Source organism: uncultured Kordia sp. (assembly GCF_947489565.1).
Taxonomy (GTDB): Bacteria; Bacteroidota; Bacteroidia; order Flavobacteriales; family Flavobacteriaceae; genus Kordia.
Map to the genome: position 1 here is coordinate 345,697 of NZ_CANLEA010000001.1, position 230,686 is coordinate 576,382.

The 230,686-nt window shown below is 33.6% G+C and carries 206 protein-coding genes, 4 tRNA genes and 2 pseudogenes (2 of these 212 running past the window's edge); 107 read left to right on the top strand and 105 right to left on the bottom strand.

The genetic code is table 11. The features are described 5' to 3' along the window. The 6 genes from Q0845_RS01550 to Q0845_RS01575 form a co-directional block, all read right to left on the bottom strand. On the bottom strand, window positions 1-54 hold the 5' portion of the coding sequence (locus tag Q0845_RS01550) for a hypothetical protein (RefSeq protein WP_298508085.1). The gene continues 327 nt to the left of window position 1, outside the view; the window shows 54 of its 381 coding nt (coding positions 1-54); its start codon is at window positions 52-54; its stop codon lies off the left edge, out of view. Beyond that, the gene (locus Q0845_RS01555; RefSeq protein ID WP_298508088.1) at window positions 44-427 is read right to left on the bottom strand and encodes a DoxX family protein; all 384 of its coding nucleotides are present in this window, start codon (window positions 425-427) and stop codon (window positions 44-46) included. Before Q0845_RS01555 ends, Q0845_RS01550 begins: the two co-directional genes overlap by 11 nt. Continuing rightward, window positions 414-1,091, bottom strand: a complete 678-nt coding sequence (locus Q0845_RS01560) for a peroxiredoxin-like family protein (RefSeq protein WP_298508090.1) — start codon at window positions 1,089-1,091, stop codon at window positions 414-416. The genes Q0845_RS01555 and Q0845_RS01560 overlap by 14 nt, the downstream gene beginning before the upstream one ends. 92 nt (window positions 1,092-1,183) lie before the next feature. Then, entirely contained in the window at window positions 1,184-2,056 is an 873-nt protein-coding gene (locus tag Q0845_RS01565) for an AraC family transcriptional regulator (protein WP_298508093.1), read from the bottom strand. A gap of 17 nt (window positions 2,057-2,073) precedes the next feature. Then, window positions 2,074-3,510: an HTTM domain-containing protein gene (locus Q0845_RS01570; protein ID WP_298508096.1), complete on the bottom strand. Its 1,437-nt coding sequence runs from the start codon at window positions 3,508-3,510 to the stop codon at window positions 2,074-2,076. Next, window positions 3,500-4,432, bottom strand: a complete 933-nt coding sequence (locus Q0845_RS01575; RefSeq protein WP_298508099.1) for a bifunctional riboflavin kinase/FAD synthetase — start codon at window positions 4,430-4,432, stop codon at window positions 3,500-3,502. Before Q0845_RS01575 ends, Q0845_RS01570 begins: the two co-directional genes overlap by 11 nt. Before the next feature lie 223 nt (window positions 4,433-4,655). Between Q0845_RS01575 and Q0845_RS01580 the strand changes: the two genes are divergently transcribed. Next, window positions 4,656-7,997 carry a reprolysin-like metallopeptidase gene (locus Q0845_RS01580; RefSeq protein WP_298508101.1) on the top strand — a complete coding sequence of 1,114 codons (3,342 nt, stop codon included), beginning with the start codon at window positions 4,656-4,658 and terminating at the stop codon, window positions 7,995-7,997. Window positions 7,998-8,062: 65 nt separating this feature from the next. Here Q0845_RS01580 and pth read toward each other — a convergent pair whose 3' ends face one another. From pth to Q0845_RS01595, 3 genes are all read right to left on the bottom strand, one after another. Then, window positions 8,063-8,704 (bottom strand): aminoacyl-tRNA hydrolase, encoded by a 642-nt coding sequence (gene pth, locus Q0845_RS01585; RefSeq protein ID WP_298508104.1) that lies wholly within the window; start codon window positions 8,702-8,704, stop codon window positions 8,063-8,065. A 76-nt stretch (window positions 8,705-8,780) separates the two neighbouring features. Further along, window positions 8,781-9,374, bottom strand: a complete 594-nt coding sequence (locus Q0845_RS01590; RefSeq protein ID WP_298508107.1) for a 50S ribosomal protein L25/general stress protein Ctc — start codon at window positions 9,372-9,374, stop codon at window positions 8,781-8,783. A 25-nt stretch (window positions 9,375-9,399) separates the two neighbouring features. Then, window positions 9,400-10,341 (bottom strand): ribose-phosphate pyrophosphokinase, encoded by a 942-nt coding sequence (locus Q0845_RS01595; protein ID WP_298508109.1) that lies wholly within the window; start codon window positions 10,339-10,341, stop codon window positions 9,400-9,402. Window positions 10,342-10,495: 154 nt separating this feature from the next. Between Q0845_RS01595 and Q0845_RS01600 the strand changes: the two genes are divergently transcribed. The 4 genes from Q0845_RS01600 (at window position 10,496) to Q0845_RS01615 (ending at window position 13,178) form a co-directional block, all read left to right on the top strand. Continuing rightward, window positions 10,496-10,577 (top strand) — tRNA-Leu (locus Q0845_RS01600). A 195-nt stretch (window positions 10,578-10,772) separates the two neighbouring features. After that, window positions 10,773-11,567, top strand: a complete 795-nt coding sequence (locus Q0845_RS01605; RefSeq protein ID WP_298508112.1) for a deoxycytidine triphosphate deaminase — start codon at window positions 10,773-10,775, stop codon at window positions 11,565-11,567. Next, complete coding sequence (locus tag Q0845_RS01610; RefSeq protein ID WP_298508114.1) at window positions 11,560-12,117, top strand: nucleotide pyrophosphohydrolase; 558 nt, start codon at window positions 11,560-11,562, stop codon at window positions 12,115-12,117. Before Q0845_RS01605 ends, Q0845_RS01610 begins: the two co-directional genes overlap by 8 nt. 71 nt (window positions 12,118-12,188) lie before the next feature. Then, complete coding sequence (locus Q0845_RS01615) at window positions 12,189-13,178, top strand: nucleotide kinase domain-containing protein (RefSeq protein ID WP_298508117.1); 990 nt, start codon at window positions 12,189-12,191, stop codon at window positions 13,176-13,178. Here the strand turns inward: Q0845_RS01615 and acpS are convergent. The 15 genes from acpS to Q0845_RS01690 form a co-directional block, all read right to left on the bottom strand. Next, window positions 13,162-13,536 (bottom strand): holo-ACP synthase, encoded by a 375-nt coding sequence (gene acpS / locus Q0845_RS01620; RefSeq protein ID WP_298508119.1) that lies wholly within the window; start codon window positions 13,534-13,536, stop codon window positions 13,162-13,164. The genes Q0845_RS01615 and acpS overlap by 17 nt on opposite strands. Beyond that, window positions 13,533-14,300 carry a hypothetical protein gene (locus tag Q0845_RS01625; protein WP_298508122.1) on the bottom strand — a complete coding sequence of 256 codons (768 nt, stop codon included), beginning with the start codon at window positions 14,298-14,300 and terminating at the stop codon, window positions 13,533-13,535. Before Q0845_RS01625 ends, acpS begins: the two co-directional genes overlap by 4 nt. A 6-nt stretch (window positions 14,301-14,306) precedes the next feature. Continuing rightward, window positions 14,307-15,155: an ImmA/IrrE family metallo-endopeptidase gene (locus Q0845_RS01630; RefSeq protein WP_298508124.1), complete on the bottom strand. Its 849-nt coding sequence runs from the start codon at window positions 15,153-15,155 to the stop codon at window positions 14,307-14,309. Between the two features lie 3 nt (window positions 15,156-15,158). Further along, window positions 15,159-15,494 carry a helix-turn-helix transcriptional regulator gene (locus Q0845_RS01635; protein ID WP_298508127.1) on the bottom strand — a complete coding sequence of 112 codons (336 nt, stop codon included), beginning with the start codon at window positions 15,492-15,494 and terminating at the stop codon, window positions 15,159-15,161. A gap of 2 nt (window positions 15,495-15,496) precedes the next feature. Then, window positions 15,497-15,769: a hypothetical protein gene (locus Q0845_RS01640; RefSeq protein WP_298508131.1), complete on the bottom strand. Its 273-nt coding sequence runs from the start codon at window positions 15,767-15,769 to the stop codon at window positions 15,497-15,499. Window positions 15,770-16,136: 367 nt separating this feature from the next. Further along, window positions 16,137-17,681 (bottom strand): hypothetical protein, encoded by a 1,545-nt coding sequence (locus Q0845_RS01645; RefSeq protein WP_298508134.1) that lies wholly within the window; start codon window positions 17,679-17,681, stop codon window positions 16,137-16,139. A 288-nt stretch (window positions 17,682-17,969) separates the two neighbouring features. Continuing rightward, window positions 17,970-18,266, bottom strand: a complete 297-nt coding sequence (locus Q0845_RS01650) for a hypothetical protein (RefSeq protein WP_298508137.1) — start codon at window positions 18,264-18,266, stop codon at window positions 17,970-17,972. Window positions 18,267-18,295: 29 nt separating this feature from the next. Continuing rightward, entirely contained in the window at window positions 18,296-18,820 is a 525-nt protein-coding gene (locus Q0845_RS01655) for a hypothetical protein (protein WP_298508140.1), read from the bottom strand. Next, complete coding sequence (locus Q0845_RS01660; protein WP_298508143.1) at window positions 18,817-19,236, bottom strand: hypothetical protein; 420 nt, start codon at window positions 19,234-19,236, stop codon at window positions 18,817-18,819. Before Q0845_RS01660 ends, Q0845_RS01655 begins: the two co-directional genes overlap by 4 nt. Then, complete coding sequence (locus Q0845_RS01665; protein WP_298508146.1) at window positions 19,233-19,595, bottom strand: hypothetical protein; 363 nt, start codon at window positions 19,593-19,595, stop codon at window positions 19,233-19,235. Before Q0845_RS01665 ends, Q0845_RS01660 begins: the two co-directional genes overlap by 4 nt. Continuing rightward, the gene (locus Q0845_RS01670; RefSeq protein ID WP_298508149.1) at window positions 19,595-21,055 is read right to left on the bottom strand and encodes a type IV secretory system conjugative DNA transfer family protein; all 1,461 of its coding nucleotides are present in this window, start codon (window positions 21,053-21,055) and stop codon (window positions 19,595-19,597) included. The genes Q0845_RS01665 and Q0845_RS01670 overlap by 1 nt, the downstream gene beginning before the upstream one ends. 12 nt (window positions 21,056-21,067) lie before the next feature. Then, window positions 21,068-21,220, bottom strand: coding sequence for a hypothetical protein (locus Q0845_RS01675; protein WP_298508152.1), 153 nt, complete (start codon window positions 21,218-21,220; stop codon window positions 21,068-21,070). Further along, a complete protein-coding gene (locus tag Q0845_RS01680) occupies window positions 21,210-21,917 on the bottom strand; it encodes a hypothetical protein (protein WP_298508155.1) in 708 nt (235 codons plus the stop codon). The genes Q0845_RS01675 and Q0845_RS01680 overlap by 11 nt, the downstream gene beginning before the upstream one ends. After that, window positions 21,914-23,041 (bottom strand): hypothetical protein, encoded by a 1,128-nt coding sequence (locus Q0845_RS01685; RefSeq protein ID WP_298508159.1) that lies wholly within the window; start codon window positions 23,039-23,041, stop codon window positions 21,914-21,916. The genes Q0845_RS01680 and Q0845_RS01685 overlap by 4 nt, the downstream gene beginning before the upstream one ends. 65 nt (window positions 23,042-23,106) lie before the next feature. Continuing rightward, the gene (locus Q0845_RS01690; protein WP_298508162.1) at window positions 23,107-23,256 is read right to left on the bottom strand and encodes a hypothetical protein; all 150 of its coding nucleotides are present in this window, start codon (window positions 23,254-23,256) and stop codon (window positions 23,107-23,109) included. Between the two features lie 328 nt (window positions 23,257-23,584). Here Q0845_RS01690 and Q0845_RS01695 point away from each other — a divergent pair, with 328 nt between their 5' ends. Next, on the top strand, window positions 23,585-26,164 hold the full coding sequence (locus Q0845_RS01695) for a hypothetical protein (RefSeq protein ID WP_298508165.1): 2,580 nt from the start codon (window positions 23,585-23,587) through the stop codon (window positions 26,162-26,164). 49 nt (window positions 26,165-26,213) lie between these two features. On the opposite strand, the gene Q0845_RS01700 is transcribed toward Q0845_RS01695, so the two are convergent. The 3 genes from Q0845_RS01700 to Q0845_RS01710 form a co-directional block, all read right to left on the bottom strand. Then, window positions 26,214-26,726, bottom strand: coding sequence for a hypothetical protein (locus Q0845_RS01700; protein WP_298508168.1), 513 nt, complete (start codon window positions 26,724-26,726; stop codon window positions 26,214-26,216). Continuing rightward, entirely contained in the window at window positions 26,716-26,922 is a 207-nt protein-coding gene (locus Q0845_RS01705) for a hypothetical protein (protein ID WP_298508170.1), read from the bottom strand. Before Q0845_RS01705 ends, Q0845_RS01700 begins: the two co-directional genes overlap by 11 nt. 317 nt (window positions 26,923-27,239) lie before the next feature. Beyond that, entirely contained in the window at window positions 27,240-28,139 is a 900-nt protein-coding gene (locus Q0845_RS01710) for a tyrosine-type recombinase/integrase (protein WP_298508173.1), read from the bottom strand. A 405-nt stretch (window positions 28,140-28,544) separates the two neighbouring features. Here Q0845_RS01710 and Q0845_RS01715 point away from each other — a divergent pair, with 405 nt between their 5' ends. From Q0845_RS01715 to Q0845_RS01735, 5 genes are all read left to right on the top strand, one after another. Continuing rightward, window positions 28,545-29,714 (top strand): type IV secretory system conjugative DNA transfer family protein, encoded by a 1,170-nt coding sequence (locus Q0845_RS01715; protein ID WP_298508176.1) that lies wholly within the window; start codon window positions 28,545-28,547, stop codon window positions 29,712-29,714. Window positions 29,715-29,734: 20 nt separating this feature from the next. Beyond that, window positions 29,735-30,205, top strand: a complete 471-nt coding sequence (locus Q0845_RS01720; RefSeq protein WP_298508179.1) for a RadC family protein — start codon at window positions 29,735-29,737, stop codon at window positions 30,203-30,205. Window positions 30,206-30,238: 33 nt separating this feature from the next. Beyond that, window positions 30,239-31,024, top strand: a complete 786-nt coding sequence (locus Q0845_RS01725; protein WP_298508181.1) for a DNA adenine methylase — start codon at window positions 30,239-30,241, stop codon at window positions 31,022-31,024. A 33-nt stretch (window positions 31,025-31,057) separates the two neighbouring features. Next, window positions 31,058-31,552, top strand: a complete 495-nt coding sequence (locus tag Q0845_RS01730) for a hypothetical protein (RefSeq protein ID WP_298508184.1) — start codon at window positions 31,058-31,060, stop codon at window positions 31,550-31,552. Between the two features lie 216 nt (window positions 31,553-31,768). Further along, complete coding sequence (locus Q0845_RS01735; RefSeq protein WP_298508187.1) at window positions 31,769-33,556, top strand: hypothetical protein; 1,788 nt, start codon at window positions 31,769-31,771, stop codon at window positions 33,554-33,556. A gap of 5 nt (window positions 33,557-33,561) precedes the next feature. On the opposite strand, the gene Q0845_RS01740 is transcribed toward Q0845_RS01735, so the two are convergent. The 3 genes from Q0845_RS01740 to Q0845_RS01750 all read right to left on the bottom strand — a co-directional run bounded on the left by Q0845_RS01740 (window position 33,562) and on the right by Q0845_RS01750 (window position 36,790). Beyond that, a complete protein-coding gene (locus Q0845_RS01740; protein ID WP_298508190.1) occupies window positions 33,562-35,019 on the bottom strand; it encodes a TlpA disulfide reductase family protein in 1,458 nt (485 codons plus the stop codon). A 55-nt stretch (window positions 35,020-35,074) separates the two neighbouring features. Beyond that, window positions 35,075-35,326 carry a hypothetical protein gene (locus tag Q0845_RS01745; RefSeq protein WP_046756456.1) on the bottom strand — a complete coding sequence of 84 codons (252 nt, stop codon included), beginning with the start codon at window positions 35,324-35,326 and terminating at the stop codon, window positions 35,075-35,077. A 414-nt stretch (window positions 35,327-35,740) separates the two neighbouring features. Continuing rightward, the gene (locus tag Q0845_RS01750) at window positions 35,741-36,790 is read right to left on the bottom strand and encodes a hypothetical protein (protein ID WP_298508195.1); all 1,050 of its coding nucleotides are present in this window, start codon (window positions 36,788-36,790) and stop codon (window positions 35,741-35,743) included. Between the two features lie 122 nt (window positions 36,791-36,912). On the opposite strand from Q0845_RS01750, the gene Q0845_RS01755 reads away from it, so the two are divergent. Then, entirely contained in the window at window positions 36,913-37,146 is a 234-nt protein-coding gene (locus tag Q0845_RS01755; protein WP_298508198.1) for a helix-turn-helix transcriptional regulator, read from the top strand. On the opposite strand, the gene Q0845_RS01760 is transcribed toward Q0845_RS01755, so the two are convergent. From Q0845_RS01760 to Q0845_RS01770, 3 genes are read right to left on the bottom strand one after another with little or no spacing between them, the layout of a single operon-like run. Further along, window positions 37,143-37,376, bottom strand: coding sequence for a hypothetical protein (locus Q0845_RS01760; RefSeq protein ID WP_298508200.1), 234 nt, complete (start codon window positions 37,374-37,376; stop codon window positions 37,143-37,145). The two genes, Q0845_RS01755 and Q0845_RS01760, sit on opposite strands and share 4 nt — an antisense overlap. A gap of 2 nt (window positions 37,377-37,378) precedes the next feature. Continuing rightward, window positions 37,379-37,648 carry a helix-turn-helix domain-containing protein gene (locus Q0845_RS01765; protein ID WP_298508203.1) on the bottom strand — a complete coding sequence of 90 codons (270 nt, stop codon included), beginning with the start codon at window positions 37,646-37,648 and terminating at the stop codon, window positions 37,379-37,381. Between the two features lie 20 nt (window positions 37,649-37,668). Then, a complete protein-coding gene (locus Q0845_RS01770) occupies window positions 37,669-38,883 on the bottom strand; it encodes a site-specific integrase (protein ID WP_298508206.1) in 1,215 nt (404 codons plus the stop codon). A 131-nt stretch (window positions 38,884-39,014) separates the two neighbouring features. Here Q0845_RS01770 and Q0845_RS01775 point away from each other — a divergent pair. After that, window positions 39,015-39,091 (top strand) — tRNA-OTHER (locus tag Q0845_RS01775). Window positions 39,092-39,302: 211 nt separating this feature from the next. Here the strand turns inward: Q0845_RS01775 and Q0845_RS27880 are convergent. After that, window positions 39,303-39,590, bottom strand: coding sequence for a substrate-binding domain-containing protein (locus Q0845_RS27880; protein WP_367180634.1), 288 nt, complete (start codon window positions 39,588-39,590; stop codon window positions 39,303-39,305). 290 nt (window positions 39,591-39,880) lie between these two features. Between Q0845_RS27880 and Q0845_RS01780 the strand changes: the two genes are divergently transcribed. The 3 genes from Q0845_RS01780 to Q0845_RS01790 all read left to right on the top strand — a co-directional run bounded on the left by Q0845_RS01780 (window position 39,881) and on the right by Q0845_RS01790 (window position 46,643). Then, window positions 39,881-43,525, top strand: a complete 3,645-nt coding sequence (locus Q0845_RS01780; protein WP_298508209.1) for a hypothetical protein — start codon at window positions 39,881-39,883, stop codon at window positions 43,523-43,525. Window positions 43,526-43,620: 95 nt separating this feature from the next. Next, window positions 43,621-44,652, top strand: coding sequence for a DUF2931 family protein (locus Q0845_RS01785; RefSeq protein WP_298508212.1), 1,032 nt, complete (start codon window positions 43,621-43,623; stop codon window positions 44,650-44,652). Window positions 44,653-44,660: 8 nt separating this feature from the next. Continuing rightward, window positions 44,661-46,643 (top strand): DUF2235 domain-containing protein, encoded by a 1,983-nt coding sequence (locus Q0845_RS01790; RefSeq protein ID WP_298508215.1) that lies wholly within the window; start codon window positions 44,661-44,663, stop codon window positions 46,641-46,643. A 50-nt stretch (window positions 46,644-46,693) separates the two neighbouring features. Here the strand turns inward: Q0845_RS01790 and Q0845_RS01795 are convergent. The 4 genes and pseudogenes from Q0845_RS01795 to Q0845_RS01810 all read right to left on the bottom strand — a co-directional run. After that, window positions 46,694-46,948 (bottom strand): annotated as a pseudogene (locus Q0845_RS01795) (tyrosine-type recombinase/integrase); the annotation flags it as partial. Window positions 46,949-46,958: 10 nt separating this feature from the next. Beyond that, on the bottom strand, window positions 46,959-48,563 hold the full coding sequence (locus tag Q0845_RS01800) for a T9SS type A sorting domain-containing protein (RefSeq protein ID WP_298508218.1): 1,605 nt from the start codon (window positions 48,561-48,563) through the stop codon (window positions 46,959-46,961). A gap of 277 nt (window positions 48,564-48,840) precedes the next feature. After that, a complete protein-coding gene (locus Q0845_RS01805) occupies window positions 48,841-49,899 on the bottom strand; it encodes a M57 family metalloprotease (RefSeq protein ID WP_298508221.1) in 1,059 nt (352 codons plus the stop codon). A 167-nt stretch (window positions 49,900-50,066) separates the two neighbouring features. Beyond that, window positions 50,067-52,145 carry an ATP-binding protein gene (locus Q0845_RS01810; protein ID WP_298508224.1) on the bottom strand — a complete coding sequence of 693 codons (2,079 nt, stop codon included), beginning with the start codon at window positions 52,143-52,145 and terminating at the stop codon, window positions 50,067-50,069. A gap of 358 nt (window positions 52,146-52,503) precedes the next feature. On the opposite strand from Q0845_RS01810, the gene Q0845_RS01815 reads away from it, so the two are divergent. From Q0845_RS01815 to Q0845_RS01830, 4 genes are all read left to right on the top strand, one after another. Next, window positions 52,504-53,337, top strand: a complete 834-nt coding sequence (locus Q0845_RS01815) for a toll/interleukin-1 receptor domain-containing protein (RefSeq protein ID WP_298508227.1) — start codon at window positions 52,504-52,506, stop codon at window positions 53,335-53,337. A gap of 30 nt (window positions 53,338-53,367) precedes the next feature. Beyond that, on the top strand, window positions 53,368-54,219 hold the full coding sequence (locus Q0845_RS01820) for a hypothetical protein (RefSeq protein WP_298508229.1): 852 nt from the start codon (window positions 53,368-53,370) through the stop codon (window positions 54,217-54,219). A 28-nt stretch (window positions 54,220-54,247) separates the two neighbouring features. Then, a complete protein-coding gene (locus Q0845_RS01825; protein WP_298508232.1) occupies window positions 54,248-54,415 on the top strand; it encodes a hypothetical protein in 168 nt (55 codons plus the stop codon). Window positions 54,416-54,499: 84 nt separating this feature from the next. Then, window positions 54,500-54,850, top strand: a complete 351-nt coding sequence (locus Q0845_RS01830) for a hypothetical protein (protein WP_298508234.1) — start codon at window positions 54,500-54,502, stop codon at window positions 54,848-54,850. On the opposite strand, the gene Q0845_RS01835 is transcribed toward Q0845_RS01830, so the two are convergent. After that, on the bottom strand, window positions 54,834-55,379 hold the full coding sequence (locus Q0845_RS01835; protein WP_298508237.1) for an alpha-ketoglutarate decarboxylase: 546 nt from the start codon (window positions 55,377-55,379) through the stop codon (window positions 54,834-54,836). The genes Q0845_RS01830 and Q0845_RS01835 overlap by 17 nt on opposite strands. A gap of 113 nt (window positions 55,380-55,492) precedes the next feature. Between Q0845_RS01835 and Q0845_RS01840 the strand changes: the two are divergent. The 4 genes and pseudogenes from Q0845_RS01840 to Q0845_RS01855 all read left to right on the top strand — a co-directional run. Continuing rightward, a pseudogene (locus Q0845_RS01840) lies at window positions 55,493-58,264 on the top strand (2-oxoglutarate dehydrogenase E1 component); the annotation flags it as partial. Window positions 58,265-58,382: 118 nt separating this feature from the next. Then, window positions 58,383-59,606, top strand: a complete 1,224-nt coding sequence (odhB, locus tag Q0845_RS01845; RefSeq protein ID WP_298508240.1) for a 2-oxoglutarate dehydrogenase complex dihydrolipoyllysine-residue succinyltransferase — start codon at window positions 58,383-58,385, stop codon at window positions 59,604-59,606. A 194-nt stretch (window positions 59,607-59,800) separates the two neighbouring features. After that, entirely contained in the window at window positions 59,801-61,837 is a 2,037-nt protein-coding gene (locus Q0845_RS01850) for a carboxypeptidase-like regulatory domain-containing protein (protein ID WP_298508242.1), read from the top strand. Between the two features lie 473 nt (window positions 61,838-62,310). Next, window positions 62,311-63,117 carry a hypothetical protein gene (locus tag Q0845_RS01855; RefSeq protein WP_298508245.1) on the top strand — a complete coding sequence of 269 codons (807 nt, stop codon included), beginning with the start codon at window positions 62,311-62,313 and terminating at the stop codon, window positions 63,115-63,117. 15 nt (window positions 63,118-63,132) lie between these two features. Here Q0845_RS01855 and Q0845_RS01860 read toward each other — a convergent pair whose 3' ends face one another. Further along, window positions 63,133-63,573 (bottom strand): retropepsin-like aspartic protease, encoded by a 441-nt coding sequence (locus tag Q0845_RS01860; RefSeq protein ID WP_298508247.1) that lies wholly within the window; start codon window positions 63,571-63,573, stop codon window positions 63,133-63,135. Between the two features lie 149 nt (window positions 63,574-63,722). Here Q0845_RS01860 and Q0845_RS01865 point away from each other — a divergent pair, with 149 nt between their 5' ends. The 8 genes from Q0845_RS01865 to Q0845_RS01900 all read left to right on the top strand — a co-directional run bounded on the left by Q0845_RS01865 (window position 63,723) and on the right by Q0845_RS01900 (window position 68,972). Next, on the top strand, window positions 63,723-64,490 hold the full coding sequence (locus Q0845_RS01865; RefSeq protein WP_298508250.1) for a TatD family hydrolase: 768 nt from the start codon (window positions 63,723-63,725) through the stop codon (window positions 64,488-64,490). A 145-nt stretch (window positions 64,491-64,635) separates the two neighbouring features. After that, window positions 64,636-65,664 carry an asparaginase gene (locus tag Q0845_RS01870; RefSeq protein ID WP_298508253.1) on the top strand — a complete coding sequence of 343 codons (1,029 nt, stop codon included), beginning with the start codon at window positions 64,636-64,638 and terminating at the stop codon, window positions 65,662-65,664. 57 nt (window positions 65,665-65,721) lie between these two features. Continuing rightward, window positions 65,722-65,809: transfer RNA gene (locus Q0845_RS01875), tRNA-Ser, on the top strand. A gap of 77 nt (window positions 65,810-65,886) precedes the next feature. Beyond that, the gene (locus Q0845_RS01880; RefSeq protein ID WP_298508256.1) at window positions 65,887-66,612 is read left to right on the top strand and encodes a MotA/TolQ/ExbB proton channel family protein; all 726 of its coding nucleotides are present in this window, start codon (window positions 65,887-65,889) and stop codon (window positions 66,610-66,612) included. Between the two features lie 30 nt (window positions 66,613-66,642). Next, complete coding sequence (locus Q0845_RS01885; RefSeq protein ID WP_298508260.1) at window positions 66,643-67,053, top strand: hypothetical protein; 411 nt, start codon at window positions 66,643-66,645, stop codon at window positions 67,051-67,053. 2 nt (window positions 67,054-67,055) lie between these two features. Then, the gene (locus Q0845_RS01890; protein ID WP_298508262.1) at window positions 67,056-67,676 is read left to right on the top strand and encodes a biopolymer transporter ExbD; all 621 of its coding nucleotides are present in this window, start codon (window positions 67,056-67,058) and stop codon (window positions 67,674-67,676) included. Window positions 67,677-67,687: 11 nt separating this feature from the next. Next, a complete protein-coding gene (locus Q0845_RS01895; RefSeq protein WP_298508264.1) occupies window positions 67,688-68,176 on the top strand; it encodes a biopolymer transporter ExbD in 489 nt (162 codons plus the stop codon). Window positions 68,177-68,276: 100 nt separating this feature from the next. Further along, entirely contained in the window at window positions 68,277-68,972 is a 696-nt protein-coding gene (locus tag Q0845_RS01900) for a porin family protein (protein ID WP_298508266.1), read from the top strand. On the opposite strand, the gene Q0845_RS01905 is transcribed toward Q0845_RS01900, so the two are convergent. From Q0845_RS01905 to Q0845_RS01915, 3 genes are read right to left on the bottom strand one after another with little or no spacing between them, the layout of a single operon-like run. Then, a complete protein-coding gene (locus Q0845_RS01905; RefSeq protein WP_298508268.1) occupies window positions 68,967-69,572 on the bottom strand; it encodes a hypothetical protein in 606 nt (201 codons plus the stop codon). The two genes, Q0845_RS01900 and Q0845_RS01905, sit on opposite strands and share 6 nt — an antisense overlap. Next, complete coding sequence (rpoN, locus tag Q0845_RS01910; protein ID WP_298508271.1) at window positions 69,573-71,030, bottom strand: RNA polymerase factor sigma-54; 1,458 nt, start codon at window positions 71,028-71,030, stop codon at window positions 69,573-69,575. A 54-nt stretch (window positions 71,031-71,084) separates the two neighbouring features. Beyond that, a complete protein-coding gene (locus Q0845_RS01915) occupies window positions 71,085-71,873 on the bottom strand; it encodes a hypothetical protein (RefSeq protein ID WP_298508274.1) in 789 nt (262 codons plus the stop codon). A 189-nt stretch (window positions 71,874-72,062) separates the two neighbouring features. On the opposite strand from Q0845_RS01915, the gene Q0845_RS01920 reads away from it, so the two are divergent. The 3 genes from Q0845_RS01920 to Q0845_RS01930 all read left to right on the top strand — a co-directional run bounded on the left by Q0845_RS01920 (window position 72,063) and on the right by Q0845_RS01930 (window position 74,652). Continuing rightward, a complete protein-coding gene (locus Q0845_RS01920; RefSeq protein WP_298508277.1) occupies window positions 72,063-73,817 on the top strand; it encodes a hypothetical protein in 1,755 nt (584 codons plus the stop codon). Window positions 73,818-74,083: 266 nt separating this feature from the next. Next, entirely contained in the window at window positions 74,084-74,320 is a 237-nt protein-coding gene (locus Q0845_RS01925) for a hypothetical protein (protein WP_298508281.1), read from the top strand. Between the two features lie 38 nt (window positions 74,321-74,358). After that, window positions 74,359-74,652, top strand: a complete 294-nt coding sequence (locus Q0845_RS01930; RefSeq protein WP_298508284.1) for a class I lanthipeptide — start codon at window positions 74,359-74,361, stop codon at window positions 74,650-74,652. A gap of 58 nt (window positions 74,653-74,710) precedes the next feature. On the opposite strand, the gene asnS is transcribed toward Q0845_RS01930, so the two are convergent. The 7 genes from asnS to pyrH form a co-directional block, all read right to left on the bottom strand. Beyond that, window positions 74,711-76,153, bottom strand: a complete 1,443-nt coding sequence (gene asnS / locus Q0845_RS01935) for an asparagine--tRNA ligase (RefSeq protein ID WP_298508286.1) — start codon at window positions 76,151-76,153, stop codon at window positions 74,711-74,713. 635 nt (window positions 76,154-76,788) lie between these two features. Further along, entirely contained in the window at window positions 76,789-77,478 is a 690-nt protein-coding gene (locus Q0845_RS01940) for a hypothetical protein (RefSeq protein WP_298508289.1), read from the bottom strand. A gap of 167 nt (window positions 77,479-77,645) precedes the next feature. Further along, a complete protein-coding gene (locus Q0845_RS01945; RefSeq protein ID WP_298508294.1) occupies window positions 77,646-78,023 on the bottom strand; it encodes a hypothetical protein in 378 nt (125 codons plus the stop codon). A 61-nt stretch (window positions 78,024-78,084) separates the two neighbouring features. After that, on the bottom strand, window positions 78,085-80,502 hold the full coding sequence (locus tag Q0845_RS01950) for an efflux RND transporter permease subunit (RefSeq protein ID WP_298508297.1): 2,418 nt from the start codon (window positions 80,500-80,502) through the stop codon (window positions 78,085-78,087). A gap of 50 nt (window positions 80,503-80,552) precedes the next feature. Further along, complete coding sequence (locus tag Q0845_RS01955) at window positions 80,553-83,075, bottom strand: DUF5686 and carboxypeptidase-like regulatory domain-containing protein (RefSeq protein ID WP_298508300.1); 2,523 nt, start codon at window positions 83,073-83,075, stop codon at window positions 80,553-80,555. A 184-nt stretch (window positions 83,076-83,259) separates the two neighbouring features. After that, window positions 83,260-83,814, bottom strand: a complete 555-nt coding sequence (gene frr, locus Q0845_RS01960; protein WP_298508303.1) for a ribosome recycling factor — start codon at window positions 83,812-83,814, stop codon at window positions 83,260-83,262. Between the two features lie 111 nt (window positions 83,815-83,925). Continuing rightward, window positions 83,926-84,633, bottom strand: a complete 708-nt coding sequence (pyrH, locus tag Q0845_RS01965) for a UMP kinase (protein WP_298508305.1) — start codon at window positions 84,631-84,633, stop codon at window positions 83,926-83,928. A 607-nt stretch (window positions 84,634-85,240) separates the two neighbouring features. On the opposite strand from pyrH, the gene Q0845_RS01970 reads away from it, so the two are divergent. The 5 genes from Q0845_RS01970 to Q0845_RS01990 all read left to right on the top strand — a co-directional run bounded on the left by Q0845_RS01970 (window position 85,241) and on the right by Q0845_RS01990 (window position 87,407). Further along, entirely contained in the window at window positions 85,241-85,423 is a 183-nt protein-coding gene (locus Q0845_RS01970) for a hypothetical protein (RefSeq protein WP_298508308.1), read from the top strand. A 226-nt stretch (window positions 85,424-85,649) separates the two neighbouring features. After that, window positions 85,650-85,898 carry a hypothetical protein gene (locus tag Q0845_RS01975; protein ID WP_298508310.1) on the top strand — a complete coding sequence of 83 codons (249 nt, stop codon included), beginning with the start codon at window positions 85,650-85,652 and terminating at the stop codon, window positions 85,896-85,898. A 239-nt stretch (window positions 85,899-86,137) separates the two neighbouring features. Then, window positions 86,138-86,365, top strand: a complete 228-nt coding sequence (locus Q0845_RS01980; protein WP_298508313.1) for a hypothetical protein — start codon at window positions 86,138-86,140, stop codon at window positions 86,363-86,365. 210 nt (window positions 86,366-86,575) lie between these two features. Then, a complete protein-coding gene (locus Q0845_RS01985; protein WP_298508316.1) occupies window positions 86,576-86,824 on the top strand; it encodes a hypothetical protein in 249 nt (82 codons plus the stop codon). A 301-nt stretch (window positions 86,825-87,125) separates the two neighbouring features. After that, complete coding sequence (locus Q0845_RS01990; protein ID WP_298508319.1) at window positions 87,126-87,407, top strand: hypothetical protein; 282 nt, start codon at window positions 87,126-87,128, stop codon at window positions 87,405-87,407. Between the two features lie 73 nt (window positions 87,408-87,480). Here Q0845_RS01990 and tsf read toward each other — a convergent pair whose 3' ends face one another. From tsf to rplM, 4 genes are all read right to left on the bottom strand, one after another. Next, the gene (gene tsf / locus Q0845_RS01995; protein ID WP_298508322.1) at window positions 87,481-88,446 is read right to left on the bottom strand and encodes a translation elongation factor Ts; all 966 of its coding nucleotides are present in this window, start codon (window positions 88,444-88,446) and stop codon (window positions 87,481-87,483) included. A gap of 107 nt (window positions 88,447-88,553) precedes the next feature. Further along, window positions 88,554-89,378: a 30S ribosomal protein S2 gene (rpsB, locus tag Q0845_RS02000; protein ID WP_298508325.1), complete on the bottom strand. Its 825-nt coding sequence runs from the start codon at window positions 89,376-89,378 to the stop codon at window positions 88,554-88,556. 177 nt (window positions 89,379-89,555) lie between these two features. Beyond that, on the bottom strand, window positions 89,556-89,942 hold the full coding sequence (rpsI, locus tag Q0845_RS02005; RefSeq protein WP_298508328.1) for a 30S ribosomal protein S9: 387 nt from the start codon (window positions 89,940-89,942) through the stop codon (window positions 89,556-89,558). A gap of 1 nt (window position 89,943) precedes the next feature. Further along, on the bottom strand, window positions 89,944-90,399 hold the full coding sequence (rplM, locus tag Q0845_RS02010) for a 50S ribosomal protein L13 (protein ID WP_298508331.1): 456 nt from the start codon (window positions 90,397-90,399) through the stop codon (window positions 89,944-89,946). Between the two features lie 277 nt (window positions 90,400-90,676). On the opposite strand from rplM, the gene Q0845_RS02015 reads away from it, so the two are divergent. After that, window positions 90,677-91,678, top strand: coding sequence for a hypothetical protein (locus Q0845_RS02015; protein WP_298508334.1), 1,002 nt, complete (start codon window positions 90,677-90,679; stop codon window positions 91,676-91,678). Between the two features lie 177 nt (window positions 91,679-91,855). On the opposite strand, the gene Q0845_RS02020 is transcribed toward Q0845_RS02015, so the two are convergent. The 10 genes from Q0845_RS02020 to Q0845_RS02065 form a co-directional block, all read right to left on the bottom strand. Continuing rightward, window positions 91,856-92,680, bottom strand: a complete 825-nt coding sequence (locus Q0845_RS02020; RefSeq protein ID WP_298508336.1) for a tellurium resistance protein TerC — start codon at window positions 92,678-92,680, stop codon at window positions 91,856-91,858. Window positions 92,681-92,694: 14 nt separating this feature from the next. Then, on the bottom strand, window positions 92,695-93,894 hold the full coding sequence (locus tag Q0845_RS02025) for an SGNH/GDSL hydrolase family protein (protein WP_298508338.1): 1,200 nt from the start codon (window positions 93,892-93,894) through the stop codon (window positions 92,695-92,697). A 10-nt stretch (window positions 93,895-93,904) separates the two neighbouring features. Continuing rightward, entirely contained in the window at window positions 93,905-94,870 is a 966-nt protein-coding gene (locus Q0845_RS02030; protein WP_298508341.1) for an acyltransferase, read from the bottom strand. A 122-nt stretch (window positions 94,871-94,992) separates the two neighbouring features. Next, the gene (locus Q0845_RS02035) at window positions 94,993-95,955 is read right to left on the bottom strand and encodes an acyltransferase family protein (protein ID WP_367180636.1); all 963 of its coding nucleotides are present in this window, start codon (window positions 95,953-95,955) and stop codon (window positions 94,993-94,995) included. Window positions 95,956-95,960: 5 nt separating this feature from the next. After that, window positions 95,961-96,617: a methyltransferase gene (locus Q0845_RS02040; RefSeq protein ID WP_298508344.1), complete on the bottom strand. Its 657-nt coding sequence runs from the start codon at window positions 96,615-96,617 to the stop codon at window positions 95,961-95,963. 12 nt (window positions 96,618-96,629) lie between these two features. Continuing rightward, the gene (locus Q0845_RS02045; RefSeq protein ID WP_298508347.1) at window positions 96,630-98,150 is read right to left on the bottom strand and encodes a radical SAM protein; all 1,521 of its coding nucleotides are present in this window, start codon (window positions 98,148-98,150) and stop codon (window positions 96,630-96,632) included. Between the two features lie 32 nt (window positions 98,151-98,182). Continuing rightward, window positions 98,183-99,253 carry a radical SAM protein gene (locus tag Q0845_RS02050; protein WP_298508350.1) on the bottom strand — a complete coding sequence of 357 codons (1,071 nt, stop codon included), beginning with the start codon at window positions 99,251-99,253 and terminating at the stop codon, window positions 98,183-98,185. Between the two features lie 227 nt (window positions 99,254-99,480). After that, complete coding sequence (locus Q0845_RS02055) at window positions 99,481-99,843, bottom strand: DUF2200 domain-containing protein (protein ID WP_298508353.1); 363 nt, start codon at window positions 99,841-99,843, stop codon at window positions 99,481-99,483. Between the two features lie 71 nt (window positions 99,844-99,914). Next, window positions 99,915-100,796: a sterol desaturase family protein gene (locus tag Q0845_RS02060; RefSeq protein WP_298508356.1), complete on the bottom strand. Its 882-nt coding sequence runs from the start codon at window positions 100,794-100,796 to the stop codon at window positions 99,915-99,917. A 68-nt stretch (window positions 100,797-100,864) separates the two neighbouring features. Next, window positions 100,865-101,698 carry a GyrI-like domain-containing protein gene (locus tag Q0845_RS02065; protein ID WP_298508359.1) on the bottom strand — a complete coding sequence of 278 codons (834 nt, stop codon included), beginning with the start codon at window positions 101,696-101,698 and terminating at the stop codon, window positions 100,865-100,867. A 248-nt stretch (window positions 101,699-101,946) separates the two neighbouring features. Between Q0845_RS02065 and Q0845_RS02070 the strand changes: the two genes are divergently transcribed. The 3 genes from Q0845_RS02070 to Q0845_RS02080 are packed head-to-tail and all read left to right on the top strand — an operon-like array spanning window position 101,947 to window position 105,086. After that, entirely contained in the window at window positions 101,947-103,068 is a 1,122-nt protein-coding gene (locus tag Q0845_RS02070) for a hypothetical protein (protein ID WP_298508361.1), read from the top strand. A gap of 1 nt (window position 103,069) precedes the next feature. Next, window positions 103,070-103,504, top strand: a complete 435-nt coding sequence (locus Q0845_RS02075) for a hypothetical protein (RefSeq protein ID WP_298508364.1) — start codon at window positions 103,070-103,072, stop codon at window positions 103,502-103,504. Further along, the gene (locus Q0845_RS02080; protein ID WP_298508367.1) at window positions 103,497-105,086 is read left to right on the top strand and encodes a glycosyltransferase family 39 protein; all 1,590 of its coding nucleotides are present in this window, start codon (window positions 103,497-103,499) and stop codon (window positions 105,084-105,086) included. Before Q0845_RS02075 ends, Q0845_RS02080 begins: the two co-directional genes overlap by 8 nt. A 51-nt stretch (window positions 105,087-105,137) precedes the next feature. Here the strand turns inward: Q0845_RS02080 and Q0845_RS02085 are convergent, their stop codons facing one another. From Q0845_RS02085 to Q0845_RS02145, 13 genes are all read right to left on the bottom strand, one after another. Then, window positions 105,138-107,051 carry an ATP-binding protein gene (locus tag Q0845_RS02085; RefSeq protein WP_298508370.1) on the bottom strand — a complete coding sequence of 638 codons (1,914 nt, stop codon included), beginning with the start codon at window positions 107,049-107,051 and terminating at the stop codon, window positions 105,138-105,140. A gap of 147 nt (window positions 107,052-107,198) precedes the next feature. Then, complete coding sequence (locus Q0845_RS02090) at window positions 107,199-107,426, bottom strand: hypothetical protein (protein WP_298508373.1); 228 nt, start codon at window positions 107,424-107,426, stop codon at window positions 107,199-107,201. Between the two features lie 129 nt (window positions 107,427-107,555). Then, a complete protein-coding gene (locus Q0845_RS02095; protein WP_298508376.1) occupies window positions 107,556-108,287 on the bottom strand; it encodes a class I SAM-dependent methyltransferase in 732 nt (243 codons plus the stop codon). An 85-nt stretch (window positions 108,288-108,372) separates the two neighbouring features. Continuing rightward, a complete protein-coding gene (locus Q0845_RS02100) occupies window positions 108,373-109,140 on the bottom strand; it encodes a hypothetical protein (RefSeq protein ID WP_298508379.1) in 768 nt (255 codons plus the stop codon). Between the two features lie 10 nt (window positions 109,141-109,150). Then, window positions 109,151-110,185, bottom strand: a complete 1,035-nt coding sequence (locus tag Q0845_RS02105) for an RNA ligase family protein (RefSeq protein ID WP_298508382.1) — start codon at window positions 110,183-110,185, stop codon at window positions 109,151-109,153. 15 nt (window positions 110,186-110,200) lie between these two features. Beyond that, entirely contained in the window at window positions 110,201-110,785 is a 585-nt protein-coding gene (locus Q0845_RS02110) for a hypothetical protein (protein ID WP_298508385.1), read from the bottom strand. Window positions 110,786-110,889: 104 nt separating this feature from the next. Further along, window positions 110,890-111,891 (bottom strand): ATP-binding protein, encoded by a 1,002-nt coding sequence (locus Q0845_RS02115; protein WP_298508388.1) that lies wholly within the window; start codon window positions 111,889-111,891, stop codon window positions 110,890-110,892. Window positions 111,892-112,128: 237 nt separating this feature from the next. Next, the gene (locus Q0845_RS02120) at window positions 112,129-113,154 is read right to left on the bottom strand and encodes a metallophosphoesterase (RefSeq protein ID WP_298508390.1); all 1,026 of its coding nucleotides are present in this window, start codon (window positions 113,152-113,154) and stop codon (window positions 112,129-112,131) included. Window positions 113,155-113,162: 8 nt separating this feature from the next. Further along, window positions 113,163-113,651, bottom strand: a complete 489-nt coding sequence (locus Q0845_RS02125; protein ID WP_298508393.1) for a hypothetical protein — start codon at window positions 113,649-113,651, stop codon at window positions 113,163-113,165. 2 nt (window positions 113,652-113,653) lie between these two features. Then, entirely contained in the window at window positions 113,654-113,824 is a 171-nt protein-coding gene (locus Q0845_RS02130; protein WP_298508396.1) for a hypothetical protein, read from the bottom strand. Between the two features lie 22 nt (window positions 113,825-113,846). Continuing rightward, window positions 113,847-114,716, bottom strand: coding sequence for a biopolymer transporter ExbD (locus Q0845_RS02135; RefSeq protein ID WP_298508399.1), 870 nt, complete (start codon window positions 114,714-114,716; stop codon window positions 113,847-113,849). A gap of 100 nt (window positions 114,717-114,816) precedes the next feature. After that, window positions 114,817-115,665, bottom strand: coding sequence for a hypothetical protein (locus Q0845_RS02140; protein ID WP_298508402.1), 849 nt, complete (start codon window positions 115,663-115,665; stop codon window positions 114,817-114,819). A 103-nt stretch (window positions 115,666-115,768) separates the two neighbouring features. Beyond that, on the bottom strand, window positions 115,769-116,821 hold the full coding sequence (locus Q0845_RS02145; protein WP_298508405.1) for a hypothetical protein: 1,053 nt from the start codon (window positions 116,819-116,821) through the stop codon (window positions 115,769-115,771). Window positions 116,822-116,932: 111 nt separating this feature from the next. Between Q0845_RS02145 and Q0845_RS02150 the strand changes: the two genes are divergently transcribed. Continuing rightward, on the top strand, window positions 116,933-117,766 hold the full coding sequence (locus Q0845_RS02150) for a 2OG-Fe(II) oxygenase (protein ID WP_298508408.1): 834 nt from the start codon (window positions 116,933-116,935) through the stop codon (window positions 117,764-117,766). Between the two features lie 175 nt (window positions 117,767-117,941). Here Q0845_RS02150 and Q0845_RS02155 read toward each other — a convergent pair whose 3' ends face one another. The 7 genes from Q0845_RS02155 to Q0845_RS02185 all read right to left on the bottom strand — a co-directional run bounded on the left by Q0845_RS02155 (window position 117,942) and on the right by Q0845_RS02185 (window position 125,236). Continuing rightward, window positions 117,942-119,081 (bottom strand): hypothetical protein, encoded by a 1,140-nt coding sequence (locus tag Q0845_RS02155; RefSeq protein ID WP_298508411.1) that lies wholly within the window; start codon window positions 119,079-119,081, stop codon window positions 117,942-117,944. Then, window positions 119,074-120,123 (bottom strand): glycosyltransferase family 4 protein, encoded by a 1,050-nt coding sequence (locus Q0845_RS02160; RefSeq protein WP_298508413.1) that lies wholly within the window; start codon window positions 120,121-120,123, stop codon window positions 119,074-119,076. The genes Q0845_RS02155 and Q0845_RS02160 overlap by 8 nt, the downstream gene beginning before the upstream one ends. 115 nt (window positions 120,124-120,238) lie before the next feature. Continuing rightward, window positions 120,239-120,568 carry a GIY-YIG nuclease family protein gene (locus Q0845_RS02165; RefSeq protein WP_298508416.1) on the bottom strand — a complete coding sequence of 110 codons (330 nt, stop codon included), beginning with the start codon at window positions 120,566-120,568 and terminating at the stop codon, window positions 120,239-120,241. 251 nt (window positions 120,569-120,819) lie between these two features. Further along, entirely contained in the window at window positions 120,820-121,680 is an 861-nt protein-coding gene (locus tag Q0845_RS02170; protein ID WP_298508419.1) for an FkbM family methyltransferase, read from the bottom strand. Window position 121,681: 1 nt separating this feature from the next. Next, window positions 121,682-122,611: a GNAT family N-acetyltransferase gene (locus tag Q0845_RS02175; protein WP_298508422.1), complete on the bottom strand. Its 930-nt coding sequence runs from the start codon at window positions 122,609-122,611 to the stop codon at window positions 121,682-121,684. Window positions 122,612-122,614: 3 nt separating this feature from the next. Beyond that, window positions 122,615-123,601 carry a polysaccharide deacetylase family protein gene (locus Q0845_RS02180; RefSeq protein WP_298508425.1) on the bottom strand — a complete coding sequence of 329 codons (987 nt, stop codon included), beginning with the start codon at window positions 123,599-123,601 and terminating at the stop codon, window positions 122,615-122,617. A gap of 198 nt (window positions 123,602-123,799) precedes the next feature. Further along, window positions 123,800-125,236 (bottom strand): glycosyltransferase family 39 protein, encoded by a 1,437-nt coding sequence (locus tag Q0845_RS02185; protein WP_298508428.1) that lies wholly within the window; start codon window positions 125,234-125,236, stop codon window positions 123,800-123,802. A gap of 100 nt (window positions 125,237-125,336) precedes the next feature. Between Q0845_RS02185 and Q0845_RS02190 the strand changes: the two genes are divergently transcribed. Further along, window positions 125,337-126,077: a glycosyltransferase family 2 protein gene (locus Q0845_RS02190; RefSeq protein ID WP_298508431.1), complete on the top strand. Its 741-nt coding sequence runs from the start codon at window positions 125,337-125,339 to the stop codon at window positions 126,075-126,077. A gap of 31 nt (window positions 126,078-126,108) precedes the next feature. Further along, on the top strand, window positions 126,109-127,527 hold the full coding sequence (locus Q0845_RS02195; RefSeq protein ID WP_298508433.1) for a radical SAM protein: 1,419 nt from the start codon (window positions 126,109-126,111) through the stop codon (window positions 127,525-127,527). Window positions 127,528-127,698: 171 nt separating this feature from the next. Here the strand turns inward: Q0845_RS02195 and Q0845_RS02200 are convergent, their stop codons facing one another. From Q0845_RS02200 to Q0845_RS02225, 6 genes are all read right to left on the bottom strand, one after another. Beyond that, a complete protein-coding gene (locus Q0845_RS02200) occupies window positions 127,699-128,808 on the bottom strand; it encodes a GDSL-type esterase/lipase family protein (protein WP_298508436.1) in 1,110 nt (369 codons plus the stop codon). Between the two features lie 32 nt (window positions 128,809-128,840). Beyond that, a complete protein-coding gene (locus Q0845_RS02205; RefSeq protein WP_298508439.1) occupies window positions 128,841-129,587 on the bottom strand; it encodes a methyltransferase domain-containing protein in 747 nt (248 codons plus the stop codon). Then, window positions 129,584-130,969, bottom strand: a complete 1,386-nt coding sequence (locus Q0845_RS02210; RefSeq protein ID WP_298508441.1) for a radical SAM protein — start codon at window positions 130,967-130,969, stop codon at window positions 129,584-129,586. The genes Q0845_RS02205 and Q0845_RS02210 overlap by 4 nt, the downstream gene beginning before the upstream one ends. Before the next feature lie 126 nt (window positions 130,970-131,095). After that, window positions 131,096-131,881 carry a class I SAM-dependent methyltransferase gene (locus Q0845_RS02215; protein WP_298508444.1) on the bottom strand — a complete coding sequence of 262 codons (786 nt, stop codon included), beginning with the start codon at window positions 131,879-131,881 and terminating at the stop codon, window positions 131,096-131,098. Then, a complete protein-coding gene (locus tag Q0845_RS02220; protein ID WP_298508447.1) occupies window positions 131,874-133,337 on the bottom strand; it encodes a radical SAM protein in 1,464 nt (487 codons plus the stop codon). Before Q0845_RS02220 ends, Q0845_RS02215 begins: the two co-directional genes overlap by 8 nt. Beyond that, entirely contained in the window at window positions 133,330-134,244 is a 915-nt protein-coding gene (locus Q0845_RS02225) for a nucleotidyltransferase domain-containing protein (RefSeq protein WP_298508449.1), read from the bottom strand. The genes Q0845_RS02220 and Q0845_RS02225 overlap by 8 nt, the downstream gene beginning before the upstream one ends. Window positions 134,245-134,427: 183 nt before the next feature. Between Q0845_RS02225 and Q0845_RS02230 the strand changes: the two genes are divergently transcribed. Further along, entirely contained in the window at window positions 134,428-137,055 is a 2,628-nt protein-coding gene (locus Q0845_RS02230) for a DUF5916 domain-containing protein (RefSeq protein WP_298508452.1), read from the top strand. Here the strand turns inward: Q0845_RS02230 and Q0845_RS02235 are convergent. The 3 genes from Q0845_RS02235 to Q0845_RS02245 form a co-directional block, all read right to left on the bottom strand. Then, the gene (locus Q0845_RS02235; RefSeq protein ID WP_298508455.1) at window positions 137,050-137,679 is read right to left on the bottom strand and encodes a response regulator transcription factor; all 630 of its coding nucleotides are present in this window, start codon (window positions 137,677-137,679) and stop codon (window positions 137,050-137,052) included. The two genes, Q0845_RS02230 and Q0845_RS02235, sit on opposite strands and share 6 nt — an antisense overlap. Next, window positions 137,676-139,598: a tetratricopeptide repeat protein gene (locus Q0845_RS02240; protein ID WP_298508458.1), complete on the bottom strand. Its 1,923-nt coding sequence runs from the start codon at window positions 139,596-139,598 to the stop codon at window positions 137,676-137,678. Before Q0845_RS02240 ends, Q0845_RS02235 begins: the two co-directional genes overlap by 4 nt. 76 nt (window positions 139,599-139,674) lie before the next feature. Next, window positions 139,675-140,097, bottom strand: a complete 423-nt coding sequence (locus Q0845_RS02245; RefSeq protein ID WP_298508462.1) for a hypothetical protein — start codon at window positions 140,095-140,097, stop codon at window positions 139,675-139,677. Window positions 140,098-140,236: 139 nt separating this feature from the next. On the opposite strand from Q0845_RS02245, the gene Q0845_RS02250 reads away from it, so the two are divergent. The 3 genes from Q0845_RS02250 to Q0845_RS02260 all read left to right on the top strand — a co-directional run bounded on the left by Q0845_RS02250 (window position 140,237) and on the right by Q0845_RS02260 (window position 143,015). Then, a complete protein-coding gene (locus Q0845_RS02250; protein ID WP_298508465.1) occupies window positions 140,237-141,697 on the top strand; it encodes a P-loop NTPase fold protein in 1,461 nt (486 codons plus the stop codon). Between the two features lie 73 nt (window positions 141,698-141,770). Beyond that, a complete protein-coding gene (locus tag Q0845_RS02255) occupies window positions 141,771-142,289 on the top strand; it encodes a hypothetical protein (RefSeq protein WP_298508468.1) in 519 nt (172 codons plus the stop codon). Between the two features lie 201 nt (window positions 142,290-142,490). Continuing rightward, on the top strand, window positions 142,491-143,015 hold the full coding sequence (locus Q0845_RS02260) for a lipocalin family protein (protein WP_298508471.1): 525 nt from the start codon (window positions 142,491-142,493) through the stop codon (window positions 143,013-143,015). Between the two features lie 98 nt (window positions 143,016-143,113). Here Q0845_RS02260 and polA read toward each other — a convergent pair whose 3' ends face one another. The 3 genes from polA to Q0845_RS02275 form a co-directional block, all read right to left on the bottom strand. Then, window positions 143,114-145,945: a DNA polymerase I gene (polA, locus tag Q0845_RS02265; RefSeq protein WP_298508474.1), complete on the bottom strand. Its 2,832-nt coding sequence runs from the start codon at window positions 145,943-145,945 to the stop codon at window positions 143,114-143,116. 323 nt (window positions 145,946-146,268) lie between these two features. Further along, window positions 146,269-146,529 (bottom strand): hypothetical protein, encoded by a 261-nt coding sequence (locus Q0845_RS02270; RefSeq protein ID WP_298508477.1) that lies wholly within the window; start codon window positions 146,527-146,529, stop codon window positions 146,269-146,271. Further along, window positions 146,513-147,067 carry a hypothetical protein gene (locus tag Q0845_RS02275; RefSeq protein WP_298508480.1) on the bottom strand — a complete coding sequence of 185 codons (555 nt, stop codon included), beginning with the start codon at window positions 147,065-147,067 and terminating at the stop codon, window positions 146,513-146,515. Before Q0845_RS02275 ends, Q0845_RS02270 begins: the two co-directional genes overlap by 17 nt. A 291-nt stretch (window positions 147,068-147,358) precedes the next feature. On the opposite strand from Q0845_RS02275, the gene Q0845_RS02280 reads away from it, so the two are divergent. From Q0845_RS02280 to Q0845_RS02295, 4 genes are all read left to right on the top strand, one after another. Beyond that, complete coding sequence (locus Q0845_RS02280; protein WP_298508483.1) at window positions 147,359-147,490, top strand: hypothetical protein; 132 nt, start codon at window positions 147,359-147,361, stop codon at window positions 147,488-147,490. 620 nt (window positions 147,491-148,110) lie between these two features. After that, entirely contained in the window at window positions 148,111-149,046 is a 936-nt protein-coding gene (locus tag Q0845_RS02285) for an isoaspartyl peptidase/L-asparaginase family protein (protein WP_298508486.1), read from the top strand. Between the two features lie 21 nt (window positions 149,047-149,067). Continuing rightward, window positions 149,068-150,207: an AraC family transcriptional regulator gene (locus tag Q0845_RS02290; RefSeq protein ID WP_298508489.1), complete on the top strand. Its 1,140-nt coding sequence runs from the start codon at window positions 149,068-149,070 to the stop codon at window positions 150,205-150,207. Window positions 150,208-150,309: 102 nt separating this feature from the next. Beyond that, entirely contained in the window at window positions 150,310-151,764 is a 1,455-nt protein-coding gene (locus Q0845_RS02295) for a S41 family peptidase (RefSeq protein ID WP_298508492.1), read from the top strand. A gap of 571 nt (window positions 151,765-152,335) precedes the next feature. Here Q0845_RS02295 and Q0845_RS02300 read toward each other — a convergent pair. Further along, window positions 152,336-153,199, bottom strand: coding sequence for a cyanophycinase (locus Q0845_RS02300; protein ID WP_298508494.1), 864 nt, complete (start codon window positions 153,197-153,199; stop codon window positions 152,336-152,338). 187 nt (window positions 153,200-153,386) lie between these two features. On the opposite strand from Q0845_RS02300, the gene cphA reads away from it, so the two are divergent. From cphA to Q0845_RS02320, 4 genes are all read left to right on the top strand, one after another. Further along, window positions 153,387-156,041, top strand: a complete 2,655-nt coding sequence (cphA, locus tag Q0845_RS02305; protein ID WP_298508497.1) for a cyanophycin synthetase — start codon at window positions 153,387-153,389, stop codon at window positions 156,039-156,041. Window positions 156,042-156,164: 123 nt separating this feature from the next. Further along, window positions 156,165-157,175 (top strand): LamG-like jellyroll fold domain-containing protein, encoded by a 1,011-nt coding sequence (locus Q0845_RS02310; protein ID WP_298508499.1) that lies wholly within the window; start codon window positions 156,165-156,167, stop codon window positions 157,173-157,175. A 225-nt stretch (window positions 157,176-157,400) separates the two neighbouring features. Continuing rightward, window positions 157,401-158,708, top strand: a complete 1,308-nt coding sequence (locus Q0845_RS02315) for a metallophosphoesterase (RefSeq protein ID WP_298508502.1) — start codon at window positions 157,401-157,403, stop codon at window positions 158,706-158,708. Between the two features lie 88 nt (window positions 158,709-158,796). Beyond that, window positions 158,797-159,093, top strand: a complete 297-nt coding sequence (locus tag Q0845_RS02320) for a co-chaperone YbbN (RefSeq protein WP_290680090.1) — start codon at window positions 158,797-158,799, stop codon at window positions 159,091-159,093. On the opposite strand, the gene Q0845_RS02325 is transcribed toward Q0845_RS02320, so the two are convergent. Continuing rightward, entirely contained in the window at window positions 159,090-159,743 is a 654-nt protein-coding gene (locus Q0845_RS02325; RefSeq protein ID WP_298508507.1) for a polysaccharide deacetylase family protein, read from the bottom strand. The genes Q0845_RS02320 and Q0845_RS02325 overlap by 4 nt on opposite strands. A 15-nt stretch (window positions 159,744-159,758) precedes the next feature. Further along, on the bottom strand, window positions 159,759-163,034 hold the full coding sequence (locus Q0845_RS02330; RefSeq protein ID WP_298508510.1) for a DUF2723 domain-containing protein: 3,276 nt from the start codon (window positions 163,032-163,034) through the stop codon (window positions 159,759-159,761). Window positions 163,035-163,312: 278 nt separating this feature from the next. Here Q0845_RS02330 and Q0845_RS02335 point away from each other — a divergent pair. Then, window positions 163,313-163,385 (top strand) — tRNA-Gln (locus Q0845_RS02335). A gap of 305 nt (window positions 163,386-163,690) precedes the next feature. On the opposite strand, the gene Q0845_RS02340 is transcribed toward Q0845_RS02335, so the two are convergent. Then, window positions 163,691-164,593, bottom strand: a complete 903-nt coding sequence (locus Q0845_RS02340) for an SLATT domain-containing protein (RefSeq protein ID WP_298508513.1) — start codon at window positions 164,591-164,593, stop codon at window positions 163,691-163,693. A gap of 511 nt (window positions 164,594-165,104) precedes the next feature. Here Q0845_RS02340 and Q0845_RS02345 point away from each other — a divergent pair. The 3 genes from Q0845_RS02345 to Q0845_RS02355 are packed head-to-tail and all read left to right on the top strand — an operon-like array spanning window position 165,105 to window position 169,524. Beyond that, the gene (locus Q0845_RS02345) at window positions 165,105-166,763 is read left to right on the top strand and encodes a peptidase domain-containing ABC transporter (RefSeq protein ID WP_298508516.1); all 1,659 of its coding nucleotides are present in this window, start codon (window positions 165,105-165,107) and stop codon (window positions 166,761-166,763) included. Between the two features lie 5 nt (window positions 166,764-166,768). Continuing rightward, entirely contained in the window at window positions 166,769-168,121 is a 1,353-nt protein-coding gene (locus Q0845_RS02350) for an HlyD family secretion protein (protein ID WP_298508518.1), read from the top strand. A gap of 2 nt (window positions 168,122-168,123) precedes the next feature. After that, window positions 168,124-169,524, top strand: a complete 1,401-nt coding sequence (locus Q0845_RS02355; RefSeq protein WP_298508522.1) for a TolC family protein — start codon at window positions 168,124-168,126, stop codon at window positions 169,522-169,524. Between the two features lie 112 nt (window positions 169,525-169,636). Here the strand turns inward: Q0845_RS02355 and Q0845_RS02360 are convergent, their stop codons facing one another. After that, on the bottom strand, window positions 169,637-169,837 hold the full coding sequence (locus tag Q0845_RS02360) for a hypothetical protein (protein ID WP_298508525.1): 201 nt from the start codon (window positions 169,835-169,837) through the stop codon (window positions 169,637-169,639). A gap of 125 nt (window positions 169,838-169,962) precedes the next feature. Then, window positions 169,963-171,651, bottom strand: a complete 1,689-nt coding sequence (locus tag Q0845_RS02365; protein WP_298508528.1) for a helix-turn-helix domain-containing protein — start codon at window positions 171,649-171,651, stop codon at window positions 169,963-169,965. A gap of 367 nt (window positions 171,652-172,018) precedes the next feature. Between Q0845_RS02365 and Q0845_RS02370 the strand changes: the two genes are divergently transcribed. After that, window positions 172,019-173,398: a hypothetical protein gene (locus Q0845_RS02370; RefSeq protein ID WP_298508530.1), complete on the top strand. Its 1,380-nt coding sequence runs from the start codon at window positions 172,019-172,021 to the stop codon at window positions 173,396-173,398. 87 nt (window positions 173,399-173,485) lie between these two features. Here the strand turns inward: Q0845_RS02370 and Q0845_RS02375 are convergent, their stop codons facing one another. Continuing rightward, window positions 173,486-174,310, bottom strand: coding sequence for a universal stress protein (locus Q0845_RS02375; protein WP_298508532.1), 825 nt, complete (start codon window positions 174,308-174,310; stop codon window positions 173,486-173,488). A 153-nt stretch (window positions 174,311-174,463) separates the two neighbouring features. Here Q0845_RS02375 and rimP point away from each other — a divergent pair, with 153 nt between their 5' ends. Genes rimP through infB form a run of 3 tightly spaced genes read left to right on the top strand, consistent with a single transcriptional unit; the run spans window position 174,464 to window position 179,093 of the window. Beyond that, on the top strand, window positions 174,464-174,928 hold the full coding sequence (gene rimP / locus Q0845_RS02380; protein ID WP_298508535.1) for a ribosome assembly cofactor RimP: 465 nt from the start codon (window positions 174,464-174,466) through the stop codon (window positions 174,926-174,928). Window positions 174,929-174,941: 13 nt separating this feature from the next. After that, complete coding sequence (nusA, locus tag Q0845_RS02385) at window positions 174,942-176,174, top strand: transcription termination factor NusA (protein WP_298508537.1); 1,233 nt, start codon at window positions 174,942-174,944, stop codon at window positions 176,172-176,174. A gap of 45 nt (window positions 176,175-176,219) precedes the next feature. Next, window positions 176,220-179,093 carry a translation initiation factor IF-2 gene (gene infB, locus Q0845_RS02390; protein ID WP_298508539.1) on the top strand — a complete coding sequence of 958 codons (2,874 nt, stop codon included), beginning with the start codon at window positions 176,220-176,222 and terminating at the stop codon, window positions 179,091-179,093. Between the two features lie 72 nt (window positions 179,094-179,165). Here infB and Q0845_RS02395 read toward each other — a convergent pair whose 3' ends face one another. Then, window positions 179,166-179,570: an SPOR domain-containing protein gene (locus Q0845_RS02395; protein ID WP_298508541.1), complete on the bottom strand. Its 405-nt coding sequence runs from the start codon at window positions 179,568-179,570 to the stop codon at window positions 179,166-179,168. Window positions 179,571-179,783: 213 nt separating this feature from the next. Between Q0845_RS02395 and Q0845_RS02400 the strand changes: the two genes are divergently transcribed. From Q0845_RS02400 to Q0845_RS02525, 26 genes are all read left to right on the top strand, one after another. Next, window positions 179,784-181,082, top strand: coding sequence for a cytochrome c3 family protein (locus tag Q0845_RS02400; RefSeq protein WP_298508544.1), 1,299 nt, complete (start codon window positions 179,784-179,786; stop codon window positions 181,080-181,082). Window positions 181,083-181,115: 33 nt separating this feature from the next. Beyond that, window positions 181,116-184,295: a TAT-variant-translocated molybdopterin oxidoreductase gene (locus Q0845_RS02405; protein ID WP_298508546.1), complete on the top strand. Its 3,180-nt coding sequence runs from the start codon at window positions 181,116-181,118 to the stop codon at window positions 184,293-184,295. 34 nt (window positions 184,296-184,329) lie between these two features. Beyond that, the gene (gene nrfD / locus Q0845_RS02410) at window positions 184,330-185,721 is read left to right on the top strand and encodes an NrfD/PsrC family molybdoenzyme membrane anchor subunit (protein ID WP_298508548.1); all 1,392 of its coding nucleotides are present in this window, start codon (window positions 184,330-184,332) and stop codon (window positions 185,719-185,721) included. Further along, window positions 185,714-186,238 carry a DUF3341 domain-containing protein gene (locus Q0845_RS02415; protein ID WP_298508554.1) on the top strand — a complete coding sequence of 175 codons (525 nt, stop codon included), beginning with the start codon at window positions 185,714-185,716 and terminating at the stop codon, window positions 186,236-186,238. Before nrfD ends, Q0845_RS02415 begins: the two co-directional genes overlap by 8 nt. 8 nt (window positions 186,239-186,246) lie before the next feature. Then, the gene (locus Q0845_RS02420) at window positions 186,247-186,816 is read left to right on the top strand and encodes a cytochrome c (protein WP_298508557.1); all 570 of its coding nucleotides are present in this window, start codon (window positions 186,247-186,249) and stop codon (window positions 186,814-186,816) included. Between the two features lie 28 nt (window positions 186,817-186,844). Continuing rightward, window positions 186,845-188,251, top strand: coding sequence for a quinol:cytochrome C oxidoreductase (locus Q0845_RS02425; RefSeq protein ID WP_298508560.1), 1,407 nt, complete (start codon window positions 186,845-186,847; stop codon window positions 188,249-188,251). Between the two features lie 26 nt (window positions 188,252-188,277). Further along, on the top strand, window positions 188,278-189,345 hold the full coding sequence (locus Q0845_RS02430; RefSeq protein WP_298508563.1) for a cytochrome c oxidase subunit II: 1,068 nt from the start codon (window positions 188,278-188,280) through the stop codon (window positions 189,343-189,345). A gap of 33 nt (window positions 189,346-189,378) precedes the next feature. Further along, complete coding sequence (locus Q0845_RS02435) at window positions 189,379-191,187, top strand: cbb3-type cytochrome c oxidase subunit I (protein ID WP_298508566.1); 1,809 nt, start codon at window positions 189,379-189,381, stop codon at window positions 191,185-191,187. Between the two features lie 110 nt (window positions 191,188-191,297). Then, the gene (ruvB, locus tag Q0845_RS02440; RefSeq protein ID WP_298508569.1) at window positions 191,298-192,320 is read left to right on the top strand and encodes a Holliday junction branch migration DNA helicase RuvB; all 1,023 of its coding nucleotides are present in this window, start codon (window positions 191,298-191,300) and stop codon (window positions 192,318-192,320) included. A gap of 94 nt (window positions 192,321-192,414) precedes the next feature. Then, window positions 192,415-193,752, top strand: a complete 1,338-nt coding sequence (locus Q0845_RS02445; protein ID WP_298508574.1) for a cytochrome P450 — start codon at window positions 192,415-192,417, stop codon at window positions 193,750-193,752. Then, on the top strand, window positions 193,749-194,684 hold the full coding sequence (queG, locus tag Q0845_RS02450; RefSeq protein WP_298508576.1) for a tRNA epoxyqueuosine(34) reductase QueG: 936 nt from the start codon (window positions 193,749-193,751) through the stop codon (window positions 194,682-194,684). The genes Q0845_RS02445 and queG overlap by 4 nt, the downstream gene beginning before the upstream one ends. 6 nt (window positions 194,685-194,690) lie before the next feature. Then, entirely contained in the window at window positions 194,691-194,969 is a 279-nt protein-coding gene (locus Q0845_RS02455) for a hypothetical protein (protein WP_298508579.1), read from the top strand. Between the two features lie 252 nt (window positions 194,970-195,221). Continuing rightward, window positions 195,222-197,042, top strand: coding sequence for a histidine kinase (locus Q0845_RS02460; RefSeq protein ID WP_298508582.1), 1,821 nt, complete (start codon window positions 195,222-195,224; stop codon window positions 197,040-197,042). Beyond that, window positions 197,035-197,790: a LytTR family DNA-binding domain-containing protein gene (locus Q0845_RS02465; protein WP_298508584.1), complete on the top strand. Its 756-nt coding sequence runs from the start codon at window positions 197,035-197,037 to the stop codon at window positions 197,788-197,790. The genes Q0845_RS02460 and Q0845_RS02465 overlap by 8 nt, the downstream gene beginning before the upstream one ends. Window positions 197,791-197,884: 94 nt before the next feature. After that, window positions 197,885-198,643, top strand: coding sequence for a hypothetical protein (locus Q0845_RS02470; RefSeq protein ID WP_298508587.1), 759 nt, complete (start codon window positions 197,885-197,887; stop codon window positions 198,641-198,643). 170 nt (window positions 198,644-198,813) lie between these two features. After that, window positions 198,814-199,671, top strand: coding sequence for a hypothetical protein (locus tag Q0845_RS02475; RefSeq protein WP_298508590.1), 858 nt, complete (start codon window positions 198,814-198,816; stop codon window positions 199,669-199,671). Between the two features lie 4 nt (window positions 199,672-199,675). After that, window positions 199,676-201,646 (top strand): S8 family serine peptidase, encoded by a 1,971-nt coding sequence (locus Q0845_RS02480; protein ID WP_298508593.1) that lies wholly within the window; start codon window positions 199,676-199,678, stop codon window positions 201,644-201,646. A 177-nt stretch (window positions 201,647-201,823) separates the two neighbouring features. Next, on the top strand, window positions 201,824-202,006 hold the full coding sequence (locus tag Q0845_RS02485; protein WP_298508595.1) for a hypothetical protein: 183 nt from the start codon (window positions 201,824-201,826) through the stop codon (window positions 202,004-202,006). Window positions 202,007-202,186: 180 nt separating this feature from the next. Further along, window positions 202,187-204,484, top strand: a complete 2,298-nt coding sequence (locus Q0845_RS02490; RefSeq protein ID WP_298508597.1) for an NADP-dependent malic enzyme — start codon at window positions 202,187-202,189, stop codon at window positions 204,482-204,484. 96 nt (window positions 204,485-204,580) lie between these two features. Next, the gene (gene ruvA, locus Q0845_RS02495; RefSeq protein ID WP_298508601.1) at window positions 204,581-205,162 is read left to right on the top strand and encodes a Holliday junction branch migration protein RuvA; all 582 of its coding nucleotides are present in this window, start codon (window positions 204,581-204,583) and stop codon (window positions 205,160-205,162) included. Window positions 205,163-205,167: 5 nt separating this feature from the next. Beyond that, a complete protein-coding gene (gene sprA, locus Q0845_RS02500; RefSeq protein ID WP_298508604.1) occupies window positions 205,168-212,388 on the top strand; it encodes a cell surface protein SprA in 7,221 nt (2,406 codons plus the stop codon). Window positions 212,389-212,460: 72 nt separating this feature from the next. Then, on the top strand, window positions 212,461-212,841 hold the full coding sequence (gcvH, locus tag Q0845_RS02505) for a glycine cleavage system protein GcvH (protein WP_298508606.1): 381 nt from the start codon (window positions 212,461-212,463) through the stop codon (window positions 212,839-212,841). Then, complete coding sequence (locus Q0845_RS02510) at window positions 212,834-213,226, top strand: VanZ family protein (protein ID WP_298508609.1); 393 nt, start codon at window positions 212,834-212,836, stop codon at window positions 213,224-213,226. Before gcvH ends, Q0845_RS02510 begins: the two co-directional genes overlap by 8 nt. A gap of 54 nt (window positions 213,227-213,280) precedes the next feature. Further along, window positions 213,281-213,997: an energy transducer TonB gene (locus tag Q0845_RS02515; RefSeq protein WP_298508612.1), complete on the top strand. Its 717-nt coding sequence runs from the start codon at window positions 213,281-213,283 to the stop codon at window positions 213,995-213,997. Between the two features lie 108 nt (window positions 213,998-214,105). Further along, window positions 214,106-214,906: an energy transducer TonB gene (locus tag Q0845_RS02520; RefSeq protein ID WP_298508615.1), complete on the top strand. Its 801-nt coding sequence runs from the start codon at window positions 214,106-214,108 to the stop codon at window positions 214,904-214,906. A 438-nt stretch (window positions 214,907-215,344) separates the two neighbouring features. Continuing rightward, a complete protein-coding gene (locus tag Q0845_RS02525) occupies window positions 215,345-217,456 on the top strand; it encodes a gliding motility protein RemB (protein ID WP_298508618.1) in 2,112 nt (703 codons plus the stop codon). 284 nt (window positions 217,457-217,740) lie between these two features. Here Q0845_RS02525 and Q0845_RS02530 read toward each other — a convergent pair whose 3' ends face one another. After that, a complete protein-coding gene (locus Q0845_RS02530; protein ID WP_298508621.1) occupies window positions 217,741-218,643 on the bottom strand; it encodes an MBL fold metallo-hydrolase in 903 nt (300 codons plus the stop codon). 230 nt (window positions 218,644-218,873) lie between these two features. On the opposite strand from Q0845_RS02530, the gene cyoE reads away from it, so the two are divergent. The 14 genes from cyoE to tsaB all read left to right on the top strand — a co-directional run. Then, window positions 218,874-219,785, top strand: coding sequence for a heme o synthase (gene cyoE / locus Q0845_RS02535; RefSeq protein ID WP_298508624.1), 912 nt, complete (start codon window positions 218,874-218,876; stop codon window positions 219,783-219,785). A gap of 3 nt (window positions 219,786-219,788) precedes the next feature. Beyond that, complete coding sequence (locus Q0845_RS02540) at window positions 219,789-220,370, top strand: cytochrome c oxidase subunit 3 (RefSeq protein ID WP_298508627.1); 582 nt, start codon at window positions 219,789-219,791, stop codon at window positions 220,368-220,370. A 46-nt stretch (window positions 220,371-220,416) separates the two neighbouring features. Further along, window positions 220,417-221,502: a cytochrome c oxidase subunit 3 gene (locus Q0845_RS02545; RefSeq protein WP_298508630.1), complete on the top strand. Its 1,086-nt coding sequence runs from the start codon at window positions 220,417-220,419 to the stop codon at window positions 221,500-221,502. A 33-nt stretch (window positions 221,503-221,535) separates the two neighbouring features. After that, window positions 221,536-221,934, top strand: coding sequence for a cytochrome C oxidase subunit IV family protein (locus tag Q0845_RS02550; RefSeq protein ID WP_298508633.1), 399 nt, complete (start codon window positions 221,536-221,538; stop codon window positions 221,932-221,934). A gap of 284 nt (window positions 221,935-222,218) precedes the next feature. Next, window positions 222,219-222,902: a hypothetical protein gene (locus Q0845_RS02555; RefSeq protein WP_298508635.1), complete on the top strand. Its 684-nt coding sequence runs from the start codon at window positions 222,219-222,221 to the stop codon at window positions 222,900-222,902. 4 nt (window positions 222,903-222,906) lie between these two features. After that, the gene (locus Q0845_RS02560) at window positions 222,907-223,614 is read left to right on the top strand and encodes an SCO family protein (RefSeq protein WP_298508637.1); all 708 of its coding nucleotides are present in this window, start codon (window positions 222,907-222,909) and stop codon (window positions 223,612-223,614) included. Between the two features lie 4 nt (window positions 223,615-223,618). After that, the gene (locus Q0845_RS02565; RefSeq protein WP_298508639.1) at window positions 223,619-224,176 is read left to right on the top strand and encodes a DUF420 domain-containing protein; all 558 of its coding nucleotides are present in this window, start codon (window positions 223,619-223,621) and stop codon (window positions 224,174-224,176) included. Beyond that, entirely contained in the window at window positions 224,176-224,409 is a 234-nt protein-coding gene (locus Q0845_RS02570; RefSeq protein ID WP_298508641.1) for a hypothetical protein, read from the top strand. Before Q0845_RS02565 ends, Q0845_RS02570 begins: the two co-directional genes overlap by 1 nt. A gap of 132 nt (window positions 224,410-224,541) precedes the next feature. After that, window positions 224,542-225,243, top strand: coding sequence for an ABC transporter ATP-binding protein (locus Q0845_RS02575; RefSeq protein ID WP_298508644.1), 702 nt, complete (start codon window positions 224,542-224,544; stop codon window positions 225,241-225,243). Next, the gene (locus tag Q0845_RS02580; RefSeq protein WP_298508647.1) at window positions 225,236-226,468 is read left to right on the top strand and encodes an ABC transporter permease; all 1,233 of its coding nucleotides are present in this window, start codon (window positions 225,236-225,238) and stop codon (window positions 226,466-226,468) included. Before Q0845_RS02575 ends, Q0845_RS02580 begins: the two co-directional genes overlap by 8 nt. Before the next feature lie 18 nt (window positions 226,469-226,486). Continuing rightward, a complete protein-coding gene (locus Q0845_RS02585) occupies window positions 226,487-227,749 on the top strand; it encodes an ABC transporter permease (RefSeq protein WP_298508650.1) in 1,263 nt (420 codons plus the stop codon). 81 nt (window positions 227,750-227,830) lie between these two features. After that, window positions 227,831-228,985: an efflux RND transporter periplasmic adaptor subunit gene (locus tag Q0845_RS02590; protein WP_298508654.1), complete on the top strand. Its 1,155-nt coding sequence runs from the start codon at window positions 227,831-227,833 to the stop codon at window positions 228,983-228,985. Between the two features lie 30 nt (window positions 228,986-229,015). Continuing rightward, complete coding sequence (locus Q0845_RS02595) at window positions 229,016-230,449, top strand: TolC family protein (protein WP_298508657.1); 1,434 nt, start codon at window positions 229,016-229,018, stop codon at window positions 230,447-230,449. 84 nt (window positions 230,450-230,533) lie between these two features. After that, a protein-coding gene (gene tsaB / locus Q0845_RS02600; protein ID WP_298508661.1) for a tRNA (adenosine(37)-N6)-threonylcarbamoyltransferase complex dimerization subunit type 1 TsaB crosses the window boundary here: on the top strand, window positions 230,534-230,686 show its 5' end (the start). The gene runs 525 nt beyond the window's last position; only the first 153 of its 678 coding nucleotides appear in the window; its start codon is at window positions 230,534-230,536; the stop codon falls past the right edge of the window.

The following is a 230,686-nucleotide window of genomic DNA, read 5'->3' on the forward strand; positions in this document are numbered from 1 at the left end:
TTTGATCAGTTTTTCGATAGTTTCTTGCAAGCCGTTTTCTGTTTTATGCTTCATGTTGCACATGTTTTAAGTTTCCATATACTTTTCGATCATAGATCCAAGAAATTGTAATGAATACCAACGCAATTCCGGAAAATAGATATTCATCATCTGCTACCATTAAGTGTGCGACTAAGGCAAGAATGGCATCAAACAAAAATCCGGCGTATGCCAATTCTTTTAAAAATAGATTCCATTTGGTTGCTACCGTAATTGCGCCAGCTATTTTTAAAAAAGCAAGTGGATAGATAATCCACGCCGGAAAACCTAAATTGTTGAAAAACATTTCTGCTCTCGGATAGTTAAAAAGATACATCATAGCGCCTGCAAAGAATAATAAACAGAGCAATCCTGTGGAAATCCAATAGATAATTTTAGTTGTTTTCATAGTGTTTGTTTTTAGAATAATTGATCATTTTTAATGTTTTTAGTAATTCGGAAGGTTCCATGCGTGTCATATAATCTGCCTCAAAGTGAATGAAGACTATTTTTTGATGGCGATCGATCACATAAATTGCAGGTACGGGCAATTGATTATTGTGATTTCCGTGAATTTTAGAGAAGTCCATTCCGAAGTTGTCAAATTCCTTCTTTGAAGCTTCATCAAGTTCAAATACAATTCCGATGGCTTTCATAAAAGCAGCATTTCTATCGGTCAGAATAGGATAGGAGATTGTATTTTTTTGTACTGTTTGTGTTGCGAGTTGTGGAAGTTCTGCACTAATGGCAACAATATCAGTATCTGCTTTTTTAAATGCATCGCGCAAACGTTCAAACTCCCGCAATTCCATATTGCAATAAGGACACCAACCACCACGATAAAAGTTGAGAATTAAGAATTCATTTTGTTGTATTTCTTTGAGATCAATACTGTTTCCGTAATTGTCAATTAATGGAATGTTTGGAATGGTGTCGCCAACTTGTAATGCTTTTTGTTGTAATTGATCGTTGCGAATATTTTCAATGCTATTCGTAAACGTATCAATGACAGATTTTGGCATACGTGCCATAGTTGCATCTCTGACTGCTTTTAACTGTTCTTGTAATTTCATAGATTCATTTTTTTTGTTGGTACAAATGTATTTCTACAATGCACAAAATGAATTATCTATGTGTTTTTAAAAATAGTCAATCTCTAACCGATCTATATTTCTGTGAGTTGTTTTAAAAACTGTTTTGGTGTAGTTTGGGTATATTTTTTAAAGAACCGAATGAAGTTTGATGGTTCATTAAAGCCCATTTTAAAGGCAATTTCTTGCGAAGTATATTTTTGTTCCGAAATGGTTCGTTTAATCTCTAATAATAACCAACTATCGAGAAAGGCTTTGGCAGTTTTTCCACTAATTTCTTTACAAATATCGTTTAGGTATTTATAAGAAACGTTCAGTTTTTCTGCGTAGGTTTTTGCATTATGACTCTCCTCGTAATGTTGTGTGATAAGTAGCTTAAAGGAAAGGAAATCTTTAAAACGTTTACTTTCGAATGTTTTGTGCTGATAGACTGAAAGCTGTTTTATTTTGAATAAAAGTGTCATGAATGCTGAATGAATCATCTCAGATTTCATGTTTAAATTCTCTTCTTTGTGCAGACTTTTAAGCAATGTCAAAAAAGGCTGAATTACCTGTAAATTTTCTTCGCCAATATATACACTTGGCGTATTGTACATCTGTAAGAAGTGAAACAAATTCTTTTCACTTATGTTTTGTGTAATGAAGCTTTCTTCAAAAGAAATCACGAATCCATCCGTAGCACGTTCTTTGCTAAACGCATGCACTTGATCTTTGGTTAAGGGCAACACAATGCCTGGAAAGATTTTTTGTTCTTTAAAATCGATGGTATGCGTGCTTTCTCCTTTGGTAATAAGAATGAGTGCATGAAATTCTATACGATGTGGTTTTGACAAGTCGTACGCACTTTCTTCGCAGCGATCGCGTAAGGTTTCTATAGAAATAAATTCAAATGGAATCGGTTGTTTTACAAACCTAGAGAATACAATATTTTCAATGTCATTTGCCATAATTGGATCGCAGAAAGTTATTTCTTCTTGTACTTACTCTTAAAAGGTAATAACCAATCATGATGCGAGAAGTGCGACCATTCTTCTTCGGCAAGATTTACAGTTGGATCAAAAAGTTTTTGGTAAGGATGATTGTTCACACGAACACGGCCTTCTGCATAGACTTCAATATCAGTTCCTTTTTTGGCATAATCTTTTTTCAAAAATTGCACAAATTGCCACAACATGTCTGGTTTTACAGCAACACGTGCTGCTTGCTTTGGCGTCACATAGGTAACAGGATTTATATACGTGCTATCCCTACTTTCTTTGTCGATCACTTTTAATTGAATATAGCCAGCTTTGGAACGTAACATCATACGCCAACTCAAACGATGTCCTTCTTCTGTCCATAATACGTCGTCTTCAAATGTCCAGTGACGCAATGGCAATAGAATTTGAGACATAAAGTAGATGACAAATATTGGAATTACCACTTTTCTGTACGGCGGTAAGATGATTTCATCTTCTGTGTCTATTTCCTTTCCTTTAGGAATCTCTTTTCCTCGATAGACTTTTTTATTCTTCAAGAATATATTGCGAATGGTTTCTGGTTCAAAGAAGAAAATACAAAGCGCCAACGACATGTATGGGAAAATTCCGATATGTAATACAAACGAATTGAATAAGTGAAAAACCACAGAACAGACAAAGAAAAATACACGTGTTCGTTTCCAGAGCAATCCAGGAATTACTAATAAATCAAATCCAACACCGACATAAGCCAACGTATAGTGAATCCATTTGTGTTGCAGAAACCCGCCAACAATTGGCAAATCTTTTCGTCCTGCCATTAAGTTTGTGGTGACTTCTCCTGAAATCCAATCGGGATACATTTTGGCAATCGAAGCATACGTATATACAATGAATAATTGCAATATGAATATCCATACAACCCAATTGGGCATGTAAATATTTTTCAATGTAGGATTCTTTTTCACATCTACCGAAAGGTAATGATGCGCAGGAACAATCCACATAAACACGCACAACAAAATCAATAAATAGTAATGATTGTTGTATGAGGTTTTTTGCATCAAATACGCAGTAGTCCACAATACGGTAAACGTTCCAATACTCCAGCGGTATTTATAGCCAACCATGACTAAAAAACCGCAAATTCCCATCAAAGCAAAATAGAAGTAAAAACCATAGGAGTAGTCTGCCATATTCAAGCTTTCTATCCCGAATAAATTAAAATCTAATAATGGTTGTTTTAATGCTTGTTGTATCGGTGTCAAAACGCCTTCAAATCCTATAAAAGGAAAGGTGAAGTCAGGATCAATAAACGTCCGTTTTACCCAACCTGTTAAAATTGCGCCAAATCCTTCCAAACCTATGAGTAAGCCAAAAAACACTCGAAATACAACGAGTGATGTATTATCTACTTGTTTGAAAAGAAATTTATTCAGCATGATAGTTTTGAATTAGTGCTAAAGATGTTTGTTTGTCTTTGTGTAATTGAGCTTGTAATGCTTCAATAGAGTCAAATTTTTGTTCGTCTCGTAAACGTTTGATCAATCGGATTTGAATTTTTTCTTCATAAATATCACGATCAAAATCAAAGAAATGAACTTCAATAGTTTCGCTCGTACCTTTTACAGTAGGATTGGTACCAATATTCATCATTCCAAAAACAGTATTGCCATCAAGCTCACTTTTTACAAAATACACACCTTGTTTAGGAACGAGTTTGTAATCTTCTTTGATATGAATGTTTGCTGTTGGAAAATTGATTGTATTTCCCAAACCTTTTCCAGAAATCACAGTTCCGGTTAACATAAATTCATATCCAAGATATGTATTGGCTGTTGTAATATCGCCTTCGTTTAATGCTCTTCTGATTTTGGTTGAACTAATGGTAATATCGTCAATTTCTTTGGCTTTGATTTCGGATACAGAAAAATCGAATGCTTGTCCAAACTCGCGTAAATCATCAATATTTGCGGTACGATTTCTTCCAAAACGATGATCGTATCCAATAATGATTTTTTTAAGATTTAAGTGATCTATTAGAAAATCGCGTACAAAATCGCGAGCTTTCAATCGTGAAAATTCTTTGTTGAATGGATAAATAATCAAAGTGTCAAGTCCGGTTGCTTCCAGCAGTTGAATGCGTTCTTCAATCGTATTAATCAACTTTATATTGCTGTCTTGTTGTAACACCATTCGCGGATGCGGAAAAAAGGTTAACAACATTGTATCGAGTCCGTCTGATTTTGCAATCAGATTTTCGATGATCTTTTTATGTCCAACATGAACACCATCAAAGGTTCCAATAGTAATTGCGGAGGGATTTTCGGCTTTGTATGCGTCAAAAAAATCAATGGTATTCACTGGGCAGTCTTTTTTACAAAACTATTTAATTCTTTTACAAAAAATAAATATTCTGATTTGAATCTTGATTTTTTGTTTGTAAAGTGCATTCATGGGTGAAAATACATATTTCATCGTTGAATTTCACTGTCTTCATCGAAAAATAGTGAGAATTTTATGTTACTATATTAAAAATAGTGATTTTTGAGGATTAAAATTAACCCCTAATCTTAAATAAAGAGCTATGAAGCAAAAACTATGCTTCGGTTTGCTAGCGTGTATATTTTTGATTTCCTCCGTTGGGTTTGCTCAAAACAACGAATGGAAAAAGCTACAAACCGTTACCGATGCTGAATCAGTATCAAAATTAAATTTATCAGAACAAAAAGTAGACTTCTTTGAACTGAATTTTGAAAACTTTACACAACAACTTGCAAATGCACCTTTACGAGGAGCAACTTTTGGTTCTAGTACCATAGTGCAAGTTCCAGGAATTGATGGGAAGCTGGAAACATTTAAAATGTATGAAGCTCCTGTTTTTGCTCCTGAATTATCAGCAAAATTTCCAAATATTAAATCGTATGTTGGGCATAGTCAAGAAAACTATGGGGCAGAATTACGTATGAGTGTTTCTCCAAAAGGAGTACAGACAATGATTTCTTATGTAGATAGACCTACTGTTTTTATGCAGCCTGCCGGAAATGATAATGTAAATTATGTAGTGTACACAAGAGATGCACGTATTAGTTCTGTAGGAGAATTTAATTGTACAACTGTTGATGAAGTACAAGGAAAATTTTTAGATGATTTAGATATTCAGCCAGAAGATGCAGATGATCAAACTTTAAGAACATTCCGAATTGCAATTTCTGTAACAGGAGAATATACGCAATATCACGGTGGAACTGTGGCTGGCGCAATGGCAGCTATCAATGCTTCTATGGTTAGAGTAAACGCAATTTTTGAAGTAGATATGGCAGTAACGTTTGAAATTATTGCTAATAATGATACATTGGTTTTTACAAATGCAAATACAGATCCTTATTCTCCTGCAGCTACTGGAACAGGTGGTGCATGGAATACGGAACTTCAAAACTACTTAACAGGTTCTATTGGAAATGCAGCGTATGATATCGGGCATTTATTTGGAGCTACTGGTGGTGGTGGAAATGCAGGTTGTATAGGTTGTGTATGTGTTGATGATACAACTTCTACTACTGATACAGAAAAAGGAAGTGCTTATACGTCTCCAGCAGATGGAATTCCAGAAGGAGATACATTTGATGTAGATTATGTAGCACACGAAATTGGTCACCAAATGGGAGCAAACCATACTTGGGCTTTCAATACAGAAGGAACAGGTGTGAATGCAGAACCAGGAAGTGGATCGACAGTAATGGCGTATGCTGGAATTACTGGAGCAAATAACGTACAACAAAATAGTGATCCTTATTTTCACTATCACAGTATAAAACAAGTTTTAGACAATTTAGTAACACGTACTTGTTGGATGGATAACAATTCACCAGCGATAGCTAACAATCCGCCAAGCGCAAATGCAGGAAGCGATTATGTAATTCCGCAAGGAACTGCTTACGTATTAAGAGGAAGTGCTACTGATCCAGATGGTGGAGATGCGCTGACTTATTGTTGGGAACAAACAGATAGTGGACAGGTAACGAATACAACTTTTGGTCCGACTCTTACTTCAGGTTCAATGAACCGATCGCAAGTACCAACAAGTTCTCCAAACAGATACATTCCAAAACTAAGTAGAGTAGCTTCTGGAAACTTAACACAAACAAACCCAACAATCAATACGGCTTGGGAAACTGTGGCAACGGTTAACAGAACCATGAGTTGGGCATTGACAGTTCGTGATAGAGAACCAACTGCTACGGGACTTGGAGGACAAACGAGTTATGATTTAATGTCTATTCAAGTGACAACTGCAGCAGGACCTTTTACAGTAACTTCGCAGACTTCTTCTGCTGTAAGTTGGGAAATGGGGACTGCGCAAACCGTTACTTGGGATGTGGCAAATACAAATACAGCGCCTGTTAGTGCGATGAATGTAAATATTTTATTATCTATTGATGGTGGAGCAACATTTCCATATACCTTAGCATCTAATGTATTGAATGATGGTTCGCAACAAATTACAGTGCCAGTAACTCCACCAACTTCACAAGCAAGAGTTATTGTGGAAGGAGCAGGAAATATTTTCTTTGCAATGAACTCTACCAACTTTAACTTAGTAGAGCCAGATTTCGCATTGGTTTTTGCAGATAATGATGAAACAGCATGTCAGCCAGCAAATGCAGTATATAACTTTACGTACAACGCTTTTGGTGGATTTAATGGAACAACAACTTTTGCTGCTGCGAACCTTCCAGTAGGAGCAAATGCAGTATTTAGCCCTTCAAGTGCTTCTGTAGATGGAACGCCTGTAACACTTACAATTTCTGGAACAGGAGGAGTTTCGCCGAGTACTTATTTGTTTTCTGCGCAAGGAACTTCTGGAGCAACGACACGATCAGCTGATTTGACTTTAAGTGTCTTACCAGGAACTCTATCGCCAGTTACATTGGTATCACCATCTGATAATTCGACAAATGTGCCAGTGAGTTCAAACTTTACTTGGTCTACAAATACCTTAACTGACGATTATCAATTTGAGATTGCAACAGATCCTGGATTTACTAATATTGTAGAATCAACTGCAGTAGCAAATGCAAACTATACACCTTCGTCATTAGCGCAATCAACTACGTATTATTGGAGAGTTGGTATATCGAACGCATGTGTTTCAACGGTATATTCAAGTACCTATTCATTTACAACACAATCGTGTGCTGTATGTGCTTCTGTAGCAAATACGAGTTTTGCTACGAGTACTACTTTAGTGAATTTTGAAAGTATCAATAGAAGTTCTGCTAAACCTTCAGGATATAGCGATTATACAGCAACAGATATTGCAACAGTAATTAAAGAATCATCGTATCCACTTACAGTGAATGTAAATACAGACGGAAACTTTAGAACGCAAACTAAAGTATGGATTGATTGGAATCAGAACTGTAGTTTTGATGATGCAGGAGAAGAATACGATTTAGGAGATGCTTTTGGAGTATCTGACGGACCAACAGCTAATTCTGGAATGATGGTAATGGTGCCGAGTTCAGCCTTAACTGGATCTACTACTATGCGTGTATCGACAAAGTATACGCCAAATAATAATATTGTATTCCCAACTTCTTGTGAGAATGGAGCAGATGCAGAGGTAGAAGATTATCGTATAGATGTTGAAAATACCTTATCAACGGTTGAAAATGAATTGGAGAATTTTGCGATTTGGCCAAACCCAACACGCGGAAAGTTTGTTGTGAAATTTACATCTACATCTTCTGAAGATGTTACTATTGATGTTTTTGACATTCGTGGACGTGCTATTTTTACAAAGAAATACAACAACTCTGCAAACTTTACGGAAGAATTAAATATCAGTTCAGCGCAAGCCGGATTGTATATGGTTCGTGTGAATGATGGAGAGCGCGTAAGTGTTAAAAAGCTAATCGTTCAATAGCAGAATAAAGAAATATAGATACCTACTAAACTAGATATAAAAAGAGAGGCAATTGCCTCTCTTTTTTATTTTCCATTAAATGAATTCATTGTGTTGGATATTCCTGCTGTACCAAAAGATTTAATGACTTCTGTGCTCTTTTCTAGTCGTTCTGTGAGTTTGTCACTCTCTTCGGTTGTCCATTCGCCTAACACGTAATTTACTTGTCTTCCTTTGCCAAAATCGGCACTAATTCCAAATCGGAATCGAGGATATTTTGTGGTATTTAGCAAAGCTTGTACACTTTTTAAACCATTATGTCCACCATCGCTTCCTTTGGTTTTGATGCGAATTGTTCCAAACTCAAGATTCAAATCATCAGTAATAATCAATATATTCTCTACAGGAATTTTTTCTTTTGTCATCCAATAACGAACCGCTTTTCCGCTTAGGTTCATATATGTACTTGGTTTTAAAAAGATAAACGTTCTTCCTTTAAATTTATATGTAGTTAAGTCGCCTAACTTATCTGTTTTGAAGGTTAGTTCTTCTTTTTTAGCAAAAAAATCGAGTATTTTAAATCCGATATTATGGCGTGTATTTTCATATTCACTGCCAATATTTCCTAAGCCTACAATGAGAAATTTTTTCATAGGATCTGTTTCTTCTATTATTAATGATGCTTTTGAATGAGATGTACCCAATAGTTTTCTGAAAAATTGAAGCATACTGTAAAAATTTGTGTAAAAATAAAAAAGCATTCCGACATGGAATGCTTTTTATAGATCATAAGATCAATTATTTTTAAGCTTCTTTTTCTGCTTTTGCAGCTTCTTGAGCAGCTTTCATCGCAGCACGAGAAATTCTTACTTGACATACTACTGTATTATCAGCATGTAATAATTTGTAGTTTTCATTTGTTAAAGCAGTAACATATAATTTGTTTCCAATTTCTAATTCAGAAACATCTGCTTCAATAGAATCTGGTAAATGCTTAGGTAATGCTTTTACTCTAAGTTTACGCTTGTTTAAACGTAAAACACCACCAGAAATTACACCTGGAGCAGTTCCTTTAACAGCTACTGGAATATCCATAGTTACTTCTTTATCGTCAAATAAACGGTAGAAGTCAATATGTAATATTTTGTCACTTACAGGGTGAAATTGAATATCCTGTAAGATAGCGTTGTGTGTAGAACCGTCTTCTAATGCAATCACAACTGTGTGCGCATTTGGAGTATACACTAATTTAGAAAATGATAATTCTTCTGCTGAAAAGTGTAATGGGTTGTCTCCTCCGTATAATACGCAAGGAACCTTTCCAGCATTACGTAAGGCTTTCGTTGCTACTTTACCTACGCTTTCTCTTTGAGATCCATTGATTGTAATTGATTTCATTTTTAGTATTTATATTAATATTTAATTACATTAAAAACTTTGAGCTGATCGACGTATTTGTTTGTACTCTTTGCATTACATCTGCAAATAAATTAGCACAGCTTACGACTTTGATCTTGCTTGATTCTTTGCGTAATGGAATAGAATCGGTTACGATTAATTCTTCTAATTTTGAATTTTCTATTCGTTCATACGCTTGTCCTGATAAAATAGGATGTGTACATATTGCACGTACTGACAAAGCTCCTTTTTCCATCATGACTTCTGCGGCTTTTGTCAATGTTCCGGCAGTGTCTACCATATCATCTACTAAGACCACATTTTTTCCTGTTACATCACCAATTAATTCCATATGTGAAATGACATTGGCTTTTTTACGTTGTTTGTAACAGATAACAACGTCGCTTTCTAAAAACTTAGAATATGCGTATGCTCTTTTTGATCCTCCCATATCTGGAGAAGCAATTGTTAACTTATCTAAATTCAACTTTCGTAAATATGGTAAAAACACGGTAGAAGCAAATAAATGATCTACTGGCTTTTCAAAGAAACCTTGAATTTGATCGGCGTGCAAGTCCATAGTAATAATACGTGTTGCACCAGCTACTTCAAGCATTTTAGCTATCAATTTAGCACCTATCGGAACTCTTGGTTTGTCTTTACGATCTTGTCTTGCCCAACCAAAGTAAGGAAGTACGGCTGTAATATGACGTGCAGAAGCTCTTTTAGCAGCATCTAGCATTAAAAGCATTTGCATCAAATGATCTGAGTTTGGAAACGTTGATCCTATGATAAATACTCTTGCGCCACGAACCGATTCTTCAAAAGAAGGTTGAAATTCACCATCACTATATGTTGAGAACGTAACTTTTCCTAATTCTGCTCCATATTGTTTTGCAATTTTTCTTGCAAGTTCGTCACTTTGCGTACAAGCAAAAATCTTTGGTTCTGGGACAGTATAAGACATTTAATATTCTGTTTAGTAGTTAGTTAATTGTTGTGTTGTGTTAAATGAGGTGCAAATTTAGAAATTTTATGCAACTCTAAAAGCTTTTATTTCTTTTTTTAAGGGAGAATTAAAATTATTTTCTAAATTTGCACTCCTTTAGAAACAATAATTTGCTCGAGTGGCGGAATTGGTAGACGCGCTGGATTCAAAATCCAGTTCTTTCGGGAGTGTGGGTTCGATTCCCACCTCGAGTACACAAAGGAAAAGCCGAAGTTGTAGACTTCGGCTTTTTTGTTTGGGTAAAACATAGGTAAAACAAATTGATTTTTAAAATACTTGTAATGAGTGTAGCTTTTGTTAATTAAAATGTTAAGAAAACAAGGAAATAAAAGCTTTTAGAGTTATTAAGTATGACTTCAAAATACTATCTTTAATAATTATTTTTAGTTATGTCATTTTTAGCAAATAAGGAATTAGAGAAACTATTAAAGAAGTGTATTTCAGACAATGAATTCACAGAGAATAGATTGCAAAATGCATCTTATGAATTAACTTTGGGAGATGAGGTCTACACTAATAGTGATAGTTCAAAAACAATCCTATGTGCTAAAAAGCCTCAATTTGAGGTAAAGCCTGGTCAGTTTGCTATTTTAATGACAAAAGAAGAGATTGAGATACCCTCAAAATATATTGGCTTCATATCATTAAAATTTGGCTTCAAATTTAGAGGATTGGTTAATGTGTCGGGTTTTCATGTTGACCCTGGTTTTAAGGGTAAATTAAAGTTTTCTGTTTATAATGCTGGATCAAATAGTATTATATTGGATAGAGGACAACCATATTTCGTTTTGTGGATTAGTGAGCTTACTAGTCAACTTGCTGATGATGAGAATTATAATGGTTCGCATCAAGGTCAAAATAGTATAAGTTCACATGATATTATGAAAATTAAGGGGGAAATAGCCTCTCCTAATAATTTATTAAGTCAAATCAAGGAGATTAAGTCAAGTCTAAAAATATATTGGTGGTTACTTGGTATCATTCTTGTGACATGTATAGGTGTTTGTAGTAGATTTTATTGGCAGAAGTCTCAATACGAAAAAGGTTATATAGATGGTTATAATAAAGTTGAAATTGAAAATGAGGTAAATAAAAAAGTAGAAATGATTCTCAACAAAAAGATTGATAGCTTGGTGGGGGCAAAATATAAAGAAATAAAACAAAAAAAAGATTCAATTGAATAAGGCTGTAACAAATATTGATATGATACAAGGTAACGAAAAGTTACCTACATCTTTTATTGTTTATTTTGAAGATAAAAAAAATGAATCAGTAAGAATTACTATTGATGGTGTACAGGTTGGAGATGTTATAGATGATAATTCTTATGAAAAAGATCATTATCGTTATCATGATGTTTTTCATTATACTTTTGCTACCCTATTGGACTGGTCTCCTTGCACTAGGTCAATGCTAAAGAGAAAAAGAAAAAGTATTCCGATTATAGACGCTTATGAAGATGGAGCAAGAGCAACAATCACAGAAGAAGCAATATCCCTAATCTTATTTAATGAAGCAAAAAGGACTAACTATTTCGAAAAAGGAAAAGTTAGTAAAACCGTTTTGAGTATAATAAAACAAATGACAGAACCTTTTGAGGTCAGAACCCGAACTAAAAACGAATGGGAATCTGCTATTTTGGTGGGATATAAATTATTTAAAAAGCTTGTTGAGAATAGAGGTGGGAGAATAAAGTTTGATGCACATAAAAAGGAAGCGTTATTTATCACTTAGATTATCTTAAAATATTTATTAATCAAAAAAAGAGCTAGCAAACGCTAGTTTTTTTATATATAAAAATAATTTTGGAAATATTATTGAAGAAGAAATTACCTAAAACAACGGTAGTTTATGATACTTATTGGAAGTTTGCGACTGAAAGACAAAATATATTTTTTAATAGAATTAATAATGAAAGTATTTTAACGGAAGATGCCATTCTTTTAGAATATAAATTTACTAATGCTTATAGAGCTTCAGATCGAGTTAGTCAATATTTAATTAAAAATGTTATTTATAACCATTCCCAAAAGCCTCAAGAAGTACTCTTTAGAATTTTACTATTTAAGACTTTTAATAAAATAGAAACGTGGGAACGTTTAGAAAAAAGAATTGGAAAATTAGAGTATAGATCTTTTAATTTTGACTTATACGACCAAGTTCTTACTGAGGTTATGGAATCAGGAAAATCAATATACTCTGGAGCATATATTATGACTTCGGGTAGAAGCTTCTTTGGTCATGCTAAAAAACATAGAAATCACTTAAAACTAATCGAATTTATGCTCAAAGGAGGATTAGATAAAAAAATAAGTGATTGTAAAGATATGGATAGCTTGTTTGAGCTTTTAATATCTTATCCAACAATTGGAAGCTTCCTAGCTTATCAATATTGTATTGATATAAATTACAGTAACCTTTGTGATTTTGATGAAATGGATTTTGTAAAACCAGGACCTGGTGCATTAGATGGAATTAGAAAGTGTTTTTCGGATTTTGGTGGATATGATGAAACTGACCTTATTAAATTCGTTACTAATAGGCAAGAAATTGAATTTGAGAGATTAGAGCTTGATTTTAAGAACTTATGGGGGAGAAGTTTGCAACTTATTGATTGTCAGAATCTTTTTTGTGAAGTGGATAAGTATTCTAGAGTAGCACATCCAAACATACAGGGTATTTCTGGGCGTACAAGGATTAAGCAGATATTTAAACCTAAAAATACTACTATTAACTATTGGTATCCTCCAAAATGGAACATTAATAAGAATATAAAAACTAATTCTCAGCTATAACATAAGCTATTGAACAAGTAGTAGAATGAGAAATACTTATGTGCCACTTATTTATGCCCAAACCTTGAGATATATTTCTTATTTCACCTTTCAGTTCTATTTTAGGTTTTCCAAATTCTGATTGAAGAATTTCAATATTATTTAAGGATATCCCGTCGTGCATTCCTGTTCCTAAACATTTTAAAACAGCTTCTTTTACAGCAAACCTTCCCGTTAGATAAGAGAGCCTATTTTGATTTTTATAGCTTTCTATTTCTCTAGGTGAAAATACTCTTATCAAGAACTTTTCATCCTTTTCCCAATTTAGTTCTTTCGCAATTTTAAAATCAGTAACATCGCAACCTATTCCTATAATCATGATATAAATACATTTTCTAAAGAGTTATCTTTTAATTTTTGCAATAGTTTCTTTGCTTCACTTTTCGTTAGTCTATCTAGTTGCTCAACACCAATGTAACAATTAAATCTTTCAAAATTTAGATTCGATTCTTTAGCAATAAACATTCCTAGATTTATAAGTCCAATCCAATTTCCGTATGCACGTCGATATAAATGCTGAATGGCATAGAAACTGTTTAAGATTAACCCATTATTCTGGGTTTTGTAAAATGTTACATGCTGTAAACATGGAAAACCCTGATACATTGCATCGGAATGATCTTTTTCAGGATTAAATATTGAAGCTTGTAATTTTGATCGTCTCTTAACCGTTGCTCCTTCTTGTAAAGAAGAAATAATAATTTCTAGTTGATTTATTTTTTTATCACTACCATCAAATGAAATTAGCCTTTGAAAATATGTGCCATTTCTATTACTTGGATTTATTTTTTGTATTCTTGGAAAGTTTTTTTTGTATTCTTTATACAAAGCAAACCTGTTTTCTTTACAATAAATGTAAAGAGATTTAGGAAATATTGTTTCTGAAACTGTTTGGACAGCATCAAGTTGAGAGGAAGCTAAGTTTAAGTTTAATGTTTCTTGAAAAGAAATGTCTTCATTAAATTCTGTAATACTAAGAACTAATGGGCAAATTTCTTTACCATTGTTATCAATAATGTGTTCAAGAACTCTTATCCATGCTTTAGATACATTGGTATCTTCAATAAGTAATGGTGTTGTCATAATTAGTTATTCTAGATGTCTATATTCTGATAAGCCTATGTAGTTTTGGCTTTCTATTCTAATTGTCATATTTCTTTTAAAATTTTCAGACCTAACTTCTGAAATTCCAGATTTGATAGCTGAATAAACTATACCTAAGCCTGTTATTCTAATAGGTTTTAAGAAGCTTTTATCAACGCTTGCGTTACTAGGAAGTACAATGTAATTTGAAACTTCTAGGTCGACATAAGTTGGTTGACTATGATTGTCAAAATATTTAAAATGAGAACTTTTTAATTCTCTTGAAAAATTTTCCTTAAATATTTTACTAGGTATATATTTTAATAGGGTTTTAGTCGTTGAATTATTTGTAATCCTGTTTGCTCTGCATTGGTATATTAAAGTATGGTAGCCAACTCCAAAAAAAGAGCTAATTAAATAGTATTCTAATGGACTAGCTGTATTTGGATTAAGTTTTCTTTTTGCAAATTCAGCCTGAATACCAGCAATTGGCATTAATAGTGAACCAGCAAAAACATTAACTAATAACTCTTCTTGATCTTGATCAGATGTGTATTGATTTGAATAATTGAGAGAATCTATTTTTGAGCCATGTCCGAAAAAATGATGCCCATATTCATGCGCACATGTGAATATTCGTCTAGGTATTGGGCGCTCATTAGAAAGTAGAATAGTTGGTTTATTAAATTTATCTGATTTTACATAAATTCCCTCCATATTAATATTAACAATCCTTACAGTAATGCCCTCTTGTTCGCAAACATCATAGATGTTGACAGGTTCAAACATATTTAGTCCAAGTCTGTCTCTAACTCTTGTTGAGCTTTTAATTGCATCTAAAAAAATTGCTTTCATGAGTTATTTAGGTAAAATTTTCAATATATCCAATAACTTTTTAATGTCTTCAGGATCTAATTTCTCTAGCTCTCTAGCTGCAAATTGGAAATTAACATCATGAGACTGACTTTCTTCTAATAGTAGCCAAGAAGAGTTCACTTTGTACAATTCTGCAAACTGGATTATTTCTTCTGCACTTACCTTTCTTCTTCCTGCTTCAATTTCTGAAATAGTAGGGCGTTGAATACCCATTAATTTTGACGCTTTTTCTTGAGAAAGACCAGATTGAATCCTTGCCTCTTTTAACCTTTTTGCTATTTTTTCTCTGTCTGATATTTCATTCTCCCTTGTATCCATAACTATTTAGCTATTTTAATTAGTTTCATTGATGCTTCTTTAATTGATAATTGTTTATTTTTTTGTTTATCATAAAAAATATAACAACTATTAGGTATTTTGACATCAAGCTTGTTTTCTAATAACCCCATTACAGAAACTAGTATTTGGCTAGTAATACCTATTTCGTATGGACAAGTATTCATTTTTATACTTGCATTTAAACCTAATTGACCATTTATCTCCTCAATAATGGACTTGATCTGATTTTCGACATTTTCTAACTTTAGTTTCATAAGACTGTAAGAATATGTTACAAATATAGTAATTTTTTATTACGGTAAGATATTCTTACGTAATTTTTTTAAAATGTAATGAAATGTTATTTTTTTTAATTGATAAGAGTGTGATTTTAAAGAAAGATATCTTGTATAAAGCTATTGACATAGTCTCTAAAAGATGGACTTAGTATAGAAATTGTTTGACCTACAATGAAAAGCGATAATTGTGAGAGGCTATAAATAGATTTCTTTACTGGTTTCGAGGCCTCAAAAAAATCACTTAAACTATTTAATTGGAATATCTTAGCTGCATTTTCAGAATTAATCATATTTTCAACATTCCGTTCTTTATTTTGATTTAAATAAAGATTTATGAAAATTTCTAGTTACCATTCATCATTTCAAACTCAGGCTTGTTTGGAAAAGGATAGACGCAATAATCAGAAGGATTATTTCTATTAATGTTCAGTTTAGAATAGAATAATGGGTGAATGACACAAATATCTTTTTCAGATAAAAACAATCTATCACGTAATGCAAACTCAAAATCAGCCTTAATGATTTTTGAATTATAATTGGTTTCTTCTCTTTTTCTTCCAATTATACCTAATTCAATAACTAATCTAATAAAATCAGACCAATTTCCATTTTCCCAATGGGTTGCCGATCTTCTGGCAGCTCTTCGTAATTCACTCCACTTGAACTCAATTGGTAAGCCTTGAAGAGCTGATATAATATCTCCAATATTTGGATATATTGAAGAATATGAATTTATAAGTTCATCTGCTAAACTATATTCAGAATTCAAAACACCCTCTTTAATTGTTGCTTCTGAAAATCTTGGAAATTCATCATTTTCTCTTGAAATCCGTGCTATATAATTACAAATAAATATTAATTGTCGAGGTCGTAAATGGGTATGTCTAACTATATAAGGAAATGTATCTTCTTCAACTCCTCGTCTATTGATAAGTTTTTTTCCAAAATGTGGATACCAAATTTTCTCCAAGATATCTGTATGAGAGTCCCAGTTTATATCGTTTTCTGAAAGATTAGATAAATTATTCAACTTTAAATATTTAAAGAATCTCCAGCAAACTAACTTTATTAAATCTTTAGGTTTCCATTGCATGAATAATGGATATCTTACATATTTCAAAGTATTGGTTATGTAGTCCTCTTTTAAATAAGGAAATATTTCATCAGCTACACATACTTTTATTTGTAAACCTTGATATCCAAATTCAATATTTATTTTACAGGCACATTGTATTAAAGCAGCCGCAATATTCATTTCGTTTTCATCCCGTAATGAATATTTTTCTCTTGAATCGATTGCTATATAAAGAGGTTTTGAAGCTAAAATATTTAAAACACATTCTCTAGCACAAATATAATTTTTTTCGTGTGTTCTTTTTGTTAGCATTTCAATAACATCATCACCGCTATTAATTTCATTTTTATTTAATATTCCTTTAATGATTAATTTAATGAAGTTTAAAATAGATGGATCAGTACACTCTTCATGAATTCCTTTTCTAATTTCTTTGTTATTATTTTCAAGTTTCTTAAAGATTATTTGCCATATTATATATTCCCAAAGCTTAACAAGCTTTTGAACTTTTAATTCTTGGGAAAAATTGATATTATTTGCAATTTTTAAGAGTTGATCGATATATGTTTCAGCTAATCCGAAATTTATAAAATCAGATTTCTGATATTCATCTTGAAATAAAATGTGTTGTAGTAAAGATGACTTACCACAACCTCGTCTGCCCACTATTAAATATGTATCCTTATGAAGAGCTTTTTTTACAAAATCAGTGTGTTCGAAATAGTATTCTTCCCATTTTTTCTCTCCTAATCTTTTAAATTCTGATTCAAAGCTTCTTTCTCCAAACGGTTGAATAGGATTGTTTTTTTTCATACTATATTTTAATTATTTTTAAAAATATAAGACAAGAACTTTATTTTTATAGAAATAACCTTACGGTTTTCCGTAATGCTCTCACATTTATCATCTTTTCTATTCTAAGAATTGAATTAGGTTTTTTTATAGATTTTAAGTCTTAAAATTTTTATTGTTGAGAACAAGATTGCAAGTTCCTACAAATTTTCATTTCATTGCAATTTTTCAGCACTTGCGATCTTGCCAAAGGAGACCTTTGGAATCCCTAAACCAAAAAACTATCTCTTTACAGAAATAGCTTTTGAGTTATCGCTCCAATCCGCGATTGATATTCTTGTCTTTAGATTTTTTTAGACTTTCTAGTCGTTCCTGTTCTTTGGTAAGTTTTTTAAGATGTTCTTTTCCTACTCCAAGTGTAGAAAGTCGAAACTTTTTATTTCCATACCAAATGCCAGTTAATGTACCGTATCGGTAATACGGTTCTATATGTTGATCGACTAATTTGATATGAAGTTCCGAAAAGTTTTTACACTTCTTTGCGATTTTGGTCACGTGAATTGCTAGTTGCTCTTTTTTGGAAACAATGCCACGTGATTGCTTCATGAGTTGTTCTTTCTGCGAAAGCTTGAGGTTTAAACTTTTTTTTTCGCATGGTCAACGATGGAATGAGAAAGTTGCGGATATTTCTGTTGCTGAAATTCCTGTAATTTGATTTTAAATTCTTTGAATTGTTGTTGTGAAATTCTGGTTGACTTTCCATCTATGCCAACACCTGAAATAATAAAATGGATGTGGATCACTTCATCATAATGTACGCCACACACTCCCATAGATTTTGGAGAACGATGTTGTAAATAGTATTTCCCAAAATCTTTTAAAATGTCACGAGTTAATAATTTGTTGTCTTGTGGCGCAAACGAAATGATTTCGTGTCTTAATACGGTTCGTTTACTATGATTAAAGTTACGTTTATTGCCATTCTCTATAAATTGATCTGCCCAATTGTCAATATTGTAACCACGAATATATTTTTTAACCGTGAGCGACTTTCTTCCGAGATGATCATGTTCCATCTTCTGCTTATCAAATACGTAGCGAATTAATTTCTCAATATTTGCTCGCTTGGTTGACGTATGTGAAATAGTTTTTACGATCATGGTAAACGTTCATAAATGCTTGTTATATTTTGTAATAGTTCAGTTACTGAAACTGATTCGTCCTCATGTATTGCTTCTTCAAGTACATCAATAATGTTCAGAAGTGATTCCTTGATGATTCCTGTTTCATCAAAAGCTTGTTGCTGTTGTAAAGCACGTTGTTTGATAAGTGTAGTTAGTTTGATATTTTGTCGTTGAGCAATACTTTTAAGTGCTTCATATTCTTGTTTTTCAATTCTAAATGTTACTTGTATATACCGTTCCCGATACTGTTTACGGTATCGGGATTGATACATCTTACGGTACTGAGCTTTAGCTTTTTGAACCATTTCAGGTGTAATATGATCAATGGCTGAAAAACGATGCTCCAAATACGCTTGCAGATTTTCAAAATGTTGTTGAGATTCTTGTATCATCGTTTACGTATTTGTTTCTTATCAAGTCTATGAATTGTATTAAGCTCAATTAATCGCTGTTTCTTTCGTTCTATGATGTATTTGATGTGTTCAAAATCATGTAGCGTATCGTGTTCTTTCGCAATCTCTTGTAACTCTTTTTGATGTGACTTTTTCTGTGCTTTTTTGACTTTTTTTTTAGTAATGGACTTTTCAGTTTTTTTAATAGACTTAGAAAGAACAGTCTCCATGCCGTTGATAATCTTAGTGTACTTACCATCCATGATATCTCTAAAAACACTTCCAAATCCTTCAATAGATTTTGAGATTATTTTCTGATTAATCGTAATAAAGCGATCTATGGATTTGCGTACATTCATTATTCTTCGGTATCGTTTTGTTGAGTATCTAATGGTAAATACTGCGCTTGGTACTGTGCTTTCATAACTGGAGTATCTTCTTCGGGTAGTTCAGTATTTAGAAAGCGCATATATTTTCCAATTTTGTAATACGGCTTGATTTTGCAGTAGAGTGGAAGCAATCCCCCATTCGGTATGACGATGACACGATCCTTTGGCATCGTTCGGATTTCGTTGCTCGTCATCAAGGGTCGCGTACGTAATACTTTTTTATCCTTATCCGTATAATATTCATACTCGCCAAGTGCTTTAGAAATGCGATCACATTCATCGTTTAATCCAGTCATATATACGCGACAAGCATTGTTAAGAATGGTTTTCGCATTGTATTCGCCATAGTTTTGGTACAGCTGATTTTCACTTTGCAAAATTCCTAAGATGGAAAAGTATTTCCTCGCATTTGCAATTACTTTTGAAAGACTAGGAATTGGTATGGATGAAAGTTCATCAATTAGTAAGAATAGATGATTATCAGTCGATTTAGGAATAGAACGGAACAATTCAGTAAATAGCTGCTCAAAAAATAACCCAAGAAGTGGGCTATAATATTCCATTTCTGCTGTTCCGCAGTTTAGAAAAAGTACCGTTTTTTCCTTAGCTAGATTTGAGAAATCAAGCGTATCTACTGATGTAAGGTTGCATAAGTTTGGGTCGTTTCCGATGAATGATAAATTTCCAATAGCGGAACTGATGATGCTTGCTTTTGTATTATCGCTATTTGCAATTAATGCTTTGAATTGTCGCCATTGTCGCTCGGTAGCTTTTTCAGCAAATAATCCACTTACTGCATCTTCATTCCCTGCTAGATTTTCAAGAAGATAATATGCGTTTGCAATATTTTGATACACTTTCGATGTGTGTTCTAAGAGAAAACTAATGATAAGGCTGATCACTTCAATGGATTTTAACTGCCAGTAATCTTGTGTTTCTTTACTACTTTTCGTGACTAACAGCGTAGCTACTTTGGTAATATCTGATGCATTTCGAATACGATGAAGCGGATTGTAGTAAATAGAATGTTCGGGATCATTTGGATCAAAACGATACACCTTATATCCTTTGCTGATAAAGAAATTCATCATCTTGAGATTTTCTTTCGATGGATCGTTGATAATCATACTCGAATCAACTCCATTTTTAGATTGTGCAATGTTCAAGGCACTAGGTACCATACAAACTGTCGATTTCCCCAATCCTGTGGGGCCGAAGTATAAAAGGTGTTCTTTTGATTTTTCAACACTTAAAAACTTTGTTCCAGTAACGGACAAACCACCATGACTTGATGAGAGAAGCGATGATTCTTTACCAAATTTAGCGGATAAAGAAGTATCTTTTTGTGTCATGCTTTCGATACCATCAAACAGGAAGTTAAAACCTCCTGTGATGACATCACTTATTGTATTAAGTAATAGTTGTATCATTTCTGTAATTTTTTAATTCAACATTTTTTCTGTGAGCTTACTGAAGAATCCACTTACGGCTTCAATCAGTTTACTTACAATAAAGACTGCAAGTAGGAACAGTTTCCACATGGCTTTGACAATACTACCAAGCGCATTAAAAAAGATGTGTCCTTTAGTTCTCATGGTTCAATGATATTTGTTTGTCCATGCCAATACGTATCTTTAATCCAGTATCCTTAAATACTGCCTTATAGATTTTACAGAAATCTGAAAAGTGTTGATTTTCAAGTGGCGTATTAGGATAGTAGTTAATGTAGAGTGTAATACCGTCATAACTATTTGATAGTACTTGTGAACGGAACAAATCAACAATTGCGTTAATATTTTGTGTGTGCGAGTTTTTGTATCCGTTGAAAAGACTTGAATATTCAACAAGATCAGAATACAGTAGTACAACCTTTTCCGTTGCATCAGATTGTTGCAATGTTTCTAGTTGCTGCACAAGCGGAACGAAAATATTTGATCGATTGTATTCATATTGTATTGCTTGCTGTCTATGAAAGAGCGTATCAATGGCATTAAAAAATCTGTTTACTTCTGTCTTACGCTTCAACGTATTCTCAAACATCGAATAAGGCGGAAGCGACAATGTATGTCGCTTGTTAATATCCGTATTGCTGATAATTTGATATGAAAATGTTACGGCAGTAGTTACTTCTTTTCCGTTTTCAAGAACTTGGTAAATGTCCTGTATAGTTGGCACAGACATATTATCTGATGTCTTATCAGCCAAAACTGAAATGTATGTGGATTTCTCTGCTCCCTGTTTGCAAGAAACTAATGAAAATCCAATGTAGAGGTATATTAAAATCTTTTTCATAATTGCGTTGTGTTTTCGTTATTGTTTTGGTAATTCAATTTTAGTGCGGGAACATCTTCTGCATCGGTAGAAAAAAGATCAGCACATTTCCCATTGCTGAGAAGATGTAATTCACTTTTAAATTCGTGAAAGCACGCAAGCATACGTGTTGAAATATCTTGTTCAATCTGCTGCCCAAGTAGCTGTAGATTATGATAATCCAGTAGCTTCTGCCGTAGCTTCGGCTCTAAGCTATTTTTTTCAGCGAGATAGGTATCACGTTTTTGTTGTGCTTCTTCAATACTTTTAAGATCATCACAGTATTTACTGTACGCATTTTTGACAGTAACATTTGGACGGTATTCAAAAACAAGATACGTAGCGATCAAGTAGGCAAAGAAGTTTATCAATGTTGGTACAATCGGATTGCTACTGTAGACATCCTGCATTTCGGGAGATAATGCAAGCAAGTATGTAACACGCATAGCACTGAAAAGATAAAATATTACAAAAATTGGAATTGACATTAGCGAGAAGATGCCAAGTTGTTTTCTCCAATTCGAGTCACCGAAACGATGAATCAATTTCGCTGTAAGGTGCGCCCACCAGAACACAACAATTCCACTGATAATGGCGATAGAGATTGACGCTAGAATTCCGCCACCAAGCATATTGTAAATTTCCATGTTTGCCAGAAGTTCAAATCCAGCCAAAAAATATAATATCCACAATACTCTTTGCCATCGGCGTATAGTTGATTTATGTTTCTTCGCATCTGCATCAAACTTTGCGTTAAGAATATTGAGTTCATTTTGCGTTTCATCAATCTTTCGATCAAGTTCTTCTGCTGCTGCTTCCATGTCTGCGGTATCAGACTTCCCTTTGGCTTGGTGCAGTACACCATTTAAACGTTGGTCGGTGTAATCAACTAATTTCTGGAAGTCCATGACAAGTCCAGTAATATAATCGGTAATACGTGCCGTCTTTGGTAGCTCATTGAATTTCAATACACTTAATTTCTGTGCGTGTTTCTGATACTTATTGTGATATTCGAGTTCTTTCGTATCGATGTATTCTGAAAGTTCACGATCTACAATAGTGGTAATCTTAGCTGAATTATCAGCTCTTTTGTTAAATAGTTTCATTTGTATAAAGTTTGAATGTTAAAAATGAAAAGCACATGGCTACTTCTAGCCATGTGCTTATGTTGTTATTGTACCTTCTGTTTAAAGAATGATTCAGCATCCTTTAAAGAAGTAGTGTAATGTAAATGACCAATTGCAGCATCAAATACTACATGTCTGTCAGTTGTGGGATCGAATAATAATTGGAATTGCTCTTTGGATTCAAGGAGTTGCATCTCCTTGATTGAAGAATTGATAGTGCTTTTTCTATTGCTGTGAAAAGCACATTTACAGTTGTTCTGAGATTTTTTTGATTTCACGATTTTGAAAATGTTAACTGTTTGTAACTAGTTTTTCAAAACCACTTTGAAGATGCTTGACCAACATACACTATAATGGTATATGTGTGTCGATTCGATTGAGAGGTCGGATTCTCAATTGAATAAATTGTCAGGATGTCAAAGTATGGTTTTGGTATCTCTGGCGTAGCCACCTTACGCAATGTTTGGTGGTTTTTTGCTTTTGATATGACAATTTTAAAAGTTTAGAAATCTAATTTTTAGGATGAAAAGCGGAAGCATCACGGAAAAGAAACGGATGGGCGGATACAAAGCGGATTGTGAAAATTCTTATATTTATGCCATGAGTAAGTTTGAAAATGCTAATGCAAAATTCAGTATAACTGATTGGGATTTATTTGAAGGAGTCTTTAACTCAGTAGGAGTAGATAAATTTAGTTATGGTTCTGCTGCTAAAAATGCAGTTGATAATATGACTGCTAGAATTATTGAAAGAGATAATATAAAAGAAAAAGCATTTAGTATTGATGCTCCATCTAGTGAAAGTACAGTTAGAAAAGCTGTCAATGAAGCTTTGTTATCTCAACAGAGTTTTCATGGTCTTTTATGCCTACTCTTTCATAATTTTGAAAAAGACAGTAAATATTATAATGAATATAATATAGACTCTGTAAAGAATTTTTTAGAATCAATTTCTATATATGAAAACCCGAAAGGTAGTGTTAAAAGATTCCGAGATTTTTTTGCTAGACTTGATATTCCTGAAAAATTTGGAGAAGGATTTGAAATAACAACTGATAGTGATTGGAATTTTGATATTTCCGTTATCAAGGATGATCAGGATTCAGGTCAGCCAAAAGAAGGTCAAGCTTTAGTTGAAACTACAAGTAATTCCAATAATGAAGCAAGTGATGGAGATCGTGAAAAACTTCCAAAAAAGAAGTGGCGTTCAAAACTTAAAAATATATTTACTAATAATTGGAAATATTTTATTTCTGTACTGTTGGTTATTGGAATAGGATATTTAATTTTTAATACGATTCTTAACTACATTGAAAGACAAGAGGAAATTCAGCTAAAAAGAAATATTATTGAAAACGCTAAAGAAAAAAGTAACTCTAGAACACCATTACTATCAAATATTTATTCAGCTATAAATGAGGAATTAAAGGAAGATTATAAGAATGATGGTGTTAGAAATTTATCTGAGGGATTAATTGCTAGAATAATTTCATTGAGTGAACAATTAACGCCTTACAAATATCTTGTAGATGATAAAATTATTAAACAAAAGCTAAGTCCACAAAGAGGACAATTATTTCAGAATCTTTATAAAAATGACTTAGACCCTAAAACATTTTATAAAATTATAAGCCAATCCAACTTTTCATATTCCGACTTTTCAAATAAAGATTTAAGTGGACTTGATTTAACAGAAACTTTATATGGAATTCAAGGTCATTATAATAGAGAAGTAAGTGTTTTAATTACCCCTAGCAAAAGACCTTGTTTTAGTCATTCTAACTTTAATGGAGCAAAATTAGAAAACACTACTTTATTCGGTGATTTCTCTTATTCTAATTTTAGAAATATTAAGTCGGATAGGATTACCTTCACTTGGTCAAATTTAGACTTTTGTGAATTTCAAGGAAATAAATTAAAAAACTGTTTATTTGTTGATTCAAGTTTAAATCATTCTAATTTTAAAAATACTGTACTAGGAATAGGTGCTGGTCATAACAGAGGCTTTTTTAATTGTGATTTAAGAGGAGTTCAATTTGATGATAGTGAGTTTAGTGGTGGTAATGACCCATTTATATTTAACAATTGTTTTTTCTATTCTAGGGGTACATTTTTTAAGTATAAAATAAACAGAGAGTGGGGACCTTCGGTTCTTCTGTATGGGTATCCTTACATCGATGGAGATGATATGTATCATCCATTTAACAATTATGAAATTCTTATTTATAGTAATGAGTTTGATAAAAATAAGAAAATCAAACAAGTAACAAAGAAATATAAGGTGCCAAGATTAATAAAGCGTGATGCTATATTGTCTGAAAACATTATCCTGAATACAAATTTTATGCTTTTAAATGACTGGAATTATAATGAAAAAGAGTTTTGGGATTTACTTCACGTTTACAACAGATACAGTAATGAACCTATTGAAAAATTAAGTTATTATTTTGTGCGAACAAATGATAATCTCAACAGAAGTAGAAAAGTCATTCGTATGTTTGCCAATTTTAACGGCACTGAATGGGACTCGAACTCGGCAAAAATAGATACTTTATATGTAAGAAGTAGTTTAAATAAATTACAAAGTGAATATAGGGGGATTATTGAAAATCATGATCAATATTTTGATGAATTAAAAGATGGTATTTCTTCTTTTAAGAATTGTAAATTTGTTTATACTACTTTTGCAAACTCAAGCATGGAATTTGTAAGTTTTAAGAATGCTCAATTTGAAAAATACACCAACTCAATAGGTAATGAATTCTTTAATGTAAAATTGAAAGGTAATGACTTTAGAATTAAATATGGTACGTTTTCTTTTTCCAAGAACACAATTTATGACAGCCTTTTAATTAATAAAAAGTTTACTCCTTTACGATATATAAAAAGTAAAAAACTATTAGAAAAAATCAATACTAAAACTGTTGGAAAATTTGAAAATAATCAAGCATCTTATTTTTTGAATATTCCGATTTCTGAGAAAGACTCTATTCTTGAATGGGTTAATCTAAATGAAAGATGTTTTAAACTGGATAGTGTAAAACAAAATAAAGGTGATTATTTATTAAAAAATACTTCAATTAAAAATATAAAATTCAAATAAAAGCGTATGCTTTTATAGTTTTAAAAAAAGTAATACAAACAAAAAACAACTATACCCAGCGATCTCTTTGAATCTGCTTACGCTGTTCCATCTCGAGTATTTCTTTAATTCTTCTTTGGTCTGGATTTGCATTTTCTGCGTTGTAATTTTGTAAAAAAGTTTCTTTTGTAGTCCGCAATTCTTGCGGTTTGTTTTGGTCATTTTTTTCGGTCTGGAGTGCATTTTTTTCAAGCTTTTCCACTACAGTGGAGTAGTAGACTCTTTTGGCTTTTTTACGCTCTATAGGGTTTGTGAGTGAGTTTCCTACGTAATCTGTTACGGTAATGAGCCTGTTTTGAAGTAGTTCTTCAATGGCGCTTGTAACGCTTCTATTTGATAAGCCAACTTTTTCAAATTGTGAATGAGATATCCAATCACGTCCTTTGATGCGTCCGCTTGGATCACGCCAACCAATGGTGTTACGAACAATTTTTAAATACACCCGAATTGCAGAACCACTTAACTGACTCATCTGTAAATCGAAAAACACATTCGGAACTGCGGTGGTATTGTTAAGCTTCATGGTCAGTAAATTGAATGACTGGTAAGGTTTCATTATGATTTGGAAAGATCATAAATTCTGTATGAGGCTGATGATACATTTGTAAAAACCAACCACCATTTTTGGTGATTTTTACCGTTCCTACTTTGTGATAAATAGCTTTTTCTGTGCTATTAGGAATTACCTTTTTAACGATTACATTATAAAATTTTGACATTTTAAATTAAATTTTAACGTACTAAGAACCTTAGGGTTTCCCCAGTATAATCTATCAATTTAGGTGTGTGTATGTCGTAAAACCCTTCTAAGGTTATGCGACATGCGTATCGTGTACCATATATTTTACGACGTTAATATGGTAAATTTTTATACCCTGTTTAGGGCATTCACATCAGATACTAAGTTTAGTCATTTAAATACAAAGGATTAGTTTGTAAAAACACCAAAATTGATAAATTATATTTACTAGTTAAAAGTACTTGTTATGGATTATACACTAGGTTCAAACAAAAAACAATCTGAGCTAGATTGTTTTTAATTTACGACTGCGGTTTTAAGAAAACGTCCTGCGGTTTCCTTATATCGTTTTTCACATAACTGTAAATAATGAAAACTAGATGTTGGCGATACGTGCCTAAGTAATGCTGATACATCTCTCATATTTCCACCTTGTTCTAAGATATTATTGGCTTTACCATGTCTAAAACTATGTGGAGTAATATTCTTGTCAATTAAGGTCATCTCTGTGATTTGTTTCATCCAACGTTGAATACTTCGTGGCGTGTACCGTTCCTTTGTTTTTGGATTGATTAGTAAGTATTTACTATCGGTATTCATACACAAGCGAATACCTAAATAGTTATTGAGTAGCACATTGGTGTCTGCTCCCCAAACTACTAAGTTATATCGCATAGATTTTCGAGTTCTCACTCTTGCAGTTCTAAGTCCTTGCTTCCCTTGTTTACTAATGTCAGTAAGTTTGATATCTAGGAGTTCGCTCACACGCATACCAGTATCCCACAGCAAATGCAATACAAGTTTCTTCACTAAATCTTCTGCATAGCGATCATCAAGTACCATTGTTAATTGTTCAAAGTCTTCTTCGGTGACAACATCTTTTTCAGTGTTAATAAATTTAGGAGGTTTGATTTCTTCATTGATTACATTGGTTTCTTTTCTTCCCTTCCAAAACCAGAAATAGTTTCTAAGTATTCTAGCGGAATATGCAATCGTTGCATCTTTGTACCCGCTTTCTTCCATCTGTTTATGATAGTTAATGATATGGTCATTAGTAACGGTGTTTAATTCTGTAATACCTATCGTATCAAGATAATCTGCAAATAATTTTAATTGACGTTTGTAAGGAACATAACTATGTTTGGTATGACCACTTTTCCAGTTTAAATAAGTCGTTATTGATTTTTGAATCTTCATATGTACATAAAAGACCCACTAAAAAGAAATGTTAGTGGGTCTTTTATACTCCTAATTCTTTTAAAAATTAGGAGTATAAATTCACCACCACTGTTTCTTTAATTAAGATTTTTAATCTTAATCACCCTTTCGGGCAATGGGGTTTCTTTGTATTTAAATGACTTGTAATAATATATTTCATAAATGATTTTTTTGCAAGGACTGTATGCTCCCCCTACAGAATTTCGCTGAGGACTTTGCTGCATTCTAAATATGGTATAATAGGTATAAGTTAGCACGCAAAAAAGCCCTTCAAGCATTTCTAAAAATTACCATAGCATTTAAAAAAAGCAAGTAGTTCCTTTTTTTGTCCATGAAAATTGACAAACACAATTCAATATATTACTCATTCTTCTTTTCAAATTCATGTCTTTTTTCAATGAACTGAACAGTATCAGCTATTTCGCAAAAACTAATTTCAGAAGTGACGGAAAATTATTTGGCATCAGACAAGCTGATAGAATGTTACATTTTTACTGCTTTGGAAAAAGTGGAAGCGGCAAAACGACACTATTGAAAGCACTTATGATGCAGGATGCAGAAGCTAGGCGTGGATTTGCATTTCTTGATTTGCATGGCGATGCTTCAACTGAAATTGTTGCAAACATTCAAGATCGTTTTCCAGATCGGAAACTTATCTATTTTGATGTGACTGATCCTGAAATACCGTTTGGATATAATCCTTTGCGGAAAGTAAGTCCATCAAAACGATCACTGGTTGCTTCTAATATTTTGGAAATATTCCAACGCAATTGGAAGTCAGCTTGGGGAATGAAAATGGAACACATTCTGAGAATGACCTTACTTTCTTTATTAGAACAACCAAGCGCAAATTTATCTGATATTCTTAGACTCATTCATGATCCTATATTCAGAAATCAATGTTTGAATCATATAACAGATGAATCATTGAGCCTCTTTTGGGAGAAAGAATTTCCAAAGTATAAGCCGAATGATTTACTGCCAATTATGAATAAGATTGGCGCATTATTATCGCATCGAATCATCAAAAAAATTCTTGTCGAAAATAATGAACAGATTTCGCTCAGAAAAATTATAGATACAAATCAAATCTTAATTATCAATCTTGCTAAAGGACAAGTCGGAAGTGATGTTGCCAATATTCTTGGTGGACTACTTCTGACTTCACTAGCGTCAGCATGTTTCTCTAGAATTGATATTCCAGAGCAGGAGCGAGTTCCCTATTTTTTGTATATCGATGAGTTTCAAATTCTATCGAGTACTGAACTTATCGCAGAAATGCTGGCACAGATTCGTAAGTTCAAAATCGGGCTTATCCTCGCCAATCAATTTCTCCATCAATTAAATATTGAAGTACGTAATAGTGTGCTTGGAAATGTCGGAACAATAGTATGTTTTAGACTTGGAATTACTGATGCCAATTTAATGGCAAAAGAATTCTATCCTGTCTTTAGTACAACTGACTTCACTTCCCTAGCAAACTATTCTATATACCTACGATTAATGATTGATGGAAAACCATCAGTTCCCTTTAGCGCAGATACCATTTTGTAATCCATAAAACAATTCCATATATGAAATCAAACAGTTTACCCTCTACGATAGTACTCAGTAGTGCTATCGTAGGAGTTGTCTATAAACGGCAAGCCTTTAATAATATGTTTACTATCAAGAAATCAAAAGATGCTAGTGATTACCTGCGCTCCGTTATTGATACTGATACCCTTGATCTTCAAGAACACTTTTGGGCGATTTATTTAACAAATGCTAATCGTGTACTTGCCTTTGCAGAAATTGCAAAAGGAGGAGTTACCTCGGTAACTGTAGATAAAAAGAATATTTTTCAATTAGCCCTTCTTGTGAATGCAACAGCAATAATTGTTGCACACAATCATCCATCGGGAACACTCAAGGTTTCAGGCGCAGATAAAGCTATTACTAAAAAGCTTTGTTCTGCTGGAGAAATCATGGATATCAAAGTTCTTGATCATATCATTATTACCTCAGAAGACTATGTATCACTCGCTGACGAGAACTTGATGTAGTTCCCTTTTACTCGCCTTTCCCTTCCAACCTTTATGAAAACCCCAATATCATATTATGGTGGCAAAATTACCTTGCTATCCAAAATACTTCCTTTAATACCCAAGCATAAAATTTATACCGAAAGTTTCTTCGGTGGTGGCGCAGTATTCTTTGCTAAAGAACCAGCAGAATCAGAAATCATTAATGATACCAATAGCATTGTGATCAACTTCTATGAAGTCTGTAAAACTGATTTTGAGAATCTTAAAGAAAAGATTGAAGCAACGCTATTTTCAAGAGCAACCTATACCGTAGCACATACTATATACCGAATGCAACACTTGTTTAACAAATTACAACAAGCGTGGGCATTCTATATCGCTACAAATATGGGCTTTGCCTGTAAGATTGGAAGTTGGGGATTTGATAAGTATGGGAAGCGTTTGAAGACTGTACGGAATAAGAAACTTCGGTTTGATGAATCCATTCCGAAACGCTTAGAACAAACACAAATTGAAAGTAATGATGCGTGTAAAGTTATTATAACGTATGATACCGATGATGCATTCCATTATGTTGATCCACCGTACTTCAATGCAGACATGGGGCATTATGATGGATATAGCAAAGCTGATTTTATCAAACTTCTTGATACACTTTCTGCCATCAAAGGGAAATTTCTTTTGAGTTCATACCCTTCTGAAATACTTGAAGAATATAGTCAAAAGTATGGTTGGCATACGATGATGGTTGATAAACCACTTGTTGCTAGTAATGGCGCACATGAAAAGAAACGGAAACGCAAGATTGAAGTCTTGACCGCTAATTATCCTATTTAAAAAATAAACATAAACCTTTAAAATTTAATAATTATGAGTAATCACAACATTATCGACACGCTAATACAGAATATTAGCGATGATCAAAAACTGCTAGAAACAGCAGATGAAAAAATTGAACAAGCCAAAGAAGAAAAGCGAGCTATTACCAATCGTATCAAAGATTATCAAAAGGATGCTACGGCTATGATGAAGTATGCAAGTGACGAACAAATTCAAAAGCTTGAAGCACTTGATTTAGATTTATCTGAATCAAAGCAAGGACTGAATTCAGTAGCCACAACTGCTTTTGATATTATGCTTAATAGCAAGAAAAAAAGCATGACTAACGAAGAACTTTACAAAGCGTATGTTGATACTTTAGATGATAAAGAGAAAGCAGTATCATATACCGCATTCAACATCAAATGTCGTCCGTTATTTAACAATCAGCGATTATTGCGCAAAGAAGGAAGTGATCCGAAATCATCACGTACTAGTATTATTTCTGTGAATGGAAGTTCTAAAGCTGTGATTAAAAAAGAATAACTAACTAAGATTAAAAACATTCACTTATGTGAATGTTTTTGTAATTAAATGAACTCCCAATCACGAGACGTATATTTACAGGTCTACTTATTATTTTGAAAACTATTTTTAACTACTCAATTTCTATAATTTGACTTTCCTGCTCTTACATATTCTACTCTAGAAAATTACATATTTAATAGTAAAATTCGTATTTTTATTTAAAATTCAATAAAAATGAAAATAAGTTTACCTACCCTATTCATTTGTTTTTTCGTGTTTTCTAAAGCACTCTCTCAAGTCAAAATAAAGGGATGCTACCAACCACCTATTTTACCAATAGAAATATGTGTAGATGATAATGGTAATGTGAGTACACATGCTAGTAGTTCATTTGTAACGCCAATAGGTGTTTTTAAAGCAAAAGCAGGAGTGAATATTTATGAAAATGAAGCAGGAGAAGTACTCAAATATGAATCTCAAATCAATAATGCTGTAAAAAGTAATCCAGAAATAAGATATGTAACTACTGAGAAAATAGTTGAGATTCCAAAATTTCAGTATAAATTATATTTAAAATATAATGATGAAATACATGTATATCAAATCAAGAGTTCAAACGAATTAAGAATTGAAACATCTTCGGGTTTTAAAGGAAAGTTCTCACCTAGTATCATTGAAATAGAACTTTCTGATGATAAGGATACAAGAATATATTTTAATAGTATAGATGTTAATAAAATCAATACAGATAATGCAGATTATCCAACCAAGAGAAAAGTGTCTGAGAGTAGATCTGATTTTGAGGAATTTCACAATGGTTTTATGCGTGCCATTGGTACAAACTATGATAATCTGGTCGAACTTCCTAAGGATAAATATTTTTCTAAAGTAGAAGTCACAAATCTAACTAAAAATCCAATGGGCGAACCTATGAGTATCCGTAAAGATTATTATATGATAAGTGATGAAGACTTTAAAAGTAGAAAAGTATTTTCAATATGGTCTGAATTTAAGGGAAATAATAATTATAAAGACGTTTATAGGGTTGAACTGTATTACAATAAATCAACGTATAATTTAACCTCTTATGATAGAAATGAAACTTCATATATAAATTTTTTGGGAATTAATATTCACGAACTTTTAAATTATTTACTAGAACAAGGAGTAAAGCTAGATGAAGATCAGTTAAAAGATTTGAATAGTAAAGAATTATACCCGGGATTTTCTACAACTTATAAGTCTGACAGATGGCGTATAGGTCTATATTCTAGATTCAATAACGATATTACAGATATGATTGCAATTTTCCCTAATGAGTGTGATCAGAGTAATTTTTTTCGAGGAATGAATAATGATTTTGAAAATAGCACTTCACGTTTTGATAATCATCTTAAAGATAGTTATGGCACAAAAAAGTTTATTGAATACTTATCTATGTTAGAAAAAGCAGGAGCGTTTGAAGATGCGCATAACTATATAGAGTTTAGAATGAGTAAAAAACATCGACAATATTTTGATAGAGAGAAAAATTGGTTTGTTTTAGATTTTGCAATAGGAAATGTATTTTTAAATAATCTTGATGATGGAGTATTTGTAATATACGATAAAAATGATAAGAGGATAAGAATATTATTTTATGACAGTATGAATAACTTGTATAGAGAGTTGTTTGGTAATATTCAGATAGAGAATTGGTTGGTAAATAATGATCGCTATTTTGAAGCATCCTTTGATACACAGGTTTTTATAATAAACAATTATTTATACAACCAATCTAGAGATCCGAGTAGGTTTAGTGATGATATTCATTTTGTAATTGGAAAATTTTCAGAAATTGATAACATTTTTATATATCCTGGTAATAGTAAAACTATTGAAAATGTGTCATTTGAGTGTCTCAACAATATCCAAGCGATTTGTTTTGATACTGACAATACTTATAATTGTAAAGAATGTATAACATATGATAAGAAAAGAGATAAAATGATTATTTTTTATTCACAATCTTTTGCAGATTAAATTTTCTATTTTCTAGCAATATAACTATTTAAAAGATCTCGAATTTCACTACTCTTAGGACTTGGAGCATTTTTATGGATGAGCTGACCATCAGTATCGAAAATTAAATATCTTGGAATACTCTTTAATTGTAAGTCTTTAAAAAATGTAGCTTTCGGGTAATTGATGGCTAGTTGACTATGTCTGTAATATAAAATGTTTTCATCTTCAGCGGCTTTTTTCCAACTCTTGAAATTAGTGTCTATTGAAACAAATAAGAATTCAATATTTTTGTTTTCATACTCCTGTATTAATTTCTTTGAATCGGGCATTACTTCTCTACAAGGAACACACCAACTTGCCCAAAAATCAATATAGATGATCTTTCCTTTATGCTCTTGAATGATCTCGTTTAATGTTTTTCTTTCCTTTGAAATATTTATCAAATTCACATCGGCAGTTTCGGTTTTTAGTGAAGAAAAATCGAGTAAAAAATCTTCTAAAATTCTATTTACTAACATAGTGTCTTTTACCTTTTTTTTAAACTTATCAAAATACTTTGTAATCTTAGATTGATCGTAATTCTTTATGATACTTCTAGTAGTATTATACAATAGGTAATTTTTAACCTTAGTAGAGAATAGTGTGCTTTTTTCTATGGAATCATACAGCGTCAAATAATCAGGCAAGTTTTGATATCCTTTTTTGGAATAGCTAATGTCAAAATTTTTAAAAGTAAAACTGTTTAAGAAGTGTCTATAGCTTTGAATAAAAAGCAATGAATCATTTTGTAACTCAGTTTCGTCAGCATTGTAATTAGAATGAATGATTTTATTTTTGTAGTGAATTGTAGTCTTTAAAAAAGAATAATAATCATTTGAAAGTTTCCTTAAATCATATAGAGAATCAAGTGTTTCCCCTTTTTCAATGATATTCTCTTTCAAAATATCTCTATATACTGTTTTCTCTTTCTTTGTTCTAAATCTTTTATTATTCTCATTATAAAATTCTACAGCTCCTTTATAAACAGCGTGAGATAAATTATAATCTACTTCAACATTGTAATCATTCTTTTTTGTACTGTTTAAAATAGAAACATGAGGAGCATCATTTGGATAGTCAAATACTATTGTATCACCAACATTAAACTTATATGAAGAATCGTAATAAAAATGGTATCTGTGATTAACGATGATAGGAGTATCCGATTTTATAATTATAGTATCGGTTTTACTAATATTAGTAGGTTCTAAAAAAATGTTTTCATACGTTTTCTCGTTCGTATAAAAAATTGGTCTATCCTTTTTTATGGTATAAGAACCGTTATCAGAATGCAAAGTATCCTTTGCATACGATCGCTTATTAAAAATCATTACGATTTCGTTAGGCTTCTTATATTCTTCAGTTTTCTTTTTCTGAACGACTTCTTCCTTACAAGAAAGAAATAATATGCATATTAATAGAATAACCGTAATATTTCTCATTCTTATTTTTTAAATGTAGAGAGGGAAATATATCCCTCTCTGTAATTTCATTTTGTTAATGCATCCAACTAGCTGTTGAACATCCTTCACAACACCAACGTCCTCCATTAGCAACAAATGCTTTTGCTTCCTTTTTAGAAACATTGTGTGTGTACTGTCCGCCACCACAAGAATCATCATGGTCTCCAGGAATCGTACAAGGAATAAATGCTGAACACGTTCCAGTCCCAGTTCCTGCAATAACAGTATTTTGTTCTGCCTTTGTTAAAATAGTAATTCCTTCTAAATTTAAAATGTTTTGTAACATAATTTAAGTTTTAATTATTAAAATAGTATTCTTGAACATTTAGAGACACTCAAGATGTATGTCTTTTTTAGCAATACTATTTTTATTATCATGATACTTTTAAATACCACTCATGAAGAAACAACAGTAAATGTTGCTCTATTCATGAGTAAGCTAAAGTTGCTTTAACTTATAGTTTGGCTATGTATAAAGGAAGGTTCTTGTGGGATTGAATTGAATGTTAATTCTTATTCAAATATAAGTAATAAACTTACATTTTTGTAAGATATTGTATTAGCATTCAAAAAAATGTATAAGCGTTACATTATGTGTGTTAAATAATATTAATACTATTCTTTTATTCCTTTAATTGTCTTAATCATTTTTCCATTAGTTTCAATAGCTATGTAATATATTCCGCTATTTAATACTCTTTTATTTACTATACACTTTCGCTAAATCTCTTACTGTATAGCATTGTTTATAATTAACACTTTTACTTTTTGTAAATGCCTGATCACTATCTATCCACTTAGTATCAAGATCAGAGCAACCAGAAATCCAACCGAAATGTCCTGTTTTTGAAAGCACTTTATAATGATAACCACAATTTGTGTCATTAATGACATCAAACACGATGAATGCTCGTGCTGATATTTTCCCTTTTTTGGGAATTTTCATTGTGTGTACTGCATTTCCACTAAGCTTGGGATTATCATACATTAACACCGTGTCTGATTTGGGAATAAGCGTACCAAGGAGACAATATTCCTTGCTACCTGACATTGCTAATCGCTCAAATACTGATGTACCCACTGCCAATTGTTCTTTAGAAAAATTGTTATTGGGTACTAATGAAGCATCAAATTCTTTTGGTGGAGTACTCATACGCTTGTAGGTAAATAGAAGCCCCTCACTATCAATAAGCTTCATAGTTGATTTGGTAATACTCGATACACTACTTGGTCTACTTCCATTTTCAAGCAACTCCTTTTTTATTGATGTTGGAACTTCATTGCGATAGAACTGCACGAGTTCTTTTTCAGCAGTATTTGATGCATCACTTCCTTTAAATTTAATTTTAAGTGATGGGAAATGCGTATCAAATAACACCTTATTATTTTTTACTGACCATGTACCATTTGATGCGATGATAAATTTCATGGTAAAAGAACCTCGATCATATCGGTAGGTAATCCTCAGTTCTTCATCACTGACAAACTTATTTTCTTTGTAGTATTGGTTTTGAGCAAATACTTTTAAAGTCGTTTCTATTTCAAGCTGTGTTTCCAAAGAACCATCTCCAGAATCTTCTATACTTTGAGGTTCATCTTTGAAAATACTGTACCATGTGCCAACAAGATAATGTTCAACTTCTTTATCATGATTTTTATGTGTTTGTGAAGTACATGAAGATGAACAAAAAAGTAGTACCAGAATAGCAGCATGTAAACGTAAGGTAAGTACGGGATAAATACGTTTCATAATAAATGTGTTTTAAAATTAGTTCTAAACCAAATATAGAAATTAATTTTAACAACAGGGCATTTAAGCCCTCTATTTTTGAAAGTGAAAGGAATACATTGAAATTTTATGAATAATGTATCATGTCACTAACTAAGGAAGAGCAAAACTTTATCAAGAAACTGGGTAAGAATATCGTAGCAATACGAGAAAAAAAAGAGATCAAACAAAAGGAATTGTCCGATTTACTTGATATGGATGATGGCTCATTGAGGAGGATAGAATCGGGTAGAACTAATCCAACTACAACTACGCTTCTGAAAGTAGCAAAGGCACTTGAAATAAGTGTTTCCGAATTATTAGATTTTGACTATTAACGTTCTTGATCTTTATCCTTTGCTTTATTTCCTTTAATCTTATTCAACTGCTGTAATCGAGATTTACTACGACTTTGTTCATACATACGTTGTCCGTCCTGTAATCCAATAAAGTAGTCATTTTGAGTTTTACTCTCAAGAAGTTGTTTGAGTAATGTTGGTTGATGTTGAGCTAAAATATACGCATGATTCACCCCGTTAATGTATTGTTTTTCGTTATTGATCCCCATAGCTAAAATGTTGATTTACGGTGAGACTCTAAATATGCCATGATGGAATCATAATCGTAGAGAATAATTTTCTTTTGTGGTTGCGAGTAGGAGATAGCGCCTGTATCACGAAGTTTCTGAATGGTAGTTCTGCTTTTGATGTTCAAAAGTTGCATAGCACGTTCTTGTGATACCCACTTTTCTTGTGGGAGTTTGTGTTTTTCTTTGATGCGATCAACAACTTGTTCTACAAGTTCATAAAACGCTTCGTCATGTAGACAGATTACTTCCATATTTTAAAGGTACTAAATATTTAAAAGTCTACAACTGCGTTTAAAGCTTCATCTTCTTCTTTGTGAATAAAATTAGCTTGGTAATTGATAGTTGTAGTGATGTTTGAGTGGCGATACAATTTCTGTAAAGTCTGTATTGGAATTTTATCACCCGAAATATTACCAAAGGTGTGACGTGCAATGTGCATGGTTATCTTTTTGTCAATCTTGCATTTGGTGGCGATAGAGGCGAGGTACTTACTGAATTTTTTGGTTGCAGTTTTTGTTTTTGCTAAAATATCTTTTGGAGAATCAAGGTTCGCTTTCTTCATTTCGGGAAAAATAAAGTCATCATTTCTTCGTTGTTCTTCCCGATATTGCTCAATGATAGCGATTGCTTTTTGTGGTAATTGAAGTGATAACAGTTTATTGTTTTTATTCATGCGATAGTGAAGCCGACCATCATAAATATCACTCCATTTGATTTTCAATACATCACCAACACGCATGCCTGCAAAGTAGAAACTAAAAAGCCATACATTACGTGCGTGTTGTTCTTGTGGCGATAGCTCATCACTTGTTTCAATGGCTTGTACTTCTTCAATGGAAAGTCCAACCTTCTTAGATTCGGGAAACTTAATCGTTATCTTCCCTTTTCCAAACGGATAGTACTTTTGTTCAACAACACCATTTCTGATGGCACGATTAAATAAGGTGCGTATCACAACAAGGTTATTAACAACTGATCGCTGACTGACACCTTTTTCAGTTTTGAGATATGACATGAACTTTCTGATAAACAATTCATCAATTTCACGAAAACTAAGTACGGGAGATTTTCCAAATTCAATAACATAGTTCACACGCACTTTATCCGCAGATAACTGATTCAGTTTATTATTAGCTTCTAGTTCGTTGAGGTATTCTTGTCCGAGTTCGTTGAAACTTTTGTCGTTCATTGGATTTTTAATCTCCTTCTTAATCTGCTGAGAACTTATCTCCATATCATTGGATTGCAAGTCAATGAGCCTTTTATTAGCTTCCGCAAGTTTAGCAGCGATGAGGTTGTTCAGTCGTGCGGAATTTGGATGTGATTTTCGTACCTTACGTTCGGCTTCATTCCAATATTTCTTGTCAATATAGTGGCCTGTATAGATGTATGAGGGCTTACGATTTTTAATGATTCTTACCACTAAAGGAAAAAGCCCTTCTTTGTTGGGTTTGTTTCTAAGGAGTACTTTTACACTTGTTGCCATTTTGTTATCTTTTATCTAAGTTACGAAATTTAGGTAAAACATAGGTAAAACATTTGGCGTTTTTTCATGGTTTTTTATAGACAATTGAAATGACTTAAATTCGTTAAAATGTTGTTTTTCAGTATATATAAGTTCAAGTGGGTTCAAAAAGAACTGGATTCAAAATCCAGTTCTTTTGGGAGTGTGGGTTCGATTCCCACCTCGAGTACAGTAAAAGGCTTTAATAGAAATGTTAGAGTCTTTTTTTATTCTTACCTAAAACATACCTAAAACAAATCGTTGTCTTAGTTTCCTAAAACAGATTTTATAACGTTATACGAGTTTTATAGCCCAAAAGATAATCCCCGTTTCTTTTTGATTATAGATCACAGGATCAAATCCTATTGTGATCTGTAATCAGATGAATAGTTTATGATGAACTATCTTCTAATTATTTTGACAGATTCTCTTTTTACAATTTTTGGTGATATAACTTTAGTCCTTGATTCTATTTTAGCTCCATTTAATCTCAAAAGTATTATTTCGACACTAGTACTGGCGATCTCATGTACATCTTGACGAATTGTAGTAAGTTTAGGGAAAACTCTGTTGGCTAAAGGGATATCATCGAAACCGAGTAATGAAAAATCATTTGGTACAGTATATCCAATCCTGTTAATTTCATGTAACAATAATTCACTTTCTTCGACATATAAATCGAGAAACATGAAATTAATAAGACAGTTTGGTATCCTATTTGATGTAATAAAAAACGAAAAATTGTATAAGTTTTGCCTAAAATTTAACGCTTATGAAGTTTTTGTTACGCTTATACAATATCTTACATGAACATCAGTTTTTATTTCTATATTCGGTAAGAATACAGTCCTACCCCTAATATCTAACATATTACAGCCACCTTTTTAATTTGAACAAGTATCACTTGTTTGGAAACAGGATAGGTATGTCCAATTTTTAAGAATACATATTAATTACATAAACATTAGATTTTTACATTATGAGTGAAGAAAACAATAACAAACAAACCTTGTTTCGGTTTGTAAGCTTTAGAAATCCAAATTTAGCAGAAACAAAAAATACAAATCTCAAATTTATTCAGAGAGAAGAAAAACTTACAGGTGTTTTTGATCAAGTTATTGCAACAGCTACACAAACAAAATATCATGCGTTATTAGTTGAAGCTTCAAAATTTCAAATTGCAATAAAGGATGTTCAAATTTTAGAAGACGGACCTTTTAAAAGCTTACTAAAATTAGGGAAGTTAATTTCAAATAAAACAACCTTGTCAGCTACTGAATTGACGTTATGTAAGGATGAACATGATAGATATAAAGGCTCTGATGCATTAAGTAATATTTGGGACAACTTTATATACCAATATCTTACGCAAGAAGATTTTTATATAAAAGAAGCATTGGCACATATTTTAAAAGCATTCCATGTAGGATATGTGCAAACATTAAAAGCAGACGATGAACTCAAAAGAGTTAATGGAGATGATTTTGTAAAAGTAGCATTGAATGCAACCATAATCATTCCGTCTTCAATCTTAAACAAAGTCAGTACTTCTCCTATTAAGAAAATAACTGGAGATGAAAATAAATTATCAAGTAAAGACACAAGTTTACTAAATATAGAGCTAGAAAATTTTGAAAAAGAACAAAATGCTACAGAAAAAAATGAAAGTCTTTCTCAATTAAAATCAGAGATTGAAAGCATTAAAAGCACATATTGGGTGAATTATGAGAATGCATTAAAAGTTGCTAGAGACTCATACGAAAAAGATCATGGAGAAAATCTACAGGCCTATGAAAATCAGTTAAATATTATTGATGAACTAGAAGAAAATAAAGCGCCAGAAGAAGAGATTAAAGAAGCCTATGATCTTTTAGCTACGTATGAAGTTCCAGATTTTGAATTTTCTTATAAAGAAGAAGTAAACTGGGATGATATTTATGGCGGGTTGAGTGAAGCGTCGCTAGAATATTTCTTAGAAAATTTTGCAAATGCTACACAAAGAATTGAAACAGAAGTTGACCTTAGTAAATCTGATATAAAAGTTGCAAGTAGTAGTAAATTAGAAGTAGATACAAATTCATTCTCGTTTAGACATACAAATTATGATGCGGTTCTTTCGGACATCAATACACAAGTTGATGCAACGAATACACAAGTTGTAAACCAAGCAAATCTTTCACAAAATCAATATGCGAATGTTGGTGGTATTCTTGTGCCAATATCTAATACAACGAATACACAACCGAGACATCTATCGTATATATTGAGTGCTAAAAAACAAGGTATATTTACACGTAGAGGCTATGTGATGCTTCAAGTGCATGTAGAAAACTCATCATGGGCGGTTAGCAACGCTATTGTTTCTGCAACGACCAGTACAGGTGTTCATACTGAAAATATAAGTCATGTAGCGGTATTGAATAACAAACTTAATTTCCCAACATTTTTACGAAACAATATTCAAGGAATCACTTCTTTGACAATTCAGATTTTCTTTGCTAATGGAAGAGAAGCTACATTACAGTTAAGTACTGTTGCTATCAATAAATCGTATACAGGCTTACTGTCGTTAAAACCTGTTATCAGTGATCCTATCGGAGGAAATCCAAGCGAGCCAACTCCAACAACAGGAGAACACTTTGGATTAAAACGCTTAGGAGTTGCTGAGTATATGAAAGTAACGCAAAGCGTACATGCCTATGTGCCTGGCGAAGTTTCTAATATAGAAAATGTCATGGCAAGTGAACTGCGACATAAATCTATTAATGAGTTAACACGTACGGAAGATACTGTGACAACTACTACCTCTCAAGAAGTTGAAAAAATATCTGATACTACGAAAGTAAACCGTGCAGAAATGCAAACTGAAGTTGCCAAAGAACTGGAAAAGCAACGAAGTTTTAATGCGCATGCTAATTTTTCGTATGATTCTAAAGTCTATAGATTTGATACTGGAACTGCCTATGCTAGTAACAATGCACAATATACAAGCAATAGACAAGCTGTTACAAAATCACAAGAAGTGACAGAAAGAGCAATGGAACGCGTGCAATCGAAAATTTCGGAAGAACGTATCAGTAAAATTATTCAAGAAGTATCATTAACCAATGTACATGAATACGATAATAGAGGCGGAATAGGTGAAGGAGCTGAACGTCCAAAACATATTACTGGTGTCTACAGATGGGTAGATAAGAAAATGAAGAATCAAATTTACAATTATGGGAAACGTGCCATGTTTGAATTTATGATACCAGAACCAGCCAAACTACACCGTTTAGCTGTTGCAACATCAGAGCATACACTTACAGCTCCTGTTGATCCAAGAAAAGCACCAGCTCCACACAAAATGAGTAAAGCGACAACAGCTACTAAATCACTATTGCAATATTGGGCAGATAAGTATGGAGTACAGTTAACTCCAGAACCTCAAAATAAAATGCAAATCATAAAAGTAAATGGGAATCCGGGTGCTAGTGAAAATTGGGGCTTTACAAGTGATCCACAACAAATAGAAGATGACTATGTAGCTAAATCTGGAATTATAAAGTGGACGTTTAACAAGCAACAACGCACCGCAGGTTGGAGAAGAAGAGGGTCTTCATTTTCATACTCAAATTTAAAAGGAGGCACTTTTAGTGGTGGTTTAGGAAAAAGCGAAAACTCTAAAACGGGAAGTAATACGGTGAGTGGTCTAAACGTATCAGGTTCATTTGTATATGCTGCTAATGGGCGCAACATAAGTGTTTTTAATATAACGTTAGAATTAAATTTAGAGCCTTCTACATCATTAGTAAATGCGTGGAAGCTAGAAAACTTCAATGCGATTATTGAAGCATATCAAACCGCTTTAGATGCTCATAATGAGGAAGTGGCTAGAATAGAAGAAGAACAAGCGGCAAAAGCAGCAGAGCAAAAAGATGTGTTGGGTAATTTCTATCGTATTACTGAAAGCAATATTATCAAGCATAATTGTGTCGCGTATTTATTGCAAAATTATTTGACCGAATTAGGACAAGATTTTACAGATGGTGATAAAATGCTCAATTTTAGAGTCAATCTTGGTGAAGATTTAGATAGATATACAGCAAAAGCAAAATTCTTAGAACAAGCGTTTGAATGGAGCATTATGGACTATACATTTTATCCATATTTTTGGGCAGATCGTAAGCAATGGCAAGAAATGTATTTATCTGAAAATACCGATCCATTATTTAGAAGCTTTTTACAAGCAGGAATGGCACGTGTCATTGTAACGGTAAAACCAGGTTTTGAAGAAGCAGTACAGTATTTCTTAGAAACTGGAAAAGTATGGCTTGGCGGTGAAACTCCAATCATTGGTGATCCATTATATATGAGTATCACAGAAGAAATAAAAGAACCAACAGGTGTGCCACAAGGAAACTATTGGATTACAAGAATCCCAACAACGCTTACTATTTTACAGGCTAAGTCGGCAGGACTAGAAGTAACAAGAGCGTTGCCGATATTCCCAGAAGCTGAACCTGAAAATTGTGAAAACCCAGAGCAGTTAGAAACCGAAACTTCTTTTACGTTAGATGATGTGCAATTGGAAGCTACTGATAGATCAAGTACGTTACCAACTAATATTGTTACTCCTTAATAAATGCATATTTAAAGTAAGTGAGTTTTATTCTCACTTACTTTAAATTTTTTTTCTAAAAAATTAACGTATTTTATCAAAGATTTAACCGCAATTTGAAAAAAAAAATGAGACGAAGCAAAAGTTCTATTTATATAATAATTCTTATTACTGTTTTATTTAACTCCTGCAAAACCAGTGATTTTAAAGATGAATTTCAATGGAGTATTGAAATGTCTGCACCCAAATACTATCCAGTAGGTGGAGCTAAAGTTGATTTTGGAAATGCAGGAAACAGTAGCCTTACCAATTTTGATAATGGTTGGAAACGTCCTTACGGAATTGTGGTGGGTGAAAAATATAAAAAGCTACCGAAAGAAGTATTTATTAGCTATGCAAGTGCAGTTGAAAATTTGGTATACGAAGGAACGGTACCATTACCTTATGAGAAAATAAAAAAATTATTTGAAAAACACTGTAAAAACAGAGGGAAAGAAAGTGGCAAATTCCTAGTAGGTATGGCACCTGGTGGCTGGATACGTGTTTGGGTATATTTTTATATGGAAGATAAAATTACAGACGAAATTGAAATCATAAAAACAAAACTCCAAGGAAAAGAAGATCCTACTATGGGGGAAGATTTCCTTAATAAAAATTCTGACTATTGGTCAAAATACAAATACTACTGGGAGCATTTTGGCATACCGTTAGAAGTATGGGAAGAAAATGAAAAAGAGTATGATATACATTTTAATTTTTATCATCCAAACCCTAATTATGATATTAGTTTTCAATATTCTTCCAAAGATGGTACAAGAGATTATGGAGGTCATGAAGATCGAATCCTTATTAATGCTAAACTACCTGCTGATTTGGTTATTTTTTGGAGAAATAATACCAATGATTCTATAGGATATGATACACATATTCTCTTACCTAAAAAATTTACTGAAATAGTTGAAAACAAAAAAACTAAATCAATTGAAATGCAATTGGAAATTGAAAAAAATAATGAATATGGTGTTTTATATCTGGTTACAAGTAATCAAAAAGAAAAAATACTACGATTTAAAAATGAAAAGGTAAAAGGTGTTAAAGGGTTAGGACAAAGTGACTTTTCAGAAAAAGTAGAGTATTTCATGAAATAAAAATAAAAATGCAAAAAAAACATAACATTAATATACGAAACCCAGAATCTATTGGGATAGGAGATATAGACGTTTATAATACAGATAAAAGAAAAGTAGCTGCTTTACAATTAAAAAATAAAGTAAAGGTAAAAATACGTGTCGGTGTATTTTTTGATGGTACAGGAAATAATGGGTTTAATTCAGATGCTATTTACTATACAAAGAAGTTACCATTGACTCAAGAAGATATCAAAACGGAAGAACACAAAGGTTTTGATGTAGAAACTGATACAAGTTATTGGAATCCATATTCTAATGTGAAATTACTACATGATTTATATGAACAATCGGATCTTGATTTTACTAGAACAAATAGACAAGATCCACACCATTATCTTCAATTCCCAATCTATGTAGAGGGAATTGGTACTTTGCGTGACAAAGAGGATGATCTATTTGGCTCTGGCTTAGGGGAAGGGTCGAGAGGTGTTATCGCCCGAGTAAATTTAGCATGTCAATTTATTAGTGATAGAATTAGAAATGAATTTGACAAATTAATAGATATCCACAAAAAATCGTTACACCTAGAATCTCTACAATTTGATGTATTTGGTTTTAGTCGTGGTGCAGCAGCAGCAAGACATTTTTGTAATGAAGTGCTAAAAAGTAAAACTATCTATGAATTAAAAAAAGTTCCTTTTAAAAAATATACTCCCAAAGTACGTGATAAGGTAAAAAGAGAAGAATATCTTATGGAAATGGAAGCGAAAATAGATAAAGTCTATTACTCAAATAAGCAAAAAATAGTAGAACCTAGAAGCTATTTTTTAGGTGGGAAACTGGGGGAATTCTTAAAGGAGAAAAATATAAATTACCCTAAGAAAAATGTTCATATCGAGTTTTTAGGGGTTTTTGATACGGTAATCTCTCAAATATTAGAAAAAAGTTGGATTATTGATATAGCAAGAATCGTAGATACTTTTACTCCAGACGCTATCACTATACCTACACCTTTTACACCAATAAAGATTAAAAATCCAGTAAATTTTATTTCACGTATAAAAAAAGTAAATCCAGACGTGTCACATAAGCATATAAAAAATGTATTTCATATTTCAGCAAAAAGTGAATGGCGTGAAAACTTTCCATTGACTCCTATAGGAAGGAAGGAAAATAGAAAAACATTAAATGTTTTAGGAGCACACTCAGATATTGGAGGTGGATATTGGCATACTGAAGAAGAGCTGAAAATACTACACTATTTCGATGTAGGCTATGAGGCTTATAATGAGGGTAATGAAAAGGTTACTGAACTCAAAAACAAGCTTCGTAAATGGTATATTGATCAATTATTCTGTAATGATACCAATGATGAAATCAGATGGGAAACAAAACACCATATACAAATAACTCAAGGTTATGCGAATGGATCTCCTTATGGTGATTTTAAATTAATGGATCAAACCTTTATGGGAAATGATACAGAAAAATGGATTAATGGAGAATTATATGAAATTATTGGATATCACTTTCAACTTGTTTCAAAAAGAAAGTTAGATAATAGACTTTCTTTAGTATATATGAATGTGATGAAACATATTGCCAAAAAATTTGGAGGAGTTCCGTTAAATTTAACACCATCAAGCACAAAATTTCCTATTGAATATAAATTCCATTCCAACTATGATTTGACTTCATATCAAGAACGAATGATAAAAGTTGCAGATCAAATTTGGGAGAATGAAAAACCATTTGACCCTAAAATTTTCCGAAAAGAAAATGGTAGAATATTTTATAAAATAACACAACAACAACGAAAATATATCATGAAAAACTTTGTGCATCTATCGGCACATTTTAACTCTACAATTCCAATTCTAGATTTTTTTGATCATAGTGATTTTGCGTATGCAAATGTTCCTAACATGACCTTTGAAGAAGAATTTAAAGAGCCTCCTTATGAAAGAGAGCATTACACACCAGTATTAGCGAAGTTTGATAAAAATTAATAATAAATTCAAAGCATAGAATTACATTCTATGCTTTGAATAAGACTTCACTAAAAATTGACCACACTATCCAAAGCATTATCAAAACCTTTATGAATAAAGTTCGATTGATATTGAATTGTAGTTGTAATTGAAGAATGTCTATACAACCGTTGTAACGTTTGAATAGGAATTTTATCGCCAGAAATATTACCAAAAATATGACGTGCAATATGCATTGTTAGCTTCTTATTGATTTTAGCTTTTTTTGCAATTTTTTCGAGATACTTATTGAACTTTTTATTAGCGGTTTTTGTTTTTACAAACTCAATCTTATCATTTTGTAATCACTAAATGATGTGAATAGACTCTATATGCGCCTTTTACTTTTAAGATATAGGTTCCTGTAGGCAAACTTTGTGTGTTAATTTCAGTTGATTTTTTCGAAAAAACATTTCCTATAAGCAATTTTCCATTCATGCTATAGATTTGATATTCTTTCCCCGTAAGATCTTCATCTAATTTTATAGAAATACTGTTTTTGGCTGGATTTGGATACACTTCCATATTGACAGCTTCAAAACCTTGATTGATGGAAGATCGGGAAGAAGTTGGAAGACACACAGGAACGCTTATTCCTCCACTTTTAGAAGCTCCACTTTCATTGTATTCGCCTTCATCTTCAGATTCAATGAGTTTGAAATTGTATTCTGTTTCACAGGTTCCTGATTTTGTGGTGCCTACTTGGTCAGTGACACAGCAATTAGTCAGATCTGGAAGTGTAGTCATGATAGCACCATTAATTTCTGGGATTCCGTAAAGTGCTGCAGTTTTAGGGTCTACGCCGCCAGCCAATACATTTCCAGATGGAACTGAAACTGCATCAAACAGTTTGGAATCTTCTTGCCCGTAAATATTCGAATTTGCCAATGAAAAAGAACTTGTGATATCTGCAAGATATTTGTATTTGTCTAATTCTCCAGCAATGATAAAATTTGAAGTTCCTGAAACCTGATGAATACTTTCTAGCATATTTCCTTTTACAGTTGTAGTAGAAGTCGTTCCTTCAATATTAACACCTTGTAATGCTTCTCCGAGTTTGTTTACTTTCATGACAAAACCGTATGAGAAATTTTCATACACGTCACTTTTACCACCAACGACCATAAAATTTAGATCATCAGTTTCAATAATTCTTCTAGGAATGTGATGTCCATGACGTGTATGTGAAGGATGGCGGACACTAAGTTTGGTAATTACTGTTGGATTTGATCCAATGATGTAAAAAAAGAATCCTCCACCATTAAGATTGGTTGCCACTACAGCAATTTTATTATCTGACGTCAAGATTGCATCTTCCACTCTTTGTGAACTAAGGATGTTAATGCTGCCTGAAGAAATTAAACTTCCATCATTGCCATTTAAAATAGCCATAAATAAACGATCTAAATGCCCTGCTTTAGTTTTATTTCCTATGACAATAATATTTCCTCCAGGTGCTTGAATAACTTTTGAGGCGGAGAGATTGTATGTTTCCAAAGAAATTAAGGTGCGCCATCTGATGCTTCCATTTTGTCTAATGCGAAACACAGGAATCTTAGAAAAAGAATCTTTTTCTTTTAATGTTCCGGCAATGACCAATTGAGAATTCGAAGTGATAAGGCTACTACCAAAAAAATCATCTGCTGTATGTCCATATGCATTACTCCATAATTGTGTTCCGTTGTTTGAAAATGCTGTGCAATACATGTCAGATTTACCATTTCCAAAAGAATCAGTTTGTCCAGTTACAACTGTAATATTAGTATTGACTCTATGAACTTTGAAAATAGTGTCATTTTGATCTCCACCAACTTGCGCACAAAACTGTCCATAAGAAATGTTGGTGAATAATAGAGTTACTAAAATAGTAACTGGATAAAAAATAATGTTTGTTTTCATAATAATTACATTTTTAATTGAGATTATAAAACCGGTTTTGTCTTGTATTAATTAATACTTCAAAAGTAGTTTTGGATCGTATGTATTATCAAGAATTTAAGAGGACAAAAGTGTGACAATCGTAGTGCTTTTGGTAGTTTTATCTGGATATGGGACAATTGTAGGACAGGTGTAGTTTGGTGTATGCTTTGAATTTGTAAGATGATTAGTGTATTTAAATAAAAATCCCAACAATGGCTGTTGGGATTTATGTTTTATAAAAGTTGATTGAAAGAATTTATTGCCAGCTATAATTTGCTTCGGTCATTTTACTTTCATTTCCGTTAGCATCGATCGCTGTAACACGCATTCTGTATCCATTACGATATTTACGTTTTAGTTCTCTGCTGTAACGATTGGAAGTTGTATTTCTGTAATGATACCAGCCAGTTTTACCACTTTCTTTAATGTTGTTATATACACGATAGCTTACTGCGCCAGGAACAGCATTCCATGTCATTTCAAGTTCCTCATCACCGTCGTGCGTTGCTTGCACATTGGTTGGTGCGTTTATTTGTAAAGGATATAAAGTATCAACCGCAGTTCGGTCTCCTGTTGAAAGTCCACTGTTTAAGGTACATGCAGTTCCTCCATTCATTACAGACGAAGCATCGCTAGTTGGTGTTCCTGCAATATGACTCCCAAAGCTAGAGTTGGTATGAGCAAACGTTAAGCAATGTCCAATTTCATGAATCATATTGTAAAATCTTAGATTGTTTGATACGCTGCATCCATTAAAACTTAAGTTGACACGAATTCTGTAACCAGGCATTCCGTCTGAGGTTGGGAATTCTGCTGCTGCAATGACATAATTAGGAAGCGGATCGCTATTGTCATTCATCACTTGAATTTCTGGATTGAATAAAAAGCCTCCTTGGTACGGCCAATAATAATCAGTTTCATACAAAAAGACAGAACTTCCTGAATTTGCATTCCAGTGTTCCATAGCGTCTCTAGTTGCATTTTTCCAATTTGTTGGTAAAGAAGGATCAATGCGAACACCAACAGTGTTGTCAGAAATTAAATAGGTTGTTCTACGCTGTTTTTGATTGCCTGATTTGTCGGCAAGCTGTGGTCTTCCTTGTTTTGAAAATGTAATATCATCTCCAACAAGAAAATACGATCCCATGTCAACAATGTCTTTCTCGGAAAAACCAAGGTTTTTAATTTCTTGAAGAACAAGTTCAGATTGATCTTCAACTACTGAATTCTCGTCAGTAATTTCTACTGCATCTTTGCTGCAGCTCACAAGGATAAATGGCAGAATAGCCAAGATTGAATAGATGTTTTTTTTCATGATATAAATTTTTTGGTCATTCAAACCTAGCTAAATCCAAAGAGGTGATTATACGGTAAAAATATAATTGAAGTACGGTTTCAGTAAGATAATGTTTACATGAAAGTAAGTTAATGAAATCATAGCGTTATGATTACATATGAGGGGTTTAGAGAGTGTTTTTAGTTTTAGGTAGTTGTGATTTTGTGAATAGTCGCAATAAAATCAGCCGTTAAAAATGGTTTCATAATATAACCATCCATTTCATGCGTATTCATTTTTTCTTCTACTTCTTCACTAGAAGATGCTGTAAGAGCAATGATGGCAACTTCAGAATTGAACGCGCGAATAAGCGAAGTAGTTTCGTAACCATCTAAATCAGGCATGTGTAAGTCCATTAAAATACAATCAAATGTTGCTGCTTTTACTGCAGAAATTGCTTTTTCTCCCGAATCTACCACAGTGGTAATGACCTGAAATTCATCAAGTATTTTTTTAGTGACCAATTGATTTATTTTATTATCATCAACAATTAAAATACGTTTGTTAGCAATTTCTTTGCGGATATTTTCAAGCGTATTATCTTGAAGTTTGGTGGTTTCTTGTTTATGAAAAATAAGCTCAAAACTAAACTTAGCTCCTTGATTCACGTTGCTTTCTATATTAATGGAGCTTTCCATAACATTTAAAATTCGCTTCACAATAGAAAGTCCCAAACCAGTTCCTTTATACGATTGTTCAATTTTTGTTTGTTCTTGATAAAACTTTTCAAAAATCTGTTCTTGTTTTTCTCTCGAAATGCCTATGCCATCATCTTTTACTTCAAAATAAATTTTAACACGTTCTTCTAAATCTTCCAATAATTTTACCGTGACATATATATTACCATTGGTTGTGAACTTAATGGCATTAGAAATCAGGTTGATAAAAACTTGTGATAATTTTAAAGAATCACCTTTTAAAGAGACAGGAATAGTATCGTCATACAGAATATGAATTTTGTTTTTACTGTTGCGAAGTGCATACTCCAAACTATCTGCAATACTATTGATTAGATTTTTCAACTTGAAATCTAATACTTCAAGCTTCATTTCTCCAGATTCGATTTTATTTAACTCTAATACATTATTAATGAGTGATAGCAAATGACCTGCGGAGAAGTTTAAAGATTCTAAATATTCTTTGTGGCTGCTATTTACATTTTCTTTCAGCAATAGTTTTGAAAGTTCAATAACTCCATAAAGTGGTGTACGTAATTCGTGACTAATTTCAGAGTAAAAATTACTCTTTGCTTTTGAAAGCTTTTCTGCTTTCTTTTTTGCAATGCTAAATTGTTTGTTCTTCTTATATATTAAATAGATGCTTATCAAAAGTCCCAATACAAATAATCCAAGAACAGTGTTATACGTTTGAAACTTTGTAATGGTAGCATCTTTAAAATCTTGTTCGGCTTCTAGCAAACGAACTTTTTCTTCATTTTCTCGTAAAAAATTATCAGCTTCAATTTGTTTTGCTTTTTCGAATTCTTTGATTTTATTTAATGAATCATTAAAAATGACATGTTTTTTCATAAAATCATATGCCTTTTCAAGTTTGTTATCTTTTCTAAATAACTCAGCTTGTTCTTTATAAAGGTTTGCTAAAACTTCTATGTGGCTATATTTTTTGGAAGCTTCGATAGATTTATCAAAATATAATTGGTGATTTTTAAAGTCTTTGATCTTGTAATATGCATATGCTAACTGTACATATATAAGTGCTTTTAATTTTCGATCCTCGTACAAAGGAATCTTACTCATAATATCTAGCGTTTCCAAAGAGTATTGAATACCGATATCATACTTTTTTTCTTCATATATTTTAAGTTCGGCAACATTCGATAAAGGATAAATCATATCTACTTCATATCCGCCAGCTTTCGCTAAATCTACAGCTTTATTAAAATACATATTGGCTTTAGGAATACTGTCAAAATCTTTATAATTCACTCCAATATCATTATATGACAATACTAAATTGAAAGTGTCTTTTGCCTTTTCAAAAATATCTTTGGCTTTGAATAAATAGTAAAAGCTCAAAGAATCTTTACTAACGAAATAATGAGAATTTCCAAGTGAAGCATAGCAACGCCCCATTAAAATGCTATCATTTATTTCTTTGGCATACTTGAGTACTTTATTATTAATAGCAATAGATTCTCCATGTTTCCCTTGCTCAAATAACTTAAAGGCTCTTTCCTTTTCTGCTAGCATAGAATCTTTAAGCATATCAGAATTGTTTTGTGACAATGACAAAAATGGAGTTATAAGAATGAAGAAATGGAAAAGTATTCTTTTCAAATTGAGTGACTATTTATTTCATATAATTTACTAAAACTATTGCAAATATTTACTTTTAAATTAATATTTCTCTTTTATAATTATGAAATAGATTGTTGTAAAAGAATATAGAAAAGTAAAAGGTTTTATATCAAGACTTTTGCTTTGAATTTCTGGTTAATCCATATTCTCCATAATTCTTAGGATGTAAAATCATCTATTATGATGATTTTTAAATGCTTGTGTTTTTTGCAATTTAGCTTCTTGTAAAAGTTGTTGCAATGACTTTTATAAGAACACATTTAATATGGATGTAAAAAAAAATAAATACGATATCGTTATTTCGTTTGCCAGAGAGCAAATAGACATAGCTGTTGGACTTGCTTTAGCGATAGAAAGAAAAGGGCTGAAGCCTTATTTTTATCCTTATTCATTAGAGAAAAATATCGGATTAAATTTAAAACATAGCCTGTCAAACATCTATGAATATGAAGGTCTCATTGCAATTGCAATTTTTTCAGAATTATATTTTGATCGAGAATATACAAAAGTAGAATTTGAAGCAATTCAAAGAAGACTTAAAGAGCAAGAAAACTATTTAATCCCAGTACTTTTAAAAGGTCAATACAGTCCGAATCAAATAGATGGATTGACTTATTATACATGGAATAATGATCCTAAACAGTTAGCGGATATTGCTTACGAGCGAATTCAAGACATTTTGGGAACATCAACCCTATTAAGCAATGAAGAAATTGAAAGTATGAACGTGGTAGCTCTCTATCAAAATATAGAGCGCCTGAAGCGATTTCAAAAAAGTGAAAATGCAACACTTCAATATCAATTAGGATTGTGTTATTATTCTTTAAATCAATCTGTAAACGATTTACAACTTTCTGAACAATACTTTAGAAAAGCAATAGTATTACAACCACTATTTCATGAAGCCTTTTTTGGGTTGAGCAAATCAATCGTTGCGCAAAAAAAGTTACACAAAATACGGCACAAAGAACTACAAGAAGCAATTGATTTCTTAAAAAAGGCAATGCAATTACAATCATCAAACAAAAAATACAGAGAGTTTGCCATAGAAATTGAAAAAAACTATTTCCGAAAATTCGGGATGAGAAGCCCTTTTTAATAAAATATAACTAACTCAAAAACTTATATTATGATAAACGATCGAAAATACATTAGAGCTTATTTTGTGAAATTCAATTGGATGTTATTTGTGGTAATCTTATTTGTTTCTTCTGTAATAACATCTATTGCAAACATATTTTTCAGGTATGTTGAGGTATTGAGTATTATGCTAAAAATAATAGCAATTGCATTACCATTAGTATATGTGGTAAAATATGTATTAGGTGCTGGTATGGCATGTGATGACAAAACCTATGATGAAAATTACAAAGAAGATATTTCAAAAATGAAAAAAGTTCTTCTTAAAAAAATGAACTTAAATACTGAAGATATATTAAATCAATTTGAAATTTTAGCGTATCGAAAAAGATTCAATCAAATAAGAATAAAAGAAATTATCTTAGGTGAAAAACCGCCATTCATTCTGAAGAAAAAAGGAATTGATGGCAAAAAAAGAAGAACACCTATAGTATTTCATAATATTATGTGTTTAGAGGATAAGTTGGTAATAGGAATCACTATGCTAGATATATTATCAGGAAACTTGTTAAATACAAAAATTCACAATATTTATTTTAATGAAATTACCACGTATTATTTCGAAGACCATACACATACAGGTAGAAATTGGCTTTGGTTTTTAGAATATTTTACCAATTCTAAAGATGAATCTAACATTGTGCAAGGAAGTATAAAAGAAATGAATATTTCATGTAAATTTATAATAAACACAAAAGGAGGAAAATCAATTGAAATCATCTTACCAAGTGAAGAATTCATAGATAATGTAAATGACACAGAGATTCATCAATCTAGTCAAAGAGATACCATAATGGCTATCCAAAAATTATTAGATGACAAAAAACAAGAAATAGTTTAGTATTTTCACAGTATAAAATTCCAAAACTATGAAGAAAAAAAGTGTAAAACGTTTAGAAATAAACAAACTGAAAATTTCGAAAATTGACTTTTCAAACAAAATAAAAGGAGGTTCTGAAGCTAGACATTGTCCTGAGAATACGATCTATCCTGCATGTCCGTCTGGAGCTGGTTGTGCTGAAGATACTTTCGGATAATTTTTCACATCAAAAAACACAAAACCCTAACATTTTTAGGGTTTTTGTTGTTTTTAATAAGTAGGATTTAGTTACTTTCGTAGGATGCTAAAAAATCATAAGCACATAGAAGAATTGTTAGTTGATGCAACGAAAGAAGCGTTATACGAAAAACTCATTGCGCAACTCAATAAAGACTTTTTATTAGCAAATATTGAAGAGACTTTTCCTGCGGATATTTCTCCAGAATCTCTAAAAAGAGAATTGCACGCAATTGTGTATCAGTTAATTCAAGAAAAATTTGCTGAATACCTGAATCTGCTCTATATCATGGATGTTTCCGAAGCCAAAATCAAAGCATTAGATGGTTCTGACGTAGTCGAACTTTCCGAACAAGTAGCTTTCTTAATGCTAAAACGCGAATGGCAAAAAGTGTGGTTTAAAAATAAACTCTAAAAAACGGCACCAAAGCATCTGCATAAATGCTCTTATCATCATCGTGCAATACATTATAGCGTATTCCAACAGTAATATTATTAGTAGTATATCCAATCCCGAAAAATACGGCAGGTTGCCAATAGTTATCATCTTCAAAAATTGGGTCTTCAAAGTTTCTGCTCACATGTAAATATTCAAACTCACTTGAGAGTTGAATTTCAGGCAACGGATTGAACAAGCCAATAAAACTTCCTCCAACAATCGTTGATTTAAAAAAATCATCATCATTAAAATAGGTGTAGTTTAGTGAAACACCTGCAGAAAACTGTGTATTAAAATCGTAAATAGCACTCGGAGCTACAGTGGCACTAAAAACTCCATTGGCAAAACCTAATCCCAATCCACCACCAAAACGAACATATTGCCAAAAATCACTTCCTTGAGAATTGGTGTTAGAATTATTTTGAGAAAAAGCTGAAAAGGAAAGTAAGAGTGCGAAAATTACTAAAAAAGCACTTTTTGGTCGGGAAAAAACAGAATTTTTCATGTATTAGAAAAGCTTATAGATTATTCCTATAAATATATACAAAACTTGTGATGTGTTTTTGTCAAAAGTTGTATTTTTGATAAAATTTTGTCGAAACAAGACAAGAAAGAAAAAACATGGATAGATTTTCCTTTTTAAATGCAGCACATACAGCATATTTTGCTGAATTATACGATCAATACTTACAAAACCCAGATAGCGTAGAGCCAAGTTGGCGTGCGTTCTTTCAAGGATATGATTTTGGTACTGAAAGCTATGGCGAAGAAATGTCAGAAGCCACAGAAACAATTACGAAAGTAGTCGTTCCTGAAAATGTAAAAAAAGAATTTCAAGTAGTAAAACTTATCGATGGATACCGCACACGTGGACACTTATTTACCAGAACAAATCCTGTTCGTGAGCGTAGAAAATATGAGCCAACTCTAGCTTTAGAAAATTTTGAACTAAACGAAAGCGATTTAGATAAAACTTTTGAAGCAGGTGAAATTCTAGGAATTGGCAAAACAACCCTTAGAAATATCATTACACATTTAGAGCGTATTTATTGCGAATCTATCGGTGTGGAATATATGTACATCAGAAAACCAGAACAGATTAAGTGGATTCAAGATAAATTGAATATCAACGACAATCACCCAAAGTTTTCAAATGATACAAAGAAGCATATTCTAAAAAAATTGAATGAAGCCGTTTCTTTCGAAAACTTCTTACATACAAAATATGTTGGGCAAAAACGTTTCTCGTTAGAAGGTGGAGAATCATTAATTCCTGCCTTAGATGCCGTTGTGGAAGAAGCCGCAAACAAAGGTGTAAAAGAATTCATCTTAGGAATGGCACACAGAGGTCGTTTGAATGTATTGACAAACATCTTTGGAAAATCTGCAAAGAATATTTTTAGCGAGTTTGATGGAAAAGATTATGAAGAAGCTATTTTTGATGGAGATGTAAAATATCACTTAGGATTAACTTCAGATCGTGAAACTGATTCCGGGAAGAAGATCAGTATGAATATTGCGCCAAATCCATCACACTTGGAAACGGTTGGAGCTGTAGTGGAAGGAATTGCACGAGCAAAGCAAGATCGTTATTACGCAGAAAATTTCTCGGAAGTATTGCCAATTGTAATTCATGGTGATGCCGCAATTGCAGGACAAGGGTTGGTATACGAAATTGTGCAAATGTCACAATTAGATGGTTACAAAACAGGCGGAACAATTCACATTGTTATCAATAACCAAGTCGGATTTACAACAAACTATTTAGATGCACGTTCATCTACCTACTGTACAGATGTTGGAAAAGTAACACTTTCTCCAGTATTACACGTAAATGCTGATGACGCAGAAGCCGTTGTACATGCCGCTTTATTTGCGTTAGATTATAGAATGACGTTTAAGCGTGATGTATTTATTGACTTATTAGGATATCGTAAATACGGACACAACGAAGGTGATGAACCTCGTTTTACACAGCCAAAACTATACAAAGCCATTTCAAAACATAGCAATCCGCGTGATATCTATGCTTCAAAATTGATGGAGCAAGGCGTTATTACTGGAGACCATGTCAAAGAATTGGAAAAACAATACAAGGATTCGCTAGAAGTAAAACTAGAAGATTCTCGTAAAGAAGAAAAAACAATCATTACGCCATTCATGCAAGACACTTGGAAAGGTTTTGAACGTGTAGATGAGCACGAAATGGCAAAAGATATTGATACAAAATATCCGAAAGAAAAATTAGAAGAAATTGCCAAAGCCGTTTCAAAATTACCAGAAGACAAAAAATTCTTGAGAAAAATTACGAGAATTGTTTCTGATCGTAATAAAATGTTTTTTGAGAAAAACGAAATCGATTGGGGAATGGGAGAAATGCTGGCATATGGTTCTTTATTACAAGAAGGATATGATGTGCGTATCACAGGACAAGATGTGGAAAGAGGAACCTTCTCACATCGTCATGCAGTTGTAAAAGTGGAAGATTCTGAAGAAGAAATCAAATTGCTAGACAATGTAGCAGATCGACAAGGAAATTTCTACATTTACAATTCGCTACTATCAGAATATGGTGTGGTTGGATTTGATTATGGATATGCCATGGCGAGTCCAAAAACACTCACAATTTGGGAAGCACAATTTGGTGACTTTAGTAATGGAGCGCAAATTATGATTGACCAATATATTTCTTCGGGAGAAGATAAATGGAAAACACCGAATGGTTTGGTAATGTTATTGCCGCATGGATATGAAGGACAAGGAGCAGAACATTCATCAGCACGTATGGAGCGTTATTTACAATTGTGTGCAAAAGACAATATGTATATGGCAGATTGTACGACGCCAGCAAACTTCTATCACTTGTTGCGTCGTCAGATGAAATCAAATTTTAGAAAACCGTTAATCGTATTTACACCAAAAAGTTTATTGCGTTTGCCAAAAGCAGTTTCTACTGTAGAAGAATTTACTAATGGAAGTTTCCAAACCTTAATTGATGATGTAGATGCAAAAGCTGATAAGGTAAAAACATTGGTTTTCTGTACAGGTAAGTTCTATTACGACTTGCTAGAAGAACGTTCAGCATTAGGAAGAGAAGAAGATGTTGCTTTAGTACGATTAGAGCAATTATTCCCATTACCAAAAACAGAAATCAAAAAAGTACTTGCAAAATATACAAATGCAGACGATATTGTTTGGGCACAAGAAGAGCCTAGAAATATGGGAGCGTACAGTCACTTATTAATGCACATTGACGAAGTAAGAAATTTTAGAGTTGCCTCTAGAAGATTTTACGGAGCGCCAGCAGCAGGAAGTTCTGTGCGATCAAAACGTAGACATGCAGAAGTAATAGCGTATGTTTTTGATAAAACTAAAAATAACATGCGTTAAGGATTGTATTTTGCTCATGCTTGTAAAGCGGGTGAATACAAAATAGTAACTGCGGTTGCTGAGCGGAGTCGAAGCAAACGCCAAAAAAAGTAAAATAAAAACTAAAATATAGAACACGATGATTTTAGAAATGAAAGTTCCTTCGCCAGGAGAATCCATCACTACAGTAGAAATTGCAGAATGGTTAGTACAAGACGGCGATTACGTAGAAAAAGACCAAGCAATTGCTGAGGTTGATTCTGATAAAGCGACTTTAGAGTTGCCAGCAGAAGCTAGTGGAACAATCACCTTAAAAGCAGAAGAAGGCGATGAAGTAGAAGTTGGACAAATAGTTTGTTTGATTGATACTAGTGCCGAAGCACCAAGTGGAGGCGATGCGCCAAAAGAAGAAAAAAAGGCAGAAGCACCAAAAGCAGCACCTGTAAAAGCAGAAGCGCCAAAACCAGCTGAGCCAGCAAAAACGTATGCATCAGGAAGTGCATCTCCAGCAGCTAAGAAAATATTGGCTGAAAAAGGAATGGACGCTGCGGCAGTAAAAGGAACTGGAAAAGACGGTCGTGTTACTAAAGATGACGCTGTAAAAGCACAACCAAGTATGGGAACACCTTCTGGTGGATCGCGTGGAAGTGAGCGTAAAAAATTATCAATGCTTCGTAGAAAAGTTGCGGAACGTTTGGTATCTGCAAAGAACGAAACAGCAATGTTAACTACGTTTAACGAAGTAGACATGTCGCCAATTTTTGCGTTACGTAAAGAATATAAAGAAACGTTTAAAGCAAAACATGGTGTAAGTTTAGGATTTATGTCATTCTTTACTTTAGCCGTTGTTCGTGCCTTAAAATTATATCCAGCAGTTAACTCTATGATTGATGGAAAAGAAATGATAAGTTACGATTTCTGTGACATTAGTATTGCGGTTTCTGGACCAAAAGGATTAATGGTTCCTGTAATTAGAAATGCAGAAAACTTATCTTTTAGAGGTGTAGAATCTGAAGTGAAAAGATTGGCAATACGTGCACGTGATGGACAAATCACTGTTGATGAAATGACAGGTGGAACATTTACCATTTCAAATGGTGGAGTTTTCGGAAGTATGTTGTCAACACCAATCATCAATCCACCACAATCAGGAATATTAGGAATGCACAATATTGTTGAAAGACCTGTAGCAATTGATGGACAAGTAGTCATTCGTCCAATCATGTATGTAGCGTTATCTTACGATCACAGAATCATTGACGGAAAAGAATCTGTAGGTTTCTTAGTAGCGGTTAAAGAAGCACTAGAAAACCCTGTAGAATTATTGATGGATAACAATGTAAAAAGAGCTTTAGAATTGTAAAAAATAATTCAATTGATATTATAAAATAGCCATTGCCGAAAAGCAATGGTTATTTTTTTTGGTAAAACTTTAACGAAGTTGCCTACAAATTACTCTTGTTTAGTTATTTATTTTTCAGTATCTTATAAGGTGTTAGTGATAGCTTTTTTTATTGTAATTATTACCAATCTATTGCTCAAAAAAATCAATCAACCATGAAAAAGAATATCAGTTTTATCATTTCTCTTCTCTTTGCAATAACCGCTTTTGCACAGTATGAAATTACCATAGACGCACATGTGTTAGATATTGAAACAAAACAGCCTATTCCGTATGTAAATGTAGAATTTCCAGGAAAAAACCTAAAAGCGGTAACGGATGCTGAAGGGAAATTTACCTTGACTTTTGATGAAGGTTGGATTCGCGACAACGATCGTTTTCAGCTTTTAGCCAATGGTTACAAAGTTGTCAATGTGGACATGTCTAAATTGAGTAAATATTTATCACTTACAGACAAGATTTATTTGACTTCGGAAACAGATTCGAATGCTAAGAATCTATTGAAAGGAACGGTGTACACAGAAAAAAATACATCTATTCAAAATGCCATAGTTCGTGTGAAAAACAGCTTTAAAACTGCGCATACAAATGCAGATGGTTCTTTTGAAATAGCCGCAAATATTGGAGATGTACTTGTGGTAGAATATATAGGCGTGCATGAAAAAGAAATTGCAGTTCGTGATATGAATCCGTTGAGCATCAAATTGAAATCAAATACGGAATTACTGAATGAAGTTACTCTAAAAGGAGAAAAGAAGGTAAAGAAAAAACAATATACCGACACAGGATTTGGACGAATGAGTTTAGATGCTTTTGGTGGCGGAACGGTAATTACCTCCAATAGTATTGGTCCACAACATATTTATGTAAGTGATATTTTGCGTGGAAGTATTGCTGGTTTATTTGTATACAATGGAGAAGGGAATATTAGATCTAGATTCAATGGATTTGCAACACGTAGCATAAATCCTGCAAGCGGAGGACCTTCAATGTCACCCGGACAACCAGTGCTTATCCTCAGAGGAACTCCAGTACAAGTGTATTATGATGGATTTCCTTATTATGGAAATTTAGATGAAATTGAAATTCGTTCAATTGACAATATTGTCGTATTAAAATCGATGGCATCTACCATATTATATGGAGGATTACCAACGATATTGATTACCTCTAAAAATAGATTTTTGAAAAAAGATACCGATGGAAATATGGTGAGTTCTGCATTATTAACAAATAATAACTACAAAGAAACTATTCCTTTAATTTCCAATTCGGAAGAAAAACCAATGTATGTATTGGAGTTGGAGAACGCAAAAAACTATACGCAAGCATTAGAGATTTACGAACAACAAAAACAAAATCCGTTGCGCCAAACCATTCCATATTATCTAAATACTGCTGAATACTTTAAAAAATGGGATTCAGAAAAAGCATTAGCGATTTTAAAAGAAGTAGAAGCGCTTGCGATAGAAAATCCAAAAGCATTAAAAAGTTTAGCTTATAAATTAGAAGAGTTTGGTGAGTTTGCCGCTGCAAAAAGTGTATATCAACGAATTGCTATTTTACTACCAAATTCATCACAATCATACAGAGATTTAGCCCTGGCATACAAACGTGCAGGAAATTACCAAGAGTCTTTAGATTTATACATAAAAATGCTAACGGACTCTTTTGAAAATATAGATTTCTCTGGAATAGAAAAGCCACTATTAAGTGAAATGCAGCAATTGTTGCGTAGACACAGAGTAGAGCTTGATTACAAAGATATTCCATCTAATTTGCTAAAAGCAACCTTTAAATATGATGTGCGTATTGTGTTGGAATGGAATAGAGCTGATGCCGAATTTGAATTGCAGTTTGTCAATCCTACCAAAAAATTCTACTCATGGAAACATTCTTTAATGTCTCAAAAAGATCGTTTGCTTGATGAGGTAAAAAACGGATATTATATGGAAGAATTCATTATTGATGAAGCTGATATGGACGGTGAATGGATGGTGAATGTAAAAAGTTTAGAAACGGAAAAAGCAGTCAATCCAACATATTTAAAATATACGGTATACAGAAATTACGGAACGCCAAATCAAGAACGTACCATTAAAATGGTGAAACTGTACAAGCACCAGCAAAAAGTGACTTTAGATAAAATTAAATATCAGTCGCCACAATCAACAGCATCATCACAACGATAAAGAACTAAAAGTTGATCTATAAAAAGGAAGCTTTTCTACCACAAAGCATAAATATTAATGCAAAATCCAGCAATCAATAAAATAATCTGGATCACAAAAAGTACGGTAAATCGCTTATTGTTATGAGTTAGGGAATTCATGACAAATAGGTTTAATTAATAATATTGTAAAATTCTTAAAAAGGGGGCGAAAATAAATGCGTAATAGTACCTGTTTTTAGTAAACAAGTAGCTTTTACTTGCATTAATAACAGTTATTTTAGTCAAAACCCTACTTCAAATACAAGCAGTTTTATCACAAATAATCACAGATTTTCCTTGTAGTAAAATATTCGTGCCTGTAATTTCGTCTACAGGTTTGGTAATATATTGTGTTAATTGATTAGTTATCAGAGATAAAATGAGTCCTTTCTGAGTTTTAAGTTTCTGTTGTAAAGTGATTTTTTTAATTTGCCAAAATAACCATATCTAAAAATGGCAGAAGAATTATATTTTTTTAAGATCGATCAACAAAAAGTAACACAAGAGCTGATCCCACTTTTACAAGCGTCCGGATCTTTTTCTTTTCAAAATTTCATTAAAAATTCTGATACATACACAAGAATCCTTGAAAACATGAATGCCGATATTAAAAAAAATCAAATGGACGATTTTTTTACTATTTGGGATTGGTTTTATAAAAAAGCTAGAAAAAAATATCCAGAAATACCCGAGGAAACACTCGATGCAAAAGTAGAAATGGACATGGAAGCTTGTGGATTTATGTATTTTAATGAAATACCATCAAAAACACCAGTACGTAAATTTCATGAAATCTTAGTAGACTATGAAGCTAGCATAGACAAAGAAATTGATTTTATATCTACGAAAAATGAGTTGGAAGACTTTTTAAATTACCTTATCTGTTACGCGGGTGAACTTTGCCTATTTCTCAATCGTCACTATTATAAAAATGATGAACTTGAAACAGAAAATGTAGAAATAAAAAATGCGATTAGAAAAATAAATAGGAATGATAATTATTTTCACAAATTGGCACTTTCCAATCTAAAACATGAGACAGCGTATTATATAGAAACTGTTGAAATGTCTAAAAAGTTGACTGAATTCAGAAAAGAAACGATGAATCAGAAAATAGTAACATTGTCTGAAGAACTTACCGAAATATCTAGAAGAGAAAGCGATTTGCTCAACAAAGCAGGAATACTATATTATGGTATTGGCTTAAAGAAAGATATAAAAAACTTCGAAGGTTTAATTCTTAGATTACATTCTTACTAAGAAGACATTGGAAAACTACTTCAAATACAAGCAATTCTTATCATAATCAATCACAGCTTTTCCTTTTCTAAGAATATCTGCGCCAATAATTCCGTGTACAGGTTTGGCATCATGTTGTGTTAATGCAGTATTTACATGATCTAAATTAAACAAAACCAAGGCAACACGTTGTTTTGTCCATTTTCCTAAACGAACCTTATTATTTTTAGAAATTTGTGTGTCCATATTCACGGCACCAGCACCAGCAGCTTTAATTTTAGAATCTTTAGCTTTCAGGTTGAAGATTTTTACGGCTTCAAAACCAACACAAGAGGTCGAAGCGCCAGTGTCTAAAATAAAACTTCCTTCAATTCCATTAATCTTCGCTTTTACTTCGTAATGATTTGTATTAATTCGATTCAACTTAATACGTTTATACCCTTTATCAAGTAAAAACTTTCGCAAACTTTTTTTCATCCAGACAAATATCTAATTCAATTCACTACAAAAATACAAATCAAAATGAATGTGTATGATAAATAATTCTTAAAAAAAGAGAAATCTTAGTGCGCTTTTTTAAAATCAACTTTTCTATATAATCTTATGGAAAATACTATTTTTACGGCATGATAATAACAGATACACATACACATTTATATAGTGAAGCTTTCGATGAAGACAGAGGCGAAATGATGCAGCGTGCTATAAACAATGGAGTAAAACGATTCTTTGTACCTGCAATCGATTCTACGTATACAGAACGCATGTTTCAGCTTGAAAAAGAGTATCCGAATGAAGTATTTTTGATGTCAGGCTTACATCCAACACATGTAAAAGAAAACTACAAAGACGAAATTGCACATGTAGAAGCACTTTTAGCAGATCGGAAATTTTATGCAGTTGGTGAAATAGGAATCGATTTATACTGGGACAAAACGTTTTTAGTAGCACAGCAAGAAGCTTTTCAATATCAAATTCAACTGGCAAAAAAATACAAACTTCCAATTGTCATTCACTGTCGTGATGCTTTTGACGAAGTTTTTGAAGTATTAGAAAAAGAAAAAGACGATTCATTATTCGGAATTTTTCATTGTTTTACAGGAACGAGAGAACACGCCGAAAAAGCAATTGGGTACAATATGAAATTGGGAATTGGAGGCGTAGTAACCTTTAAAAATGGAAAAATAGATACATTCTTAAACGAATTTCCATTAGAACATATCGTCTTAGAAACCGATGCTCCGTACTTAGCGCCAACACCATACAGAGGAAAACGAAACGAAAGTAGTTATGTGATGAATGTGCTAGAAAAAGTAGCTCAAATCTATGGATTGTCTACAGAAGAAGTAGCAAAAATCACCACAGAAAACTCAAAAGCTATCTTTGGAGTTTAAAGTTGAAATTGAATTTGAGAAACAAATCAACGAATCAACAAATTAACGAATTGACAAAAAGACGAATCAACGAATCAACAAAAAGACGAATCAACGAATCAACAAAAAGACAAATCAACAAAAAGAAAAATCAACAAAAAGACAAATGAACCAGCCAAAAATTTTACTCATCTACACTGGTGGAACTATTGGAATGATCAAAGATTTTGAAACAGGTGCTTTACGTGCATTTGACTTTGATAAACTTTTAGAACGCATTCCCGAACTTTCACATTTAGATTGTGATATAGAAACCACTGCGTTTGAAAATCCAATAGATTCATCAGATATGAATCCAGATTACTGGATAAAAATGGCAACTATTGTTGAAGAAAACTACAATGATTTTGATGGTTTTGTGATATTGCACGGAAGTGACACCATGAGTTATTCGGCTTCGGTATTAAGTTTTTTACTGGAAAACTTAGCAAAACCAGTCATATTCACAGGTTCGCAACTACCCATTGGAGATTTGCGTACGGATGCCAAAGAAAACCTAATTACCTCAATCCAAATTGCTTCCATGCAAGATGCAGAGGGAAATCCAGAAATTAAAGAAGTAGGATTATATTTTGAATATAAACTGTACAGAGCTAACAGAACTACAAAAATAAATGCAGAACATTTTGAAGCATTTGCATCGCTTAACTATCCACCATTGGCTGAATCGGGTGTGCATTTAAAAATATTTAGAGAAAATTTGTGGTGTCCTGATGAGGAAAAACCGTTCAAAGTTCATAAAGAAATAGACAATAATATAGCGTTAATAAAGTTATTTCCTGGAATTACATCGGCTAGTTTAGAAGGTTTTTTAACTTCTGATACAATAAAAGCCATCGTTTTAGAGACTTATGGAGCAGGAAATGCGCCTACAGAAGCATGGTTTTTAGAATTTTTATACAAAATAAAGCAGAAAGGTATAATTATTGTGAATGTAACACAGTGTTCTGGAGGCAAAGTGATCATGGGGCAATATCAAACAAGTGTTGCGCTAAAAAACCTAGAAATAGTCAGTGGTAAAGACATTACAACGGAGGCTGCTATTGCAAAACTGATGTACCTTTTAGGTAGAAAAATGGACGAAACTACGTTCAAAACTGTCTTTGAAACACAAATTAGGGGCGAAATGTCCTAAAAATAACTAGATATATTTCAAAAACTAAAATATTTTTTGTTATTTGCCCGACGATAGAGAGAGGTGGCCGAGTGGTCGAAGGCGCACGCCTGGAAAGTGTGTATGCGGCACAACCGTATCGAGGGTTCGAATCCCTTCCTCTCTGCATAAAAATATCGTAAATTATTATAAAATTTTTATATCTTTAACCCGATTAACTAACAAAATTTAAGTTCAAGAGAAATGAAAAAAGGATTTTCTATTATGGCTGTAGCCATGTTAACGATTTTAAATGTAGGTGTAGCGACAGCTCAAAACGAACCGGCAGCAGACGCTGGACAAGGTATTCACCAAATATTAAAAGAATACTTCATCAAAGGTGGACCAGAGTTCATGGGAATTGTACTATTGTGTTTGATCTTAGGATTGGCAATATGTATCGAAAGAATCATCTACTTAAATATGGCAACAACTAATAATAAAAAGTTATTAGCAAATGTTGAGAACGCATTAGCAAGTGGTGGTGTAGAAGCTGCTAAAGAAGTTGCTAGAAATACAAAAGGACCTGTTGCGTCTATTTTTTACCAAGGATTAGACCGTATGGACGAAGGAGTTGAAAATGCTGAAAAAGCAGTTGTAGCTTACGGAGGTGTACAAATGGGACAATTAGAAAAGAACGTATCTTGGATTTCTTTATTCATCGCAATTGCACCGATGTTAGGATTCATGGGAACGGTAATTGGTATGATTCAAGCCTTTACACAAATTGAAGCTGCAGGAGCAATTGATGCATCTTTAATTGCAGGATCTATTCAGGTAGCCTTATTAACTACAGTATTTGGTTTGATCGTAGGTATTATACTTCAAATTTTCTATAACTATATTATTGCTAAGATCGATAGTATTGTAAACGACATGGAAGATTCATCTATTTCTTTAATAGATTTATTGGTTCGTTACAAGAAATAATACTATCAACTTTATACAATACAATATAATATGAAACAATTAAAATTAATATTAACAGTTTTAATCGCCGTGATCGCGTTAGTAGGAGCAATCCTATATATCATGATCTTGACAGGTAAGTCAACAGGCAATGAAATGATTGTTGCAGGTGAAATATTAGTGCCTATAACAGCTGCTATCGCATTGTTTTTTGGTATCAAAAATTTGGCTACCAATCCACAAGCATTGAAGAAATCATTGATTTCATTAGCAGTTTTAGCAATCATTGTAATATTATCCTATGTTGCAGCTAGTGATAGTTTAACTAAAGTAGGGAAAATTACAATTGACGGATCTACATCGAAAATAGTAGGTGCAGGTATTTATATGTTCTACTTTTTAGCAGCTGGAGCTATTTTAGCAATGGTAGGATTTGGAGTTAAAAAAACACTTAATAAATAATTATGGCAAGAAGAAAAGCACCAGAAGTGAATGCAGGGTCTATGGCCGATATCGCATTCTTACTTCTTATCTTTTTCTTAGTTACTACTACCTTTCAGGAAGATGCAGGTATCACTAGAAAGTTACCACCAATGCCGCCTGAAGGAGTAACACCGCCTATCATTAAGCAAAAGAACTTATTTACAGTATTAGTAAATAAAAATAATGATCTTTTGGTTGAAGAAGAAGTTATGGAATTGAAAGACCTGCGTCAAGCAGCAATCGATTTCCTTGACAACGGAGGTGGAACTAATGAAAAAAATGAACCATGTACATATTGCCAAGGGGCTAAGAATCCAGAATCATCGGATCACCCTAATAAAGCAATTATATCTGTGCGAAATGACAGAGAAACTGAATACGGAACATTTATTGCAGTTCAAAATGAGCTTGTAGGAGCATATAATACGTTAAGAAATAGAGAAGCTTTGCGATTGTATAAAATGAAATATACATCAATGGATTCTATCTTATCGCATCCGCAAACTACAGATGAAAGTGTTAAGAAAGATTTGAAAGATAAGATGAAGGTTATAAAGGATATGTATCCTTTAAAGATATCAGAAGCAGAAACTAGTAATTAAAACGTAGTATTATGTCTAAATTTAAAAAGAAAAAAAGTGGTGAATTGCCACCAGTATCTACGGCAGCTTTGCCTGATATTGTATTTATGTTATTATTCTTCTTTATGACAGTAACTGTGTTTAAGAAAGATGATTTCAAAGTGGCGCAAGAGTTACCATTTGCAGATCAAATACAAAAACTAGATAAAACAGATCCAGTTATTTATATTTATGCAGGTAAACCAAGTGACAGATATCAAGACCAAGTAGGAACGCAAGCTAAAATTCAGCTAAATGATAAATTTGCTGACGTTTCTGAAATTAAAGATTATTGGTTCAATACATTAAACAATGAAGTAGGAGCGCAAAATAGACTTATTGCCATTACTGCTTTAAAAGTAGATAATGAAACCAATATGGGACTTGTTGCTGATATCAAGCAAAAACTTCGAGAGATTAATGCATTGAAAATTAACTACACGACCAAAAAAGGGGAGTTTAGTAAGAATTTGGAAAAATAGAAGATCTTAAATTTTATATGAAAAAGCACTCTGTACAGAGTGCTTTTTTTATATTATCTTGGTACTAATTAATAAAATGATCTTGTCAAAATAGAATACGATGAAGCATATTGTTATTGGAATTTTAGTTGTTTTAGGAATGCAAGCTAGTTTTGCACAAGAAGAAGCAATTCAGGATACAATTCCTGATAACAACTATAGAGAAGACCAATTTTATATTGGGTTCACGTATAATATTCTTCAAAATCGTCCTAGCGGCATTTCCCAGAACAATCTTTCTAACGGAATACATTTAGGTGTTATTCGCGATTTCCCTATTAACGAGAAGCGAAATAAAGCTATTGGAATTGGTTTAGGATATTCTTACAATTCCTATTTCCACAATCTAAAAGCAGTCAAAACTACGAACGGAATCTCATATGAAGAAATTGAGAGTAATGAAAGCTTCAAGCGAAACAAATACCGAACGCATGAAGTTGAACTACCTATAGAGTTTCGTTGGCGAACTTCGACAGCAACTGACTATAAATTTTGGCGTATTTATGGAGGATTTAAATTTGGCTATATCTTTTCGGGCGTTTCTAAATTCATCAGCAATAGCGAAAAGATTAAATTTCAAAACGAAGACATCAATCGTTTTCAATATGGATTGACGTTAAGTGCAGGATATAATACTTGGAATTTTCATTTGTATTATGGTTTAAATAAACTCTTCAAAGATGGCACTGTGACTTCAACTGGCGAACAATTTGAGATGAATACCATCAAGGTTGGTTTGATGTTTTACATACTATAACCAATCATACAACACTAATAATTGTGGAATTGCTCCAATAAAAAAGCCAATAATTAATTCTGTAAATGTATGTGCTTTTAGGAATAATCGTGAAGAACCTACGAGTCCAATCATCAAAATAAGAATACTTAGCGCAAAGGTGATATTGAGTTGATATGTAATACTCAGCACAATAAAGAATAAAACCAAACCAGCCATTCCCATCATGTGCATACTCGCTTTTACACGAAACAACACGAGAAAAAGACAAGCAATAGCGGAAATTAAGGTTGCCAAAAAGAAATCATACAACTCTGCAAAAATAGATTTCGAAATTACTTTTGTAACGATTAAAAACAAGAGTAGTACATATAAATACAGCGGAATTTTACGCTGTTTCACATCTTTTACAAAAATAGAATCGATGAGTCGAAAACGTCGTAATAAAACAAACGTTAAGATCGGAATGAAAACGGTAAAAATAGAAACGGTAATAGAAACGTCTATTTTAAAATTAAAATCATACAGTCGTGGCGTCACTAAAAAAAAGCCAACGGTTGCCATTATCGGAATGAAAATAGGGTGAAATATGTATGAGATAACCTTGAGAAAAGTGCGCATCTAAATTTTCTTTCGTAATCGTGCTACAGGAATGTCGAGCTGTTCTCTATATTTTGCTACGGTTCTACGAGCAATTGGATATCCTTTTTCTTTTAAAATTGTCGCAAGCTTCTCGTCTGTCAAAGGCTTTTTCTTATTTTCTTCTTCAATGACAGTTTCCAAAATCTTTTTAATCTCTCGGGTAGAAACGTCTTCTCCTTGTTCATTTTTCATGGATTCAGAGAAAAACTCCTTGATCAACTTGGTTCCATACGGCGTATCTACATATTTGCTATTTGCCACACGCGATACGGTAGAAACATCCATATTAATCATATCGGCAATATCTTTTAAGATCATTGGCTTTAACTTACGTTCGTCGCCTGTAAGGAAGTATTCTTCTTGATAATGTAAAATGGCATTCATGGTTACTAAAAGTGTCTGCTGACGCTGTTTAATGGCATCTATAAACCATTTAGCGGCATCTAACTTCTGTTTAATAAACATGACGGCATCTTTCTGCGATTTTGTTTTTTGACGCGTATCTTTATAGCCTTTTAGCATGTCGTTGTATTCTTTAGAAACATGCAATTCTGGAGCATTTCGTCCATTCAAAGTCAACTCTAATATGCCTTCTACAATACGAATGGTGAAATCTGGAACAATATGTTCTATGATTTTTGTATTTCCAGCATACGAACCGCCAGGTTTTGGATTTAAACGTTCAATTTCTAAAATGGCATCGCGCAATTCTACTTCGGTAATATCAAATTTCTGTAAAAGCTTTTTGTAATGTTTCTTTGTAAAATGCTCAAAAGATCTATCCAATATGTCAATAGCCATTTCAATAGAAGCCGTGGGTTCTTTTCTTCTCAATTGAATCAGCAAACATTCTTGTAAATTTCGCGCACCAACTCCTGCTGGATCTAACTCATGAACAATCTGTAAAATCTTTGCTATATTTTCATCGGTCGTAAAGATGTTTTGCGTAAATGCCAAATCATCCACGATATCTTCTAAAGGTCTGCGGATATAACCACTTTCATCCACACTTCCAATCAAAAACTCAGCAACTTCTCTATCTTCCTCGTCAAGTCGAAAAGTATTCAGTTGATTTTTTAAATGCTGATTGAAAGACGTTCCTGAAGCATACGGAACGTTTTTTTCTTCATCGTCAACACTATAATTATTGGCTTGTAAACGGTAATTAGGAATTTCGTCATCACTCAAATAATCATCCACATTAATATCTTCTGCGGCAATTGTTTCATTTCCGTAATCGTCATCGTAGTCATTTGACAAATCGGAGTCAAACTCATCTGTTTGTTCCTTTCCACTATCCAATGCAGGATTTTCTTCCAGCTCTTGCTTCAGTCTTTGTTCAAAAGCTTGTGTAGGCAATTGAATCAGCTTCATCAACTGAATTTGTTGTGGAGATAGTTTTTGAGATAATCTAAAATTTAATTGTTGTTTAAGCATAGTTTTTTGTGTAAAAACACTAGGTTGTCGTTGATTAGTTTATAAGCAAATCCCTTACTTTTCAGTTATAGAATATGTTGCTTTTCCGCCGCCAGTTTGCATCTTCATTGTACGTGATCCTTTGATAAATCGTTTTGTTTTACGATCAATTTCATAACGTCCTTCGGCTTTATTTTTGCTGAGTACTCCGCCAATTCCGTCCATCTCCATTTGTACATCGATAAAAATTTTATCGTTCGTAATATCATCTACTGTATAGCTGAATTTTATTTTTTGTGATTCCATCAAGGGGTTCGTTGTGTTATAATCCCAAGTAACTCCTACAGCCAAATCTTCTTTTGGAAAACTCATTGTTGGTACTATTGAAAAGCCTTTTATAATGGAAGCGTCAAGAAACAAAGACTGGTCTTTAAACTCAGCACTTTTTATCATAGTACCATACTTATCTAAAGTAAAAGTATACTCTTTATCTAGATATTGTTTGATATCATTATATACTTCCAATTCAGTAGCGCTCATTTTGTTGGTGTTGTTTAATGCTTTGACAATTTCTGTATCTACATTTTCTTTTTCTCCAAACATATCCGATTTGTATTGCATACGTGTTACTTTGCCTGTAAATACAAAACTACTATCGCTTGTAATTTCATCTAATCGAAATTGCACTTCATTTTTGTCTTCAAAGAATCCCATTTTACTGGCACTTGTGTTGGTTCCAAAAACAAGCGTTTGTGTAAATCCTTTTTCAAAATTTATGGTTGAACTGACTTTATCAGTACTTTTTGAAGTACAGCCCACCAAAAATGATACCATTATAAGACAGATAAGGAAACTTTTTTTCATAAATCGGTTTTAGTGTTACACAAATATAACAAACTTCAATGGTATTGTGTGGTGTGAAATGAAAAATAGCAAGGGAATTTCTGTCTTTAGAAAAAGATGTTAAAAAAATGTTTTTGGGGAATAACACCCTTTTAAAAATCTCTAAAAATACGTTCTTTTAAAAAACATTAACCGTTAAAGTGAGCTTATATGAATACCGTAAAAAAAATAAAAGAAAATTTTCTTTCACTCAATATATTTTCCAAACTCATACTTTCAATGAGTTGCTGTTTGATGTTTGTAGAAAATGCAACAGCTCAAAAACGAGATCGTTTAGTGGTAAATTATTTGAAAAAAAGTAAAAAATTCGCATTCGAAAATAAACGAGATTCTACCCTTTTTTATTTGGAAAAAGCAGAACAACAAGCTTTAGGAGATCCGGAAGAACTTTTTAGAGTGTACAGTAGAAGCGGAATATATTTTTTTAGAGAAGAAATTAAACTAGATGCTGCCCGTGTGTATTTGAAAAAGATGCAAGCATTATTGCCAGATATAGATGATGAAGTGCTAAAAGCCAAAATATACAATAAAACAGGATATTTCTATTCTCTTGATGGTGATTTGGGCAAGGCGTATCAATCATTTTATGAAGCCTTAAAAATTAATTTAAAAGAAGATTCATTTTTGGATGCTAATGTGTTGGCGGTAACATATATCCGGATGGGAAGATTATATGCAAAACAATCAATGAATGAAGATGCGTTGGATTTTGGTAAAAAAGCGATGAAACTCATTGATGATGGAGAAAACGTAGATAAAGTTTTTGTATATCGTCAAGTAGGCTGGATTTACAAAAGAGTAGGGAATTATGAGAAAGCACTAAAATATTTTGATACGGCAGCATATCACAATGAAGATAAAATGAACAGTGAAAAGGAAGGAAAGAAAATCAAAGCTCACAGAAATAATATTGTAATCACTAGAAATTTTGCAGAAGTATATTATGAAACTGACGAAAAAGTAAAAGCCTTAAATCTGGCTTTACAAAGTTTACAAGATGCAAAAAACGCAAAAATAAAAAATGTCGATATGAGTCTTTATTTATTGCTGTCTAAATTATATAACGATCGAGGAGATTTCGATTTGGCTTTAAAAAATGCATTAGAAGCCTATGAAATTGCACTTTTAAGAGATATTCCGGGGAAATTGTTAATAACAACAAAACAGTTGCAAGTAGTATATGAAAATAAAGGGAACAAAGACTTAGCGTATCATTATTTGCAAAAATACATTACTGCTAAAAGAAGAGTAGATAAAGAAGAAGGGAAGTGGGAAATTACCAAAGAAAAGATGCGAATAGCACAGCTAGAAAGTGATCAAAAAGTTCAAGAAATACAAGCAGATTCTGAAAAAGCAAGGTTGAGTACATTGCTGATTACTGGAGCTTTGGTAATGTCTATTGGTTTTGGATTTGTTTTTTACAAGAAAAGAAAGGCTGTTTTTTTACAAGAAATTGCTAAAAAAGAAAAGGCAAAGTCCAAAATACAACAAAGGTTAAGTGAAGAAAAGCAAAAAGCCATTGCAAAAGAAGAAGAGCTAAAAGCGTATATGAATATGCTTTCAGAAGATTCAAATATTGATGTAAAAGATATTGGAGAAGTAAAAAAGATACAGAATGAATTGCGTAGGTTTAAAATTTTGACTGAAAGTGATTGGACAGGTTTTAAATCCATATTTCAAAATATATATCCTGACTTTTTCAAAAACTTCAAGGTAAAGTCGATGAACTATTCGCAGGGCGATTTAAAATTAGCTGCACTTATACGTTTAAATTTCAACACAAAAGAAATTGCTGAAATTCTAGTGATTTCTCCAGGGAGTGTTCGCAAAGGAAAGTACAGACTTCGCAAGAAAATGGACTTTGAATCGGAAGAAGAGCTACAAAAATTTATCTACGACTTATAGTTTGTCCCGTTTTTGTCTCAATATCCATAAGTAGAGAGGTTTGCAGTGTGTTTGTCACACTTCTGTCTCGTTGTTTTTTCGTTTAAACCAAACTACAATTCTAATTTTGAATTGAGTAATTGAAAAATCGCTTTCAAGTGTTGCATGTCATTTCTACAATGCTATATACAAACACATGTTAGATTTGGGAATTTAGTTTTAGGTGTTTAAGAAAGCGGTTTTTTAGTCCTCAAAAAATCATTATAAACCGTTAAAATCATTTTACTATGAAAAAACAAAAATTGAATTTTAAAAAACTGTCTTTGCAAAAGAAAACCATTGCAAACATAGGAGATGTTCAAGGTGGCGCACCAAGATCACTTGGATGTCCTGCTGGAACAAGTGTGCTTTTAAATTGTACAACGACACAAAATCCTACACGACCATTAGTTACAGTAGATCCTCACAATGAAATTTGTATAACGATTTTTAATTCGTGTAAGTCATATTGTCCTTTCTGTTAAAAAGAACAAGTAGTATTCATCTTTAAAATTTAAATAGTATGAAAAAAAGAAAAATTCAAATAAAAAAACTGTCATTACAGAAACATACCATTGCTTCTGTGAATGCAAATTCCTTACAAGGAGGAACTGGTGGAAATATTACATTGTTAGAAACTCGAATTGTATTAATCTGTGATACAAATACAAATCTTACAGATGATACCGTAACTACAGTGTTGTCAAATGTGGAAACAAAATGTATTACGGATCCCGGATTTGGATGTCCTTCTAATCCAGATGGGCCATGTACAACCACAAATATTCCAATTGTGAAGACGTTTGGACTTTGTTAGGGCAATAAAAAAACCGTCAAGCAATACTTGACGGTTTTTAGTTTCTCTAATATGTTGATTAAAACTCTGCGTTTTGTGGTGTTCTTGGATAAGGAATTACGTCTCTAATGTTGCTCATTCCTGTTACAAACATTACCAAACGTTCAAAACCAAGTCCAAAACCAGAATGTACCGCTGTTCCGTATTTACGAAGTTCTAAATACCACCATAATTCTTCCTCAGGAATATCTAAAGCAGCCATTTTTTCTTTCAATACATCCAAACGTTCTTCACGTTGCGATCCTCCGACAATTTCTCCAATACCTGGGAATAAAATATCCATAGCACGTACTGTTTTTTCATCTTCGTTTAAACGCATGTAGAATGCTTTGATATTTGCTGGATAATCAAACAAAATCACAGGACATTTAAAGTGTTTTTCTACTAAGAAACGCTCGTGCTCACTTTGTAAATCTGCGCCCCATTCATTGATTAAGTATTTGAATTTCTTCTTCTTATTCGGTTTTGAATTGCGTAAAATATCAATTGCTTCTGTATAACTTACACGTTTGAAGTTATTATCAATCACAAAACGTAATTTCTCTGTCAAAGTCATTTCGTTACGTTCTGCTTGTGGTTTTGTTTTGTCTTCTTGAATCAAACGATTTTCTAAGAAGGCCAAATCATCCGGATTTTTTTCTAAAACATAACTCAATACCGATTTCATAAAATCTTCAGCTAAGTCCATATTTCCAGCCAAATCCATAAAAGCAACTTCTGGTTCAATCATCCAGAATTCTGCTAAGTGACGTGACGTATTTGAGTTTTCAGCTCTAAACGTTGGTCCAAATGTATATACTTTTCCTAAAGACATTGCGTAGGTTTCCGCTTCTAACTGTCCAGAAACCGTCAAGTTTGTTTCCTTTCCAAAGAAATCTTGTGAATAATCTACATTTCCATCTTCATCCAATGGCGGATTCTTAGGATCTAACGTTGTTACACGGAACATTTCTCCAGCACCTTCGGCATCACTTCCGGTAACAATTGGCGCATGCATATAGTAAAATCCGTTATCGTTGAAATATTTGTGTATTGCAAACGATAATGACGAACGCAAACGCATTACGGCACTAAAAGTATTGGTGCGTGTACGTAAATGTGCTTGCTCACGTAAAAATTCTAAGCTATGCTTTCTAGGTTGCATCACCGTTTTGTGTACTTCTTCAGGATCAGCGTCACCTAAAATAGTAACTTCTTGTACTTTAATTTCTACTTTCTGTCCTTTTCCTTGACTTTCAATCAATTCTCCTTTAATAGCAAGGGAAGCACCAGTACCGATACGTTTTAAAGTATCTTCATTGGTATTTTCAAAATCAACAACACATTGAATATTATTTATGGTCGATCCATCATTTAAAGCAATAAAACGGTTTGCTCTAAACGTTCGTACCCAACCTTTTACAGTAACTTCCTGTAGCAATGTTTCTGAGTTTAGTAACTCAGCGACTGTGTATGATTTCATCTTTCAAATAATTTAAGCGACAAATATAATTCATTAGCGAAAACTTACGAAATGAGCTACAATAATTTTTTAATGCAAATTCATATGATTATTCGCAAAATCATGGATTCACGAATTCATTGATAAACAATATAGATTTATGAGTAATTCAATCTGACAGAAGCAAAAAAATAAAATGAGCAGCTTAAAGGTCATGGAATAAAAATGACAAGAAATGATAGTATATTTTGTACGAAGAGTATGTTTTTTCCATGAGAGAATTCAGTAAAGCGTAAAAATACCTATAAATAAAAGGGTATTACCCAGCAAAAAGGGGATTTTTCCCCTTGTCTAAACGCTCAATCTTGACATATATTTGTCATGGCTATTAATCAATTGTAATCTTAATTTGTCTTCAATGATTAAGAAAATTAAGGTAGGTTTGGGGGAACCGAATAGAGTCTGAATGTTGTAACAACAACTTCAGGCTTTATTTTTTGTACCTATCTTGCAAAAGTAAGTAGTTTTTTACATTCTGGAAAACCGTTTGTCTGATTTAATGAAAGTTTGTCGTAAATTTCACTCAAATGATGCTTTGTGGCTTTTAAATATGTTGAGAAAAGCTCTTTTTCAATCTATTCGTGACTGTTGAGTAATTATTGATTCTTCATCTCAGACTGTAATTCCTTCATTTTTTGATCTGTCATTGTTGCTGTTTTTGACATTCCATTGATAAGTTCAAATGTCATTGTTAAGGCTATAGATTGATCAAGCGCCATTTTTGTTTCAATTAGTATTTTACCAATGGCGATAATAGCTATTTGCAATGTTTTTTCAGCACTCTCAAGATGGATTTTTTTGTCAACGAATTTTCTTGTTTCATATCCAGCTTGTAATGGCAAAAAGAAAGGTTTGTTGTCTTCTGGAACAGATAAATTTAGATTTCCCCATGCTGTTTCATTAATATTTTTGGCATAATTTTCAAAAATTCCAGTTAATGAAGGAAAAGAAGCATCCTCAAAATGTGCATTTATTCTAGTTTTAATTCTAGCAAAAACAGCTTCTTTTGGAAGTTTATTCCAATTTTCAGCGGCAATTGGTCCTACAAGAGTTTCATTCATTTTTTCGGAAAAAACAGCAGAACCTGGTTCGAATTCATGATCGTTTATTGAAAATTCATTCGTGACTTCAATGCATCTTTCAGCAACAATAGTTGAGATTAAGCATATGGCATCTTCAACCCGAACTCCTTTTTCAGTTTGGACACTGTTATATACAAATTCCACTAACTTTTTAGCTAGTTTTTCATCTGATGGCTTAAAATTCAAAAAGTCAAATATCCCCATAATTTTGTTTTAACTATTGTTCAGCATGTAAACAACAGAAGTTTTTGTTGATACAAACTACAATTTTATTACTTTAATGGCAAAATCATTTGAAGAATTCTATATATAAAATCCCTTTAATTTAACGGCTTGGGAGAGTGAAAGCTACACGGAATTAATTTAAGTTTTTATTCTATTGATTTAATCATCTCTTTTTCGATAACTATTCCGTCAGATTCCGTTCTGCATAGAATTTTATTTTTATTAATATCAATAATCTCAATAATATATTTAGTTCCGATTATAGACTCCATTTTTGGAATATTAACTTCAATATATTCTATTTCATATTTACATGCTGTCAACCATTTCACTTTACTGGTTAATTTCCACCCCATTTTTGGGTAATGATCTGTTTGAAGAGAATCAGTTCTTTCAGTTATTAAATCTGCATAATCTGGATCAGAATATGTGAATTTTCCAATTTTGAAATCAGAGCATTTTTTCTCTTGCGAAAAAGAAATTAACGATATAAATAATGTTAGTATTATTATGGTTGGTTTCATGCTAAAGACGGCATATTTTACATGTTCAGTGATAGCTAATATCGTAAATATATGAATAGGTTTATTCTTTTTTGCCTTTTCTACGTGCCAACTCCGATAATTTTCTGTTTGGTTTTTCCGGAAGAATTCTGAAGTTTGGTGCTTTAATAACACGCTTGTTGGCTATACTTCTTTCTAACGAAAGTAATAAGGAAGGCAATAATAACAAGTTTGCTAACATAGCAAAGAGTAGCGTTGCTGAAACCAATCCGCCCAAAGCTACAGTTCCACCAAAGCTAGAAATCATAAATACCGAGAATCCGAAGAATAATACAATTGAAGTATAAAACATACTTACGCCTGTTTCGCGCAAAGCTGCATAGACCGATTTTCGAATTCTCCAGTGATTGCTCTGTAATTCTTGTCGGTATTTTGCCAAGAAGTGAATGGTATCATCCACAGAAATACCAAAAGCAATACTAAATACCAAAATAGTAGAAGGTTTGATAGGAACGCCTAAAAAGCCCATCATTCCTGCAGTAATTAATAATGGTAATAAGTTTGGTACTAAAGAGATTAAAATCATTTTGAAAGAACGGAACAAATAGGCCATAAACAACGAAATCAACAAAATTGCCAGCGATAAGGACATGATTAGGTTGTTGACTAAGTATTTGGTTCCTTTCAGGAAAACGAGTGCTTTCCCTGTCATCGTTACATCAAATTTGTCTTTGAAAGTATTCTTTATTTTATTTTGTAAATTTTCTTCGATACGTTCCATTTTATCAGTTCCAATATCTTTCATGAACGTGGTAATACGTGCATATCGTCCAGTAGAATCAACAAAACTAGCGAGCAAATTGGTTTCAGATTTTGACTTTCCGGCGTATGCCAGAATCCAATTATTCTCGTTGGAAGTAGGTAAGGTGTAGTTTTTAGCCAATCCGCCAAAGTATGCTTGACGCGAGTATTTTGCTAAACTTACTATAGACATTGGCTGCGATAACTCAGGAGTTTCAATAATTAACTCCTCAAACTTATTCATACGTTTTAAGGTAGAAAGTTTTGTTACACCATTTTTACGTTTGGTGTCAATCAAAATTTCTAGTGGCATGATACCGTCAAACTCTTTTTCAAAGAAGCGAATGTCTTTAAAGAAATCGGCGCGTTGCGGCATGTCTTCTATCAAACTTCCTGAAATTCGAATTTGATAAATTCCAATAATACTCAATACTAGCAAAGCAACAGAAACGACATATACGGCAAATCGATGGTGACGCACCATTTTTTCCATCCAAGAAACAAAGGTGTTAATCCAACGTTTGCTTAGGTGATTTAAGTGTTTTTGTTTTGGCAATGCCATAAAGCTATAAATGATCGGAATGATCAATAGCGATAAAATGAAAATGGCAATTATATTGATGGAAGCTACAATACCAAACTCTTTTAATAGTTTGCTTTCTGTAATGATAAATGTAGCAAAACCAGCTGCTGTTGTCACATTTGTCATCAATGTAGCATTTCCAATTTTAGAAATTACACGTTGCAATGACTTCGCTTGGTTTCCGTGTTTCTTTATTTCTTGTTGATATTTATTGATGAAGAATATGCAATTCGGAATTCCGATCACAATAATCAATGGCGGAATTAATGCTGTTAAAACCGTGATTTCATAGTTTAGCAATCCTAAAATTCCAAATGCCCACATTACACCAATCATCACCACAACTAGTGAAATGAAGGTAGCGCGGAACGATCTGAAGAAGAAAAAGAAAATTAAACCAGTAATAAGCAGTGCTGCACCAATGAATAATCCGATTTCATCAACAATATTTTGAGAGTTTAGTGTACGAATGTAGGGCATTCCCGAAACGCGTAAATCTAAACCAGTTTCGGCTTCAAACTCTTCAATAATGGGTAATACTTCAGCATAAATAAAGTCTTTACGAACGGCAGTATTTACAATCTCTTTGTCAAGATATACCGCAGTTCTTATAGTTCCTTCATCATTAAAAAGTAAGCTTTTATAAAATGGTAAATTGTTGAAGAGCTCATCGCGAATGGCTTCTGCTTCTTCTTGAGTAGCAATTTTTCCTTTTACCAATTCGTCAAGCGCAAAACGTTGATTTTCTTCGTCTTTAATGAGCTTTTTTAAGTTTTCAGTAGAAATTACGGCACTTACTTCAGGCTTTGCATTAAAGCGTTTGCTAAGGCGATTCCAAGCATTGAATTTTTCTGGAGTAAAAAGTGAGCTGTCTTTTACGGCAAGAATGATTAGGTTTCCTTCTTCCCCAAAAATATCAAGGAATTTATTGTACTCTATATTTACAGGGTGATTGTCAGGTAATAAATTTGCTTCGGTATAGGAGAAACGCATGTTTTTCCATTGCGATCCTAAAAATACAGTCATCGCAACTACAAGCGTCAGAATGATTATTCTATTTCGAAGAATCAGTCGCGCAAGACTTGCCCAAAAGCGTGTATTTATCCATTTAATCATTGTCTCATTTTTGGCTCGTGCAAATTTAGCAAAAACGAATGAAGAGAGGCTTAAAATCCTAAACTAAAATAATAGGTAAATTTAAATGATAAGTTATCTTCAAATTTTGGCAAATGATATGCGCCATATCTATACATAAAACTCAATCCAAAACCAGCGAATAATTTGTTGATTTCAAACCCTGATTCAGAATAACCGTGTTTTAAAGAATTGAAGTTTTGTCCTAAATGACGTTCAATATTTTCAGCATCACCAATGGCAAATCGAGAAATTAATGTCAATTCTGGGCGAAAGCCTTTTGTGATTTTAAATGGTTTAAACTTATGCTTTGCCTGAAACATGGCGTATTTGTCAGAGAAAAATTCATTAAAATACATGGTTTCAAAACTGTTTCTTCCTGCAATTGAAAAACGTTGTAAGAGCACATCTTTGTTAGGATTGTTTGGCGATGTATGGTATAAATGTGAAATTGGAATGTCACCAATACCCAAACCACCTTTTACTAAGAAAGAGGTTACTCCTTTGTCAATAGGACGAATTTCATGTACAATACGTGCATCAAATTTTGTATAGTTAAAATCACCACCTAATAAACCATCAAAACTTTGTGTGGCTTGAAAAGTAAATTGTGGAAATCCTTTTTTGATTTCATTACGACCATGACGTGTTTGCATGTATTCACTAAATGGATTCCATTGCACGGCAAAAGTAGCTTCGGTAATTTCGTAAGCATTGAAAATTTCGCCATTATTGACAAAACCATAATCGTAGGTAGATTCTATATTACTTTTAGAAACCATGAAATTGGCATGCGCCTTTGCTGTAATTTGATGTTCAATGTTTGCAGTTAAACGCCTAGTTTCATAGAAAAGATCAATATTGAACAATCGCGGTTCAAACAGTGAAAAAGCACGTCGGTCTGTAATAAAACGAGAACTTCCTGTTTCTACTAAATCATCTGTATACGACATTCCAAACCAAGTTTGCGTTCGTTTGTCCAATCGCGTAGCAGCGCCAACTCCGAATTTAAAATCTTTGTCACGTGTTCCGTATACACCATATCCATTGACACGGTATTTGGTAGAAAAATTAGCATTTGTAACACCGCCAAGTCCCAAACGGAAGGCTTCGTAATTGTTATACTTTACCAAATAGCGAAGGTCAAGGTCTATATATTTTGTTGGATAATAGCCTTTGAGTAGTTTTCGAGCGAGATAAATGTCTTTTTCAACACCATCTTCTTCAATAATACTGTCAAGTACCACATAGGTTTCTCTTCCACGTTGTGTAATGCTATCTGTTCGGAATTTATTCCAATATGCTTCATCTCTATCGTGCGCTTGGTCTTCAATTTCAATGGCCAAACCACGTCCACGAATTTTTACAGGTTCGTTGATGGCTAAGTCAAAGTTTTTTGTTTTTGAACTCAGATATACAAACTCATCAACATCTTGTTTATTTGTCCGAACAGTATTGGTACTGTCTTGCGGCGTACCACGAGATACGCTTACTGCTTGTCCAAAAAGTGATACGGAATCGTCCGTTTTTCCTTTTCGGATTTGAATTTCTTTGTCTGTAGGAAACCAAACTTTAAATGTGGAGTTGTAGTCAAAATTTTGTACAGCTTTGATGTCAATAACACCTTTTATTTCGGCAATTCCTTTTTGTAATGCATAGGATTCGCGATCAATGTATAAAATACCTTCCAATCCAGAAGTTTCTCCTTTTTCCTGCGGACTGTAATAAATCATATACGATTCGCGATTGTTGTTGCTTACCGTATCTAAGATTTTGTATTTGTACTTGGAAAGTGCATTGTTGGCCATTGGTCCAGGATACTGTGTTCCAAAAAGCTCGTATCTGTTATTGTAAAACGAAAAGGACTGAATTTTAATTCCCAAAATTTCATAGATAGGTTCTTTAAAACCGGCCATTCTGGTTGCTAAAATCTTTTCGCGTTTTCCTTTTGAGGAACTGAACGAAACTTCACTTACTTTTTCAGTCATGTAAATGTGGCTTCGCGTAATGTCTTTTTTGAAACTATAGCTTGATGAATCGACTTCTTTGAAGACAAGTTTTCCATCTTTTTTGGTGAAAATGGAATCAATTTGTCCGTTAATAGAGTCAGGATTCGCAGTCACTAAAAGTTTATTATATGCATTTAGTTTGAATGAATTCAGTTTGCGTTCTGGATCGTTTTGTTTCTTACGATCAATAGCGTCACGCATAATTTGTAAAGCAGGATTTTCTTTGTTGTATAATACAACGGCATCTAGTGCTTCCTGAGTTGGTATTAATCGTATGGTAAGATAGTTAGTGTTTTTATCTACAGGAACGGTCACTGTTTTGTAACCAATGTAAGAAACCTTAATAGATGTGATGTCTTTTTTAAGTTGTAATGTAAACTTTCCTTCTGCATCTGTGATGGTACCTTTCGTTTTAGAAATATAAATGTTTGCAAATGGCAGTGATTCTTTGGACTCTTTGTCAATGACAATTCCTGAAATGCTTTGTTGTGCAACAGCAACAAAAGAAGTGAGCAATACAATAAAAATCAGTATTGATTTTTTCATCTATTAGGGTATATTTTAGTAGTCTACTTTACTTGGTCGTTAACGATATTCTTTACTGTCAATATATTTTGCTAAGCGAATTAAAGAACGACCTTTTTCTTATAACGAAATTTAAGGTATAATGTTACAAAAATAAAGCGACCATTGGTCGCTTTACAATTAGTTTATTATAAGTTTAACGTTTTTAAACAGTCATGATTTCTTTCTCTTTCACTGCATAAACTTCGTCAATCTTTTTAACGTAACTGTCTGTTAATGTTTGTACATCAATTTCAGCATTTTTTTTCAAATCGTCTGAAACATCTAATTTTTTAATATCCTTGTTCGCTTCTTGGCGTGCGTTTCGGATACCAACTTTTGCATGTTCTGCTTCACTTTTAGCTTGTTTTGCTAAGTCTTTACGACGCTCTTCTGTTAATGGTGGCACATTGATAATTACTGATTCACCATTATTCATTGGGTTAAATCCAAGATTAGCTATCATAATTCCTCTTTCAATCTCTTGAATCATACTTTTTTCCCACGGTTGAATAGTAATGGTACGTGCATCTGTACTATTTACATTGGCAACTTGTGATAATGGCGTTTGTGAGCCATAGTAATCAACCATTACACTCGATAACATTGCAGGCGAAGCTTTTCCTGCTCTGATACTTAATAATTGTTTATTTAAATGCTCAATAGCACCTTCCATTGATTCTTTCGTCGTATCTATAATAAATGTAATTTCTTCGTTCATAATGTTCTTTAATTATTCCATGTAGTTGTGAAGCTACATGATATATCATTACTAATTTAAACTATTTTTTTGTTTTGCTCGAATAAAATCAAAAACTGCGCCAGTTTTAATTTATAAATTTACTTTCGTTCCAATGTTTTCTCCTGAAACTACTTTTAATAAATTTCCTTTGGTATTCATGTCGAATACGATAATAGGCAATTCATTTTCTTGACTTAGCGTAAATGCCGTTGTGTCCATTACTTTTAAACCTTGTTTCAAGACTTCGTCAAAGGAGATATGATCAAACTTGATAGCTTCTGTATTTTTTTCAGGATCAGCATTGTATATACCATCTACACGTGTTCCTTTTAAAATAACATCTGCATTGACTTCAATGGCGCGTAATACCGCTGCAGAATCTGTGGTAAAATATGGATTTCCAGTTCCAGCTCCAAAAATAACTACACGTCCTTTTTCTAAGTGACGAATAGCTTTTCTTTTGATATAAGGCTCTGCGACTTCTTTTATTTCTAATGCAGTTAGTAAACGCGTATAAATACCAGCGTCTTCTAAAGCACTTTGTAAAGCAAGTCCATTAATTACCGTAGCAAGCATTCCCATATGGTCGCCTTGAACTCGATCCATACCATTGCTTGCTCCTGCAACACCTCTAAATATATTTCCACCACCAATAACAATGGCTACCTCTATTTTTAAATCAACTACTTTTTTGATTTCTTCAGCATATTCAGCCAAACGTTTCGGGTCAATTCCATATTGTCTTTCGCCCATGAGCGCTTCTCCCGATAATTTAAGTAAAATTCTTTTGTATTGCATTGCTTGTTGTGATGAGTTTTGCAAATATAGCAAATAAAGAAGTCTACAAAAATGTTTTTCAGCAAGGAAGTTTTCTTTTGTAATTTCTTTAAGAATAATTCAAAAATAGACAAGCATACGTGTAAAATGTATAAAAACCTCTTATAGAAGATATAACTTCTTTTAATTATAACACGTATTTTCTTAAGATATTCTTAACAGATTTAAAGTTTAATCATAAATATCTTTGTAAAGCAATTAATAATAAGATATAAGCAAAATCATATAAAGAATATATTTTTTGTTAAGTTAGTATCATTCATAGAATATCTCTTTATATAATATATAGTGTTGCACTCGCTTGTTGCTACACTATGCGTTCTCCGCTTATATTTGTTGTGGCAACAAGTGTTTTTAGAACAAAAAAATACTGTTTTACAGATAAGTTATTTAAAAATTGCACCCATGAAAAAGAAGAAAAAAAGTTGCCAATGGCAACTTTTTTTTGAGGCATCTATTAAATAATTTTTTGCAGGAAAGTTGCTGTTTTATTGTGAGAATGTTAACGTTTTTGTGCTTAGTAGTTTCTTAATTTTGGATATCATTAATCATTAAAAACGAAAATATTATGAAAAAACGAATCTTAAAATTAGGATTGAGTAAATCAAAAATTTCAAATTTAAGCAACCTCGATGCAATTAAAGGAGGAAATACAACATTCAGTGAAGAAAGTACTTGTATTGAGTCGTTAACCTTCGCTATAGATCTCTGCTGCGATACTGATGGATGTGGAACCAATGGAGGATTTTAAAAAAAAAGCATTGTTATAGTGCTAAAGACATATGGTAAAAGGATTGTAATAACCTTTGCTATAATTCACATGAAGAAAAGACTGTCGCTTGGCGGTCTTTTTTTGTTTTAACCAGCGAACATTTACTATTTGACTTTAAAGATTGAAAAAATACCATAAACATGGGATTTTTTACAATTGTAGATAGCACTAATTTTAATCAACATTAATTTTAAAAAATACTATTATGAAAAAGCAAACATTAAAATTACAATTGAAAAGGCAGAAAGTATCTGATTTAAACAACCTACGAGGAGGAAAAAATATTTCTGATATCGATAGCCAGCATGGTGTATGTGATGACACAAATCCAAATAGAACTATAAATGCAACTTGTAATGCATTTTGCACTTATGAGACTTGGGAAGTTTTTAGCTGTGGTCATACAAATTGTATGGGAGGAGGAACTCCGACACAAGTAGGTGAAACTTGCTAAAAACCAATAAACATAATGTGTATATAAAAGAGTTGTCAATTTTGACAACTCTTTTTTTGTGTAAAATGCTTTGTGAATTGGAATCTATTTTGTCACAATCTTACCGTGTATTTCGAATAGAATTTGGAGACTTTTTGATTGCATGTTGATTTCAAAATTTAAAAAATACCATAAACGTGGGATTTCCTAATAGTGCCGATAGCACTAATTTTAACTCATATTAATTTAAAAACATTATTATGAAAAAACAATCATTAAAGTTAGGATTAAAGAAAGCAAGTATTTCAAATTTAAGTACCATTCAAGGTGGAGGCGGAACTTATAGTGTAGCTAAGTTTTGTATTGAAACTTTTACTGCTGTAGATGGTGTATGTTGTGACCAAACATATCCAGACACACAACTTGAATGTAGAACTATTACGCCTGGTGGAGGATGTACGTCAACTCGATGGGGACAAACTTGCTAATTGCTAGCAAGCATGTATAAAACAAAAAAAGGATCGTCAATTTGACGATCCTTTTTTGCTGGATTCAGTGTAAATTTAAGAGAATTTTTTTAAGCTATAGAGAAGTCATTTTTACTAGTCGTAATTTCAAAAAACCGACTTCAAAAGTTTTTTATGAAAGGGCATAGTAAGTAATTTTAATAAAAAGTTTAATCAAAATTCTTTAAGATTATGAAAAAAAAGAAAATGAATTTAAGTTTGAATAAAACAGAAATTTCGAACTTATCAACAATTAAAGCGGGAAATAATACGTCAAATGCTGTGGGTTGTGTACATACCGTTAGTAGAAACTTTCTAGACTTATGCTGTCCAATATTTGGAACTGATGAATGTCCAGATACAAAACTTTCAGGATGCCACGGGAATACAGGAAGTGCAAGTCTTGGTTGTACAAAACAAACACATTGTTTGTGTGGTTAAATCAGTTATCAGATTTAATGTAAAAATGAAAAGTATCGTTCAATGGACGATACTTTTGTTTATATAAAACTCTTTCAAAAGGAACTTACGGATTCTCAAAATTGATGTTTATAAGAATTATATAGTAAAAAATGTTGTTTTTGGGTATAAATAATACGCATTTTAAAAAGAAACGAACGTTTTTGTAAAATGGTTTTGCATTTATGAACTCTCTAGTGTTTTTTTGGTTTCTATTTTATAGGTTTGGAGTATAGAAAATGTGCACAATTTCATAATATATTAATCATTTAAAGTATAAATTATGAAAAAAAGAAGTTTAAAATTAGGATTGAATAAATCGAATATCTCCAATTTAGGTAACCTTGAATCCATAAAAGGAGGTGGTCATAGTAGAAAGGATTTTTGTATTGAGTCACTTTCAGCGGCAGTTCATGTTTGTTGTGATACTACTGATGGTGGAGGTGGTCCTACTGGTGGAACACTTTGTGGAAATACACAGGAAGCCTTTTGTGGATATAATACTAATGAAGTGCACAGTTGTGGTCATACTAATTGTATGCCTACGCAGAATACAGCTTGTTAAAAAAAGAGAACAAAAAAAGGATCGTCCATTGAACGATCCTTTTTATATATAAAACTCCGAGGAGTAATTTTGCTTATCCTAAAGAAGCACGTTTGAAACCTATTACTTCAACGTCTCCAAATGTAGAAACATATTTAGCAACTGTAGACTTCTCATCTTTGATAAAGTCTTGGTCTAATAAACATTGCTCTTTGTCTAAAGTTGTATTATCAGAAATGAATCTTTCCATTTTTCCAGGTAAGATACGATCCCAGATTTTTTCTGGTTTTCCTTCAGCAGCTAATTGTGCTTTTGCAGCTTCTTCAGCTTGTGCTAATACTTCTTCAGTTAATTGAGCCATAGAGATGTATTGAGGAACATTTTTCAATGTTTTTCCTAAACGCTCTAATTCTTCGTTATCTTTTTCAATTGCAGCAATTCTAGCTTCTGTTTCAGATGCAATATATGCTGGATCGAAATCTTTGTAAGATAAAGTAGTAGCTCCCATAGAAGCAACTTGCATTGCTAAATCTTTTGCTAAAGTTTCAGCGTTATCTACTTGAGCAGATAATCCAACAACAGCAGCAATTTTGTTAATGTGTACGTAAGAACCAACATAAGCAGCTTCAACTCTGTCAAATGCTTTGATGTCAATTTTCTCACCAATTACACCAGTTTGCTCAGTTAATTTCTCAGCAACAGTGATTCCACCGAAATCAGCAGCTAAAAACTCTTCTTTCGTAGTATGGTTAATTGCTAAGTTAGCGAAGTCTTTTGCTAATGCAACAAAACTTTCGTTCTTACCAACGAAGTCAGTTTCACATCCTAAAACAATTGCAACACCAGCAGTATTGTCTGCATTTACTTTAGCAGCAGCAACACCTTCTGAAGAGTCACGATCTGCTCTTTTTGCAGCAACTTTTTGACCTTTCTTACGAAGAATTTCAATTGCTTTATCGAAGTCACCTTCTGCTTCAACTAATGCTTTTTTGCAGTCCATCATTCCTGCACCGGTAGCTTTTCTTAATTTACCTACTTCTGCGGCTGTAATTTTTGCCATTTTATTGATTGTTTTAATGTTAGTACGTCCATTCAGCATCTTCAAAAACGAGTAGCAAAACTACTTATATCTCTTTGATGAATGAACGTATCAACGTTAAATAATAATTATTTTGTTTCTTCTTTTGCTGGAGCTTCAGTTGTTTCTGGAGCTGGAGCTGGAGCAGCTGGTTTAGCTTCTGCTTTTGGAGCAGCAGGTGCCGCAGCAGCTTCTTTTTCAGCTTTCTTAGCTTCCTTTTCAGCTTTTCTATCAGATAATCCTTCGATTACTGCATCTGTAACGTGCGTTAAGATCTTATCGATTGATTTAGAAGCATCATCATTTGCAGGAATTACATAATCAACCTCTCTTGGGTCAGAATTTGTATCAACCATTGCAAAAATTGGAATGTTTAATTTTTGAGCTTCTTTAATCGCGATGTGTTCACGCTTGATGTCAACTACGAACAATGCACCTGGAAGACGTGTCATATCAGAGATAGAACCTAAGTTTTTCTCTAATTTTGCTCTTAAACGATCTACTTGTAAACGTTCTTTCTTAGATAAAGTCATGAACGTTCCATCTTTCTTCATTCTATCAATAGAAGCCATTTTTTTAACGGCTTTTCTGATCGTTACAAAGTTAGTTAACATTCCACCTGGCCATCTTTCAGTGATGTAAGGCATGTTAGCTTTCCCTGCTTTTTCAGCAACGATGTCTTTTGCTTGTTTTTTGGTAGCTACGAAAAGTATTTTTCTACCAGAGGCTGCAATTTTCTTTAAAGCTTCGTTAGCTTCGTCAATTTTAGCAGCAGTCTTGTATAAGTTAATGATGTGGATTCCATTACGCTCCATGTAGATGTACGGCGCCATGTTTGGATCCCATTTTCTTGTCAAGTGTCCAAAGTGTACACCTGCATCAAGTAAGTCTTTTACTTCTATGTTATTTGCCATTTTTGTAAATAGTTTACGTTCCGTTGAATTAGCAATAGATGAGTAGCAATTGTGTTTGTATAATTGGTCTTATCTATTTAGATGCTAAACTAAATTTCGCAATTGCGAAACAACGACAACATGATTTTAATTTCAATAATAAATGAACAGTACGTTTTTTTGAAAAACGACCAAAAATTAACGTTTCGAGAATTGGAACTTCTTACGAGCTTTCTTCTGACCAAATTTCTTACGTTCAACCATTCTTGGATCTCTTGTTAATAATCCTTCTGGTTTTAAAACTAATCTGTTTTCAGCATCGATCTCACATAATACTCTTGAGATTGCTAAACGAACAGCTTCAGCTTGTCCAGTAGCTCCACCACCATATACGTTTACGTTTACGTCGTACGTATCAACAGTTTCTGTTAAAGCAAATGGTTGCTTTACTTTGTACTGTAATGTTGGAGTTGGGAAATACGTTTCAAATGCTTTTTTGTTTACTGTAATGTTTCCAGTTCCTGGAGTTACATAAACACGAGCAACAGCGGTCTTTCTACGACCAATTTTGTGAATAACTTCCATGTTACATTAAATCATTTAAGTTAATAGTAGTTGGCTTTTGAGCTTCTTGTCCGTGCTCTGCTCCAACATACACTTTTAGGTTACGGAATAAAGCGCTACCTAATTTGTTTTTTGGTAACATTCCTTTCACTGATTTCTCTACTAATTTTGCAGGATCTTTTTCGAAAAGTTCCGTAGCAGTTAGTGATCTTTGTCCACCTGGATAGCCTGTGTGACGAATATATGTTTTGTCCGTCCACTTGTTTCCAGTTAAGTTGATTTTTTCTGCATTGATAATAATTACATTATCTCCGCAATCAGCATGTGGTGTAAAGCTAGGCTTGTACTTACCTCTAAGTAATTTTGCTACCTTAGAAGCCATACGCCCTAGCGTCTGTCCTTCAGCATCAACTAAAACCCATTGCTTATCTGCAGTAGCTTTGTTGGCTGAAATTGTTTTGTAGCTTAATGTATCCACACTAATTTTTTTATTAATTAAACATTCCTATCTCTTTAAAAGAGTCCGCAAAGGTAAGATTAATTCTGTAGATAACAAATACATTCTGTAGATTCCTTAAAATAGTTGAATGTATTGGTTTTCATAAGCTTACTTTTTATTTTTTGAATCGTAAATAATTAGTTTTTTGCGCGCAGTTTCTTAAAAAAGATCAATGAAGCGCCTAATTACATTTTAAACTGATAAAAAATTACTCAAAAGTTTAATTTTAAAAGTATTTTTGATCAAATTGTAAGCAATGAAATTTTTGCCAAAAATAAAGAAGTTTTTAATCAATTTCACCATTATTATGGTGTTAAGTTTTTTATTGTTTGAAGTTTTGTATCGCTATTCTGTGATTGACTTTTATAAAGCAGAGACTTCACATTTAAATAGTGAGGCAGATTTGGCAAATACTTCCGTAGATTTTTTGGTGTTTGGTGATTCCTTTTCCGCTACAGCGAAAGAGATCAATTATATAGATAAGTTGCGTGCAAATAATCCAAATACATCGTTTGTGAATGTGAGTGTGCCCGGAATTGGCATCCGACAAGTAAATACTTTTGCGAGTTCAAAGATCAAAAAGCACAACCCGAAAGCCATTATGTATCAAATATATGTGGGGAACGATTTGACAGATGTTGATCATTTGTGGAGTTGGGAAAAATTCTCCATCACCCGAAATTTATATTGGGCAGTTTCCGATTGTTTTTTGAGTTTATCCTATTTGAATCATAAAGCATCTATGTTTAGTCCACGCGTAAATAGCAGAACCTACACCATGGCAACGGATGTTTTTTCGGAAGAATATTACGATCAACGAACGAAGCGCTTTCTAAATTTTGATGCAGGATATTTTAATAATACATTGATGTTGAAAGATCCTTTTGCTTCACGTTATGATGCTTGGCTTGCAGAAATGCATCATTTTTTAGAAACCATTCCCAAAGATATACCTGTGTATTTGGTGTGGATTCCACATTGTTCGCAAGTCAATTCCTATTATATGAGCAATTTGAATCGTTTAGGCGCTACGTTTGAAGATGAAGTTGCCATACAACAATCAGAGTATCCGTTTTTTGCAAAAGCAACAAAGGATTTAAACGCATACACAAATGTGATACAAGTAAATCCTTTGTCGGTGTTTCAAGTCAATGATACGTTTGATCATCGATTGTATTTTGCCAACGATCCACATATTAATGATCAAGGAAATGTGGTGTTGAGTGATTTTTTACAGTCGGAGCTTCCTTTGGAATAAGATTGTCACTTCGAGCGCAGTCGAGAAGTACTTTGAAATTGTAACTATTGAATTATTTCAAAAACTAAACTCATACACTTCATAGTAGATCTCGATACAAAATTCTTTTCAGAATTTCACTCGATCAGACGTTTATGCTAGTAAATCAGCAATCGTCAATCAAAAATCTGCAATCAACTATTCTCTCTCTTCAGCAGCTTTATCTTGTGCTTCTTTTTTTGCTAGTAAATTCTTTTGGTAGCGACCTTGTACAATATCTATAATTACTAAGGTAATAATGACAAAATAGAATGTTGTTTTGCTCATTGGCGTTACATGATTTCCGAATAATTCTAAATTAGCTAAATGTCCACCTTCCGACAATAACATGATTCCTACAATAAATAAAATGAAGAGTCCGAGTACTTCATACATTTTATTTTTCTGCAAAAAGTTCGATACTTTATCAGCCATTACAATCATTAACAATCCACCTAATACAATGGCAATGGTCATTAATACTAATTGTGGCATCGGATCCATTTCGTTCGTCAATGCCATGGCACTTAAAATAGAATCAAAAGAGAAGACTAAATTCATGATGACGATCCAAATAATCACGCTTTTTACAGACTTTTTACTTTCGGCACCTTCTACTGCAGCGTGCTCTTTCATGAGCATCATGTGCCAAATTTCTTTTACGGCAGTGTAAATAATAAAAACTCCACCAGCCAACACAATCAGACTATGTCCATTTACGTCAAATTCAATGAACGAGTTGCTATGTAAGGATAAAAACGGGTTTTGGAAATACTTAATCAATTCTAGCAGTACAAATAGCAATACAATACGCAAAACAATTGCCAAACCAACGCCCATTTTTCGAACGTATGATTGTTTGTCTTTTGGCGCTTTTTGCGATTCTAAGGAAATGTATAATAAGTTGTCAAATCCTAATACAGCTTGCAATAATACAAGCATTAATAAAGTAAAAAGACTATCTAAGGTTAAAAGTTGTTCCATGTTTCTTTATATAATTATTGATTGGTTTTTGTTAGTTGTTCGGTTTCAGATATTGTTACAGTATCTTTTACTTTTGGCATTAATAAAGGTTGAATATGTGTAAATATTCTGTCGGCCACCAATTGATTTCCTTTTTCGCCTGTATGACAAAAATCGAAATACATAGTACGATCTGTATGGTCAAAAGCATCGCTAACATCAACAAATGTTGAATCGTTGATCATTAAGGAATCTTTGCGAACATTCTCATACGCCAAGGTATATAAGTTTTCGTAATACTGTTGCATCTTAAAATATTCTTTCTCCGTTTCTGATAAATTCTTCTTAGAATAAATATTAGGTTGCATAAAATTGAAGACTTTAAAACCATATGCGTCTTCTAAACTTTTAGAAATTTCTACCAAACCAATATAATTTTCTGCAATGTCTGTGGCCAAAGCATCCGATCGTGAACTTAATTGTGCATACGTAGAACCTGAAAATATTTTGCGTTGCATGGTGGTCATAAATCGATACAAATTACTCGAATTTATCATCAGTTTAACGCGTTTTTTATAACTATGTGCCAATTTGAATTCTCGCCTTCTATTATAAGCATTTGTCGGTTCGCCAGCAGCATTGTTTTGGTGTCCAGAAATAACTTCGTTGACTCCATCGTAGAAAATGACAATATCTGGAATGTTATTTTTTATAAGTTCTCGCTGTAGCTGAATGTTCTCAGTGGCACGTGTATATCCGTGACAACCAAAATTGGTTACTTCCACATTTTGATCAGGGAAGTTTTTATGAATTAATTGTGACAATTCAGAAGGAATAGTATGTTGGTCACGTGCGCCCGAACTGTACATGGTAGAACCGCCAAAGCAAAATATTTTGATCGCTGTTGCAGAATCTTTCAAACTTGGATTTGCAGTTTTACGAAGTCCGTTTTTGTAAATGGTATTGTATTTTCCATTCATTGGCTTAAAACGATAATGCAAATATGGTTCCCACATCATGTCTTGTTCTCGCAATTCTCGGTGAATGATTTTTATGTCTTCATCAGTCAAACCAGAACCTTCATACATTCCTGAAGCAATAATACGTTCTGTATTTCCATCAACGCCACTTTGATCGTAATAATTATAAAAAATGCCTAATACAATTTCTAATAAAAAGAAAGTGATTAGCACATTTCTAAAGATGACGAAGGTAAATTTGAGTTTCTTTTTCACAAAAAATGATTTATAAAACGTATTTCAGTTTTTTATTGAGTTGTATTAAAAAATAACTAGCAACAATAGATAGTATAATTGCTACCAAAGTTAAGGATATGGACTCTAAAGTAACAAAATATCTAATAATAAAAACGATTAATGGATGTACCAAATAGATGGCAATAGAATAGGATGATAATAACTTACTATCTAACCTAGCATTTACAGTAAATGAAAATGTAGATAGTAATAATACTGGAGCTGCTATAAAACAGGAAAGACATATAATACTCAACGAACGATCTATGTTATAATAATAATTAAACAAACTCTCTACGGTAAGCAATACAACGCTAAGTATCAGTAATCCGATGATGTGTCTTCTTTTTAGCTGTTTGTGGAAATTAGAACGTCGAATGATATATCCAAGGGCTAAAAATGGCAAATCAAATAATAAAAAATTGCGGTGCGTAGGTGTAAAGTTTACCAATTTGACAAGCAGTTCTGGTTCTGTAACGAGTTTTAAATCACCTAATATTTGAATAAAATATCCTATACTGTACAGTATGATGGAACCTATGAGTAAGGTTTTGTTAGAAAGTTTTCGAATGGAGTACAATAGCAATCCGCCTACTAAAAATGAGGCAACATACCATAAATGATTGAAACCAATAACAATATTTAATAACAGCTTTTTGGGACTATTGTAGTTAGGAAAAACCCAAAAGTAGCTAAAAATTAGCATCCATATCACATACAAAATGGCAATGCGTTTGGCCCAAAATTTAATACGTCCATTCTTAAATATAGTGTATAAAAAGAATCCGTTGACACAGAAAAAAAATGGAATTACAGGTCGAAAGATGCCTTTAAAAAAAAGATAATTTACAAATTCATTGTGATCATATAAAAAATTGCAATGAAAGGCAACAACCAGCAACGAAGCTATAATTTTTAAAATGTCTATTAATATATTTCGAGGGGAAACTTGCAATACAGTATTAACTTTTTAAAGCTTAAATATATACTTTTTCTCATTAATACTATTTTTCAAAAAAATCACAAGAAAATTTTAGTGTTCATCTGATTCCTATTATACCATAACTTCGTAATGATTTACAGAATATATTTGATTTTTTTATTAAGTAAAATTAAGAGATAACTCAAAATTCCAGACAATAAAACAGTTACAAGTGTTAGGGTAATCGAATCTAAGTTGAAAAATTGATAAATCAATACCAAAACGAGCGGATGCACCAAATAAAGTGCAATAGAATAGGATGATAGGAGTTTGCTGTTGAAATTTGAATTGACTTTAAAAGAAAAAGCTGTAATCAATAATATGGGACCTAAACCTAAAAAGGAAATGCTCATATTAAAAATTGCTCCTGGATTGATATAGTAGTTTGTCAAACTTTCTGTAATCAGCAATAAAATACTAAACACTAAAAGAATGCTTACCTGCGTTTTTTTTAGTTTTAAATGAAAATTGGAACGTCGCATCACATAGCCAATACTTAAAAACGGCAACGCAAAGAACAAAAAATTGCGGTGTATAGGCTGAAAATCAAGGATTTTGACGATAACAGCAGGTTCTGTAAATACATTAAAATTACTGAGTATTTGAATTGTATATCCCGTGAGATAGAGCAGAAGTGCCAGTACTATTAATACGGTATTTGAGAGTTTTCTGAGTTGATATAAAAGTATTCCACCCAAAAAAAGTGCCGCTAAATACCATAAATGTGTAAATCCGAAAAGTGCTGTTGGAATAATTTTCAGTGGTTCTTCATACACAGGAAGAATCCAAAAATAGCTGAAAATCAGCATCCAAATCAAATACAAAAGGCCAACACGTTTTACCCAAAATTTCATACGATCATTCTGGAAAACAGTATACAAAAAGAAACCATTTATTGTAAAAAAGAACGGAATTGGGATGCGAAATATGCCGTTACTCGTGACATGATGTCCAACCTTTGTGTATTCGAATAAAAATTTGCAATGCACACAAATGATGAGTATCGCTGCGATGACTTTTAATATATCCAGCAATATGTTTCGTGAAGTGGTTTGCAAATCGGTTATAATTTTTGAATTCTAAAGATATAGTTTTTCTCTTTGACTACACTTTTTTCTAAAATCAATTCAAAGGAAAGTCCATTTTTAGTCGCTAATTGTTTGATGTGATCAATTTCACAATCTTCCGATAGAATCATCCATGTATTTGGCGCAAGATGATTGGGCAACTGTGCGAAGAGTTTTTCGAAATACTCAAAATTTTCTCCACAAAACCAAGCAAGTTCTTTATCATTCTGTGGTGCTTTTGGATAATATGGCGGATTGATAATAATATAGTCAAACTGCTGATCGGACAAATTTTCAAACAAATCCGAATAGAGAACATTCAGTGAAATTTCATTCTTAACAGAAGCATCTTTCAGTTCTTTTATCGCAATTTGATTGATGTCGGAAGCCGTTACATTGGCACCTTTAGAAGCCGCAAAAAGCGAGATGATTCCAGAGCCACAACCGAGTTCTAAAAAGTTTGTATCAGTAAGATTTAGTGGTTTGATATATTCCAATAAAATCTTTGTACTTATCGTAAAATGTGGTGGAAATACTTCGGCACTAATTTTCACAGTAATACCTTCGTAAGTATACTTTCGTTTTTTTAAGGTGTACTTATCAAAGAAAAATTTCGCAATAGGAAATAGGTGTTTTTTGAGTTTTTTAACCATATTTCAGCAAGATTATTCAGAGTAGAAACCTTCAATTTCTGGCTGACGGTACTTCCAAATTTTATGCAACACCTTAATTTCATACGGAAACTTGTACCAACCATATTTAAAGCGATATCCTGAAACTAATTTTAGCAACCATTTTTTATATCCTTTAATTCTAAAGTCAGATGCTGTTGGATAATAACCATTCAGAACGGTTTCAAAATTTTGAATTTTATCAATCATATACGGTTTTAACCAAGGTGTAAGCGGATTTCTTCGTAAATCGAATTTTTCCCAACTTGGTTCAATCCATTCTTCTAATTTTTCAGGGAAAGAAAATCCTGCATCTACAATTTGTTGGTACAATTCTGAACCTTCAGTTGGCACAGGACTGTATAAATAAATGATAATTTCTGCGTGCGGATTGATACTTTTTATTTCTCGAATAAAGTTAATATCCCACAAAATTTGCTCGTATACTTTCTTTTCATCCGGTCCAGGCAAACCTAATACAAAAGATAATTCTGGAATAATGTCTACATCTTTCATGCGCTTCACAAAGTCCTTGATCATTTGTCCAGATTGTGTTCCACCTTTGTTCATCTGTTTTAGTACTTCATCATTTCCAGTCTCAGCACCTAAAAACATCATGCGGCAACCTGCTTTTCGCATATAATGCAATTCTTCGTCAGAATATTTATTAATTGTATCAATACGCCCTTCGCCCCACCATTCGATATTATCGTCCATCACGAGTTTGGAAAATTCCATCACACGTTTACGCGATGTAAAAAAGTTATTGTCGTGAAACTCTACAGCATCAATATTGTATTTTTCTTTAAAATATTTTAAATCTTTATAAATAGTGCCTGCTGCTTTTGCTTTCCATTTTGCATTATAAATTGGCACAACGGCACAGAAAGAACAGCTAAACGGACAACCCATACTTGAGTGATACGCAAAGGTTTTTTGTCCCATAAAGGTTTTTGCCAAATAACGCTCTAGCGGATAAAACGAGTTGAAATATTCATACGGATATGAAGGCAATGAATCCTGATCGAGCAAGGCTTCTTTGACTGTTTGCACAATTTTACCTTCGTCATCTTTGAAGATTAAATTGCGAATCAGCATGAGTTTTTCATCACTTTTTCCTTCCAAAACATCTAATAATTTTGGAAACGTATTGTCGCCAGGTCCGTTGATAATATAATCAACATAGCCTGAATTTAAACATACTTTATATTGGTTGGAGGCAAAATATCCGCCCCAAATATTAATAGCATCCGGATATAATTCTTTAATCTTCTTTGCATACGGAATCGCTTGTTTTAATTGCGGTCCTGGCATTACAGTGAGACAAAAATACTTGAATTCGCCCGTAGCAAAATAGTCACTAATTTTTACCCAAGGATCTTTTTCCATGTTTCCATCAATAAAAACATAGTCATACTTTCCATGAATCGCTGCGCCTACTTGAATAATGGTATTCGGTAAGCGATGCTTTGCATTGGCACTTCGAGGATTGAATATGATAATTTTATTTCCCATGAATTAATTGTGTTCTAAGTATTATTTTGTTTCTAAAAAGCACTACAGCAGCGAGAGCATGCAGGTAGCAAACCACCATTTTTAGAAAGTGTAGATCGGAATTTTGCTAATACGCGTCCATTCCAGATTTGCTTTAAATTTTCGTCGTAAATATTTCCTAATTCTAAATTATAACATCTTCCATGTGCAGGAATTACACTTCCATCAGATTTGATCATCACGTTTGTAAAAACATCATTACACATGCTGCCAATCTGTACTTCTGGTTGATGATAATATTCGTTTAGCTTTTCTTTTGAAGCAATTTCAGGGGAAAAACTAATAGGAAATTTATAATTTTTAGATTTTATCGTAGCAATTTCATCCCAAAGCAAGTCTAAATCCAAATTGTCAACATTGACTTCATCAGTATTAGAAGCCGTTGCAGGATAAGAATTTGCCCAAACTTTATTATGCGTATCGGCAATGTTTTGTTCTACAAAGTTTGAATGCATAAACCCAATTTGTTGCAATGGATAGTCTTTAAAGAAATCTAAAAATTCATTTAAATGTCCAATATTCCACTCCGTAATCACACAAAAAACACCAATCGTTGCATTTGGATTGATTGACAATACTTCTTCAATACCTTCTATGGCTTTTTGAAATGATTTTTTATGACCTCTAATTTCGTTATGAATGTCTTGCGGTCCATCAAGTGAAATGTATACGTTGCTATCTGCTACAATTTTTGCTTTGTGTTTTAAGGTAAGTGCGTTGGTTGTAATAGAAGATTCAACCCCTTTTTGTTTGGCATATTTTAAAGAAGCTTCTAAGTGCGGATATACTAAAGGTTCGGTAAACGCATACGCTAATTTTGAACTAGGATAAAATTCTGCCATCTGATCAATAATTTTTTCAATCAATGGCAATGGCATATTTATCGGATGCGTACCTACTAAATTTTGCGCAAAATTCGAATCCAAATTTTTAGTACCTACATCACACATTTTACAATGTAAATTGCATACATTATTGACACCTAAAATAATCCAATCTGGTGCAAACATGTATTTGTTTGGCAGTAATTTTTTATTGACTTTTTTTAAGGTGGCAACGCTCATGGGCTTCTTTTTCTACAATTGTGTAAATCTACAAATCTAAACGGAAAATATATGGTCAAATTTACACTTTAAATTGAAAAAAGGCGACATCTATTTAAAGTGAATCTAAATTGTATGACTTTGTTGAAGTTTTATATCCGTTTATGAAACAACTATTTCGTAAGATCTATTTTATCTTGACAAATTTGATATCTGGAAAAGTGTTTTAGTATTGTGTATACTCACGTTTATGAACGTAGTATTTTTTCCATTTTACGACCTCTTGCTAATTCTTCTATCAATTTGTCTAAATAGCGTGCTTGTCGTGTGAGTTCATTATCAATTTCTTCAATTCGATACCCACAAATTACACCTTTAATCATGTGTGCATTTGGATGTAATGTTGCTTGTTCAAAGAAATCTTTAAATGTGGCTTCGTTATTTATAAACTCATGTAGTTTGGCTTCGTCAAAACCTGTGAGCCATGTCATTACTTGATGTAATTCTGCGATGGTTCTGCCTTTTTTCTCCACTTTGGTTACGTAATGTGGATATACAGAACTAAACTTCATATTGGCGACTCTTGCGTTATGTTCGGCAGTTACTTTCATGTTTTTGTTGTTTAGGTGTAGTATAAAACTACAACAATCTTCTTCAATCTCAAAACAAGTCTGATGAACAGTTATTTATCCTTGTTTTTTTGTTTGAAGTAGTAAGGTTTCCAAATTAAATTCCCAAAAATTATTCGAAGCTTGTCTTTAAAGTTTTTACATTTTTTGACATCATTCCAAATATGTTTGTATTCAATAAAATTGATTGTAAGAGGATTATTGGTATGAATGTTTTGAGTTAATCCATAGATAACTTTTTCTTCTTCTTTTTGATAAGTCCCAAAAAGATGATCCCAAATCATGGTAATACCTCCATAGTTTTTATCCAAATATTTTTTGTTGGAACCATGATGCACACGATGTACTGAAGGTGTATTAAAAATTAAATCTAACCAACCTAATTTCCCTATTCTTTCTGTGTGAATCCACGTTTGAAACTGCGCGACTAAAGTCAGTCCTATAAGCGCTTGAAATGGAGTAAAACCAATAAGAATCATTGGAATTAGAAAAATCCATTCAATCATAGGTTCTACAATGCTCAATCGCATAGAAACAGTTAAGTTATAATCTTCAGATGAATGATGAACGCTGTGATTTCCCCAAAGTATTCGGTGTTCATGTTCAATGCGATGCATCCAGTAATATGTGAAATCGGCGGCTATTACAGCTAATATCCAAGACCACCAATGAATAGGAATATTTAACGGAGTAAGGTAATGAAACGGCATGATTGCAATAATTCCGATAGAACCTACAATGGTTTTTTCTAATACCTGATTCATCAAGAAAATTGCAAAATTTGCTAAGGAATCTTTCCAGCGTCTTTTTTTTGAAGAACATACATCAATGATAACTTCAAGTATAACTATGGCAATATTAAAAATGAAAAAGTAACCAACATATGCTATAATTGGAGATGTTTCAAGATATAAAATCAAACTTTCAAAAGTCATGTTTCTTTGTGTTTATGCTGCAAAAATCTACAGTATTACAAACAATGACTTGTTCTTTTTGGACAATATTAAGCTATCGGAATATAAATTTCTGTGATGAGATTTTCAGAAGAATCATGAGTTTCATCATTCAGATAAAACTCAAGCACAGGTGCATCACTCATTTCTAATTGAATTTCTGTCATCCAATTTGCATATATTTTACCATACGTATCCATGCATGATTCGTGAGTGCCTTTGTGTGAAAATTTGGCATATTTTCTACTTTTGATAATCTTTTTTACGAAAAAACCATTAGGTTCAAATTGAGAATCATCTTCTAAAACAATGGCGCTGGTATACCTACATTTAATGTGTTCTGTAATTTCATCATCGTCTAAAATTTCGGCAAAATGAATGGTCGTATCATCAAGTAGTCTTTTTTTAGAAGCATACCAAATCAATTGTTTCCATGTCTTATCAATACTCTTCAAATCTTCATAAGATCCTTTATACTCCAATCCTAAAATTGTCATGTCAGGTAAAGTTTCAATCTCAAAAGACACGTCAAAATAGTTCGTGTTTTTTGTGTCTTCAGGAACAACCGGATCATGATGCTGAATGTGTTTATTACGTTCTCTAAATTTAGAAGGAGAACAGTTGAACTTTTTCTTAAAAGCTTTGCTAAAAACAGCAACATCTGCATAACCAACCTCGTATGCTATTTCAGAAATATTTTCATGCGTATATTTTAAATATTGAGCAGCTTTCTCTAATCGAATGCGTTTTATATATTTCCCAATGGTTTCATGGTTAATAGCTTCAAAGATTCGATTGATATTGCGATAGGAATAGTTACAAGCTGCTTCTATTTTAGGAATATTAATAGTTTCTTTAAATTCCTCATCTATATATGTAAGCAATTTTTTATATCGATACAGCTGTGTCTCGTTATTCACAATTTTTACGTTAAGAAGTATGAAAATAGTGTCTTTTAATATTGACATTTATGTCAGGAAGAAAGATACTGAAAAAGCAAAACTTTTAGCGTTAGATATAGATAATTATTAAAAAATGGCAGCAGATACTTCATTTTTTCTTTTTTGATAAAGATTGTTTTCTAAGAGACTGTATATTTGTTTTGAACACACCAATCACCAAAAGAACTATTTTGTTAAAAAAGCGCGTTTTCAAGTCTTTAAAAAATCTGATTATTATTTTCGGAATTACCTTTGTATTGCTTGAAATTGTCCTTGCCATCTATATTCGTGCGGCAGAAATTAAGATTGAGCTGCCAACATATACATTCCAAAATACACATAATTTTTGGTATGATTTGGATGAAAATTTTGGAACGCTGCATTTGCCCAATGATGTATATAGACAAAAAAAGTATTGCTTTGATGTTGTATATGAAACCAATTCTCAAGGTTTTCGAGATGAAGAACGCGAATTCAATAGCTCAACTCACAGAGTGGTCGCTTTGGGAGATTCATTCACGGAAGGAATAGGCGTGAATATGGCGGATCGCTTGACAAATCTGCTGGAAAGCAACACAAAAACTCCACATTTAAATTTTGGCTTGGCAGGAAATTTTGGGCCTACGCAATATTGGATGTTGTATAAAACACACGCTATTAAGTATACACACGATGCTGTTTTGGTGAGCATTTTGCCGTCTAATGATTTTATAGACGACGATTATGAAATTGCTTTAAAAGTTGGTGGCGATCGCTATCGTCCGTTTCTAAAAGGAAACTATCCAGACTATGAAGTGGTGTATCATACCCAAAACATAGAAGATTCGAGAGCACGACCTCGAAACCCACATTTTATTCACAAACTATTGAAGAATTTTACGCATTCGTACAATATGTATTACTATTTGCGTTCCCGAAAAAAAATAAGCGAAATTCCTAAAGGTCAATTGTTGGAAGCATCAAAAGTACCGAGTTATTTTAACTTTTCTCCAGCACAATTTGATCGTTTGCACTACACCATAAAAGTAATTAAAGAATTGGCAGGAAATCGTCCTGTAATGGTGTATAGCATTCCAATTGAAAAGGAAATCAAAGCCTATCGAAAGCATAAAAAGAATCCGCTAGGAAAACAATTAAAAGCAGTTTGCGATAGTTTGAATGTCGAATATTTAGACTTATTGCCAAAAACGAATGACTTTACCGAAGACGAATATAAAGCGTTGTTTTTACCGTGTGACGGACATTGGAGTGAAGCCGGAAATGATTTTGCAAAACAAGAAATAACATCGTTTTTTAGTTATTATCAGCAGTAATATGACACAAGAAAATCTAGATACAATTTACATAGAATTGCTGGTGGAAGCCTGTCAAATGAGTGCTGATAATATTTGGATGCAAGGAAGTTTAGAAATTCGTATCAGTACAGAAAAACCGTATGAAGAAAGTGATATTGTCATGGCCGATTTACTGTTGGAAAGTATGGAAAAGGAAGGCACTTATTTTATTTTTTCTTGCTGTTGCGGAATGCCCGATTGTAGTGGTTGGAATCAAGGAATAGAAGTGAAGCATGAAGAAAATATCATTGTTTGGAATGTGTTAGATCATAACAAAACATTTCGATTTGATCGCAAACGAATGGAATCAGATATTGCAGAAGCCATTCAAGAAGCCAAAAATTACAAAGCCTATTTTGCCAAGAAAGAAATCGAATATGTTGGTTTTGGATATAATTTGAATCCGGATGCATAGTTTTTTCAAAAAATACCAAGACTATATCGGACTATTGTTGTTGTGGTTGTTGATTATTGTTATCATCAATCCGATGGGCGATTTTCCCTTGAATGACGATTGGTGTTACGGGAAATCAGTCAAAACTTTATACGAAGATGGATATTTGAAATTGTACAATTGGGGAGAAATGACCTTGGTTGGACAAGTATATTGGGGTTACTTTTTTACAGAAATCTTTGGGTTTTCTTTTACCGTATTGCGTTGGTCAACCTTAGTATTAGGATTTGCCACTATTATTGGAATTTACGAACTTTTTAAATTGGCAAACCTTTCGCGTTGGGCACAACTGGTTGGTGTTTTCTTATGTATAGTAAATCCGATCTTTTTGTCGCTATCGTTTTCCTTCATGACGGATATTCCTTTTATGTGTGTGACGATTTGGGCATTTTATTTCTTCGCAAAAGCGCTCAAAACAGACAGATGGCAACCTATTATTTGGGCAATTCTCTTTTGTTATTTAGCTTTTCTAATTCGTCAATTGGCATGGGTTTTTCCACTCGTGTGGATGATTACATGTATATTAGTGAAGCCGCGAAACTGGAAGAATCTACTGAAAGCAATAACGCCATTATTGGCTGTAATTTTGTTTTCGTTGGTGTTTACCTACATCATGGAATCGAATGATTTGTTGCAGGAACGTTACAATACAAAATTCGGATTGCTTGTAGAAAACATAAAAGGTCTTCGAAAAGGACTGCTGATTATAATTTTCTCCTTTTTCTTTGAAAGCTTGGCGTATCTTGGATTTTTACTATTGCCGATTCATATCTTTTATATCAATCGATATACGTTTAAAGGATACAAAATTTGGGCGCTATTGTGGACCGTTGGAATTACTGCATATTTGATGAAACTCGGAAAAGTATTGCCAAGTTTAGATAATATCTGGATCGATTTCGGTGTTGGACCAACTACTTTGTACGATCATGCAGGAAACTTTACCCAAAGTCCCGATCCGACCGCGCCACATTGGTTTTGGCAAACTGTAACTTGTATCGGAATCTTTTCAAGTGTTGCGTTGATTTTTCACATTCGTACCATGGTGATTTCCGTGTTTAAAAAGCAAAAAGTAGATTCGCTCGTTGTATTATCGTTTGTGTTCTTCTTAGTGTATTTAACGCCATTCTTAATTGTTGGCGTGTATGATAGATATCTATTGCCGTTGTTCCCAATTGCTATTGTCTTTTTAGGAGTGAATTCACCAAAAGTTCCAAAAAAAATATTTCAATATAGCACTTACGGATTCTTAGGATTATTGACTTGGTTTTCAGTATCCGCAGTACATGACCATTTGTCTTGGAATCGCGTTCGTTGGGAAGTTTTAAACGAACTCACCGAAACCATTCCCAAAAATCAAATACAAGGCGGCGTAGAATATGTAACGTGGAATTTCTTTTCGGAAGAAAAAGAAAAATGGTGGGAAGCTGTGACACCGAAGTATACCTTGGTTTTTAAACCGAATAAAGATCAAAAAGTAGTTGAAAAATATACATATTCACGTTGGTTGCCAGGAAAAGGTGAGATGTATTTGGTGGAGTGAGTAGGGTGTTTTACTATTTTTATATACTATAATTTATTTTCTACCATTATTTTAAATACCTAACTTACTTTGTTTTTGATATAATTCCATTCCTGAAACATTTTCATAGCGCTCATTTAACCTTTTTTGAAGATTAAAAAGCCTTCTTTCGGAAGAGTCTACAATTTGAGAAAAAAGACAAATTTGAACTTTCCCCATTTCTACATTGTTTTCATTTGATACTTTTGAAATTGGTTGAATTTTTTCACTAAAAGATTCCCCTACAACGAATGCACTTATATAAGGTGAACCAATAACAGTTCCACAATTCATAAAGTCCTCAACATATCCAACTGCTTGGTTTCTTTCTGTTTTACCAACTTTAAACCCGCCTCTTTTGAGTTCAATAATTAGAACTTTATTAATATTTGTTATTCCATTAGTAGAATCGAAGTCAACTGTACCTGTTATAGAGAAAGTGGAATTCCCTGCAACTACGATATCTGGTCTTTTTTTGTGATTATTAAAAATCGATTTATCAATTTTTTTATTAAAGACTTTTTCAACCGTTGTTTGTAATTGATTATTCGAAGCATACTCAGGAGAATCAAATTCAGGTCCGAAAACCCATCTAGCACTTGCAATCAATGGATGAAGTACGTGAAGTTCATCGACTGATTTATCGTTGGAAAGTTTTCGTATAGCTTCAATTACAGAAATTCTTTTATCAATTTCATCTAAAACTGTCAGGGCATCTTTGATAGTCCATCTATCTAGTAATTTGTTTAATCCTTCAATATCTTCATCTGTAAATAAAGATAATTTTTGAATTAATTCAGTTCCATTTCTTGTTTTCTCTAAGTTAATGACAGTTTCTACAGCAAGATTCACAGATTCTTGTCTTGCGGTAGGATTATTAATAGCTATATTTTCAATAGCCTCATTAAATTCATATTTTCCAAGAGGACTAAGTTCATTGTATTCTTTATGATACTCGCTTTTTATTTGTTTAGTAGTTTCTTCAATATTGTCTTTCGCAATTTGGGAAAACATTTTATGAACTGTTTCGTCGACTTTATTGAATACTGGATTTAATTCTTTTGTATTTTTAAAACCAGTCCAATCTTCTTTTATATGATCAGCTAAATCATTAGTTTGTACGACAACCGAATATCTCTTTGCTTGTTTGGTTCTACCATCTAAGACCATATTATAACCGACAATCCAGGATGGTTCTCCTACCAATCTACCACTTTGCCAAAAAGCAATACCTTGATACAAGGTTGATTTCCTTGCTTTTTTAGAGTCTATTAAATGTATTTTAAGTTCTACATCTTCAACATAAATAGTCTCAGAAAAAATTAATCCTTTATGTTCTTCTAATTGAATTGTTTTTCTATTAATTGAAACTTTAAAGTTTGGGTCGTGTAGAAACCTTGCAGAAATTACTTCTAATATGTATTCTGATTTAGGTAAGTTTTTAACAACATTAACAATTAATTTTGTTCCTACTGATTTTGAATTTTCAAATTTTTGTTTTTTAATAATGAACGGCTCTTTTTCACTTTTTGTTGTAATTGTAAACTCTGATTTTTTGCCTTTACTGTTTGTTATTACCTTATACTCATTATTGAAACAAAGCATTCCATGTCTTCCAACTCCATTACGACCATATGCATATCTTTGTTGATCAATACCTTTAGGAAATATGACTTTTCTACCTTGATGCTTAAGTCTATTGTATCCTAATTTCATCCAACGCGAATAGAATTCATCTTTTGATAAACCGACTCCATTATCTTCAATAATTAGATTTTGATTTTTTTCTTCAGGAATAAAAATGTCTACAACTGTAGCTCCTGCATCCCAAGCATTGGCTACTAGTTCTGTAAGCGCGACTTCAGGTGAGTTTCCAAGATTACCTAGAGTTCTAATTAAATAATCTTCTTCAAATAATGAGCCTTGTATGATTTTTTCTTTATTCAATGTTTTTCTATTTTTCTTTATAAAAGTAAAGTAAAGATTACACTTCTGCAATGAGGTTTCCCGTAATGAGAGGTAATTTTATCTAGCTCACATCAACTTCTGTGAATTTTGTGTTGGATCAAAAATGATAGTTATTTAAAAAAAACATTATTCATATTTCACTAAAAGTTCAGCACTAGTTTTAAATCGACCGTTTTCGAAGTCTTTTTCTGATTGGTCAATTCGTTTGTGAAACTCTTCTTGTGTCATTGTAGTCAATACACGTTTATCTGAAGTTTCATATGCTAGTACTTTTTCAAGACGAGAAACTACATCTTCATTTTGAAGATTTAAGAAATCCTGAACAAATTTTATCTTTCTAGCTTCCAAGCTCATAGTAAAACGGCTTTAATCAAAGCTACAAAATTTATTAAGGAAGGTGTAAAAGTGTTTTTTTAGATAATTTAAATTTAATAAAACAAAAATCTCGACTGCGCTCGATTTGACACTAGTGTTATTAAATTACTATTTTATCTTCTGAATCAAATAATTAGGATTATGATCTATAATTCGATATCGATCATTCTGTTTAATTTCTTGGATAAAATCAGAACTTCCAAAGTTCAAGTGTTTGGCAGAATCATCCAATAAAATAAATCCGTTGAGTTTCAATTTTGAATCTACATTTTCAAAATCTTTTTTGGTTTGTTCGTAAGAATGATCTCCGTCAATATAACTAAAAGAAATCTCTTGCTGAATGCTGAATGTTCTATCAAAAACATCGGTAAATTTGTTTGTAGTGTTCCAAGTGTCAAAAAACGCATCCGAAGGCAAATGACAGGTATGTGGTTTTGCGTTTGGATGTAAAAGTTTCGCAGCATTTACAAACGCATTTTTTATATAGGCGACGTACTCTTTTCGAGCCACATTAGGTTTTCCATCAATATGTTCTTCAATGATTCCTGTATGATCTTTAAAACCTTCATAAATCCAAGCGTCACAACCTACAAAAAGGTGTTTTTTACGATGTTTTTCTAGCAAATGTAACATTACATTGGTCGATAAACCTGCATACGATCCTATTTCAAAGACAATTCCGTTATCAGGCATATTTTGAATGGCATAATCCATTAAATAAATATTCCCTTCATGTAGCATGCCTTCCCCAATAATAGTCGCTTTTATCCTAAGAAGAAAAGAATCCGTATTGATGGTTTTGTATTGTTTTTTAAAAATCTTTTGAATGCTATTTCTCATGAGGTAAACGCTGAATGTACTATTTTCAAAGTAGTTGTGATGTCATCAAAAGTATTGATTTTTTTAAAACAAGTAGTTTTTTTAGCTATTTATATGAGATGACTCTTGTGAGTGTATGATCGAGTTTCCCATTAATACTTGTTTTTCTTGTAATCCAATTGTCATACCTGTCAAATTCGTATTCGTTTTCAATTGTTGAAATTAAAGAATCTTTAGTATCATATTTTTTTACTTTCACTAATGTTTTATGAACGTATGTATAGCTAAAATGTTGACTTTTTTCGGGTGTTACAAAGTCTGATATTGTGGAAGTTGTTACAAGTTGTTTTGCATTATATTTTTTTACTTCCAATGTATTTTTAATGGTATCATTCGTTTCCATGTCAATATAGAGCTGAGTTAATGTGCTTTCTTTTAATTTATCATTAATGTCATATATATACGTTCCAATATATTCAAATGCCCTTTCATCATTTTTATGTTTCGATTCGGTTCCAATGAGTAAGGTGTCTTTGTAAAAATAATGAACGGTGAAGCTTGAGTTGTCATTTAAGTATTTTACAATTTCTTTTTCAATTTTTTGGTTTTTATTATAATGAAACTCAGACTTCATAGTATCTTCAGAAAATAAATAACGTTTTTGCGCACTTACTATTTGATCATTTTGATTGTACTTTTTTATGTTGACTAAAAGCGTATCTGAAATGTCACTACTTGAGTATTTTTTCTTTGTTTTAATGGTGTATTCCGTAATTTGAGTTGCCTTTTTGGTAAGTCCATTTTTGAGCAATTTTTTTTCGTTGAAACAACCAATTAAACATAGCGAAAAAAGTAAAATGCAAAATTTCTTCATTTGGAGGAGTTTAATGTTTGTCAAACCCAATCATCACTTTTTGAATTTCCGCTCGTACACGCTCGTGAATCCAGTGTTGTTCGTCTGTGGTGAGTTCTTCGAGTAGATTATCATTATTTTCATTAAAATCAACCAAGGTATCTTTAAAGAATTCGGTTTCAATGTCTGTTACACGTTGCGTATTGGTCATATCTAAAGCGCCGATTTTAGAAATAGCACTTTCCAATCGATTCGTAGTAATATAATTTCGAAGTTCCTCCAGAATAAACGATAAGTCTTCCGATTTTGAAGATAACTTTGCGGTGTAACTCCATTTTTCCGCTTGATGAAATTTTTCTTCTTCAAATTCTTTGTTTTTTAACTTTACAATAGGTCGCGAAGAAATGACTGCATTTTCAAGTTTATTATAGGGTTTTATGACTACACCTTCAATCAAATTTTCAGTTAATTCAGGTAATTGTAATTGTTTCGGAATCGTAGAGTTGATTCGAGTATTAAAATTGACAGCTTCCCCAAATTTTCCAATCAATAAAGGTTTCGCATAAAAAATGCCGTGTTTTTCAAAATAGGAAATTGCGGTTTCATAGTCCAAATAGGTTTTCGTCGAAACGCCTTCCGTTTCTATGGCAATGTCAAACGAACAAAAGTTAATTGTAGGCGAATAGTAAACACCTGTTTGTACGGCTTGCACAGTTGTATCAGCTTCCACGGATGAATGCGGATAGCTACCGCCAAACAATTCTCCATACATGATAAACTTCGTTCCGGAAATTTGTGTGCTGAGTTCTTCAAACAATCGAATAATATTTGTTTCTAGTTGATTGACGACAATTTGAAATCCAAAAAAATCATCTTCCCAAGATAGATACGCTTTTCGTTTGGCAAATTTTAAGGAACCATTTTCATATACAAAACTGAAATTTGCACCATGTACTTTTTCAGTCACAACCCAAGATATCTTTTCTAAAGCAGTAAAATCACGTTCATTTAAACCAAGCTTCTTTAAACTGCTTGGCATTTTTTCATATCCTGAAAATTCGTTCATTGTTCTATTTTTTATTTAAAATTCATCCTTGTACCAAGTAGTTTCTCCTTGAAAACCATACTTTTTTGAGTCAACTTTCCAAGTGTCTTCCTCTTTCCTCAATACAAATTGGTTTTTACTACTGACACCACGTTCATAATACGCTTCTATCACAGCGCGTTTGGCGGATTTCATGATAAATACAATTGTTGTATCAGGATTGTGAATGTATTCATACTTTGTAGGTTTTCCAAAGGAACGACTTCCGTTATCAGATGGTTTTAAGCTTACAGGATCTGTAATGGCTTTTCGTCGTTCTGCAAATTCCGTCCATAATTCCATTTCTCCAGGCTGTACTTGGTTGGGTTCGTTTGGGTTTTTTAAAGCCTGACTTCGCTCAAATATTTCTTTTTCCAATATGTGAAGCTCATGAAGTATAGTTGTCAAAAACGGAACAAGTTCGTCTGCTACATGCTGAAACTTTTCTGGAGTTTGACTGATATCAATATTTAATTTTTGAGGAACTTCTTGTGTTGTTTCCTCAGTTTGTTCAGCGTTTTGAGTGTTTTTATGTTCCGAATTGTCTCGGTTCTTTCCGAATAGTTTGCTAAATATTCCCATGCTGTTTTTAATTTACTAGTAGCGCTGTGATTTTGATTGAATTGCTATTTTTCTTTAAAAATAGCATATAAAATGTGGCTTTTTATGATGAAGATGTATAAAAATTATCGCTGAAGTGTCTTCGGATAGGTAATGATAAACTTTGTACCAAGCTTTCCATCAGATTCGACACGAATAGTTCCTTGGTGTTTTTCAATGATTTTCTTTACAATGGAAAGTCCCAAACCTGTACTTTCGTACATGTCTTTTTCTTGAAGTGTTTGAAATACTTGGAAGATTTTTTTATGATATTTTGGAGCAATCCCAGGACCGTTGTCTTCAAATATCAATTCATAAGAATTAGACTTTTCAACACTTGAAACGGTGATTTCACAAATGTCTTTATCATTGTATTTGACAGCATTGCTAATCAAATTAGAAACCACTTGCGATATCTGCATTTTATCTCCCATAATAACAGGCAATGTTCCCTTGGTGTTAAAAATCGTTTGTGTGTCTTGGTAATTTTTAGCATCTTCTCGAATCATGATGTTTAAATCTACCTTTTCGGGCATTATTTTCCCAATTTTAGAATAATGTAAAATACCATCAATCAGTCGTTCGAGACGTTTCACGCGTCCTTGCATCGTATCTAAATGATCGTACACATCATCGGTTTCACCAGCTTCCAAATCTTCTTTAATAAAAGAAGCCAAACTTGAGATTCCTCTGATAGGTGTTTTTAAATCGTGTGAAGTTATATAAGCAAACTGTTCTAATTCTTTATTTTTTAATTCGGTATCGTCTAAATTTTGATTGAGTTGTTTTAGTTTGCGAAAACTATCCAATCCTGTTCGAACCACTAAAAACACAAACAACGATCCCATAAAAAAGATGACTCCGGAAAGAAAGGCTAGTATTTGGGTTTGCCCTAAGATTACAACGATAGCGACAGCTATATATCCTGCCAAAAATAGTAACATTAAGAAACGGAGCTTTCTCCAATTTCTTTTTAATTCATTATTGGGAAGAATGTTGAAAATTTTGTGTGTATAACCTGCACTTAACAGCATGATAAATGCTCCTAAGAGAATTAGGGCTGCTATAATATAGTCAGAAAAGTGCATACGCTTTCTTAAAAGTTGGTTTTACATTCGGGTTTTCAGCACGTTTGGCAACGTGGATTAGGGGACTTTTTTATCTCAAAACTATATAAATGTAGCATAAACCTAGCAAATATGCAATTTTGCGACTTACACATGTGTCAAAATTTACGATAAATTCTATTTTTTATCGGTAATCTGCTAATTATTGGGGAATATTCCTGTATGATTTATTTCGAATGAAAACCTATTAGGATGCTATTAATTTCGTGTTGGAATTTGCTCGATTTGTAATTCCTTGGCTAAGTCCAATATCTTTTGTGGTGTATGCAAGGTTTTCTCTAAATCGGCTAACTCTAAAGTGCCAGCTTTTGCTTTAAAGACGAACGATTTGTAGCTCAATTTGGCAACTTCTTGATTAAAATTTTCTCCGTATTGCGCTATAAGTTCTTTGGTCAAGATTTCAATTTTAGTTTGAATGCTGATGCGTACGTCTTCTATTTCTTGAATCCAAGTGCGTTGTTTGGATAAGAATTCTTGGATTTCGGTTTCCTTTTTATAACTGAGTTTGTCCAATTGACGATACACTTGATCAATTTTCATCTGTTCCCAATCTTTGGCTTTTAAGACAGGAATTTGCCAGCTTGATTGTTGTTCTTTCCAGTGATCGGTCTGTACTTGCACTTGATGAACTTTGAAACTAGGCAATTCTATCGCAGTCAATTTTCCTGCATGACATGCGCCCGTATCAATTCCGTAAGTATTGTTTTTTATTTTGGGAGTTTCGCCAACCACATGATGTCCATAAATGATCGGTTTTTCGCCAGTATAATAATCTGACCAATACGTGCCTTCTTCATATTTTTCTTCCAAATAGCGACTTCCCGAAGTGGTTCCGGCCAATACTTCTTCTTTTTGTTCATACAAGCTTTTATCATGCTCAAAAAAAGCATGCACAATTATAGCTTCTGGCGTTTCATAATAATAGGGAAGTGTTTCTAGCCAAGTACGAAAACCTTCATATTCATCACCAAACTGTACTTTGACAATCTCTTGCGAATAGCTCAAAACTCCGTTGAGGTGTTTGCGTTCGTGATTTCCCATCAAGACAACTGAGTTCGTTCTATTTTTAAAATAATGATAGAGTTCTAGTGATTTATTTCCACGATCGACAATATCACCTAAAGAAATTACCAAATCATCATCGGTAACGCCAATTTGGTTTAGTAGTGCTATAAATTCATCATAACAACCATGAATATCGCCTATAATGTATGTTTTGCTCATTTGTTTATTTAATATGAATGTCCAGGTTTACTGATTCCATTTTTATCAGGCACATATATATGAAATGTATTTTCGTCATCTAAAAAATCAGGTTCTTTGATAAGAGTTATATAAATGCCCATAAGTTTTGTTAAGACTTCTTTTAGCTGGTTTGTACTTTCTGCATATTCATGTTCAGCATCTTCTTTTTGTAGTTCATGATTATAATGAGTTGTAACTACTAATTCAGGATCAAAACTATAGTTTGATGTTGTTGTAAGTATTGTTTTTATAAATGCTTCTGTGATGATGCCTGAATCCAATATATCAATTGATTTAAAGATGGTAATTGAATCACTTGGATTACTATTGTTAAGCAAACTTTCAACATCTTTCATGCTTTTAAGAAAAAAGTAATAATTAGTATTTGCTGCATTTGGAATTCGTACAAAAGCTAAAACTTGCGAATTCTTTTTAAGTAAGTCAAAAACGGTATGTTTAAAATTTGATAGTGTCATTTTTAATAATTTCCAGAATAATTCAACCATTTATGATCAAACCAGTTCTTTATTCGAATTATAGAAACTTCATCAGGATCAAAAGAGCGAATTAAATGATGAATAATTGTTTCTACAATAACTTTAAATCCTTCGGCATCAGTTTTGTCAAAAGGAATGTTTAGTTGATTCATGATAAAGGTTCATGAGTAATTATTATTTCTCAATAATCATTCTAAAAGGAATCGCATTTTGTAATTCAAACTCTTCTTCTACACCTAAAGCACTGAATTCTTTTCCATAGATTCGTATGCTTTCTTTATTGCGTATTTTCTTGAGTACAATGTGCAATTGCGCAATTGGTATTACAACATCTTCATACGTACAATTTTCACTTACTTGTAGCAAATAGAATACTTTCTCTTTGGAGTTCCATTCCATCAACTTTTTTGCAAGTTCTGTTGCAGACATTTCTTGATTGTCAATGGTATATGATTGATGATTTACGTTGATGATTTTTGTTTTAATTTTTTGAGATTTCTCTTTAAAAAATTGTGGTGCGAGTTCAGGCGGTGGCGGTGGTGGCGGAATGGATTTAATATCATCGTCATCTTTAGCCGATAACTGTTTAAAAACTTTGTCAATCAGAGAGTTTGGGTTTTTATGACGTGCTAGTTTGTAGCTAAATCCAGTTATTTTTCTTTTAAATACTCTTTTATCACTATTGGAATTACAGGCGAAAAAAACGTATCTAACGTCCATTTTTCGAAGCGCATTCAATACAGGAAGTATTTTGGTATATGAAATGTCTTTATCAATGACTAGCTCTGTGACAAATGAAGGAGATATTCCTGTATTATTTTTTATGTCTGTATATAACAAATGAAACATTTTAGCTCTTAATTTATTTAGCTTGATTTTTTCTCTTTCAAAAAAAATATCTCCTGTTTTAGTAACCGCAATGCTTACAGAGTTGAGCGGATCTGGATGAATTTTAACAGTTTCAAAAGTTGGAATCTCTATGTTTTTTTGCGCTATGGAAAAGCTCACAAGGAATAATGTGATAAGCGTAATGTATATTTTCATAAATGTGGTATCGTATTTTAATTTGAGATCATCCAAATTCAAAGCTATTACAAAACTGCCAAATATGCAATTGCGATATATAAGTGCTAATTTTAAACTATTACATTACTTTTTTGGTCATTTTATAATGTAATTGTAAAAATTGAAATTTCCACCATTTAAAAAAATGATCTGTTCTTAGAACACCTTCTTTATCTTTAAATACGTGGATGATTTCTTTAATAGGAATCATACGTGCTTTAAGAATTCCTTTTTTATTTTGATGTAAACGATAATAACCAGTTCCTCCGAAGCGTTTTCCGTCTGAAACTAATTTTACAGAGCCATCTTCTAATAAGAGCACTTTTAAAATGACGGTGACATTTCCTTTGGGTAATGGAAATACAACTTTGACATACTCATGCGTATTTTCTTTTAATAGCACCGAACTGTAAAATCCTGCGTATACTATTTTATTTGATTTTACAGATTTTCGCAACCAGCAAGCGTATTTTACATTGGTAGCATCTGATAGTTGTATGATGTCGCTACTCATTCCATAACTAGTTTCTAATGCATTGGTAGGAATATTAAGTTGTTTCATTTCTACACTTACCAAACTAATCAAAAGCTTTGCAAACCAACTTATAGGGGCTTTCCATTGATTCCATACTTCCATTTTATAAGTAGCTGTATGCTCATAAAATGTTGTAATTGTCGGGTCTAACTTTTCAATATGCGGACTTGTTGTGTCAATTACTTTATGAAACTCTTGCAATAATCCTCCTTCATTCGTATGGTTAACACTCAATTTTTCTTGTTCGGCAAGTCGTTGGTAGAACGTTTCTCCTATGGTATCTGAGGTTGCTATGGGACCTTCTAAAAATGGATACTTTTCAAAGTCTATAGTGCGACCTGTTAGATTCAGCCAAACTCGAATATTCGCTTGTATAAAGTTGCTTATTTTCATATGAATGACTGCAAAAAGATAATTTTATATAAAGGTACGTATAACAGTACATTTTTCGGCAAGAATACTTTTGAAATATATTTCTGTTGTGTGGGTACTTGTATTAGTTTAAATGAAGTTCCTTAAATAAAAAATCACCGATAAGTTCATGAGCTTTTGGATTGATGTGTAAATCGATATCCCAATAGAGTTTTTCAGAAGTGTTTTGCAAAACTGGTTTCAAATCGTAATGTTCAACCTGTTGTTTTGCAAGGAAATCAATCAGCATATTTGTTAATTCTCTATTGGTATTCATCGTTTCTTCATCGAGATCAAATAAGGTTTGTATGTTTTTATAAAACTTTGGTTTCACTTCCAATTTAGAAGGCAATAATGTAATGACGAGTCGAATATCTTTTTGTTTACACAATTCTATGATTTGCAATAAGTATTTTTTTGCAATTTGCATGGCGCGTTCTTTTTCATTAGGAAATGATTCAAAATATAACATTTGCTCTATTCCTTGAATATATGGAAATGCCTGTTGTTCGCCAGATTGAAACTTTCTGCGGAAGCGCATATGCCAACTTTTATAAATGTTAGAAATACTGGTGCGATCGTCTTCAAATTTGACGGTTTCTCGAAAATCATTTCCTGTAAATACATTAATTAAAAAAACATCCGGTTTTAGATACGAGAACTTTTTTAAAAAACCATGATAGTTACGAAATGTGTAATAACCAACGCCGCCATTCATACAGTTATAATACGTTGTGGTATCGGCTATGTTTAATTTTTCTTCCCAAATATTGACAAAAGATTGCGTGTTGTAGCGTAAAACGCCATCGGTATGTGAATCGCCTGCAACAAGTACGCGCATTTCGTTTGGTTTTCGTTCTGTAACATCATCATCATCGCGGAAACCCAAATTATTGGTGCGTCTTTCGGTAGACATTTTTTGTTGCGGCGTTCCCCAATTATCATAAAGGTGAATATTAGGTTTGTGTACAAACATTGCGGTAGAATCAGGCATGAAATATTCCGATTGCTTTTCACTTGTAAATGAAAAAAACGTTTGAATGCGATGCACTTCCATAAAATACATAATAATTGCCAAGAGCAATAACAATCCACTCAATACAAGTAAATTGATTTTAATAAGTCGTGCATATTTCATAAAAAAGCGTTTGAAACAAAGGAACAAAAAAAATATAAAAAGCAAGCATAAATCCACTTCGATACTTCAATATTTTCAGTACATTTAGCATCAAAATAAGCAACTACATTTATGATTTTTGATTATTCAAAATGGAATACACGATTAGCCACTGATACAAAGAATTATCAAAATGCTTCGCCGTATCCGCATATTGTAGTGGACGATTTTTTGGAAACCGCTGCTGCGGAAAAGGCTTTGAACGAATTTCCGAAAATCAAAGACGAAGGTTGGATTCATTATATTCATGTGAATGAAAAAAAACACGGACTCAATAAACTAGAATTGATTCCCGCATTTATTCGTGACGGAATCATCAAAGAATTGAATTCGCCTGAATTTATTACGTATTTAGAACAACTCACAGGAATCTCATACTTGTTGCCAGATACTACCATTGAAGGTGGCGGAATTCATCAAAGTGAAAAAGGAGGTTTTTTGAATATTCATGCTGATTTTACCGTACATCCACATAAAAAAACATGGCGACGTCGTGTCAATGTGTTAGTCTATTTAAACAAAAACTGGGAAGCTTCCTATGGTGGCGCGTTGGAGCTTTGGGAAAAAGACATGTCGAAATGTACTGTCAAAATTGAACCTATTTTCAATAGAATCGTCATTTTTAATACGGATGAAGATTCGTATCACGGTTTTCCAGATCCAATTACTTGTCCAGAAGATGTAACGCGAAAATCGATTGCATTGTATTACTTCACGGAAGAAAAATCGGGTTCGTTTAAAAGACGTTCTACCAATTACCGCGCACGTCCAGGTGATGGATTTCGAGCGGTTTGGATTTGGCTCGACAAAAAAATGATTGCTGCCTATACTTGGGTAAAAGGAACCTTTGGAATCAATGATGATTTTATTAGTAAAGTGCTGAATTTATTTCGAAAGAAGAAGTAGGTTAGACTCGCTATTGCTCTTAGAACGGCTTCGCCTTTTAGTATTTTAGTATCGCTTCGCTTTAGACTGTTAGCGCAAGTTTCCAACTCGTGCCGTCAAACAAGCTAAAAATATTTAAAATTTAGTATTCAACATATAACATTTCACTGTTAGCGCGAGTTTCCAACTCGTGCTGTCAAACAAACTTTCGATGCAACTTATACGCCAACAACACAAGCCATTGTGTACTAGAAACACTAATTAAAACCCCTAAAATTTCATAAGTTTCAATCAATAAAAAAATCAAGCTGATGCTCACTAAAAAAGCAAAAAAGCTAATATAAATAATCGTGCGTTCTTGGTGATTCTTCATCAATTCCATGATATTTAATGTATAAAAATAACACGGTAAGGCAATCGATGCGCCCACAATATAATATTCGTAACTGAAACCTAATTTTACAAAATATTCCATTACAAACCAAATGGCAAATCCGCCAAGAATAGTCAATGGAAGTGAAACTAAGTATAATTTGTATTTTATCTTTTGTACTACTTCATCTGATACGCGATACACATGTTTGGTAAACGGAATTGTAATATAAGCAGCCAAAGCTTGCAACATTAAAAAGGCAGTAATGAGCAATTGATATTCGGCTAATTGCGATGGTTCTAAGTAAAGATCTACAATATAAATATCAGTTTTAGAAATCAACCAACCACTCAATCCGAGTATAAAAAAAGGCATTCCTAGTTTAAATTCCTGCAATGAAATTGTAGCAGAAAATGATTCTTTCCAAAAGTTTAATTGTGCACTTAAAATGATCAATTTGACAAATGTTGCAAGAACATAAATTTGTAAAAAGGTTTCTAGATTGAATGTGTCAACATAAAATATACTTCCGAAAATCAGTCCAAATCCAATAATTTCTGCAAGTAATTGTGCGCCAAATTTTTGATGATAAATGACCAAAGTACTTAAAGAATTATACAAAACTAGCAAGCAAATCAATGCAATAGCCCAAATAGCAATCTGTAGCGGAAAGAACAAAAAGAAAATTCCCGCAAAGGGTAAAAGCAAACATCTTGACAGTAAATTACTGAAAAAAGCATGATACATTTTACTCGGATTTTCGCTGTATGCACGCAACAAATGATCGCGATTTCCCCAGCCAAAAATGAACGAAATAAAAAATACCCAAATCATCACGTTGATCAAACTAGCCCATTCGGTTTTTCCAAAGACTTTTATCCCAAAAACCACAATCAAAAAGTTGAAAGCAGGATTGGCAAATCCTTGAATCGTATTGATTCCTATGGTGATCAATCTACGCATGGTACAAAGATAAGTAAGCGTTGATGGTTTCAGTTTCTGAACTTATTGTGATGCGTTTTTTTTCGGGATTTTCTTCAGATAACAGTCTTTCACAAGCGTCAATCAAATCGATTTTATGTTCGCAAACATGCCAATTTGGAGAAGACTTCGCCAATCCGACATTATGTGAAACAATCTGCATTCCCGAATACAAAGCTTCCAAAAACACAAATCCAAACGATTCATACATGCTAGTATGCAACAATATTTTTGATTCTGCCATTTTCTCAAAAACGATAGCTCGTGGTAGATGTCCGAGCAAAGTAATTGTGTTTTCTAATTGTAAGTTTTGAATTTTTCTTTCGATTTGAGGTCTTATCTCTCCATCACCAACAATGGCAACGTTGAGGTTTTTATGAGTTTTTGATAGCGCAGAAATGACATCAATAAAATCCGAATAATTCTTGACCATGTTTATAGAGCCAACAGCTAAAATATCAATCGTGTTTTTTTGCAATGCTGGAAATTCAGAAACATCTAAATGCCAAGGAATGATCTTGGAATTTAACGCATAATTCGCAAGCAATTCTTTTTGGTGATTCTCAGATAATGTCACAATTTTTGTATCTGAATTCATCAAACAGTTTCCATAAGAATTTTTGATGGCAGCGTCTTGTCCCATTACTGTGACGATGTGTTTTATGTTGTGTTTTTTTGCAAATTTTTCTCCGATATAGGAACATTCTCCAATCCAAAAACTATGAATAGTGTCAATTTTTTGTGCTTTGTGAAGTTTTTTAAGTGTTCTTTTCGCCTTTCGCCAAGTTTTTAATTTCTTCAAACGCCTATTTTGTCCATTCAGCGGAATCACTTCAATACCATGCCAATCGTATATTTCTTCTGTAAAAGGAAACTGAAACGTAAGGATTGTCAATTTCGCTTTTGGCAATGCATTTCGCATACTTTTTAAAAATACTTGCAGCGCAGGAATCACAGTAGTATTACTTTCAGATGGCGTAAAACCTGGTGTTAAGAATACGATATGTTGATTTGTATTGTTCATTTTTTTTATTAGTGGATTCCTGCCTACGCAGGAATGACAGTTAGTGTTTGATTTACTATTTAGGTTTTGTTACGGACTCTTACTTGCTAAGGAATCACAATTTATGTTTGATTTGTCATTCCGCACTTGTTGCGGAATCCATGTTTATAGACCAATCAGACGCTAAATCATTCCAATTAGGATTATTTTCTTCAATCAAATTTATTTTCCATTGTCGCTTCCATTTCTTCAACCTTTTCTCTCTTGCTATCGCTTCATCAATATGTTGAAAGATTTCAAAATACATTAATTTCGTCAAACCATATTTTTTAGAAAACCCTTCAATTAATTTGTTTTTATGCTCAAATATTCTTCTTTCTAAATTATTGGAAACACCAATGTATAATGTTCCATTCTTTTTGTTAGAAAGAATATAAACATAATATTGATGAACAGTTTTGTACATAGTTATTTTGGATTCCTGCCTACACAGGAATGACATTTTGCTTCAATTGATACTGATTTTAAAATACTATTTTGATTACTATTCTAGATTCCTCACAAATGACAATTTATATTTGATTTGTCATTCCGCGCTTGTTGCGGAATCCACTTCATTATTTTGAATTTTTTATATTTCTTCCAAACTATAACTGTTCTCGATACATTTTTTAATTCCGCTTTGCTATATAAAAAAACACTCGAACTGACGTTTCACTATTTTGGTACATTGAGCGGAGTCGAAGTGTGCCATTCTTTATTCGTAAACACCAAATCCGTTCCTTTAATCAATTCGGGTTTCCGTTGTAAATCGTCAAAGGAAATCTGTGTGCCGTCACTTTTATAAATGTATGTATATGCTTTTACATCGTTGAATAAATTTTCAATTTCTTTGCGAATTTTTTTCTGGAATATGGAAAAGCCAAACGTATTTTCCAATCGTATAAAAACCTTGTTTAAGAATTTTGATGGAATGTATTTGTGATACATATTTTCATTCAAAAAACTATAGTGAAACGAAACATATAATGTTGGATAGTTTACTTTTTCTAGCGCTTTTCCTATGCTTGGCAGTATTCGAAATTCGGCACCTTCTACGTCCATTTTAATAAAATCTACAGTTTGAATGTTTTCTGCTTGTAAAAAATCAGCCAAAGAAACAGTGTTGAGTTCTAATGAATTTTCGGTATCGCGTTTGCGTTCTAAAATACTACTAGACGAAGCACCATATTGATCGCGAGCAGACAAACGAACGGTTTCTTTTTTGTCTGAAATTGCCGTTTTATACGTCTTTATTTTATCAGCTACAGCTGGATTCAATGTTACATTCGTATTCAACTCACTAAAACACACAGGGTCAGGATCAAGCGCATGCACTTCTTTCGCAGTTTTTGCAGCGTACAATGTCAATACGCCACTCCATGAACCAATATCTAAAACCACAGAATCGGTATTCACAAAATGATCAAAAATGGCAAACGTATGCGGTTCCCAATCAATAGAATTTATATAACTCCAATAGTGTTTGTTTTGTCCAGGATCAACCTGAAACGTATGGTTTTTAAGCTGAATTTGCATGCTAGAATGTGTCTAAATCTGAGTAGGTAAATATAAACGCTTTTAAATCGATTTCTGGGTCAAAATCCAAATAACCTACCAACCACGATTCTTTGGGTTGTACAATGGTTTGCAATTGTTTTGCCATCGTAGAATGTTGATCGACTTGAAACAGGAATTCCGTAATGCCTAAGAAAAATGCTTTTCGTTTGAGTTTCTTCAATGCTTTTTGCAACGCTTCCGCAGAAGGTGCATAGAATTGTCCCACATGAATAATGGCTTGAATTTTTAGCCAAAACACACAATCGTCTATTTCGACGCAATAATGACTTTTGAAACTGTTTTTATAATCGATAAAATCGTTATTGAATTTTAAACGAAATTTTTCTTGGTGTTCTGAATTCAGTTTTTCTAGCGCTTTTGGAGATACTTTTTGATTGAAAAATACATCGTATATATTTGTCCAACGTAATTTATTCAATACCTTCCCAATAGGGAGTGTGTTGACTTTTACATGAAAACGTTGTAAGTGTTCGTGTTCTTTCCAACCTAACTTTTTCGTGCTATAATAGGTGTTTTCACTATGAAATGCATACACATATTTCATGTCATGTTCCTTCATGATTTCGTACGCAAGTTTTGCCAATTCGTAATGCAAGCCTTTCCTTTGATGATTTGGCAATGTATACGAATCGCAGGCATGTGCGACATATACTTCCTCCGTATTCGTCTTAAATTTTTGAGGAACTGCGCCATAAAAAGCAACCGGAATTTCATCACAATAGGCAATACTGCAAATATAATTGACGCCTACATAGGACGTATTGTATTTGTTTTGCAAGTACTTCAGCGTGACTTTCTTTTTGAAGACTTTCCAAAAGAGTTCTTTGATCGCAGGAAAATCATTGTTGTCCACACGTTTGAGGCGATATATTTCTTTGTATACGATCATTGTCTAAAAGTAAGAACCTTTTAATAAACACGCCAATTGTTGCTCCATAGAAATGTACGGATTCATCACAAAACGATTCTTCCAATGCTCATTTTGCGCGTCTTTTTTGGTATTGTAATCTACCAATAATAATCGTTCAAATCCTACTTCTTGACAATAGTCAGCCAATTCTTGATTGTAATATCCAAACGGGAAAGCAAATTCAGTAATGGGTTGTTTACAAATGGCTTCTAGTTGTTTTTTACTGTTTATAATTTCTTGTTTTGCTTCCTCTAATGGAATGTCTACCAAACTTGCGTGTGTTTCTCCGTGTGCGCCAATGGTAAATAAAGGATTGTCGGCAATTTCTTTGATTTGTTGCGCATTCATCAACATCCAATAATCTTCATATTTTTTTGGCGGCAATGCTTCCCAATCTTCTTTAAAGACGTCATAGATCATTTTCAAAACCTCATAAGGTAATGCTTTGGCAACATTTTTCATGGAAATGCCATTCCAGATAAATTCTTTTTTATCATTTTTTTGATACAGATTTCGTTCTAAAACAACTTCTTTTTTGTTTGTGTGATACGAAACAACATCGAGAAAATCTGCCCATAAATACGGCGCTTTTTCATGAACAGTTGTAATGTAAAAACACGCTGGAACGTTATATTTTTCTAAAATTGGAACGGCGTATTTGTAATTATTTAAATAACCATCATCAAAGGTAAGAGCAATATTCAGTGTGTCCTTTTTGAATTTTTTCTGATAGAAATCATCCAGCGAAATTACATTATAATGTGTGGTAATATGTTTGATAAATTCTTCAAAAAAGATTTTGGAGATGAATCGGCTATTGTATTTCGTTTCTCCAACAGCGTCAATTCCGTGATAGATCAAAATTCGTTCGCCATAACGATCTTTCAATAACAACTTTCCAAAACCGAGTTTGAACAATACAGTTTTGTAGAGTAATCCTAGCCGATATTTGATACGCATCCAAAGCATATATTCTTTATTTTTAGTTGTGTCACATCGAGCGCAGTCGAGATGCCTTAAATATTATTTTCTATTTATGAATTTGAATATAAAGTTATGATACGTCATTGCGAGGAGTCTACGACGAAGCAATCTTATTCTTCAAAGAATAAAAATGGTAATACGATAATAGGATTACCGCGCTATCGCTCGTAAAGACGAATCATATTACTTCTTATTTATAATTCTATACAACTTCCATCCTTTAGAATGACTTTCTATGACTTTCAATTGATAATTATCTTCCATAAATTCCCAATTCAACATTGGGTTTTTATCTTTCCATTGTGCTTGGTAACGCACAGGATCAAACAAAATTAAATCGCTTGTTTGAAAGTTCTCGTAGCGTTCTAAAAACATGTTTTTGTATTCAAAGTCCAATCCGCGACCTTCCAATGCCAAATCTACATCAAAACTATATAAAGTTCCGCCTTGATACGATTGAATCATCGTTGCCAATTCTTTTTCAATGATAGTTCTTTTAAAAATAAGTTTGAATGTTATTGTGAAAAAGACAAATTGCAGCAGCAAAGAAATTATAGCGATTGGTATTAAAAATCGTTTGATGAATTTTATTTCTGTAAGTTTCAAAAAAGCAGGAAATAATAAGACCAATATCAACGGAAATACCAAGCCTATGATACGCGGATTTTGAAATGGAATTCCTGCCAAAAACAAAATATATAAACCGCTACAGATAATCAATATTTTCTGATGAAAAGTAAAGAGTGATTTGTAATTTTTGAATGTAATCAAACTTAGAATACTTCCTAAAAAGATGAATCCGGGATGAAAAAACACATACAATGTATAGATCAAATTTGGAAATAGATAACTCGTTGTTCCGTCGGTTGTGGTAAAACTTGATTTGAAATAATTACTCACTGACCAAACCTGCAAAAATGGATTCGAAGATGCTTCAAACAATGCGCCCCATTGAAAAATGATAAATGGAATGGAAACGACTATACTTAATACACTAGCCATTAATAATTGCACATATTTTTTTCGTTTCCACACTAAATATAAAGCATACAGTATGATAGGAAAGGTGATAAATAACGAAGCATAACGCGTCATTAATGCGCAGGTGGCAAATATAAAAATAGGAGTAAGGTTTGTCTTTTTTTGATGAGATTTAAAGAAAAAATAGAACGACAATACTACAAAAACCAAGGTCAATGCATCGGACATTACGATGAGTCCCATCTTCAATAAAAAAGGACTGAATACCGCAAAAATCAACACATACAAAAAGCTATATTTTGAAGATGGATATAAAAGTCGAATTGTTTTTAAAATGTAAACACAAGCAATTCCAAAGCTAATGCAGCTTATAAATTGCAATGCAAAAGCAGTACTTCCAAAAACAAAACCGAGCAAGCTTCCCAAAGTAGGGTACAACACAGGCCAATAATAATTTCCAGGATGAATACCATCGGTTATATAGTTTTGAATGGCGTTGGTATAGCGTAAATACTCATACGAATCTTGACCGTACAAACCATCGAAACCAACAATTCTTAATGCTAACAGGAAGAGAATCGGAAGGTAAAAAAACGTAAAGTCCTTGTAAAAAAAAGCGGTTAATTTAGATGATTTCAATGTTAGTTTTGTTTTGCGTATCTAAATATAGTTGTTAAATTGTCGATCGTAAAAAATTACCAATATTTTTTGTGTTTTATGCGCAATTAATTCAAAACTCATGATCAATTCCAAAAAAGTAATTATTGTTCTTCCTGCCTACAATGCTTCTGAAACGTTGCAAAAAACGTACGACGAAATTCCATTTGATATTGTAGATGAAGTAGTGTTGGTAGATGATCATAGTACGGATGAAACGCTACGAGTTGCCAAAGAATTAGGAATTGAACATTTGGTAAAACACGATCAAAATAAAGGATATGGCGCGAATCAGAAAAGTTGTTATAAAAAAGCATTATCGTTAGGTGCCGATATTGTAGTAATGCTGCATCCTGATTATCAGTACACGCCAAAGTTGATTCATTCCATGGCGTATTTAATTGCAAATGATGTGTATCCTGTTGTGATGGGATCACGAATTTTAGGAAAAGGTGCATTGCGCGGCGGTATGCCAATGTATAAATATATTGCCAATCGCTTTTTGACCCTGTTTCAAAATATTGTCATCAATCAGAAATTGTCTGAATACCATACAGGATTTCGAGCTTTTTCAAAAGAAGTCTTAAATTCTTTAGCGTTAGAACACAATTCAGACGATTTTATTTTCGACAATCAAATGCTGTGTCAAATCTTTAACAAAGGATTTGAAATTGCCGAAATTACCTGTCCAACAACTTATTCTAGCGAAAGCTCCTCTATCAACTTTCAGCGAAGTGTTACCTATGGTTTAGGCGTATTAAAGGTATCAATTCAGTATTATTTGCATAAAAAGAAGCTAAAGTCATTTCAAATATTTAAATAGTCAGTATATTTATAAAAAATAATTGTCCGTTTTGAAAAAGCAGAAAATCTTATTGTACAATCCCATTGCAGTCTTTTTTGATATGCCACTTGCCTTGTTGGCGATTGGATCTGTGCTTGACCCTGAGAAATATGAAGTTATTATTGTAGATGGTCGCATTGATGAAAATCCTTTAGACACTATTGGAAAGCATATTGATGATGCCTTGTGTTTTGGAACTACTGTGTTGACAGGGAGACCGATAAAAGATGCTTTGACAGTGACACAAGCTGTTAAGAAAATGCGTCAAGATATTCCTGTAATTTGGGGCGGATGGCATACTTCGTTATTTCCAAAACAAACCTTGAAAGATGAAATTTGTATTGATGTTACGGCGCAAGGACAAGGAGAAGATACGTTTAAAGAATTGGTAGAAGTATACGCTACCAAAGGCGATATTTCTAAAGTGAAAGGAATTTGCTATCGCAATGAAGAAGGTGAAATTATCAAGAATCCGCCGCGAGTAATTGTAGCGATGGATACTTTTGCAGATATCAATTATGAGTTGATTGACGTTGAAAAATACTTTGAAAAGAAAGGACGACGACAACTCGATTATATTTCTTCTACAGGTTGTTATTTTAGATGTACATTTTGTGCTGATCCTTTTGTGTATAATAGAAAGTGGACAGCTATTTCACCAGAAATTATGGTGAATAAATTAGCAGAACTACATGAAAAATATCAGTTTACCGATTTGAATCTTCAAGATGAAACCTATTTCACATATCGTGATCGTGTGATTGAGATTTCAGAACGTATGATTGAAAAAGGCTTGAATATTACTTGGGCGGCTACGATGCGTGCCGATCAAGGTTCTCGTATGTCAGTGGAAGATTTTAAAATCTGTGCAAAATCTGGGTTGCGACGTTTGTTGATTGGAGTAGAATCTGGTTCACAAGAAATGATGAACTGGCTGAAGAAAGACATCAAAATAGAGCAAGTGTATATGTGTGCTGAGCGTTGCAAAGATTTAGGAATTGCAGTACAGTTTCCATTTATTGTTGGTTTCCCAGAAGAAACAGACGAAAGTATTAGAGAAACGGTGAAAGTTGCACTCGATTTAAATAGTATGCATCCAAACTTTCATACGCCAATTTTCTACTTTAAACCTTATCCAGGTACCACAATTACCGATAATGTTGTGAAAGAAGGTTACAAACTTCCAGAAACGGTTCACGAATGGTCCGATTTTGATTTTGTAGGTTCTTCAGGGCCTTGGGTAAGTGCAGAAAAGTATGATTTCTTTGAGAAGTTTAAGTTCTATTTAAAGTTTGCTTATTCGAATCAGAAGTGGATTTACAAACCATTGCAATTGTTAGCAAGATGGCGTTGTAAACACAAATATTTCAACGTTCCTGTTGAAAAGAAAATTGTTGATACATTCTTTAAGAAACAGCAGTTAGCTTAGTTAGACGTGGCTTTGCCTTTTAGAATTTTAGACTCGCTTTGCTTTTAGTCACGCTATCGCTTTTGGTGTTTTTTTGATACGTCATTACGAGGAAGTATGACGAAGTAATCTCTTCATGCGAAAACAAATTGCACAAGCTTTGATTAATAATTTTCGAAAAGATATTTCAACTTAGTTTTTCAAAATCACTTTCAACTCCTTTGTAATCTGTTCGGCTGTCAATTCAGCACCAGATTCATTGAAGTGAAAGTCATCATAAAATGATTCTGTTGTTTTTGGAAGTTGCAAATCAATGCAAGGAATGTTGTTTTGTGCACAAATAGTTTTCAATCGCTGATTAAACATTTCCATTCCGCCATATAATGCAGTTGTGCTGTAAAAAGCTTCGTTATTTTCAAAACCACTGGTAAGCATCAATTCTTCGTATTGCGGCTCCAAATTCGGTTTCCACATCGTTGCTTGCGTCACAAAAATCAAGCGTACATTTTTTTCTTTTGCAAGCTGAATCATTGCTTTCACATTCTCTTCGTAACGTGTTAAACCAGGGGTTAAATCAGGCAATTCGTCCAAAATCTTAGATTGCTTTCTTAAAGCTCTAATATCTAAAACAGTTTTGGTTAAATGATCTTTATGATTGAAATAGAATTTAATATTTTTCTTCGCTCTAGCTGCTAACTTATACAAAGTCAATTGTCTGTACCATGGCAAATAATCATCCGGAATGTGTTGAAAAGCAAATTTTTTTAATTTCAATTCTGGTAGATTCAGATAACGATCTGAAGAAATTAAATACGCTACCAAATCGTTTACACCTTGCATCACCAACACGGTTTTGGTGTCTTTCAGTTCCGGTTTTTCAAGCATGTGTTTGAATTGCAATACATGATGTGTACTGTTGTTTCCAGGTCTTCCGAAATTTCCAATCCAATATTCATTGCCTAATTTTTTTTCGATCAAAGCCGGCCACGTTTTTTCTTGTGTCAATGCGAAACATGCTGCAGTACTTCCTCCAAAAACCATCATTTTATGTTCGGCATCTTCATAGTTTGAAATCGAACGCGCGCCCAATTCATCAAAAGAGACTTCTGAATCTTGATGGATTCCTGTGATTTCATCCGTGTTAATTTCCCAAACAAAACCAGAATTTGGTGTATTGGTATAATAATCCGTTGGAAAAATTTGTAACCATGAAAGTATAATTTCAGCAATAATCAATAGTATCACTGTGACTACTCCTGAGAAAGCCAGTTTTTTAAGGAGTCGTTTCGAGAAAAGCTTCATGTAGCGTAGTTTTAAATGACTTTGGAAAGATACTAATGTAATACATACCAAGAAAAGGGCGAGTCTTTTTTACCTAAAATCTTATGAATGATGTTCTTTTTGTATGCATACCAAACTTCAAAATGTTGTACTAATTTTTTATCGTGATGATGATAATTCGCTGCCATTCCTGGAACACCAAGTTCTGTATAATATACTTTGGTACGTTCTTTAGCTGCTGCAATTTCTTCAGTTTTATAAAATGGAGTATCAATAATATGGATCTCACCATTTTCAGATAAAAACGATTTTAAAAGCGAGATTAAGCCGTCAAAATCTTCAAAATACTGCACAGCTCCATTCAGCGTAATCATTTCAAATTTCCCGTGAAAAGACTCCGGAACTTTGAAAATGTCAGCATACATAAAATGTAAATTCTTTTTCTTAAAAACACGGGCAGCTTGCTCCAGTTCTTCACGATTTACATCCAATCCAATAACTTGATTTTCTTTAGAAACTTCAGCAATTTTATTAGAAAACCAACCATTTCCACAACCAATCGTTAAAATATGTAGCGGATTATTTTGTTTGGAAACATGCGCTAAAAAACGTTCTGTAGATTTAATTCGATATGGCCATTCATCTTTTTGTAAATAGGGCAATTTGCGAACTTCAGTATCTGATAGAATCCGATTTTCCTTTTCGCGCACAGCGAGATAATACTTGGAAAAACCAGCATCTTCAGGTGTTAAATAATACACGTTTTGTTGTTGGGTTATACGACTAAAATCTAGTTTCATTTGTATAATTTCATGGCAGTTTGTGCTAAAAGAGATTTTGTTTTTAATTTCATAGAAGTCAATAAACTTCGATTTTTCCCTTTGAGCAATTCTTTATTATAGTTGACTTCATTCACAATTCTACGAACGGCAAAATCGTAAAATTTTCGTGAATAGGTACGTTTAAAATCTATTTGTCTGTCGGTAGAAGTATCCCATTCTGGTTGTACAGTAATTTTGTCTTCAACCTCATTGTACAACGAAGTTCCTTTGATCGGATAGGCAACAGTAATGGTAAAATGTGTTGGATTTGCAGCTTTTAAGTAATCAATCGTTTCATTAATATCTTGTTCATCTTCGCCAGGATAACCAACCATAATAAAAGTTCCTGTTTCCATACCAAGCGCGTTGGTTTTTTGAATGGCTTCTTTTACGACATCAACATCTACACGACGATCCATGGCATCTATGATTTTTTGCGAACCACTTTCAGCGCCAATCCAAATGCGGAAACAACCTGCTTCTTTTAGTAATTGTAAAATATGATCGTTCAAACGTTCTGCACGTGTAATACATTCAAACGGAATGATTGCATCTTGCTTGATGACTTCTTCATGAAATAATTCAATCCATTTATGACTTACACTAAAAACATCATCTACAAACCAAATTCCATCTGGATTGTAGGTTTCTTTCAACATTTTCAATTCAGCAGCTACCATATCTGGCGGTCGTCTGCGATAACTTTGTCCATACACTGCGGTACTACACCATTTACAAGTATAAGGACAACCACGTTGCGTACTCACGGTCATAGAACTTTGACCATGATGCGTTTTCCAAGCACTCAAATACTTTTCAACAGGAATTGCAGCTCGGTTTGGTAATGGTAATTCCTTTAGACTTTTCATACGCATACGCGCAGGAGTTTTTACAACTTCGTTATTTTCTAAATAAGCAATTCCATGAATTTCACTGAAATCTGCATCTGAAATCAGTGCTTGATACAATTCTAAAGTAGTTTGTTCACCTTCACCAATAATTAAAAAATCGGCTCCAGTATTGAGGTAATTTTCGCAATTATAGGTAATATCTGGTCCGCCTAAAATAATTTTTGGAAAACCATAAATTTCATCTGTTTTAAGAATTTTTACCAACGAAATCACATTAATCTTCGTCATTAAGTTGGTGTAAATCGCAATCACTTTTGGTTGTTTCTCTTCAATAAATCGTAATTGCGCATCTTTAGAATAAAACGTAGAATCATACACATGATTTTCTACTTTGTGTTCATTCAAATACGAAGAAATGTACAGTAATCCCAACGGAGCATACGGACGCATGATGCTTTGCTCTTTCTCATCTTCAAAAAGATAGTATGTATGTGTGAGAATGATGCTCATTGTTTGGTTGTTGCTAGTTGTTGTTTATCTAATCGTATAAATACAATACTGTAAATATAAAGATGTTTTACTGACTTCTAAAATTTGAATTATAGTATATGCTTATTTAGAAAGCATACTAAGAAACTACCCTTTCTTTTCAAGAGTAATCAAAAAATGATCAGCATATTTTGCTAAGGAAGCTCCTGTCAACACCGCGTCTAATCCTTTAAAAATATTCAACATAGGAAATTTAGCTACAAACGATTGTTCTAAATACGATGGCGGAATGGTGACTCCAATAGGTTTTACTTTTTGTGTGTTGTAAAATTTGTTCGCTGCTGCAGAAATGTCTTGCGGATTGTAATACCATGTGTTTACGCCAATACCATCTACATTCGCAACAATACTTTCTGTAGTATTTCTTCGAGTTGCTTTGGTTTTATCTCCTTTCAAGGTAAAATATAAACGTTCCCACAAACAGTTTTTAGGCATTAATACAATCGCCATTTTTCCCTTAGGCAATAATAAATTGGCAGAAGTCTTGAAAAATGTTTCTAATTGTTCAGGCGACAAACAGTTAATTCCACCAAAATCAGAAAAAATAAAATCGAACTTTTTACCAAAAGTATCTTTTGTAATGGTATTAATATCTTGTACTTGGAATTGTAGATTCTTTGGATGTGGTTTTGCTTTGGCAACTTCAATCATACCAGAAGAAATATCTGTCGCAATGACCTCATGATTTAGTTTTGCAAACTCGATGGCGTCTGCGCCAGTTCCACAATTCAATTCTAAAATGGATAGTTTTTTATCCTGTTGAATGATGGATTTGATATGTTTGAAGACTAATTTTCGTTGTGCTTTCCCTATGTTGGAATAGGTGAAGATATCGTCGTATTGTGGTGCAGCTACATCAAAATCACTATGCATTGGTATTCTCCATGTTTTTGAGTTGAATTTTGTCAATAAAGGCAGCAGGAACATAATAACCTAGTAAAATCATTGATCGCAATTCAGGTTTAGAAATTGAAAACGGATTTTTAAAGAATTTTTTAAAGTTGAGCATTGCTTGACTTTTACGGAATTCCTTATGAACGTAGCGTTGTAATTTTCTGTAAAATTGTGTGTTGTACGTTCCTTTAAACATCATAGCTAAGTCGTCAGAATCGGTCCAGTTTGCTTTTAACTTAAGGTCATCTTTGACTTTATCGTAAAATTTAGTTCCAGGAAGTGGATACGAAACCGAAACACCAATATTGTCAGGAACCAACTCTTTAATCATGTCAATTGTTTTCTGAATGTCTTCTTTGGTTTCTTCCAAATAGCCAAACTGAATGAAAAAGGCAACACGTACATTTTTCTCTTTAAGCAAACGTGTGGCTTCATAAATTTGTTCTACTTTGGTTTCCTTATCCATGGCATCCAAAATAGCTTGCGAACCACTTTCGGCGCCAACCCAAACTTCTTCCAATCCACTTTCGGCCAATGCTTCAATAGTGTCTTCTTTCAAAAGTAAATCGACACGACTTTGTATGTAATACGAAATTGAAAGTGTTTCTTTTTTAAGTTCCTTATTAAAATTTTGAACCCAATTTGGTTTCAATCCAAAAATATCATCACACATCCAAAAACGTGTAACTCCATATTTTTCTTTTAAATATTTGATATGTTTGGTAATGTATTCTGGCGAATGCGAGTTGTAACGATTTCCATAAATAGGTTTTGCACACCAATTGCATTTAAACGGACAACCGCGTGTTGTTGCCATATTGAGTGTGAATTCATTTCCGCCAGCTTCCCAAATTTTACGATACGGTTCTATGTCAATTAAATCCCAAGCAGGCATTGGCAATTCGTCTAAATTACGCAATACTGGATGTTTTGGATTTTTGATAATTTCGTCGTCTTTTTTGAAAACCAATCCTTTGATTTGCGAAGTATCTTCTGCATTCGTTAGTGCATCTACCAATTCTTTTAATGAAATTTCGCCTTCACCTTGAATCACAAAATCAGCACCAGCCTCCAAATATTTTTCATAATGATCGGTAGAATCAGAACTGCAAACCACAATCTTACAATGTAAGTTTTTGGCAATTTTAATCATTTCAAAAGCGGCTTCACGCATCGTGGTTAAGCACATTTTTGTCAAATAATTAAATCCGTCATCATACAATACAAACACTTTTGGTGTATGCGTTTCCAAATACGGTTTTATGGTTTTTGGATCATCCAATAAATTGGCATCATACACACCAACGCCATACCCATTTTCACGCAAATACGAAGCAGCATATAAAGTTCCTAATGGCGGATAAGGCGTTTGATTTTTCCATTGTTTCGAATCAAACTTATAGTAATAGGAATGTGAAAAAACAACATCAAGCATGTTTTTCGGGATATTTCGGGTATTGTAAATTGTATTGTTCTATAACTTGGTTGTAGCGTTCCTTTAAACGCTTGGTAACCTTGTTTTGATAGTTTTGCGGATGATGTTTTGAAACATGCCTCGTAGATTTCATAGCAATATTAAAATCTTCTTTTGCTAAGTGTTTAAACTTTCGCATCCACTTTTTGATCGTTAACTTTTGTAAATATTGATCTAATTTTAATCCGAATGCACTATTGAATCCTTTTTGAATGAGTTTAGAAAACCAGCTTTTTTCTGTTTCTCTAATCGTACTCAATTTTACCACAGGTTTATTCGGAAAATAAGGTTTTGCCCATTGATTTGCCGTTAAAAAGTCTTTAAAAGTATCTTTTCCGTACAAAGGAATGAGTGTGGCAATTTCGGTTGCCGTAAATAAATTTTGCTCGGCAATTTCTAATTGATCAGTACTGATAAAATAGTTGACACAAAAGTATTTTTTGGAATTCAGTAAGAATATTTTTTTGTATAAAACTAATAAGGTTCTAGCAATCCACAAACGATTGGGTTTGGTGATGATAAAAAAATCAAAATCACCATCGTCATCATAATATCCTTTAGACAATGCACCAGATAAACATACGCCTTTTACATATGGGAATTTGGCTATTTTTCGAGAAACTTTGATTGCTTTGGGCATAATGTTTCGCGCCATTTCATTGCCTTTCAATCGGCGTTCTACACGATCAGGATTGTTTACATCAATATAAAAACCATCAAAATTAAAAATGATGCCTTTTTTCAATAGCAAATCAATTTCGCTATCAATCTCTTTTTGATCCGTGTTATCCGAAAATTGATAGATTTCAGTCCTCGTTAACGGATACTTAAAAAGGGAAAAATATAATATGGTTTTTAAGGCGCTCACTATTTTTTGTTTTCAAACCAAATGTAGTTAAAATTATGCTTCTTACTGTGTGTGTAAACAATAAAACTTTTATTGGTTATTATTTATTGTATTTCTTAATAAGTGTTAATTTTTAATTAATTGTTGACGTAATTTTACAAGGTTTGTTACTTTTATAACAATCAATCAATCAAAAAGCGACTTATGAAATCTTTCCTATGGTTATGTATAGGGTTTTTGTGCGTTCCCTTCTTGGGATTTACACAAGAAACATCAAAAATTATTCCCAAAAGAATTTATACTACAAGTAATATTAAAGGAGAAGCTCCTAAAATAGATGGTTTGCTCAATGATGCCAGTTGGGATAGTGTAGCATGGGCAAGTGATTTTATAGAGAATCGCCCAGACGAAAATACGCCACCAACTGAGCAAACGAAATTTAAAATTATGTACGATGCTAAGTTTTTGTACGTAGCGGTTCGTGCTTATGATAAAAATCCAGATCAAATTGTACGACGTTTATCGCGTCGAGATGGTTTTGATGGTGATTGGGTAGAGATTAATATTGATAGTTATCACGATTTGCGAACTGGTTTTTCATTTACCGTGACTGCAGCAGGTGTAAAAGGAGACGAGTTTATCTCTAATAATGGTAATAATTGGGATGGAAGTTGGAATCCGATTTGGTACACAAAAACAAATGTTGATGAAGAAGGCTGGACTGCCGAAATGAAAATTCCGTTTAGCCAATTGCGCTTTGGAAAAAGTGAAGAACAAATATGGGGATTGCAAGTGCAACGTCGTTTTTTTAGAAAAGAAGAACGTTCAACCTGGCAACGAATTCCGCTAGATGCACCAGGTTGGGTAAGTGAATTTGGAGAATTACACGGTTTAAAAAATATAAAGCCACAGCGACAATTAGAAATTCAACCGTATGTGGTTACACAATATGATACGTATCCTGAAGAAGCTGGAAATCCGTTTCGTGATGGAGATGATTTAAAACTGAATGGAGGAATTGATGGGAAAATTGGTGTTACCAATGATTTGACTTTAGATTTTACCATTAATCCTGATTTTGGACAAGTTGAAGCCGATCCTGCAGCTATTGCGTTGGATGGTTTTCAGATTTTCTTCCGAGAGCAACGACCATTTTTTGTAGAGAATAAAAATATTTTTGATTATCGATTTGCCAACGGACAAGACAATGTGTTTTATTCACGTCGTATTGGACGAAATCCACAAAGTTTTCCAAGTACAAGTGCTGGAGAATTTGTAGATCAACCACAAAACTCTACCATTTTGGGAGCTGCAAAATTTAGTGGAAAAACTAAAAATGGTTGGTCCATTGGTGTGTTGGAAAGTGTTACAGGAAAGGAGTTTGCAGAAATTGATAATAACGGAACACGCCGTAAAGAATTGGTAGAACCGTTAACGAATTATTTTGTGGGACGATTGCAAAAAGATTTCAACGAACGAAATACGTTTATTGGCGGAATTTTTACCGCAACCAATCGTCGATTAGAAGATAATCTTAACTTTTTACATCGTGCAGCATACACTGGAGGATTAGATTTTACACATAATTGGAAAGATAGAACGTATTACGCACAAGGAAATGTGGTGTTGAGCCATGTAGAAGGAAGCAAAGAAGCCATTGCCGCTACGCAAAACTCATTGACACATTTATTTCAGCGTGTAGATGCAGGACATGTAAATGTTGATCCGAACAGAACTTCATTAACAGGAACAGGAGGAAAGTTAGAATTTGGAAAAGCAGGAAGTGGAACTTGGCGTTATGATGCTGGAGTTATTTGGCGTTCGCCAGAATTGGAATTGAATGATATCGGATTTTTACGTCAGGCAGATGAAGTACGTCAATATGCAAACATACGTTACCAAACCACAAAATCTGTAGGGAACTTTCGAAGAATTTCGGCACGATTTTCACAATTTACAACCTATGATTTTGAAGGAAACTTCAATAGAATCCAATACGAAGTGAACGGAAATTTACGCTTTTTAAACAACTGGTTTATCGATTTTGGAGGTGCGCACAAACCGCGAATTTTCATCAATACGTTTTTACGTGGTGGTCCGCGTTGGCGATTTAATCAAGAAAACTTTGCATATGCATCCTTTGGAACTGATGAGCGTAAAAAACTGCGTACAAGTTGGGGAATGATTTATTCGCAAGCAAAACAAAACAACTTTCAGTTTTTTGAAATTAATGGAGATGTCACATATCAACCAACCGATGCTATGCGTATTTCTATCAGTCCGCAATACAATTACAATCCAAACAAAACGCAATACGTAACACAGGCAAATAATAATGGAACTACACGTTATATTTTGGGTAATATTGACAATCAAACCTTGAGTGCAGCTATTCGTTTTAATTATACAATTAACCCGAACTTATCGATTCAGTATTACGGACAGCCTTTTGTGTCTATTGGTCGCTACAAAGATTTTAAATATGTAACCAATTCTATTGCAGATAATTTGTATGATCGTTTTTATCAGTATCAGCCGAATGAAATTACCTTTGATACAGCTTCCGATTCGTATACAATTGATGAAGATGCAGATGGCAATGTAGATTATTCTATCGGAAATCCTGATTTTGCTTTTGTGCAGTTTCGTTCAAATTTGGTATTGCGTTGGGAATACATTCCGGGATCAGAATTGTTCCTAGTTTGGTCGCAAGGAACGACAGGTTTTGGAAATACCAGAGATCATTTATTGCGTAGTTTAGACGATCAAATTTTAGGGCAACAACCTGAAAATATTTTCTTGATGAAGTTTACATATCGATTTGTACTATAATAAATTTTCTATGGCATATTTGGCCAAGCCGATATTGCTTTTAATGTTCAATTTTTTGTGAATATTTTTTCGGTGCGTTTCTATAGTGTGCGTGCTTAAGCTCAATTCTTTTGCTATTTCGATGGTAGTTCTATCTTTTGCAATAAGGATTAAAATTTCTTTTTCTCTGCGAGTTAATGCTTTTTTGGGGACAATATTTTTATTAGAAAACCAATCTTTAATGTCTTTAGGAAGTGTATCGCTGATATAGTAATTGCCTTTTGCTAAGGTGTGAATGGCTTCAATAAGTTTGGCTTTTTCTACATTTTTAGTCACATATCCTTTGGCGCCAGCATCGAGCATTTCTATGACATCTAAACTTTGATCGTACATGCTCAATGCTAGAATTTTTACGTTTGGATAGTTTTTAGAAAGCATTTTAGTGACAGAAACTCCATCCAGAACAGGCATTCTAATATCTGTCAAGACCACATTTGGACGCAAACCATCTTCAATCAATTTGTACAATTGCAATCCATTATTGGCTTCTCCAATGATGGAAATGCCTATTTCGTTTGCCAAAATAGAGCTAATACCGTCAATAAAGAGTTGATGATCGTCCGTTATAATGATTTTAATACTCACATCGGAATGTTTAAAATTACAGTGGTTCCAGTATCTAAAGATGAATCAATAAAGAGTTCGCCGTTTAACTTTTCGACTCTTTTTTCTATATTAATTAATCCTGTTCCTGTGGTGTTTTTGGAAATATCAAATCCTTTCCCATTATCTTCAACAATAACATTCAGCACATTGTTTTCTTCGGAAAATTGTACAATAACTTCGCTTGCACCTGAATGTTTGATGCTGTTGGTTAATAGCTCTTGAATGATTCTGAAAATTTGAATTTCCGCGGCATTTTCTAGACGCTTATTGACATCAATATTGATAACGTTGATTGTTAATTGTTCCGTGCCAGAAATTTGATGGGCAATTGCTTTTGTAGAAGCAATCAATCCTTTATCTACATGCGCTCCAAAGTTTTTATTCTTTGAAAACGCTCTAATTTCAGTATATGTATCGTTAATTAAAAGCTTTAACTTCTCGTGATAATCACCAAATGCGGTTGCAGTATTGTAGTTTTCAACATATAATTTTAGCGTTGCAATTTTGCTTCCTAGGTTGTCATGTAAATCCTCAGCAATTGTGGTGCGTTCTTCTTCTTGAGCAGCAAGAATTGCATCAATTCCTTCCAATTCTTTTGATTTTAAAACACGATCAAACTCTTGTTGTTTGATAATGCTGTTTTGTTCCATAATGATGCGCTTTCGTTTTGCGTTTTTCAGCAAGATATATGTCACAAAAAATAAAAGAATCAATACACCTAAAGCAATGAATAATAAATTTCTATTTTGCTTTCGTTTGTAATTTACCTTTAGGTTATCGGATTCTAATTGAAGAATCTTTTTTTCATTCTTTTCAGTTTCATACTTGCTTTCAATGTCTAGAATGGTCTTTTGATGTTCGGCACTCAATAAGCTATCATTTAAAACCCTCGATTTCTCAGAAAACTCTAGCGCTTTATCAATATTATTCACACCTTCATACGCATCTTTTAAATACGAATATAAGGTTGCTAATTGCTTTCCTTTGACAGCGCTTGTTGCATTTTCCAATAAGGAAATGGCTTTGGAGTATTCTTTATTCTTTAAATATATATAGCCAAGATTACTTTCAGTAACCTCTATTCCAGATTTTAGATTCAATTTATTTTTTAAAGAATATGCTTTTTCAAGATATGCTTTTGCTTTTTCGGAGTCACTATCTAAATACAGGTTTCCTAAATTATTATAAATCATAGACAACGATCGCTTATTGTCTAAGTTTTCCGCAAGTGTTTCTGCTTTATTATAATAACCAATTGCTTTGATGGTGTCGCCTTTCTTAAAATATTGTGTGGCTAAATTGGGAAGTGTAATAAGTTCAAACTGAACTAAATTATTGTTACTAAATATACGAAGTGCCTTTTCGCTGTACTCAATTGCAGTATCATAATTTTCTAATTCTGCAAAAGCACTCGCAATATTGCTATAACATTTTGCTGCATTCAATTCATCGTTCTGACTTTCAAAAAAAGCAGCACTTTCCGTAAGAATGGTAATAGTTTTTTTGTAATCTCCTTTTCTAAGATAGATGGCTCCTAAGCTAATATTTACAGTAGCTACACGCATGCTATCTTTTAAACTGCGGAGTGTTTTTATTGCTTTTTCAAAATAGATAGAAGCTGAGTCTAATTTTCCAGTAAAGAAATGCAAACGACCAATTTCGTTGGTAGTTTCTGCAGCAAGTGAATCGTTTGTAGTAAAAGTCAATGCTTGGTATGCATAGGTTTTTGCTTTCACCAAATCGACACGTTCGTACAATTTTGCTAATTGAAGCGTAATTTTGGCTTTATCATATGGATTGGACGCGCTTGTAAGTGCTGTGGAAAGGCTATCTATTTGAGAATTCTGTCCTAAAAGAAAGACAGGGAACAAGCATAAAAATAGCATGATACTTCTCATACGACGGATCATAATAGTTATTTAAATATACTGAATTATTTTATGGAAAGTTGTATTCCCTATCTCTTTAAGTAGTTTATTTACAGTAATATGTGAAATCGGAGACAAATACGACTCTAGGATAACGTTTTGCCATTCGAGCTCTCACTCCGGGCAATTCTTGAATGGCACCAAAACGCCAATATCCGCCAGCATCTTTTGTTCGTTTAGAATAGACACCGAGTTTATGTTTATAATAAGCTTCTACATGTTCTCTAAACTGATGACCTATTCCGCTTTGCCAGCCGTAACGCCCATTTTCTGAGCATTTGGTGGTTTTTATAGAACCTATAAACATGACTTGAACAGAATTCAAATGATTTGGTTTTTTTGCATCATAATTCACCCAATACAAGGCATACGGATAATAGTTAATAGTTTTTTTTTGCCCAAAACTTTTCGTTAAAAAGAAAAAACAACCCACAAACAAGGCTATTTTAAAGATGTGTTTACGTTTCATAATAGTATCTTTTATGTGTTAGATAGGATAAAACTAGTTAGTATCTAACTCAAAAAACTACCTAGTAGCAGGTAGTTGCTTTTAAGAATTATAGAAATGAGAATCAATATTTTTCTTACATTTAATAAAAATACTATCCATGTCAAGACTACTTCACAATTTGCCGATTGAAGACTTAAATGAAAGCAATGATTACTTAGGTGTTGTTGATAAAGCAAATCTGATTAAAACCATCTTGGAAAGCAATACCGATCAATTTCATGAGATTAAAATGTTTGCGCTGTATGGCGAATGGGGAAGTGGAAAAAGCACCTTGATGAAGTATTTGGAACGAGAATTGAAAAGTGACTTTAATACGTTCTTTTTTGATACTTGGCAGTTTGAAAAAGATGATAATTTGCCGCAGACACTTTTAGAATATTTACTGCACAAGAGCGAAAGTCTAGGAGAAGATTTTTGTGGAAAAATATTAAAATATGCTGGAAAGATACTAAGAGGTTTGGGGAAATCCGTGAAGGTGCAATATAAGCTTTTAGATATTGATCCATCCGAATTCGTGAAAGAGTTTGACAAAGAAGAACCGTCTTTTTATGAAGCTTTAAAGGGTTTTAAAACCGAATTTATCCGTTGGGAAGATCGTCTTACAAAAGAGAAACCAAAGAAATACAATATCATTTTTATTGATGATTTAGATCGTTGTGAACCTGAAAACGTATTGAATTTACTGTCTGCTATCAAACTATTCTTTACCTACGGAGAAAAAACAATTTTCTTTTTTGGAGTGGATAAAAAAGCGGTGCAACAAGCCATTCAAACCAAATATAAAGATGTAGTAAAATCAGAAGAATATTTAGAAAAAGTATTTGATGTTTCTTTTTCCATGCCTAAGCATGAAAATGTATTAAAATTGGTTGCTACTTATTTTGATGAAAGGGATATTCAAGGTGAAAAATTGAATGAAAAAATTGCAATATTTTTTAGAAAGCTACATTTTACAAATCCGAGAAGACTCAAAAAAGTATTGAATAAATATATACTGTTAGCCAATGTGAAAGAAAGCTTAGAAGAGGACCATGCGTATACCAAATTTATAGGAAATATTACCACGAGTAAGTATACAGGGAATTACTTTGAGACGATTTTGACATTATACTTTATTGTCTTGAAAGAATCATATCCTGAATTGTTTGCAACGTTTTTCGATCTTAAGTTAAAAGAAAGTATGTTCATCAATGCCTATAGTAAAAGTGGTTTGACAAGTCAAAGAAGCATAAATAGTCTGAAATTTTATTTAAAAAAAGAAAATATTACGATAAAAGGATTGGATTTAATTTTTAATGCATCGACTCTGAGATTCGATAACACTCACAATGAAACTTTAAAAGTATCTACAATTTTCATTCCTAATAATATTTTGGGTATGGAAGATGACCTAAATAATTCAGGGGATACTTATAATAAAATTCACATTAGTGAAAAATTAATAGACTTCTATTTTTTAAAATATTTATGTGATAACTTAGAATCCTTTCGTAAACTACAAAACTACTCCGATAAATCCATTTCAGATATTTATCAAGGGATCAAACAAATTCTTTAATAATTTTCTCAAAAATCTGTTTTCGGTACATAATTTGATAAATTGTACCCGTTAAACAATTTATACCATTACTATGAGAAAATTAATACTGTTATCAGCATTAAGTTTATTTTTATTTGCCTGTTCATCAGACGATGACGCGCCAGCAGTAGATCCATTATTAGGAACTTGGAGAATGACTTCATACGAAGTAGAAAACGAATATGATTTTAACGGAGATGGAACCGCAAGTAGAGAAATTATTTCAGAATCAAATTGTTATCAAAACGAAACAATCCTAATAAATGAAGGTGGAACTGCTACCGTATTTACAAATTCATTTTTAACCGTTGTTGCCAATTTGGTACCAGGAACTACAGATGAATTTACATATACGTTGGATTGTGAAAATGACTCTGATATATTTACGTTGTTATGGTCTAAGAACGGAAGTACGTTAACTTTTATAGATGATGATCAATCTAATATAACTGCAACGATGATTTCTGAAAATCAATTTTCTTTCACAGTTTCTGGAGGTTTTGAAATTTATTCAGGAGGATTTAATGTAGTAAGCGAAGAAGATGTTACTATTACATATACAAAACAATAAAGAACAACCTAGCCTGTAAGCTTTATATATTAAAAAAAGCACTAAATATAATGTTTAGTGCTTTTTTGGTTTTTAGTATTTGTAAACTGAACGAATCTCGTTAAAAATTTTACAAAACTGCACTAAGGTTTTCTTAAATAGTTGAGGTTCTTTTTATATGTATTTATGTTTGGGAAAACAAAAACATTAATACCAATTATTATGAAAAGACTTTTACTATTTTATGTAATGACTACTTTATTGTTAGGATGTTCATCAGATGATGATGATGCTATTCCTTTGGAACCTCTTGTTACGGGCACATGGAAAATGACCAATGCGATCATAGAACAAGGCATTGATATTGAAGGGATGAAAGTACTGGATTTATTACAAGAAGTTAACTGCTATCAAAATGAAACGATTACCTTCAACGAAGATGGTACAGCTCTAGTGAGCACAAATTCATTTTTAAAAGTAGAAGCTTCTTTGGTGGAAGGAACGCAAGATGAGTACACGTATGCAGCCGATTGTGTAAACGACAGTGATACGTATTCTGCCACTTGGTCAATAGTAGATAGAGATTTGCTACTAACGGAAGAAGATGGCTTTGTGTCTAGAGTTCCTAATTTTGGAGGCGGACAATTCATGGTCTTCAGTATTCCAGAAGGATTTGAAATTTTACGTGACGACGGAACCACGATTCACGCAGAAGAAGATATTCTTCTAGTTTACAAAAGACAATAATGTAATTTGTCGATAATACAAGATTAAATCTGTCTAAAAAGTCTAGTCTTTGTTAAATCAAACTTGATTAAGAATGACTTTTTAGACAGTTTCTTTTTTTAATGCGCTTCTAGCCAATTCTGTCCAATGCCCATTTCTACATCCAAAGGAACTTCAAGCTTGAAAGCATTTTCCATTTCCTCCTTTATAATAGGTTTGATGATTTCTAATTCGTCTTTATGAGCATCAAATACCAATTCATCATGTACTTGCAATAGCATTTTTGATTTGAAACCTTCTGTTGAAAAACGATTGTGAATATTTATCATTGCCAGTTTTATAATATCTGCGGCACTTCCCTGAATGGGAGCATTCACCGCATTTCGTTCTGCTGCACCACGTACAATAGCATTTCTAGAATTGATGTCTTTTAAATAACGACGTCTTCCTAAAACCGTTTCCACATAGCCGTTTTCACGCGCAAATGCTACCTGATTGGCCATGTAGGCTTTTAGTTTTGGATAGGTTTCATAGTACGTATCAATCAATTCTTTAGATTCACTTCGTGTCAAAGAAGTTTGGTTGCTCAATCCAAATGCAGAAACTCCATAAATAATTCCGAAGTTGACTGTTTTGGCGTTGCTACGTTGCTCACGTGTTACTTCATCTAAGGCAACATCAAAGACTCTAGAAGCCGTTGAAGCGTGAATATCTGCACCATCTTTAAATGATTGAATCATGGTGTCTTCCTGACTCAACGCTGCAATGATTCGTAATTCTATCTGAGAATAATCGGCAGCAAGCAACACATAATTTTCATCTCTTGGAACAAACGCTTTTCGCACTTGACGTCCGCGTTCTGTTCTAATTGGAATGTTCTGTAAATTCGGATTGTTTGAACTCAATCTTCCTGTCGCAGCTACGGCTTGTGCATAAACGGTATGAATTCGATTGGTTTTCGGATTGATTTCCGTTGGCAATGCATCAACATACGTACTTTGTAACTTTCGATACTGTCGCCATTCTAAAATATCAGCTACAATTTGATGATCTTTGGCTAAGTATGACAATACATCTTCTGCGGTAGAATATTGTCCCGTTTTCGTCTTCTTTGGCTTGTCAACCAACTTCAATTTGTCAAACAAAATTGGACCCAATTGTTTTGGAGAAGCCAAGTTAAATTCTTCTCCAGCTTGTTCAAAAATGGCTTTTTCCAAGCGATCAACATCTGTCGTTAAATCTTTGGATAAGCCAGCTAAAAATTCAGGATCTAAATTAATTCCTTCAATTTCCATGGCAGAAAGTACACTGACCAACGGAACTTCTACATCAGTGAATAATTTGGTCAAATGTCCACTTTCCAATTCTTTGATAAAATGTTCTTTCAACTGATAGGTAATATCTGCATCTTCTACCGCATATTCTGTTTGTTGATCCAATGGAACTTGGCGCATTGACAGTTGATTTTTTCCTTTCTTACCAATCAACTCCACAATAGATTGTGGTTGGTAATTCAAATAGGTTTCCGCTAAGACGTCCATATTATGACGCATATCTGGATTGATCAAATAATGAGCAATCATAGTGTCAAAAATGGCACCTTTTACAGGCATATCGTAGTTTGATAATACTTTGATATCATATTTTAAATTCTGTCCTACTTTTTCAATCGTTGTGCTTTCAAAAAAGGGACGGAATTCTTCTAAAATTTCTTTCGTTTCTGCTTGATCTTCTGGAAAAGCCACATAATATCCTTTTCCTTTTTCCCAAGAAAATGCCACACCAACCAATTCTACTTCCAGTGCTTTTAAGCCTGTAGTTTCGGTATCAAAACACACACTTTGTTGTTTCAATAACTTTTGAAGCAACATTTTTCGCGACATTGGTGTATTGGCCAATTGATAAAAGTGATCGGTTGTTTTGAGTGTTTGGTATCCTGAAACGGTAGCGGCTTCTGTAACATTTCCGGTTCCTGGGACAGCAAATAAATCAAATTGTCCTGTAGCTGCTGCTTGTTTAGAAGCTTTGGAAGTTGTTTTTGTGTTTGCTTCCGCAGCATTTTCTTCTGGCGAAGCAAATGTTTTAATTAAATTATCGAGCAATCTTCTGAATTCTAAATCCATAAAGATCTCTTTTACGGCATCTAAATCTGGTTGAGATAATTCAAAATTTTCTTCATGAAACTCTACAGGAACATCGAGCATAATTGTGGCCAATTGCTTGGAAAGCATTCCTAATTCGCCATTAGCTTCCACTTTCTCCTTCATCTTTCCTTTGAGTTCGTGTGTATTGGCAAGCAAACCTTCCATGCTTCCGTAGGCAGCTAAAAACTTTTTGGCTGTCTTTTCTCCAACGCCAGGCAATCCGGGAATATTATCGACAGCATCGCCCATCATTCCTAAGAAATCAATGACTTGTTCTGGACGTTCTACACCAAATTTTTCTTGTACTTCTGGAATTCCCCAAGTTTCGTATCCACCACCAAATTTTGGACGATACATAAAGATATTTTCAGAAACTAACTGTGCAAAATCCTTATCAGGTGTTACCATAAATGTTTTGTAACCTTCCTTTTCGGCCATCTTGGAAAGTGTTCCAATAATATCATCGGCTTCATAACCTTCCTTTACAATAATAGGAATATGCATGGCTTTCAAAATGCTTTCAATATAAGGAACCGCCAAACGAATGGCTTCTGGAGTTTCTTGACGATTGGCTTTGTATTCTGGAAATACTTCCAAACGATCTACACTTCCGCCTTTATCAAAACAAACGGCTAAATGATCAGGTCGTTCACGCTTAATTACATCTAATAAAGAATTGGTAAATCCTAAAATTGCTGAGGTATCTAAACCTTTCGAGTTGATTCGAGGGTTTTTGATAAAAGCATAATATCCTCTAAAAATAAGCGCGTATGCATCAAGTAAAAAAAGTCGTTTTTGGTCTGCCATGAATCGTAAATTTGATGGAAATTCAAATTTAACAATATTAGCTAGATTCTCGAATAAAAAACGAAATGTTTACATTTTTCTATTATCCACATTCTGTAAATATATTATGCCGCAACAGCACAATGTATTGTGAAGTAATTTCATTTTTTCTATCTTAGAACTTTACTATCATTAAAATCGAAATTATGTTTGAAAAATTTACAAAATTAACGACAGCGCAAGCAAATGCTGTATACGGTGGAGCTCAAGAAGTAGCAGATATCGATAGAACGCAGCCTAATTAGCAAAAAAAAACTCTATTAATTCCCTCAGTTTTGAGGGGATTATTCGCGTACCGTTAAAATTCGACAGCTGTACATTTTGTTCAAATATGTTTCGCTTTCAAAATAGGCGTTAGGAATCTCTTTATCAAAATCTAGTTTTTCTTGGTGTAACAGTAAACAGTCACAATACGCATCAAAATCTAAATCTTTGTATTGAGGACTATTTTTAATGGCTTCATATTCGTCTTTAAACATTTGAATACTTTCGGAATCCCATTTTTCTTCAGCAGGAACGAAAACTTCATCATAATACAATTGCACCAATTTTTTTAGTGTCTTTTAAACCATACGCATGATAAAACAAGGATACATTATAGTCAAAATATTCCCATGAACCTTTGTGAAAAATAGCAATGAGATTCAAATCTCTAGTTGCTGTATATTTAGAAGAATCTTCTTTATATTCAATCAGGTTGTTCCCTAAATAATTTTCAAAAGAGTCTAAAGGGTTTGTAATATCTTTTTTGGACAATGAAAAAACCTCTGTGGCATTTATAATTTTAAAAATACGATCTTGTAATGTAATTGAAGAACTTACAAAATTTACTTCTACAGAAGTTGGTTTCGTGTACTTTTTTAATTCATTTATAAAAGGTTCGTTTTCTTCAACGAACTTTTGAATACTTTCTCTTTGTTCTTTTTTAGGAAGGAAAGTCTCGATTCTTTTTCTAATATCAAATCCATTAAAGACAATTTTTTGGATGTTTGAGGATTCTTTTTCTAGATCAAACGTCGGTGCACAACTTGAAAAAAGAAATACTAAAAATAGAGAAGAAAAAAGACAATGTTTAATAGACATGATGGAAATGTTGGTTATAAAATAAAACTACAAAAACTTATACTATAATTTGAAAATACAAATGATTAAAAAAGTTTCATAACCCATAGTTAAAGAAATAAATAAATGTTACCCATGAAAAAAAAGTAATATCAAAAATTCAGCAAAAGAAGAATTGTGCTTCACTTTCCTATAGATAAACCATAGAATTATGCGCCGCCTTTGTTTTATAAAACAGATGTTACGATGCTTGTTTTTTACTTCTTTCAGCTTTAATTTCAGGGTATTATTAATTTTAAAATCATTTTAATTATGAAAAAAAGAAGTCTTAAATCATTAAAGCTTAATAAGAAATTAATTGTTGATATGAATTCTCAAAAAACCATTAAAGGTGGAAAAACTGGATGGCGTTGTTGGGTTTCATTTGGTCATTGCCCACAATAAATTTTTCAAGCGAACTTCGGTTCGCTTTTCTTTTGCTTTATGTTTTTAAAATCTATTGTTCAAAAGATACTTGTAATTCCGCGAATTGTCATATACATAAGTTTTTTTACACGCAATGATCCTTTACTTTTATGCTATTATTAATTTTAAAACCAATTATTATGTTAGAAAAATTTGAAAAGTATGAAATTCAACAGCTTAATTCTATATATGGAAAAGGTGTTATACTAACAGCGACTGCAACTGATGAAGAGAATGATTAATATCATTTTATAGAGCCATTTCACTTTCTATACCTTAGACTATTATCAATTTTAAAATTATTTATTATGTTAGAAAAACTTATACAGTACAAGATCAAAAATCTTAAAGTAATTCGTGGAGGACTCGATGCAACACGTCCAACAAATAAGCCTCCTAAACCACCTGTAGGAATCTAATTTTCATGTAATACTTACGTAGATGTATGATAATCTATCTGAATTTCAGGTAGATTTTTTTTAGCTTGATTCAAACAGTTTAGACTGAAAATTATATTTATATCGTTCATAAAAGTACTGTTGTTTTTGTTTTTTAATGATGGCAAATTTGTAGTTTTGCTTCATTAAATAAAAAGCGAAATGCAAACGATCTCAATTGCCATTCACGGAGGCGCAGGAACTTTAGTAAAAGGAATGATGACGCCTGAATTAGAAATTCAGTACAAAGCTGCTTTGCAAAAAGCTTTGGATGCAGGTTATGAATTGCTAGAAGCAGGAAAATCTTCTGTAGAAGCTGTAGAAGAAGCGGTAAAATTATTAGAAGATTCACACTTGTTCAATGCTGGAAAAGGAAGTGTGTTTACTGCTGAAGGAACACACGAAATGGACGCAGCTATCATGGAAGGGAAAACCTTAAATGCAGGTGCCGTTTCTTTAATTACTGGAATTAAAAATCCAGTGTCTTTAGCGCGTGACGTTATGGATAAAAGTGAGCATGTATTTATGGCAGGAGAAGGCGCTATGTTTTTTGCAAAGATGCATAATTACGAAATTGAAGATCCATCGTATTTTTACGATGAGTTAAGATACAATCAATGGCAAGAAATTAAAGGAACAGATACATTTCAGTTAGATCATTCTCTGAAAAAAGATTCAAAATTCGGAACTGTTGGTGCCGTTGCTTGCGATCAAGATGGAAATATTGCTGCGGCAACGTCTACTGGAGGAATGACCAATAAGCGTTTTGGAAGAGTGGGCGATTCGCCAATGATTGGTGCAGGAAACTATGCAAACAACGAAACCTGTGCGGTGTCTTGTACAGGAAGTGGCGAATACTTCATTCGTGGAGTTGTAGCATACGATGTTTCTAGTTTGATGGAATACAAAGAATATTCACTTGAAAAAGCAGCAGATACTGTCATTAACGAACGTATTTTAAAAATTGGTGGCGATGGCGGTTTAGTTGCTGTAGATGCCAAAGGAAATATAGCAATGCCTTTTAATACGGAAGGAATGTATCGTGCTTGTAAATCATCAAACGGAACAGAAGAAGTGTCTATTTATAAAAACAAATAATAGTGTTTTTGGCTTGAATGTATGAAACTACTCATTGACTTTATATTAATTGGAGGAATTGTAATCAACGGATTGATTCTTCTCATATTACTAAAGTCAAAGAAAAAAGAGCTTCCCAAAAAACTATTAATCTTCTTTTTCGGAATCATATTCTTATATATGATTCATGCGTATGCGGAAGTTCATCGTATTCGGTTTTTATACATCCTAACGTTTATTTTTAATGATACGATTGAGATTTTTGTAGGTCCGTTATTGTATGTCTATATCAAATCATTATTTGAGGATCAGAAGACGCTTTTTAGGAAAAATTGGCTTCATTTTGTACCATTAGTTCTCTACATAAGTATCATTTCTATTCCGTTTATCATTTCTATTTTAAATAAAGAATTCATTTTTAATTACCTAAAAGTTATCAATGAAAGTAGTATGGAGTTTTTCACCATATTTGTTGTCTACTTAATTGCGTATGCACTGTTTTCTTTGCGATTGTTTTATAAGTACAGCAAAGCCATGGAAGCAAACTTTTCTACCATTTCGGAGACAGATTTTGGTTGGGTACGGCAAATGCTAATAGGAATAATCATTGTAGCGTTTCTTGATTTATTAGGAAGCTTCTATGAAATATATGTTGGAGAAGAAGCTGTTGATACAAGTTTTATTACGCTAATATTAGTGGTTATTCTCATTGGATATTTAGGATATTATGGCATTCGGCAATCTAAAATTTTAGTGCCCGATTTTCTAATTCAAGAACCAATACAACCTTTAGAAACAACAGAAAAAAGGAAGATTGTATCTTCTGCTGAAGAAGAAATGTTTCAAGAATTGCAAACGCGATTAGAAAAAATCTTCATTTCAAACAAGCCATATTTAGATGAAGAGCTAACATTAAATAAGTTGGCACAAATGATTTCAACAACTGATAAAAAATTATCTGGATTGTTAAATCAGCATATGAATATCACGTTTTACGACCTTGTAAATAAATACCGCGTAGCAGCTGTAAAAGAGAAATTAGCTTCAAAAGATTTTGAAAATTATACACTTTTAGGAATAGCATACGACTGTGGATTCAAATCCAAAACAAGTTTCAATCGAATCTTCAAAAAAGAAACTGGACTTTCTCCATCGCAATACAAAAAAGCAAATTTAGGCTAAAAAATAGGTTCCAATAGAAGCATTGGGACGATTGGCACTCCGTAATACCGTTAGTTTGTGAAGAAATTATTCATCAATCACAAAAAATAAAAGAGTATCAACATGAGAAAAATTGGAAGACTATTATTGCTAATAACGGCTATTGCATTGGTAAAATGTAAAAGCAATGCACACAAAAAAGAAAAAGCAGAAATTGAAATTGAAACAGCAAGTATCAATGGACATTGGAAGAGTATAGGCTATGGAAGAATTATAAACATCACAGATGAAATCGTGGCTTTATATGATGTAAATAGCATTAGTTGTTTGCCTTCTGAGGAGTTTCCTAGAGAAGCTGCAGAACAAATGCTTTCAATTACTTTGAAAGAAGAAAACAAGCTGCAAGTGACAATGGGAATTAATACATATAATTTTAATCGTTTAGAAAAAATGCCTGAATATTGTGCGCCCTTAAGTGAAGCAAAACAAAATGATCCTGTTTATAATTTTGAATCCTTATGTCAAACTTTTACAGAGCAATACGGATATTTTAAAGAACGAAATGTAGATTGGAATGCTTTAAAAATGAAATATAAAAGCAAGGTGTCGTCAAAATCTACTCCGTTAGAATTATATATAACACTCAAAGAAATGCTAGATGAATTGAATGATGGACATGTTGGAATTGAGCTGCCTGAAGAATTAGAAGAAGCATACGCTTTGCACAAACAAACAAAAGAAGCTGCGACAAAAAAAGGAAAAAGGAAGCGCATCGATTTTGATGAATTCAAAATGGTGCAATTAAAAAAGTATGTAAAAAATGTGAATACGTATAATTATGGATTGCTCAATTGGGGAAACATAAATGACGATGTATTATTGCTGCAAATAAACGGAATGATGCAATTTCCAAACTACGACATTCCAAAAGATGATCCTGAAAAAGCAGAAGCATTGTTTGAGCAATATGCGGAAGAAAGCGAAAATTATACGCAAGATGAAATTGATGGAGCAACATATATTATGGACAAAGTTTTTCCAGACTTAGCAAAAGTGAAAACCTGTATCATTGATTTGCGATTCAATGGAGGCGGAATGGACGAAGTTGCCTTAGAAATCTTAAGTTACTTTACCAAACAAGAAACCGCTGTTTTCTCTAAAAAAGCATATCTCAAAGAAGGAGAATTTACAGCAGTAAATACGGTACGCATTTCGCCAGCAAAAAAAGTATTTGATGGTAATATATACATTCTAACAAGTCCATTATCGGCAAGTGCTACAGAAATATTTGTACTAAGCTCTCTAAAAGCGACACCAAAAGCAATACGCGTTGGTTCGAATACGGAAGGAATTTTTTCGGACATCTTAGATAAAAAGTTACCAAACGGTTGGAATTATGGTTTGTCAAACGAAATCTATGAAAGTATTGATGGTGTTAATTATGAAAATAGAGGAATTCCTCCACATCATCGTATTGAATATAATAGAGAAAGTGGATATACAATGGTTTCTAAACTTCAAGAAAATGCCAAAGATGAAGCTATTGAAAAAGTACTAGAGCTGTTAAAAGAAAATTAAACACAATCGAATACATACAATTGGCGCTACACTAACGAAAGAAATTGTAGTGCTTTTTGTTTTAATCTGAGACAATTCTGCGGAAGCAAAAAATCAAGAAAGAGTAAGAAATATCTAAAAGCGTTCACATTGAGCGAAGTCGAAATGAAGCAATCTAACAATCTAAGAGGCAAAGCCGTTCTAATATCTAATAGTGCAGCGTTCTAACATCTCCTTAAAATGTGAGATGCTGAATCAAGTTCAGCATGACGTGTTGAATCTGAGACAATTCTGCGGAAGCGAAAAATAAAGAAAGAGTAAGAAAGCTCTAAAAGCGTTCACATTGAGCGAAGTCGAAATGAAGCAATCTAACAATCTAAGAGGCAAAGCCGTTCTAATATCTAATAGTGCAGCATTCTAACATCTCCTTAAAATGTGAGATGCTGAATCAAGTTCAGCATGACGTATTGAATCTGAGACAATTCTGCGAAAGCGAAAAATAAAGAAAGAGTAAGAAATATCTAAAACACAGCAATCTAACAATCTAAGAGGCAAAGCCGTTCTAACATCTAACAGCGCAGCGGTCTAAAACCTAAATAAAAGGTGCTTCAATAGGCAATACAGAAACCTTACGATTTTTAACATCAAATCGATCTCCGTTAGACAATACATGAATCGTCATATTTGCCATCGTCATAGGAGTTCCTTCTTTCAATACTTTTTCATTGTTATGTGTCAAGGTTGCACCATCAAACACAATCACCATTCCAGAGCCAATTACGGTACAATCGTTTCCGTTCTTGATAATCATTCCGGTGTCTTCTGCCAAGCCAATTCCGATTAAATTAGGAAACTTAGCAACAGCTTCAGACTGGCGTCCAAAACGTCCTCTACGGATAAAATGTGTATCAATAATCAATTCAGGAATCAAACTCAATCCTTTGTGCATGCGAACGGCTCCTTTAATAAACGATTCCGAAGCACTTCCGCCAGCAATCATTTCATTGGCCATTGCCATTGCACCAGCACTAGTTCCAGCAATTACAAAACCAGCTTCGTTTCTATAACGATCTGCTAAGATTTTATGAATGGTAGTTCCGCCAATTTTATCTGCAATTTTAGATTGATCTCCACCAGAAAACATAATACAATTCGCGGTTTGAATCAATTCAATAGAATCCTCTTTTTCAGAATCTTCTTTGCTTCTAATATCTAAAACGGTAACATTAGTACAGCCTAGTTTGTGAAAAGCATCTATATAATTTTCACCAACTTCTACAGGAATACTTGAGGCTGTTGGAATAACGACAATCTTTGCATCAATGCCACCAGCTTCTTTTACGACGTGAAACAAAATTCCTTCGTCAATAAAATCGAGCGTGTACATTTCATCTTCCTCAATGCCTTTATCTTCATTTCCTCCAATAGGGATTAGTACTCCTTTGATCTGCTGCATGTTCTTGTGGATTTTTTTGTGACTGCAAAAGTAAAATAATTTTTTGTGTGTTAACCTTTTTTTAGCGTAATCTTAATCTAAGTCGATAGAATGTGAAAACGAACCTAGAAATCTGTGAAATTTTTCTATATTTATGACAGAACTTGTTACAAAACAGTTCATACTAACCAGCAAACCAAAATAGCACATGGAAATTAGAAGTATTAATGCAATGCGAGGACCAAACTATTGGTCTGTTAGAAGACACAAATTAATCGTAATGGTTCTTGATCTGCAAGAGATGGAAGAATATCCAACCAACAAAGTCGACGGTTTTGGAGATCGATTAAAAGCGATGTTTCCTTCCATGTATTCGCACAGATGTTCGGAAGGTTGTGAAGGTGGCTTTTTTATGCGTGTCGATGACGGAACTTGGATGGGACACGTTATTGAGCATATTGCCTTAGAAATACAAACCTTGGCGGGAATGGACACAGGATTTGGAAGAACCCGCGGTTACGGAGAAGAAGGAGTTTATAATGTAGTCTTCTCGTATATGGAAGAAAAAGTAGGACGTTTTGCTGCAAAAGCTGCGGTTCGTATCTGCGAAGCGTTGATTGCTGGAGAAGAGTATGATTTAGCAGAAGACATTCAAGAAATGCGAGAAATTCGCGAAGAAGAACGCTTAGGACCAAGTACAGGTTCTATTGTAGAAGAAGCAGCTAGCAGAGGAATTCCTTGGATTCGATTGAACCGATATTCACTATGTCAATTAGGATATGGAGCCAATCAAAAACGAATTCAGGCAACAGTGACCAGCGAAACCAGTAATATTGGTGTCGAAATTGCTTGCGATAAAGAAGATACAAAGTACTTGCTAGAACAAGCAGAAGTTGAAGTGCCACGTGGCGATATTATTCGAAGAGAGCGTAACCTAGAAAGCGCGTGTCGCTATGTAGGATATCCATTGGTAATAAAACCAATTAATGGAAATCACGGGCGCGGAATTACCGTAGATATCAATACTTATGACGAAGCGTTGGTAGCATTCAAAGCAGCGCAAGAAATTTCACGATCTGTCATTGTAGAAAAGTATATTACAGGAGACGATTATCGTTTGTTAGTCATCAATAACAAACTAGTCGCTGCTGCAAAACGTACGCCTGCACATGTTGTTGGAGATGGAAAGTCTACGATTCAAGAACTCATTGATGAGGTAAATAAAGATGAGCGTAGAGGATACGGACACGAAAAAGTGTTAACAATGATCAAAGTAAACGATTTAACACAAACACTCATTGCTGCCAAAGGATATACGTTAGAAACGGTCTTAGAAAAAGACGAAGTCATGCTTTTAAAAGACACTGCAAACTTAAGTACAGGTGGAACTGCCGAAGATGTGACAGATATTGTACATCCAGCAAATGTATTTATGGCAGAACGCATTTCAAAAATCATTGATTTAGATATTTGCGGAATCGATGTGATGACGTCCGATATTAGCAAACCACTTTCAGAAACGGGCGGTGCTGTATTAGAGGTAAATGCAGGACCAGGATTCCGTATGCACTTAGCACCAACAGAAGGATTGCCAAGAAATGTGGCGGCTCCGGTAATTGATAAATTATTTCCTCCAGGATCAACATCGCGTATTCCAATTATTGCGGTTTCTGGAACCAATGGAAAAACAACTACGACTCGACTCATTGCGCACATGGCAAAAATGAAAGGGTATAAAGTTGGATATACCACAAGTGATGGTGTGTACATTCAAAACCGTTTGTTAATGACAGGCGATTGTACAGGTCCGGCGAGTACAGAATTTGTACTAAAAGATCCAACGGTGAATTTTGCGGTCTTAGAATGTGCGCGTGGTGGATTATTGCGAGCAGGTTTAGGATTTAAAAACTGTGATATCGGAATTGTAACGAATGTTGCAGCCGATCATTTAGGACTAAAAGGAATTCATACCATAGAGCAATTAGCCAAAGTAAAAGGCGTTATTCCAGAAACGGTATTACCTGACGGAACCGCTATTTTAAATGCTGATGACGATTTGGTATACGCAATGCGTAAAAATGTAGATTGTAATGTGGCGTTGTTCTCGTTAGATGAAAACAATCCGCGAATCAAAGCCATGCAAAAACGTGGTGGAATTTCGGCAATCTATGAAAACGGATATATCACACTTTGTAGAGGTGAATGGAAAATGCGCATCATCAAAGCAGTAAATGTTCCATTGACGTTTGGCGGAAAAGCTACGTTTATGATTCAAAATGTATTGCCAGCCGTAATTACAGCATACTTAAAAGGATTTACCCTAGAAGATATGCGTGCGGCATTAGAAACGTTTATTCCATCTGCATCACAAACGCCAGGACGTTTGAATCTATTCAAATTCAAAAACTTCCAAATCTTAGTAGATTATGCGCACAATCCAGCAGGAATGCGTGCCTTAAAACAATTTGTAGATAACTTAAATGCTACCGTAAAAGTTGGTATCATCGCAGGAATTGGAGACAGACGTATAGAAGATAATAATGAAATGGGCGGAATTGCAGCAGAAATGTTTGATGAAGTTATTATTCGTCAAGACAAACGCTTACGCGGAAAAACAGAGGAAGAGCTGATTAAAATGCTGAATGATGGTATTAAAATGCAAGATCCAAACAAGAAAACAACGATCATTCCATCGGAAAGTGAAGCCATTCTTCACGCTGTAAAAAATGCAAAACAAGGTGCGCTAATTGTACTTTGTAGTGATGTTGTTCCTGATGCGTTAGATTTAGTCAAAAAATTAAAAGAAGAAGAGTCGAAAGATTTATACAATTTTACACCTGACGATATTCCGAATTTGAATTAATTGATAATCAGCTTGTAATAGTGAAGTAATTCATAAAAATTGTTGTGTTTTTATAAACCATCAATACGTGTATTTTGAATTAGTATGTAGGTAGACTACTTTCGTTTCAATAAAAAAAAGATTATGAAATACTTTAGATTATTAGTAATAGGTTTATTTTTCACTTTGTACAATTGTAGTAGTGATGACCAAAGTACAGATTTAATAACTGTTGGAGTAGACTTTGAAGTTTCAGGTTGTGATGAAGTTGCTTCTGGAGCTGTTGTAGGAACAATTACGTCAAATTTAACGACACCAATTACATTTTCATTAGAATTGGGCAGTGATAGTAATATGTTTACTATTGATCCTGTAACAGGAGAAATTACAATAGCAACCAGTCTTGATGTCACAATAGTTGATTTAGAAGGAGTTTATGATTTTACAGTGGTAACTTTAAACGCTGATGGAACAGTTAATGGTACGTATATGGTTACAGTTACTGTTTCTACGAGTACTATTAATGATGATGTGTCCTCTGGTTTGTTAGGGTATTATCCTTTTTCAGGGAATGCGAATGATGAAAGTGGAAATAATAACCACGGAGTTGTCTATGGAGCTGCTTTAACGACCGATGGAGCAAATACAAACGATAGTGCTTATCATTTTTCTAATAACAATTATATAAGCATTGAAAATGTACAAGCTTTTGATAATTTAAATGAGTTTACACTCTCTGCTTGGGTACATCCAGATTTTTTAGATGTGCATAATAACATCATTTCTAAAGTTACTCCAAATAGAGATTTTAACTTACAGCTTACAAATGTTGGTATAGATGCTCATTTTGCCGAAGGAAGTACTTATTACAGAGCTTGGTTTAATGATTATGCTTTAAGTTTAAATACTTGGACACATGTTGTTTCTACTTGGGATGGAACTAATTGGAAAATTTACATCAACGGAGATTTGGTAAAAGTATCCGCAGATTATAATGTAGAACCATTATGGAATGGTGGATACATGACTATTGGAAACTTGTTGCCTAACTCTCATGAAGGTTTTAATGGAAAAATTGATGATGTAAGAATCTATAATCGAGTTATAACATCATGTGAAATAGACTATTTATCAGAAGAATATACGATCAACTAAAAAGAATAACATTTACAAAATAATAAAAACCTGTAGCAACGTGAATACCTTGCTACAGGTTTTTTTAATGTTACACATACATGAAATTAAGAAGTGTATTTAATACAAGATTTTCCTATCAATTAAGGTACATATAGAAAAAGAGACATTTTTATAAATGTTAATTTTTTCAAAAGCACGAAAACAGTCGTTAGATAAACAATTAAATTTGTTAAAATTTAATAAATGCTAAGATTTATCATCCCCATTGTTCTAGTATTCATTCTAGAATTATATACGTTTTTTTCTATTCGTACCTTAACTAGTAATAAATTCATCCTCATAGGTTTCTGGGTTTTTACGGTGTTAGTGTATGGTATTTTTTTCTATCAATTAACTATGACGCAACGCGACAACCGTTTTAATCTTGCAACAGGGTACGCCATTGCGATGTTGTTGACGCTTACAGTTCCAAAACTGTTTGTATTTGCTATTTTATTTATAGAAGACATCTTCCGCTTCTTTGTAGGTTTATTTAACTATTTTCAGCAAGCTGGAACAGTTTCTGAAGCATTACCAGGAAGAAGAAAATTCATTAGTCAATTAGCATTGGGAATTGCCGCGATTCCTTTTTCAGGATTTTTATACGGTGTTTTTAAAGGTCGATACAATTATAGAGTCATCAAGCATACGATGTTTTTTGACGATCTACCAGCAGCTTTTGATGGATATAAACTCACGCAAATTTCAGACATCCATGCAGGAAGTTTTGATAATAAAGAGAAAATTGAATACGCTGTCGATTTAATCAACGAGCAAAAAAGTGATGTCATTCTCTTTACAGGAGATATTGTCAACGCGGTTGCGGAAGAAATGCATCCTTGGATCGATACTTTTAAGCGAATGAAAGCCAAAGACGGTTTGTATTCCGTGCTTGGAAATCATGATTATGGTTTTTATGCCTATGAAACAAAAGCGGAAATTCAGGAAAATCATAAAAAAATAGAAAAAGTACACGAAGCTATTGGCTTCAATTTATTACAAAATGATAAAAAAACCATTGAACGTAATGGTGAAAAACTTCACATTTTAGGTGTGGAAAATTGGGGATCATCCAGTCACTTTCCAAAAAAAGGAAGTCTAAAACAAGTGACTGAAAATATAGAAAACGGAGAATTCAATGTATTACTTTCGCATGATCCTTCACATTTTGATTACGAAAAAATGGACATGCCAAAAGATAAAAATGGAAAGGATATCATTCGTCCAACCGATATTGTAGATGAATCTAATATCATCAACTTTGAAAAAAAGATTCAATTGACATTGGCAGGACATACACATGGAATGCAATTTGGAATTGAAATTCCGTTTTTAAATTTTAAATGGAGTCCCGTAAAATATAGATATCCACGTTGGGCAGGTTTGTATGAAGAAGCTGGGAAATACCTACATGTAAACCGCGGATTTGGTGTGTTGGCGTTCCCTGGACGTGTTGGAATTTGGCCAGAAATTACAGTGATTGAGTTGAAAAAACGCGAGAAAGTGGCATAATCGCAAGAAAATAGTACATTTGTAATAGAGGATTGCTATCTTTTCAGTTAAAAATATAGCAATTCAATAAAAATTAAAACATTCGCTTATGTCTAAGTTTGGTGACTTAATTAGCGCAAACATTCCAATTCTGTTAGATTTTTATACAGAATGGAATGAGCAATCGAAAGCAATGCATGCTGTGTTACGTGATGTAGCAGCAGCACTTGGTGATAGAGCCAAAGTGATTAAAATAGACGTGGATAAAAACAAAGAATTAGCAGAAGCACTACGCGTAAAAGGACTTCCAACATTAATGATCTACAAAGGTGGAGAAATGGTGTGGAGACAAAGCGGTGAGCAAGATGCAAATACTTTGATCGGATTGATATCTGAGCACGTTTAAAGCGTTATTCGTTCAAACGTATAACCCAATTCATGAAAGTGTTTCAACACTTTTGGAAGCGTGTATTTTAGTTTTTCAAACGCTTTCAAACTGTCGTGGAATACAATAATACTTCCTGTCTCTGCATTTTCTAGTACATTTTTAAGACATTTTTCTGGCGATAAACTTTTGTCAAAATCACCACTCAATACATCCCACATAATAATAGTATAACCCAATTTTTTAAGCCGTATAGAAAGTTGAGGTGTTAGCTTTCCGTATGGCGGTCTAAATAGGAGCGAAGTTGTTTCTGTTGTTGTGCCTGTAGTATCTTCTATGGTGTTTTTTGCATGAATTGTATCTGCTATATAGCTTGCTTTAGAAGTTTTCCAACCATTTGTATGATGTTGTGTATGATTGCCTATAGCATGTCCTTCTTTGATAAGTTGCTTAAAAATTGTTGGATGTTTTAAAACATTATCGCCGATACAAAAAAACGTTGCTTTAGCATTATACTGAGCGAGTTGTTCTAAAACCCAAGGTGTCACTTCAGGAATTGGTCCATCGTCAAACGTAAGGAAGAGTTGTTTTTTAGAAACTGAAAACTCCCAAACTAGTGATGGAAATAACCATTTTACAAGTTTGGGAGTTTTTGCAGTATAAAATCTCATTAGCCTAGATTTGCATTACTCTTCTAAGCTTTGAAGAAGTGGACCAAATGCTTTAATATACCCATTAAATACTTCCATTTCTTGCTCTAATAATTTGTCTTGATCGTTGATATCTAAGAGTTCCATCAAGCTTTTATACTTTTCTAAATTAAGATAAATTTCTTCAAAGTCAGTGTATTTTTGACTCTCAGGAACTTCTTTATAATAATCTAAATATTCAAGATATTTCTCTTTGATCTCATTATAATGTTTGATCGCTTTTTCAGTTTTTCCTATTTTGAAATACCCATCAATAAACGGTTCGTTCAATCCGTAATAATCAAAATGCTTCACAGGCATTTTTTCAAAAGCTAAATCAATAATATCTTCCGCTTTATCATTTTTACCTTCTTTGATCAATTGTTCTATTAATTTCGATAAATTCAATCGGTATGAAATACTTTGACGACGTGTTTGCGGATCGTGATAAATGTCATCACTACCAGAATTACCCCAATCCCATTTCATTACGTTTTTATACATTAACTCAGAATTTACCTGTCCCATATCGAGTTCGTTCGGGAATTCTGTTTTAATCGGAATTAACTTGTATACCAATCCATCTAACTGCAAGTAATCTTTCATCCAAATATATTCGGCCTTATCAAAACTTCCTCCGGTAAAGTAAATTGGACGTTTCCAATCGTTTTGATTCAAGATGTCAAGCATCATTAAATTGTTCTTGTAAATCGCTGATTTCGGCAATTCGATGTCTATATAATCTACAATCTTATCGTAGTCTTTCGGATCAACGTATTTCTTAGCGTTTTCTTTGTTCACTGGAACACGTACTTTATTTACAGGATAATAAATAACATTACGTTGACTGTCTGGAAGATCAATATCTCGTCTTTGATATACTTCATCAACTAAATGTCCGTACTTTGTTTCTCTTTTATCACTTAACACCCATTTCATAAAACGATCCAATTCCCAAACCGTACTATCTGCATATTTTGGATTTGGTTCATAACGTACATAATTACGAGTTCCATGTTTGTATTTATCATGTGTCATTTCTGAAGGAACCGCTTCACTTTTGTATGCTTTTCGCTTCATTTGATCAATATACCAATCGGTTCCTAAAAGACTTGTATTGATCGTTCGTACATCCGTTCTGTATCCTTCAATATCTTGTGCGTACCAAAGTGCAAACGTATCATTATCTCCAATTGTAAAAATCATGGCGCCAACATCTTCTTGAATCGAATTCAAATATGCTTTTGCCGTAGATTGTGCCGTATAACGATTAGATCTGTCGTGATCATCCCAGTTTTGACTTGCCATTAGTAACGGAACTGCTAACAAAGCAACTACCGTAATGGAGCCTGCAACTGCGGTTCTGTTGGCAACGTATGATTTTACGGTGTCAAACAAGGCATACACACCATAGCCAATCCACATGGCAAACACATAGAATGAACCTACTAATGCATAATCACGTTCACGAGGTTCAAAAGGTCGCTCGTTTAAGTATATTTTTAAGGCTAATCCTGTAAACATAAAGAATACGAATAATACCCAAAACTGTTTTTGTCCTTTAGATAATAAAAATACAAAACCAAAAATTCCAAAAAGTAAAGGCAAGAAGTAGTATGTGTTTCGTGCTTTATTATTCAATACATCCGATGGAAGGTTGTCTTGCGATCTTCCTAAGTGCAATTCGTCAATAAGTTTAATTCCACTAATCCAATTCCCATGATTGTCAAGTTTTCCTTGAATATCATCTTGTCTTCCCACAAAATTCCACATGAAATAACGCCAATACATATAACTCATTTGGTAGTTAATCATATAATCAAGGTTTTGCCAAAGCGAAGGAGGTTTAATGTCTATAAACTCTCTAATTGATTTTATGTAGTTGATAAATTGCTCGGCAGGAACTTCTCCATTTTGTACTTGCTTCTTGAAATCGTTAATCACTTCAACAGCTCTTGGATCAATTCGGTATTCTGGTTTAATTTCAAAATCGAGCAATCCACTATATTCCATGTAATTTTCTGCATGTTCGGAACTCCACATTCTTGGTAAAAATCCTCTGTGATTGCTATCAGAATTTTGTCTTGCACCTTTCCATTGGTTTACAATTACATACTTCCCTAAATTATAATCACGTTCGTATTTTGGTTTGTCGTCAACATACGGCTGATCAGCATCCAATCCACCATAAATGTCTGTATACATTGGTCCGTATAACAAGTGTGTTTCTGGATATTGCTCTAAATTATAGTAGGCTAAAAGTGAACGCGCATCCGAAGGATTATTTTCATTAATTACTGTATTTGCGTTTGCACGAATAGGAATCATCAACCAAGTAGAGAATCCAATTAGGATGAATACTGTACATAAAATAATAGTATTAATAATAGGTAAGTTCTTCTTTCGCGTATAATTTAAACCATAATAAAAAGCACCAATTATTAACAATGCAGCTATAATAGAACCTGTATTGAACGGGAAACCAAAAGTGTTTACAAAGAATACTTCTAAGTATCCAAACAAGCGTAAAACATTTGGCAATAACAATTTAAAGATAAAAAGTAATACTCCAACAGAAACTACATTGGCAATGATGAAGTTTTTAACGGTTACGACTTTAAAGTTTTTAAAGAAATAAATCATTCCAATCGCTGGAATCGTCAATAATCCCATAAAGTGTACTCCAAAAGAAAGTCCAACTACAAGCGAAATTAAAACCAACCATTTGTTACCGCGTGGTGTGTGCATTTCGTCTGCCCAGCGTAGTGCTAGCCAAAACATCACAGACATGATACAAATTGCCATGGCATATACTTCCGCTTCTACGGCGCTGAACCAAAAACTATCAGAAAATGTAAAAGCTAACGATCCAACCAATCCACTTCCTAAAACGGCAATTTTCTTGCCCATCGTAAATTCTGGAGTTTCGCTACTTCCTTGTATCTTTTTTAAGGCCATTTTACGCACTAAGTTGGTGATAGACCAAAACATGAATAAAATGGTAAAGGCACTTGAAAACACAGATAAGTAATTCACCATTTTAGCAACTTCTTCTTGTGCAGTTGCAAAAGTGGCAAAAATAGCGCCCATCATTTGGTAAAATGGAGCTCCTGGCGGATGTCCTATTTGAAGTTTAGCAGAAGTTGCTATATATTCAGCACAGTCCCAATAACTTGCTGTAGGTTCTACAGTTAAGCTAAAAGTGACAAGTGCTATCAAAAAAACGATCCATCCTAAGATGATGTTCCATTTACTAAAGTTCAGAGAAGCCATGAAATTTCTTTTAATAAGACTAACGGCGAATTTAAGAATTTATAATGTACAAAGAGTATTTTTTTGGAAAACGTTAAGAAAACTACAAGAGGAAATAAATATTTAACGTTTATGGAGTTATTTTACGCTAAAAAAATGCCTTTAAGTGCTTGCAGAAAAACAATTTTTATTTGGTGAAAGATTGAAAATGAACAAATTTCAAAACTAGATTCGTTTTTTTGTAAAAAATATTTGCACTTTTCAAACTTTGTCTTAAATTTGCAACCGCATTACGCTAATGGCCTATGGTGTAACTGGCAACACGTCTGGTTTTGGTCCAGAAGAGTCTAGGTTCGAGCCCTAGTAGGCCAACGAAAGTCCCTTTCAATATGATTGGGACTTTTTTGTTTTTGATATTTTTTGAAATTACAGAGTTAAGGCGAGAAGTTTATGTCGAGCCTGTTGAGATAAGCCCTAGTAGGCCAACGAAAGTCCCTTTCAGTATGATTGGGACTTTTTTGTTTTTGATATTTTTTGAAATTACAGAGTTAAGGCGAGAAGTTTATGTCGAGCTTGTTGAGATAAGCCCTAGTAGGTCAACGAAAGTCCCTTTCGATAAGATTGGTTTTAGTGGAAGGTGTTTTAAAATTATTTATGTAGTTGCATTTTAATGATTATTATGGTTTGTCAGTAGTATGTTTTGGTAATGTAACTGACTGTAAAGAAATCTTTCCGTTCGTTATTTTTATAAAAACTTTCTTATGAATATGCTTATTTTTGGATATGCCACTTACAATTAAAATGTAGGTTCCAAGTGCTAATTTAGGAAAGATGGCATCTTGACTTCCATATTGTAATAATTGCTTTTCGGTTATAGGCTTCATTTCGTCTGAGAGTAATTCAACTTCAACCGAATCAAAATCTAAAGGATTTTTTATTTCAACTTTTAAAAAGCCAAACTCGTTTTTTGCTTTTTCTTTTTCTGCTTCGATTTCTTTTCTGTCTTTTTGAATTTGACTTTCATATGTAGTAATATCTTCTTCAAATTGAGATTTTAAGGACGTAATTTTTTCATTTAAAACATTCAATCCTTTAAGGTATGTATCTGCCCATGATTTTGTTTCTTCTTGAACAATTTTGGATACTTCTTTATTAAAATTGATGAGTAAAACGAAGAAGCTTTCTGTGTCTTGCTTTGAAATATTATCAAAATCGATCTGTATACTAAGACGTTGCCACTCTTTAAGTAAGAGTTGTTTTAGTTTTTTTAATTCAATTTCGGTTTTAATAAATCGTATCCAAGAGTTGGTGTTTCCAATTACTCTATCATATAATTGAAATCCTCCGGCAATACCAAGAGATGCATATCCCCAATAAATGAAACTATCATGTTCAAAAAAATCTATAGGTATATTGTCAAATAATGGTGTTAAAATACCGATAACCGTTAAAATAATAGATGACTTTGATAGTAGTAATGACCAACGCTTATGTTTTTTAGCCTTTTTTTTATAATATGCTATGTGTTCGTCACATTCATGAACACTTTTTTCCTTTAAATCAAATAATTCCTTTTTCATAATATTTAGACTTGTCAAAATTATGCGTAATGAAATAGGTAGACTATTGTCACTACAATGCAATTACGATTTTTTTTAATGTTTTACCTTACGGTTTACCGTAGATTATAGAAGTCATGATTAGGTATTCCGCTAGCTAAATGAATTAGTTCTTCTCTAGTATGTTCTTTAAATTTTCTATATTCTCCCAACTTTTAACACTTTTTCAATCTAAAATTATTCAAAAAATTGACTATTGCTGTTTGGTTAAATTCATGTGAAAAAACTTCAAAAACCCTGCTTATCAGACAATTAGTGCTCAAAGAATTGTTAAAATTTCTATATTTTCTTAACATATAAATAATTGTATATCAATGTTATAAGTTATATTAATGTTAATATTAATACTATTGTATGCAATGTTAATAGTAATACTATTATATTTGCGCTTGTAAATATTAAAAGTGAAGTTTTTTGGATCTCATTTTATACTTACAAACCTCATAAATGAACGCTTTTTAATGAATAAAATATGGCAAATACACAATTAACACCTTGGCAACGTTTTGTTGGCTTGCTTCAACTAGAGAAGAAAGATATCTTTCAGATTCTATATTATGCCATTTTTGCAGGAATTGTAACGCTGTCATTACCGCTAGGAATTCAATCTATTATTAACCTTATTCAAGGAGCGCAAGTATCAACTTCCTGGGTTGTGCTTGTAATATTGGTAACTTTAGGAGTTGTTTTCTCTGGAGCCTTGCAGTTAATGCAATTGCGAATTATTGAAACCATTCAACAACGTATTTTTATGCGTGCTTCTTTTGAATTAAGCTATCGTTTTCCAAAAATCAGAATGGATGAGTTGCGTAATTATTATCCGCCAGAGTTGGCAAACCGATTCTTTGATACATTAACGATTCAAAAAGGACTTTCTAAAATATTAATTGATGTGCCATCAGCATTGTTGCAAATTTTGTTTGCGCTGATTTTACTATCATTCTATCATCCGTTTTTTATCATTTTCGGAGTTTTATTAGTGGCGTTGATCTTTGTAGTGTTCAAATACACAGCGCGAAGAGGTTTGCAAACAAGTTTAGACGAATCGAAACATAAATACAAAGTTGCACACTGGATTCAGGAAGTTGCTAGAACCATGGTAAGTTTCAAACTTTCAGGGAACACAAGTCTCGCACTGAAAAAAAATGATGTCTTGGTAGAAGCATATCTAAAAGCAAGAGAAAGTCATTTTCGTGTATTGGTGCTGCAGTACATACAAATGATATCCTTTAAAGTGTTGGTAACAGCTTCCTTACTACTAATTGGTGGAGCATTGGTACTGAATCAGGAAATGAATATTGGGCAATTTGTAGCAGCAGAAATCATTATTCTTTTAGTCATTGGATCTGTAGAAAAACTGATTGTTGGTTTGGAATCTTTCTATGATGTACTAACGTCTATTGAAAAACTAGGACAAGTAGTAGATAAAGGATTAGAACAGCAAGAAGGTGAAATGCCAAACTTTGAAAAAGACATGACGATTGAACTTGATAAAGTAGTGTATGAAGTTGCAGAAAAAGAAAAGCCGATACTAAAAGATATTTCATTAAAAATAACGCCAAGTAGCAGAATCCTTATTCAAGGAGAAAGTGGTTCTGGAAAGTCAAGTTTATTACGAACCATTGCAGGAGTTATTGCGCCAAGCGGCGGAAGTATTTATGTAAATTCTTTTTCGATGGAAAGTTTACACTTAAATCATTACCGATCGCATTTAGGATTGTCCTTGTCGGAAGAAACACCTTTTGAAGGAACCATCAGAGAAAATCTAGCTTTTGGAAATGAAGAAGTGTCTGATGAGCGCATTTTTTGGGCACTTGACAAAGTTGGTTTGACACAATTCATAAAGGAACAACCACAAGGATTAAAAACCATTTTAAATCCGGAAGGAAAGCAAATATCATACAATATTTCCAAAAAAATAGTACTGGCAAGAGCTATTATCAAAAAGCCAAAAGTACTGATTTTAGAAGATCCGTTAGATCAATTTAACGTAGATGAAAGTAATGATATTATCGACTTTATAACGGACGAATCCAATCCGTGGGCATTGATTGTAGTAAGCAGCAATAAACGTTGGAGAACAAATTGTGGAGAGTTAATTACATTAGAAAAAGGAGAAATTAAAAAATAACAGACATGCTAAATATTTCAAATAATCAGCTAAATAAAAAGGTGAAACTTACACATTTCGCATCTGGAAAGCTTGTCTTTAATAAAAAATATTACAGGCAACTAAACCGATTCTTATTTGTGTTTGCAGTCATTGTAATTATCACATTGTTTCTTCCTTGGACACAAAATATATCGGGACAAGGACAAGTAACAACCTTGCGACCAGATCAGCGTCCGCAAACAATTCAGTCGCAAATTCCAGGGCGTATTGAACAATGGTATGTTCGTGAAGGTGATTCGGTTCGTAAAGGAGATACGATCTTGAAAATATCTGAAGTTAAAAGTGAATACTTTGATGATAAGTTGGTAGAAAGAACCAACGATCAAATCAAAGCAAAGTCTTCTTCGGTGGTTGCATATAAAGGAAAAATCAATGCTTTAGAGCGTCAAGTAAGTGCTTTAAATCGCGAAAGAGACTTAAAATTACAGCAAACAGAAAATAAACTCTTGCAAGCGAAACTGAAAATCAAAGGAGATAGTATCGATGTGGAAGCAGCACGAATCAACGAAAAAATTGCTAAAACACGTTACGATCGTGCAGTAACTCTAGAAAAAGAAGGTTTGGCAGCGGTAAAAGATGTGGAGGAAAAACGATTGAAACTGCAAGAAACGCAAGCGAAGTTGATTTCTATTGAAAATAAATACTTGGCGAATAAAAATGATATCATCAATGCGCAAATAGAATTATCGCGTACCAGAGCAACGTATGCAGATAAAATTTCAAAAGCGCAAAGTTCTATGTTTACAGCGCAATCGAGTCAATACGATACGGAAGCGCAAGTGACGAAGTTAGAGAATCAGTATACGAATTATAAAGTACGAAGTGGATTGCTTTACATTTTGGCGCCACAAGATGGTTTTATCAACAAAGCACTCAAAGGCGGAATTGGGGAAACATTCAAAGAAGGAGAAGAATTGGTCGGTATTATGCCGTCAAATTATGAGTTGGCTGTGGAAAGTTTTGTGCGTCCAATTGATTTACCGCTCATTCACATAGGAGAAAAAGTACGTGTGCAGTTTGATGGTTGGCCAGCAATTGTATTCAGCGGATGGCCTAATGTTTCATACGGAACGTACGGTGCAAAAGTAGTCGCTATTGAAAACTTTATCAGTGAAAACGGTAAATACAGAATATTGCTTGCGCCAGATGAGGACGATCATCAATGGCCAACAGCAATTCGTGTAGGTTCGGGAGCAAAAACAATTGCATTGCTAGACGATGTGCCAATTTGGTTCGAATTATGGCGACAGTTAAACAGTTTTCCTCCAAATTATTATCAGCCGGAAGGCAAAAGCAAAACCGCTAAGAAGAAATAACTATGAGATATATTTTTCTGTTACTTGTATTTCTTTTCAGTAGAAATGTCATGGCGCAAGTGGACAATCCGTTAGATTCTATCATGTCTTTAGATGAATATTTGGGTTATGTAAAAACCTATCATCCAATTGTAAAACAAGCAAATTTGATCATTAACGAAAGTGAAGCAAAATTGCTAAAAGCGCGTGGTGCGTTTGATCCGAAATTGGAAGTCGATTACGATCGTAAAAAATTCAAAAACACAGAATATTACGACAAACTCAATGCTACGTTTAAAATTCCAACTTGGTATGGTGTTGAATTCAAAGCAAATTTTGAGGAAAACACAGGCGAATTTCTAAATCCAGAATTCAATGTGCCAACAGATGGTTTGTACAGCGCAGGAGTTTCTGTTTCTCTGGCAAAAGGATTGTTGATGAATGAGCGAATGGCAATGCTAAAACAAGCAAAACTATTTACACAACAAGCACAAGCCGATCAGCAGTTATTGGTCAATGAAATTTTATATGAAGCTTCTATAACGTATTTCAAATGGTTAAAATCGTTCCGAAATCGTGAAGTATACCAATCGTTTCTGTCCAATGCGCAATTGCGTTTCAACGGAATCAAGAAAAGTTACCGCGAAGGAGAAAAAGCAGCTATTGATACGCTAGAAGCACGTTTAACGCTCAACACGCGAAAACTCGATTTAGAAAAAGCACGCATCAAGTATATAAAGTTGTCGTTGGAATTGTCTAACTTTTTATGGTTGAATAATGATACGCCGGTAGAATTGCGTCCATCAATTCGTCCAGATATTGACACGTTCAATCGTATTGACGAAGTTTTAAATGTTACAGGTTTTGATCGTGCGGATTTTGATGTAGAAGCACATCCAAAAATTCAATCGTTGAACTTAAAATATGAAAGTCTATTGCTCAATAAACGTTTAAAGCAAAATAATTTATTGCCAAAAATAGACTTGCAATATAACTTTTTGACGCAAACGCCCGATGAAACGGGAACGTTCAATACGCAGAATTACAAAGCTGGATTAAACATCAGTTTTCCATTATTCTTACGAAAAGAACGTGGAGACTTGCGTTTGGCAAAATTAAAACTGCAAGATGTAGAATTTGAACGCACAACAACACGTGTAAATTTGAAAAACAAAATTGATGCGGTAACACAAGAAATAGAATCCTATCAAATTCAAAATCAACTTACGCAAGAATTGGTAGATGATTATGAAGTCATGTTAAAAGCGGAAGAGCGTAAATTCTTTTTGGGAGAAAGCTCATTGTTCTTAGTCAATTCGCGCGAAGCAAAATTGATTGAAAACACAATAAAAGCGATTGACTTAGAAAATAAATACTTTACCACCAAAGCTAATTTATTCAACATTATGGCGAATATGTTATAATGATATAAATAAAAAAATTGCAAATAAAATCCCAGTCGCACAACTGGGATTTTTTACTTTCATAATAATCGGATTGTATACACCTTTTCTTTTTTAGTTAAAAGATTTTATATCAATCGTTTTGGCATAAGTCAGTAGGAACTTGATTGCACTTAGTTTTTGGTTTTGTCTTTGTGCCACAACCAGCCGCAGAGGGAAATTCAAAACTTCCTCCAGTTGGATCTGTTCCTCCAGTAATTTCATCTAGTTTAACTAATGTTGCAATACTAATTTTTTGTAACTCTAATTGCTTTTTTTCGTTTGTTTTACGCATGGTCAAAAATTTTATGATTTAGCATAAAAGTATTACAAGTTTTAGGGGTTTTATGTATAATTTTTAGTGTCCTTTGTACAATTTATAAATTGCATGTGTTTTTATAATGTATAATTATAAGGCTTTTATGCTTTTTCAAGTTGTCGTATAAAGTCAGAAGGTTTAATTCCTGTTTTTCGTTTAAACGCTCTTGCAAATGATTGCGAATTATTAAAACCAACTTCTAGTGCAATTGCTTTAATAGTATACAAATGAAAATGCTTGTCAGACTGAATTTTTTCAATAGCATAATCAACGCGTAAATCATTTAAATACTCTGCAAACTTTTTGTTTTTGTAGGTATTGATAACTTTAGATAAGTATGCGGAATTTGTTTTAAATTGTTTTGATAAACTAGGGAGTGTTATGTCTGATTTAATATAAGTATGTTCTGTTTCAAAATTATTTAAAGATGAAAGTAAGTGATCAATGATATCATCTGCCAAACCTATTTTTTGGACTTCTTCATTGGCAATCTCTATAGGTTTTTTCTTTGTCTTTTGTGTTTTTTCATGATTCTTTACAAATTCCTGAAAACGCTTTTTAATTTGTCTTTGTTTGATGTAAAAAGCAGCTAATGCAAGCATGAAAACGATAAAAACGATCCAAAAAATAATCATAAATGTGGTGTATTTTTTGTCTTTCCGATTCAGTGCTTCATTCAATTCTTTTTGTTTCTCCAGTAAATCTCTACGATCAAATGTTTTTATAATTTTATTACTCAACGATCTGTAATCTTCATTATGAGCATCATAGGCAAGCAGTGCTTTTTCAATATATGTAACTTCATTCACTTGATCATTGATTGTTTTGTAATAACTAGACAACGCTTTATAGCTCTCCATTAAATTCATTGAAAAATTATAAGGATGCATGGTAAAAACAGAATCTACTTTTCTGTAATACCTAATGGCTTTTTCCTTTTCTTGTAAGGAATCGTAGGCTTTTGCAGTATAAAACAATCCATTCATAATAACTCGTTTTGGGATGTCTTCTCCCAAAGAATCAATGACGCTATTTATAAGTGCAATTGTTTTTCGATATTTTCTTTGATGGAAATTAATAATACCTTCATTCAATATAAAAGGTTTAATATATTGTTTATCTAATTTTTGTGCTAAATGATGCCCCGCAATATTGTATTTTACAGCAGAATCTAACACACGAGTTTCTATATAAATATCTGCAAGCGAAAAGTGAGAATGTAAAAAATCAAATTCGTCTCTATTAGGATCATTCAATTCATAATCATAACATTCTTTAAAAATATTCAATGCTTCGTCATATAGTTCTAAATGCCTTTTTAAAATTCCTATATTATGTTTATTAACATATACTAACTCTACATTATTATTGGCTTCTGCATATTCAATAGCTTTCAAATGATTTTCTAAAGCATCTTTATAATTGCCTTTTTCTGAAAAAATGGCGCCTTTATATGTAAACAAAATAGCTGGATAACGCGCATTTTTTAAATCCTTACTCGTCTCAATAGCTTTATCGTAAAAAATGAAACTCTTCTTATAATTATGATTGTGTGCAAATCCTAACAGTTCATATCCTTTGGTCATTTCCAACCGATTATTATTCTTGGTAGCTTTTGCTACGTATGATTTGGCATACACAAATCGACGTATTGAATCTTTTCGGTCAGAATTAAACGCAGCTCTCAATTCTTTATATGATTTAGATTGAAGCGAATCGGGAATTACAAATTCAAAACCTTCCTGCGCAAAAGAAACAGCGCAGAATAAAAGAAGTGTTGAGGGAAGCAATGTATTTTTCAACAAAAGAGAAAAGCACTTGCACGTAAAATTAATTATCATTCAGGTAGTTGTCGTAATATTATGTGAATCGGCTCTGCTTAAATATAGTAGTTTTTTACTTAAAAAGTCGATTTAAACTCACATAAATCGTAGAAATAAATAGATGTATGAATTTATAAATTGATAGTTGCAATTCATAAAAAGCAAAATACAACACTTTTCTAGCTGCAAATTCAATCTTACTTTTATCCTGTTGCAACGCTTCATCTGCACTGTATAATATATAAAAGTGCATGTTGAAAATTAAGGAGTTATTCGGAAAATCCTAAGTTCTACACAGAACAAAAGAGTACGAAAAACCAAAAATTCAATTATTATGAAAATAAAGCATATAAAAATAGTATTCTTATCACTATTAATTATAGGTCTTCATTCTTGTTCTAAAGATGAAGCTTTCGATGGGGAAAACGATCCAATAGCATTAGATCAAATAGATGTCAGTAAACAATCCATAGAAGATCAGGCGTTATTTGAATATGCACGATTAATGTCTGTTGCAATTCAAAAACATGCAAATATGAATAATTTGCTACAAGAAGAAGCAATACGATTACAAAGACGTGGATATTACGAGCAAGAATTTTTTGTAGGAATGCAGGGGAAGTCCGAAATGAAAGGTTTTGCAGGGAAATCATTAAATCAAATCATAGCGAATGTTGACGAAGCTAAATCCAATGTTAATATAAAAGAGTTTTTAAATGTAAATCCAGGAATGTCAGTATTATTGGCTGGAGACAGACGTACAGAAGAATTCTCTAATCGTGTATATGTAGATAATGGCTTTGACGACGGTAATCCAAATGAAGTTGTGCATTACTATGAAAATGGAGTAATGCATAGTGAATTATTATCTGTAGAGCGATATAAAAAGTCGTTTGTAGTGCGTATCAGTGAAGTATATATGGGAGTTGCATCGGGTTCACTTGACAAATCAGATAAAGCTAGTACTGTATTATTTACTTATGACGATGGAAGATCGGTTGTCGTAAATGCAGGATCTATAGAAACGGTAAATTCCAAGCTTTTAGAAAATGAAGATCCATTTTTAGATGGAATTGATGATGATGATGATGTAATTTTTCCAGGTGACGGAGGTTACCCAGGTGGAGGTTCTACAGGAGGCGGTTCTACAGGAGGTGGAACAGGAAATCCACCATGTGCAGAAGATTGTGAGCGTGACTGTGAAGATGGAACAGAAAATTTATGGCGTTTTAGAACAACAAACGATTATGATGGATTCTTAGCCGGAAAAGGTGAGTGGTTCTTCGTAATTATATGGGCAGATGGAGCTAATTACACTATTGAAAATGGTGCGGTGGTAACATCAGGGTCGGCATTAAGTTACCTACGCACAGGTCAAATAACAAAAGTAACTGGTGACGATACTTGGTTTTATCCAAATTTTAGCTCCATCATTTGGGATCCTCATGTAAGCGCTACAAATCCAAAGCCAGATGGAAATCGTATGAAAGTAGCATGTTTTGAATCTGATGGAGGACGTACAAAAAGCTTTGAAACAAAGTTGAGCTTTAAAGTATTTGATCTTATTGATGTAGAATTACCAATTAATTTTACCATTAACAGAGGTGATGACTTTATCGGAGAATATATAGTGGAATATTGCCATGATATAGGTTCTGGAGGATTTATTTATCATCCAGCAGCAGCGGTTGATGTACAACACAATGAAAGATAAAACAAAAAGGGTTTTTTAGGGTAAAAGCTGTTCGATGCGTAGTTTACAATTCGAACAGCTTTCTTTTTATTTCAATAATTCGGTTTTTTAAATCTTAAATGTAATCACAGGACGCAACGAATGATTTACCAAATCTTCGCTAATACTTCCGTTAAAAAAATGCGCCAATCCTTGTCTTCCATGTGTGCTCATTCCAATTAAATCTGCATTAATAGCACGCGAAAAATTCAAAATTCCTGTTTCAATCTTATTATCATTATAAATATGCAATTCATGATCGCCAAGTTCTTCAAACTCTTCAATAAAGGCATCCATCTTCTTCTGAGCAGCTTCTGTAGTAACAAAACGGTTTGGAGTATTTACAAACAGTAAATGCAGTTTCGCATGAAAACTATTTGCAAAATCAATGGCTTGTTCAAATACCAATTTCTGATCTTCTGAAAAATCGGAAGCAAACACAAAATTAGCAACTGTAAAATCTTCAATTTGATTCTTAATCACCAAAACAGGCGCATCTGCTGTACGTACCACTTTTTCAGTATTTGAGCCAATAAACATTTCCTTCAAGCCAGAAGCGCCACTTGAGCCCATAACTACAAGGTCAATTTCGTGCTGACGAATTGCTTGTGTAATTCCATCAAATGCTTTGTGCGTTTCCACGGTAATTTCGACATTAATATCTTTCATAAAATCTTGCGCCATTGTTTTTTCAAAACGTTCGTGGGCAATTTTCATAAATAACAATTGTTCTGGGACGTTTAAGTTGGTGTCGCCAGATAAAAAATGCGAAGGCATTTCTAACATATGCATCAAATAAATAGTGGCATCGTTCTGTTTTGCCAAAGAAGCGGCAACTTTCAATGCGTATTCAGCTTGGTCTGAAAAATCGGTTGGAAGTAGAATTTTTTTCATTCAGAATAGATTTTTGGATGTTCACTAAAGTTACAAATAAAAACCTTTGGATGAATAGTTTTTAAGATTAGAAAAAATGTGTATATTTGCACCGTTATAAGAAGTTAAGACTAAAAATGAGGGGGCGTGAAGTCCCCTCTTTTCATACTAAAAATGTTTAAACAGAAAGTTACAAATTTATTACAAGAAGTACTAGAAGAAGAATCTTCGCTGTTCCTTATTTCTAAGGAAATCAAAGCAGGAAATAAGATTGTGATTGTGATTGACGGTGATAATGGCGTTACCTTGAGTGACTGTATGAAAGTAAGTCGACACATCGAACATAATCTTGATAGAGAGGAAGAAGATTTCTCTCTAGAAGTATATTCTTCTGGAATTTCAGAAGGAATTACACACATTCGTCAATACAAGAAAAATGTGGGTAGAAAATTAGAAGTCATCGTGGAAGACAGTTCAAAAATAGAAGGTACACTAATTGCTGTTGATGATGAAAAAATTAAACTACAATGGAAAGCGCGTGAGCCAAAACCCATTGGAAAAGGTAAAGTGACGGTTCAAAAAGAACAAGAAATACCTTATGAAAATATTGTAAAAGCTAAAGTTATGGTAACATTTTAATTAAAGACATGTCATGGAGAATCTAGCATTGATAGAGTCGTTTTCAGAGTTTAAGGACGACAAGCTAATAGATCGTGTAACGCTAATGGCGATATTAGAAGATGTTTTTAGAAATGCATTAAAAAAGAAATTTGGATCAGATGATAATTTTGACATCATTATAAATCCCGACAAAGGAGATTTAGAAATTTGGAGAAATAGAATTGTTGTAGCAGATGGAGAAGTAGAAGATTCTAATCAAGAAATAGAGTTGACAGCGGCAAGAGAAATTGAGCCTGACTTTGAAGTTGGAGAAGATGTATCTGAAGAAGTAAAATTAATTGACCTAGGGAGAAGAGCCATCTTAGCACTACGTCAAAACTTAATTTCAAAAATACACGAACACGACAATACAACGATCTATAAACAATTTAAAGATCTAGTAGGAGATATATATACTGCAGAAGTACATCACATTAGACACAGAGCAGTAATTTTATTGGATGATGAAGGAAATGAAATCGTGTTGCCAAAAGAAAACCAAATTCCATCTGACTTTTTCCGTAAAGGAGAAAATGTAAGAGGAATTATTGATAGAGTAGACTTAAAAGGAAATAAGCCTATGATTGTCATGTCGAGAACAGCACCGGAATTCTTGGAAAAATTATTTGAACAAGAAATTCCTGAAGTTTTTGACGGGTTAATTACAGTGAAAAAAGTAGTAAGAATTCCAGGTGAAAAAGCAAAAGTAGCTGTAGATTCTTATGATGATAGAATTGATCCAGTAGGAGCATGTGTGGGAATGAAAGGTTCTCGTATCCATGGGATCGTAAGAGAATTAGGGAACGAAAATATAGATGTAATTAATTACACAACTAACTTACAACTATACATAACGCGTGCCTTAAGTCCGGCGAGAGTGAGTTCGTTAAAAATTAGCGAAGACACAAAGCGTGTAGAAGTGTTCTTAAAACCAGAAGAAGTTTCAAAGGCAATTGGAAAAGGTGGATTCAATATCCGATTAGCAGGACAACTTACAGGATATGAAATTGATGTATATCGTGAAGGTGTCGAAGAAGATGTTGAATTAACAGAATTCTCTGATGAAATTGAAGCTTGGGTAATTGAAGAATTTAAGAAAATTGGTTTAGATACCGCTAAAAGTGTATTAGACCAAGAAATGGACTTCCTCGTTAAACAAACAGATTTAGAGGAAGAAACTGTTGGCGAAGTCATTAGAATTCTAAAAGAAGAATTCGAAGATTAAAAAGCAGTTTTTTATTTAAAAAGAGGGTAAAATTTAAAATAGCTTATGGCTGAACAAAACAAAATAAGGCTTAGTAAAGTACTACGCGAATTAAATATTTCGATCGATAGAGCTGTCGACTTCTTATCACAGAAAGGGTTTTCTGTGGAAAAAAGACCTACGACTAAAATATCGCACGAAGTATACAATGTGCTACTTGATGGTTTCCAGACCGACAAGAGTAAAAAAGTAGCTTCCAAAGAGCTGGGAGAAGAGAAAAGGAAGGAGAAAGAAGCATTGCGAGAACAACTTGTAAAAGAGCAAGAAGAAGCGCAACGTTTACGTGAAGAGCGCGAAAAAGTAGTGCGTGCCAAAGCAAACTTATCTGGACCGAAAACGATTGGAAAAATAGATCTAAACCCTCAAAAAGATACATCGTCTACGGAAAAGAAAGAAGAAGCGGAAGAAGCACCAAAAGTAGTTGCTGAGCAAAAAGTTCAAGAGCAGACAAAGCCAAAGCCAAAGCCAGTTCAAAAAGCACCAGAGAAACCAAAGCCTTCTCAAAATGAGAGAAAGCCTCAGCGTCCTGAAACAATTTCAAACAGGCCGAAATTCTCGAAGCCTAAGCCAGTTCAAAAAGTTGAGCATAAGCCAAAACCTAAAGCTGTGGAGAAATCTGCAGCGAAAGAAAATAAGCCTGCGCCACCAGCAACGCCTGTAGAGCCAGAAAAGAAAGTAATTGAGACAAAATACCAAAAACTTTCTGGTCCTAAAATGACAGGTCAAAAGATTGACTTGACGCAGTTCAATAAAACGAAAAAGAAAAAAGAAGATTCTAAAAAAGAATCTGAAGCAGATAAAAGAAAGAAACGTAAACGTATTTCTAAATCTGGACCTGGAGGAAACAACAATAACAACAACCGTCAAGGAGGAAATAACCGATTTGGAGGAAACAAAGGTGGAGGAAACCGCGGAGGCGGAGGAAACCGAAGAGGTGGAGGAAACCGTAAACCGCCTGTGGTAAAAGTTGAGCCAACAGAAGAAGAAGTACAAAAACAAGTACGTGAAACGCTTGAAAAGCTGCAAGGGAAAAGTAACAAGTCCAAAGGAGCTAAATATCGTAGAGATAAGCGTGACATACGTAGACAAAAAACTGAAGAAAATTTAGAGCAACAAGCAGCGGAAAGCAAAGTATTAAAAGCAACAGAATTTGTAACTGTTGGTGAACTTGCTACGATGATGGATGTTGGTATCAATGATATTATCTCTAAATGTATGATGCTTGGAATCATGGTAACCATGAACCAACGTCTAGATGCAGATACCTTATCAATAGTTGCAGAAGAATTCGGATTTACGGTAGACTTCGTAGCAGCTGATATTGAAGAAGCAATTCAGGAAGAAGAAGATTCACCAGAAGATTTATTGCCAAGAGCGCCGATTGTAACCGTAATGGGACACGTAGATCATGGTAAAACATCGTTGCTAGATTATATCCGTAAGGAAAATGTAATCGCCGGAGAATCTGGAGGAATTACACAGCATATTGGAGCATATGGAGTAAGATTAGAAAGTGGTCAACGAATTACATTCTTAGATACACCAGGTCACGAGGCCTTTACAGCAATGCGTGCACGTGGTGCGCAAGTAACGGATATTGCAATTATTGTGATTGCTGCCGATGATGATGTAATGCCGCAAACAAAAGAAGCAATCAGTCATGCGCAAGCAGCTGGAGTTCCTATTGTATTTGCAATCAACAAAATTGATAGACCTACAGCAAACCCAGATAAAATTAAAGAGAAACTAGCAGCAATGAACTTGTTGGTAGAAGATTGGGGAGGAAAAATCCAATCGCACGATATCTCTGCAAAAATGGGGCAAGGTATTGATGAATTATTAGAAAAAGTATTGCTTGAAGCTGAATTACTTGAGTTGCAAGCAAACCCAGATAAAAACGCAGTAGGAACGGTTGTAGAAGCATTCTTAGACAAAGGTCGTGGATATGTATCAACCATTCTAGTTCAAAACGGTACATTAAAAATTGGAGATTATCTATTGGCTGGAAAGCATAGTGGAAAAATCAAAGCAATGTACGATGAGCGTGGTAAAAAAGTAAAAACTGCCAATCCTTCAACGCCAGTTTCTATTCTTGGTTTAGATGGTGCGCCACAAGCAGGTGATAAGTTCAATGTCTTTGAAGATGAAAAAGATGCGAAACAAATTGCAGCTAAACGTACACAATTACTCAGAGAGCAATCGGTAAGAACGCAGCGTAGAACTACCTTAGGAGATATTGGTAGAAGAATCAAAATAGGTGACTTTAAAGAGCTTAATATTATCCTTAAAGGTGATGTGGATGGTTCTGTTGAAGCCTTAACGGATTCGTTCCAAAAGCTATCTACGGAAGAAATCGAAGTGAAAATCATTCACAAAGCTGTAGGTGCAATTACGGAAAGTGATGTATTGTTAGCAAGTGCTTCTGATGCAATTATTATCGGATTTAATGTGCGACCTGCAGGAAATGCAAGAATGGTTGCAGATAAAGAAGAAATCGATATCCGTACATACTCAATCATCTATGATGCTATCAATGATGTGAAAGATGCAATGGAAGGTCTATTGTCTCCAGAGATGAAAGAAGAAATCACTGGTAATGCTGAAATTAGAGAAACATTCAAAATCTCTAAAATTGGTACCATTGCTGGATGTATGGTGACGGATGGTAAAATCTTTAGAAACTCTAACATTCGATTAATCCGTGATGGAGTTGTTATCTTTACAGGAGAATTGGCTTCTTTAAAACGTTTCAAAGACGATGTAAAAGAAGTGAGCAAAGGGTACGATTGTGGATTGCAAGTTAAAAACTATAATGACATCAAAGAAGGTGATATTGTAGAAGCATTCCAAGAAGTAGCAGTAAAGAAAAAGTTGAAATAAATACTGTTCAATATATACGAAAAAAGGATCGCAATTGCGATCCTTTTTTTATGTCTTAAAATCTGTAAAAGCTTAGTTTTTCTTTTTCTTCTTTTTTGGAGTGAATACAAATGCATTTGGGAAGGTTTCTTTAACTTCTACCAAATAACGTTCGGCTTCCAAGCTGTTTCTAAAATTTCCTACCCAAACCTTATAATTTGGTGTTTCAAATTTAATATTTACAGGAATATCTGAATGTTTATTTTTGAATTTTGATTTAACTTTTTCTGCATTTCGAAGATTTCCATTGAAGATTTGAATCTTCAAACGATTGTCATTATCCGTTTCTTGGTTGATTTCTTTTTGATATGTAAGTAATTTATCTATTTTCGGGTCTTTTGAAATGGTAATTTCCCCTTGTTGTGCAAATGCAAATCCAGCACAAAAAAATGCCGAAACAGTTAAAATGGTGCGTCTTTTTAAAGCTAAAAATCTCATAATGAATACAATTTTATACAAATGTAAAATAACCTAACGAACTAACATGCTAAAATGTTATTTAGAATTACTATAAATTACAAATTAAGAGTTCACTATAATTTCTCAAATTCATCGCGATTTGTATTTTTGCTCAAATTTGGAAAAAGCATGAACGTCTAAAGTTATGTAATACTTAGAAAAAACCATGCCAAATTAAGAAGACATTAAGATATGAAAAAGGTGAATCACCGCAATTCAATTTCAAGAATTTTAGGAGCCGCACTAGCGCTGATGCTAGTATTTTCGACGACTGCGTTTGCGCAAGACGATGCAGCAGTCGCAGCAGGTAAAGCTTTGTTTAATGCAAACTGTGCTGCTTGTCACAAACTGGATAGTAAGTCGACAGGTCCTGCGTTAAGAGGTGTGGAAGCACGTTTGGCAGAAGATGAAGGTTTAGATCGTGAATGGTTGTACAAGTGGATTAGAAATAGTTCGGCGTTAATCAAGTCAGGAGATCGTTATGCTAACAAAGTGTTTGAAGAGAACAAGAGAAGTGTGATGACAGCATTTCCTACGTTTTCAAACGAGGATATCGATAACATCTTAGCGTATACGGCGCAACCTAAGCCAATTCCTCCGAAACCGGAAATAACTCCAGGAGAAGAAACTGCTGGTGGAGGTTTTTCTACACAAGTAGTTTTAATCGCTTTAATCGTTTTATTTGGATTGTTAGCATTAGGATTGTTCTTGGTAAACAAAACACTTCGAAAGTTTGCGGTTGCAAATGGAACTTTAAATATAGAGAAGGAAGTAAAAAGACCTTCGCTTTGGAAAGCTTTCGTTCAAAACCAATTCTTAGTAATTGTGTCAGTGATCTTCTTAATGTTAGGAGCTGCATACTTCGCATATGGTTATTTTATGCAAGTTGGAGTTGATCAAGGATATCAGCCAATTCAGCCAATTCACTATTCGCACAGAATTCACGCAGGTGATAACAAAATAGAATGTAAATACTGTCACTCTTCAGCAAGAGTTAGTAAGCATTCAGGAATTCCATCATTAAATGTTTGTATGAACTGTCACAAGAACATTGCGCAAGTTTCAGACGATGTGCAAAGAGAAGGTGTTACTAAGTATGGAGTTGACTACAATAAAGAAATTCAAAAGCTATACAATGCTACAGGTTGGGATCCAGCACAGCAGGATTATGTAAATGAACCAAAGCCAGTAAAATGGGTGCGTATTCATAACTTACCAGACTTTGTATACTTCAACCACTCGCAGCACGTTTCTGTTGCCGGAGTTGAATGTCAAACGTGTCATGGTGAAATTCAAGAAATGGAAATTGTTGAGCAACACGCTCCATTAACTATGGGATGGTGTATCAACTGTCACAGAGATACAGATGTGAATTTCAAAGGAAACGCTTATTACGAAAAAATTCACGAGCAGTTAAAAGATAAATATGGTGTTGAAACATTCAAAGCAGCTAAAATGGGTGCGTTAGAATGTGGTAAATGTCACTATTAATATTAATTAAGAAGCTAATTTTATATATATAATATGGCATCAAACAAGAAATACTGGAAAAGTGTTGAGGAGCTAAATGAGAATAGTTCTATTGTTGAGGCACTTAGACAGAATGAGTTTGTAGAAGAAGTTCCTGTAGATGAATTCTTGGGAGATAAAGAGACATTAGAGTCTTCTTCAACTTCTCGTAGAGACTTTCTTAAATACGTTGGTTTTAGTACAGCCGCAGCAACATTGGCTGCCTGTGAAGGACCAGTAATCAAATCTATTCCTTATGTAGTGCAACCAGAAACTATTATTCCTGGTGTTGCAGACTATTATGCAACAACAATTGCAGATGGATACGATTTTGCTAGTATCTTAATTAAAACAAGAGAAGGTCGTCCAATAAAAGTAGAAAACAACAAAGAAGCATCTACTAAAGGAAGTGCAAATGCAAGAGTTCATGCATCTGTACTATCTTTATATGATAGCATGAGAGTGAAAAACCCAAAAATAGATGGTAAAGATGCCTCTTGGGAAACGTTGGATGCTGAAGTTGGTCAAAAATTAAATCAAATCAGTGCTTCTGGAAAGCAAATTGTTTTACTAACCCAAACTTTTGCGAGTCCTTCAATAGTTAAATTAGTTGGAGACTTCAAAGCAAAATATGGAAATGTAAACCATGTAGTATATGATGCTGTGTCAGAATCAACTGCTTTAGATGCTTTTGAAGCTAAATATGGTGAAAGAGCATTAGTAGACTATGATTTCTCAAAAGCAGAACTAATTGTTTCTGTTGGAGCAGATTTCTTAGGAGACTGGCAAGGTGGTGGATATGATGATGGATATGCTAAAGGGAGAATTCCTCACGGTAAGAAGCATCACAAAAAAATGTCAAGACACGTTCAGTTTGAATCGAATATGACATTATCTGGAGCAAATGCAGATAAGCGTGTGCCAATGTCGGCAGCTGATCAAAAAGTTGCTTTAGCAAAAATCTATGCAGGTGTTACTGGAAACAGTGTTTCTGGAAGACAATTGTCAGACAAGGCAGAAAGTGCTATCAAAAATGCAATTGGTCAAATCAAGCAAGCTGGCTCAAAAGCGGTTGTAGTATCTGGTATCAACGATGTAGATGCACAAAGCTTAGTATTGGCAATCAATGAAAAACTTGGTAGTGCAGCATTTGATAAAGAAGCGCCTCGCAAAATAAGACAAGGAAATGATAAAGCAGTAGCAAAATTAATCAGTGATGTAAAAGCTGGAGCTGTTGGCGGAATCATTATGGCAGGAGTTAATCCTGTATATACATTGGCAAATGGAGATGAATTTGCTGAAAGCTTAAAAGGATTAGACTTAGCAGTTACATTTACTCAAAAAGAAGATGAAACTGCGCTAAATACGAAATATGTAGCTGCGACTCCACATTATTTAGAGTCTTGGGGAGATGTTGAAGTGAAAAAAGGTCACTACAGTCTTACGCAACCTACAATTCGTCCATTATTTAATACAAGACAATTTCAAGACGCTTTATTAAAGTGGACTGGAAATGACAAAACATATTATGAATACTTAAAAGAAGCTTGGACTACCGATATTTTAGGTGGAGCTTCTTGGAATCAAGCAGTGCATGATGGAGTATTCAAAACAACAGCGACAGTTAGTTTAGCTGATGAAGCAAATGCAGCTATTGAAGAGGCTGATGCAGCTGCTCAAGAAAATGAAGAAGATGTAGAAGTGGTTGAAGCAGTAGATGTATCTAGTCAAGCTAGAAAATTAGCAAATACTGCACAAGCTTCAGGAATGGAATTAGTGTTATACACGAAAACAGGAATGGGTGATGGACAGCAAGCAAACAACCCTTGGTTGCAAGAGTTTCCTGATCCAATTACCAGAGCTTCTTGGGATAACTACTTAACAATTTCTCAAGCTGACGCTGAAGCAAAAGAATTCAAAAACTGGAATGTTGCCAATGGTGGATTAAATGGTAGTCGTGCAAACGTTACTGTAAATGGAGTTACTATTAAGGAAGTTCCAGTAATCATTCAACCAGGACAAGCGCCAGGAACTGTAGGTTTAGCATTAGGTTACGGTAAAAAAGCCGGAATCAAAAAAGATATGCAAACTGGAGTGAATGCTTACAGATTGTATAGTAACTTTAATAGTATTCAAGAAGTTTCAATTGCTAAAGCTGATGGAGAGCATGAATTTGCTTGTGTTCAGTTGCACAATACCTTAATGGGTAGAGGTGACATTGTAAAAGAAACTACTTTAGAGATATTCAATACCTACGAGAAAGACAATAAAAAGCACGGATGGAATATTCCTCCACATGTATCTAGAGATCATGAAATGATTGATGCTACGAGTCAAGAAGCAGATATGTGGGCTAAGTTTGATCGTTCTATTGGACATCACTTTAACTTATCAATTGACTTAAACGCTTGTACAGGTTGTGGAGCATGTGTAATTGCATGTCACGCCGAAAACAATGTGCCAGTAGTTGGTAAAACGGAAGTAAGAAGAAGTAGAGATATGCACTGGTTGCGTATTGATAGATACTATTCGTCAGCAGATACCTTTAGCGGAGATGTTGAGAAGAAAGAGAATATGAGTGGATTGTTTGGTGAAAAAGGTTCGCTAGGAGGTTTCTTAGAAATGGAAAGTCCTGCAACAAATCCTCAAGTAGCTTTCCAACCTGTAATGTGTCAGCACTGTAATCACGCACCATGTGAAACAGTTTGTCCTGTTGCAGCAACATCACACGGACGTCAAGGTCAAAACCATATGGCATATAACCGTTGTGTAGGAACACGTTACTGTGCAAACAACTGTCCATATAAAGTACGTCGATTCAACTGGTTCTTATACAATAAGAATGATGAATTTGATTATCACATGAACGATGACTTAGGTCGTATGGTATTAAATCCAGATGTAGTTGTACGTTCAAGAGGTGTGATGGAAAAATGTTCTATGTGTATCCAAATGACACAAAAAACAATCTTAGATGCGAAACGTGAAGGACGTCAAATCAAAGATGGTGAATTCCAAACAGCGTGTTCTGCAGCATGTAGTTCAGGTGCAATGGTATTTGGAGACCTTAACGACAAGCATGGTAAAGTTGCTGAGTTGCACGAAGATGATCGTATGTATCACCTATTAGAGCACGTAGGAACAAAACCAAATGTACAGTATCACGTAAAGGTGAGAAACACAAAAGAAGCATAAAAAATAATTAATAAGAAACAATTATAAACTGATTATGGCGTCGCATTACGAAGCACCTATAAGAAAACCCTTAGTAACTGGAGATAAATCATATCATGATGTAACTCTTGATATTGTAGCTCCGGTAGAAGGGAAAGCAAATAAGCAATGGTGGATAGTATTCTCAATTGCTTTGGTAGCATTCCTTTGGGGAATTGGATGTATCATTTATACAATATCTACCGGAATTGGAGTTTGGGGTCTTAACAAAACCGTTGGTTGGGCTTGGGATATTACAAACTTCGTATGGTGGGTTGGTATTGGTCACGCAGGAACACTGATTTCTGCCGTACTATTACTATTCCGTCAAAAATGGAGAATGGCAATTAACCGTTCTGCGGAAGCAATGACTATCTTCTCGGTAGTGCAAGCAGGATTATTCCCAATTATTCACATGGGACGTCCTTGGTTAGCATTCTGGGTATTGCCAATTCCAAACCAATTCGGATCACTTTGGGTAAACTTTAACTCACCCTTACTTTGGGATGTATTCGCGATCTCTACGTATTTATCTGTATCATTAGTATTCTGGTGGACAGGTTTACTTCCAGATTTCGCAATGATTAGAGATAGAGCTGTAAAGCCTTTCCAAAAGAAAATATACAGTATTGTAAGTTTTGGATGGAGTGGACGAGCAAAAGATTGGCAACGTTTTGAAGAAGTATCTTTGGTACTTGCAGGTTTAGCAACACCACTTGTACTTTCTGTACATACCATTGTATCGTTTGACTTCGCAACGTCAGTAATACCAGGATGGCATACCACAATCTTCCCGCCATACTTTGTGGCAGGAGCGATTTTCTCAGGATTTGCCATGGTAAACACCTTATTGATCATTATGAGAAAAGTATGTAATATGGAAGACTATATTACATTACAACACATCGAATTGATGAACATTGTAATTATGATTACTGGTTCTATCGTAGGATGTGCATATATCACAGAGTTATTCATTGCATGGTATTCAGGAGTAGAATATGAGCAATATGCATTCTTAAACAGAGCAACAGGACCTTACTGGTGGGCATATTGGGCAATGATGACGTGTAATGTATTCTCTCCACAATTTATGTGGTCTAAGAAATTAAGAACAAGTATTATGTTCTCTTTCATAATCTCTATTGTTGTAAACATTGGAATGTGGTTTGAGCGTTTCGTAATTATCGTAACATCATTACACAGAGATTATCTTCCATCATCTTGGACGATGTTCTCACCAACGTTTGTAGATATAGGAATATTTATTGGTACGATCGGTTTCTTCTTCGTATTGTTCTTGTTGTACTCTAGAACATTCCCTGTAATTGCACAGGCAGAAGTAAAATCAATCTTAAAATCATCAGGAGAAAAATATAAAAAACTAAGAGACGGTAACCATGAGTAGTAAAGTAATACAAGCAATGTATATTGATGATGATGTATTAATGGCAGCAGTCAAAAAAGTACGTCAAGAAAACCATCATATCGAGGAAGTGTTTACACCATTTCCTGTGCACGGACTAGACAAAGCTATGGGATTAGCGCCTACGCGCCTTGCCATTACAGCATTCATGTATGGATGTGTTGGATTGTCAGTTGCAATCACCATGATGTATTATATCATGATTAAAGATTGGCCGCAAAACATTGGTGGAAAACCAAGTTTTAGTTTCTTAGAAAACATGCCTGCATTTGTGCCAATTATGTTTGAAATGACCGTATTTTTCGCAGCGCATTTAATGGTAATCACTTTTTACTTAAGAAGTAGATTGTGGCCATTCAAAGAAGCTGAGAACCCAGATCCAAGAACTACAGACGATCACTTCTTAATGGAAGTATCTGTTCATGGAAATGAAGAAGAATTAAAAGCACTTTTATTAGAAACAGGTGCTACAGAAATTAAAGTTACAGAAAAGCACTAATAAGAATTATGAAGAGCCTTATAAAAATAGGAGTCGTTTTTGGAGCAGCATTGCTCATGACTTCATGCTTTGATAAATCACAGCCAAACTATCAGTACTTTCCTAACATGTATGAATCTATAGGATATGAAGCATATCAGGAAGTAAATGGTGTGCCTTATGGAGGATTTGAAACGAAAATGGAAGCGCAAATTCCTGCAGATGGTACTATAAAGAGAGGTTGGATGCCTTATGACTATGACAATACGAATGAAGGCTATGAAGCAGCGAAAGCAGAATTGCTAAATCCAATACCAACAACAGAAGAAAGTTTAGCAAAAGGAAAAGAGCTTTACGGAATTTATTGTGCAGTTTGTCATGGAAATAAAGGTGATGGACAAGGAACGTTAGCAAAGCGTGAAAAATTCTTAGGAATTCCTAAATATAATGACCCAGCGAGAGCCATTACAGAAGGAAGTATTTATCATGTAATTATGTATGGTAAAAACAACATGGGATCACACGCAAATCAATTAAATACAAAAGAACGCTGGCAAGTGGTACAGTATGTATTAAAATTGAAATCTGAATTAAAATAAGACCAATAACGATATAGAATTATATACAATGTATACGTTTTCAAATAGATTAAGACTTTTTGCAATTATTTCCTTTGTACTTGGAGCTATTATGGTAGGGTTAAGCTTTGCTAGTGTGCCAGGTTCAGTAGAAGATATGAAGGCAATGGAAGCAGATCACGGACATGGACATGGCGCAGGTCATGGAGATGCAAAACACGATGATGGTAAAACAGCACATCACGATGATCATAAAACAGAAGCTAAAGAACATCATGGCGATGCATCTCATGGAGAAGCACATGGAACTGAAGCTGGCGGTCATCACGATTCTGCAAAGCACGATGCGCACAAATTAGGTCAATTGCAAAATAAGCCTTGGGCAGCAGTATATGTAGCAGCCTTTTTCTTTATGATGATTGCTCTAGGAGTATTAGCATTCTACGCTATACAACGTGCAGCACAAGCAGGTTGGTCACCACTATTATTTAGAGTCATGGAAGGTATTGGAGCCTACATCATTCCAGGAACAATAATTATGATCATTCTAATTGTTTGTTCGGTAATGCATTGGAATCACTTATTCCATTGGATGGAACCAAGCTTACAAGATCCAAATAGTGTAAACTATGACAAGCTAACTGTTGGTAAAAGCGGTTGGTTAAATGGAACAGGATTTATCGTCAGAGCTATTATTTATAGTTCTATATGGATTGCATACAGTGTACTTTCAAGACGTTTTTCTTCTCGTCAAGATGAAGCAAGCGACAATAGCAACTTTAAAAAGAACTTCAGACTATCTGCGGTATTCTTAGTATTGTTCTTAATCTCAGAATCAATGATGTCTTGGGACTGGATTATGTCATTTGATCACCACTGGTTCAGCACATTATTTGGATGGTATGTATTTGCAAGTATGTTTGTATCTGGGATTACAGTAATCGCATTAATTACAATATACCTTAAATCAAAAGGATATCTAGAATATGTAAATGATAGTCATTTACACGATTTAGCAAAGTTTATGTTCGGTATTAGTATCTTCTGGACATACTTATGGTTCTCTCAATTCATGTTAATCTGGTACTCAAACATTCCAGAAGAAGTAACATACTTCATTACAAGAATTGATGATTATAACTTGCCATTCTTTGGAATGTTAGCATTAAACTTAATATTCCCATTATTAATCTTAATGAATAGTGATTTCAAGAGATTAAATTGGATTATTGTAATCGCTGGAATTATAATTCTATTCGGTCACTATATAGACGTGTTCAACATGGTAATGCCTGCAACGGTAGGACCAAACTGGTCACTTGGAATGGCAGAAATAGGAGCAGTCTTATTATTCTTAGGATTATTCATCTTTGTAGTATTTACAACACTGACAAAGAAACCATTATTGGCAAAACGAAATCCGTTTATTGAAGAAAGTAAACAATTTCATTATTAATTAATTTCAAAACAGTATAAAATAAGATGACTACTGGTTTACTAACATTTATAGTACTTATCCTAATTGCAATCGCAATTTGGCAGCTGACGAAGATATTTGATTTATCACAAGCGAAAGCAGATAATACTCAAGTAGCGAATGACAAGGATAATAATATCAATGGATACCTCATGATGGGATTCTTGATGTTCATATATGTAATCACAATAATCTCCTTCTGGAAATGGGGAGATCTGCCATTAATTGGAAATTCAGCATCAGAACACGGAACAAGTGTCGATACCTTGATGGTTATATCAATGGTGTTGATCTTCTTTGTACAAACGGTGACACAAGCTTTATTACACTACTTTGCATTCAAATACAGAGGTAAAAAAGGAAGAAAAGCATTGTACTATGCAGATAATGACAAATTGGAATTTATTTGGACAATCATTCCAGTAATTACATTAGCAGGTTTAATTCTTTACGGATTATTTACTTGGAATGAAATTATGGATGTGAACATGGATGATGATCCAATCGTAGTTGAATTATATGCACAACAGTTTAACTGGAAAGCTCGATATGCTGGAGAAGACAATGTTCTTGGAAAAGCAAATGTTCGTTTAATCGATTTAGGCGATAATCCAAATATCTTAGGATTAGACAGAGAAGATAAGTATGCACAAGATGATGTTATTACACAAGAACTTCGCTTGCCTGTTGGACGAAAAGTAGTTTTCAAAATGCGTTCACAAGACGTATTGCACTCTGCATATATGCCACACTTTAGAATGCAGATGAACTGTGTTCCTGGTCAAACTACAGAGTTTGCAATGACACCAACGAAAACGACTGCTGAAATGCGTGAAACACCTAAAATTGTCAATAAGGTGAGTCGTATCAATTCGATCAGAGCAGCAAAAAGTAAAGAGCTTGCAGCTAAAGGTGAAGAGGCTTTAGAACCTTATGAGTTCGATTTTCTTTTATTATGTAATAAAATCTGTGGTGAATCTCACTACAACATGCAAATGAAAGTAATTGTAGAAAGCCAAGAAGACTTCGATAAGTGGATTGCAGCACAAGAAACTTTCGGAAAAAAGAAATAAAATAAAAAATAATTAAAGATATAATAGATAGATATGTCAGCAGAAGCATTACACGCAAAAGATCACGGACACGATCACGGACATGATCACGGACATCATCATAAAGAGACATTCATCACTAAATATATATTTAGTCAAGATCATAAAATGATTGCCAAGCAGTACCTAATTACGGGTACTATCATGGGAGTTATTGGAGTCATGATGTCTATATTCTTCCGTATGCAAATTGCATGGCCAAAAGAATCATTTACAATCTTTGAAATATTCTTAGGAAACTGGGCACCAGATGGAGTATTAAGTGCTGATAAATACTTAGCATTAGTTACCATTCACGGTACCATCATGGTATTCTTTGTATTGACAGCCGGACTGAGTGGTACGTTTAGTAACTTACTAATTCCGTTGCAAATTGGAGCTCGTGATATGGCTTCAGGATTCTTAAACATGGTATCATACTGGTTATTCTTTATCTCAAGTGTAATCATGGTATTATCTTTATTTGTTGAAGGTGGAGCAGCATCAGCAGGTTGGACAATTTATCCTCCTTTAAGTGCGTTACCAGAAGCAATTCCAGGATCAGGTTTAGGAATGACATTATGGTTGGTATCGATGGCAATTTTCATTGCATCATCTTTACTAGGATCATTAAACTATATCGTTACGGTAATCAACCTTAGAACAAAAGGGATGTCAATGACAAGATTACCATTAACAATCTGGGCTTTCTTTGTAACAGCTATCATTGGTGTTGTATCGTTCCCAGTATTATTATCTGCAGCATTGTTATTAATATTCGATAGAAGTTTTGGAACCTCGTTCTATCTATCCGATATATTCATACAAGGAGAAGTATTACATTATCAAGGTGGATCACCCGTATTATTTGAACACTTATTCTGGTTCTTAGGGCATCCTGAAGTATATATTGTATTACTTCCGGCATTAGGTATTACCTCCGAAATTATAGCCACCAACTCGCGGAAACCGATTTTCGGATATCGAGCCATGGTCGCCTCAATTCTAGCAATTGCATTCTTATCGACAATTGTATGGGGTCACCACATGTTTATCTCAGGAATGAATCCATTCTTAGGATCAGTATTTACATTCACAACATTATTAATTGCCATACCGTCCGCGGTAAAAGCATTTAACTATATCACCACACTCTGGAAAGGAAACCTGCAGCTAAACCCTGCAATGTTATTCTCTATCGGATTAGTATCTACATTCATCACTGGTGGATTAACAGGTATTATTTTAGGTGATAGTACATTAGATATCAACGTTCACGATACGTACTTTGTAGTAGCACACTTCCACTTAGTAATGGGTATCTCAGCATTATACGGAATGTTTGCAGGAATTTATCACTGGTTTCCACGTATGTTTGGAAGAATGATGAACAAAAACTTAGGGTATATTCACTTCTGGGTAACTGCTGTCTGTGCGTACGGAGTATTCTTCCCAATGCACTTTATTGGAATGGCAGGATTACCAAGACGTTACTATACAAACTCAGAATTCCCATTATTCGATGATTTAGCAGATGTGAATGTAGTTATTACAATGTTTGCAATCATTGGAGGAATTTTCCAATTGGTGTTCTTGTACAACTTCTTTAGTAGTATGTTCTACGGTAAGAAAGCGCCACAAAACCCATGGAAATCAAATACTTTAGAGTGGACAGCGCCTGTTGAGCACATGCACGGAAACTGGCCAGGAGAAATTCCTCATGTACACCGTTGGGCTTACGATTATAGTAAACCAGGACATGATGATGACTTTGTTCCTCAAAATGTACCAATGAAAGAAGGTGAAGAAGAATTGCACCACTAAAATTTTTGTGAAAACGAAAATCTCATGAAACATAAAATTCATACACTGAATTTATAAATAATAAAAAGCCTTTCTACATAGAAAGGCTTTTCTTTTTTATCTTTGTTTTAATGAATGATAACTTAGACCCTACAAATCAGAACTATTCATCCGAAGAATTAGATGTTGAAAAAGCATTACGCCCACTATCCTTTGATGACTTTACTGGACAAGACCAAGTGCTAGAAAACCTGCAAGTATTTGTGCAGGCAGCTAATCTTCGTGATGATGCATTAGATCATACCTTATTTCATGGTCCTCCAGGATTAGGAAAAACAACCTTGGCGCATATATTGGCAAATGAACTTGGAGCCAGCATCAAGGTAACTTCAGGACCTGTGTTGGACAAACCAGGCGACCTAGCAGGATTGTTAACCAATCTTGATGAGCGTGATGTATTGTTTATTGATGAAATACACCGATTGAGTCCCATTGTAGAAGAATATTTGTATTCGGCAATGGAGGACTATAAGATTGATATTATGATTGAATCTGGTCCGAATGCCAGAACCGTTCAAATCAATCTAAATCCTTTTACACTCGTTGGAGCAACTACACGCTCAGGTTTATTAACAGCGCCAATGCGAGCGCGATTTGGAATTGCAAGCCGATTGCAGTACTATTCAACAGAATTGTTGTCTACCATCGTACAACGTAGTGCGCAAATATTAAATGTTCCTATTAGTATGGAAGCAGCTATAGAAATTGCAGGAAGAAGTCGTGGAACACCTCGTATCGCCAACGCATTACTGCGTAGAGTGCGTGATTTTGCTCAAATCAAAGGAAATGGTAGTATTGATATAGAAATAGCGCGTTTCAGTCTAAAAGCGCTAAATGTAGATGCTTATGGTTTGGATGAAATGGACAATAGAATTCTGTCAACGATTATAGATAAATTTAAAGGTGGTCCTGTTGGAATTACAACCTTAGCTACGGCAGTTTCTGAAAGTGGTGAAACCATTGAAGAAGTATATGAACCATTTCTCATTCAACAAGGATTCATTATCCGAACACCTAGAGGAAGGGAAGTCACGGAACTTGCTTACAAACATCTCGGAAGAGTCAAAGGAGGTATTCAAGGAGGATTGTTTTGAAACGATAAATTATGAATGTTGAATTTTAAATGTAAAAGTGTTTTAGAACAGCGAATAACGAATTAACAAACAGACAAATTAGCCAATACCAAGCATGTCATACAAATACCCAAATAAGATTCCGTTTTTCAAATTGTTTCTGAAATCATCTTCAATTACCAGAAATCCTATTCCGTTTCATAGAGATGGTTTTCAAAAACATGGGGATTCATTTGCAATTGCTCCGCCATTCTCAAAAAAAGTGATGTTAACGCGCGATGCTGAAATCACAAAACATCTGTTGCGAAAAAATCATCGGAATTATAACAAATCTAAAATTCAAACAAAATTCTTATCAAAGTACGTAGGGAAAGGTTTGTTGACGTCTAGTGGTGATTATTGGTTAAAACAACGACGACTCATTCAGCCAGCATTCCATAGAGAAAAGCTGCAAAAATTAGTCGCAATCATGGAAAGCACGATTGAAAAACAAATCGAAAACATTCCAGAAAATAAAAGCATTGATTCCTATCCAATCATGAACGAATTGGCGTTTCATGTGGTTGCAAAATCTTTATTTAATTACTCTTCAGACGATGATACCATGCATCAGCTGCAGAAAATTATAGAAACTTTGCAGGAATTTATCATTCGTGAAATTCGACAACCACATAAAAAATGGTGGTATGAAGTAAGCGGTTTGGTAAAAAAACATTTAAAACTAGTAGAAAAAAGTCGCGAAATTATCAACAAAGTCATCGATGAACGCCGCGTATCTGATGCAACACATGATGATTTATTAGACATGTTGCTCAAAGCAAAATATGAAGATGATGGTACTTCTATGACCAATGAACAATTGATTGACGAAATCTTAATCTTCTTTGTGGCAGGACATGAAACTACTGCAAATGCGCTGACATTTACATTTCATCTCATTGCTAAAAATCCAGAAGTCTATCAAAAAGTATTAAAAGAAATTGATGCTATAGATGATGGCTTACCGCCGATGGAAAAAATTGCAAAACTCAACTATGTAAAAAACTGCGTAGAAGAATCAATGCGATTGTATCCGCCAGCGTGGATTACGGATAGAGTTGCCATTGAAGACGATTCGTTTGCAGATTATGCTATTGAAAAAGGAACCATGATCGGAATTTCTTTTTACGAACTTCATAGAAATGAAAAATACTGGAAAAATCCGAACGATTTTGTGCCAGAGCGTTTCTCTGACGAACATCGAAAAGAAACCGCAGGATTTTATTTTCCGTTTGGTGCAGGACCAAGAATGTGTATCGGAAATGGTTTTGCACTCTATGAAATGATGTTGTCGGTGTATGCAATGCTGAAAAAATATCACATAGAAACCGATCAAGAAAAAGTGGAAGTGTCGCCACTCATTACACTAAAACCAATCAATCTTACGCTAAAATTTACAAAAAGAACTACTTGAATTCAACACAAAAACATACAGAACTCATCAAAGCTGAGGCAAAACGCTTGGGTTTTCTGTCCTGTGGAATTTCAAAAGCAGCATTCTTAGAAGAAGAAGCGCCACGATTAGAGGCTTGGCTCAACAAAAACATGCATGGCGAAATGCAATACATGGAAAATCATTTTGACAAGCGACTCGATCCAACGAAATTAGTAGAAGATTCAAAATCGGTAGTGTCTTTACTCTTAAATTACTATCCATCAGAAATACAAAAAGATTTAGCAGCGCCAAAAATTTCCAAATATGCTTATGGAACGGATTATCATTTTGTCATAAAAGATAAATTAAAACACTTGCTAAATTTCATTCAAGAGGAAATCGGAGAAGTCTCAGGAAGAGCATTTGTCGATTCTGCACCTGTATTAGACAAAGCTTGGGCGGCAAAAAGTGGTTTGGGTTGGATTGGAAAACACAGCAATTTACTCACACAAAAAGTAGGTTCGTTTTATTTTATTGCGGAATTAATCATCGACTTGGAGTTAGAATACGATTCGCCAGTTACTGATCATTGCGGAAGTTGTACGGCGTGTATTGATGCCTGTCCGACACAAGCTATTGTAGATCCGTATGTAGTAGATGGAAGCAAATGTATCTCGTACTTTACCATTGAATTAAAAAATGAAATTCCGACGCATGTACAAGGGCAATTTGACGATTGGATGTTTGGTTGCGATGTTTGTCAAGATGTATGTCCTTGGAATCGTTTCTCAAAGCCACACAATGAACCGTTGTTCAATCCGCATCCAGAATTGCTTTCTATGTCTAAAAAAGAATGGGAAGAAATTACGCAAGAAGTTTTTAGTGAAATCTTTCGGAAATCTGCTGTAAAGCGAACAAAATACACAGGGTTAATGCGTAATATTAAGTTTTTAAAAACAGAGAAGAAGTAAAATCCTATGAAATTTGCTAGTCGAGACTTTAGAGAGGGACAAGAAAAACGTTTGAAAGAGAAGGTTTTTAATATAAAAATGAATCCTAGGGAATGGATGGCTAGATTTGGACACAATATTCTAGCTGGAGACATGAGGATGTATAAATATCAAGATCAGGAATTTGAAACTTGGATTCACAAAGCATTTGAAGCGTTAGCGAATGAAGGAATTGAAAACTTATGGGAAGAGTTTTTAACAGAAGAAGAGATTGAAAAGGTTAGAGAAATGTATGAAAACCCATAAATAAAAGACTAATTAATAAGATAGAAGCAACGATTCTGCATTTTTAGCATCTAATAAAGAAAAGGCTATTCAGTACAGTCAATAATATATTTGTCTTATGTACTGCGAAGAATTTTAACAAGGTTCGTTTTTCATTAGCGAATTTCTTATGTTTGGTAAAAATATCGGCACGTATTTTTTTAATCTAATAAGAGAAATCTAAAAATGATCTATTCTCCACGAAAAAATCCCCTAATACTGCTGTCAATATTGATGCTGCTTATATTTTCATGTACAAAGCTAGATTCAAAACGAAGCTTTTCTGAAAAAATAGCGGAAGTCAAAAGACTAAGAGCGCTTGAGCGGAATATAGAAGCTAGTGATTCTACATTGATTTATATTGAGCAAATTCAAAAAATTATTGATAGCGATAAAAACCTGCCAGATTCATTATACATTGAAAACGTTTTTAGAAAAGGTGTGTATCATTATAAAAAGCAAGCATTAGATTCTGCTTCATACTATTATCATAAAACGGTTGATTTAGTGAAAGGACCAAATACTAGAGACCGAAATCTAATTTATTTCTGGAATACGTGGATACTTGATCGAAGCCAAGATAGATTGGCAAATGTAATTGATGTGGCAAAAAAATTCGTAAAGATTTCGGATGAAAAAAAACATGCGTATGGTTTGACAATAGCCTATAATTTCTTGGAAGTTTCGTATTTCGTTTTAGGTAATTATGAGCAAGCTTGGTATTACAATAAGAAAGGATTGGAAGCTGCAAAAGCAAGTAATAATATGGATATGTACGTTGTTGCGGGAAATTCAAAAGCAAGAATGTTGTATAATCATTTCAATAAAAAGCAAGAAGCTTTTGCATTTCTGGATAGTCTGCAAGTTGTGAAAACAACAAAAAAAGATACGCGAAGGCAGTATCTGCGTCAATATGGAACACTCAGTTTTGCAGATAAAAACTATAAAAAAGCAATTAAATATTATGATAGTGTCATTGCGCTTACAAAAGAAATAGAGAGTGGAAAGAATTATAACTTATTAGAAGGCTATAATAACTTGGCAGAATCATATATAGAGTTGAAAGAATATGAATTAGCCGAGCGTTATTTAGATACTGTAAGTACTATTATTGATGAAAATTCTTTTACGGAATATGTTTCGTTTTATAATGAATTGCGTTTTCGGGTAAATTATGGCAAAGGAAATAGTGAAGAAAGCTTGCTTGAAGAATACAAAGCGCTCATTGATCGTCAAAATAAATTACATGAAGAAAAAATTGATGAAGAACTAGAATCATTAAAAAGAGCTAATGAACAAGAAAAAATAACAACGGCTGAAAAAAATGCATCTGAACAACGAAATATTATATTTATTTCATTATCTGTTCTTTTAGGTTTATTAGTAATCATTGTATATTTATTTTACAGACAAAGACGTCTCAAATTCCAAAAACAAGACTTGCAAATGCAACAACGTTTATTGCGCTCTCAAATGAATCCGCATTTTACGTTCAATATCTTATCGGTAATTCAACATCAAGTCAAAGAAAATCAAGAAAAAGCGGTAAACTATTTGCTGAAATTTTCAAGATTGTTACGATTGATTTTAGAGAATTCGTTACACAATTATGTGCAAATAGAGGATGAATTAGAATCTTTACGTAAATACTTAGAACTGCAATTGATACGCTTTCCTAAAAAGTTTGACTATACCATTACACTAGAAAATTTTGAAGAAGATGAATTCCTATTTATCCCGCCAATGCTCATGCAACCGTTCATAGAAAATAGTATAGAACATGGTTTCTTAGGAATAGATTACAAAGGGAATATAGATATAAAGCTACGATTGGAAGATAAATTTATAGCCTGTACCATAGAAGACAATGGTATTGGTATAAAAGAAACGAACAATACCTATAAAAAATCGGTTTCCACAAAATTAATTTCAAAATTTATCAATAAAACAACTAAGAGTAACGTTCAGATACAAAATAAAACCAATACCGATGCATCCAATTCAGGAGTTTTGGTAAAGTTTCTAATTCCTTATAAATTTTCACAAGATGATTAAAGCCATATTAGTCGATGACGAATCTTACATTAGAGATAATGTTCGTCAAAAAATACAACAATATTTCAGTGAGGATATTGCAATTATTGGAGAAGCAGAAAGTGTGGAGCAAGCGGTAACGTTGATCAAAGAAAAAAGTCCAGATTTACTCTTTTTGGATATTCAACTCACGGACGGAACTAGTTTTGATATCCTAGATCAAATAGAAGCCAACAATTTGGATATTATCTTCATTACAGGTTTTGATAAACATGCTATAAAAGCGATTAAAGTAGGCGCGTTAGATTATATGTTGAAGCCTATTGATGATGCTGAGTTTAAAGAAGCTGTTGAAAAGGCCATTGAAAGTTCTAAAAAGGAAAATGATATGGAGAAATTAATAGAGATTTCTAGTGAATACTTTAAAGGTGTGCAAAAAAAGCGAATTGTCCTCAAAACCATGGAGAATGTATATGTCATCTATGAAGATGATATTCTGTATTGCAGATCAGAAGGAAACTATACAACATTCTACACCTTACAATCTGAAAAAATATTAGTCTCTAAACCAATCAAAAAAGTGATAGAAATTCTTTCAGAAGATGTATTTATCCGTTGTCATCAATCATACATCGTCAATAAAAAACATGTCTTACGATACAATCGACAAGGTGTACTCATTGTAAATCACGAAATAAAAGTGCCTGTGTCTAGTAGACGTAAAGATTATGTCATCGAAAAAATATTCGATCAAACGAATATGAAATAATAAACTACGTATTTGAATAAGAATAAAGCGAATCTGAAACTTCCCTAGTAAAAGATATTTAGCTTCTTAAATTTGATATAAAAAACAAAAAAACATGAAAAATTCACTAAAACTAATTGCATTAGTATTCATTTTTAGTTTTTCTTCTTGTGGTACAGAAGAATTAACGGAAACAAACACAGAAACACAATCCAGTATTGCTAAATCACTCACTGAGATAGAAGATATACGCTTGCATAACCTAATGGAATGGACCGGATATTTAGCTTCGCAAGTAGGTTTGAATAGCAATTTGGGACGAACTCAACTTCTCAATGCATACAACGCTGGTTCTGGAAGTGTGTCATTATCAGATTTGCTTGAAGTTTCAGATCAATCTTTTAAAAAAGCTTTAAAAATTGAATTTTATAGATATATTCTTACTCCTTCTTGTGTAAGTGATGGGCGTCCAAAAGATCACCCTACACCACCAGAATTACCAGGGCATCCAAACTATCAACATGGATCTTGGATTTTTGAATACGGAGATCCAAATGCAACAGAAGAAGAAATTAATGAAGAAAGATTTGAGCAATACTTAGGACTTATTTTAGAAGAAAACTGCTTAGAAATTTACTTCCCTAATGGATTCAGTATGCCAATAAGAAATATCAAATCTTCTGCGCATCCTTTAGTAGATCAAAATTTTAATAATGAAGCGTATAAGCATGTCGCTGAATGTAATATTAGTGAAACAAATGTTACTAGTGGAACAGTAGGGAATATTATCATTGTAAGACCAAGCAGAAGTTTTCGCGATACCAACTGTACGTATACTCAATTTGATTTTGACTTTACAGATTTCTTAAATTAACGCTAATAAAATATTAATTAACAACCTCCTGATACATTTCAGGAGGTTTTTTTATGAGTGATTTTTAAAACGAAACGAATATGAAATAAAGTAATGCGCTTTTGTATTCTGTATTGTGAAAGCTTCTAAATAGTTTGATTTTTAACAAATTAACTGTTAAAAAACACATTATGAAAAAATTAGTAGTAGTAGCAATCTTTATGCTGTCAACAGTCGCAACCTTTGCGCAATGGAACGGAAGTGCAACGGTAGATGGAACTATTTACAGAAACGGAAATGTAGGTATCGGAACATCATTAGCCAATAAAATGTTGACGATACATCCGCCAAGTGATTTTAGCGGACATTTTTTAGCCATGGGGAAATTGGTAAATTCTAAAAAAGGAACTAGACTCTTTAATTTTGGATCGTCTAATTCAAGTGATCCTTCATCAGGTTTTTCTTTTTACAACATGAACAATCAATTGAGCTTAGATTATTTATCTAAATCAGATAGAACGTACTTAACTCTAAATGATTATAATGGGAATAATATCTTCAAAACCTCTGTAAGTACTATTGGATTCGCATACATTCATTTGCCAAAATTAGATTCGCGTGTAGTCATCGGAGATTATGCAAGCTATTTGGAAAATGAAAATCACAAATTAATTGTAAAACAAGGAAGTGCAAAAATTGAAGGAAACATTCTAACAGACGCAAATGTTGGTATTGGGACAAACTCATTCACAGATGGTTCTGATACGTATCGTTTATCTGTGGATGGAAAAGTGCGAGCAACAGCCGTAAAAGTATATACAGACTGGGCTGATTATGTTTTTGAGTCAGATTACAACTTGCCAACACTTAAAGAAGTAGAAGCATATATTGCTAAAAACGGTCATTTAAAAGACATTCCAAGCGCCAAAGAAGTAGAAGAAAACGGAATTGACGTTGGAGAAATGAACAAGTTGCTACTGCAAAAAATAGAAGAGTTGACTTTATATGTGATAGCGTTGAAAAAAGAGGTAGAAGAACTTAAAAAGTAAGATTATGAATGTAAATAAAATAATATTTACCTTTTTTATTTTATTCTCTTTTGGTGTATTAAAATCAAGTGCGCAAACATACGAATACTATGTAAAAGAAGCTAAGGTTGGTAGTATAACTGATAATCTTTACAGAGATACGGATAACACGCTTAAATATAAAGGGAACGATAAAAAAATAAAAGAATTTTTTGAGACTTATAGTATTTACAAATTTGAAACAGCATTTCCAAGTGCTCCAAAAGATTGGACTAAGGTTGTAGATGTTATAACACTTACATCAGATTCTAATAAAATTGAAGAAGGAATACGTAAATCTGTAGGCAATGCTTTGTTGCTATTAGAGTTTAGGGGCGAAGTAAAAAAAGATGAAAATGTACTGTGTTACTACCCAAATGATTATGGTGTTACAGGAGGTGCTAATACTGGGCTGCCTGTAGATGTTTCATATTATGACTATACAGAAGTTCCGGATGCATGGGATATTACTACAGGTGATCCAAATGTTATTATTGGTATTTCTGATGGAGATGTGCATGAGAACGATGTGGAATTTGCAGGTAAAACAGTAGATTTAACTCCAAATAATAATACATCTAGTAGTCATGGTAATGGTGTTGCTGCAATCGCAGCAGCTCAAGGAGATAACGGAGCAGGAACTGTAGGTGTAGGGTATGATTGTAGTATGGTAACTATTTACTTTGAAAGTAGTGGTACTTTAGGATATGAAAATTTAATACAGCTACATCAACAAGGAGCTAGAGTTATTAACTGTAGCTGGGCCGGACCAGAAACAGGTTATAGTGCATATCATCAATATATTATCAATCAAATTACCGCAGCAGGTACGGTTATTGTTGGTGCTTCCGGAAACTATGATCAAGAAAATAATAATTATAACATACGTTATCCAGCAGCGTATGATAATGTTATTTCTGTGGGAGGTGTTGGTTATATTAATGATTTTGATTGTAGTAATGTGTATACAACAGCCGCAGGGAATCCTGCAATGTCTAATGTCAAAGATGTTGTTGGTTTGTCTTTAGGTTTTTCAAATAATACTGCAGACTGTAGTGAGCCTCTAGAAAATCAAGCTTTTATATACGAGGTATCTACAGGTGTTTTAAATGAAAAAGTAGATCTTGTTGCCCCAGCTGGAAATATTTTTAGATATGGAAGGTACTTAGAAACAGGTAATTTAGAATATTCACAATTTAATGGTGTTCGTACTTCGTCATCGGCGCCACAGGTAACAGGTGCGGTAGGACTTATGTATTCTTTAAATGAATGCTTATCTTTTGGGGAAATAGAATCTATTTTAAAAATAACATCAAAATATATAGGAGATGTTGGTCCTAATGCGGCTTATGAAAATAAGTATGGATCTGGTACACTCAATACAGGAAAAGCAGTCAAGCTAACACATAACTTAATGACTCCATTGTCAAATGCTTATCTTGAAAATCAAAAATTTAACCGATGGGATTTTGTGTTTGAAGGCGTATCTAGGAATATCATCATGAGGAATCAAGAATTTACAGGATCATCCAGAGTGCATGTCACTGGAAAAAATGCAATCAAACTAGAACCAGGAACACTATTAGAACCTAATGCCAATGGTGAAGCCGAATTTGTAATTGATCCAAATCTTAACTTAACAGATCATTGTATTACGCCAACTATAATGCCGAGTCCAAGAGCTAGCAACAAACAAACGGAAGAACAAGCGCTTTATCAAATGCTGCCAACATTAGTTGAGAACGAAATCAAACTAGAAAATAAAATTTCTAAAAAACCACTCATCTCTAAAATTTCTATTCATAATCTTTTTGGACGAAAAGTATTTAATAAAGACAATATAGGTACTTCAGATATTACATTGCAGGTGTCGCAATTAGTCCCAGGAATATACATCCTAAAAGGATATTGCAAAACAGGAGAAGAAATCTTTACTTCAAAATTTGTAAAACAATAATTACTACTGTAATTAAACCAATAATAGTATTAAAAAGCCTTATGAAACATTTCATAAGGCTTTTTTTATTTGAATATAAAACGAATATGAAATTGATCAATACGTATTTGTATTCTGTATTGTGAGAGTAGACAAATAATAGGATTTTTATATAAATAATAATTTAAAAAATACACTATGAAAAAAAGAAATTTAAAATTGAATTTAGGAAAAAAGAGTATTTCAAGTTTTACATCTAATGAAGTAACTGGTGGAGGAAGAACTACAAGAGCATGTACTGTAATTGGTTGTTCTCAAGGTTGTGATGCTGGTGATACTGTTCAAACACTAAATAACGCTTCTGTTTGTATATGTAGGTAATTCAGGTGCTATTCTGCAAATTAAAAATTTCAAACTATCAAATAAATTAACGGGGGAAAGATTAATTTAGGGTAGTTTGTATTATTAAAAGGTCATAGAAATTAACATACTATGACCTTTTTTCTTACTTTCCTTTCTCGCAAAAACGCTACATTTGCATTTCGTATCTAAAGAAAATATATGAGTAACACAGAACGCAAAAGGAGAGAAGCGCTAGTATATCATGCTAAACCAACGCCAGGAAAAATTAAAGTAGTTCCTACAAAAAGATATTCTACGCAACGTGATTTATCTTTAGCGTATTCCCCGGGAGTTGCAGAACCTTGTTTAGAAATAGAAAAGGACAAAAAAAATGTCTACAAATATACCACCAAAGGAAACCTAGTAGCGGTCATCTCTAACGGAACGGCGGTTTTAGGTTTAGGTGATATTGGTCCGGAAGCATCCAAACCAGTTATGGAAGGAAAAGGGTTGCTCTTTAAAATCTTTGCCGATATCGATGTTTTTGATATTGAAGTAGATACGAAAGATGTAGATCAATTCATTGAAACGGTAAAAAATATTGCACCAACTTTTGGAGGAATCAATCTCGAAGACATCAAAGCACCAGAAGCATTTGAAATAGAACGCAGACTGATAGAAGAACTCGATATTCCTGTCATGCACGATGATCAGCATGGAACGGCAATTATCTCTTCTGCAGCATTAATCAATGCCTTAGAATTGGCCGAAAAAAACATAGAAGAAGTGCGCTTTGTAGTATCAGGCGCAGGTTCAGCAGCCGTTTCTTGTATGAATTTATACATAGCACTTGGCGCAAAACTTGAAAACATTGCTATGTTTGATGTAGATGGTTTATTACATAAAAATCGAACAGATTTATCACCAATGCAAGCGCGTTTCAGAACGTCAAAACACTATGATTCACTTGCAGATGCAATGAAAGATGCAGATGTGTTTTTAGGACTTTCTGTCGGGAATATTGTGTCGCAAGATATGTTGCGCTCTATGGCAAACAATCCAATTGTATTTGCCATGGCAAATCCGACGCCAGAGATTTCTTATGAAGAAGCCATTACATCGCGTGATGATATTATTATGGCTACTGGTCGTTCAGATCATCCAAATCAAGTAAACAATGTACTTGGTTTTCCATTCATCTTCCGCGGTGCACTAGATGTACGCGCAACGAAGATCAATGAAGAAATGAAAATGGCAGCAGTAAAAGCTATTGCAGCATTGGCAAAAGAACCAGTTCCAGAGCAAGTAAATATTGCCTACGCAGAAACGAAACTGGCGTTTGGAAAAGAATACATCATTCCAAAACCATTTGACCCAAGACTCATTGCAAAAATTCCACCAGCCATTGCAAAAGCTGCGATGGAATCTGGAGTAGCAACCGAACCAATAGAAGATTGGGCGCGTTATGAAGATGAGCTTTTACACAGACTTGGAGCAGACAATAAAATCATACGATTATTACATAAAAGAGCACGTACGAATCCAAAACGTATTGTTTTTGCAGAATCCGATCACCTAGATGTACTCAAAGCGGCACAATATGTATACGATGAGCGCATTGCAATTCCAATTCTTTTAGGAAATGAAAAACTCATTCACGAACTCAGAGACGAATTAGAATTTGATGGCGATGTAGAAATCATTGATCCAAAAAGTGATGAACAAGCCGAAAGACGTGATAAATTTGCTGAAATTTATTGGGAATCCAGAAAACGTAAAGGCGTAACGTTCATTGATGCGCAAAAGAAAATGCGCGAGCGTAACTACTTTGCAGCTATGTTGGTGAATGATGGATATGCAGATGGACTCATCTCAGGATATTCTAGAAGTTATCCAACAGTCGTAAAACCAATGCTAGAACTTATAGGAACGGCAAAAGGTGTGCGAAAAGCAGCGACCACAAACTTAATGATTACTGAACGCGGACCAATATTCTTATCAGATACATCAATCAATATAGAACCGTCTGCGCGAGATTTGGCAAAAATTGCACAAATGACAGCATTAACGGTAAAAATGTTTGGACTAGAGCCAAATATTGCGATGTTATCGTACTCTAACTTTGGTTCTTCTGAACACGAAAATGCTAAAAAAGTAGGAGAAGCTGTTCAATACTTACACAGATATTATCCAGATATTAATGTAGATGGTGCAGTACAATCAGATTTTGCGTTGAACCGCGAAATGCTTTCAGAAAAATTTCCTTTCTCTAAACTAGCAGGGAAAGAAGTTAATACTTTAGTCTTTCCAAACTTAGATTCAGCAAACATTACCTACAAACTCATGAAGGAGTTAAACAAAGCTGATTCTATTGGGCCAATCATGTTAGGAATGCGAAAACCAGTGCACATTTTACAGCTTGGTGCAAGCGTTGATGAAATGATTAATATGGCAGCAGTAGCTGTGGTAGATGCGCAGGAAAAAGAAAAGTGGGAACAACGAAAAGGAGAATTATAATAAACAACTATACAAGATTAGTATATTAAAGGAGCGAATGGTTAAATTAATGTGAATAAATTTATTACATTTGGGACTTTAACTAGTAAATAATAGATGATTACTCATATACAAGGGAAGCTCGTAGAGAAAAATCCAACAGATGTAGTGATAGAATGTAATGGAGTCGGATACTTTATCAATATCTCGCTAACTACCTATACGCAACTTCCAAATCAAGAAAACATAAAACTGTACACGCATCTTCATGTTCGTGAAGACGCACATACACTTTATGGATTCTTTCAAAAAGCTGAGCGTGCTATATTTCGTTTGCTAATTTCAGTTTCTGGAATAGGAACAAGTACGGCGCGTACAATGTTATCTTCTTTGTCTTCCCAGCAAATATGTGAAGCAATTGGCTCTGGAGATGTAGCAACTGTTCAAAGTGTAAAAGGAATTGGAGCGAAGACTGCACAGCGCGTAATCATCGAATTAAAGGATAAAATCTTAAAATTATACGATCTTGACGAAGTTTCGATGTCTCAAAGCAATACAAACAAAGAAGAAACGTTATCTGCTTTGGAAGTATTAGGTTACACAAGAAAGCAATCTGAAAAAGTACTCGATAAAATAATTAAAGAAATGCCAAACGGAAGTGTAGAGGAATTGATCAAAATGGCATTAAAAAACTTATAATTACTTTGGAAAACATTACCAACCTAATAACAAAACACACCAGGAATACGCTTGTCGTATTTGCTTTGTTATTTAGCACCATACTAGCGGCGCAAGAACCGACAACGCAGCCGCAAGACTCAACAAAAACGGGTTATGCTATTGGAAAAATAAAACTAAAAAATCCAACGAGCATTGTCTCAAAATATACCTATGATCCAAAAATAGATAGATATATCTACACGGAAACGGTAAGTAATTATGACATCCGATACCCATTAATCTTAACACCAAAACAATATCGTGAGCTATTACTTAAAGAAAGCATGAAAGGCTACTTTAAGGAAAAAATTGACGCGATTTCAGGAAAAAAAGATGGTTCGGAAGATGCACAGAAAAACTTACTGCCTAAATTTTATATCAACTCAAGCTTCTTTGAAAGTATTTTTGGTGGAAATACAATTGAAGTAATTCCGCAAGGTTCGGTAGCCATTGACCTTGGAGTGCGTTTCCAAAAAAATGACAATCCAGCTTTATCGCCGAGAAACCGAAGCAACTTAAGTTTTGATTTTGATCAAAGAATTAGTTTAAGTTTACTAGGAAAAGTTGGGGAACGACTAAAAATTAATGCAAACTACGATACAGAATCTACATTTGACTTCCAAAATCAGATCAAATTAGAATACACACCAACAGAAGATGATATCTTACAAAAAATTGAAGTTGGTAACGTAAGTATGCCATTAAACAGTTCACTGATCACAGGAGCACAAAGTTTATTTGGTGTAAAAACAGAATTACAATTTGGAAAAACACGTATCACAGGAGTTTTCTCTGAACAACGTTCACAAACCAGATCTATTACAGCACAAGGTGGTGGAACTATAGAAGAATTCGCATTATTTGCTTTAGACTATGATGAAGATCGTCACTTCTTCTTATCACAATACTTTAGAGATCGATATAATATTGCACAAGCAAACTATCCGTTTCCAAACACACCAGTAGAAATTACACGTGTGGAAGTATGGGTAACAAACAGGTCTGCACAAACTCAAAATGTACGTAATATTGTAGGTTTACAAGATTTAGGGGAATCCAATCCAGATAAGATGAGGACAACCCAAGCAATTATATTCAATGGTGCTGCTCTTGATGCATTTCCAGACAATGAAAATAACAGGTACAACCCTGAAGCTATTGGTTCTGCGAATTCAGTTTTACTAGAGTCAATTCGTGATATTGCTACTATTCAACAAGGATTTGGAGCAGTTTCTACGAATGTGCAGCAAGGCTTTGATTATGTATACTTGGAAAATGCAAGAAAACTGAATGAGAATGAATATAAAATTGACACAAAATTAGGATACATCTCTTTAAATCAGCGTTTAAGTAATGATGAGGTGTTGGCTGTGGCATTTCAGTATACCGCAAACGGACAAGTATATCAAGTTGGTGAATTTGCTAATGGAGGAATTGATGCAACGCAAGTAACCGATACAGATGCAAATGGTAATGCAACTCAAATTCAAAATCAAAACTTAGTTGTAAAACTTCTAAAAAGTGCCATTACGGAAGTTGAAGATCCAATTTGGGACTTAATGATGAAAAACATCTACTCAACAGATGCATACCAATTAAGTCCAGAAGATTTCAGATTAAATATCTTATACACCGATCCTTCTCCTGTAAACTATATTACAGCCGCGGAAGGTGGACCTGCATTACCTGCAGATGTGGCAGATGAAATATTACTAAGAGTATTCAATTTAGACCGATTAGATATCTATCAAAATCCACAAGCAGGTGGAGATGGTTTCTTTGATTATTTACCCGGAATTACAGTCGATCAAGAGTTTGGACGCATTATATTTACCACGGTTGAACCATTTGGAGAATACTTATTCGAAAAATTAAGAAATGCAGCTTCGGAAGATTATAATGATCCCAACGACTACAACGCCAACCAATCACGCTATGTATACAGAGCCATGTATAAAGAGACGAAAGCAGGTGCGTTAGATGATGCTGAGTTGAATAAATTCCAATTAAAAGGACGTTACAAATCACAAGGTGGCGACGGAATTCCACTTGGAGCTTTCAATGTGCCAAGAGGTTCGGTAGTAGTAACTGCTGGTGGACGTGTATTACAAGAAGGAATCGATTATACCGTAAACTATCAATTAGGACGTGTACAAATTTTAGATGAAGCCTTAAAAGCATCAAACACACCAATCAATGTTTCTGTTGAAAACAACTCACTCTTTGGTCAGCAAAACAAACGATTCACAGGAATTAATGTTGAGCATCAATTCAGTAAAGATTTCTTAATTGGAGCTACCTTCTTAAACTTAAATGAACGACCAATAACGCAAAAGGCAAATTATGGTGCAGAGCCTGTAAATAACTCTATTTTCGGATTTAACGGAAACTATTCTACAGAAGTGCCATTCTTGACACGATTGGTGAATAAATTACCAAACATAGATACAGATGTTCCTTCAAATGTATCTGTTCGTGGAGAATTTGCATATTTATTACCAGGAAGTCCAAAAAATGCAGATTTCCAAGGAGAAGCTACAGCATATGTGGACGATTTTGAAGGTGCACAATCGACCATAGATATCAAATCTCCATTAGGATGGTTCTTAGCCAGTACACCTGGAACACCAGGAAATACATTAGGTGATAACTTAGGTGGTGAATTTGGAAACGATCAATTAGAATATGGATACAACAGAGCAAGATTAGCTTGGTATACCATTGATCCTATATTTTACGGAAACCAAGCGCCAGGCGGAATATCTCCTACAGATGTATCTACAAGTGAAACACGTAGGATTTTTGTAAACGAAATATTCCCGCAAACAGATATTGCTCGTGGACAAACTACGGTACAAACTACATTAGATTTAGCGTATTATCCAAACGAAAGAGGACCATATAATAACAATCCAAGTTTTGCTGGGCAACCAGAACAAAACAATTGGGCAGGAATTATGCGTCCTGTAACAACGACAAACTTTGAGCAAGCAAACGTAGAATACATCCAATTTTGGGTGTTAGATCCATATTATTCTGAAGGTAATAACTCAAGTACAGGTGGAGAACTTGTTTTGAATATTGGTAATATTTCTGAAGATGTTTTGAAAGATGGACGTAAGCAATATGAAAACGGACTTCCGGAAGCAGATGCTGTCAATCCTTTAGTAACTCAAACAGCTTGGGGACAAGTACCGCAAACACAATCTTTAGTATATGCATTTGATTCAGATGATGCTAACAGACAAGTACAAGATATTGGACTCGATGGTTTAAATGATACGGAAGAAGCTGCAAAATATACAAACTATGCAGGTGAAGCCGATCCAGCAGCAGATAACTATCAATACTTCTTAAATGCAAGTGGAGATGTTTTAGAACGTTACAAAAACTATAATGGAACACAAGGAAACTCACCAATTACGGTAACAGATACCAATAGAGGTTCAACGACAGTACCAGATGTAGAAGATATCAACCGAGATCAAACGATGAACACGATTGATAACTATTTTCAGTTTAGAGTTCCTATCAGACCAAACTTAGATGAAGCTACAGAAACGTATATTACAGATGTGCGTTTGGTAGATGGTATTGAAACACCAGATCCAGGAGTAACAACAACTGCGCGTTGGATTCAGTTCAAAATTCCAATTACAGATTTCTACAAGCAAGATGTTGACGACCGAATTTCTTTAGATGATTTAAGAGCCATTCGTTTTATTCGTATGTATATGACAGGATTTAACGAACGTACAGTATTGCGTTTTGGAACACTTGATTTAATTCGTGGAGACTGGAGGCGTTACAACTTATCATTACAAGATAATGGCGATGATCCACAAGATGGAGCTGACGCAAACACACAATTTGATGTAAACATTGTAAACATCGAAGAAAACTCAAACAAACAACCAATTGGATACGTAATTCCACCAGGAGTAGTACGTGAACAATTGAACAATAACAATACGGTAATTCGTCAAAATGAGCAATCACTCGGAATGGTTTTATGTGATTTAGAAGCCGGAGATTCGCGTGGTGTATTCAAGAATATTGACATTGATTTACGACAATACAAAAACTTAAAAATGTTTGTGCATGCTGAAACACTAGCAGGACAAACACAGCAGCTTGCGGATGAACAAGCCGTAGCATTTTTACGATTTGGTAATGACTTTACACAGAATTACTATCAAGTAGAAATTCCATTAAATGTAACATTGCCAGATGAATCTTCTCCAGAAGATGTTTGGAGAAATGAATTTGACATACCGTTAGCATTGTTAACGCGAATAAAAGCGCAAAATTTCACGAACACGAATAGTGCTAATGAAGTGAAATATTATGATGAGAATGCTCAAGAAATTTTAAACCAATTTGAACCGTATGGAACGGACGAACGTATGCGTATTGCCATTATTGGTAATCCGACAATCGGTCGAGTACGTTCACTAATGGTAGGTGTAAAAAACGCGACAGCTACAGGCTTAGATGCAACAGATACGCCTGTTGGTGGAATTCCAATTTGTGGTGAATTCTGGTTCAACGAATTGCGTTTAGCAGAATTAGAAAATCGTGGAGGTTGGGCAGCAGTTGGTTCGTTAGATGCAAACCTTGCAGACTTTGCTACAGTATCAGCAACAGGAAGAATTAGTACAGTTGGTTTTGGAAACATTGAGCAATCGCCAAACGATCGAAGCAGAGAAGAGGTAAAGCAATATGATGTTGTTACCAATATGAGTTTAGGACAATTATTACCTAAAAAATGGGGAATTAAAATTCCATTCAATTATAGTGTTGGTGAAGAAATTATCACGCCAGAATTTGATCCATTCTATCAAGATATTAGATTGGACGATGCCATTGACGTTGAAACAACTGACGAAGGAAAAGAAAGGGTTCGAAACCGAGCGATCAACTATACCAAGCGAAAAAGTATAAACTTTATTGGGGTTCGAAAAGAAAGAGGGCAAGATCAAAAAGCGCGTTTCTATGATGTGGAAAATCTTACGCTTTCATATTCTTATAACGAAACCAAACATCACGATTTTGAAATTCAATCATTACGTGATGAAAATGTACGTGCAGGATTAGATTATAACTTTAACTTTCAACCAAAATCCATTGAGCCTTTCAAAAAGAATGATTCTTTATTTACAGGAAGATATTGGAAATGGTTAAAAGATTTTAACTTCAATCCATTGCCAACGAGTATTTCATTAAACTCAAATATTACTAGAAGTTTTAACGATCAAATATACAGAGATCCAACGTTGGGAGAAGATAGTCAATTGCCTCGTTTGCAACAGCGTAACTTCTTATTTGATTGGTCGTATGCAATCAACTATAATTTGACAAACTCATTGCGATTTAATTTCACTGCTGCAAATAATAATATTGTCAATAATTATTTTGACGAAAGTGGAGAGGTGAATCCAGATTTGGGTATATGGGACGGATTCTGGGATATTGGTGATCCAAACACGCATACACAATCGTTACAGTTAACCTATGATTTACCGCTGAATAAAATTCCAACGTTTAGCTTCTTATCAGCTTCCTATAGTTATACAGGAGATTTTAACTGGCAACGTGGTTCGGATGTATTACAAGAAGTTTCAGGAGAACGTTTAAACACCATTCAAAATGCAAACACGCATAACTTGAATGCTACGTTAGACATGACAAAATTCTATAAATACATAGGTTTTGTGAGAAAACGTAAAGGAAACCGAAAAACAAATCTAAAAACTAGAAATGCGCGTTCGCCAGGAGTTCCAGGCGATAAAGCAGCAGATCAGAACAGCAAAACGTCTAAAAATGCGAGTGTTGGAACAAAAGTATTTAACACAATAGTAGATATTGTAGGAAGTGTAAAGCGTATCAATATTAGCTATTCAGAAAATAATGGTAAAGTATTGCCAGGATATACACCTTCTATTGGGTTTATAGGAACATTAAAACCATCTCTCGGATTTGTATTCGGTAGTCAAGCTGATGTTCGATATGAAGCAGCGCGACAAGGATATTTAACTGAATTTACAGGATTCAACCAACAATTCACGCAAGTGCACAACAAAAACTTGGACATTACGGCGATGGTTGAGCCAATGAGAGATTTAAAAATAGATGTAGTAGCCAATCGTAACTTCTCAGAAAACTTCTCAGAGCAGTTCAATGTTCAAAATGGTGAATACATTTCTTTATCACCAAATGGAGCTGGAAATACCTTTGGAAACTTCGGAATCTCTACCTTATTAATAAAAACAGCATTTAAGCAGAGTGATGAAAATCAATCGGCAACATTTGAAGAATTTGAAAATAACCGAGAAATCATAGCAAGACGTTTAGCCGTTGCAAATGGGCAACCATTAACAGATACAGATGGCGATGGTTTCCCTGATGGATTCGGAAAAACAAATCAAGCCGTATTATTACCAGCGTTCTTAGCAGCGTATTCAGGAAAAGATGCAAACGACATCAAGCTTGGAGCTTTTAGAGATGTGCCAATTCCAAACTGGACAATAAAGTATACAGGATTGATGCGATTAAAATGGTTTAAAAAGCGTTTCAAACGTTTCTCATTAACACATGGATATCGTTCAAGTTATACCATCAATTCGTTTAGAAACAACTTAGATTATGATGCGGCAAATCCATTTGGAACAACGAATGTAGATCAAGGAGGAAACTTCCACAATCAAAACATATTCTCTAACATTAACTTAGTAGAGCAGTTCAATCCATTACTAAGAATTGATATGGAAATGAAAAACTCTGTTAAAATATTAGCAGAAGTAAAGCGTGATCGTGCATTATCGTTAAGTTTTGATAACAATCTGCTTACGGAGGTTTCTGGAAATGAATACATCGTAGGATTAGGATATCGTTTCAAAGATGTGCGTATTGATACACGTATTGCAGGAAAGAAAACAACCTTAAAAGGAGACTTAAACTTAAAAGCTGACTTATCATTACGAGATAATATTACCATCATAAGAAGCCTTGATTTATTTAACAATCAAGTAACAGCAGGACAAACACTTTGGTCGCTTAAATTCACAGCAGATTATGCGCTAAGTAGAAATTTAACGGCACTGTTTTATTATGATCATACATTCTCTGAATTTGCAGTATCTACAGCATTTCCACAAACAACCATTCGATCAGGAATTACACTTCGATACAATTTTGGAAATTAACAATAACAGAGGTTGAAAACTTAAAGAGAAAAAAGTACATTTGCTCAAAATAACACTAAAATAGCACACAAAATGAACATACCAGCAGATTTAAAATATACAAAAGACCACGAGTGGATTAAAATTGAAGGGGAAATTGCCATTGTTGGAATTACTGACTTTGCACAAGGAGAACTAGGTGATATTGTATATGTTGATGTTGATACTTTAGATGAAGAAGTAGAGAAAGATGAAGTTTTTGGTACCGTAGAAGCTGTAAAAACAGTATCTGACTTATTCATGCCGCTTACTGGAGAAGTAATAGAACTTAATGAGAAGTTAGAAGACGATCCAGAATTAGTAAACAAAGATCCTTATGGAGAAGGTTGGATGATTAAAATTGCCATCAAAGACGCTTCTCAAATTGAGGATTTACTTGATATAGAAGGTTACAAAGAAGTTGTAGGTGCTTAAATATATCTTTTCTGTTGGCGCTATTGCTTGGACAATTGCAATTACAATTTTAAGTCTAATAACGCTAAAAGGCCCGCAGGTATTACATTTTTCTTATGCTGATAAACTCATGCATGGAATCATATATTTCCTGTTTACTATCGCTTGGTTTTTAGCTTTTTCTAGAGGAATCACCAATGATAAACTGCAAAAAAATGCACTGCTTATAAGCGCTCTTTTTGCTTTTGTGTATGGGATCATCATAGAAATTATGCAAGAAACATTGGTTGAAAACAGACAAGGAGATTGGCAAGATGCACTTGCAAACACAACAGGCATAATATTTGCAATATTCATCATAAAATGGTTTATTGCGAAAAATAGAAAGTTAAAAACGCAGAATTAATTGTTATTTCTGCTAATAAATAATTAAATTAGCAACCATTAAAACTCTATTATTATGGAAGCAAAGAAGAATCCAGATGTTGACTTAAGAAAAAATAGTCTATTTTATCTAGCCTTAGGTTTAGCATTAGTGACATTCCTTATCTGGCAAGGTATGGAGTGGACAGCTTACGATGAAGTCGTAAAAGAAGAAACAGTTGACCTAATTGAAAGTGATGAAGAAGAAATGATCATCACGGAACAATTAACACAACCACCGCCACCGCCACCGCCACCAGCTCCAGAGATTATTGAAGTTGTTGAAGATGAAGAGGAAGTGGAAGAAACAGTAATCGAATCTACAGAAACAACAGAAGACGAAGTAATCGAAGAAGTTGAAGACGTAGAAGTGGTAGAAGAAGAAGAAGTTATTGAAGATGTACCATTCTCAGTAATTGAAGATGCTCCTATCTTTCCTGGTTGTGAAAAATTTACAAGTAAGGCAAAAAGAAAAAAATGTATGTCTGAAAAAGTGCAAAAGCACGTTAATAAAAAATTCAACACAGAATTAGCATCTGACCTAGATTTAGAAGGTGTGCAAAAAATCTTTGTTGTATTTAAAATTGACAGACAAGGAAACATTACAGATGTACGTTCAAGAGCGCCGCATCCAAGATTAGCAAAAGAAGCTGAGAAAGTAATTAAGAGCCTTCCAAAAATGAAGCCTGGTAAGCAAAGAGGTAAGCCAGTAGGTGTAAATTACACGTTACCAATCGTTTTCAAAGTACAATAAGTTAAGAAAACATTAAAAGATATAGAAAGCCCGAGCAAAATGCTCGGGCTTTTTCTTTTTGGTACGTTTCTTGATGTTAACACAACATTAACATTAAAACCGATTAATATGAAAAATGCAACTCACAACAAAGATGTGAATGCTAACGGTGTACACGAAAGTCACCTTGCTAAAAAGAACGACTTAAAAGGAGAAAAAAACTCTTTATTAAGATTCTCAGTGAGCCTCATGCTGAGTTTATTTATTATTTACACACTATTTCAAGTACAAACAACTGATGCTGCTCCAAAAGTAGCAGAAAATGTAGATCCAATTGAAGACGACATGACGTACGTGCCAGTCTTTAAAGAAGAAGTGGTTGTGGTCAAAGAATTAAAGCCTGAGCCAGAAGTTCAGACTAAACTTATCACTAATGAAGTGAAAGTGGTAGAGAACGATCACAAAGATCTTAAAGAAACGGTCTTAAAAACAACATCAGAGCCAGTAGAAGTTACTTCGTTAGTAGATGTTAGTACTGTTGAAGTTGAAGAAACTGTTGAAGTTCCTGAAGAAATTCCTTTTGCTTTTATTGAAGATGCGCCAATCTATCCAGGTTGTGAAAAATACAAGAGCAAAGAGAAAAGAAAAAAGTGTATGTCTGAAAAAGTAGATAAACTGATCAGACGTAAATTTGATTCAGGTCTTGCAAATGAATTAGGATTGGACGAAGGTGTAAAAAGAATCAATGTATTATTCATTATTGATGAAAACGGAAATGTAACAGGAATTCAATCACGTGGTCCGCATCCAAAATTAGAAAGAGAAGCAAAACGTGTTATTAAATTACTTCCGAAAATGGAGCCAGGAAAACAGCGAAATAAAAATGTAAAAGTTAAATATACATTGCCTATTATGCTTAAAGTAGATTAGTAAGAAATACATAGTATACTAAAAAAGGAAAACCGAGTTATTAACTCGGTTTTTTAGGTATACTTTCTGTGACATATCATTACATTAACATTAAAACCGATTATTATGAAAAATGTCAACTTAAAGCCTTTTGTAAATGTTACCAAGACTTACAAAGGTCATTTAATCAGAAAGTATGATACAAAAGTACGAAAAAGTAATTTATAGAGCTTTTATTAAGCTGAATTAATGACTTTTATCGGCATATATTTGCTTTTTTCTGCTAAATAGCAGGAATTTTGCATCTTCTTAAGATAAAAATAGCGAAAAAAACACCTCAAATTTTTTTGATAGTGTTAAAAATGACCTCACTTTTTAAAAATCTGACATCATAACAAGGACGAATGAATCAATTTTTTGTGAAAATATAGTATCTTTCGCATTCATAAATCCTCAAACATGCAGCGACTCAAAGCGTCTATTTATCTACTTATATTTTTAGCATTTCAATTCGCATTAGGGCAAACTTCTAATAACGATTATGAAAAATATCCTGTATTTAAAGAATGTGAAAATGTAGACATTGCAGATCTTGAAAATTGCTTTAATACGACACTCAGAACATTCATCAATTCCAACTTCAAAGAACCAGAAATTGTCAGCAAAGAAAAATACACTGGCGAATTGGTCGTTTTGTTTGAAGTTACGAAAGAAGGAAAATTTAAAGTACTCTATGTCGATGCAGTATACGAAGAGTTGAAAACAGAAATAAAACGTGTTTTTGGTTTATTGCCAACAGTACAACCATCTACTTATAGCGGAAAACCAGCCTATCTACAATTTACAATAAAGTTAGAAATTCCATTAGGAAGTTTAGAAGCTATCGAAAAACCCAAAACACTTGAAGAAAAAGAAAATGAACTAGAGTCAGTGGCAAAAACAGAGTTTGATACTGTAAATGACGAATTAGTTCCGTACGAAGACGAATTGTATGCGAGTAACTTAAACATCCCTTTTTCGCATGATATGTACGCGTATTTTGATCGCCAAATCAATTTGGTAGGTACAAACAGTCACACAGCTTCGAAACCGTATTTATACAATACAGTTTCTAATTATTACGACTTTAATGCACAACAGAGCAAACTTAAAAAACAAGCTTCTTCTTGGGTTGGACGTAAATTATGGAATGAACATCTAGTTACGGTAAAAGGTGAAAATTACTGGTTTGTGTTAGATCCTATTTTAGATTTACAATTAGGGAAAAATACAGGTGGTGAAGTCGATTATACGTATAACAATACCAGAGGACTTCAAGTGCAAGGAGGATTAGGAAAAGGATTCAACTTTGGAGCTACTGTTTTTGAAAGCCAAGGTCGTTTTGCAGATTATGTAAACAGATATGCAGAAAGTATTCGACCAGCAGGAGGAAATCCAGCAATTATTCCCGGTCGCGGAATTGCCAAAGAATTCAAAACAGATGCGTATGATTATCCAGTAGCAGAAGGCTATATATCGTATTCGCCAAACAAAATGTTCAATGTGCAATTTGGACACGGCAGAAACTTTATTGGAGATGGATATCGTTCGTTATTTGTAAGTGATGCGGTAAGTCCGTATCCATATCTAAAATTAAACACTTCTTTCTGGAAAATAAAATATACCAACACTTGGATGTGGTTGCGTGATGTGCGTCCAGAAGTAAATGAAGATGGTGCTTTCTTAACAAAATACATTGCGAATCATTTTTTAAGTTGGAATGTATCCAAAAAACTAAACTTAGGTTTCTTTGAATCTGTGATTTGGAAAAATGACAACAATCGCGGATTTGATATCAATTACGTAAATCCAATCATATTTTATCGTGCGATAGAATTTTCTACAGGATCACGTGCCGGAAATGCTATAGTAGGACTGAGTTCAAAATACAAATGGAATGATAATGTAAATTTCTATGGGCAATTTATTTTGGATGAATTTTCATTAAACGACATCAAAGCTGGCAATCAAAGTTGGAAAAATAAATTTGGATTTCAACTTGGGGCAAAATATTACAATGCATTCAAAGTAGATAATTTACTCTTGCAATTAGAGTACAATCAAGTGCGCCCATACACGTATTCACATAATGAAGTAGCTACAAACTACGGACACAATAACCAATCGTTAGCGCATTTGTGGGGCGCAAATTTCCGCGAAGTAGTCGGAATTGCACGATACAATCGCGATCGTTGGTATGGAAGCGCAAAACTAATTTACGGACAACGAGGTTTAGATTTTGACCCAGCAATCGACAATGCGAGTTACGGAAGCAATATATTTATTGACAATGATAATCGTATTGGAGATACAGGTGTAGAATTATTACAAGGAAACAAAACCAATGTGCTTATAGGTGATTTAAATGTTGGGTACATTGTAAACCCAAAAACCAACCTAAAAATCTTTGCAAATGTTACGTACAGAAGTTTCAATCCAGATGCAAATACATTAGTCGATTTTAAGGAAAATACAACTTGGTTTAATTTTGGGATTCGTACCGATATTTTTAATTGGTATTTTGATTTTTAACATTGCTGTTCCATTTTTTTTATTAAATTTGTTAAAGCCTCGAAAAAAATTAACCACAAGATATCTTACATTCTTGTACGCCCAAACCTATTATTAGAATGATTAAGCCGTTTTTCATCTTACTCCTCATTTTGCCATTTATATATTTAGGATATAAGTCTCTTGATTTAGCAGTTTATAAGCGACAAACAGACCCTAACTATACCGTAAAAGAGTATCCAGTGTTTATATTGTGCTGTGCTTTCTTTGTAATCGCAGGCATTATCATTGCAAATTTTAAAATGTTAATTGATATTTTGTAGACTTCTGTAAAAAGTTTTTCTCAAAACCTCACCGGAGATAAACCAATCACCATATCCTAAGTCGTCGTACTTCTTAGTAATAGCTGTGTTTTTGGTTACTTCTTCTTCAGTTTTACCTGCTTTAATTTCAGCCATTACATTTTTTTCAATACTTTCTAGCATTTCTAAATACGATTGTAATTCTGCTTTATTAGAAATATTTCTGTGTCCAGGAATAATCTTAGTGTCATCGTTAATAACAAGTAGTGCCTTTTTAATAGCCGCAATATATCCTTGTGCGCTTCCGCCAGAACTCAAATCGATATAAGGATACTTTCCTTGAAAATAAGCATCGCCGGTATGCAATACATTACTTTCTGTAAAATATACCATGGCATCGCCATCTGTATGTGCTTCGTGAACATGGAAAATAAAAATGCTTTCGTTATTAAAAAAGAAAGAAACATCTTTTGAAAAAGTGATAATAGGTAAAGCTTCTTTAGGAGACGCTTTCTTAGTTTTGTTTCGTTCTTTATTAAATTGATCCATACTCATGCGCTTTCTTACATTTTCATGCGCTACAATCACAGCTCCTTCTTTTTGCATATTTTCATTTCCGCCAGTATGATCGCCATGCCAATGTGTGTTAATTAAGAATTCTACTGGCTGATCGGTAATCTCTTGAATTGCTTTTAAAATCTTTGGAGTCAAATGTGCAAACTGGTCATCAATCATAAAAACACCGTCTTCTCCAACCGAAATGGCAATATTTCCACCTTGTCCAACAAGCATATATACATGGTCTGTAACTTTAGTGACTTTAATTTGAACTTCTTTCTTTTGTGCGAATCCAATAGAAACTGAACATAAAAAAATAAGCGATAAAGTAGTTTTTAAAAATTTCATCTGTCTGTTTTTAAGTGATTAATTTTGTGAGATGGAATTCGCCGAGAATCGATTCATAATTCTGGTTCATTTCATACAATAGATTTGAGACAATAGTCGTTGAGAAATCTACTTCCTTTCCAAAGATAAAAATAGAAAAGTAAATACTTTGAGAAAAGGAGTAAAACTCTTTGAAAATCATTGCATACAAAGGATTAGTATTCTATCTTTGCAGGAATTTACCAAGGTTGATGAAAACGGCATTGAATACACTTAAAAAAACATACTCATTTGCTTCAGTAATTGAAGATTTTAAACAGCTTACAAAGGTTGGATTAGCAATCAGTGTAGTCTTCTCTTCACTAGCAGGATACTTATTGGCTGTTGGATCAGATGGTTTTAGTTTTAAAATCTTAAGTCTACTGGCTTTCGGAGGGTATTTTATGGTTGGCGCTTCAAACGCATTTAATCAAATCATAGAAAAAGATTTGGATGCAAAAATGGATCGTACAAAAAATCGTCCCGTAGCATCAGGTCGTATGTCTGTAACAACAGCATTCATCATTGCAGCACTATTCACCATATTAGGAATCGGAATTTTATACATTATCAATCCAAGAACAGCAATGTTTGGTGCGATTTCTATTTTCTTATATACTTGTGTGTATACACCATTAAAAACAAAAACACCATTAGCGGTATTTGTTGGCGCATTTCCTGGAGCCATTCCATTCATGTTAGGTTGGGTTGCTGCAACAAATCAATTTGGTATTGAACCTGGAATTCTATTCATGATTCAATTCTTTTGGCAATTTCCACATTTTTGGGCCATCGGTTGGTTCTTATATGACGATTATAAAAAAGGTGGGTTTTTTATGCTGCCTACAGGTAAAAAGAACAAAGCAACAGCATTGCAAATCATCATGTATACAGTTTGGTTAATTTTAATCTCAATATTTCCAGTTTCAGGACTTACGGGGGAATTAAAATTATCGATTGTAGCAGCAGTGTTGGTATTCTTAGCTGGAGTTGGATTATTATATTATGGAATCCGATTATATAAAAACATGGACAACAAATCTGCCAAAGCTTTAATGTTGGCAAGTGTTGGGTATATTACGCTAATGCAAATAATATTTGTGGTAGATAAATTTTTACAATAAACTATGGATTTAACGCAAGGGACATTTCAAGAAAAGAAAGCGAGATCAAGGAAAATGATGTTGTGGTTTGGTATGATTAGCATGTTTATGATGTTTGCCGGATTGACAAGCGCCTATATTGTGAGTCAAGAACGTCCAGATTGGTTAAAAACACTGATATTGCCAAAAGCTTTTTTCTATAGTACATTGGTAATCATAGCGAGTAGTATTACATTTCATTTGGCAAAAAATGCTACACAAAAAGGAAAACAACGTGATGCGGGAATGTTTTTAGTGGCTACACTAGCGCTCGCAATTGCATTTGTAATTTTACAGTTTGTAGGGTTCAATGAAATCATTGCAAGCAAGTTTTATTTTACGGGAAGTCAAAGTACGGTAACAACGTCTTTTATCTATATCATAACTGTAACACACTTACTGCACGTCGCTGCTGGTATTATAGTGTTGTTAGTTGTAATTTATAATCATTTTAAACAAAAGTATAAACAAGGGCAAACACTTGGTTTAGAACTAGGTGCAATGTTCTGGCATTTCCTAGATATATTGTGGGTCTTCTTGTTTTTATTTTTATATTTCTTAAGATAAGAAAAAAACGTAAATTTGAACAATTTTTTAAAAATGTAAACTTTTTATGGAAGCTACTGTTTCAAATACAGGCACAGAAGGTAAAGTTTGGGGAGGCGGAAATAAGCCGCTCAACGCCAGCTATGGAAAAATGATGATGTGGTTCTTCATCTTGTCGGATGCATTGACATTCTCAGGATTTTTAGCCGCATACGGATTCTCAAGATTTAAATTCATTGATTCATGGCCAATTGCCGATGAAGTATATAATCACTTTCCTGGATCACACGGAGATAATCCAATGTACTTCGTAGCATTAATGACATTTATATTAATTGCTTCTTCGGTAACAATGGTATTGGCAGTAGATGCTGGACATCATATGAACAAGAAGAAAGTAACTTTCTATATGTTTCTTACCATTATTGGTGGAGGAATCTTCTTAGGTTCGCAAGCATGGGAGTGGACAAACTTTATCAAAGGTTCTTATGGAGCTTTAGAAACTAAAGGTGGTCAAATACTTCAATTTGTGGATACACGTATGGCAGAAGGTGATGAAAAAATGCACCGAGTTTCTGTAGAAGACTTTGCACATGCTTCACACAAAGAAAGAGTACAACACGAAAGTAAAGATGGTCTTTGGTTTGTTTCAGAACCAGCATTGCCTAAATACTCTGTACAAGATGTAGTAACAGGATTCAATGCAAAATCACACTTAGCAGTTCGTACACAAGAATTAATGCCAAATATTGAGCGATTAAAAGCTTCTGGCGATCCAGCAGATGCAGCAAAAGCAGCAAGCTATGAAAGTAAGTATGTAAATGCAGATCAAACAGGACAAAAAGGTGTGTTGACCAGAGCTGAATCTGAAAAAGCATTAAAAGATGCCGTAGTATATGTAAAAGGTGCAAACCTTATCCATAATGAGTACGGAAATAGATTATTCGCAGATTTCTTCTTCTTCATTACAGGATTCCACGGATTCCACGTATTCTCAGGAGTAGTGATCAATATCATTATTTTCTTCAATGTAATTTTAGGAACATACGACAGAAGAAAGAATAATTATGAAATGGTAGAAAAAGTTGGGCTCTATTGGCACTTTGTCGATTTAGTTTGGGTATTCGTATTTACCTTCTTCTACTTAGTTTAATAAAAATATATATCAAAGAAATTATCATATATCATGGCACACGATCACGGACATACTGAACATAAATTAGCCATATTTAGAGGAACTTTAAAATTCAAGTCTAACGTTCAGAAAATTTGGGGCGTTTTAATCTTCTTATCTATAGTAACAATTGTAGAAGTTGGATTAGGTATTGTAAAACCTGCATTCCTTATTGAAAACTATTTCATTGGAATGAAATATTTAAACTGGATATTCATCATCTTAACATTGGTGAAAGCGTATTATATTGCATGGGACTTTATGCACTTACGTGATGAAAAGAGTTCATTAAGAAGAGCCGTAGTTTGGACAGGGATATTCTTAATATGCTATTTAATGTTTATCTTATTACAAGAAGGTACTTATATTGAAGGTGTAAAAACAAATGGATACATCAAGTGGAATTTCTAAAATGACACAAAACATATAAAGAAAAGGCAGTAAAATTTACTGCCTTTTTTTATGCTTGAATTTCAGAGAATCATCGCATGCATGCTAAAAAATGATTTTCCAAATCGTATCTAAAAAGAAGACCTGTTAATTCTTGCTAAAAACTAAAAAAAACGAAAGATTATAGCGGTAAATCGCGAATCGATTTTTATTTTTGCAGAACGAAAGTTTTAGCAGGAAATATTACTGAAAATCAACTGTTTTGCAACTGCTATATAACTGATTACAAATGTTAATACTGAGATATGAAAAAGAAGGTTATTTTAGGAGTTCTATTCTTACTACCTATATTTATTGTGTTACTTCTTCTTTTTACCAATCACAATTATACGCCACTTCCTGTGATCAAAACAAACGTATCCGATTTGGTGAATTACGAATCGTATGAAAAGAGAGATACCATTCAATTTGATGGAAAAATTACCATTCTAGGATTTTTAGGAAGCAATGTAAAAGATAGAAGGATTAATGTGCTAAATCTGAATCAAAAAATATACAAGCGCTTTAGTGGATTTAAGCACTTTCAACTTGTTATGTTGGTGACTCCAGGACAAGAAGAAGAAATAAAAGGCTTAAAACAAGAAATTAGCCGTTTTTCAGATGAACTTAAATACTGGAATTTCTTAGTTGTAGACAACCCAGAACTCAATCGTATTTTCCTCGGATTAGAATCTCCATTAACATTAGATGAATACAATAGCTCAGACTATATGTATATCATAGATAAAGACAAAAACTTACGCGGTCGTTTTGACGATCGTTCTAAAGTTGAATTACGAGAAGGTGTCGCAAAATACATGCTTCATGGTTATAATACTACCATAATCTCAGACCTTTCAGGGAAAATGACAGATGACTTGCGCATTCTTTTTGTGGAGTACAGAGGTAAAAAATCTGATGAAAGAAGAAACGAAGACTTGAAAAAATAAAACAATGCAAAAAAAGAACTATTCATACATCGGAATCGCATTCATTATCTTAGTTTTTGGAATCATTTTCATTCCAAGAATTGTCGATAAAATCAGTAAAGGTGAAACGGTAGAAAAAGATCGCATGAACATTGTAGGGAAAGAGCGAAATACAAAATTACTCTACCTTAAAATTGACGATAAAGCACGAAGTGTTCCAGAATTCTTATTTACAAATCAAGACAACTTAGAAATCTCAAATCTAGATTTTAGAGGGAAAGTTACGGTGATGGAATTCTTCTTTACGACATGTCCTACTATTTGCCCTGTAATGAATAACAATATGCGTTTATTGGACGATGAATTTCATGAAAGAGACGATTTTGCAATCGGATCATTTACCATTGATCCAGAAAAAGATACGCCAAAAGTATTAAAAGAATATGCAGAACGTTACGGTGTAAAATCACTCAATTGGCATTTCTTAACAGGTGATTTGAAAAAATTACACGAATTATCAAACAAAGGCTTTAATATCTTTACAGGAATCAACCCGGAAGTAGCAGGCGGTTTTGAACACCAAGGATTCTTTGCTTTAATTGACAAAAACGGATTCATACGTTCGCGTAAAGACAATCATGGAAATCCTAAAGTCTACTATCAAGGAACAGATCCGAAAGAGATAGAAATGCTAAAAGAAGATATTAAAAACTTATTGGACGAAGAACAGTAAAAGTATGGAAGCAGCAAACGACATCGAAAAGAAATATAAAAAATGGATCGTAATATTATCTGTTGCCATTCCATTAGTAGTAGCCATTTTATTTGGTGTAAAACTAGAAGGTGTAAAACCGCTAACGTTTTTACCACCAATATATGCTACCATTAACGGAATTACGGCAGTTGTATTAATTGCTGCGGTTATAGCGATTAAAAACAAAAAAGTAAAGTTGCACGAAACTTTAATGAAAATTTGTATTGGGCTTTCAGTAGCATTTTTGGCGATGTATGTAGCCTATCATATGACTTCTGAATCTGCAAAATTTCAAAACCCAGATCAACTCACAAGAGGAATCTATTTCTTTATCCTGATTTCGCATATTGTATTAAGTGTAGCTATCATTCCATTGGTGTTAATCACTTATGTAAAAGCCTTAGCAAAACGATTTGATAAGCACAAAAAAATAGCAAAAATCACCTTTCCAATATGGTTATATGTAGCAATAACGGGAGTTGTTGTTTTCTTAATGATTTCATCTGATAAAGCTGAATACGCAATAAATGCAATGCAATAATGAAAAAGAAATATGCCATAGTACTCATTATAGTCTTTCTATACGCACTTCCGTTAGATGCGCAATGTGCTATGTGTAGAGCTGTTTTAGAATCCGAATCCAATGTAGCACAAGCCAAAGGTGTTAATAATGGAATCGTATATCTTATGGCAATTCCTTATGTGCTCGTTGCACTTACAGGATTCTATTTGTATAAAGTGTACAGCAAAAAGAATGCAGTAAAAAAATCATAATTTTTTGTAACGAAATCGTGTTTAGGTAGTCTTATACATAATATCATCAATACAAAAACAAGATTAACACAATATTAATAATACATATAATTCCAAATATGTAATATTGTGTTAATAAATACCTAACCAATTATGATTCAGATTAATGAATTACACAAGTCCTATCGTATGGGAAGTAATGAGCTTCATGTACTAAAAGGAATCAACCTTGATATAAAAGAAGGAGAATTTGTATCCATCATGGGGTCTTCTGGTTCAGGAAAATCTACACTATTAAATATTATTGGAATGCTTGATGTAGCTGAAAGAGGCGAATACATATTAGACAATGTTCCAATTGAAAATCTAAGCGAAAAGAAAGCAGCCATATATCGCAATAAATTCTTAGGATTTATATTTCAATCGTTCAACTTGATCAACTATAAAAATGCGGCTGAAAATGTGGCATTGCCATTATATTATCAAGGAATTTCACGAAAAATAAGAAAAGAAAAATCATTATACTATCTAGAAAAAGTAGGACTTGCAGATTGGGCGCATCACTTGCCAAGTGAACTTTCTGGAGGACAAAAACAACGTGTGGCAATTGCACGCGCCTTGGCTTCTGAACCAAAAGTTTTGTTGGCAGATGAACCAACAGGAGCTTTAGATACCAAAACTTCGTATGAAGTAATGGACTTTTTGCAGGGAATTAATGATGAAGGAAAAACTATTTTGGTCGTAACACACGAGCCAGATATTGCCGATATGACAAAACGTATTGTGCAGCTAAAAGATGGTGTTATTGAAAAAGATACATTTGTAGAACAAGTAAGAGCTTCAGAGCATGTTTGATTTAGACCGTTGGCGGGAAATATTACAAACCATCAATAAGAACAAGCTAAGAACGCTCTTGGCTGGTTTTACGGTGACGCTTGGAATCTTGATTTTTACGATTCTCTTTGGAATGGGAAATGGGCTAAAAAACACATTCTACGAAGCATTTCAAGACGATGCACAAAATACCATTTTCATTTATCCAGGATTTGCCAAAAAACCATTCAAAGGATTTAAGGAAAACAGACGCATTGAGTTCGAAAACGAAGACTTAGACTTCCTAAAAGAAAAATTTGAAGGACGTATTCAACACATAACAGCGCGTATTCGTAAAGGAGTTACTGCAAAATATAAAAATGAATACGGAAACTACACCGTACGCGCAGTACATCCATCACATCAATACATAGAACAAACCGATATAGAAAAAGGACGTTATGTCAATGAAAACGATATCAAAACAGATGCTAGAATCGCCGTTATTGGACGTTTGGTAGAAAAAGATTTGTTTGGAAACGAAGATGCGCTAGGAGAATATTTCAATATTGAAGGAATCATTTATAGAGTAGTAGGTGTGTTTAGTGATAAAGGTAGTGGCGATCGTGAAGAACGTACGATATATACTCCGGTAAGCACAACGCAACTCATCTATAAAAACACAGAAAAAATTGACCAGATCAATTTAATGTATGATATCAATATTGGGGCAAATGGAGCACGTAAGCTTTCTAAAGAAATTGAAAAAGAATTAAAAAAGAAACACAATGTTGCGCCAAGTGATCAAAACGGAATTTATGTAAGGAATCAAATTGAAGACTTAGAAGAAACACTCAATGTTGCCAATGTATTACAAATCATCGTACTCTGGATTGGTATCGGAACGCTATTCGCAGGTGTTATTGGAATCAGTAACATCATGGTATATATTGTAAAAGAACGTACCAAAGAACTAGGAATTCGAAAAGCATTAGGTGCCAAGCCAAGTTCTGTAATCGGAATGATTTTGCAAGAAACGATTGTCGTCACATTATTATTTGGATACATAGGCTTGCTCATAGGAAATCTCATACTGAATTCCATGGGTAACAAGCTAGAAGATTGGTTTATAACAAACCCAAATGTAAGTCAAGGAACAATTATTGGAGCCACCATTATTTTGGTGCTATCAGGACTCATTGCAGGATACATTCCAGCGAGAAGAGCTGCTAAAGTAAAACCAATTGTAGCATTGAGAGACGAATAAAAAGAACCAAGAAACAACATGAGATTTATATTTACAAGAGATACTTGGCAAGAAATTTTCGGAACCATTCGTAAAAACAAACTACGAACGGCTATCACTATTATTGGTGTTTTTTGGGGAATTTTACTTTTTGTGGGACTTCAAGGGGCTGCAAAAGGTATGGAAAATGGATTCGATTATACCTTTAAAGACTTGGCTACAAACAGTATTTTTCTTTGGGGACAACAAACTGGAATTCCGTACGCAGGATACAACAGAAATAGAACCATTCGTTTAGAACTTAATGATACCTATCGAATCGCAAATCAGGTTGAAGGTGTGCAATTTGTAGTGCCACGTAATGCAAAAGGAATTTTTGACGGAGCTGCACCTTTGGTTGTGAATAAACTAAAATCAGGAAACTATAAGGTTTTTGGAGACTATCCAATTATTGATAATGTATCAAAAAAGAAGCTGCGAAAAGGACGTTTCTTAAATCATAAAGATATTTCGTCTAACCGTAAAATATGTGTGATTGGCGAACGTATCGAAAAAGAACTCTTTGAAAAAGACGATAATCCCATAGGACAATACATTAAAATTAGTAATATCTATTTTCAAATCGTAGGTGTGTACAAAGAAAATAATACAGACTTCTTTGAAGGAGACGATTCTATATTTATCCCATTTACCACGTTCAAAAAAGTATTCAATACAGGAAACAGAATTGGATGGATGGTTATTGCAGGATATCCAGATGAAGATATTGTTGCGATTGAAGAAAAAACAAAAGAACTACTAAAAAGAAGATATTCTGTACATCCAAATGACGAAAGAGCTTTTGGAGCAGCAAACTTTGGAGAAATGTTTGGGAAGATTACAGGATTTGTCAAAGGATTAAAATTTACGGCGCTAATTGTAGGAATTGCTACAATACTAGCAGGTGTCATCGCTATTGGAAATATATTGTTAATTACAGTAAAAGAGCGAACAAAAGAAATAGGAATCAGACGTGCTTTAGGAGCAAAACCGGGAGAAATTAGAGGACAAATTATTTTAGAATCTGTATTCTTAACGCTAGTTGCAGGAATTTTAGGAATGACGGTTGGCGGATTGTCGTTGTCAGTGTTAAATAATTTTGCTAAAAGTTGGGACGATTTCCCATTTATGAATCCAACGGTAAGTTTACAATACATCGGATTTGCCATTGCGATCATGGTCATACTAGGAACTTTAATAGGACTCATACCTGCGCAACGTGCCGTAAGTATTCGGCCAATAGAAGCACTACGAGAAGAATAAAAATATATCAATCACACAAAGAAACAATAGTTGAAGAATAATAATACACATCAATCAGATATTAAACCAAGAACTAATAAGATGAAGAAAGTTTTAAGAATCCTACTCGTAATTATACTTATAGGAGGCGCATTTTTTGCAGGAACATACTTTGTGCAGTCAAATCAAAAGAATATAGAAACCTTTGAAACGACTACAGCGTTTAAAGACACCATTATTGAAAAAACAGTAGCGGCAGGAACTGTAATTCCTGAAAACGAAGTGGAAATAAAACCACAAATCTCTGGAATCATAGAAAAAATCTTTGTCGAAGAAGGTGATAAAATTCAAGCAGGAGATTTAATCGCAAGAATCAAAGTCGTGCCAAACGAACAATCGTTAAACAGTGCGCGAAACAGAATTAAAAATCAACAAATTGTGCTGAATAATTCTAGAGTTGCCTATGATAGAAACAAAACGCTTTTTGACAAAGGAATCATCTCTAGTCAAGAATTTGAAAGAGCCGAACTTTCATACAATCAGGCAAAACAAGAAGTGCGTAACGCACAAAGCGATTTGCAAATTATCAAAAAAGGTTCTGTAGGTGGTTCTGCAGCAAATACAAACATTAGAGCTACCGTTTCCGGAACCATCTTAGTCATTCCTGTAAAAGAAGGAGATCAAGTAATTGAAAGTAACACATTCAATGCAGGAACTAGTATTGCAACGATTGCCGATTTAGGAAAAATGATCTTTGAAGGAAAAGTAGATGAAGCGGAAGTTGGAAAATTGAAACCAAATACAGAACTTACGGTAAATTTAGGAGCTATAGAAGATAAAGATTTTGCAGCAAAATTAACATTTGTAGCGCCAAAAGGAGTAGAAGAAAGTGGCGCAGTTCAGTTTAAAATAAAAGCAGATGTAGTATTAGACGAAAATCATTTTATCAGAGCTGGTTACAGTGCAAATGCTACGATTGAATTAGGTAAAAAAGAAAATATCTTAGTTCTTGATGAAGGATTACTTAGATTTGATTCAAAAAATGAAGACAAGCCTTATGTGGAAATCGAAAAAGGAGCACAAGAGTTCGAGAAAAAATTCATAGAAGTTGGAATCTCAGATGGAAAAAATATAGAAATCCTTTCAGGTTTAAAAGAAGAAGATAAAATTAAAATCTGGAACAAATACGCGATCAAAAAAGAAGATAAAAAGTCTGAAGGAGAAGATGGCGAAACTGAAGACGAAACAAATAATTAACATTAACACCGAAATAGTATAACCATCAACATGAAAAAAGTTTATATCATTATACTGCTCATCGCAGGAACAATTACAACAACACATGCCCAAAAAAAATGGGCGCTAAAGGAATGTGTTGACTATGCCTTAGAAAATAATATTGCCATCAAACAAGCGCAACTAGATAGGCAAAACACAGAAATAGACAAAAAAGATGCTATTGGAGGCTTTTTGCCAACATTAAATGCGTCTACCTCACACTCATGGAATATCGGTTTAAACACCAATGTAACTACTGGTGTGTTGCAAAATCAAACCACACAAAATACATCTGCAGGATTGAGCATGAATGTGACGTTATTTGATGGGTTACAAAATGTAAACAGACTACACAGAGCAAATCTAGCATTGATAGCAAATCAATATCAGTTAGATGATATGAAAGACAATACGTCATTGCAAGTAGTACAAGGATTTTTGCAAATATTATTTAACAAAGAATCTTTAAAAGTATTAAAGTTACAAATTGAGGTGACCAAAAAAGAGTTAAAACGTACGCAAGAGTTAGTAAATGAAGGTGTGTTGGCTGAAGGTGAAATTGCGGAAATAGAAGCAAATGTAGCAACGCAAGAACAGCAAATTGTCAATGCAGAAAATACATTGCGTATCTCCAAAATATCCTTAGCACAACTTCTATTGATAACGGACTATGATAATTTTGATATTGAAGAAGGTAATTATATGATTCCTACTACAACAATCATGAACAATACTCCTAAGCAAATTTTTGAAAAATCGTTGGAAGTTCGAAATGATGTAAAAATTTCTGAAACGAATATTGAATTAGCAGAATACGATCTAAAATTAGCACAGGGACAAAGATATCCAACACTATCAGGTTTTTATAGTTTTAATACCAGAGCAAATAATTCTGATATTTTTGCAGGATTAGCCGAAAATACAGAAGAGCCATTTAGTGTAATAGGTAATGTGGCAACGACAGGTGATCCTGTAGTAACCCGAAATTTCACAAGGTTAACAGAGAAATCAGATCCCTTATTCGATCAATTTAGTGCCAATAAAGGACATTCTTTTGGATTCCAATTAAGCATTCCAATCTTCACAGGTTTTAGAATTAGTAATGGTATAAAACGTTCTAAGATTGCTATTGAAAGAGCAAAGTACAATTTAGAACAAACAAAAAATAATTTAGAAGCAACCGTAAATCAAGCGTATAACGATGCTAAAGGTGCGTTAAAATCCTATGAAGCTGCAGAAAAAACCTTAACGGCAAGGAAAATAGCACATGACTATTCAACGGAACGTTTTAATGAAGGTATTATGAATTCGTTTGATTTTAGTCAATCAAAACAACGTTTGGAAGCTGCTGAATCAGATGTAGTGCGTACAAAATACGATTACATTTTCCGATTAAAAATATTAGAATTTTACTTTGGACTTCCGCTAACGGAATTGAACTAGAAGACTTAAAAAAATAGATAAAAGAGCATCAATACTTTCAAAAAGGTTGATGCTTTTTTATTTTTGTAAAAAATTAGCACTTTCATGGCGATACGATTATACTTAGAAACCTCAACCACCAATTGTTCTGTGTGTTTGGCGAATGATGAAGAGATACTTTACTTTAAGGAAGAAAATGATAAAAACTATTCGCATTCTGAAAAGTTGCACGTATTCATCAAAGAAGCGTACAAAACA

Excerpts from the sequence above, each read along its gene's own strand:
- Q0845_RS02345 (WP_298508516.1), top strand. The coding sequence starts at position 165,105 with ATGGCAAATACACAATTAACACCTTGGCAACGTTTTGTTGGCTTGCTT.
- Q0845_RS01810 (WP_298508224.1), bottom strand. The coding sequence starts at position 52,145 with ATGCTTAAAGATTCTATGCTAGCAGAAAAGGAAAGAGCCTTTAAGTTA.
- rpoN (WP_298508271.1), bottom strand. The coding sequence starts at position 71,030 with ATGCTTAAACAACAATTAAATTTTAGATTATCTCAAAAACTATCTCCA.
- tsf (WP_298508322.1), bottom strand. The coding sequence starts at position 88,446 with ATGGCAAAAATTACAGCCGCAGAAGTAGGTAAATTAAGAAAAGCTACC.
- Q0845_RS02190 (WP_298508431.1), top strand. The coding sequence starts at position 125,337 with ATGATCAATTCCAAAAAAGTAATTATTGTTCTTCCTGCCTACAATGCT.
- Q0845_RS01830 (WP_298508234.1), top strand. The coding sequence starts at position 54,500 with ATGCTAAAAAATCATAAGCACATAGAAGAATTGTTAGTTGATGCAACG.
- Q0845_RS01825 (WP_298508232.1), top strand. The coding sequence starts at position 54,248 with ATGAAGAAAAAAAGTGTAAAACGTTTAGAAATAAACAAACTGAAAATT.
- Q0845_RS01705 (WP_298508170.1), bottom strand. The coding sequence starts at position 26,922 with ATGTCAAAATTTTATAATGTAATCGTTAAAAAGGTAATTCCTAATAGC.
- Q0845_RS02060 (WP_298508356.1), bottom strand. The coding sequence starts at position 100,796 with ATGACTTTTGAAAGTTTGATTTTATATCTTGAAACATCTCCAATTATA.
- Q0845_RS01605 (WP_298508112.1), top strand. The coding sequence starts at position 10,773 with ATGTCATTTTTAGCAAATAAGGAATTAGAGAAACTATTAAAGAAGTGT.
- Q0845_RS02055 (WP_298508353.1), bottom strand. The coding sequence starts at position 99,843 with ATGAAAGTAACTGCCGAACATAACGCAAGAGTCGCCAATATGAAGTTT.
- Q0845_RS01560 (WP_298508090.1), bottom strand. The coding sequence starts at position 1,091 with ATGAAATTACAAGAACAGTTAAAAGCAGTCAGAGATGCAACTATGGCA.
- Q0845_RS02395 (WP_298508541.1), bottom strand. The coding sequence starts at position 179,570 with ATGAGATTTTTAGCTTTAAAAAGACGCACCATTTTAACTGTTTCGGCA.
- Q0845_RS02020 (WP_298508336.1), bottom strand. The coding sequence starts at position 92,680 with ATGGAACAACTTTTAACCTTAGATAGTCTTTTTACTTTATTAATGCTT.
- Q0845_RS01580 (WP_298508101.1), top strand. The coding sequence starts at position 4,656 with ATGAAGCAAAAACTATGCTTCGGTTTGCTAGCGTGTATATTTTTGATT.
- Q0845_RS02460 (WP_298508582.1), top strand. The coding sequence starts at position 195,222 with ATGCTGCTTATATTTTCATGTACAAAGCTAGATTCAAAACGAAGCTTT.
- Q0845_RS01655 (WP_298508140.1), bottom strand. The coding sequence starts at position 18,820 with ATGATCGTAAAAACTATTTCACATACGTCAACCAAGCGAGCAAATATT.
- nrfD (WP_298508548.1), top strand. The coding sequence starts at position 184,330 with ATGGCGTCGCATTACGAAGCACCTATAAGAAAACCCTTAGTAACTGGA.
- Q0845_RS02530 (WP_298508621.1), bottom strand. The coding sequence starts at position 218,643 with ATGAAATTTTTAAAAACTACTTTATCGCTTATTTTTTTATGTTCAGTT.
- Q0845_RS02285 (WP_298508486.1), top strand. The coding sequence starts at position 148,111 with ATGCAAACGATCTCAATTGCCATTCACGGAGGCGCAGGAACTTTAGTA.
- Q0845_RS01980 (WP_298508313.1), top strand. The coding sequence starts at position 86,138 with ATGAAAAAACAATCATTAAAGTTAGGATTAAAGAAAGCAAGTATTTCA.
- Q0845_RS01790 (WP_298508215.1), top strand. The coding sequence starts at position 44,661 with ATGCAAAAAAAACATAACATTAATATACGAAACCCAGAATCTATTGGG.
- Q0845_RS02580 (WP_298508647.1), top strand. The coding sequence starts at position 225,236 with ATGTTTGATTTAGACCGTTGGCGGGAAATATTACAAACCATCAATAAG.
- Q0845_RS02120 (WP_298508390.1), bottom strand. The coding sequence starts at position 113,154 with ATGAGCAAAACATACATTATAGGCGATATTCATGGTTGTTATGATGAA.
- Q0845_RS02280 (WP_298508483.1), top strand. The coding sequence starts at position 147,359 with ATGAAAAAAAGAAGTCTTAAATCATTAAAGCTTAATAAGAAATTAATT.
- Q0845_RS01860 (WP_298508247.1), bottom strand. The coding sequence starts at position 63,573 with ATGAAAAAAAGTTTGCGAAAGTTTTTACTTGATAAAGGGTATAAACGT.
- Q0845_RS01710 (WP_298508173.1), bottom strand. The coding sequence starts at position 28,139 with ATGAAGATTCAAAAATCAATAACGACTTATTTAAACTGGAAAAGTGGT.
- Q0845_RS02170 (WP_298508419.1), bottom strand. The coding sequence starts at position 121,680 with ATGCAAATTCAGCTTAAAAACCATACGTTTCAGGTTGATCCTGGACAA.
- Q0845_RS02300 (WP_298508494.1), bottom strand. The coding sequence starts at position 153,199 with ATGCAGCAGATCAAAGGAGTACTAATCCCTATTGGAGGAAATGAAGAT.
- Q0845_RS01720 (WP_298508179.1), top strand. The coding sequence starts at position 29,735 with ATGAAATCAAACAGTTTACCCTCTACGATAGTACTCAGTAGTGCTATC.
- Q0845_RS02095 (WP_298508376.1), bottom strand. The coding sequence starts at position 108,287 with ATGAGAAATAGCATTCAAAAGATTTTTAAAAAACAATACAAAACCATC.
- Q0845_RS01640 (WP_298508131.1), bottom strand. The coding sequence starts at position 15,769 with ATGAAACTAAAGTTAGAAAATGTCGAAAATCAGATCAAGTCCATTATT.
- Q0845_RS02240 (WP_298508458.1), bottom strand. The coding sequence starts at position 139,598 with ATGAGAAGTATCATGCTATTTTTATGCTTGTTCCCTGTCTTTCTTTTA.
- Q0845_RS01865 (WP_298508250.1), top strand. The coding sequence starts at position 63,723 with ATGATAATAACAGATACACATACACATTTATATAGTGAAGCTTTCGAT.
- asnS (WP_298508286.1), bottom strand. The coding sequence starts at position 76,153 with ATGAAATCATACACAGTCGCTGAGTTACTAAACTCAGAAACATTGCTA.
- Q0845_RS01885 (WP_298508260.1), top strand. The coding sequence starts at position 66,643 with ATGAAACAATTAAAATTAATATTAACAGTTTTAATCGCCGTGATCGCG.
- Q0845_RS01595 (WP_298508109.1), bottom strand. The coding sequence starts at position 10,341 with ATGTCTTATACTGTCCCAGAACCAAAGATTTTTGCTTGTACGCAAAGT.
- Q0845_RS01700 (WP_298508168.1), bottom strand. The coding sequence starts at position 26,726 with ATGAAGCTTAACAATACCACCGCAGTTCCGAATGTGTTTTTCGATTTA.
- cphA (WP_298508497.1), top strand. The coding sequence starts at position 153,387 with ATGGAAATTAGAAGTATTAATGCAATGCGAGGACCAAACTATTGGTCT.
- Q0845_RS01905 (WP_298508268.1), bottom strand. The coding sequence starts at position 69,572 with ATGCGCACTTTTCTCAAGGTTATCTCATACATATTTCACCCTATTTTC.
- Q0845_RS01650 (WP_298508137.1), bottom strand. The coding sequence starts at position 18,266 with ATGAAGCAATCACGTGGCATTGTTTCCAAAAAAGAGCAACTAGCAATT.
- Q0845_RS01975 (WP_298508310.1), top strand. The coding sequence starts at position 85,650 with ATGAAAAAGCAAACATTAAAATTACAATTGAAAAGGCAGAAAGTATCT.
- Q0845_RS02370 (WP_298508530.1), top strand. The coding sequence starts at position 172,019 with ATGAAAATAAAGCATATAAAAATAGTATTCTTATCACTATTAATTATA.
- Q0845_RS02200 (WP_298508436.1), bottom strand. The coding sequence starts at position 128,808 with ATGAAGCTTTTCTCGAAACGACTCCTTAAAAAACTGGCTTTCTCAGGA.
- Q0845_RS01940 (WP_298508289.1), bottom strand. The coding sequence starts at position 77,478 with ATGGGGATATTTGACTTTTTGAATTTTAAGCCATCAGATGAAAAACTA.
- Q0845_RS02375 (WP_298508532.1), bottom strand. The coding sequence starts at position 174,310 with ATGAAAAAAATTCTACTTCCAACCGATTTTTCAGACCAAGCTGAATAC.
- Q0845_RS02040 (WP_298508344.1), bottom strand. The coding sequence starts at position 96,617 with ATGGTTAAAAAACTCAAAAAACACCTATTTCCTATTGCGAAATTTTTC.
- Q0845_RS02475 (WP_298508590.1), top strand. The coding sequence starts at position 198,814 with ATGAAAAAATTAGTAGTAGTAGCAATCTTTATGCTGTCAACAGTCGCA.
- Q0845_RS02215 (WP_298508444.1), bottom strand. The coding sequence starts at position 131,881 with ATGCATAGTGATTTTGATGTAGCTGCACCACAATACGACGATATCTTC.
- Q0845_RS02220 (WP_298508447.1), bottom strand. The coding sequence starts at position 133,337 with ATGCTTGATGTTGTTTTTTCACATTCCTATTACTATAAGTTTGATTCG.
- Q0845_RS02205 (WP_298508439.1), bottom strand. The coding sequence starts at position 129,587 with ATGAAACTAGATTTTAGTCGTATAACCCAACAACAAAACGTGTATTAT.
- Q0845_RS01770 (WP_298508206.1), bottom strand. The coding sequence starts at position 38,883 with ATGGCAACAAGTGTAAAAGTACTCCTTAGAAACAAACCCAACAAAGAA.
- Q0845_RS01800 (WP_298508218.1), bottom strand. The coding sequence starts at position 48,563 with ATGAAAACAAACATTATTTTTTATCCAGTTACTATTTTAGTAACTCTA.
- Q0845_RS01930 (WP_298508284.1), top strand. The coding sequence starts at position 74,359 with ATGAAAAAAAGAAAAATTCAAATAAAAAAACTGTCATTACAGAAACAT.
- Q0845_RS01685 (WP_298508159.1), bottom strand. The coding sequence starts at position 23,041 with ATGAAACTATTTAACAAAAGAGCTGATAATTCAGCTAAGATTACCACT.
- Q0845_RS02325 (WP_298508507.1), bottom strand. The coding sequence starts at position 159,743 with ATGAGATTTTATACTGCAAAAACTCCCAAACTTGTAAAATGGTTATTT.
- Q0845_RS02545 (WP_298508630.1), top strand. The coding sequence starts at position 220,417 with ATGGAAGCTACTGTTTCAAATACAGGCACAGAAGGTAAAGTTTGGGGA.
- odhB (WP_298508240.1), top strand. The coding sequence starts at position 58,383 with ATGATTTTAGAAATGAAAGTTCCTTCGCCAGGAGAATCCATCACTACA.
- Q0845_RS01565 (WP_298508093.1), bottom strand. The coding sequence starts at position 2,056 with ATGGCAAATGACATTGAAAATATTGTATTCTCTAGGTTTGTAAAACAA.
- Q0845_RS01945 (WP_298508294.1), bottom strand. The coding sequence starts at position 78,023 with ATGAAACCAACCATAATAATACTAACATTATTTATATCGTTAATTTCT.
- Q0845_RS01805 (WP_298508221.1), bottom strand. The coding sequence starts at position 49,899 with ATGAAAAAAAACATCTATTCAATCTTGGCTATTCTGCCATTTATCCTT.
- Q0845_RS27880 (WP_367180634.1), bottom strand. The coding sequence starts at position 39,590 with ATGTTTCTCGATTTATATGTCGAAGAAAGTGAATTATTGTTACATGAA.
- Q0845_RS01985 (WP_298508316.1), top strand. The coding sequence starts at position 86,576 with ATGAAAAAAAAGAAAATGAATTTAAGTTTGAATAAAACAGAAATTTCG.
- Q0845_RS02110 (WP_298508385.1), bottom strand. The coding sequence starts at position 110,785 with ATGGGAATATTTAGCAAACTATTCGGAAAGAACCGAGACAATTCGGAA.
- Q0845_RS02420 (WP_298508557.1), top strand. The coding sequence starts at position 186,247 with ATGAAGAGCCTTATAAAAATAGGAGTCGTTTTTGGAGCAGCATTGCTC.
- Q0845_RS02145 (WP_298508405.1), bottom strand. The coding sequence starts at position 116,821 with ATGAAATATGCACGACTTATTAAAATCAATTTACTTGTATTGAGTGGA.
- ruvA (WP_298508601.1), top strand. The coding sequence starts at position 204,581 with ATGATTACTCATATACAAGGGAAGCTCGTAGAGAAAAATCCAACAGAT.
- Q0845_RS01660 (WP_298508143.1), bottom strand. The coding sequence starts at position 19,236 with ATGATACAAGAATCTCAACAACATTTTGAAAATCTGCAAGCGTATTTG.
- ruvB (WP_298508569.1), top strand. The coding sequence starts at position 191,298 with ATGAATGATAACTTAGACCCTACAAATCAGAACTATTCATCCGAAGAA.
- rimP (WP_298508535.1), top strand. The coding sequence starts at position 174,464 with ATGTTTAAACAGAAAGTTACAAATTTATTACAAGAAGTACTAGAAGAA.
- Q0845_RS01950 (WP_298508297.1), bottom strand. The coding sequence starts at position 80,502 with ATGATTAAATGGATAAATACACGCTTTTGGGCAAGTCTTGCGCGACTG.
- Q0845_RS02295 (WP_298508492.1), top strand. The coding sequence starts at position 150,310 with ATGAGAAAAATTGGAAGACTATTATTGCTAATAACGGCTATTGCATTG.
- Q0845_RS02595 (WP_298508657.1), top strand. The coding sequence starts at position 229,016 with ATGAAAAAAGTTTATATCATTATACTGCTCATCGCAGGAACAATTACA.
- Q0845_RS02135 (WP_298508399.1), bottom strand. The coding sequence starts at position 114,716 with ATGAAAATATACATTACGCTTATCACATTATTCCTTGTGAGCTTTTCC.
- Q0845_RS02165 (WP_298508416.1), bottom strand. The coding sequence starts at position 120,568 with ATGTACAAAACTGTTCATCAATATTATGTTTATATTCTTTCTAACAAA.
- Q0845_RS02400 (WP_298508544.1), top strand. The coding sequence starts at position 179,784 with ATGAAAAAGGTGAATCACCGCAATTCAATTTCAAGAATTTTAGGAGCC.
- Q0845_RS02465 (WP_298508584.1), top strand. The coding sequence starts at position 197,035 with ATGATTAAAGCCATATTAGTCGATGACGAATCTTACATTAGAGATAAT.
- Q0845_RS01895 (WP_298508264.1), top strand. The coding sequence starts at position 67,688 with ATGTCTAAATTTAAAAAGAAAAAAAGTGGTGAATTGCCACCAGTATCT.
- Q0845_RS01665 (WP_298508146.1), bottom strand. The coding sequence starts at position 19,595 with ATGAATGTACGCAAATCCATAGATCGCTTTATTACGATTAATCAGAAA.
- Q0845_RS02245 (WP_298508462.1), bottom strand. The coding sequence starts at position 140,097 with ATGAAACGTAAACACATCTTTAAAATAGCCTTGTTTGTGGGTTGTTTT.
- Q0845_RS01955 (WP_298508300.1), bottom strand. The coding sequence starts at position 83,075 with ATGAAAAAATCAATACTGATTTTTATTGTATTGCTCACTTCTTTTGTT.
- Q0845_RS02415 (WP_298508554.1), top strand. The coding sequence starts at position 185,714 with ATGAGTAGTAAAGTAATACAAGCAATGTATATTGATGATGATGTATTA.
- Q0845_RS02090 (WP_298508373.1), bottom strand. The coding sequence starts at position 107,426 with ATGAGCTTGGAAGCTAGAAAGATAAAATTTGTTCAGGATTTCTTAAAT.
- Q0845_RS02340 (WP_298508513.1), bottom strand. The coding sequence starts at position 164,593 with ATGAAAAAGGAATTATTTGATTTAAAGGAAAAAAGTGTTCATGAATGT.
- Q0845_RS02445 (WP_298508574.1), top strand. The coding sequence starts at position 192,415 with ATGTCATACAAATACCCAAATAAGATTCCGTTTTTCAAATTGTTTCTG.
- infB (WP_298508539.1), top strand. The coding sequence starts at position 176,220 with ATGGCTGAACAAAACAAAATAAGGCTTAGTAAAGTACTACGCGAATTA.
- Q0845_RS02405 (WP_298508546.1), top strand. The coding sequence starts at position 181,116 with ATGGCATCAAACAAGAAATACTGGAAAAGTGTTGAGGAGCTAAATGAG.
- Q0845_RS01970 (WP_298508308.1), top strand. The coding sequence starts at position 85,241 with ATGAAAAAACGAATCTTAAAATTAGGATTGAGTAAATCAAAAATTTCA.
- Q0845_RS02050 (WP_298508350.1), bottom strand. The coding sequence starts at position 99,253 with ATGAGCGTTGCCACCTTAAAAAAAGTCAATAAAAAATTACTGCCAAAC.
- Q0845_RS02045 (WP_298508347.1), bottom strand. The coding sequence starts at position 98,150 with ATGGGAAATAAAATTATCATATTCAATCCTCGAAGTGCCAATGCAAAG.
- Q0845_RS01750 (WP_298508195.1), bottom strand. The coding sequence starts at position 36,790 with ATGAAACGTATTTATCCCGTACTTACCTTACGTTTACATGCTGCTATT.
- Q0845_RS01690 (WP_298508162.1), bottom strand. The coding sequence starts at position 23,256 with ATGCAACTCCTTGAATCCAAAGAGCAATTCCAATTATTATTCGATCCC.
- Q0845_RS01870 (WP_298508253.1), top strand. The coding sequence starts at position 64,636 with ATGAACCAGCCAAAAATTTTACTCATCTACACTGGTGGAACTATTGGA.
- Q0845_RS02435 (WP_298508566.1), top strand. The coding sequence starts at position 189,379 with ATGTCAGCAGAAGCATTACACGCAAAAGATCACGGACACGATCACGGA.
- Q0845_RS02585 (WP_298508650.1), top strand. The coding sequence starts at position 226,487 with ATGAGATTTATATTTACAAGAGATACTTGGCAAGAAATTTTCGGAACC.
- Q0845_RS02275 (WP_298508480.1), bottom strand. The coding sequence starts at position 147,067 with ATGTCTATTAAACATTGTCTTTTTTCTTCTCTATTTTTAGTATTTCTT.
- Q0845_RS01835 (WP_298508237.1), bottom strand. The coding sequence starts at position 55,379 with ATGAAAAATTCTGTTTTTTCCCGACCAAAAAGTGCTTTTTTAGTAATT.
- Q0845_RS02360 (WP_298508525.1), bottom strand. The coding sequence starts at position 169,837 with ATGCGTAAAACAAACGAAAAAAAGCAATTAGAGTTACAAAAAATTAGT.
- Q0845_RS01570 (WP_298508096.1), bottom strand. The coding sequence starts at position 3,510 with ATGCTGAATAAATTTCTTTTCAAACAAGTAGATAATACATCACTCGTT.
- Q0845_RS02430 (WP_298508563.1), top strand. The coding sequence starts at position 188,278 with ATGACTACTGGTTTACTAACATTTATAGTACTTATCCTAATTGCAATC.
- Q0845_RS01760 (WP_298508200.1), bottom strand. The coding sequence starts at position 37,376 with ATGGGGATCAATAACGAAAAACAATACATTAACGGGGTGAATCATGCG.
- Q0845_RS02520 (WP_298508615.1), top strand. The coding sequence starts at position 214,106 with ATGAAAAATGCAACTCACAACAAAGATGTGAATGCTAACGGTGTACAC.
- Q0845_RS02015 (WP_298508334.1), top strand. The coding sequence starts at position 90,677 with ATGAAATTTTTGCCAAAAATAAAGAAGTTTTTAATCAATTTCACCATT.
- Q0845_RS02480 (WP_298508593.1), top strand. The coding sequence starts at position 199,676 with ATGAATGTAAATAAAATAATATTTACCTTTTTTATTTTATTCTCTTTT.
- Q0845_RS01990 (WP_298508319.1), top strand. The coding sequence starts at position 87,126 with ATGAAAAAAAGAAGTTTAAAATTAGGATTGAATAAATCGAATATCTCC.
- Q0845_RS01915 (WP_298508274.1), bottom strand. The coding sequence starts at position 71,873 with ATGAAAAAAAGTTTCCTTATCTGTCTTATAATGGTATCATTTTTGGTG.
- Q0845_RS02250 (WP_298508465.1), top strand. The coding sequence starts at position 140,237 with ATGTCAAGACTACTTCACAATTTGCCGATTGAAGACTTAAATGAAAGC.
- Q0845_RS02100 (WP_298508379.1), bottom strand. The coding sequence starts at position 109,140 with ATGAAGAAATTTTGCATTTTACTTTTTTCGCTATGTTTAATTGGTTGT.
- Q0845_RS02320 (WP_290680090.1), top strand. The coding sequence starts at position 158,797 with ATGTCTAAGTTTGGTGACTTAATTAGCGCAAACATTCCAATTCTGTTA.
- pyrH (WP_298508305.1), bottom strand. The coding sequence starts at position 84,633 with ATGCAATACAAAAGAATTTTACTTAAATTATCGGGAGAAGCGCTCATG.
- Q0845_RS02350 (WP_298508518.1), top strand. The coding sequence starts at position 166,769 with ATGCTAAATATTTCAAATAATCAGCTAAATAAAAAGGTGAAACTTACA.
- Q0845_RS01630 (WP_298508124.1), bottom strand. The coding sequence starts at position 15,155 with ATGAAAGCAATTTTTTTAGATGCAATTAAAAGCTCAACAAGAGTTAGA.
- Q0845_RS02130 (WP_298508396.1), bottom strand. The coding sequence starts at position 113,824 with ATGAATCAACTAAACATTCCTTTTGACAAAACTGATGCCGAAGGATTT.
- Q0845_RS01740 (WP_298508190.1), bottom strand. The coding sequence starts at position 35,019 with ATGAGAAATATTACGGTTATTCTATTAATATGCATATTATTTCTTTCT.
- Q0845_RS02260 (WP_298508471.1), top strand. The coding sequence starts at position 142,491 with ATGAAAAGACTTTTACTATTTTATGTAATGACTACTTTATTGTTAGGA.
- Q0845_RS02515 (WP_298508612.1), top strand. The coding sequence starts at position 213,281 with ATGGAAGCAAAGAAGAATCCAGATGTTGACTTAAGAAAAAATAGTCTA.
- Q0845_RS02565 (WP_298508639.1), top strand. The coding sequence starts at position 223,619 with ATGGAAGCAGCAAACGACATCGAAAAGAAATATAAAAAATGGATCGTA.
- Q0845_RS01675 (WP_298508152.1), bottom strand. The coding sequence starts at position 21,220 with ATGAGAACTAAAGGACACATCTTTTTTAATGCGCTTGGTAGTATTGTC.
- Q0845_RS01765 (WP_298508203.1), bottom strand. The coding sequence starts at position 37,648 with ATGGAAGTAATCTGTCTACATGACGAAGCGTTTTATGAACTTGTAGAA.
- Q0845_RS02485 (WP_298508595.1), top strand. The coding sequence starts at position 201,824 with ATGAAAAAAAGAAATTTAAAATTGAATTTAGGAAAAAAGAGTATTTCA.
- acpS (WP_298508119.1), bottom strand. The coding sequence starts at position 13,536 with ATGATTATAGGAATAGGTTGCGATGTTACTGATTTTAAAATTGCGAAA.
- gcvH (WP_298508606.1), top strand. The coding sequence starts at position 212,461 with ATGAACATACCAGCAGATTTAAAATATACAAAAGACCACGAGTGGATT.
- Q0845_RS01725 (WP_298508181.1), top strand. The coding sequence starts at position 30,239 with ATGAAAACCCCAATATCATATTATGGTGGCAAAATTACCTTGCTATCC.
- Q0845_RS02490 (WP_298508597.1), top strand. The coding sequence starts at position 202,187 with ATGAGTAACACAGAACGCAAAAGGAGAGAAGCGCTAGTATATCATGCT.
- Q0845_RS01730 (WP_298508184.1), top strand. The coding sequence starts at position 31,058 with ATGAGTAATCACAACATTATCGACACGCTAATACAGAATATTAGCGAT.
- Q0845_RS01635 (WP_298508127.1), bottom strand. The coding sequence starts at position 15,494 with ATGGATACAAGGGAGAATGAAATATCAGACAGAGAAAAAATAGCAAAA.
- pth (WP_298508104.1), bottom strand. The coding sequence starts at position 8,704 with ATGCTTCAATTTTTCAGAAAACTATTGGGTACATCTCATTCAAAAGCA.
- Q0845_RS01645 (WP_298508134.1), bottom strand. The coding sequence starts at position 17,681 with ATGAAAAAAAACAATCCTATTCAACCGTTTGGAGAAAGAAGCTTTGAA.
- Q0845_RS01695 (WP_298508165.1), top strand. The coding sequence starts at position 23,585 with ATGAAAAGCGGAAGCATCACGGAAAAGAAACGGATGGGCGGATACAAA.
- Q0845_RS02425 (WP_298508560.1), top strand. The coding sequence starts at position 186,845 with ATGTATACGTTTTCAAATAGATTAAGACTTTTTGCAATTATTTCCTTT.
- Q0845_RS02590 (WP_298508654.1), top strand. The coding sequence starts at position 227,831 with ATGAAGAAAGTTTTAAGAATCCTACTCGTAATTATACTTATAGGAGGC.
- polA (WP_298508474.1), bottom strand. The coding sequence starts at position 145,945 with ATGGCAGACCAAAAACGACTTTTTTTACTTGATGCATACGCGCTTATT.
- Q0845_RS01590 (WP_298508107.1), bottom strand. The coding sequence starts at position 9,374 with ATGAAATCAATTACAATCAATGGATCTCAAAGAGAAAGCGTAGGTAAA.
- Q0845_RS01625 (WP_298508122.1), bottom strand. The coding sequence starts at position 14,300 with ATGACAACACCATTACTTATTGAAGATACCAATGTATCTAAAGCATGG.
- Q0845_RS02455 (WP_298508579.1), top strand. The coding sequence starts at position 194,691 with ATGAAATTTGCTAGTCGAGACTTTAGAGAGGGACAAGAAAAACGTTTG.
- Q0845_RS02080 (WP_298508367.1), top strand. The coding sequence starts at position 103,497 with ATGCATAGTTTTTTCAAAAAATACCAAGACTATATCGGACTATTGTTG.
- Q0845_RS02180 (WP_298508425.1), bottom strand. The coding sequence starts at position 123,601 with ATGCTTTGGATGCGTATCAAATATCGGCTAGGATTACTCTACAAAACT.
- Q0845_RS02150 (WP_298508408.1), top strand. The coding sequence starts at position 116,933 with ATGATTTTTGATTATTCAAAATGGAATACACGATTAGCCACTGATACA.
- Q0845_RS01890 (WP_298508262.1), top strand. The coding sequence starts at position 67,056 with ATGGCAAGAAGAAAAGCACCAGAAGTGAATGCAGGGTCTATGGCCGAT.
- Q0845_RS01820 (WP_298508229.1), top strand. The coding sequence starts at position 53,368 with ATGATAAACGATCGAAAATACATTAGAGCTTATTTTGTGAAATTCAAT.
- Q0845_RS02525 (WP_298508618.1), top strand. The coding sequence starts at position 215,345 with ATGCAGCGACTCAAAGCGTCTATTTATCTACTTATATTTTTAGCATTT.
- Q0845_RS01850 (WP_298508242.1), top strand. The coding sequence starts at position 59,801 with ATGAAAAAGAATATCAGTTTTATCATTTCTCTTCTCTTTGCAATAACC.
- Q0845_RS02570 (WP_298508641.1), top strand. The coding sequence starts at position 224,176 with ATGAAAAAGAAATATGCCATAGTACTCATTATAGTCTTTCTATACGCA.
- cyoE (WP_298508624.1), top strand. The coding sequence starts at position 218,874 with ATGAAAACGGCATTGAATACACTTAAAAAAACATACTCATTTGCTTCA.
- Q0845_RS02230 (WP_298508452.1), top strand. The coding sequence starts at position 134,428 with ATGAAATCTTTCCTATGGTTATGTATAGGGTTTTTGTGCGTTCCCTTC.
- Q0845_RS02125 (WP_298508393.1), bottom strand. The coding sequence starts at position 113,651 with ATGACACTATCAAATTTTAAACATACCGTTTTTGACTTACTTAAAAAG.
- Q0845_RS01920 (WP_298508277.1), top strand. The coding sequence starts at position 72,063 with ATGAATACCGTAAAAAAAATAAAAGAAAATTTTCTTTCACTCAATATA.
- rpsB (WP_298508325.1), bottom strand. The coding sequence starts at position 89,378 with ATGGCAAATAACATAGAAGTAAAAGACTTACTTGATGCAGGTGTACAC.
- Q0845_RS02105 (WP_298508382.1), bottom strand. The coding sequence starts at position 110,185 with ATGAACGAATTTTCAGGATATGAAAAAATGCCAAGCAGTTTAAAGAAG.
- Q0845_RS01880 (WP_298508256.1), top strand. The coding sequence starts at position 65,887 with ATGAAAAAAGGATTTTCTATTATGGCTGTAGCCATGTTAACGATTTTA.
- Q0845_RS02210 (WP_298508441.1), bottom strand. The coding sequence starts at position 130,969 with ATGAGCATCATTCTCACACATACATACTATCTTTTTGAAGATGAGAAA.
- Q0845_RS02290 (WP_298508489.1), top strand. The coding sequence starts at position 149,068 with ATGAAACTACTCATTGACTTTATATTAATTGGAGGAATTGTAATCAAC.
- Q0845_RS02140 (WP_298508402.1), bottom strand. The coding sequence starts at position 115,665 with ATGAAAATAAGCAACTTTATACAAGCGAATATTCGAGTTTGGCTGAAT.
- nusA (WP_298508537.1), top strand. The coding sequence starts at position 174,942 with ATGGAGAATCTAGCATTGATAGAGTCGTTTTCAGAGTTTAAGGACGAC.
- Q0845_RS01715 (WP_298508176.1), top strand. The coding sequence starts at position 28,545 with ATGTCTTTTTTCAATGAACTGAACAGTATCAGCTATTTCGCAAAAACT.
- frr (WP_298508303.1), bottom strand. The coding sequence starts at position 83,814 with ATGAACGAAGAAATTACATTTATTATAGATACGACGAAAGAATCAATG.
- rpsI (WP_298508328.1), bottom strand. The coding sequence starts at position 89,942 with ATGGAAGTTATTCACAAAATTGGTCGTAGAAAGACCGCTGTTGCTCGT.
- Q0845_RS02160 (WP_298508413.1), bottom strand. The coding sequence starts at position 120,123 with ATGAACAATACAAATCAACATATCGTATTCTTAACACCAGGTTTTACG.
- Q0845_RS02255 (WP_298508468.1), top strand. The coding sequence starts at position 141,771 with ATGAGAAAATTAATACTGTTATCAGCATTAAGTTTATTTTTATTTGCC.
- Q0845_RS02115 (WP_298508388.1), bottom strand. The coding sequence starts at position 111,891 with ATGCACTTTTCTGACTATATTATAGCAGCCCTAATTCTCTTAGGAGCA.
- Q0845_RS02315 (WP_298508502.1), top strand. The coding sequence starts at position 157,401 with ATGCTAAGATTTATCATCCCCATTGTTCTAGTATTCATTCTAGAATTA.
- Q0845_RS01780 (WP_298508209.1), top strand. The coding sequence starts at position 39,881 with ATGAGTGAAGAAAACAATAACAAACAAACCTTGTTTCGGTTTGTAAGC.
- Q0845_RS01855 (WP_298508245.1), top strand. The coding sequence starts at position 62,311 with ATGGCAGAAGAATTATATTTTTTTAAGATCGATCAACAAAAAGTAACA.
- Q0845_RS01925 (WP_298508281.1), top strand. The coding sequence starts at position 74,084 with ATGAAAAAACAAAAATTGAATTTTAAAAAACTGTCTTTGCAAAAGAAA.
- Q0845_RS02175 (WP_298508422.1), bottom strand. The coding sequence starts at position 122,611 with ATGATCGTATACAAAGAAATATATCGCCTCAAACGTGTGGACAACAAT.
- Q0845_RS01745 (WP_046756456.1), bottom strand. The coding sequence starts at position 35,326 with ATGTTACAAAACATTTTAAATTTAGAAGGAATTACTATTTTAACAAAG.
- Q0845_RS02075 (WP_298508364.1), top strand. The coding sequence starts at position 103,070 with ATGACACAAGAAAATCTAGATACAATTTACATAGAATTGCTGGTGGAA.
- Q0845_RS01735 (WP_298508187.1), top strand. The coding sequence starts at position 31,769 with ATGAAAATAAGTTTACCTACCCTATTCATTTGTTTTTTCGTGTTTTCT.
- Q0845_RS01815 (WP_298508227.1), top strand. The coding sequence starts at position 52,504 with ATGGATGTAAAAAAAAATAAATACGATATCGTTATTTCGTTTGCCAGA.
- Q0845_RS02575 (WP_298508644.1), top strand. The coding sequence starts at position 224,542 with ATGATTCAGATTAATGAATTACACAAGTCCTATCGTATGGGAAGTAAT.
- Q0845_RS02155 (WP_298508411.1), bottom strand. The coding sequence starts at position 119,081 with ATGCGTAGATTGATCACCATAGGAATCAATACGATTCAAGGATTTGCC.
- Q0845_RS02330 (WP_298508510.1), bottom strand. The coding sequence starts at position 163,034 with ATGGCTTCTCTGAACTTTAGTAAATGGAACATCATCTTAGGATGGATC.
- Q0845_RS01680 (WP_298508155.1), bottom strand. The coding sequence starts at position 21,917 with ATGAAAAAGATTTTAATATACCTCTACATTGGATTTTCATTAGTTTCT.
- Q0845_RS01900 (WP_298508266.1), top strand. The coding sequence starts at position 68,277 with ATGAAGCATATTGTTATTGGAATTTTAGTTGTTTTAGGAATGCAAGCT.
- Q0845_RS02550 (WP_298508633.1), top strand. The coding sequence starts at position 221,536 with ATGGCACACGATCACGGACATACTGAACATAAATTAGCCATATTTAGA.
- Q0845_RS02470 (WP_298508587.1), top strand. The coding sequence starts at position 197,885 with ATGAAAAATTCACTAAAACTAATTGCATTAGTATTCATTTTTAGTTTT.
- Q0845_RS01670 (WP_298508149.1), bottom strand. The coding sequence starts at position 21,055 with ATGATACAACTATTACTTAATACAATAAGTGATGTCATCACAGGAGGT.
- Q0845_RS01755 (WP_298508198.1), top strand. The coding sequence starts at position 36,913 with ATGTCACTAACTAAGGAAGAGCAAAACTTTATCAAGAAACTGGGTAAG.
- Q0845_RS02355 (WP_298508522.1), top strand. The coding sequence starts at position 168,124 with ATGAGATATATTTTTCTGTTACTTGTATTTCTTTTCAGTAGAAATGTC.
- Q0845_RS02540 (WP_298508627.1), top strand. The coding sequence starts at position 219,789 with ATGGATTTAACGCAAGGGACATTTCAAGAAAAGAAAGCGAGATCAAGG.
- Q0845_RS02310 (WP_298508499.1), top strand. The coding sequence starts at position 156,165 with ATGAAATACTTTAGATTATTAGTAATAGGTTTATTTTTCACTTTGTAC.
- Q0845_RS02560 (WP_298508637.1), top strand. The coding sequence starts at position 222,907 with ATGCAAAAAAAGAACTATTCATACATCGGAATCGCATTCATTATCTTA.
- Q0845_RS02555 (WP_298508635.1), top strand. The coding sequence starts at position 222,219 with ATGAAAAAGAAGGTTATTTTAGGAGTTCTATTCTTACTACCTATATTT.
- Q0845_RS01555 (WP_298508088.1), bottom strand. The coding sequence starts at position 427 with ATGAAAACAACTAAAATTATCTATTGGATTTCCACAGGATTGCTCTGT.